The sequence below is a fragment of the Rhodococcus sp. 14-2470-1a genome, from assembly GCF_002259425.1.
Taxonomy (GTDB): Bacteria; Actinomycetota; Actinomycetes; order Mycobacteriales; family Mycobacteriaceae; genus Rhodococcoides; species Rhodococcoides fascians_E.
This window is the reverse complement of sequence record NZ_NPFZ01000024.1, coordinates 230,687-434,758: the sequence shown is the minus strand read 5'-3', so window position 1 is coordinate 434,758 and position 204,072 is coordinate 230,687. Positions and strand designations below refer to the sequence as shown.

Sequence of the window (204,072 nt, the reverse complement as noted above, 5' to 3'; positions counted from 1 at the left end):
CCTGATCGACACGACGAACACGGGGTGGGGACTTTTATCTGGCCACCAGTGGGGACCTCAACCTGGCCACCAGTGGGTACTTTGTCATGGCCACGGACACCCGCTTGCGGCGCCTATCGAATGATTTCATCTTCCTTGCTGAAAACACCTTGCCGTCGCCCATGCTGCGCATCCACCTGCGTCCAGTGGTGTCGTAGAAGCCAACGGAGAAGTCGTAACTGCTCAACCCAAGCTCAAGCATGAGGCCACCCTCAACATCCTCACCACCTTTGACCAGCTTGGTTCGCTCCTGCCCAAACAAAGCATCACCTTGAAACGACGTAATGCTGTGCACGGCGACGGCGCGTCGGTAAGACCCTGTCCGTTCTTCCTCGTCGAGCCGTAGGTAGAACCACCACATCAACCAAGCGGGCTTTGGCAGCGCGGCAATCTGCGGCATGATGATTGGTACGTCTGCGTGGTTGTGGAGGTGCGCCTTGAGGTACATGAAGTCGCCATCAAGCCAGCAGGCGATCTTCGACGGAAGTGCCCTTTCTTCTCTACGTTGATCGCGGCGAAGGATGTAGAGCGCCAACAGGATCGAGACGAAGCTTAGAAGGCCGCTCACCCAACCTGAGAGCGGTCCGAGCTGGATCTGGCTCATGTCGATGCACACGACGGGAGTATGACACCTCAGTTCAGCATGTACTCGTATTGAGGGCAGTACGCGTTGACCGCTGCCCAGATGACATAGCTGCCTTGGTCGCGAGTCAACCCTGACCGAACCGCAACCTTCAACACCTCGACCAGGTCATAACCGCGATCAACGCCTTCCCACACCTGCCGCCCAACACCAATAGCGTCCTCTGATGTCTCCATATTCTGTTGCGAGGCAACCGCATCCACGCTGTGCTGACCGCCGACCAGTCGCCGACTCCTGCCCACGGCCCGGACTTGCTGTGTGCGTAGCCCTGCGCTGAGGCGTCCACGGCCGTGTCTGTGAGTGGCGGATGGGCAGTGAGCAGCCCCGCGAGTGACAGGTGTACAGCGTCGCAGTGCGTTGCTATGGCCGCCCAGTCCGGATACAGGGTGTCGGAATGTCCGCGTGGGTGATGTTGGAGCAGATCGGCCCAGTCCGAGGCGCTGTCGATCCTGACGACATGCACGGCGTCGGGGTCGAAGTTCAACTCGTAAGTGTCGGTTGGAGCGTCGCTTTCGCGACTCTCGGTCCAGGTATCGAGGTCGTCGGCCAGCGGTGTAGCGGTCCACAGTGCACCTGCTGGCAGCGTCTCGGACGCGCTTTTCCGGTTGGTGACGTGCGGTTGTCTCAGTACCTCGACGTGGCCTGAGTGGCGCTGAGGGCTGGTAAAGGTGTCTCGGTCGACCGTCGCGAGTTCGGCAGCAATCGCGTCAGCCATGGCGACCATGTCCGGTCGGCAAGGGTCGATCGCCATGACCTCGGCCAGACCTGAGCTGTAGAGGTAACTTCTGATATCGAGCTGCGCGGCGAAGACGAACTCGACCATGGACTGGGAGCGGAGATACCCGGCGATTCCGACTTCAGAACGCAGGCGCGCGTAGTCCTGGGCGAAGCCCGCAACGAATGATCGACCGGGCGCGGTCGTAAGGAAGTCCGCCCCGTCCGGTCTTCGACCGGTCACACCGTGTCGCGTCGTCGTACGAAGTGGCCTGAGGCGCGGACCGAGAACAACAGCCCGATCACAACGGCTCCCACGGCGTTGCTGGTGCGGTAGTCCATCCTGTTGCTGCAGACGCGTACGAACTCGCTCTGCGGGATCGGTCGCTCCCGCATCACCAATTCTCCTGTCACGCCGTCAGTCTCACGCAGGTCGTCGCCGGCAATCGGGCTCACGACCGAACCACATTCGACCCTGTCGTCTCCCACACTCTCGGTGGCTACCGCAAAAGGAGTAAGCACCGCCCAAACCGCGGCGATCAGTGCGGCGACGCCGCTCAGACCGCAGGAGAGCCCCCACAGAGTTCCCCACTTCTGCGGCCGACGTACCCGCCACCAGCAGTAGGCGGCACCGCCGCCGAGCACAGCGAGCACGAGCCACCACTCCCAGTCCGTTCTGAAGACGAACCGGTGGATCGACGCGAGAAGGATGACCCAGAATGCCGCGGTGAACCAGCGAGGTCGCACCCTGGCAATCCGCTCGTGCATCTGCGAGGACATGGGGTACATCATGACCGATGGTCACAATGAACGGCGTTCTCCCTGTCGCTCAACGAAAAGCACGTTCGGCTGCGCTTCGCGCGCAATCGCGTCACAAGACCCGGATCGGCAGTCCAGGGTTCGGTGGGGTGAGGTCGAATCCACCACGCCCACTCTCGGCCGAAATGGTAAATTTCCTCCGCCAGCAGACCCCTGGAAACAGGTGGTCAGGGAATCCGGTGGAAATCCGGAACTGACGCGCAGCGGTGAGAAGGACCGGCGGGGCGACACGCCACTGAGCACGAACGCTCGGGAAGGCGCCTCGTTGGGATGAATTCGAGTCCGAAGACCGGCCGGCAACGCTTCGCCGAAGGCGGAGTGTTCACACCGAGACGGACTCCGCGACCCGAGTCCCCGACGAAGCGAGCGTTCCTGCATGCGCATGGTCAAACCCAGTTTCACCACCACCGTTCTCGCCGTCCTGATCGCCGGTTCGGCAGTTGCCTGTTCCTCTGACAGCGGCGACGCACCCGCGGAGAACGTCGCCGCCGCGTCTGTGACCAACTGCGATCGAACGGTCACCATCGACGAACCCATCGAGCGAGCGGTCGCCGTCAATCAACCCGCCGCCGAGTTACTGCTCGCGCTCGGCCTGCAGGACCGGATGGTCGGCTACGCAATCAGCGACGACGGAGTGCTTCCCGAGCTCGAAGACGCGCTTTCGCAAGTCGAACCCCTCGATGCCGAGTTCCCGTCGTTCGAAACCGTCCTCGATCGAGACCCGGACTTCGTCTACGCCACCTTCGACTACACCTTCACCTCCGAGGGCATCGCGAGCCGCGACCGGTTCGACGAGATGGGGGTCGCAACCTACCAATCTCCCAGCGAATGCAGCGGGCAGGACGCAGAACAGACGCGACCGCTGACGCTCGACGACCTCTACGCGGAAATCGGTGAGGTCTCGGCTCTGTTCGGGGTCGAGGAACGCGGCGAAGAACTGGTCACGAGTCTGCGTGATCGGGCTGCCGAGGCGACCACGGATCTCGGTGCCGAGGACGTCAGCCTCGCCTGGTGGTACGCCGCCACCCGCACTCCATACCTCGCGGGCTGCTGCGGTGCACCTGGACTCATGACATCGGCGGTGGGCGCCACCAACGCCTTCGCCGACAGCAATCAGTACTGGCCCGAGATCAACTGGGAGGCCGTCTACGACCGCGACCCCGACGCCCTCGTCCTTGCCGACCTCGACCGTGGCGGCGACGGAGACAGCGCGGCCGCCAAGATCGCGTTCCTCGAATCCGATCCCGTGGCAAGCCAGCTCACCGCCGTGAAGAACAAGCGCTACATCATTCTCGACGGCACCACCATGGATCCGTCCATCCGCAACGTCGGCGGCACCGAGCAACTTGCGGAGGGGCTCCGCCGGTTCGGGTTGGCCGGATGAACTCACAGGAGATCCTGGCGAGCTGGGACGCGCAGCAAGCTGGCTGCACTCGTCGAAGCATGACTGCACCAGGACCAGAAGATCGGGAGGAAGCGGTTGTTCAGGTCAAGAGGACGTAGCAAGAAACTTGCCACATCTCGGGTACATGTAAAAATTTCGGCCAAATCTTTGCATGTCGTAACCCGACCGGGCTCGACGTGCAGTTGCGTCGCCTCACGCTGACCGGGCCTGGCATTGATTCGCTCTACCACCTGGTGAATGCGCGCGGCCGCCTCACGGAACTTGCGCTCGGCTTCTGCCGGTTGCGAGTCCACTACGATGCGAGACATGTCCGATCACAGTGACGCCGCCACCAAAGTCGAGGCCCTGTCCGCTGAGCTACGGCAGTTGGACGAGCGGCGTATCACGATCGGTGCCGAGTTGGTGGACCTGCAGTTCGGGCTCGACGCCGAAGCGAAGATCGCCGCAACCTCGGTGCTGAACGACGAGTACTTCGGTCGGCTGTTCGCGCTCGCCGACGAGTTGAAGAAGGACCACTAGCACCGACTCACACACAAGACGAGAGGATCCACCCGTGGCGACGATCAGGCCCGGAACCGCAGCCGACGCAGGCGAAATCGGTGAGATCTTCAGCGAAGCATTCGAGGACGATCCGGTGTGGGCGACGCATCTTCCCGATTCATCGTCCCGCCGCCGCGCACTCGCCGAGTTCTACGCAAGCGAAGTCGAGAGCGAACCCGAGCACGTCGATGTCGCAGTCGACGAGGACGGACAGCTGCTCGGCGCACTGATCTGGGAACCTCCCGGCTCCCGCGAAGAAACCGGCAGCTTCAGCCCCACCGAAGCCGGACAGGCACATGATCGAGCGATCGACGATCAGCGACCTGACGAACCACACTGGTACATCCACGATATCGCTACCTCAGCACGAGCCCGAGGCACCGGAGTCGGCACCAAATTGATTCAGCACCGCTTGGACCTGATCGGCTCCGCACCAACTTTTCTCGAATCCACGACTCCCGCGAGCCGAAGACTGTACGAACGGTTCGGATTCGAAGCCCGCGTCGCCGACGACATGATCCCCGGCTCGTCGGCGATGACCCGCCGCACATGACACCGAAGGGCGCCTGATTGCCGCACCGTTTCCCGGCCGGAAACCGGAACATGGACGGTAAATCGCATGTTTACCCTCTGGGTGAGTGCCGTCGCGCCCGATTCACCGCTCGTAACAATCCGCCGGTTCATGTGCGAAACAAAAGCTTTCGGACTTTTATGCTCGCACCGGTCGCGGGTGCGTGCTGGCTCTGATACCAATGGAGCCGGTACCGGGGGATCACCGATCTCGTTACCTACACAGACCCCAACTCTCGAGGAGCTCAACAGTGTTTTCGTCCAGTGAAATCACCCCTTCCCTTCTGCTTCTGCTCGCTCAGCTGTTCTCGGGAAGCTCCGACACCGCGCCTACCGGCGAGATCTGAGCGACCGAACACCTGGCACCGGCGGTCATCGGCAACGGTGACCGCCGGTGTTCTCGTTTCGCCCGAGCCACCGAACGCCTCGAGACCCGGATCGCCGGTCCGGGGATAAGCAGGGTGTGGTTCGGTAGCCCGAACGGGCGCACAGTCGAAGCATGAACTCAGACGGAAACAACACAATCTTCATCCCCGGAGCAACCTCGGGCATCGGCCTGGGTCTGGCCCTTCGACTCCAGGCCGCGGGCAACACCGTCATCGTCGGTGGACGTCGAACAGCGCTGTTGCGCGAGATCGCAGCCGCCCATCCGGGAATCGACACCATCGAAATCGACACGTCGAGCACGGAGTCCATCTCCGCCGCTGCAGCCGCCCTCACCGAGCGGCACCCGGCATTGAACACCCTGGTCACGATGGCAGGAATCATGGAGCCCGAGAACCTCCTCGACCCTGCATCGATCGACGTCGCCGAACGTACTGTCACCGTCAACCTCCTCGGCACCATCCGTCTCGTCCACGCGTTCCTGCCGCACCTGCAGGGCCAGCCGAGTGCCACGATCATGACGGTCAGTTCCGGGCTCGCGTTCGTTCCCCTCCCCGTGACGCCCACCTACAGCGCGACCAAAGCAGCCGTTCACTCGTTCACCGAATCGCTACGCGTGCAGCTCACCGACACCGCTGTGCGTGTGGTCGAGTTGGCACCTCCGGCCGTCCAGACAACGCTCATGGGCCAGGAAGACAGCCCGTCGGCCATGCCGTTCGACGAGTACCTCGACGAGGTCATGTCCCTGCTCGCCGCGCAGCCCGACGCCAAGGAGATACTGGTCGAGCGCGTAAAGTGGCTACGCAACGCCACCGCCGAAGGCCGATACGACGAGGTACTCCACGCCCTCAGCGGCCGCAGCCACTGACACAGATTGCCAGGCCATGCCCCAATTTCAGCAGCAGCAACTCGGAGAGTTCCTCCGCAACCGGCGTGACCGCCTGCGGCCCGCCGAAGTCGGCCTGACCGCCGGTCCGCGTCGTCGAACACCGGGATTGCGCCGCGACGAGGTGGCGATGCTGGCGACCATGTCCACCGACTACTACGAACGCATCGAGCAAGGCCGGGGACCGCAACCATCCCCGGCCATGCTCGGCGCCATCGCACGCGCACTGCGCCTGACCCTCGCCGAACGCGACCACCTCTACGTCCTCGCCGGACACCACGCACCCGAACCTGCCGTCGCCCTGGGGTTCGCCGACCCCGGGCTGATGACCGTCCTCGACGCCCTCGCTCCCCGCGTACCGGCGTTGATCACCGACGACATGCACAACATCGTCGGACAGAACCCACTCAACATCGCCCTGCTCGGCAAACTCGTCGGCGAAAGCGGTTTTCACGCCAACTTCATCTGGCACTGGTTTCTGGACCCGGACTACCGCGCGCTGTACGCGCCCAACGACCGAGACCACCTGAGCCGCAACTACGTCGCCGACCTCCGCGTCGCAGTGACACGGCGGCCCGACGACTTCCGCGCAACCAGCCTGATCGACGAGTTACACCGCAAGAGCGAGGAATTCACGCGGATCTGGGAGCTCGGCGACGTCGACACAGTAGCGAAAACCCGAAAGCGGTTGCAGCACCCACGCGTCGGACTGCTCGACTGCGAATGCGACGTCGTCATCAGCCCGCCGTCCGGGCAACGCCTCGTCCTCTTCCGCGGAGCGCCCGGCACCGATACCCACGAAAAGCTCGAACTGCTCGGAGCAATCGGTATGCAGGAGATCGGCTCCGAACACTAGAGCCGATACGCTGACTCGATGGCGCGAAGGACATCGCTCGACAGTTGGGTCTATCGGCGGCTGACGGCCGAGCCGACCCTGGCCAAGCCGCCTGGTCCGATACTCCTGACCTTCGTGACGGTTGCCGCCGCGGTGTGGGTCTGTGTCAAACGAAACTTCTGGCCGTCGCCGTTCGGCGCGCACACCTGGCTCGACCCGCTACTCGCCCACCTGGTCGTCCTCGCAGTCCTGGCCGTCACCGGGCTGATCTGGGCCATCCGAACCCTGTATGTGTTGGGCCGCGACCGCCGGTGGTCCTGGTGGGTAGTGCCTGCGCCGATCGTCGTCCTCAGCGCTTTCGCGTTCGTGGTGTGGGGACCTTCCACCACATTCCTCGACAAGCGCGCCGAGTTCGAAGCCATCGCCGTCGACCTTCGGGAAAACCCCGGCACGTACCGCGACGAGTTCGAGATCGGGCCCTTCGACATCGATCGCGCGAACAGCTACACGCCGGGCGAGGTCTACTTCGTCGACAATTCGACCATCTTCTTCAGCTTCACGAGTGGCTGGGTGTACTCACCGGACCATCCACCGACCGGATCTGCCAGCGAGGACAGCTCCTTCACTCACCTCGACGGCCCGTGGTACGAATACGAATCGGTGTACCGATTCTGAAACGCACACGGTCATTCTGCAGCAGCAGGCCCATTCGCACGGCCCGGGGACGAACTCCTCACAGTCCACACCCTCGCTGCCGCGAGCGTGGCCGAAAGAACAAGCATCACAACAAGAGTTGACGCCACGATGGTGTACGGCCGGGTACTGAAATCGAACAACGCTGCTGTTCCCACTCCGCAGGCCGTTGCAATGATTCCACCAGCCGGCAACGCGAACGCGACGTACATCGTCGTGCGTCGCCTCAACCCGTCACCCGCGGCGCGCAACGCCAACCAGATCAGAAGCAGCGCAGCACCATAGGCCAAGACAGCGCTGATCCCGTACAGCGTCAACAGGGAAACCGTCTCGACTGCCACGCTGTACCCGACCTGCATCTCACTCAACGCGTCGGCGAGCAACACCCACACAGGCACGAGGCCGAGGGCGACGCCCACCAGACCCGCTCCGACAACGCGTCCGACGCGGTGTCCGGCCGTCGTGGTCATTCGCACCCCCGCGAGGTGCGCGGCACCGCCGATCAGAGCACCCAGAACCGCTCCGACGACGGCGATTCTTAACAGCTGCCCCCAACCCGGACCGTAGTACCGGACTGCGAAGCTGGTCCCGCCGTCGAAAATGTCGGGAGGATTGGGCCCGAACGCGATATCCCCGACACCGCTCCCGAGGACAGCGATCAGACATCCGAGCACAGCAAACCAGAGGGGCAGCTTCCACATTCGGACATCATCTCGCACCGGCAAGCGTTCCGGTGTCGACGCTCCGGGCGGGCGCGAGTCCACCGACGAAGACATCCGCAATGACCTGTGTAACACGCACCGGACTCCAACCGACCAAGTGGAATGAAAATGATCCGGCTTGCCCGCTATGCCTCCGTCCTCGCTGCCTGCGCAGGCGCGGCGGTGTTCGCTGCCCCGAACGCGTCCGCAGAGGTCGTCTCACTCGACATCCTCCCCGGGCTGAGCTTCGGACCGACAACCCAGTACGGCGTCGGATGCACCTATGTCGCGGTCGCTCGAACCGAGAGCTTCTCGGAGCCTCGAACGGACATCGGGCCGATGGATTACAGCATGGTGATGCCCATCGAGGAATTCATGTGGCAGTTCGACGGATACTGGTACTCACCAACGATTCTCGGGCACAAGTTCACACTGGTGACACCCACTGCACCGGGCGAACACTCACTGATGGCCTACCAGACCTCGGCGGGCGGACCGATCGCGACCATCGACGTCAACCCTGCAGTTCCCTTGGGTCCCATATGCCTGGTCGCGCCCTGAGATGGGCAGATGCTGCACAACGATCCCGTCACAATGAACCACCAGGCCGAGCCGACACGTCACACTGAGGAGTGCTCACCCCGGTTCGGGTGCGAGTGCGGCGAGGATCGGAGACTGATGATTCGACTCGGCAAGGTCGCGGCGATGGTCGCGGCCGCAGTCATGGCCATCTTCGTCGGGTTCGGCGCCGGCGCCGTTGCGCACGCCAATCCGGCCGTCGATCCGGTATCCGCCCTGCGCTCCGCTGGCGTACCAGCCGAGATCGCTGCGCTGGCCACCGCGCCCACCCCTGTCGCAGGCACCGTCGATACCGTCAATCTCGCCCACCCGACGGGCGGATTTCCCGGATCGCGGGTCGACGCCGTCATCGATCACTCGGCCCGCTCCATCACCGTCGTGCAGCGCTGGCTGGAGTACGAGCCGTCGGAACTCCACGCAGGATGGGTCAACCTGAGGACCGGGCAGTCGGGAATCACCGAATTCCTCGGCACCGCACCAGGAACTATCGACGGCCTCTACCCGACCATCGACAGGACCGCCGTATTGCCCACCGGCAGCGGCCCGGTCGTCGTCATGGTCTACGGCCGCATACCAGGATGGTCCGGATTGATCCCCTTGGCGCCCGAATACTTCGGCATCCTCACCCCAGCGGTCGCCCTCATCCAGGTCTAGACGAGCAACCGAAACCGTCGTCACCCCCGAAGTCCCCTCCTCCGCCGAAATACGCAACACAGAGCGTGGCTCCTTCGTATCCGAAATCGTCGTCGGGCCCGGTTGTGACCACCGTGCATGCCGCTGCCGAGAACGTCACCACGGCAACGACCGTCGCGAGAATGGCTGCGCGTGTACTCATGCGAACACCGACCCCGCTGTCTGCACGATGGACTCGCATCGGTCCACACACGCTGCTTCCCCACTCGAACTCTGTTCTCGCTCCGCGCAGCCTTTTCGTCCGGTGGATAGTATTCGTTACGCACCATCCGGTCGGTCGAATCGAGTCGGCCGTCAGCCGCCCGGCGCACGACCATGGGACATCGCAGCGACGAGCTGGTCGATCACAGCCCGCGTCGCGGCGGGCGACGGCGCGTGCGTCAAAAGACCTTCGACGACAAATGTCCCGATGCGGATCATTGCATCTGCCTCCGGCCCGGAGAAGCCCGACGCGGCTACGTCGACAGCGAAGATCGATTCGGCATACGTGTGAAAGCCGTTGTGCCAGATGTTGATGACGTCGGACTTGGTCGCACGTTCATGCACGGTGGACACCAAAGGCCCCACTCGCTGTAACCGCTCGACAAGCCATTCGAGACGTTCGGCGAGAGGACGATCGGCGATGTCGGCGTAGTCCGCTGCGTCCTCGGCCACGATCGCCGTCAGAACGGCGACCAGGATGTCGTCCTTGTCCTCGAAATACCAGTACAGAGTGTTCGCCGTGATGCCGACAGCTTTGGCCAACCGACTGACGGATGTGCGCTCGAAACCGTCGGACACGAACAGCTCGCGAGCGACGCCGATGATCTCGGCCCGCTTCGCCTCCCTGTCATGTAGTCCGCGGTTTTTCGGCATGCCGGGCATCCTATCTTGAATGCCCATCAAGACACTGCTACCGTTCTTGATGACCATTCAAGAGACGGGGGCCTGCAATGACCACGACCGGACGAACAGCGCTAATCACAGGAGCATCGGCTGGCATCGGCGCGCAATTCGCGCGCCACTTGGCAGCGGAAGGACACAACCTCGTTCTCGTTGCACGTCGCGAGGAACGGCTCGTCGCACTTGCGGAGGAACTGACGAAGCGGCACAACGTGCGCTGCGACGTCGTCGTCGCTGACCTGACCGACAACAGCGCCCCGCGCGCGATCGTCGAACGCACGAACTCCCTCGGCATCGACGTCGACATCTTGATCAACAACGCAGGCATGTCGGGTAATTCGTCGTTCGCGGACGCCCCGTTCGAGGCGCTCGCCGCCGAGATCCAGGTGATGATCACCGCCGTCACCGAACTCGCACATCTGACGGTCCCCGGAATGAAGGAGCGCGGATACGGACGGATCGTGAATCTGTCGTCGTTGGCTGCCTTCATGCCGCCGGCAGCCAGCCTGCTCTACACCGGCATCAAGTCCTACGTCCTCGATGTCTCGCAAGCTCTCGACATGGAGCTTCGTCCGTACGGCGTCCACGTCACTGCTCTCTGCCCGGGCTTCACCCACAGCGAGTTCCACGACGTCATGGGGACCCGTGATGCAGCCACCTCGAAACTACCGTCGATTCTGTGGCAAGACCCCGAAGCCGTTGTGCAGGAGGGCTGGCGGGCGGTCGAGGCGGGCAAACCGGTGTGCATACCGGGCGTCGTGAACAAGGTGACCGCAGCCGCAGCTAAGCCGATTCCCACCCGGCTCGGGTACTTCCTGGGCAAGACCTTGAACCCGTTCAAACACTGACTCGCTCATTGCGAATCGCAAGGAGATGCTCGATGACCACCAACGAACGTTCCAAATTCACCCGCACCGAAGCATCGTTCACCTCCGACGGTATCCGCTGCGCAGCAACCATATTTCGACCCCAGGAAGCAAGCGCAACACCGCTTCCGGCGATCGTCATGGCCCACGGCTTCGGTACGCCCCGGGCAATGCGGTTGTACGCGTTCGCGGAACGTTTCGCCGCGGCGGGCTACATCGTGTGTGTATTCGACTACCGACACTTCGGTGACAGCGACGGCGAACCACGACAACTGCTCGATATACCGAGACAACTCGCCGACTGGCGTGCTGCTGTCGACTACGCGCGGACGCTCGACGGAGTCGATCCGAGCAGGATCGTCGGATGGGGTACATCCTTCGCCGGAGGCCACGTACTCACCCTCGCGGGCACCGGCGTCGAATTTGCCGCTGTCATCGCGCAGGTACCTCACATCGACGGGATCGCTGCCGTCCGTGCCGTCGGATTCCGGCACACACTGCGTGTCCTGCCCTCGGCCGTCAAAGACGTCGTGCGCGCACTTCGCAAGAAGCCACCGCACTACATCGACAGCGTCGGCCTGCCTGGAACGCGCGCTGTGATGGTCTCGCCGGATGCGAGCTCCGGTCGCGATCGCATGATGCAGGAATCCGGCCTCACCCACGGTGACTATCCCGAGACCGTGGCAGCTCGGATTCTGCTGAAGATCGGGCTGTACTCGCCTGGCCGAACGGCGTCGGCGATCGGCTGCCCCACGTTGGTGCAGATCATGTCCGAGGACACGGTGACCCCGGCTTCGGTCGCCCTCCGTGCTGCACAGAAGATCCGCACAGCCACGGTCCGCACCTATACCGGCGGTCACTTCGATCCCTATGTCGATTTACTCTTTTCGGCAGTGATTCGGGACCAATTGGCGTTCCTCGCCGAGAACGTGCCGCTCGCTGGGTGCTCCGCCCCCACCGCATAGCTGACCGGTTCACCGTTTTCCTTCGTTTCCAGCCGATAACGTGTCGGTCATGTCCATCGATCGGGTACCTGTATCGGGCGGAAGCATCGCCGTCGAGACTCTCTCCGGCACCACCGAACCCATTCTCGTGGTGCACGGGGTCTCCAGCCAGCGCACACTGTGGGGTTGGCTGCACGCGGAGGCTCCGCATCTGACGCTCGTCGCACCGGATCTGCGCGGGAGGGGTGACAGTGTGGACGTCACCGGCCCGTCGTCACTGGCTCAGCACGCCGGGGACCTGGACGCGGTTGTCGATGCACTGGGCCAGGAGTCGGTGCACGTGTGCGGAATGTCGATGGGTGCATTCGTGGCCGTCGAGTTCGCGGCCCGCTATCCGAACCGGGTGAAGAGCCTCGTCCTCGTCGACGGCGGCGTGCCGGTCGGACCGCCCGAGGGGTTGACGCAAGAAAACGTTGCAGCAGTGTTCGGGGACAGGATCGCCCGAACGCAGCAGCACTGGAACAGCGTCGACGACTACATCCAATTCTTGGTCTCGACGTCGTTGCCCCTACTCGACCCAGCCGACCCGCTGCTCCGGCAATACGCCGAACACGATCTGGTCGACGGCGCCGTCCGGCTGTCGGCGGATGCAGTCGTCTCAGACGCCACAGACGTGTTCTTCGGCCGCTCGAGGTTCGAGGAACTGACGGTGCCCATTCGATTCCTGCACGCGCAGTGGAGCGTCGGAGCCGATTCTCCGCCGATGTACTCACCGCAGGACATCGAGGCCGTCGACCTGACCTCCGTCCGCCCGTTGGCCGGACTCGATCACGCCGGAACGATCATGACGTCGGTCGGTGCCGCCGCTGTGGGCGCGATGATCGACGAGGCACTGCTTGCAGGGTGATTGCCTGCGATGAGTGAACTGTTCGCGATGACCCGCCGGCACGTTCACGTCTTCGGGTTTGCGGCAACCTGCAGCCGGGCATGTACCTCCACAGTAAAGTAACTTCGTCACAGCGATACCTGATCGGTTCGCGGGAGGAACACCATGTCGAGATCGGATCACCGGCCCACTCGGGTCCTCGTCACCGGCGCGAGCATCGCCGGGCCCACGCTGGCATGGGGTCTGTCCAAAGCCGGATGCGACGTCACCCTCCTCGAGCGATCTCCAGCTCCGCGCGAGACCGGGCAGAACATCGACATACGCGGACTCGGGCGCGACGTGATACGTCGAATGGGGGTCGAGAACACCATCCTGGAAAATCTGACCGGCGAGCAGGGCACGCGGTTCGTCGACCGGCACGGGACGCCCCACGCGGTGTTTCCTCGCGAGGAGGGCCAGGACGGACCGACCGCAGAGATCGAAATCCTCCGCGGACGGCTCGCCCAGATTCTCGTCGACATCGTTCCCCGCGACGTGGATCAGCGGTTCGGCGACTACGTCGTCGGTGTGGAGCAAGACTCGTCCGGTGTCGACGTCACCTTCGACGGTGGCGGCACCGAACGCTTCGATCTTGTACTCGTCGCCGAAGGTCGTAGCTCTCGGACCCGACGCATCGTGTTCGACGACGAGACCACGCTGCGGGATTTCGGGGTCAGCATCACCTACGGCACCATCGATCGCCTTCCCACCGACGTCGATACCTGGGATTGGTGCACAGCCGGCGGAGGCCGCGTTGCAACGCTGCGGCCCGACAACGAGGGCACGATACGAGCGTCACTGTCCTTCGAATCCGAGCCCTCAGGATTCGAATCCCTACCGGTGGACGCCCAATTGCACATCCTGACAGAACGATTCCGCGGGGCGGGCTGGCAAACCGAACGCATCCTCGACGGTTTTCACCAGCGGCCGGATGACTTCTACACCCAGCGAATGGAGCAGGTGCTCGTCTCCACGTGGAGCAAGGGCCGCGTCGTGCTCGTCGGCGACTCTGCATGGGGATCCGGCCCGACCGGCATGGGCACCACACTGTCCCTCGTCGGGGCACATATTCTCACCGGCGAACTCGCAGCGCACCCCGACAACCATCGAGAAGCGTTCAGCCGCTACGAGAAGCAGATGCGCGCGTACGCAGACAGCGCACAAGGAATGCGACGCGGAAGCGCTCGGCTACTCCACCCGTCGTCGAAATTCGGTGTGAAAGCCCTGCATTCGGCGTACAAGGTCGCGGCTTCGGCACCGGTACGCAGGTTCTTTCAAGCCAACCTGCTGACGCACGAGAAGCAGGTTCCGACGCTTGCGGACTATCCACTTCTGCGCGCCTGACCACCGCCTAGCCGAAAGGATGGATCGATGTCGACAGTGAGAACCGAAACGCTCGAAGCGCTTCGTCACTATGCGGTGAGCTACCAGGAGTCCGCGTACCAGCTTGCTCGCTGGATGAACCTGCCGACCACCGACGGCAACGCGCTCGGCGAGATCATCTGGGCCGAAAACGAAGGCACACCACTGTCTCCCGCTGTGCTGTCGGCCCGGATCGGATTGACCTCCGGGGCGACGACCGCACTGATCGATCGCCTCGAAGGACAGGATCTCGTGCGCCGCAGCCGGGAGAGCACCGACCGGCGAAGCGTGGCATTGCGCTCGACGCCCCTCGCGCGCGAACGAATCGACCCGTTCGTTCGTCGGGCATCCACCGATCTCGAAACCGCTCTCGCCGATTACGACGACACCACACTCGTCGTCATCCGCGACTTTCTTCTCCGCTTCGCCGCCGTCCTTCCCCGGGAGCGACGGACCTGAACTACGCACTGCCGTTCCGTCGCCGCTGCAGCACCACCACGCCGACGGCCGATGCAGCGACAGCGACCAACGACGTTGCCCACAGCCACGAATAGGGGGCAGTCAATGCGCTGGTCAGAGGGGTGTACGCGGTCCACCCGAACTGCACGGTGATCGGTATCGCCGCTGCAAGCGGAATCGCGGTGACGGCAATTGCCGTCGCCGGACGACTCGACGGACGCACCGACGCGTACAACATCCCCAACGCCAACGGCACGAACACCATCCCCATGAGGAAAACGCCCAACGCCTCAGCGACGACACCGACAGCCAACAAAGCCAGCGCAACCACAGGTCGCGACCACCTCCACCCCACCCCAAGACCTGCGAGCAGAGCGGCCACCAAGATGACACCGGACTCGGACCCGTACACCGGAGACGCCACCGACGCCAGAGTCACCAGCGCCGCGAGCACCACCATGCCCGTCGACCCAGGCAACACGAACGCCGCACCGACGAACACGACGATCATCAGCAGCGCCAGTGGCCACCGCTCGAAGAACTCGAACGACGAAGCAGCCAAAAGGCACGCCGGCAGCCCGAGTCCGGCGACGATGAACCGTCGTCGATCCGCAGCCGTGATCGGGTCACCTGTTCCCGCCGACTGGAAGAGGCCAGCCCAGAACGCCGCAAACAACAACACCGCGAAAACGCCCATCGCAACGTAATGGGTTGTCGGTATGACCGGCTCCGGGAGGTAGTCGGCGTACCGTCGCGGGATCGACTCGAACATCGGCGACAACGCAAAGCCCGCGACGGTGCCGACCACCAACGCGCCCAGCGCTGCTCGGGTCCCGACAAGTCCGGCGGCAAGACCACCGACAACCAAACCCGCAGCAACACCCGTCACCGGTTCCGAGAACGGAACAGCGAGAATCAGAACACCCAACACCGCAGCTGCACAAGCAGTTCTACCACCGAGGACCATTGCCGCCGCAAGAGCCACGACCGCGCACACCACACCCGACCCGACACTGCCCTCCATCGTCATTCGCAGCGCGACAACGAACGCACCACTCACCGACGCCAGAACTGCGAGACCGAGTCGCTCTGGTCGCATCGTCATCCCCGTTCGGCTGCGATGGAGTCGACGAGGTAAGCCGGCGCGGCAAGCGGGGCATATCCGTCGGCAAGAATTCTTTTACAGCCGTCGAGTTCGACGTGCACCTGAGCTGTGGTGCCGTCCAACGACATCATGCCGCTCGACGACGTCGCTATCGAGTTGCTCCTCTCGGAGCAGGGGGCTGCATGTTCGAGCCCGCTCAACAGGGCCTCCCAGTCTGGACTGATGTCCGACGTGCTGAACATGCTCGCATTGGCGAACGCGGGAGACTGCCCGACGTTGTCGAAGTAGCAGAACCCGGACGGCCAGAAGGGGAAATCGATTTTCTCCGTCCCGTCGACAGGCGCCGAATAGACGGGTGAGCAGTGATAGAAGTATTCGATTCCGGCCGCATCGATAGCGACGGTGTGCTGGATCGCGTACTTTTCCGGCAGTTCGAGCACTTCCCCTAACGCAGTGGTGTTCTCGAAGCCACAGTCCCACAGAGGGTACGACGGTTGTACCGCACGCCCGTCGGCATCGACCAACCACATGTCGACCGGAGCGGCGAGACTGTAATCACCGCACGACCCCGGAAGGAATGCGCGCCGGGCCGAGGGTGCATTGAAAGCCTGGATCGCAGACCCGAAATCTCCCGAATAGTGGCGCTCGAAGTAGGTCGCGACTCCGTCCGCGCCGATCCGAGGAGCCAGGTCGATGTCGCACACAACAGCCTCAGCGGGAACGAACGAGTCGGGCACGGTTCCTGGAATCGGACGGGGGTTGGTGGAAGGGGCGTAGGAACCAGGAAACCGCTGGTACGCGCCGACGTCCTGAGGCAAGGCACACGTGAAGTCGTCGACAGATCCGATGGACGCCACGGGCCTGGGCTCAGGTTCGGTGTACTCACCACACGCCACAAAGCCCGCCATGACTACAACGAACAAGACCAGCCCTATCCGACGTCCCACCACCGACACCCTATACGGGTGACCACGTTCAGATCAGCCGCGAAGCTCTCCGACCCATCGTCAGTGCAGCGGCGCCCGATGGAACTCCGGTGCCGCGTCGTAACTGTCGACACGCTCGTTGCTCTCGCGTCGTCACCGGGACTGGATCTGTAGAAAGCTCCCGATCGGCATGCCGGGACAGCATGGTCCAAAAACGATCACCGTCTCATTCTACGAGCTTGACGATCGAGCTGGAGCTCACGAAGTACACCCCGGATTCCGCCTCCACAACCGTCCCCGACGCAGTGAACCCGTCGACATCCACTGGCAGTGACCACGCCCAGAACACATCCCCGGTTTCACGGTCAGCAGCGATGATCGAACTGCCGTCCTGGGAGTAGACAGTCTGTCCGATCGTCTTCTCGACCGCGTACGGATCCTCCAGCTTCCATACCTCGGTGCCGGAGTTCGTGTCGAAGACTGTTGTTTGCGAGCGTAATTCGAGGTTGTCGACGGCCGATCCCGTCACCGTATCGAAGAACTCGGCGTCGCTACCGAGAGTGATGACGCCCCGATCGTCGTGCACGTGTATCAATGTCGACTCGATACCGTCCCAGGTGGCGAACCCGGTGACGGGTAGAGACCAGGCGCCGGCCAGCGCGTCGATGCTGCCACCGTGCAGGACCGATTCACCGTCCTCCGGGTTGCCCTCCAGGATGAACACCGATTCGCCGTCGGACTCGATTCCGTAGGTGAACCATTCTCGCGGCAAGGGAACTCGGCGCATGGCCCCATCCTGCGCATCGATGGCGACGATGGCGGGCACGTCCGCGTACGAATCCAGGCACACCAGTTCTCCGCGAGTGAGTCGACTCGCGCAGGTGTCGAGACCTCCTGGCGACGAGGTCCAGCGCACGGTGCCGTCACCGGCGTCGATTCCCACCAGCTTCGGCGAATCGAACGAGTACGTTCGTGGGTTGGGCAAGCCGACGGCGGTGATCAGAACGTTGCCACCGTCGACGACGCCGTAGGAGCTCGAGTCGAACAACAGCCCTGCCGAAGGCGCACGTAAGGCTGCGAAGTCACGCCCGTACGCGGCCGACGCGTCGGTCGCCCATTCCGGTGTGTGCGCCGGACCGGACGAGGCCTCGGTGGTGGTCGCTGACTCCACTTCGCTGTACTCGGCCCAGTCGGTCACCGACGCATCGTCGGTGGGCGCATCGGCGGTGGTCCGAGTGAGGGCGACGCCCGCTGCCGCTACGGCAGCCACGGCGATCACCACTGCAACTGCGGTCCGCAGCGTGTCCTTGTGCGCTGGGCTCACGGCCACTCTCCGATCGGGGTGTTGGCGACGGCGTCGAGCACTTCGGCCGACAGGGGCTCGGGAAGCGTCAGGGGCGCTCGTCCCCCTGATGCGATCTCGACCGTCGACCGCGCCGACACCTGCACTCCGGACGGGCGAGTGACCGTCACCGATCGCGACAACAGCCCGGTACCGTCCTCGGACGTCATCATCTGAGTAATGTCGGTATCCAGAAACTCGACGACCGATCCGTCGGGCAGCGTTCGGAGAACCGGTAGTTGGCCGTAAAACGATGGATCGTACGGGTCCGGGGCAGTCGGAAGGGGTTGTCCGCCGGCAACCGACACCGCCAAGCGAATGGTGCCGTCCCCGACGCCCACGTCGGTGCAGATTCCCGACCCGAAACCGTCCGGGACCAATGATCCGATGGGGCGGTCCAACGCCGGCGCGCCCGGAATTGCCGCCCAACTCGCAGTGAATGCTGCGTTCGCTGCATCCACGGCCTCGCGGCTCAGATCTTTCACCGCTCCGTCACCCGGCGGATACACCGAGCAATCGACTTGGGGTACTGGGCTTTCCGCCGGAGATGGAGCCGACACCGCCAGTTCCGGTATCGACGCGATGGCCGCGGCTTCTTGTTGCTCCAACGGCATCGCCGGCGACGAACCTGCACTCTGATACACACTGACGCGCGTGCCGTCCTCGCGATAGGCGGTGGCCGAGCGTGAGTAGGTTCGGACGCCGTCGATTTCGTACCATGAGTCGCCACTGTCGATCACGGTTCCGTCGGAGTCGATATCGCGCCGTTCAAGAGCGCCCGCGACACATCGGGGCACACCATCACTCGACGGCCCGACGTTGACCGACACGAACGCCGTGACACCGTCACGCGTCAACTCCGCGTACGCGGTGGTCATGGGGTCGAACTCGCTGTCGCCGAAATCGGTGACAGGAGCGAAGTTCAGCGAATTGGAGGGTGCAGCCAACTCGATCTCCACGTCGGCCGGCAATGCTGCACGCACAGCCGCGGACATCGCCGCGGCCTTGGCAGTGGTGAACCACGGGAAAGCAGGGTTGTCGTAGGTACTTTCCTCACCGACAGTAATCCGAGAGTACAACCCGCCCTCGTCCTCCACCGGCGGTTCCACGGTGTCGCACCCCGGGATGTCCGCGGAAACGTCGACCGGCGCGCTGACGAAATTCCCGGTCGTCGACGAGCCGGTCTCCCCCGACGGGATGAAGCTCGCGACCACGACTCCCACCGCAACGATGGTGACGACCACCGAAACAGTCCTGATTCGATCGAGCAGCCCACTGTCGGTCACCGCATGACTGTACCGAACTGTGCTGTGGCCCTCGGCATCGAGCGAGGTCCGCATGTAAGCGAACTGACGCCGACACAGTTGCCGTCATGAGGCGTCCGACGGCCCGTTGAATGTTGCCGTGTGTTCACTCTCCAGGGCCGACACGTCCGCACATGGCACTGGCGTATTCGTTCCCCGATCATTCGCATCCACGCCGCACTGGCGCCAGCAGAGCTGCGGCCAGCAGAAACGTCGCAAGGAGCACCGTCGTGGTCATGCCCGGAATTTGGACGGCGATTCCCGTGGCGGCAAGCAACTCACAGGCGGCAATCCTGTTCAGCGTGGGAGGTTGCGACTTGTTGGACTGCCGAACCCGATTACGCACGGTCGCGGCTCGACGAGCTGATGGGCCGATAGCAGGCCCTACTGTCCACCACCGACGCTCGGGTGTTGCCCGGTGATCGATCGGGGTGTCAGCCGCCTCTGGTCGGAGCCGTCGGGCTTCATCGATGCCAGTTCGGCTCTGGTCGACAGGCTGATGTCGGTGACAAGTTCACCGGATTGAGTAGTCGCCCTTGAATAGAAGATGCGCGAACCATCTGGTGTGAACTCCGGATGTACCGCATACGTGGTGGTGAGCTGCGTGATCTCGCCGCCGCCCACGGGCATCGAGTAGATCTCCGACCCGTTGTTCCCACCGCGGTTGCTGGCGAAGACGAGAGTGGACCCGTCAGGCGACATGACCGGGTCTGCGTTCCAGAACTGATCTCGCAGAACGACCTTCGGTTCGCCTCCTGCCGTAGGCACTTCGAGGATGTACCCGGAGACGTCGAACAGGATCTTGGAGCCATCCGGTGAGAACGACGTCGCGTATGCCGCCTCGTCCTTGGTCACCTCACGGACATCGGAGCCATCCGAGTTCATCACTCTGACGCTCTCACCGTCCTTGAAGGCGATCGCCGACCCATCAGGGGAGAACTCGGGTTGGCCTCCGCTTCCGTGGAGGGTGCGTCGTTCACCGGACTCGAGGTCTTGGACAACGAGACCGTCGCGGACGCTGTAGACCAGCTGTGTGCCGTCGGGCGACACCACTGCGTCGTTGACGTAGTTCCCGTCGGACATGTCATCGGCCACCGTCGGAGTGACCTGGCGCAACCCGGTGCCGTCGGAGTTCACGACGAACACCTGACCCCAGCCGTCGTCGAAAGACACCACAAGGGGTGACGGAGAGGGAGGCGGATCCTCGGCACACCCGACCAGCAGACCCGACGCAGCAAGCAGGACCGCTATCGACCGGAAGAATCGCATCGGGCCATCATTGCAGACCGGCCAGTACGGGATCGTTCATGTAAGAAAGTTTCCATATCGCTGCGACATGTAAAAAATCATCCACATGTTTACATGTCAGCAGCGTCCCCATCAACCGGGATTCCGCCTGGTAAGTACCAGCAACAACGAAGGATGGGTGGGCAACTCGGACAGTCGGATCGCGAACACGTCCTCGATCGTTTACCCGCCTGCAGCGTACGTTGCCCGAAGGTACTGCTCGGCGCGATCCGAGCCGATGATTCCCGGGCCCATTTTGTTCATCATGTACGAGAACGTCATTCGGATATCCGGGTGCATGACGATGAGCGATCCGCCCCAGCCTCCCCAGAAACAAATGCGTTCGTCCGGGATGTAGGGCACGGTGTCCAGTTGCGGGAGTCCGAAGCCGATACCGAATCGCAGGGGCACGCCCAGAGCGAGGTCGATTCCGTTGCTCTGCTCCAGGAAGATCAAATCGATCACGTCCGGCCCCAGAAGGCGTACACCGTCGACTTCACCGCCCCGCGAGATCACCGACAGGATCCGGGCGACCGAACGAGCATTGCCATGGCCGTTGACCGCGCCCATGTCCGCACGTCTCCAAGCCGGGGTGTTCGCAGATGCAGCCTGGACGAGTGGGCCCAGGAATGTTCGACGCCTGATCTTCAGCGGATCGGTGTACGTGTCCGCGGCCGGCGGCGGCGGCGGTACGACGTCGGCGATACGGTGCCAGTCCTTCTCGTCCGCCCCGATCTGGAAGTCCGCCCCCAGAGGTCCTGCCATCTCGTCGGCGACGAACGAGCGCAACGGCTTTCCGGTGACGCGTCGTACCAGCTCCCCGATCAGATGCCCTTGATCGGCAGCGTGATAGCCGGATGTGGTCCTCGAATCCCACCACGGCGCCTGAGCCGCAAGCCTCGATGTCGCCAAGTCCCAGTCGTACATGTCCTCGGTGGAGAACGGCCGATCCCACCCCGAGACGCCGGAGGTATGCGACATCAGGTGTCGTACCTCGATCTGATCCTTCCCTGCGGCCGCGAACTCCGGCCAGTACTGCGCAACAGGCGAATACGGGTCCAGCAACCCACGGTCGATCAGCATCAACGCCGCCAGGCTGGTGACGGTCTTCGTCGTCGACCAGACGTTGGTGATCGTGTCCTCGGTCCACTCCGTCGTTCGATCCACGTCGCGGTACCCGCCCCAGATATCGACGACGCGCCTGCCGTCGATGTCGACGACGATCGACGCACCGAGCTCGTCACCCGAATCGATGTTGGCGGCCAGAGCATCCCGCACACCGCTGAACTCGGCAAGGCACTCACCGTGAACCGTCATGCGCGGGCACCCAGAAGGCGGTGGACAGCAAGTTCGACATAGTTGTCCGCGACGTCCTCGATGCTCAGTTCACCGTCGTCGTGAAACCAGTTGCTGATTCCGTTCAGCATGTCCGTCACCGCGAACGAGGCGAGCCGCGCGTCGGGCACCGTGAATTCACCCGTGCGCATCCCCGCGGCCACCACGTCGCGCACACGACGTTGATACTGACGGCGATAGTCCTCGACCACAGACCGATGTTCTGTTGTCAGCGATGCCAATTCGTGCAAACCGACGATGTACTCGACGCGTCGAGAATTGAGATGCACCAGGTGTGCGCGAACCAGCGAAGACATTCGCTCGGTCGGTGTGCCCGGCGCGTCGAGCAGCGGAAGTGTCTCCTCCACCGGGACCTGCGTGACCGTCAGGCAGATCGCGAACAGGATGTCTTCCTTGGACGGAAAGTGGTGATACAGGCTGGCGCCCTTGATGCCCACAGCGTCGGCGATATCGCGCATTCCGACGTTCGCGTACCCGTCACGCGCGAAGATCTCGGCGGCTTTCGCCGCGATGTCCTCCTTGCGACGCCTGGTGCGGATCTGGCGAGGGACCGCCACCTCCGCGTCGTCGGGCGCCGTCACACGACCTCCGTCGCGACAGTCATTTTCCGCAGCTCTCTCTTGAGAATCTTGCCCTGCGCGTCGACCGGGAGCTCCTCGATGACGTGCACGGCCTTCGGCGCCTTGTACGAAGCCAGCGACGTCCGGCAGTGCTCGATCAGCGCGGCCGGATCCGGCGTCGACCCCTCTGCCGCGATGACGAACGCCGTGACGGCCTCGGACCAGTACGGATCCGGCATCCCGACGACGGCAGCACGCAGCACGTCCGGGTGCGCGTGCAGAGCGCGTTCGACTTCCTGGGACGACACGTTCATACCTCCGGATTTGATCATGTCCTTCATACGATCGTAGAAGAACAGATTTCCGTCGGCGTCGATACGCACCATGTCACCGGTGTGCACCCAGCCATCCGCGAAGACGTCGGCCGTCTTGGCCTCGTCCTTGAAGTACCCGAGCATCACCGACGGTGTCCGGCAGAGCAGTTCACCGATCTCCGCCTCGTTGCCCTCCGCGTCGACCACTTTGATCTCGAGGTGCGTGACCGGCTTACCGATCCACGACGCATCGCCACCCGGAATGTCGTCGAGAGTGGTGAACCAGCCGACCGAACCCAGCTGAGACAGCTCCGACTGGCCCCAATACGTTCCCCAGATCGCCTCCGGCGCAGCCTGAGCCCACGCGGTGATGGTGTGCGGAGAGACCTGACCGCCGTAGGTGAGACAGCGTCGCACCTGCCCGACGGCGGCAGACCCGAAGCTCGCCTCCCGCGCCAGCGCCAGATAGAACGTCGGAGTCTGCGCGATGACGGAGATGTTCTCGTCGGCGATGATCTGCAGCGACCTCGTGGGATCGGCCGTCGCAGGCAGGACCAGCGTCGCCCCCATCAACGTCAACGTCGTCATCGAACCCAAGCCGGCGATGGTGTGGAACGGCATGACGAACAGCCACGTGTCCTCCGGCCCCGTCCGCAGTCCCCAACTCCACGCCGGTGCCGTCGAGATCAGGAAGTTCCGGTGCGGAATCATCACGCCCTTGGGTGCGGCCTCGGTGCCCGAGGTGTAGATGACCATCGCGACGTCGTTCTCGTCCATGTCGACGTCGGGTTCCGTGGTGGCCGTGTCCGCGGTGAGTTCGTCGTAGTGAGCCCCGAATCCGACGAGCGTCGCGGAATCCGGCTTCACCGATGCGATGACATCGACGAACTCGGGATCGGCGACGATCACCGTCGGCTCGGCATGCTCGAGTTGGTGCTTCACCTCCGGCGCCCGGTAGAGCACGTTGATGCCCGTGAACGCGGCACCGACCTTGAGCGTGCCGTAGTACGCGACAACGACGTCGACGCTGTTGCGCGCCATCGACGCGACGCGATCACCGTGCCCGACACCGAGATCGAGAAGCAGGTTGGCGAATCGATTGGCGCGTGTATCGAGGTCCGCGTAGGTGGTGACCACACGGGCACCTGCTGCGTCGTAACTGATGAACGCCGTCTTGTCGGGCTGGGTGCGCGCGTGGCGACGAAGTTGATCGCCGATGGTCGCGCGGCCGATGGCGGATCGGTGCTGAGGGGCGGGTCCGGGCACGGTGGGCTCCTGAGGTCTTAGAGTGCGGGGACTCTCTACAGTGCGGGGGACAGATCGAACATCGGCTGCGAGAAGGTCTCCAGCGCAACGATTTCCTCGACCGGGCTGCGTGTCAGCTTCTTCGGGAAGTTCTTCTCCGGGTAGCCGACGGTGATGTGCGCGGCAGTGATGTACTCGTCCGGAATCTCCAGCATTGCGCGGACAGCCGGCTCCTCGTGGCACAGCAGCGTGGTGACGGCCGTCGCGACGCCCTGATCGCGGAGCGCCAGGCACAGGTTCTGCACGGTGGGGTAGATCGATGCACCGCCGACGACGGAGAGTCGGCCGAGCTCGTGGTCGGTGGGGTGGAGCCCGTCCATCGCGGCGCAGACCACGACGATCGCGGGGACCTCGGCGAGGTGACGGGCGAAGTAGTCCGCGTCCTGCACGGTCTTCGGCAACGCACCCACCGCGACGGTGCCGCCGGTGATGCCGGCGAAGTAGGCGTCCCACATGGGTAGATACAGATCCGCGAGGGCCTGCTTGCGCGCGGCGTCACGGACGACGATCCATCGCACCGGCTGACGGTTGCCGCCCTGTGGACCGAAGCGGGCGACGTCGAACGCGCTCTTGAACACCTCGTCGGGTACCGGCTCGGTCGAGTAGCGCCGACATGTGCCGGTGGTGCGCATTGCCTCGGTGAGTTCCATGAGGAGTTCCCTTCGCCTGTCCGCTGTTAGGTAGTGGTGACAGCATTGTGTGGCGCAAGCCACATTGTCAAGGGTCGAAATCCAACGTCGTGCGGCTATTGCGTCAGTTTGCCTAACTGTGGTTAGTTTGCGGTAGGCCCGTGCGACTCGTGCCCCGAAGGAGGTTCCGGTGACCGTCACAGCCCCGACTGCACTGAGAAGAGATCGGCTGGTCCGAGCACTCGACGCGGCCAACATGCCCAGTCTCGTCGCCGTGCTTTACCAACTCACCGGCGACCGCACATGGCTCCAAGACCCGTACCGCCCGACGCGCAGCCGCGGCATGGACGACAACGACGGCGGCGGATTCGCACCCGAGGTAGCCGACATCATCCGAGCCGCCGCACTGGACGCGATCACCAGCGGACGCCCCCCAGCACTACCGTCGCCCACAGGAGACGATCTGGTCGAGATGATCTCCGCCGCCGTCGGCGAATCCGTCCCACCCGAGTTCGCGGAGATGGTCGCCGAGGACATGGGGTTCACGCACGCACCTGCGCCGACGCAGACGCCGTGTGACTTCTCGGTCGTCGTGATCGGCGCCGGCGTGTCCGGCATGCTCGCCGCAATCAAGCTGCAGGAAGCCGGTATCGAGCACATCGTCCTCGAAAAGAACTCCGACGTCGGCGGCGGATGGTTCGAGAACACCTACCCCGGGGCGGGCGTGGACACCCCGAGCCACCTGTACTCGTACTCGTTCGCCCCCCGGTCCTGGTCCACGCACTTCGGCAAGCGCGACGAGGTGTGGCAGTACCTCAGTGACGTTGCGGCCGAGCATGATCTGCGGGATCGAATCAGGTTCGACACCGAGGTCGACTCCGCCGTGTATCAGCCGGACACACAATCGTGGACCGTCACCACGATGGACGGCGACACCCTGACGGCCGACATCGTCATCACCGCCACCGGCCAGCTCAATCGTCCCAAGGTGCCGAACATTCCGGGGCTGGACGCGTTCGACGGTCCCATCTTCCACACCGCCGAATGGCCCGACGACCTCGACCTGCAAGGCAAGCGGGTAGCCATCGTCGGCACCGGCGCCAGCGCGATGCAGGTCCTACCCGCCATCGCCGAAACCGTCGGGCATGCGACGGTGTTCCAGCGATCACCGCAATGGGTGGCGTCGAGCGACGTGTACTTCGAACCCATCGACGACGACGTCAGCTACCTCATGGAAGCCGTTCCGCTGTACCGGTTGTGGTACCGAGTGCGGCTTGCCTGGAACTTCAACGACCGTGTTCATCCGTCCCTGCAGGTCGATCCCGACTGGGAGAACCCGAGCCGCTCCATCAACGCCATCAACGACGCGCACCGCCGCGTCTTCACGCGGTACGTCGAGAAGGAACTCGACGGCAGGCCGGACCTCATCGAGAAGTCTCTGCCCGACTACCCGCCCTTCGGCAAGAGGATGCTGCTCGACAACGGGTGGTACGCCGCGCTCAAACGCGACAACGTCACGTTGGTGACCGAAGGAGTCGCATCCATCGGACCGGACTCCGTCGTCGGGTCCGGCGGACACGTCGCCGAGGTCGACGTCGTGATCCTCGCGACCGGATTCGAAACTCACAAGCTGTTGAGCCCCATCGACATCCGAGGACGATCCGGCGTCTCGATCAAGGATTTCTGGGGACCCGAAGACGCCCACGCACACCTCGGCATCACCGTCCCCGACTTCCCCAACCTGTTCCTCACCTGCGGACCGGGAACCGTACTCGGCCACGGCGGAAGCTACATCACCATCGCCGAATGCCAAGTGCGCTACATCGTCGACCTGCTACGCACCATGGCGAACAACAACATCGGCTCCGTCGAATGCAAACCAGAAGTGGAACAGGACTACGTCCGACGCCACGACGACGCCCACTCCCGCATGATCTGGACCCACCAGGGCATGGACAACTGGTACCGCAACGACGCCGGCCGAGTCGTCTCCACACTCCCCTGGCGCATCGTCGACTACTGGAACATGACCCGACACGCAGATCTCGACGACTTCGACGTCGAGAGCGCGAGGAGGTAGCGCGCACCGGTCCTGGTGTAACAGTTGCGCACGCGTGAGCCGGGATCCCGCCTGACGAGTACGCAATTGTTACGGCAGTCCCGGGCCGTTCGCTGGGGGTAGACCGACGGTCCCCGTCTGTGGTACCAATTTCCTATGACTTCATTCGACACGTCGAAAGGCGCATGAGCGCCCGTACGTTCACCACCTTCGGTCCCAGCGAGCCGGGGTGTAGATCATGAAACTCGCGGAAGCCCTCGCGGAACGAGGCGAACTGGTACGCCACACCGAACAATTGAAGGTTCGGATTCTGGCCAACTCCCGGCATCAAGAAGGCGAAACACCTGCAGAAGATGCAGGCAGACTGCTGTCCGAGCTCAGTGCAGCGCTCGATCGGCTGGAAGTGCTGATCCGGGCGATCAATCGCACGAACAGTGCCGCACCCATCGGAGACGGAACCATCACTGATGCGTTGGCCCATCGAGATGTGTTGCGGATCAGACGCAGAGTCCTCACCGCCGCCGCCGACGCTGCGTCCGGTCAGGAACGAGAGCGCTACGGCCCTCGGCAACTGAGATCGGAGTTGACGTATGTTGCGGCACTACCAGTGGCCGAATTACGCAGCACAGCAGACGATCTTGCTACCCGGATTCGACTGATCGACCTCACGATACAGAGCGCCAACTGGGAACACGATCTGCTGACGGACTGAGGAATTGTCAGGTAGTAGGTAGCTTTCGTTCGAAGCGAGCACGTCCCGCGGTCGGCGGACATCCGACCACCCTCTTGCGTGACGAGAAACGCCTTGATAGACACTGCAGCTCAGCATATTTCACGCATCACGGTGTAACGCGCACATATCATCACCGAGTGCTGGTCGAACGAAAGCGAGGGTGGGCATGGGGCCACCTGACAACAACAACTCGATCCAATCACCGGGCCTGCGTCTCCGTCATGACGCATCGACTATGACCCGCATACAGCACAGGACCAGACGACCACGCTCGAACAACGGGACGCTCGACTTGCTCGACCAGTGGCGCCGACGCGTGGAACGCGTCGAGCGGCGCGTAGCTTTCGAGTCATCCCGTCCCACATCGAACTTCGATACTTATCCCGCCATCGTCGCGGGGCCGACCGGCTGTCCCGCATGTGACGGCCCGTTCACGGGCAACGGAACCCGAGACCGCCTCGAACGGATAATGCGGGGCAACAGCCGCAAAGCCCACCGCCTCAGGGCAGCAGTCACTCACCTCGACGAAAGATACCGCGCCGCAACGGTAGAAGTCGACGCACCTGCCGGCTTGCAATGGTGGGACCGCCGCTTGCCATGGGTATGACGGCGCACGACTTCTACGCGGTTGGAATGATCGGAGTCATCGCGCCCTCCCGTATGACTTTGTCACTTGTCGCAATTGCCAACCCGCGACGAGTGGCCTGTGCAACGATCATCCGATCGAACGGATCTCTGTGCGCCCACTCGAGCTGACCCGCCAAGGTGGCGTCTGCTGAATTCATGGTCAATTCCTGCGCAGCCATGGCCGCCAGCGAGTCCGACCAACTCGACAACACCCCACTACCATCGAGACGCCCCAGCCTCGTCTTGATCGAGATTTCCCACGCGGACGCGGCAGAGACGAACAACTCGTTGGATGGATCCTCGAGAACCGCGAGCGCAGGTTGCGCAATCTTCTGCGGGGACGCCAGCAGCCATAGAAGCGCATTGGTGTCGAGCAAGACCGCGGTCACGACGGCGCGTCCCACGCCGTCAACTCGTCCTCGGGGATCGGCTCGTCGAAGTCCTCCGGAATCACCAACCCTGGGAACTGGCCGAATCTTCGCGTCGTGGGCGCGACCGGCGATATGACAGCGACGGGTCGCCCGTGAGAGGTGACAGTCACGGGGCTGCCAGTTCTCTCCACTTCGGACAGGATGGCGTTCAGTTTCGCTTTCGCTTCCGTACTGCTCACCGTCCTCATGACATCAGCGTACCCAAAATTGACTAGTGCAACTAGTCAGATAAGGCCGACCGAGAACCCCGGCTGTCCGCTCGCGTCAGAATCACGTACACCCCCGCCGCGACAAGGACGGAACCGACGCTGATTGCCGTCGACGTCCACTCCCATCCGCTCCGAGAGAAGACAGGCTGCATGCTCGTCAGCGGGGTGTACGCCGTCCACCCGAACTCGGCGACGATCGGGACCGCCACTGCGATCGGGGTGGTCACGGCGATCACCGAGGCCGGTGGGCTCGTCGGAAGCAGCGACGCGAATAGGAGTCCAAGGGCGACGGGCAGGATCACTACGGTGGCTGCCGATTCGATGGGGTCGAGCTGAGAATCGGCGAGAAGTCCGACCGCTGCAACCGGCGCGATCAACAGGAAACCCACCATGGGGAGCGGACGCCGCCACCCCACCACGACGCCCACGACCAACAATGCAACGAACACCACGGCAGAAGTGAATCCCATCGACCCCGTCGTCGGAGCCGCCACGTACGCCAAAGCGGCGAGCACAACGGTGCCGGTCATCCGGGGCAAGGCGATCGCCGCGCCGACGAGCAACGGCACCACAGCGATGCCCAGAAGCCAACGATCCTGCATCGCTCCGTCCGCACCGAGCCGGTCCACCGAGCGCACGAAGAGCCAGTACAGAACCAGGCCGACGACGGGGACCAGCACCCCCACGGTCAGCACTCGCGTCCGGTGCTGCACCCGCTCGACAACCCCCTCGACATTCGAGGAAATCAACAGAACAGCCAACACCGCAAGGGCTACGAGAATGTAGTGCCCGGATGAATCGTTGGAGAGGTACTCGGCATAGCGGACCGGGCTCGATTCGATGTGCGGCACCAACACCATGCCGGAGAGCACACCGACTACCAACGCGCACTGCATGGTTCGGCGATTACCTGCACCGGCGAGCACCGCACAACCACCGAGAATCAACCCACCTGCGATCGCCCGCAGATGCATCTGCACGTCGAACGAACCGAAGGACACAGCCGCAAGCAGCACGACGCCGATACCCGTTGTCGCGTACACAGTTCGACCGCCGGTCACGAACACAGCCACCACAACGGCCACGACGGCTGCCACTGTGGCCGCCGCAGCCGCACTTCCGACGAAGACGTCGAGGCGGTCCCCTCCCGCGACGTAAGCGAAGTTGCGCGCCCGCGTGACCACCACCGCCCACACTGCCGTGAACGCACCGACGAAAACGGTCAGGTGAGCGAGTACGCGTCGTGCAATCACGTCGAGCAGCTTGTCACGTCTTGTCCGGTTCTGCCGCTGAGGGAAAGTCACTCGACCGCGCTGCGGTCGGCACGGCACGATGGAGGTCATGGACTTCACCGTGTCGGTGCTTGCGGACCGACCCGACCTCGCCGAGGCCGCGTGGGGCATGCCCGATTCCTGGCCGACGTTCATGACCCACGACCCCATCGCGTCGCTGTACTACCGACCGGAAGTGGTCGAGCGTTTCGCCGATTTCACTCTCGTGTGCCAGGACGAATCCGGATCGGTCGTCGGAAAAGCTCATTCGATTCCGTTGTACGTTTCTGCTGGTGGCGGCCTGCCCGACGATGGCTGGGACGGCGCCGTCCTCCGAGGGATCCGCGACCGTATGACAGCAGTCGTCCCGAACACCGTGTGTGCGCTGGAAATCGCTGTGACGCCGGAAATGCAAGGCCATCGCCTGTCTTCGGTACTACTGACAGGTTTGCGTGAGAACGCGGGACGCCTCGGATTCGACGAACTCATCGCCCCCGTGCGACCCAATGGCAAGACCGACCCCCGCGAATCGATGAGCTCCTACGCGGCTGGACGTCGACAGGACGGACTGCCCGCGGATCCGTGGTTGAGGGTCCATGTACGAGCCGGGGGAACGATCGCCGGAGTCGCACCTCGGTCCATGGTCATCCCAGGCACTCTCGAGGACTGGCGGACGTGGACGGGTCTGCCGTTCGACCAGTCCGGGCCCGTCGACGTTCCAGGCGCTCTCGCGCCCGTGTTGTGCGACGCGCAGCAAGGCACCGCGGTCTACGTGGAACCGAACGTGTGGGTGAGGCACCGAACCAGGGCCTGAACAACAGAACGGCCGCCGGGAAACCGGCGGCCGAGATACAAGTCGAGTCAGACCGCCACACTTACGCGGCTGCGACGTCGTCCACATCGAGAGGCGGTACAACCGTGAGGGACCGAGCTTCGGGAGCCAGCCCGAGAATGGATTCCCACCACGCCTGCCGCTGGACGTTTTCTTTCCATACCACTACGTCGTGCTCGTCATGCATACGTTTACTTGCCCTCCGCCGTCTTCGATAGCCGTGTCGCGCAAGTGCAGGAGTGCCCCGAAGACGGCGATACCAAACCGGACCTCCGGTCGGATGTGATGTTTCTCCCTGCCATCCAGGGGTATAGCCGGAGTGCTGATGCATTCCCAGCACGCCTTCGAAGGCGGAAAGGCGACAGTCAAGTCCCGGCGTCGCAGACAACCCGATCGTTCACGCTCGATGCACTGCTGTCCTAGGGAGAATCGTGTATCTACACACCGAACAATTGATCAACGACATCGCCGTCGACGAGCCGGATCCGGCCGCTGCCAACGCCCTTCAGGAGGGCCTCGGCGGACAGTTCGGCGAAATGCGCACCATGATGCAATACCTGTTCCAGTCCATGAACTTTCGTGGAGACCCGGCATCGAAACCGTACAAGGACCTCTTGCAGGGCGTCGGTACGGAAGAGATCAGCCACGTCGAACTCATCGGCACCACCATCTCCCGTTTGCTCGACGGATCCCCCGAATACAACGGCAAGAAGACGGACCCCGTCGACAAGCCCGGCGCCAAAGGCGCTACACCCCTGAAGATTGCTCTGGACACCAGCAACATTCACCACTATCTCGTCGGCGCACAGGGCGCCCTCCCGGTCGATGCTGCAGGAAACCCGTGGTCGGGCTCCTACGTCTACAACAGCGGCAACCTCGTGCTGGATCTGCTGTACAACCTGATGTTGGAATCGACCGGCCGCCTTCAGAAATGCCGCATCTACGAGATGACCGACAACAAGACTGCCCGCTCAACCATCTCCTACCTGATCGTCCGCGACCAGGCCCACGAGAACGCGTTCGCCAAAGCACTGGAAAGCCTGGGCGTGAACTGGGGCTCGGTGCTGCCGATCCCCAAGACCAACGCGGAACGGTTCCCCGAGGTCAAGAAGTTGCTGGACAAGGGCTTGCAGAGCATCCAGTACACCTTCAGCGCCGACGACAAGAGCCAAGCGGCCAAGCTCTACCGCGGCGCCTCACCGTCGAACGACGGAACCGAATTGTCCACGGCCATCATGCCGGAAGGCGTCCCCATCAAGATCTCGCCCGAGCGGCGCGAGGAGTTCTCACCGGGCCTCGACAAGGACCTGCTGGCGCTGATCCAGGCCACCGCCGAGGTGGAGATCGCCGCAGCGAACGACCCGAAGATCAAGTAACACAACTGAATCAGGACAGGTGGAGGCGACGCGGTGACACCGCGTCGCCCTCCACGTGTTTCCCCACCACATCACGGAGGTTCGCATGCGACCGAGACGGACCCACGACGAAGCGGTCGACGCGACGCACGATCGGCAGGAGACCACACCTCTCGCCCGTGCGATCAGCGGAAAGATGTTGTTCGTCTTCATCCTCGGCGATGTGCTGGGAGCCGGCATCTACGCTCTCGTCGGCGAAATCGCGGGAGAAGTGGGCGGGGCCGTCTGGGTACCACTCGTCGTCGCACTGGTGATGGCGATGCTCACCGCCGCGTCCTATGCAGAACTGGTCACCAAGTACCCCCGCGCCGGCGGCGCCGCCGTATTTGCTCAGCGTGCCTACAAACTCCCGATCGTGTCGTTCATGGTCGGCTTCTGCATGCTGGCAGCCGGCGTGACCAGCGCAGCCGGGCTGGCACTCGCCTTCTCCGGTGACTACCTCCAGGTCTTCGTGGGCGTTCCCACCGTGCCCGCAGCACTGGCGTTCCTGGTCATCGTCGCCCTCCTCAACGCACGCGGCATCACCGAGTCTCTCCGCGCCAACCTCGTCATGACGGTCGTCGAAGTGTCCGGTCTGGTCCTGATCATCGCGCTCGCCGGGCTGGTACTCGGGCGCGGCGACGGCGACCCATCGCGCGTTCTCGAGTTCGACGGCACCACGACGCCCGCCCTGGCGGTGCTCGGCGCAGCGCTGCTGGCGTTCTACTCGTTCGTCGGATTCGAGACCTCCGCCAACATCGCCGAGGAAGTGAAGGACGTCCGTCGGGTCTATCCGCGGGCACTCTTCGGGGCACTCGCCGCAGCCGGAGCGGTGTACGCACTGGTCGGCCTCGCCGTCACCACCGTCGTACCGCCGGAGACCCTCGCCGAGTCGAGCGGGCCGCTCCTCGAAGTGGTCGACGCCGCGGACGCCGGCATTCCCGCGTGGTTCTTCAGCCTCATCGCACTCGTCGCCGTGGCGAACGGAGCGTTGCTGACCATGATCATGGCCTCACGGCTGACCTTCGGAATGGCTCGCGACGGCCTGCTCCCCTCCGTCCTCGCCAAGGTCCTTCCCCGACGCCGCACGCCATGGACGGCGATCATCGCCACCACCGTCGTCGCGATGGGACTCTGCCTCACGGGATCGGTGGCAGCCCTGGCGGAAACCGTCGTGCTGCTATTGCTGTTCGTGTTCGTCAGCACCAACGTCGCCGTCCTCGTCCTGCGTCGCGACGACACCGGCGAGGACCACTTCCGCGCGCCGACGATCCTGCCGATCCTCGCGCTCGTGACCTGCGTGGTGCTGGCTACCCAGCAATCCGCCGAAACCTGGCTTCGTGCAGCACTACTCCTGGCCGTGGGCGTCCTGCTGTACGTCGTTCGCCGGTTCACCACCGACTCGACGACGAAGAACGCTCCCGCCGAGCGCGGCTAGGTCAGAACCGCCGACAGCTTGGGCACCAGCAGGTCGGCGAGCTCTTCGTGCGCGAGAGGGCCGACGGACCACGCTCGACCGAAGTGACCCGTGAAGTCCTGACGCTCACCGTTGTAGGTGACAGTGTTGTCGGCCGCCAGGTTCAGGACGACGGTCCGGTCCTCCTGCACGCTGGGGAGCCGCTGAAGCAGCGGGCTCGCGTACCAGGCGTCGAACTCCGCCTGGTCGGCAGCCTGGTTGGAGATGACCAGAACATCGCCGGTCAACGAGTCCAGCAGCTCGTCGCCCAGTTCTCCGTCCTGCGGCAGCACTGCGGCGTTGGTGTTCTCCGCGAATCCGAAGGAGGACAGCAGCGCCTCGGGCTCACTGTCGACGGTGTTCATGAAGCCGGTGCCACTTCCGCCTCCCCAGTACACGAGGTAGTCGACGGTCTTGCCCTCGAACTCGGGGTGCTCGGCGGGATGTTCTCGAAGGTGGTGCTGTACTCGCCGATGAACTGCTCAGCGCGGTCGGACAGGTTCAGAGCTTCGCCCAGAAGACGAAGCCTGTCTTCCCACAGCGGTGCCTCGATGCCGGCCGGTGCGCCGACGACAGGCGCGATGTCGGCCAACTGCTCGGTGTCCACAGGGTCCGCCGCCAGGGTGTCGACGACGAGGTCCGGCGTGGTGTTGGCTACCTGTTCCGCCGGATACGCAGTGTCGCCGATGGGCCAGACCGTCTCGATCTCGCCGGGGATCTTCTCCACCGCCCACGGATAGAAGTCGACCTGCTCATCGGTGCCCACCGGCGTAACACCCAGTGCAGCAAAGAGGTCCGCGTCCCAGGAACTCGCCATCACCACACGCTCGGGACGCTCTTCGATCACCGCTGGACCGGTTGCCGTGTCCAGCGTGAGCGGATATTCGGTCTTGCCCTCGGCGGCCGGCAGCAAGGAGTCCGCAGCCGCGGCGGATTCCGTCGTCGAGCCGCTGTTCCCGGAGCACCCCGCAAGAGCGATCACGGTAACCCACGCGACCGCAACGCCACGAAGGGCAGCAGACGTCCTGGTGGAAATGTTCATCGTGGGGGATCCTCTGGACTCGACGAGCGCCACAGCGGCACCCGAGAGGGAGGTTAGACTAACCTTCCCTTCGTGTCCAGATTGTCGGAGTCAGACCTCGGGTGGCTCGTACTGGCCGTACAGCCCACGCCGCTCACCACGAAGGAACGCCTGATGCTCGGCGTCGGCGCGTGACCGAAGATCTGCGCGGTGCCGCTCCTCGAGCTCACGTCGAGCCTGGCGCTGAACCGCACTGTCCTGAATCAACCACAGCGCAACAGCCAGAATTGCAACCGCACCGAACAACACCCAGAATCGCAGTACGAGACCCAAGGCCATGACCGCCACCAGCAGCGCAGTGACCACCAGCCTGACGTCGCCCGCGCTCCATCGCCACCCGCCCGCGCCGTAGCGCGAACCGCCGTCGAAGGTTCCGCTGGCCATATCACCCACGGTACCGGCGCAGACCGGCGAGCACCGCCCGATCTCCGCATCGGCTATCGATCGAGCAAATTCTCCGAGAGGTCCCACAGGCGTCGGGCGTCGTCCACCTTCGTCATCGTCTTCCACATCGACAGAAGGGCAGCAGGGCCGCCGACGACACGGGATGGGCCGTAGAACTCGTCACCCTGTGCGGCGACACCCGCCGCGGCGACCACCGCAGGCATCGCTGCACTGTCCACGCTGCCGGCAATACCCACCCGCGCCAACGCGTCGACCACCTTCCGTGCGAGCGTGTCCCTGTCCCGACCCATTCCTGGCTGAGCGGCAAGCAAATTCGTCGGAGACACACCCGGGTGCGCGATGTTGCTGGTGATACCCCACCCGCCCTGCTTGCTGCGAGCATCGAGTTCGCGAGCGAACAGCGCGACCGCGATCTTCGACTGGCTGTATGCCTTGCCGACGTCGTAACTGCGTTCCCAGTTCGCGTCGTCCCAGTTGATTCCGCCGCTGCGAGCAGCAATGGACGTCTGGTTGGTGACCCGGGCACCGCCGTCGCGCAAGAGCGGGAGAAGCCCGCGGGTAAGCGCGAAGTGACCGAGATGATTGGTGCCCATCTGCAGTTCCAGACCGTCATGCGTGACCTGCCTGCTCGGTGGCTGCATCACACCGGCGTTGTTGACGAGGATGTGAATCGGCCTCGCCTCGACCGTCAACTCATCGACAAGCGCTGCAACGGATTTCAGAGACGACAGATCGAGCGTCCGGATCGAGACGTTCGCCCCCGGCACGGTTGCCCGAATCCGCTCTGCAACTCGCTCGCCCTTCGCCGAATTACGCACGGGTAAGAGCACTTCGGCTCCCGCGGCAGCGAGACGCGTCGCGATGACACTGCCGATACCGTCGCTGGCGCCGGTGACGACAGCCAGCTTGCCTGTCGAGTCGAGAAGTTCGGTGCTGATCTTGCGTGCCATGATGGGGCTCCCGTCGAAGTGGATGTGTGAACACCAGTTTCGGCGCATGGAACCGGCCGAACCAGGACCTATCGATCCACCTCTATACGTTCACAGACCGGGCTCGGCGCCGACGACCGCGAGGAGTTGCAGCTTCTCGTAGCTTTCACTGCCGGGGACAGCGGTGTAGACGAGCAGGCGATGCGACTGATCCGGGTCCAGCAGCGTCTGACACTGCAGCTCCAGCCTGCCGACGGAGGGGTGATCGAAACGCTTGACGTCCGGCGGACGCAGCCCCACCTCGTGGGCCGCCCACAGCCGCGCGAACTCCTCGCTCTCCGACTCCAACATCTCCACCATCGTCGCGGCAGCCGACCCAGGACCGCGCACCGCCACCACCTCACGCAACCCCGAAACGTAGAGCCGCGACAGGAATTCGCGCTCCTCGGGTGGATACAGCTCACGAGCAGCAGGATCAGCGAACCACCGGTAACCGAGGCTTCGCGACGGCCCACTGCGTAGCGAAGCATCGCCGGTCAGCGCCACACCGAGAGGAGTTTGCCGCAACGTCTCGCCCAGCTCGGTGATGACCTCGGCAGGAGTGTCCTGAAGCCGATCCATGATCCGCAGCAACCCGGGGCTGACGTGTTCGCTCGCCGACCCCCGCGCCGGGGGACTGTGTCCCGCCAGACGGAAGATGTGATCACGCTCCGCCAGCGTCAGATGCAGCCCCTGAGCGATGGACGCGATCATCTCGGCGGACGGCCGAGGACCGGTCCCTCGCTCCAACCGCGCGTAATAGTCCGTGGACATGTGAGCCAGCTCCGCCACCTCCTCACGCCGCAGCCCAGCAGTCCTCCTCCGCTGACCACGCCGCAGCCCCACGTCCTCCGGCTGCAACAACGCCCGACGGCCGACCAAGAACGCCGCCAACCCTTCGCGATCGATCATGCCCTGTTCTTACCGTCAGCAGCCGGGCATTGCCAGGACTCGCGAATCCACCCATGCAGGATGGAGACATCGACACACCCGAGGAGAACAACACCATGGCCAAGCTGAGCGCTGGAATCATTCTGTACAGAACGGTGAACGGTGAGGTCGAAGTCCTCCTCGGACACCCGGGAGGCCCGTTCTGGGCGAAGAAGGACGCAGGCGCGTGGTCGATCATCAAGGGTGAGTACGAGGACGACGAAGATCCCTGGGCCGCAGCTCAGCGCGAATTCCTCGAGGAAACCGGCTCACCGGTGCCGGCAGGCACGGACCCGATACAGCTCACACCCGTCAAGCAGCCCAGCGGAAAAATCGTGACAGCCTTCGGCGTCGAAGGTGACCTCGACGCCGCCGGCGCGCAAAGCAACACCTTCGAGATGGAATGGCCGAAGGGATCGGGAAACTTCAAGAGTTTCCCTGAAATCGACAAGCACGAATGGTTCACCTCCGACGACGCCGAAGCCAAACTGCTCAAAGGTCACCGCCCGATTCTTACCGAGCTGCTGGGCCATTTGCCCAGCTGACACGGTATGTGCGGATTGCCTAGGAACCGATTCGCTGGAGCAGGGTGGTGGCGGCGTCGAGGACCACGTCTCGGGCGTGAGTGAGTCGGTAGTCGTACATGGTGGTACCGCCCGGTCCTACGCCGATGCGCAGGGCGACGAGCGCGACGGTCAGCACGGGCGACACGACGACGATCGAATGTTCCTCGGCCAGTGGCTCGTTGGGTCCGACGGCTACTTCACGATAGCGATGGTGTGCATCGCTCGTGTCTGGACGAACCGATTCAGGATCGCGTGTGCCGAAGACGACCGTCAAAGCGCTGTGTGCGGCAACGTCGTTCACGGCGGCAGCGTGAACGCGGCTGAGGGACAGCGATGATCCTGTCGTCACGAGAACGATCGTCGACGGCCCCGCCGTCATCGCACTGAGCAGCAGGCCCGATCCGAGTGCGCCGATCAGAGCTTCGTCCGCACGCCGCGGCCGCGTCGCCGCACTGACGACTCCGTACGGCGTCACGGCCGCCGGGGCGCGAACGGTGACGGCGACGTCGTGCGCCTCCGGGACCACCCGAGGTGCCCCACTGCCGAACGCCGGAAGCGGCGCGGGCGGACCGAACAGATAGCCCTGCCCCCAGCCTGCACCCATGTCCAGCGCCGTCCGCAGGTGCTCTTCCGTCTCGATGCCTTCCGCGACGATCCGCGCGCCGGTCCGATCTGCTTCCGCGGCCACCGCCGACACCACCGCCGCGGTGTGCGCGGTGGGCCTGCTCTGCACGAGCCCCATGTCGAGCTTGATCACGTCCGGTCGCAGGAACGGCAGCAACGCCAAGCTCGACGAGTCCGCGCCCACGTCGTCGACGGCGACGCGCCAGCCCAGGTGCCGCGCATGTTCGACGGCCCGGAGCAGACGAGCAGGATCACGGAGCAGGTTCCGCTCGGTGATCTCGATGACGATCGACAACCCGCGGGCCTGCGCGAGAACCGTCGACGACCGACGAGGCGGCGGAGTCTCGAGCGCGACTGGCTCGGCGTTCACGAACAACATCACGCCGTCGGGCAGGCCTGCATCGAGTGCACCGCGCAGGGCCGTCAACCGGCATCGCCAATCGAAGTCGACGATCACGTCGTGCGATTCCGCTGCCATCAGCAAGTCGGGTGTCGTCGACCACGGGCTACTGGGGCCAACGCGGGTGAGCGCCTCGAACCCGACGATGCCGTTGCCGTCGAGCTCGACGATCGGCTGATACACCGAACCGATGTCCACCGTGAGGGGTGACGCCGCAGCCGTGTCGTGGTGGTGGTTCAACTGCGCGCCTCCTCGTCCGAACACGACAACTCCACCCCACCCGGCCATCATCATGCCCTGCGCGGCCACCGGGCACCGCGTGCGGGCAGGACACACGGCGATATGGTTCGACGTAATCGCACACTCGGATCGGACGGACACATCGATGATTGGATCGGATCGGCACCGTCCACCGGACGAACAGTTCCTGTTCGCCGGCCGGTACCGACTCGGCGAGGTCCTCGGCCGCGGCGGTATGGCCGAGGTCGTCACGGCCGTCGACGACGTGTTGGGCCGGTCGGTGGCGGTGAAGATCTTCGCCCACGCCGGGCCGCACGACACGTCGGGACGTATCGACGCCGAGAAGCGCACGCTGGCCTCGCTCACCCACCCCAACCTCGTCGCGCTGTACGACGCGGGCGAAGCCGCAGACCCCGGCGGAGTCGTCGTGCCGTACCTGGTGATGGAACTCGTCGACGGCCCCACCCTGTCCGCATTCCGCGTCGGCCGCGCACTGCAGCCGCAGGTCGTGGCGCGCATCGGTGCGGAGATGGCCTCCGCGCTGACCTACATCCACAGCCGCGGCGTCGTACACCGCGACATCAAGCCCGCCAACATCCTCATCGCCCGGCCCGACGGCCCGGACGACAACCAGTTCACCAAACTCACCGACTTCGGAATCGCGCGCATCGTCGACGGCATCCGCCTGACCGACCACGGCACCACCGTCGGAACCGGGCATTACATGAGCCCCGAACAGGCAACCGGCACCGCCGCCGGACCGGCAACCGACATCTACAGCCTGGGCCTGGTCCTCATCGAATGCCTCACCGGACGCATGGCGTTCGAAGGCAGCGCCGTCGCCGCCGCGATCGCACGCTTGCACCGCGACCCAGTGGTTCCCGACGACGTCGGACCGGAGTGGGCGGCGCTGCTCACCGCCATGACGGCACGCGATCCCCAGAACCGTCCCGACGCCGCCCAAATCAGATCGCGACTGCAGGACCTCATCCGCACCGGGCCCGCAGCTGGCGCCACCGCCGCACTGGACCCGCAGTTCCTGACGGCCTCGGTGACCACCGACCAGATGGCGGTCCAGCCGGTGACCACCCGACGACGCAAGCTCTGGATTCCGATCGCTGCCGCCGTGACCGCTCTTGCCGTCGCCGTTGCCGTCGGATGGGCGAGCTTCGGCAGCGACGACACCCCCGTGCCCGACGCTGTGCAGCCATCGACGCCGACTCTCACCGCACCATCCCCAGCGACATCCACCGAGCCGACGCCGCCCCCGACCACCGTTCCTCCGGAACTGCCGACCACCGCGCCACCGGCTCCCGCGGTACCCGCACCCGCTCCCCAACCTCAGGCACCCGTCGTTCCTCCCGCGCAGAACGGCAACGGTAACGGCAACAACGGAAATGGAAACGGGAACGGCAACTCCGGAAACGGAAACTCGGGCAACGGCAACAACGGGAATTCCGGCAACGGCAACAGTAACGGCAACGGCAACGCTGGAAACGGCAGGAACTGACCGATTCCTCGTCGCCTGACGAGGGTCGACCGACCCGAATACTTCGGATACCCCCCAGGGTACTTGCATACCCCCCAAGGTATGTGTCACAGTGAGCATCGGCAGAGCATGTCGCCCCAACCCTCGCGACTCACCCCCGAGAGACAAGTGGGCCCGTGTGTATACCCCCACCCGTATCAGGAGAAGTTATGGCCGAGTTCGACACCGCGCCGGCGCCCAGCCGCGTCGCCCCTGATCGAGCCCGCACCCTCGGTGCGCTCGGTCGCCTCGGAAGCGTCATGGTTGCACGCCGCCGATGGGTGTTCGGGATCTGGCTCATCGCGCTCGTCGCACTGGGTTCTGCAGCGCCGTCCGTCTTTTCGTCGCTCGCAGGTGCCGGTTGGCAGGCCAACGGGTCCGAGTCGGTTCAGGTCCGCGAACTCGCCCAGCACCATTTCGGCGGAAACTCCTCCGCCGCGGTCCAGGTCGTCGTTCACTCCGACACCGCAGCCATCGATGACCCCGCGGTGCAGCAGACACTCACCGACGTTGCGGCTGTGTTCGACGGCGACACCCACTTCGGCGACGTCATCGCCCCACAGCCGGGGATGACCATCAGCCCCGACGGGCACACCGCGATACTCATCGCCGGCGCCAACGCAAGCACCGACGACATGGTGAAAGCCGTCGACGACGTCAAAATGCAGCTCACTGCACTGTCCGGGGACGGTATCGAGGTCTACCCCACCGGATCCTCGGCGCTCTGGTCGGACTTCAACAAAGCCAACCACGATGCGATGATTCAAGCCGAATTGTTCTCGTGGCCGGTCACATTGGCGATCATGGTGCTCGCCTTCGGCTCGCTCGTCGCCGCAGGTTTGCCACTGCTGCTCACCGTCGCCGGTCTCGTCGCCTCCGCAGGCGGATTGGTGCTCCTCAACGAGGTGACGCCCATTTCGGTGTGGGCGATGAACTTCGCGATGATGTTCGCCCTCGCACTCGGTATCGACTACGCCCTGTTCATCGTCGCCCGTTTCCGCGACGCTCTACGTGCGGGCGACCCACGCGCCGCGGTCGCCGAGACCATGGACACCGCAGGCAAAGCAGTGGTCCTCTCCGGACTGACCGTGCTGGTCAGCCTCTCGGCAGTGTTGCTCGTTCCCACTCCGGCCGTCCGCACCATGGCCGTGGGAATCATGCTCGCCGTCGGCTTCGTCCTGGTCGCGACCATGACACTGCTGCCCGCCACACTCGGCGCGCTCGGCACCAAGGTCAACTCCGCCTCGTTGCCGTTTGCCAAGCGTCAACACCATCGCTCCCCCAAATTCGCTGCATGGGGCGAACTGCTCCACAAGCACCCCTGGCCCTTCGCACTCGTCTCCGTCGGCATCCTTGTTGCCCTCGCACTGCCGGTGCTGGGACTGAAGGTCGCGATGCCGTCGATCGCTGTCGTCCCCAAAGACGCACCTGTCAGGCAAGGGTACGAACTGGTGCAAGCGCAGTTCGGCAACGGCGCACCTGGTGCACTGCAGATCGTCGTCCCGACCGCCGACGCAGCCACGACGGCGACCACAGCGAGCGAGGTAGACGGGATCTCGATGGTCACTCCACCTCAGCTCGCAGCGGACGACTCCGATTACGCACTACTCCAAGCTCTTCCCGACGTGGACCCCTCCGACGCTGCCATGGGCACGATCCTCGGCGACCTCCGCGCGCAGCTGCCGGACTCCGCGCTCGTCGGCGGCGCACCGGCGGAGAACCTGGACCTACAACATGCCCTGAACACGTACCTCCCGCTCGTCATCGGGATCATCCTCGTGCTCGGCTTCCTCTTGCTGCTCCTTGCTTTGCAGGCACCACTGATCGCGATCCTCGGCACCGGAGTCAGCCTTCTCTCGACCGCTGCGGCATTCGGCGTTGCGAAGTCGATATTCCAGGACGGGCACGGCGCGTCGCTACTCGGCTTCACGCCGCAGGGCTTTCTCGACGGCTGGGGACCGGTGTTCTTCTTCGCGATGATTTTCGCCATCGCCATGGACTACACCGTGTTCCTGCTCGCTACCGCCAAGGAGCACTACGAACGTTCCGGCGATCCGAAGAAGGCCCAGGTCGACGGGCTCGCTCACTCCGGACGTGTCATATTCGCCGCCGCCGCGGTCATGGTCGCAGTATTCTTCACCTTCGCGCTCTCCGATCCACTCCCACCGAAGGAGATGGGCATCATCCTCGGGGTCGCGGTTCTGCTGGACGCGTTCTTGATCAGGCTGATCCTGCTCCCGGTCCTGTTGCGGCTGAGCGGCCACGCCGCCTGGTGGTCACCCTCGTGGCTCCGCAGGGTCCTGCCGTCGATCCACTTCTCGCACTGACACGTACTCGAAAGGAATCTCAGCCATGAGCATCGCACTGTCCACCACGTTGGCCGACACCGACTTCGGCACCGTCGTCCAATCAGTCAAGGCAGCATTGTCCGACCAAGGATTCGGCGTACTGACCGAAATCGACATGCAAGCCACCTTGAAAGCCAAGCTCGGCGAAGACATGGAGCAGTACCTGATCCTCGGTGCGTGCAATCCGACACTCGCGCACCGCGCCGTCGGAGTCATGCCACAGATCGGTTTGCTCCTGCCGTGCAACGTGGTCGTCCGCGCCGACACCGCAACGCCAGGATCGGTCATCGTCGAGGCAATGAACCCGGACATCATGGTTCAGGCCACCGGCGAACCCGGGCTCGCCGACGTCGCCGCCGAAGCCACCACCAAGTTGCAAGCAGCCATCGATGCACTGGGGGCATGCCCCCGGGGGTAACCTGGGACCCACTTCGCTACACCGCACCACGAGGAGCCTCACCATGATCGGCGACGAAGACAGCATCGCACTGGTACTGAACCGCCTGCGCCGCGCCCACGGACAACTCGCCGGCGTGATCGGCATGATCGAGAACGGGCGCGACTGCAAAGATGTCGTCACCCAACTTGCCGCCGTATCCCGCGCGCTCGACAAGGCAGGCTTCAAGATCGTCGCAACGGGTCTTCGCGAATGCATGACCGGTGAGACCGCCGACAACAGAGAGCCGATGACCGAAGCCGAACTGGAAAAACTCTTCCTCGCATTGGCCTAGATTCACGCGGGCCTTGACGCCTGATTCGGCAAGAGTCAATATAGACGGATGTCGAATCAGACCTTGCCGATCGAAGACGTCTCCGCAGGAGAATGCTGCTCGCCACTGGTTCGCGAGCCGCTGACGGTCGATCGGTCGGTCGACTTGGCTCGGATGTTCAAAGCCTTGGGTGACCCGGTGCGGTTGCGCTTGCTCAGCCTGGTGGCCAGCCACGACGGCGGCGAGGCATGCGTCTGCGACATCTCGCCGCACTTCGACCTGTCGCAACCTACGATTTCCCACCACTTGAAAGTGTTGCGGGAGTGCGGACTCCTCGACTGCGAGCGGCGCGGAACCTGGGTGTACTACTGGGTCGTTCCGACTGCACTGGAAGAACTGTCGACCGTCCTCGGCACAACGACGCCGGTGACCTCGTGAGCACCACGACCGTCGTAGGGAAGCTCTCGACGCTGGACCGGTTCCTCCCGGTCTGGATCGGCGTGGCCATGGTCGTCGGCCTGCTGTTGGGACGGTCGATTCCCGGATTGAACGACGCTCTGGCGGCCGTGTCGATCGACGGCGTCTCGCTGCCCATCGCGGTCGGCTTGCTGATCATGATGTATCCGGTGCTGGCGAAGGTGCGCTACGACCGGCTCGACACCGTCACCGGCGACCGGAAGCTTCTCGTCGGTTCGCTTGTGCTGAACTGGATTCTGGGTCCGGCGTTGATGTTCGCTCTGGCGTGGATATTCCTGCCCGATCTGCCGGAGTACCGAACCGGTCTCATCATCGTCGGCCTCGCCCGCTGCATCGCCATGGTCATCATCTGGAACGACCTCGCGTGCGGAGACCGTGAAGCCGCCGCCGTGTTGGTGGCGATCAACTCGGTGTTCCAGGTGATCATGTTCGCCGTTCTCGGGTGGTTCTACCTGTCGGTCCTGCCCGGATGGCTCGGGCTCGAGCAGACCACCATCGAGGCGTCACCGTGGCAGATCGCGAAGTCGGTGCTGATCTTCCTCGGCATCCCGTTGGTCGCGGGCTTCGCATCGCGCTACTTCGGCGAACGCACCAAGGGCAGGGAGTGGTACGAGTCGACGTTCATTCCCAGGATCGGACCGTGGGCGCTGTACGGTTTGCTGTTCACGATCGTCGTTCTCTTTGCGCTGCAGGGTGATCGGATCACGTCACAGCCTCTCGACGTCGTACGCATCGCACTTCCGCTGTTGGTCTACTTCGCGGTGATGTGGGGCGGCGGCTACGCCCTCGGCGCCGCGATGGGCCTGGGGTACCAACGCACCACCACACTCGCATTCACCGCTGCGGGCAACAACTTCGAGCTCGCCATCGCCGTCGCGATCGCCACCTACGGCGCCACCTCCGGGCAAGCACTCGCCGGCGTGGTCGGACCACTCATCGAAGTACCGGTCCTCGTCGGACTGGTGTACGTGTCCCTGGCTCTACGCAAGCGGTTCACACCCGAAAGGACGTACCCATGACGAGCGTGCTGTTCGTATGCGTGAAGAACGGCGGCAAGTCGCAGATGGCTGCCGGACTGATGCGCAAAGCCGTCGGCGATTCCGTCGAGATCCACTCCGGCGGAACCGCGCCCGGAAGTGCCGTCAATCCGCTGTCCGCGCAATCGTTGCTGGAAGTAGGGGTCGACCTCACCGGCGAACGCCCCAAGCCCATCGACCCCGAACTCCTCGCCCGAATGGACTACGTCGTCACTCTCGGCAGCGAGGCGAAAGTCGATGCCGTAGAAGGCCCGACGTTCGAGAACTGGGACACCGACGAGCCGTCGGAACGCGGAATCGACGGCATCGAACGCATGAGACTCGTGCGCGACGACATCGCCACCCGCGTCGACGATCTCGCCCGACGCATACTCCGTTAGGCCTCGACGAAAGGACGTCACCGTCATGTCCGCTCACCCTGTAGTCGCCATCGGAGCAGGACCCATCGGTCTTGCCGCCGCAGCTCATCTCACCGATGCCGGCACTTCCGTCCTGGTTCTCGAACGTGGCCGCTCGGCCGGTTCTGCTGTTGCACAATGGAATCACGTGCGGCTGTTCTCGCCGTGGTCGGAAATCGTCGACCCGGCCGCCGCACGCCTCCTCGAACCCACCGGATGGTCTGCCCCGGACGGCAACGGCTACCCAACCGGAAGCGAGTGGGTCGAGAAGTACCTCGCACCGCTGGCCGCAGCTCTCGGCGATTCGGTGCGTTTCGACTCCGAGGTCGTGGGCGTCGCCCGCCGCGGGCGGGACCGTGTCGTCGACTCCGGTCGTGACACCGAACCTCTGGCTGTTCACGTCAGACGAACCGACGGCACCGAGGAACGCATCCTCGCCAGGGCAGTCATCGACGCATCGGGAACATGGGGAAGCCCGAATCCGCTCGGGTCCGAGGGACTCCCCGCAATCGGGGAACATGCTGTCGGCGATCGTATTTCGTATCGAGTCCCCGACCTCTCGGACGAGTCGGTACGCGGCCGCTTCGCCGGCACACACGTGGTCATCGCCGGAAGTGGTCATTCTGCACTGACCGCGATCATCGCATTCGCCGACCTGGCCGCGGCCAACCCCGGCACGACACTGACGTGGGCCGTGCGGCGCGCAGTCACCGAATCGGTGTTCGGCGGAGGCGAATCCGACGAGCTCGCCGCACGCGGCGCGCTCGGCCTCCGCGCGAAGAAAGCCGTCGACGACGGCCTCCTGCAGGTCGTCTCCGGTTTCCGGACAGAGAGGATCCTGCAGGGCGACGGCACACTGACACTCCTCGGCGACAACGGACGCCGGATCGACGGCGTCGACCACGTCGTCGCGCTGACGGGGTTCCGACCCGACCTGAGCTGGCTGTCCGAAGTTCGTCTGGACCTCGACCCGACACTGCAGGCACCACGGTCGTTGGCGCCGTTGATCGATCCCAACGTCCACTCCTGCGGCACCGTCTACCCGCACGGCGTGGACGAGCTCACCCAACCCGAGCCAGGGTTGTACCTGGTCGGCATGAAGAGCTACGGCCGGGCGCCGACGTTCCTGGCGATGACCGGGTACGAACAGGTTCGCAGCATCGCTGCCGAACTGTCCGGCGACCCCGAGAGCGCTCGCACCGTCGAACTACGTTTGCCGGATACCGGCGTCTGCGGCGGTGCAGGGTTGTTCGACGATCCCGAAGCCGACGCCTCGGTGGTAGCCGGATGCTGCGGCACGCCGCGACCCGTCAGCGTCGGACTGGGATCAGGATCCGGTCGCTGAGTCCGCGTCGGAGTCGATGTCCGGCACGGACATACCGAGATGCTCGATGTGATAGACCGCCTCGTCGAGCAGCATGGCGACGTGATTGTCGTACAGACGGTAGATGACGCTGCGGCCCGATCGCGCGCCGGTCACCAACCCCATCGCGCGGAGCAATCGGAGCTGATGGGAGACGGCGGACTGTTCCATCTCGACGGCGTCGGCGAGGTCGTTGACGCCGCTGGGCCCCTGGCGGAGCTGGGTGAGAATGCGTAGCCGACTCGGCGTCGCCAACGCCTGAAGCGTCGCTGCCACCGTCGCGGCGGATTCCGCATCCAACTGCGCCGGAGGAGTGGTGCGTCCCTCGACTCCATGTCCCATTCGACGATCATAGTTGATGTTCACATGTATAGGTCTTCATGTGATGAGGTAGCGTGACGTCATGACTTCCATCGGGACCGCCCCGTCTCCGTCGATCGACAGCCCTCGGACCGGGACCGCCACCCGCACCCGGTTGCTCGCCGTCGCCGAAGTCCGGTGGGCACTCGCCGCCACCGCACTGTTCGCGGCAGGGCTGCTCGCGCAGATCACCGGTGGGCCGACGTGGCTCTACTGGGCGCTGTACCTGGCGTGCTACGCCGTCGGCGGCTGGGAATCTGCACTCGAAGGCTTACGCGCGCTCCGCAACAAGACACTCGACGTCGACCTGCTGATGATCGTCGCCGCCATCGGAGCTGCGTCGATAGGGCAGGTGTTCGACGGGGCACTGCTCATCGTCATCTTCGCGACGTCCGGCGCGCTGGAGGCGGTCCTCACCGAGAGAACCGCGGACTCCGTCCGAAGCCTGTTGTGCCTGACACCCGACACCGCGGTCCGGCTCGACCCCGGCGGCGACGAACACCGAATCGACGCAACGGACCTGACCGTCGGAGACATCGTCGTCGTCCGTCCCGGCGAGCGCCTCCCCGGTGACGGAACCGTCGTCGACGGCGGGTCCGACATCGACCAGTCCTCGATCACCGGTGAGTCCGTCCCGGCCTTCAAGACCGTCGGCGACGACGTGTTCGCCGGAACCATCAACGGCACCGGTGTGCTGCGGATACGAGTCGACGTCGACCCGTCGGACACCGTCATCGCCCGGATCGTCACGATGGTCGAGCGTGCATCCGAGACCAAAGCGAAGAAGCAACTGTTCATCGAGAAGGTGGAGCAGTACTACTCGACCGGCGTCGTGGCCGCCACGGCAGCGGTGTTCACCATCCCCCTGCTGTTCGGCAGCGACCTGCAGTCGGCGTTGCTGCGCGCGATGACGTTCATGATCGTGGCGTCGCCGTGCGCGGTCGTCCTCGCGACCATGCCGCCCCTGCTCGCCGCGATGGCAACCGCCGGCCGCAACGGAGTCCTCGTCAAGTCGGCCGTCGTGATGGAACAGCTGCGCCTGACCGACGTCGTCGCCTTCGACAAGACCGGAACCCTCACCGAGGGAACACCTCGCGTCGAACGGGTCGACGCCGTGGACGGCTTCGATCACACCGACGTCCTGCGATGGGCCGCGGCCGCCGAAGTGGGAAGCGAGCACCCGGTAGGAGTCGCAATAGTCGACCACGCCCGTAACCGTGGGCTTCCAGTACCTCCCGCATCGAATTTCGAATCGACACCGGGCGTCGGCGTACGCGCACGGGTCGACGGACGACAGATCGTAGTGTCCAAACCCGATCCGGCCCAGACATCTTCCGGCACCTCCGACATCCGAACGCACGGAACGACCACCGTCGTCGTCACCGTCGACGACGTTCCCGCCGGAATCATCGCTCTGGTCGACACCATCCGTCCCGGGGTCGACAGCGCCGTGTCCGAGCTGGAGCGTCTGACGGGCGCCCCATCGGTGCTGATCACCGGCGACAACCTCGGGTCCGCACAGCACGTCGCCCGCCGCGCCGGAATCTCCGACGTGCGAGCCGGATTGCTGCCGGAGGACAAGGTCGACGCCGTGCGCGGACTGCAAGCACGCGAGCAGCGGGGCCTCGTCGTCGGCGACGGGGTCAACGACGCACCCGCCCTCGCCGCGGCCGACACCGGAGTTGCCATGGGCCGCAAAGGGTCCGACCTGGCACTCGACACCGCTGACGCCGTCCTGGTGCGCGACGACGTCGCCGCGCTCGCCAAGGTGATCGAACTGTCGCGCCGGGCCCACCGCATCGTCGTCGCCAACCTCGTCATCGCCGGCACGTTCATCGTCGTGCTCGTGGCCTGGGACCTGATCGGGACCCTGCCCCTGCCCATCGGTGTCGCCGGGCACGAGAGCTCCACCGTGCTGGTCGCTCTCAACGGCATGAGACTTCTGTCCTCACGTGCGTGGCGAGGGACGAAACGCCCTGGTTGACGGCCGAATCCGGAACTTGTCGGTGGGTCGCGGTACCTTTCCCCGCATGCAGAAGTTGGGGGACTCGAGCACCGCAGCGGAACTCTCGGACCGAGACGTCATCGCTGCCATCACCGAGCTCACCCACGCCCAGAATCAGACTGCCGCACGTAAATACGTTCTGCTCGACGAGTTCGCCCGCCGTGGCCTGAACCTGAAGACAGGGCATTCGACGCCACAGCATTACATCGCCTCAGGCACCCGTGTCACCCTCGCCAACTCGACCCGGCAGTTCGTCACTGCCAACTGGCTCAGCCGATGGCCTTCGGTGACCGAGGCTCTCGCCACCAGCGACATCTTCGTCGACCACGTCAAGGAAATCCACGACGGCTACACCAACATCAGCGGCGCGGACTCCACGCTCTCCGAGGAAAGCCTGGCCGCAGCGGTCGCAGACCTGCTCGCGACCGCCATGGACGGCACAGCCCACCAGGTCAAGCAGCGCGCTCAGGTGTTGATGCACGCAGTCATCGACGACGCCCGCGCCCGATACGACAGCGCACTCGGACGACAAGAAGCACGCAAACAGAAAGAGCGCGAAGCCGAAGAGCAAGGACAGCCCCTGCCCGACGACGATCCTGACGACGATCCCGATCCTGATGCCGATGTGTTGAAGAACCCTCCGCCACAACCGGTATCGGAGAACACTGCGCTCAACAAGCTCGAGCTGTTCCTCCTGGCCAACGGACGCCTTGGCTTCAAGGGGGATGTGGACAAAGTTCTCGGCGAGAAGCTCCGGTCGGCGCTGTCCCCGCTCTCGCGGCCACAACCGGCACCCGACGGCACCCGCGATCCCCGCAGTACATCGAGGCGTCAGGCCGACGGGTTGTCGCGGCTCCTCGACCTCGTCGGCGGCGGCACGCGCTCCGCCGGGCCGGGAACACCACCGGCGACGGTCAACGTCACCGTGAACCTCAGTGACCTTCTCGCCGACAGAGCCCGTTCGGCATCGCCGGACACCACAAGTGGGACAGCCACTTCTGGTGCCACACACAGGTCGCCGAAGATGGGCGACCCGGATTGGCCGTTCCAGCTCGAATGGACGGGCCCCTTGAGTCGCAGCCTCGCACGCCTGCTCGCCTGCGACGCGAACCTCAAGCCAATCATCATGGACAACAACGACGTTCCCCTCTCGATGGGGAAGGAAGTCCGGCTCGCCACTCCTGAGCAACGCGCAGCCGTGGCCGTCCGCGACAGATGCTGCGTCCGATGCGGCCTCCCCGCGCAGTGGTGCCAAGTGCACCACATCATCTTCTGGGAAGACGGCGGGCCGACCGACCTCACCAATCTGGTCCTGATCTGCGGCGACTGCCACCGCCTCGTTCACAATCACGGCTGGGACATCGACTTCGGCGCCGACGGCCACCCCCGCGTCATCCCACCCGCCGCCATCGACCCCGAACGAAAACCGATACCCAGCTTCCACCGACAACGACGCCCCGCTGCCTGACCGGTCAAGTTGGCCACGGCACCCAGCCGCCCGGGACCACCCGGGCGGGGCTGGGTGCCAGAGGTGTTGGGCAAGCACCGCGGCGTCCGCGCAGAAATCGCTAGGCTGGCCAGGTGTTCGTCCTCTTCGGTTACGGCAGCAAGCAAAAACACCTCGGCGCAGGCCAGACCCGAACGTGCCCTCGGTGCAACAACACCACGCAGTGGTCGCGGATCCGGACGTACACACAGTTCACGGTGTTCTTCATCCCTGTCGCGCGGTGGAGCCGCCGGCAACTCGAACAGTGCAGCATCTGCGGCACCGCCGTCGAGGCCTGACCACCCACAACTCGGATGTAACTGCGCCTTCCAGGTCAACCGTCCTCGGGCACAGGGTCACCATGCGGACCCCACTGACTCCCGGGGAGCACTTGCTCATGCTTCATCCGTGCCTGCGGCGGTACTCCGCCTCGGCTCCCGGGTGAAGCGGGATCGCACCGGTCATGACGAGCGACCGGGCGTCGAGGAACTGACTGCCGATCGCCTGGCGAGGAACCAACGCCGACGACCTGTCCAGCAGCACGCTCACCAACGATGCGACCATCTCGTCCGGCACATCCGGGCGGACCAGCAGCAGATTCGGGATGCCCACCGTCGTGACCTCGGGGTGCTCGCCGTACACACCCGCCGGCACCGGCACCGCCTCGTACGCCGTCCCGAATTCACTCCTCAGACCCGCGACCACTCCGCCCAGATCGAGTAACCGCACCGGCACCGGCGGATCGGCGAACGCAGGCGTCGGCAACCCACCCGCCCACATCACCGCGTCGACGTCGCCGGCGTACAACGCATCGGCCGCCGCGTTCATCGACATCTGCACCTCGCGAACAGCGTCGGGCAGCCCCGCTGCGTCGAGCACCCGGCGGGACACCAGCGTCGCGCCGGAGCCGGGAGCGCCGATGCTGACCGACCGTCCGCGCAGGTCGGCGACGGACTCGATCCCGGAATCGGCACGCACGGCGATCTGGAAGTAGTTCTCGTACACGCAGCCCACCGCCGTCAGATCCTGGCCCGGATGGTCGTACGCCGCGTCCGCGAGTGTCATCGCCAACTCGGCCCGCCCGGACTGCAGCGCATCGAGATTGTCGACGGAACCCTCCGTCGTCAGCGGGACGATGTCGGCTGCTCCGGCGCCCGCGGCCGCGTCGGCGAGCAGTCCGCCGAACTCCCAGAAGAAGCCGCCGATCTCACCGGCCGCGAGACGCACCCGAGGGGACGGCTCCGACGAGCACGACACCGAGGCCCCTGTCGCCGCACCGACGGCGAGAACGCCGGCAGCCCGCAGAACTGCTCTTCGCGAGAGCAGCACTGCGGGCTGGACCATGGTTCTCACCTTAAGGCGAGGTCGCTCACTGGAAGGCGCGACCCTGTTCGCGGTCCAGAACCGTCTCGGTCTTGTTCCGCAGAACGAAGATGTAGACCACCAGCGACACCGCGATCACCACCGTCACGTAGAGGATGAACCACGAGACGTGGCCACCGTTCTTCGCGGCCTGGTAGATCAGCGGCGCCGTGCCACCGAACGCCGAGTTCGCCAACGCATACCCGAGGCCGACGCCCAAGGCACGCACGTGCGACGGGAACAGCTCCGCCTTCACGATCGCGTTGATCGAGGTGTAGCCGGTCAGGATGACGTAACCCACGCACACCAGCGCGAGCGACTCCACCACCGACGTCGCGGACGGCAGGTACGTGATGAGCACGTAGGTGTACAGGACACCGCCGATACCGAAGAACACGAGCAGCGGCTTGCGACCGACCCTGTCGCTGATCATTCCGCCGATAGGCTGCAGCAACATCAGGAAGATCAGGCCGAAGAGGTTGATCCACGTCCCGGTCATGCCGCGGTCCTCGTACGCCGTCTTGATCATCGACGGAGCGTTGACGCTGTACGTGTAGAACGCGATGGTGCCGCCGATCGTGACCATGAAGCACACCAGCAACGGCCGCCAATGATTCAGCACCAGCTCCTTCATCGATCCCGACGCCCGATCGGCACCACTGCGCACGGCCGCCAGCTGATCCTTCGTCAACGATTCGTCCATGCTGCGACGCAGCCAGAACACCACCACCGCAGCGACACCGCCGATGAAGAAGGCGATTCGCCAACCGAACTCCTCGATCTGCGCCCGGTCCAGGAACGCCTGCATGATCAGCAGCGTCACCTGTGCGAGCACGTGTCCACCGACGAGGGTGACGTACTGGAACGACGAGAAGAATCCCCGACGCTCCCGCGTGGCGGCCTCGGACATGTACGTCGCCGACGCGCCGTACTCGCCGCCGGTCGCGAAGCCCTGCACCAGACGGCACAGGATCAGGATGACCGCGGCCCACACACCGATGCTCTCGCGTCCCGGAGTCAGCGCGATGACCAGCGAGCACGCGGCCATCATCGAGACGCTGAAGGTCAGCGCAGCACGTCGGCCGTTGCGGTCGGCGTAGCGGCCGAAGAACCACGACCCCACCGGACGCATCAGGAACGTGACGGCGAAGATCGCGTACACGTAGACGGTCGAGTTCTTGTCCGCCGAATCGAAGAACTGATTCTCGAAGTACGTCGCGAAGACGGTGTAGACGTACACGTCGTACCACTCGACGAGGTTGCCCGACGACCCGCGGAGCGTGTTGAACACCGCACGCCGAGTCGCCGCGGGAGACGAAACGGGGGCGGACCGCGGTGAGTCAGCGGTCGAGGTGGCCTCGTTGGCCATGGGCAGTCCTTCCACAGGGGGCTCGTGCTGGTCGCCGCGAGCTGTGCGGCAACCGTCGTGCCCCTACTGTGACCCCAGGCACAGCCTCCGACAAAACCGTTTCCGATTTCCTAACACTCTCTTAGGAAAGGACCGCCGGTACTGCCAGCTCGACGCGCAGACCCGATGGCACACCCGCGCTGACCTGCAAGGACCCTCCTGCTCGCTCGGTCAAGGCGTGGACGATCGACAAGCCGAGCCCGGTGCCCTCACCGCCGACCCCCGGCGCCCGATAGAACCGGTCGACCACCTTCGGCAGCTCGCTCGTGGGCACTCCCCGACCCGTGTCCGCCACCCACACGAGCACCTGACCGTCGCCGCCCCGGCACCCGATCTCGACAGCCGAACCGGCGCCCGCGTACTTCGTGACGTTGCTCAGCAGCGCATCGAGAATCCTGATCATGTCGTCCTCCGGCAACGCCGCGCGGGGCACGTCGTCCGCGACGGCGAGCGAGTAGGACATCCCCGCGACAGTCAGTGTGGTCGACCAGAATTCGACGCGGCTCAGTATCGCCGCCCGGGCGTCACACCCCGTCGTCCGCGCGCCGGCCGGCGTCTCGGCAGCCGCGAGGACCAGAAGATCCTCGACGACGGTACTCAGCCGATCCACCTCCAGAGTCGTCTTCAGGTGTGCCTCGGACGCCGACTCCGGCACCCTCATACCCAGCACATCCAGTCGAATACGCAGTGCAGCCAACGGATTACGCAACGCATGAGCGGTGTCCGCGACCAGCCGACGCTGAGCCGCAGTGGCCGCCTCCACGTCGTCGGCCATGGCGTCGAACGCACCGGACAGCTCACGCACCTCCGGCGGCCCGACGTACTCGGTCGACTCGGGCCTTTGCGCCTCCTCCGCCGGCAGCTCGGCGTGGAACTTGTCACCGAACGACTGCACCCGCGACGACAACGCCGTCAACGGCCGAACCACCCAGCGCGACAACGCAGCAGCGATCACTGCCACGGACACCAGGATCAGCAGCGCACCGGCGCCGATGACCACCCACGCCACCGCCACGTCTCTACGCGCCGCATCGGTCGACGCATCGATCACCACCGCACCGTCCACCTGGGTTCCACCGCCGACGGGAGCCGCGACCAGCACCTCGGACTGAGCCCACGGCGTCAAACTCGAAGGGACGTCGCCGCGTTGGTTACGTAACGCTCCCGACACGGCCTCCTGCACATCCGGCCGGTCGACGTCGATACCCGCCGACGCACGCACCACACCGCCCCGGTCGACGATGGCGAGGCCCTCGCCGTACAGAGAGTGGTAGCGCTGCACGGACTCTCGCAACCTCGGCACCCCGGACTCGTCCTCCCGCGAGGACAACTCCGCGAAGAACGTCGCTGCCGCGGCGCGGTTCTCGCCGAACCTCTGCACACGTTCCCGCCCCACCAACACCGCCAGAGGCACCGCAAGCGCGAGCACGACGACGATGGAGTAGATCATCAACACGACCAGCACCCGGCGTCGCACGTCAGGTGTCCCAGCGGTAACCGAAGCCGCGGATGGTGACGATCGCCCCGGGGCGCCCGAGCTTGGCCCGCAGCGCAGTCATGTGAACGTCGAGCGTGCGCGAGATCGCCACGTACGCATCACCCCAGATGGCGTCCATCAACTGCTCGCGGCTCACGGCTTCGCCCCGCCTCGTCACGAGGTGAGCCAGCAGTTCGAACTCCTTGGTCGTCAGCCCGATGTCTCTGCCGTCGACCTCGACACCGCGTCCCACGAGATCGACCACGACATCGCCGAGCACCACCCGGTCCGCCGAGGACTCGGCGGCTGCACTGCGACGCCGCGCCGCGACCTCCAGCCGCGCATGCAGCTCACCGAGCCGAGCGGGCTTCACGACGTAATCGTCGGCACCGCCGCGGAGAGCCCGCACCACCGACCGTTCGTCGTCCCGCGCCGTCAGCACCACCACCGGCACGGCACTGAGGGTTCGGAGCTTGCGCAGCACCTCGAGCCCGTCCATGTCCGGCAACCCCAGGTCCAGCAGCACGACGTCCATGTCGTGGTATCCGAGCAGTACATCCGCTCCCCGGCGCATCCGAACGGGCGCGTGGCCGACCTCGGTCAGCGCCTCGACCAGCGCCTCACCGACTCCGTCGTTGTCCTCCACCACCGCGATACGCATCCACCACAAGATATATCCGACGTGGGCGCAGCGGCCCGGGGACACCGAAACCGGTCACAGCGGAGGAAGCGCTTGGGGTGCCTCGGGGCCGTCGTACCGGGCGATGGGCCGGATGATCTTGCTGTCCGCGGACTGCTCGACGATGTTGGCGCACCACCCGACGATCCGGCTGCACGCGAAGGTCGGCGTGAACATCGACCTGGGTATCCCGCACAGCTCCATCAGCACGCCCGCGTAGTACTCGACGTTCGCGTAGAGCTTCCGGTCCGGTTTCAGATCCGCCAGCGCCGCGGCGATCACCTTCTCCACCTGGGCGGCTTTGTCGATCAGTTCACCTCCCAGCTGCTGCGCAGTCTCACGGAGCATCACCGACCGGGGGTCCTCGGTGCGATACACCGGGTGCCCGAACCCCATGATGCGTTCACCCGCAGTGATTTTCGACCGTGCCCAGGAATCCGCGTCCGCCAGGTCGGCAATCTGGTCCAGCCCGTCCAACGCCCGATCCGGTGCGCCTCCGTGCAGCGGTCCGGCGAACGCGCCGATCGCCGCACACACGGCGGAGGCGATGTCCGACCCCGTCGACGCGACCACTCGCGCCGTGAAGGTCGACGCGTTGAACCCGTGATCGATGGTCGCCGTCAGGTACCGGTCGACGGCCCTGGCACGAGGGTCGCTCGGAACGTCGCCGCTGATCATGAACAGCCAGTTCTGCGCCGTCGTCAGATCCTCCCGCGGTTCGATCGGCTCCTGACCCGACCGAAGGCGATGAACCGCAGCCAGAACGGTGGGCGTCACCGCACACAGGCGCAACGCCGTCGCTCGTTTGTCGGCGTCGGTGGATTCGTACAGCGGAACAGCACCGGGCAGGCCGGACAGAACCGTGCGCAGCGCCAGAAGCGGCTGCTCCGGGCCGGTCGCGGCAACCGACGCCACGGCCTCGCGCACCTCCGCCGACAGGACCCGCAGCGGCGCGACCGTACGGCTGAACTCCGCCCGCTCGGACAGGCTCGGCAGTCGGCCCTCCACCATCAGGAACCACGCGTCCTCGAAGGTGCGGCTCTCGGCGATGTCGATCGCCGAATACTGACGGTAGTGATAGAAACCCTCGTCGCCTCGGACGTCACCGATCGACGTGGACGTGACGACGACGTTGTGCAGCCCACGCGGGGCCTCGAGAACGCTCATGACTTCTCTCCTCTGCTGGTCACCCACCACGATCCGCGTTAACATTGATCGTTGTCAATGTTGATCGAGTCAATGTTCAGCACGCTGAACCGAGAGGCGGAGATGCCATCCCCCGACGGCCGAGACCTCCTCACCACCGCACAGGCCGCAGCCCGGTTGGGGGTCAAACCCGAAACCGTCTACGCCTACGTCAGCCGGGGGTTGCTGACCAGCAGTCGTCTCCCCGGCGTCAGGGGCAGCGTCTTCGACGTCGAGGAAGTCGAAGCACTCGCGAGTCGAGACACCGCTCGCCGCACCGACATCGGGACGGTGGAACGGATCAGAACTCGGATCACTCTGCTGGACGACGATCACCTGTACTACCGCGGCCGCAACGCCGTCGACCTGACTACCTACTCGTTCGAGTCGGTAGCACACTTCGTGTGGACAGGACACCTGGACTCGGATCGCAGGTTCCACGTCGATCCCGTTGTGGCACAAAAGTGCCGAGATGCCGCCGCGTCACTGTCGCCGGATTGCCGATTCATCGACCGTATCCGCCTCGCCGTCGACGTCGCCGCGACCCACCGTCCGATGCGTGTCGACATCAGCCCGAAATCGGTTGTATCCGAGGCCGGCCAACTGTCGGCGACCGTCGCTGCCTCTCTCACCGAAGCTGCGCCCGACACCTCCGTCGCGGAGTCGATGTGGGCTGCAGTGCGATCGGAGGCATCCGACCCTCGCGGACTGACCGTTCTACGAGCCGCCCTCGTGCTGATGCTCGACCACAGCCTGGCGGCGTCGACGCTCGCCGTTCGGGTCGCGGCTAGTACACGAGCCCACCTCTACTCGGTCGTCGCCGCGGGCCTGGGGTGCATCGACGGTCCACTGCACGGATCCGCGGCCGAGCCTGCCTACCGGTTCATTACGTCTGCGCGCGTCGACCCGATTTCCGCTCTGGCACAGCATCTTCGATCCGGCGAGCGCGTCCCCGGGTTCGGTCACGTGATCTACACCGACCGGGACCCTCGCGCCCAGGAATTGCTTCGGCTGCTCCGCGACCCGGCAAGCGGCGCGAACGCCGCCGTGATGGCAGCCGCGGACATCGTGATCGACGAGATGCGCGATCGGTTCGACACGTTCCCCAACTCCGATTTCGCGCTCGCCACGTTCACGTGCGCCTTCGATCTCCGGCCCGACACCCCGGAGGCACTGTTCGCGTTCGCCCGTATTGCCGGGTGGACCGCGCACGCCCTCGAAGAGTACGACGAACCGCCCCTTCGCTTTCGAGTGCCCGGTATCTACACAGGCATCCGGCCGCGCACCTGAACAGCTCCCGTCAGTCCTGTGTAGTTTCCGCCGAAACGGGCACACTCTCCTCGACCGCGCTTCGAACCCCAGGAGATCTCATGACGATGCCCAGCGACGCCGACGCCGCAGTGGAATCCCACGGCACCAACGACGGCCCCCGCGACCACCCGGCGGACGAGAACACTGCCGTGGGCGCACACGTCGACGACGAGAACGTGCCACACCCTCCGCGCGACGACGAGTCGACGGGCTAGCTCGACAGCCGAACTACGGAACGTAGAAGGTGGCGAACCCGGGAACCGTCGTGCCGTAAGCGGGAACGGCGACCAGAGCTACCTGCCCCGGCCCGGTCCGCAGTACCGCCTCGCGCGGCGCGCCGCCCAGACCGTCGGACATGCGGGCCGCACCTGACGCCCCGGTGGAGAGGTTCACCCAGCGCACGTCGGCGACCTGATAGCACCCAGGCCTGCCGTCGGCCGGGCTGGTGACCCTGGCGACCCCCGGTTGCTCGCCGAGTACCGCTACGCAGCGGACCTCGGGCGAATCGAAGCTGCCGTTGGTGTTACCGTACGGCGCCGGGTCGATCTGAAACGGCACCGTGACCTCCGCGGACGCGACTGCAACCGGACCGAGAACCGCCCCGATCGCGACCGCCCCACACACCGTCAGTCTCCGTACGAACGTCTTCATGGGTTCGATCCTCCACCCGATGACGGTACGGCGCGCCTTATTGGACCCAAATGCCGTGCAATCCCGCGGGAACACGGATGGGCAGCTCGATCGTCGCCAGCGGCCCGTCCGCCGGGTTGTCGGCGTCCAGGATGTAGAAGCGGGATTTCAGATCCTCGGGATCGGTGCCGATCGCACCCCAGTAATCGTGCGTCTCACCCGGAATGTAGATCGGTTCGCCGATCGCCACTCCCGGAGACCACACCTCGTCGCGCCCGGAGTGCACGTCGTGGAAGAACAGTGATTCGAGGAATCCGTCGTCGACCTCGGATTTTCCGACGGTGGCGATGCGGCCGTGATCGAGCGTCAGCAACCTGTCGTCGACACGAGGGAACTCGATTCCGAACCGGTCACTGATCTGCGTACGGCTCACCGCACCGGTGACGGGATTCAGCAGCGCCCGCGTCAACGCCGGGTTGTTGACGCCCGTCGGCTTCGTCAGGCCACCGGGAAAGAGGTGTTCGACGTAGTCGACAGTGACGGTACCGTCGGGATTGTCGAAGGCGTTGGCGAAGTGCCACACCCAGAACGCCTCCGTGTCGATCCACCGAATCGCGCCACCGTCGCGGGGGATCAGCGCGATGCGGGTTCCTCGGTCCGGCTGCCACGACAGCAGCGCTCCACCGGTCATCGCGGCGGCGAGATCGAACGCCAACGGATTGACGAACAGCACCACGTACTTCTGCGTCAACGCCATGTCGTGAATCATGTAGGGCTTGTCGAGACCGTCGACGGGAGTCGGCGACAGCAACACCCTGCCGTCGGCGCCGACGATCGACCACGTCAGATACGGCGCCTCCAGCGAGTAGTTGAACAGCACCATCTCCCCGGTGTGCGGATCGATCTTGGGGTGCGCCGTGCTGCCGACCCGCATCGCGCCGTCACAATCCTCCTGCGCGAGCGTCGCGAGCTTCTCACGGTCCAGCAGGTACGGCCGGTCGCCTTCGGCCATCGCCAGGAGCTTGCCCGCGTGATCGACGATGTTGATGTCCGGCAGTTGACGCGTGGTGCCGGCGAGGGCATCGCCGACGACCGACGCCGGCGGCGTGTATCCGTCCATCACGCCGGACCAGATCGCCTCTCCCCGTTGCTCTTCGAGCTCGACCATCGGCGTCCGAACGAACCGATTGGTGTACGACGCTCGGCCGTCGGCGATGCCGACCCGGTGGACCATCCCGTCGCCGTCGAGGGGAAAGACGAACGATCCGATCGGGTCGAAACGCGGATTGGGTCCGTTCCGCAGGTAACTGCCCTTCAGGTCGGCCGGGATCTCGCCGACGACGTGCAGGTCGGCGACGTCCACCTCCTCGCGCTGCGGTGCGAACACACCGTTCAGGTGGGTGTGGTGGACGACGTCGACGGGCGCCGGCCGGTGCGGGTCGGTGGTGAGCGTGTCGTTCGTCATGAGGGGACTCCCGTTCGTCGGTGCGATGCTTCGATCCTGGTCTTCGGGACCGTGGAGGAACATCGGTCAGAGCACGTAGATATCCCTGCCAGTCACTCCCGGCGGCCGGCGACGAGGGCGGCGAGTTCCACTCGGGTACGCAGGCCCAGCTTGGCCAGCGCGTGCGAGACGTGCGTCTGCACGGTGCGCTGGGAGATGAACAGACTCTGCGCGATCTCCGGGCCGCTTCGACCGCTCGCCACCATGTCCGCGATGGTCGTCTCGGTCCGGGTGAGGCTGTCCCACCCCGTCCGCGGACGCTCCCGGACGGTCCGCGGATCCAACCGCACTCCCAGCGGACGCAGGCGCATGGCGATTCGCGAGGACAACGCGGTGGCGCCCATGTTCTGGGTGATCAGCAGCGCCGTCCGTGCATGCTCACGCGCAGTCACCTTGTCTCCCGACGCCGCGAGCTCGCACGCTGCTTCCTCCCAGGCTGCGGCCTCGGCGATGACGTTGCCTTCCCGGCGAGCGCTCTCCGCGCTCCGAACGGCCTGCGCGACGACGGACTCCGAATCACCCGCGCACAGGGCCCGAGCGAGAGCGACCGGTCCGACGCTCGCCACGGGCAGTGGATCGGAGATCTCCGCGAGGGTGTCGACGATCTCCGCGGCGAACTCACCGTCGTCGGTCCGCCGAGCCAGACGAGCGCAGTCGACGGCGAACGACGGAAGCCACCCGTAGATCCCCAACTCCCTGGCGCCACCCCAATACCTGCGGGCTGCGGCCACCGCAGGCAACAACTTGCGGCCGGACTCGAGCAACGACACCCGCGTCATACCGCAGATCGGCAGTCCGAACTGATGCGGCTGTCCCGAGTTCTCGAACGCATCCAACCGCGCGAGAGCCGCCTCCACGTCGCCTCGGTACACGTCGATCTGAGCGCGGGTGCCCTCCGCGATCGACGTCCACCCCATGTCCGCCGAGCCCGCACGTTCCAACCCGGCGTCGATGTGCGCGGCCGCGTCGTCGAGACGGCCTCTCTTCATCGCGATGCCTCCGCGGGTGAAGTCCTGGTACGCCGTCATCCACGCGGCACCGCGGTCGGTCCGCAGCTGCTGAGCGCGGTCCATCAGCGCTTCCGCCGCGACCGGCCCGTGCGCGTACAGCTCGATGAACGGCGGCCACACGTCCGCCGACGTACTGAGCTGAAACCCTGCGCCCACCGCGCCTTCCTGCTGGGACGCTTCGAGCGCCAGGTTCAACCCACTGTCGACAGCACCGGAGAGAAACCGTCGCAGAGCCTCGGTGACCAACACGCTGACCGGTCCCTGAACGGCCCCCAGCTCCCCGCCTGGCACCGGAGTGATGCCCTCCAACAGCGAGACGTACCGCTGCGTGTCCAGCAGACCCGCGCGGGTGGCGTCGTCGACGGGCATCTGCAGTGTCGACGAGATCAACCCGAGCGCGTGCTGCGACTTTCCTTGCGCGATCGAGGTGAACAGCAGCGTCCGGTACAGCAACGGCACGACGGCGGGATCGGTCGCGTTCGACAGACCCTGCGTTGCAACCTCGGCCGACCGGGCGAGCTGGCCGCTGCGCGCCAGTGCCGTCGCCAGGTCCAGCTCGAACGACCCGGCGACGGTGGCCGTCGCAGTCCCCAACAGGTCGACGGCAACCGCAGGAACGTACTGCAATTCCTCCTGCGCCCGGCTCACCGCCGCACCGAGCACCGACTCGTCCCCGCCCGCCGCGAGCAGGTGATGCGCCACCATCTGCCGGTTGCCCGCGGCCTCGTGGTGACGCGCGACCTCCGTGTGCAGGATCGCCCGAAGCGGCGGCGCCAGACCGTCGTACGCCACGTCGGCATAGACGTCGTGCGTGAACGTCAACTCCCCGCTCGGCGACGCGTCGATCATGCCCGCGTCGATCACCGTCTGCGCCGCCCCGACCATCACCGCGGCCGACGTGTCCCCCAGGTCGGCCAGCTCGGCCAGCGTGGCAGGCCCGCCCCACACCGCGAGCTTGCGAACGAGATCACGTGAGGATGCGTCGAGCAGCGAAAGCTGTTCCGCAATAGCGGATTCCAAGCTGCTGGACGCCGACGCGTCGAGCATGCTCGGCGCGGTTGCCCGGCCGTCCTTCACGACGACGGTGCCGTGCGCACGCAGCTCCGTCAGCATCGTCAACGCGTGCATCGGGTTACCACCCGACCGCGCCAGAAGCGTCGACAGCGCGGCGTCCGGCCACGCACCGAGTACCTCGTGGGCCAGCACCTCGAGATCCGCGGCGTCCATTGCCGGCAGATTCCACTCGCGGACGGTCGGACGGGCCAGCATCCGAGTCAACAGCTCACGGGTGGGCAGGTGGCGCCGCGCGACGAGCACCACCAACGGCAGATCCTTCGCCGCCGCGGCGAGGTGGGACAACACTTCCAGGCTGCCCGCGTCCGCGTTGTGCGCATCGTCGACGACCAGCAGCTGCGGCCGAACCGCGCACAGCGAGTCGACCGCTGCATAGAGCTCGGTGTCGAACCCGGCCGGAGCCGTCGTCGGCACGGCGACGCCGATGAGAGCCGCGGCCACCGCATAGGGCTGACGCCAGGACAACTCGTCGGCCGTCGCCCACCGCGTTTCGATGCCCCGGCCGGACACGAGTCGACGCAGCGTGTACGACTTGCCACTGCCCGGCCCGGCGGTGACCACCAGCGTCCGCGGACCGATGCCGTTCATCGCCAGGTCCAGCGCGGAGTCGATCTCGTCGACGATCGACCTGCGCGCCCCGGTGGACGGCAACTTCATGCATACGACGGTAACGCCGAGGCGGCGCCGACCTCGGCGGAACGCGTCGATTCATACATATCGGATGAGTGGCAGCGAATCGTGCGTGCCTACACCGATGATCTGCCACGCCGATCGTTGGAAGCTGATCTCATCGAATTCCGCTAGTCCGACGCAGTGCTGTCGAAAGGCTCCCACCATGCACGGCAAAATGATGATCCTCGGCCTGGCGCCTTGGGCGCTCTTCGCCATCCTGACCGAGAGAATGGGTGCGAGCGCTGTCGGGATCGCCGCACTGCTGGCCTGCGTGAGTTCGCTGGCGCTGGCGTTCGTCGGCCGCAGCACGTCCGTGTCCAGGGGCAACGGCGGCATCAAGATCATCGACGCGGCCGGCGTCGTGACCTTCGGGATCATCGCGGTGCTCGGGTTCCTCGGCAACAGCAGCCTGAACGACGCCCTGGCCGATTTCGGTCGCGGCGGCGCGACGTTCGTGCTGGCCGCCGTCATGGCCGTGTCCGTCGTGACGGTGCCGTTCACCGAGCAGTACGCCCGCGACTCGGTGGACCCGCAGTACTGGGGCACCCCGCGATTCCACGAGAAGAACAAGTCCATCAGCGCGATGTGGGCGGGCGTCGTGTTCGCGATGGCCGTCTGCCACGTCATCGCCGGTGCACTGGCGTCGTCCACCGAGATGACCAACAACCACCCGGGCAATCTCCTGCTCAACTGGGTCGTTCCCATCGCGTTGATCGTCTGGGCGGTCAAGCGCACCGGCAGGATCGCCGGCGATCACTCCGCGACGCCGAACAGCGCGACGCCTCAGGCCACCTGAACCGCGCACGACAACGCCGCGCCCACCGCCCGTGTCGATTCGAGGGCAGTGAGCGCGGCAGAGTCGGTAGCTACGTCAGGCTGACGCCGATCAGGTTGTCGCTTCCGCGTCCAGCAGGGACAGGGTGCTGTTCAACTGATCTTCCGTGACCAACGGGAACTTCACCTTCTCGAGAAGCTTCTTGTCCGTAACCTTCGACCAGTCGTACGTGTGACGCACCAGCGTCTCGTTGGGACCCTGAGACTCCAACTCCCACAGCCACTCCCACCCGGGAGGCTCGGTGCCCGCAGGCGCGGTGGTCCATGCGAGCAGCTTGTCCTTGGCGTAGCCGGTGACGTGATTGTCGGTCTGGTACTCGCCGCCCATGTGATCGCCGGCCATGTTCATCGTGAACACCTCACCGACCTTCTGGATGCGATCCGCATGATCCACCCCGCGGATGAAGCCGGAAGCATCGATCTTCTGATGCCGCTCGGGATTGGAGAGCACATCGAACACCGCGTCGACGGGAGCTTCGATGGTGCGTTCTACGGTGACCTTCGTTGTGTCGCTCATACAACTACGGTGCCCGACGATGAGGCCGCCTAAACGTTCCCCGGCCGATCGACGGCGCTGAGTAAGCGAAGGCTAACCTGAAGGTCCGCATTGTTCGACGTACAGGATCCTCATGAAGCTTCACATCACCGCAGTCACCGTCGCTGCGATCGCATCCCTCGCACTGGCCGGGTGCAGCACCTCCGACACCGCGAACGACAACGCCGCGACACCCGCAGCCGAAGGTTCGTTCCCGGTCACCGTCGACCACATGTACGGCGAGACGACAGTCGATGCACTACCGGAACGCGTCGCGACGTGGGGATTCGGCACCACCGACGCCGTCCTCGCCCTCGGCGTCGTACCCGTCGCCATCCCGTCGGCCGAATACGGCGGAGGCGACGACCTGATGTACCCGTGGGTGTCCGACGCCATCGAGGACCTCGGCGGACAGACCCCGGTTCTGCTCGACAACTCCGCGTACGAACTCCCCGTCGAACAACTCCTGGCCACCGATCCGGATGTGCTGATGGCACCGCACTCCGGACTCACCCAAGCCGAATACGACGCAGTGACCGCGGCAGGCGTCCCCGTCGTCGCGCCACCGGAAGAACTGTGGTCGACGCCGTGGCGTGACGTCATCACCACCACCGGGGACGTCCTGGGCCGCGCCGACGAAGCCCGCGACCTTGTCGCCGACCTCGATCGACAGGTCACCGATGCCGGTGATCAGCACCCCGAATTCGACGGTCGATCCATCGCCTACGTGTCCGAGGCGGCAGACGTCTACTACCTGCTCCTGCCGACGGATCCTCGCGTCGAACTGCTCGAGAATCTCGGGTTCACCACGCCCGAATCGGTGACGTCCCTCTCGAACGGTGAATCGCCGTTCTCCACCACCGTCTCGGCGGAGAACATCTCGACGATCGACGCGGACGTCGTGTTCACCCAGGTCGACACCGACCAGGCCTTGCAGGAGTTCCTGAATTCGGACGTGTCGCGACAGATTCCGGCCGTCGCGAAGGGCGCCGTAGCCGGATTCGTCGGCCAGGAGGCCGGTTCCGCGATCGGGCCGACGGCTCTGTCCATCCCCTTCTTCCTCCCGACCCTCGTCGACGGTCTGGCCGACGCAACGGAAGTCGCCGGCAGCTGACGCAGCCGCGGGTGTACGGTTGCTCCCACGGTGACCCGACGCCCGTGACGCTTCGCCGCACGGTTTCCCTAGTGCGTCGGGACTGACATGAGCAAGCCAGGAGTGGAGTCCGCGGAACGACCGAAGGCTCTGCGCGTATTCGTCGCAGGCTGGGTCATCCAAGACGGGTCGTTCCCACGTGCATCGGTGGGCGACGTGGTCGACGTCGCCCTCGAGCATCACTCGGCGGGACCCGTCCGCTCGGTGCTCGACGACAAACGCTGGGCCACAGCCCGTCCCGCCTTCGGAGCCGGTCCCCGAGGGCGGGACGGAGAACTCCGGTGGTTGCACCTCGTCCACGGCGACGGCTGGAGCGGGCAGTGGTGGGCGGATCGCCCCACGAACGGGTCGGTGATGCTCGACGGGATACTCAGCGCGGTCCTCGACGACCGGGCGATCGACCGACCCGCTCGGGTGCACGGTCGAATCGAGCGAATGCACCTCGTGCACAAGCAAGTCGAGAAAATCGACAACGGCTGGCGCGGAGTCGACGGAACCGAGCGCCTCGACGAGACCGACGCCGTCCCCACGGGTGATCCTTGGTGGGATCCCGAGCCCATCGAGAACGGCCACACGCAGACGACAGGCATCCTCGTCGAACTCGATCTCGATATGCTCTCACCACCAACGCCTTTCGCCGCGGGAGCCGTGTCAGCCGACGGCAGCGACGTCTGGGTCATGCATGCGTCGGACCCCGTCCTGTTGCGTGTCGAGGCAGCAGGCGCCGTTCCCGCGATCACCCGGTTTCTGTTGCCGCTCACCATCGAACCCACCGACGACCGCTGGACCCGACGCCTCCACGCCGTGCCCGGCGGGTGTTGGATCACGTCCGAACACGATGTCCACCGATGCACTGTCGTCGACGAGAACTCCGTGACCATCGACCGGTACGCAACCTCGGGCGCCCGGGCCTCGGCCATGGTCGACGGGTCCCTCTATCTGATCGACGCGTCCGGATCGCACATGATGCACAACCGTCGACACGGGGTGATCCGAACCTGGCCGAGCACGAAGATCCGGGTCCTCGACGAGCACCACCGACGCACAGTCGATGTCGCAGAGCAGGATCGGCCCGACATGACGTTCTCCCGAGCAGATCGCGCCTACGGCCCGCACGGAATCGAATGGCAGGTACACGAAACCGACGAGTTGCTGAAGCTCGACTTCGAGGCGGGAACGACGACGCGGATCGACCTGAACCGAGGCGTGGCCGATGGGCAGGTACGAAGCATCACCCCCAGCGCCTGGGACGACCCCGCCAACGCGGCACTCATCGCCTCCATCACGGTGCCCCGGCCGAAACGCGCGTGAACTCGGCGCCGACGTGGCACAGTGTCGTGGATGACCGACAGGCCCAGGGGGGCGCCGTGGTGGGTTGGACTGACGATCGTGGTCGCGGTACTCGCCGCTCTCGTGTGTCTGCTCGTGCTGTGGGCGTACGTACCGCCCGAACGTAACTACCTGTACTTCGCAATCGCGCAGGATGCCGCGCTCGCCGTGGCCGCGATGTGGCTGCTACTGGGCCTGATCGGGTGGGTGAAGTATCGGAGGCTACGGCTGACGGCAATCGCACCGGTGTTCGCACTGGTCACCGCCGTCCTCGTGGCGTTGTCCCTACCGTCGTCGTTCGCCTTCGCCGTATCCGAGGGCGCGCTGACTGCGACCGCTGAGGAGTGCCCCGACGTCGACACCGCCGAACGACGGGTCGGCCTGTACCGCGTCTGGCACACGATGCCGGTCGATTCAGACGCGACAGGGCAGGGCGGCTGCATGCTGTACCTACGCGGCGGTGGCCGAGTCGACGGCGTGGGCCTGGCCTACCTCCCGCTGGGAATCCCGAACTCGTACACGCACTATGCCGGACGGCCGGACATCGAGTACTCCCACTACGACGGTGAGTGGTACCAGTTCACACAGGTGTTCTGAACAGCTCCGCCAGCGCCGCGTCGTCGCCCCGAAAAGCATTGGCGTCGATGAATTGACCGGCCACCGAGGCACTCTCGGAGAACTGCAGGATCTGCACGGGCTTGCCTCCCATGTCCGCCCAGCCACCGAACCTGCCGGCGCCGCGCGCCGGCGCCCAGTTGTCCCCGGGATACAACCGGGAGGCGAAGTCACGCCCGGAGACGTAATCGCTGTTCCAGACCCCTACCGGTAATCGGTCCAGAGGTGCACTGCCCATTCGCGTTTCCCAGAACCAGCGCGGAAGATACACCGGAAGGAACCGCTGGAACCCCACCGCGCGGTAGGCGTCGAACCGCCGGAGAAGATCGTCCACCGACCCGCCGTTCGTCGTGTCCTCGTAATCCACTTGCAACGGAAAATCAACGCCGCCAGCGTGATTGCGCAGCGTCTCCGCTTCGGCCGCCGGGTCGGTGTTCGTTCGACAGAACACGTACCCGCCCCACCGCCCGGGAAAATGCGTCGCCATCTCCGCAGCGGCCCGCGGCCAGAACGGGTCGCGATACCCGGACCCCTCGGTGACTTTGTGCGTCGCGAACACGAACCCTTCCGCCTTGGCCGCGGCGAAATCGAAGTTGCCCTGATGATTGCTGACGTCGATACCGAACAGTGTCACACCGACCACGGTGCCACACACCTACGACACGGACCCTGGAGCTCGCCCTCGCCCGAAGCTGAGTTAGGGTTCCCTGACCAAACAAGCGGAATCACGGATCGGGTGGATGAGTTCGATGAGAATCGGTGCAGCGATAGTCGGCGCGGTACTGCTCGCAGGCGTCCTGACAGGGTGTTCCAGCTCGGAAAGCGAGACGACCTCCACCGTCCCCACCGGCGAGTTCCCTGTGACGATCGAGCACGTCTTCGGGAGCACCGAGGTGCCGTCGACGCCGGAACGCATCGTCACCCTCGGGGTCTCCGACGCCGACGTCGTACTCGCCCTCGGCCAGGTTCCGGTCGGAAACAGTGGTTTCGCGTTCTACGAAACCGGGCTCGGCCCGTGGGCCCAGGAACAAGTCGGCGACGCCGAACTCACCCGCATAGAGTCGGACTCGGAACCCAATCTCGAGCAGATCGCCGAGCTCGCACCCGACCTGATTCTCGGCCTCAACGCCGGGTTCGACGAGGCGACCTACAACAAGCTCAGCGAGATCGCACCCACCGTCGCGCGGCCGGTTGGCACTGCGGCGTACGCGGTCCCTCGCGCCGCTGCGACCGAGACCATCGCCACCGCAATGGGCATGAAGGACGAGGGGGTGCGGCTCAACGAGGAGACCGACGCCCTACTCGCCGACACCGTAGCCGCGCATCCCGAGTTCGCAGGCAAGACCGGAGTCGCCGTCATGTCCTACAGCGGCGTGTACGCAGGCTTCCTCCCCGGTGACGGACGTGGCCAGTTCCTCACCTCACTCGGTTTCGCGACGCCGCAGCCCGTACTCGACGGCGACACCGGTGACACGTTCTACGTCGAATTCTCGGCCGAGAACACGAACATGCTCGACGCCGACGTCATGCTCGTTCTCGGACCCGACGAGAACTTCGACATCGTCGCCGAGAACCGTGCGTTCGCCAACACCACAGCCGGTCGCAACGGTGCCATCGTTCCCGCCACCCTCGATCAGCGTGGCGCGATCACCTACAACTCGGTGCTGTCCATTCCCTACGCCATCGACACCCTGGTCCCCCGCATCGCGGACGCGCTTCGCTGAGTCCGGATTGACCGGTTCCACAACGGGGCAACACCCTGCATGCCGTCGCTACGACACCTGTCCCTCGCACCCCTCGCCGCCGTCGCCTGCGCACTCGCAGCCGCGGCACCGGCGTCGGCGCTCCCCGGTCCCGAGAACTTCGCCGACGTACCCGCTCGGACCTCGATCTCCTTCGAGCATTCGCCCAGCGGTCTGCGCGTGGGAACCGCCAACGAGAACGACGCCCGACCGGGCTTGTCCACGGTCAAGCTGTACCTGGCGGACTACGCACTACGCCACGGAGACGGGTCGGCCGGCGACCGCGATCTCGCGGCACGGATGATCCAATCCAGCGACGACGGCGCCGCGTCCGCACTGGACTCCAAGTACCCGAACGCGATCGACGCCACCGCCGCCGAATTCGGATTGCCGTCGACCTCCCGCGGAGGTTTCTGGGGTAGTTCCTACACCAGCACCGCGGATACCGTCCGCTTCCTGGAATCGAAGAAAGGAACCGACCCGGCGAGCCCGATCCTGGGATGGATGAACTCGTCGAGCCCCGTCGCCACCGACGGCACCCAGCAGGACTGGGGCACAGGCGAGCTCGCCGACGTGACCGGAACCAAATGGGGCTGGGCCGACGACGCATCCAGCGTCGTCGCATCCGCATCCATCGGCGACGGCTTCTCGATCGCCGCCAACACCTACGGCTCGGCCGCAGCCCAGACCGACGACGTCCTCGGCGCCCTCGGCGGCATCGACCTGTCCCCGGGAGTCGTAGCACCTCCCGCGGTACCCACCCTGGAGCAGTTCCTCGAAATGTTCGGGCCCTAGCTCGAACACCTCGACCAACGGTCAACCGCCTGCCAGGGACCCGAGAGAAGGATCGTCGACGGCGGTAGGGCCCTGCAGCACGGTGGCCGTAGCCCACTTCCGGGCGATCCACCCTGCATCGTTGTCGTCGTCTTCCTCGGCGGCGATCTCGTCGAACCTCACCGTCACGAATCCCTCACCACGATCGCCCATCTCGGCCTGCACTGCACCGAATCTGGCGAGCTCGGCGGCTTTGAGGCCCTGCAGTTCTCGCAGCGGGACGTCGGGAATATTGATGTTGAGTACCGAGTCCACCGAGCCGTGCTCGACCAGCCATGCCACCGCGTCGCGCACCACCGCTTCCGCGGTCTCCCAGTGCTGCGGGTCCGCAGACGCCACCGACGCCGCCATCGAGACGACGCCGTGCGACGACGCCGTCAGTGCCGCCCCGACCGTCCCCGAATGAAGGACTGCAGCACCGGTGTTGGGCCCATGATTGATGCCCGACAGCACCAGATCGGGCGGGTCACCGAACGCACCGCGGGTGGCGACGAACGCGATCAGGGCAGGCGAAGCCTCGACCGCATACACGGGGATGTCGAGTCCGTCGATGCTCCTCGTAGTCGTACCGAGCTTGCCTTCGGGCCCGACTCCCGTGAGCGACGCGCTCGCACCACTGCGCTCCTCGTGCGGCGCAGCAACCACCACGTCCAAACCCAGGTCCACCGCGACCTTCGCGAAAGTCGCAATACCTGCGCTGAAGACACCATCGTCGTTGGTGATGAGAGCACGCACGATCTACGTCCTTTCGTACAGTCGGACATCCACGGACTGCGTCAAACGTTCCACCAGATCTCGCTGCCCGCTACCGAGTCCGCGTCGGGTGACGTTCGCGCTGCCCGCACCGCCGCCCAGCCTCAAGGCATCCCTCGGCGACTGTCCGGCGGCCAGACCTGCCGCCATCCCAGCGCTCATCGAATCACCGGCACCGTGATGGTCGACCTGACTGAGGCCGGGAACGACGATCTCCCACACCTCGCCGTCGACGAGCGCCAACGCCGGTTCCGCCGCCCGTGACACCACGACGATCTCGGCACCCTCGTCGTGCATCGCTTTCATCGAGTCGATCAGGTCCTTGGGATCCTCGGACTCGGCCCGCCCGTCCTCGACAAGGTCTTCGTGGCTCACCTTGAGCACCGTCACTCCACCTTCGAGAGCCGCCGCCAACGTGGGACCCGACAGATCGGCCACGACCGGAATGCCGAGCACCCGCAGATCGGCGCACAAGCGGGTGTAGAGATCCGGTGGGACGACTTCGCCGGTGTGGGGGCCACCGATGATGGCGATGTCGCTGTCCGCACCGACGGCGAGGGATACCCCGAACAGGTCGTCGAGCGCATGCCGAGCAAGCGGAGGCGGGTCGATGGTGGCCACCTCGCGACGGTCCCCGTCGCGGCGATCGTGAACGTAGGAACCGCTTTCCTGCCCGATGTCGACGGCGGCGACCGTGATGCCCTCCCGCTCGATGAGATCCTTCAGAACACCACCGGTCTCGCCGCCGAATACGCCGCACAGAGTGACGTCGAGACCGAGAATCGAGGCCATCCTGGCGATCCAGTGGCCCTGCCCACCCGCGTGGACATGAAGCTCGGAGGTGCCGGACGGTGCTTTGTCGACGGTGACCGTCAACAGCGGGGATGGCGCGAAGACCATGGCTGTGGGTTTGTCTTTCGAATTCGGCACCGACTGGTAATAACCAGCCCCAACGGCTTCAAACGGACAATTCGCCGCCAGGTTTGGTAACGGTCGGTTTCGGTTACCTACGGCTGGCTTGCTGCCCCCATGATCGGAGACCGCCATGCCGCTCAATCGTCGCGCCTTTCTCGCCGGGACCGGTGCACTCTCGGTGCCGCTGTGGCTCAGCGCCTGCGGCTTCGTCGGAGGAGTCTCGCAGAACACGTCCAGCGAAGGCACCCTGACGTTCACCACCTGGGGCACCGATGCCGAACTCGCAGGCTTCCGCAACTCCATCGCCGCGTTCGAGGCCGCCAACCCCGACACCACGATCGAACTCAACGCCGTCCCGTACGAGCAGATGTTCACCAACATCGACGCCCAACTACAGGCAGGCAACCCACCCGACATCTTCCGGGTGCCGTACTACACCTTCGGCGCCTACGCGGGCCGCGGCCAACTGCTCGACCTGTCCCCGCACCTCTCGTCGGGCAGGCAGGGTCAGTTCACCGAAACCGCCTGGGCTGCAGTTCAGAACAACGGCACCCCGTTCGGGTTGCCGCACCACACCGACACGTCGGCAATCCTTGTCAACAACGAACTGCTCTCGGCTGCCGGGATCGACGAGGTTCCGACGAGCCTCGACGACGCGTGGACGTGGGACGAGCTGACGGCCATCGGCGACTCACTGCGTGGCTCACTGCCCGCCGACAAGTATCCGTGGGCCTACAACTGGCAGGGCAACGGTGTCACCCGGTGGCTGAGCCTGCTGTTCCAGGCGGGAGGCGCGTTCCTCGACGCGGATCAGAAGACTCCGATCATCGACTCCGACGAAGGCAGGCGCGCAGTCGAATTCGCGAGCTCGTTCTTCGACAAGGGTTTCGTACCGGCCAACAACACCATCGCGTCGTCCAGCTACGCCAGCGAATCGTGGTTCTCCCAGTCGGTCGCCATGGTGTGGTCCGGCGCCTTCCAGATTCCCGACGCCGAATCCACGGCATCGTTCGACTGGACGGCCACGTTCGCGCCGCGCGACCGCCGGGGCGGCGGCGACTTCGGCGGTAATGCTCTCGTTGCCACCGCCCAGACACAGCAGCCGGAACTGGCGACGGCGTTTCTCGAATTCCTCACCGACGCAGAGCAGATGCAGAGCTTCTGCCGAGACGCGTCGCTCCTGCCGACTCGTTCCGATCTGCTGAACTCCGACCTCGAGTTCACCGTGCGTCCCGAGCTCGCCCCGATCTTCGCAGCCCAGGCGACGACGGTTCAGCCCGAGGACGCGGCACAGGTGGCGTCGCCGTCGATGTCGGGGATCATCTCGGTGCTGAAGGAACAACTCGATCTGTCGTTCACCGGGTCGCAGGACAGTGCTGCCACCGTCGCGGCGCTGCAGAGCGGCATCGCGCAGGCAACCGGCTCCTGATGCCGGGCAAACGGAAGGAAGCCGTCGCAGCGGCAGGCTTTCTCGCGCCCAGCTACACATTGCTCGGAGTGTTCGTCCTCATCCCGTTGGTCGCCGCGTTCTGGGTCAGCCTGCAACGCACCGACGGATTCGGCAGCGGCACGTTCACCGGACTGGACAACTACTCTCGGCTGCTGAGTGATCCGCTCTTCTGGCGGTCTTTGGTGAACACGCTCGTGTTCACTGCACTGGTGACGCCGCTGTCGATGTTGTTCGGGCTCGTCGCGGCGGTACTGCTCAATTCTGCCCTGCCCGCTCGGCCGCTGTGGCGCGCGCTGATCATCCTGCCGATGGCGGTGTCCGGCGTCGCGACCGGGTTGATCGGCATCCTGATCTTCGACCAGAACTCGGGCGTACTGAACAACCTGCTGACGTTCTTCGGACTCCCCAGCATCGACTGGCAGTCCTCCCCCGGCCCGGCGTTCGCATCGATCGTGATCGCGACGGTGTGGTGGCGGACCGGACTGAACATGCTGATCTACCTCGCCGGCCTGCAAGGGCTCGGCCCCGACCTGCACGAGGCCGCCCGGCTCGACGGCGCAGGCGTCTTCCAGCGCTTCCGGTACGTCACGGTGCCGCTGCTCGGTCCGACGTCGTTCTTTCTGTTGGTGCTCAACGTCATCTACTCGTTCCAGGTGTTCGATCTCGTCTTCGTCCTCACCGGCGGTGGACCGGGCGGCGCAACGTCGGTGCTCGTCACCTACGCCTACGAAACAGGCTTCGTCACCCGCGATCAGGGATACGCCGCCGCCATCGGCATGGTCCTCTTCCTGTTCGCGCTGACCTTCGCCGCCGCGCAATGGCGAGCGAGCCGGACGAAGGATCTGGTCGAATGAAAGCCGTTCGCACGCTTGCCGTCGCCGTCATCGGCCTGATCACCGTTGCACCGCTGTACTGGATGTTGGCCGTCGCATTCTCGACGCGCAGTGAACTTCTCGGCGGCGGCGAATTGCGCCTGTGGCCGAGGCAACTCACCACCTCGAACTTCGATCGCGTCTTCTCGTCCTTCCCGGTGACGACCTGGCTCGGCAATTCCGTCGCCATCGCAGTCGCCACCACCATCATCTCGGTAGTGACGAGCCTGCTCGCCGGCTACGCGTTCGCGCACTTGAGATTCCGCTTCTCCACGCCGCTGTTCTTCGTCGCTCTCGCCACGATGGTCCTGCCGGTCCAGGTCATCATGGTGGCCTTGTTCCGCATCGTCGTCGGCCTCGAGCTCTACGGCACCTACTGGGCCGTGATTCTGCCGACCGCCGCGTCGGCGTTCGGATTGTTCCTCGCACGGCAGTTCATGCTCGGCATCCCGCGTGAACTGATCGAAGCAGCCCGGCTCGACGGGGCGAGCCAGTGGCAGATCTTCCGTCGCATCGTCCTACCGTTGTCGAGGCCGTTGATCGCCGTACTGACGTTCATGAGCCTGCTGTCGTCGTGGAACGATTTCGCATGGCCGTTGATCGCGCTGCGCGAGAACGAATTGTTCACTCTGCCGATCGGCCTGCTCTACCTGCAAGGTCAGGCCAACAGCGACTACGGCGCGACCATGGCCTTCGCGCTCGTCAACGTCGTCCCCATGGCCGTGGTGTTTCTCCTGTTCCAGCGATACTTCATCGCAGGCTTCGCGCGGAGTGGAATCAAGTAGGGTCGGCGACCATGCCTGCATCCGATCGGACCTGGTGGAACTGGGCGTCCGCCGTCACCACGGTGCTGGTAGCGCTCGGATGCGGCCTCGTTCTGTGGGCCTTCACGCCTCCCAGCGCCAACGGCCTGTTTCTCGGTCTCGCCGTGTGTCTGCTCGTGGTGTTCGCGGTGCTGTGGTCGGTACTCGCCCTCATCGGCTGGTCCAAGTACCGGGCACGGGGGTGGAGTGTCGTCGCACCCGTTCTCGTACTACTCACCGTCGGCGCAGTGGCGTTGTCGCTGCCCCGGACCGTTGCATTCGCAGTATCCGAGGACGCGCTGACGGAGACTGTCTCGCAGTGCCGTTCCGCATCCGGGGGTCAACGAATCGGCGTCTACACCGTGGTGGCCGTCCGTCCACTGGGTACCGGATGCCTCGTCTTCGTCGACAGCGGACTGGGCGATTCCATCGGCTTCGGCTACCTCCCCGACGGTCCCCCGGCGCCGGGCCGGCCGCAGTACGACGAGGCCATCGACTTCTACGACTGGAGCGGCGACTGGTACCGATTCGAGCAGGACTTCTGAACGGTCACTTCGGAGACCACCGCTTCCATCGCCCATCCACGGGCATCGCGACACGTAACTCGGGAATCGGGCCACGACCCGAATTGCGCCAGTTACCGCCCTCCCACGCGTGCTCGACCATCGAATCGACAATGCGCTCGGAAAACTGGCCCGAGACGAGAGCGGAGAGGTACCTGTTCAGGTGGCCGATCAGATTCTCAACGTTCTCTTCACACGCGTCGCACCCACACGCGGGCAACGCGATTCGCTGCGATGCACCCACATCGAGAAACACTCCGGGAAACGACGTGAACGAGACGATCAACGGCGCCTGATCGTCCTGCGCTGGTACGAAGTGAACGGCCTCGACCACCTGCGAACCCGGGTCACCGGCCACACGAGTGACATCGACGTCGAATCGTGTCGCCAAATCGTCCGCAACTTCTTTCGCCGCAGTCACCAGCGGCGCGAACCGCTCCGGATTGGTCACCCGTCCGTACGCCTCGTCCGACACGACTCGTTACGATACGCACCGTGCGTTCACTCGTGCTGCTGCTGAGCCTCACCGGCGCTGTTGTCGGTCTTCTCCCTGTAATTCTCGAGCTCGTTCAGCAGGCATACTTCCTCTCCGAGGTCGAGTACAACGGTGTGTACGAACCGCTGCGGGGAGTGCAGACGAGCCGCGCCTACGAGACCTCGCAAGACATCTCGTTCCAGGTTCGATCGGGGCTGTTCCTGCGACGGGCCGTCTGGTTCGCCCCTCTGATAGGTGCGGCGCTCGGGGCTGTCGCAGGGATCATCGCGTACCGATTCGGATTCCGGCTTACCAGGGGTGCCTGACGCTCCAATTTGTTGCGTCATATGCCTGGATCTGCCTTTCAGCACCGAATAGTGGAGCAGGAGGCCCGGTCCCGAGCCCTCAAGGGAGGCTCCTCAGCACCAAGCGGATACCTACGACGCCGGCGACGGGGAAGACGGCGGCCACGAGCCACGGCGTGCTCGAACCCCACCCCGTCGACGGAGCGGCGTCGACAACTGCCCCGATTGCGACCGAACCGATCAGAACGCCGATGCCTCCGAGTGATGCCATGAAGCCGTAGTAGGCACCCAGCCTGCGCTCACCGGCCAATCGCGGGACGATGTCACGGGCCTGCGGCATGGCGATCATCTGCCCGAGTGCGAGCAGGGCAACGAACCCTGCCGCCGGAAGCAGGCCGACGAACCCGCTGAGCCCGAAGGGAGTCGTCAGTGCCACGACCACGAACGACAGTGCCATGACGGCCAATCCAGCAGGCAACGTGACCCGGGGTGATCGTGCGCCTACCATGCGGGTGATGCCCATCTGCGAGGACACCACGAACACGGCGGAGATCGCGAAGAACCACCCCAGTACTGCCTGAGATCCCCACGCCCGTTCGACCTCCAGGGGCAGCAGCAGATACAGCTGGTTGTACGCGACCAGTTGGCTGCTCATCGCGACCGCGAACAACACGAAAGTCTTGTTTCGCACCACGTCGTTCCACCCCGAGAGCCACGACTCGCCTCGATGCTCGCCCGGCTCGTTCGGCAGCCATCTCAGGTGTGCTCCGATGACGCCGACGAAAATCACGGCAGCGACCGTGCAGGCGACACGGAAGTCGACGACCAGCAACACCGATCCGATCAACGGGCCGGTGAACGATCCGATTTGATTGCACACCGACAGCAGCGCGAACGTCTCGACCCGGCTGGGCCCGTCGTCGCGCTCACTTCTTCCCGCCTCGATGGCGATCGCGGACTCGACGGCGGGGGAGAACAACGCGGCTGCGAAGCCGATGGCCACCGTCGCCGCGACCACACCGGCCAGAGAACCTGCGACCGCCATTCCAAGGAATCCGAGCACCCGGATGCCGCAGCCTACGAGAACGACCGGCTTGATACCCCATCGGTCCGCCAGGGTGCCGCCGATGAAGAACAGTCCCTGCTGCGAGAACGTGCGGACGCCGAGGACCACACCGACCACCGCCGCACCGAGCCCCAGGTCGGACGTCAAGTGCACCGACAGGTACGGCAGCACCATGAAGAACCCGATGTTGAACGTCATCTGGGTCAGCACGAGAAGCCGGATCGTGGGGGTTGCCCGCGCCAACTCGGTGATGAACGACCAGCGCCATCTCGAATGTCGGCCGTCGACGCCCGCCGCCACGATCAATCCCCTCGCTCGTTCAGTAGTCCGACCACGATATGACTTCGGGGATCGGCATAGGTTAGCCTATCCGCGTTCGTCGCCTCGTACGTTCTGCGCGAGTGGATCGCGCAGACATGCCGCGTCCACTCACGCATTGTGCCGTCCCAGAAAGTGTTCATCGTGAGTGCATTGCTCAGGCGCGTCGGCGCCATGGCCGTCGTCGCTGGACTTCTCACCGCGTGCGGTGAATCCGAGGCCGTCACCGATTCCGACGCCGTCGGCGGCAACGGCGACACGGCCTACCCACTCGTCCTCGACAACTGCGGCGAGTCGGTCACCGTCGATGCTCCCCCGCAGCGCGTGGTGTCGTTGGACCAGAATTCGACCGAGATCCTGTTGTCTCTCGGCCTGCAGGACCGCATGGTCGGCACCGCGTCGTGGACCGACCCGGTGCGAGAGAACCTCGAAGCGGCGAACTCCGACGTCCCCCGCCTCGCCGACAACGCACCCACCTACGAGGTGGTGCTCGACGCCGACCCCGACTTCGTCACCGCGTCGTTCGGCCGTCACTTCAAGGAGGGCGGCGTCGCCGAGCGTGCCCGCTTCGCCGAGACCGGCGCCCAGACCTACCTGTCGCCGACCGACTGCGACAACGGCCTCAGCATCAACGGCGGCAACACCAGAACCAACCCGTTGACAGTCGACGCGCTCTACCAGGAGATCACCGAGCTCGCCGAGATCTTCGACGTGCAGGACCGCGGCGCCGCCCTGGTCACCGAACTGCAGGACCGCATGACCGCCGCGACCGCCGAACTGGCCGAGACCGGTGAGACCATGGCGTTCTGGTTCGCCGACACCAAGAGTCCCTACGTCGCCGGCGGACTCGGCTCCGCCAACCTGATCGCGACGACGGTCGGCGCCACCAACGTCTACTCCGACCTGGACGACGACTGGCCGGCCGTCGGTTGGGAGACGATGGTCGACCGCAGCCCGTCCGTGCTCGTGCTCGGCGATCTGCTTCGTGCGCGCTTCCCCGGCGACCTCCTCGCCGACAAGATCGCGTTCCTGGAATCGGACCCGGTCACCAACACCATGCAGGCCGTACAGGACAAGCGCTACATCTCTCTCCACGGAGCCGAGATGAACCCGTCCATCAGGCTCGTCGACGGTGTCGAGAAAGTCGCCGCGGGCCTGCGTGAGATGGGCCCACAGTCCTGAACACCACAGTCCTGAACACCACGGCACCTGCAGTACGTCGCGGGCTGGGTCTGCCCGCCGTTCTGGCGGGCGGCCTCGTCCTGCTCGTGGCATCGGTCGCCGTCGCGATGACGCTGGGGCCTGCGAGTGTGTCGCTGGTCAACGTCCGCGACGTCGTCACCAATCATCTGGGTCTGACCGACATACCGGTGAAGGTGTCCAAGAACGCGATCGTCTGGGAAGAACGACTGCCTCGCAGCCTCGTCGCCGCCGCATGCGGGAGCGGCCTGGGCATCTGCGGTGTCATCATGCAGTCGCTGCTGCGAAACCCGCTGGCGGACCCGTTCGTGCTCGGCATCAGCTCGGGAGCCTCGACAGGAGCTGTCGTCGTCGGCATCCTCGGAATCGGTGGTGCCGCACTGGGCCTGTCCGGTGGCGCGTTCGTCGGTGCCCTCGTCGCGTTCGGGCTCGTCCTTCTGCTCGCCCACCTGTCGGGCGGAAACAACGACCGGGTCATCCTCGCGGGTGTGGCCAGCACACAACTCTTCTCGGCGTTGACGTCGCTCGTGATATTCGCGTTCGCCGATTCCGACGAGACCCGCGGCGTCATGTTCTGGCTACTCGGATCACTCGAAGGCGTTCGCTGGGACGACGTCGCCCTGTGCGTCGCGGTGGTCGCCGTCGGAGTCGCCCTCTGCTTCTATTACGCCTTCGTCCTCGACGCCTTCAGCTTCGGGAACGAGGTGGCGTCCTCCCTCGGAATCAACGTGCGCGCAGCACGTACTGCACTGCTCGTCGTCACCGCGCTGATCACCGCGACGCTCGTCAGTGTCGCAGGCGCCATCGGATTCGTCGGCCTCGTACTGCCGCACGCCGCACGATTTCTCATCGGATCACGACACAACCGGCTGATCCCCGTGACCGCGCTGATGGGCGCGGTGTTCATGGTCTGGGTCGACGCCGTCTCCCGTGTCGCCTTCGCGCCGACGCCTCTGCCCGTCGGCGTCGGCACGGCGCTGGTGGGAGTTCCTGCATTCATCGCCATCCTGGCCAGACGGAAGAAGTCCGCATGACACTCGCAGCGTCCGACGTGCGGTGGCAGCGCGGGGGTGCTCTCGTCGTCGACGGGGTGACTCTGACACCGGCGCCCGGTGACACCGTCGGACTGCTCGGCCCCAACGGATCCGGCAAATCCTCACTGCTGCAACTGATGAACGGCGCCGTCAAGCCGACGTCCGGCGTCGTCACGCTCGACGACGCGGAACTGGCCGGCATGCGTCGACGCGACATCGCGAAAGCCGTTGCCGTGGTGAGTCAGCACGCCGACACGGATTTCGACATCACCGTCGCAGACGTCGTTCGGCTCGGCCGCATCCCGCACCGTGGCGCATTCGGCGGTAATGCGTCGGCGGACCAGAAGGCAGTCGACGCTGCGTTGAAACACACCGGGTTGACCGACAAGGCGCACCGGTTGTGGCACCAACTGTCCGGTGGCGAGCGACAGCGGGCACAGATCGCGCGCGCCCTCGCCCAGGAACCGCGCGAGCTTCTGCTCGACGAACCGACCAATCACCTCGACATCCATCACCAGCTCGAACTACTTTCCCTCGTTTCCCGGCTGCCCATCACCAGCGTCGTTGCGTTGCACGATCTCAACCTCGCAGCGATGTTCTGCACCCACATGGTGGTGCTGTCGCAGGGCAAAGTGGTCGCTGCGGGCACCCCGGCTGCGGTACTGACCGAGGATTTGATCTGGGAGGTCTATCAGGTGCGAGCCCACGTGAGCACCCACGGGCCGAACGACACAGTGTTCATCCGTTTCGACTACCGATAGGCCCCGGAGCCGAACACCGGAACACGACGCGGCCCACTACTGTGACGAATATGCACACCTGGCTCGAGAAGCACCAGATCGCTCTGTATCTGGCTGCTTTGACGGTGGGAGCCGTGGTGGGGTTGGCGTCACCGCAGTCGGCGCCGGTGTTCGAACACGCCATCAACCCGGTCCTGATCGTGCTGTTGTACGCGACGTTCCTCGCAGTCCCGTTCGCCTTGATCGGAAAGGCGCTGAAGGACACTCGGTTTCTCGCCGCCGCGGTGCTCTTGAACTTCGTGGCGGTGCCGATCATGGTGTTCGCTCTGACGCGGCCCGTGTCCGGCAACGAGGCGGTTCTCGTCGGGATTCTGCTGGTGCTGCTGGCGCCCTGCATCGACTACGTCATCGTGTTCAGCGGACTGGCGGGAGCCGCGTCACAGCGTCTGCTTGCCGCGGCTCCGCTGTTGATGCTTCTTCAAATCGCTTTTCTGCCACTGTATCTGTGGATGTTCGTCGGCTCCGACGTCGTGGCTGTCATCGATGTGACGCCGTTCGTCCACGCGTTCTTCCTACTCATCGTCGTTCCCCTCGGATCGGCGGCTGCGACACAGGCCGTGGCACGCCGGCACGCAATCGGCCGGACAATTATGGACACCGCAGCGAAAGCGATGGTTCCGTTGATGATGGCCACGCTGCTGGTGGTGGTCGCGTCGCAGATCGATTCCGTTCGTGACCGCGGAACGGAACTGGCCTCCGCAGTAGCCGTATTCATCGCGTTTCTGGTAGTCATGGCGTTCGTCGGTCTGGCCGCTGGACGGATCGCTCGCCAGGACGTACCTGCGACGCGTGCCCTCGTCTTCTCCGGCGCTACCCGTAACTCGCTCGTCGTGCTGCCGTTGGCGCTCGCTCTGCCGGATTCTCTGTCGGTAGCCGCGGTGGTCGTGGTGACGCAGACGTTGGTGGAGTTGGTCGGCATGGTGGCGTACGTTCGACTCGTCCCGCTCTTGGTTCCCGATCGAGCGCCTCGGTGACGGACACGGTCCAAGCCTCGACGCCTAGCCGCCGGAGGCGGGCGTCAGCACCGCGTCCACCGCGAAATACAGTGTGGCGGTTTCGGTGTGCAGAACCGAATGGTCGATGGGCATCGCCCGATCCAGCGACAGGCCGGTGACGACGGTGTTGAGGAACGTTGCCTGCTGAGCCAGGTCGCCGGCGGCGCGGGCTCCCTCCTTGTCCAGGACGCCCAGCCAGTGTTCGACCCTGCGCCTGCCCTCGTCGGTGATCGCCGCGTACGAGGCGCGAAGCCGGTCGGTGGGTTCGGGTTCCACGAACGATGCCATGAAGGTCAACCACGCCTCCCGTGCCTTGTCGCCGACGAGCGGGCTCAGAATCAGACGCAGGCACTGCACCAGACGGTCCCGCGCCGGCACCGTCTCGTCGTGAATGACCTGGTCGTCCGTCGTCACCACGTCGTAGATGGTCTCGAGAACAGCATCGCGCAGCGCGCGCTGCGTCGGGAAGTGGTGCCGCAGCGACCCCATGCTCACTCCGGCGCGCGCGGCCACCGAGCGCACGCTCAGCGTCGACGCCTGATCCTCGCCGATCATCTCGCACGCCGCGATGATGATCTTCGCTCGCGTATCGAGCACCTCTGCCATCGTGTCCCTCTTTCCACTCGACTAGCACGCCGTGCTAGCACAGTGTGCTAGTGTCGGCTCATCGCTTACGACAGTACAGCGTGCTAGTGCTTCTACCAGGAAAGGAAGAGCAGTGTTCGACGAATGGAAACAGCACAGGGCCACCCGCCGGGTGCGAGTGGGCGACGGACGCGCACTACAGCGATTTCGCTGGTGGCAACTGCCCGGCCGCGCGCTCTTCTACCTGAAGCGCGAGAACACGGAGTACGCGATCGACGTCAGGCACTGGCAGAACCAGAGCTCGGGAGACGTCAAGGCAGACCTCTACCGGGACGGGCGCCACCTCGCAAAATCGAAACTACCTGCGGCGTTCACCGTCGACGGCGGTATCATCGACGTCGCGATGAGCGGCTTCGGCCTCAAACGCTGCCACTTCATCGCCGACGACGGTACCGAGCATCAGCTCGTGCCGGACCCCGCGTCGGCAGAGGGGCGTCGGGCGCGCCTCGACCGCCACCACCCGATCGCCAGCCGCGCCATCGGGGCGGTATCGGCAACGATGCTGATCGTCGGTGTCGTGCTGCTGCTTCTGCAGCTCGCTGACGCGTTGTCGAAGGCGCCGCCCATCGCCGATTCCCTCGGAGTCTTCACCTCACCCGTCAGCTTGCCGGTGTGGCTGAACATCACGCTCACCCTTGCCACCGCCGTCGCCAGCATCGAGCGAGGCCTTCGCCTGCGCTACCACTGGCTGCTCGACGCAGCGGCCAACTGAACCGAAAGGAAACACCATGAAAGTGATTCGCCCAGCATTGATCCTCGCGGTGTCCGGAACGGTGATCGCCGGTTGTTCGGCATCCTCCACCCCGGACACGGACGCGCACCCACCTCCCGCCACGGCCGCATACGACTGGACCGCACACAACCAACCGATCACGTGGACTGCCTGCCCCGAAGACGTCGACAGCACCGGATTGCAGTGCGCCACAGTGCCGGTACCTCTGGACTACGACGACCCGGACGGCGAACGAATCGACCTCACCATCTCCAAGCTCGCGTCGACGAACCCCGACGAGCGGCGCGGCTCGCTCATGCTCAATCCCGGCGGCCCCGGCGGCACCGGACTGGACCAACCCACGTTCCTCGTCGAACGCGGAATACCGCAGGAGACACTGGACGCTTACGACCTCATCGGCATCGACACACGCGGAATCGGACACTCGTCGCCCATCAACTGCGGAATCACCGACGACATCCAGTACCGCGGAGCTGTTCCACCGTATGCCTACGACGACAGCGCATTCGACGAGCAGAACACCGTAGCCAGGCGCGTCGCGGAGAACTGCGCCGAGGGCGACGACGGCCGCATGAAGCACGTGACGACGGCCAACATGGCACGCGACCTCGACAGCATCCGTCAAGCACTCGGAGACGAGAAGGGCAATTTTCTCGGGTACTCGTACGGATCCGCACTCGGAGGTGCGTACGCATCGTTGTTCCCGGACAAGACCGACCGAATAGTGTTGGACAGCAACATCGGTGACACACACCTCGACCGCGACGGTATGCGTAGTTACTCCGAAGGCATGGAGGACACCTTCCCCGATTTCGCGAAGTGGGCGGCGGGGCGCAACGAGCAGTACCGATTGGGCAGTACGCCGGAGGAAGTACGGCAGACGTACTTCACCATCGCCGACAAGCTGGATCGCGAACCGGTCGAGGGACTCGACGGCCGCAGCTTCCGGCTCGGAATGTTCGTGGCGCTGTACAACCCGGCTTCGTACGACGCGACGGCACAGACATGGAGGGCAGCGCTGGACACACTCCCCTCCGAGGGCCCACCCGTCGGACACGGAGCGTCCGCATTCGACAACACCTGGTCGGTCTTCCTGGCGGTCACCTGCAACGACGTCGAATGGCCCCGTGACCCGGAGGTCTACAAGCAGGCGATCGAAGAAGACCGCGAGAAGAACCCGCTGTTCGGCGCCGCAGCCGCGAACATCATGCCGTGCGCGTACTGGCAGCTCGAGCACACCGAACCACCCGTGCCCGTGGAGGCCGACGGCCCGACGAACATCCTCGTCGCACAGCACCGACGCGACCCGGTGACACCGCTCGCCAACGGCGAACGAATCAACGAGATGTTCGGCGACCGCTCGCGACTCCTCACCGCCGACGGAAGCGGTCACGGCGTCTACGCTCTCGGGCAGAACCAGTGCGCCCAGGACGTCATCACCGACTACCTGGTCGACGGAGTCATGCCGAACGACGACGTCAGCTGCTGACTCGGGCTACGAATCCCCACGCGCGCGTCAGAATCGCAGCGTTTGACCTCGAGTGCACTCGAGCTTCTACCGTCGAGTACATGAACACGACACGAGACATGCAACCGCCGGAAAAGCAACCCATAGGATTCTGGACCGTCCGCGCAGGTGAAGCGATCCGCACCCGGACCCAGGGCGCGCTCCGCTACATCGATGTGGCACAACCCGAATGGTGGCTTCTTCACCAACTTTCGCTGCACCCGGGAGGCGTCGATCGTGATGCGACCATCGAGCTGATCGGCCACAACGACACCCCGCAGGCGATCGTCGACGCCATCGACTCCGCAACGCACAAGGGGTGGGTGACGCAAACAGACTCCAGGCTGACGTTCACCGACGCGGGCGCCGACAAGTTCCGCGACGCCGCCGACGTCCAACGCGACCTACACACCGAACGGATGCAGGGGGTCAGCCCGGAGGACTTCGCGACGACCATTCGAGTGCTGCAGCAGACCATCGAGAACGTCGGCGGTGACGCCTGGCATTGGTAGCATCACCGACAGTTCGCGGCACGGAAAGTCGAGAATCCACACCGGGAGCACTCCTATCGTTTCGGTCAGAACGAAGGAAGGCAGGACGGCATGCTCGGTCGGTGGAACGAGGCTCTCGGTTACATCGAGGACAACGTGGCGGGTGAGATCGACGCGACGGAGCTTGCGCGGATCACGCTCACCTCGGAGTATCACTTCCGACGCGTCTTCTCGGCGCTGGCAGGCATGCCGCTGTCGCACTACATCCGAGCCCGCCGAATGACGTTGGCAACGGCGGAGATTCTCGACGGTGTCGGAATTCTCGACGTCGCGTCCAAGTACGGATACTCGTCGTCGGACGCCTTCACTCGGGCGTTCCGCCAGATGAACGGCCTGACGCCATCGGCGGCACGCAGGCCGGGTGCAGTCCTTCGTTCGCAGCAAGCGGTGACATTTCACCTGACCATCGAAGGACGGAGCACCATGCGATACCGAATAGTCGACCTGCCGGAGTTCCACATCGTCGGTAGAAAAACGCGAATCCCCTTGAAGTATCAGGGCGAGAACACCGCGATGACGGAGTTCCACCAGAGCCTGAAACCCGGAACCGGGCAGGCGCTCACAGCGGTCGCCGACGTCCCGGAGTTACCCGAGATCCTCTTCGTCAGTGACGGATTCGAGCCGGAGCGAGAAGACGGGAGCCTGTTCGACTACTACTTCGCGGTGGCGTCGTCGACGCACCATCCGGAGTGGGACTCGCTCCGGGTGGCGCCGTCGAAGTGGGTGGTGTTCGAGGCGCAGGCGTCGGAGAGCTTTCAGTCCGCACTGCAACAACTCTGGGCCGATGCGTTCAGCGAATGGTTCCCTTCCAACCCCTACCAAGTGGTCCCGGGGCCGGAACTGCTGACCGTCACCGAGAAGAGCGCCGACTGGACTTCGGGACGCGGCGAGCTCTGGATTCCCGTCGAGCGAGGCTGAGGATGGGAGTGGCGCGGAGCTAGGTACCGGCCAGCTCCGCATGCCGGAAAGGCTACCGTTGCTCGGTGACCGCCTACTCCGATCGTGTCGCCGAATACGTACACCTGCTGGACTCGATGGGCGCGGTGCACCCGTCGGATCGGCAGTTGGTCACCGAGTGGGCGACGTCGGTGTCGGGACCCATCGTCGACGTCGGCTGCGGCCCTGGCCACTGGACGGACCATCTCGCGTCCCTCGGCCACAATATTCGGGGGATCGATCCGACGCCTGAGTTCGTCGAACATGCGTCTCGCAGGTATCCAGGGCGAAAGTTCGACGTCGGGGTCGCCGAGAAACTGCAGGGACCCGTCGGCGGGATCCTGGCCTGGTACTCCCTCATCCACCACACACCGGACGAGATCGCCGCGCCGCTCGAAGAATTCGCACGGGTGCTGCGACCAGGTGGAAGCCTGCTGATCGGGTTCTTCGAAGGGTCCGAACTGGGCCCGTTCGATCACGCGGTCACGACGGCCTATCGGTGGCCCGTACCTGCGCTGACGGACCGGCTGGGAGCGTTCGACGTCGTCGAAACGCACACCCGAACGGGCGTCGGCTGTCGACCACACGGGGCGATTTTCGCTACGGTGAAGTCGTGAACACACACATGTTGTGGGGTTTCGCGATCGCCGCGGCGCTGGCGTACGTCATTCCAGGGCCCGACTGGTTCGTGGTGCTCAGACACTCGTCGCGATCACGAGCAGACGGTCTGCGCGCCGCGTTGGGCGTCCAGAGCGGGCTGATGGTCCACATGACCGTGGCGGCACTCGGGCTGTCCGCGGTACTGCTCGCGAGCTCTCAGGCGTTCACCGTCGTCAAGCTCCTCGGGGCCGCGTATCTCGTGTTCCTCGGTGTCCAATCTCTGCGCGACGCCGTACGCGGCAGACCCGCGCCGGACACCACCGACCGATCCGGGCGGATCTGGGCTCAGGCATTCCTCGCCAACGTCCTCAATCCGAAAGCCGCACTGTTCTTCGTTGCCGTACTGCCCCAGTTCATCGACCCGGCCGCGGGCGTGACCCTGCAGATCGTCGTGCTCGGAGTGTTGGACATTGCCCTCGGTGCACTGTGGTGGCTGCTGTTCGTCGTCATCACCGTGCACCTGCAGGGCCTTCTCCGACGCAGGCGCGCCCGGATGGCCATCGACGGCACCGCGGGCATTGCGCTCTGCGGCCTGGGCGGGGCGCTCGCCTTCACCTCCCGCCCATGACTGCGCTGTGGGTCCTGTGAGCACCGGGGTTTCATGAACTTCGTCGAGGACCTCGCCCCCCAACGACCCAGGTGTGAGGCGCATCAACTACGCCTTCGTCCCCGACGACGACCGTCGAACACCGTGGCTGCACCGCGGGAGAACCCACAACGCACGTACCCGCTACTTTCTCAGCCCGCTGCCGACGATCTATCTCGAATTCACTGTCTCCTACCCGAAACAGGAATCGACCGGGCAATGACAGTGGCGGTGCGCGACCCGATTCACGTCACGGGAACATGAAACAGCTGTCAGTTGGCGGCTTCGTACGCCTCGACGATTTCCGCTGGAATCCGGCCGCGGTCGTTGATCTCGTAACCGCTGTCCGCGGCCCACTGCCGGATCGCACGAGTCTGTGCCGGATCACGCTTGGTGGTCGGGGCGGACACAGCGGGCGCGCTCTGTGCCGCACCGGCCGGCGCGGCCTTGCGCTTACGCCCACCGACACGAGTGGCGTAGTCGACGTAGAATTCGACCTTCTTGCGAAACTCGTTGGCGTTCTTGTTCTTCAGGTCGATCACGTAGTCGACACCGTCGAGCGAGAATTCGATGGATTCCCCTTGGCCCTCGTCGATCGACGTGCCATCGATGTCATCGATCAATTCGTAGATAACCTGCTTCGCCACGGTGCGAGGCCTTTCGTATCGAGGGATTTGTCTTCAAGGCTATCCAATAGCGAATGGAAAAGCAGAATCGGGTTGAGAATCGTTATTCGAGATGACCGCAGTGGAGACCGTTCGGTACGCCGGCGCGTGAAATGCGAAGGATTGATTCCGATGAAAATGGGGAACAAGTGTCGCGGACAAGAAGGGACCTTCACCGATGACGCTCGACCACACCGCGCACGCCGAAAACAGCACTGAACCCGAGGAGTCGATTCTCCTCGACGCACTCCCGACGAAGATCGTGCTCGACATCGTCGGCGCGACGACGCTGTTCACCGCCATCGCACTCGCTCTCGACGTGTCCGACGGGGTCCTGGTCACCGCCATGGTCGGGGCGCTCGTCGTTGCCTCACGCCTGCTACGACGGCGTGTGCCCGACGAAGTGTGAAACGGATCCCCGGTGGGTAGTACGGCCCTATCTATCCAGCGAAGGAAGTTCCGCATGCCCACCTCACGTGAGACCACAGCCAGCTGCGACGACGTGTGGGAAGTGCTCGCCGACGGGTGGAACTACGCCACGTGGGTTGTCGGAGCCAGCCGCATCCGCGCCGTGGACGAGCAATGGCCCGCCGAGGGATCGAGAATTCACCACTCCGTCGGGGTGTGGCCGGCGGTGTTGAGCGACGAGACCCGGTCTGTCGGAATGCACGAGGGACGCGAATTACAGCTCGAAGCCCGCGCACTCCCCTTCGGAAAAGCCCACATCACGCTGCGTCTTCATCCTCAGGCGTCGGGCTGCAGAATCGAAATGATCGAGCACGCCGCGACGATGCCTGCAAGCATCGTCCCTGATTCGGTTCAGCACCTGTTGGTGCACCCGCGCAATTCCGAAGCATTACGACGCCTTGCCCTGCTTGCGGAGAAAAGAAGCAACTGAGGGAGTCGGCTAGGACGGCCGGCCTCGCGACACGAATCCGCGCCGGACGAACGACCGTGCCGTGTCCGAGATGGTTCTCTTACGCATCGGCGGACTGTCTCCGAACGCTCGGTCCTGCATTCCACGCACCGTATCCCGCAGAACCGCCGGGCCGTCTTTGCTTGCCTGCCATCCTAATTCGTTGCGAGCCCGCGCCGCGTTCAACAGCGGTGTCTCGAAAGCCAGTTCAACCCACCCGTGATGGATCGGCAGCACATGCGCCGTGAAACCCACTCGAACGGCGTTCGACAGCACCCTCTTCGGGGTCGGAACTATTCGAACACCGAACGCATCCGCGACCGTATCGGCCCGAACCGGTGTCGGCGCAGCAAGATTGAACGGTCCCGACGCGCGACGCTGCAGAACCCTGACCACCGCGTCGGCGACGTCGTCGCTGTGCACAGCGGGAACGACGAAGGATCGGTCGATGGGTAGGAACGGAACGACGTCCACGATCGAGGACGGTACGAGATCCGGGAGCGCGTAACGCAACAACGCACTTCCGAACGAATACTGACTGATCAGCCCGGGACGAAGACGAGCAACACGCATTCGAGTGGACAGACCGTCCAGAACATCCTCGGCAGCGGCCTTGTCCATGCTGTACGTCGACGCCTCGACCCCTGTCCTTGGCCAGGACTCGTCGACCTCGACGCCGTAGGCGCCGGGCGCGTAGATACCGCCGGACGACAGATGAACCAAATGTCCGACGCCTGCAGCCTCACAGGCCCGCGCCACGCGCTCGGTGCCGTCGACGTTGACTCGCCGAAGATACCGACGGTCCCGCATGGGCTGGAATGCAATGGCGAGATGAACCACCGCGTCGACCCCACTGAAAGCGTCGAGCAGGATTGTTTCGGAGTCCTCGGATGCAAGATCGACCTGAACCCAGGTGACGCCGTCGAAGGGCGGTTCCTGAGGCGGTCGCCGTCGCGACAAGCCGACGACCTGCGCATCCGGGTACGCAGCGCGGAGAGCCCGCAGAACAGCGGTGCCCACGTTCCCGCTCGCACCGGTCACCGCGATGCGCACAGCGGTCCTCGTATTACCTTCACACAGCGTGGAATCCCCGGACCGGAAGAACCCAAACGCCGTGAGTGGAGACACCTCGACGTATCTCCACTCACGGACGTGGACTAGCGGACGTCGAACCGATCGTTGTCCGCGACCTTGACCCAGGCCGCAACGAAATCGTCGACGAACTTCTTACCGTTGTCCGCCTGGGCGTAGACCTCGGAGATGGCGCGCAGCTGCGAGTGCGATCCGAAGTTCAGATCGATGGCACTGGCCGTCCACCTCTGCTCACCGGTCTTGCGCGTCTTCCCGACGTAGGACCCGTCGTCCGCCTTGCTCCACTCGGTGTCCGAATCCAGCAAATTGACGAAGAAGTCGTTGGTCAGCGCACCCGGACGGTCCGTGAACACGCCGTGCTTGCTGCCACTGTGGTTGGCGCCCAGTGCACGCAGGCCGCCTACCAGAACCGTCGCCTCGGGCGCGGTCAGATTCAGCAGGTACGCGCGATCGAGCCACAGAACTTCCTCCGGCGTCTCCTCGTCGCTCTTGTAGAAGTTGCGGAAACCGTCGGCGCGGGGCTCGAGGTATCCGAACGACTCGACGTCCGTCTGCTCCTGCGAGGCGTCGGTGCGACCCGGAGTGAACGGAACCGTCACCTCGTGCCCGGCGTCCTTGGCAGCCTTCTCGATCGCCGCGGATCCGGCCAGAACGATCAGGTCCGCGAGCGAAACCTGATGTCCGTCAGCACCGTTGAAATCGTGCTGGATCTGCTCGAGCTTCGGCAGCACCTCCGCGAGCACGGCAGGCTCGGATGCCTCCCAGCTCTTCTGCGGTTCGAGCCGAACACGTGCGCCGTTGGCGCCGCCACGGAAGTCCGTGTGGCGGAACGTGCTTGCCGACGACCATGCAACCGACACGAGCTGCTGCACCGTCAGTCCCGAGTCGAGGATCTTCGACTTGAGCGAGGCGATGTCGGCATCGTCGATCGGCTCGGACGTCGCCGCCGGAACCGGATCCTGCCACAGCTGCTCCTCGGGAACCCACGGACCGAGGTAGCGGGAGATGGGGCCGAGGTCGCGGTGCAGAAGCTTGTACCAGGCCTTCGCGAAGGCGTCGGACAGCTCCTCCGGGTGATCCAGCCAGCGACGGGTGATCTCGGCGTAGATCGGATCCTCACGCAGCGAGATGTCGGTGACGAGCATGGTCGGTGCGCGTCCGGGACCACCGAAGGGGTCGGGGATCTCACCGGCGCCCGCGCCGTCCTTGGCCACGAACTGCCATGCGCCCGCAGGGCTCTTCTGCAGTTCCCACTCGTAGCCGTACAGGTTCTCGAGGTAACCGTTGCCCCACTTGGTCGGCGTCTTGGTCCACACGACCTCCAGACCACTGGTGACCTGATCCTCGCCCTTGCCGGTGCCGTGGCCGTTCTTCCAGCCGAGACCCTGCTGCTCGATCGGTGCGCCCTCGGGCTCCGGTCCGATCTTGTCCGCGGGACGAGCGCCGTGCGTCTTACCGAAGCTGTGACCACCGACGATCAGCGCAGCCGTCTCCTCGTCGTTCATGGCCATGCGACCGAACGTCTCGCGGATGTCGTGCGCGGCCTTCACCGGATCCGGCTCGCCCTCGGGCCCTTCGGGATTGACGTAGATCAGACCCATAGTGGTCGCGCCGAGCGGCTTCGCGAGCTCACGCTCACCGGTGTACCGCTTGTCGGTACCCAGCCAGCTGTCCTCGGGACCGTAGAAAACTTCCTCGGGCTCCCAGATATCCTCACGGCCGAACGCAAAGCCGAACGTCTTGAATCCCATGGCATCCAGTGCGACGTTGCCGGCGAACACCAGCAGGTCGGCCCACGAGATCTTGTTTCCGTGCTTCTGCTTGACCGGCCACAGCAAGCGGCGAGCCTTGTCCAGGTTGGCATTGTCCGGCCAGCTGTTGAGCGGTGCGAAACGCTGCGCGCCCTGACCGCCACCACCGCGGCCGTCGAACACGCGGTACGTACCGGCCGCGTGCCAGCTCAAGCGAATGAACAGACCACCGTAGTTGCCGTAATCCGCAGGCCACCAATCCTTCGAATCGGTGAGCACAGCCGTGACGTCGGCCTTCAACTCGTCGACGTTCAGCTTCGCGAATTCTGCCTTGTAATCGAACTTTTCACCCAACGGCGTCGACTTGGACGTATGCGCATGCAGGATCGACAGGTCGATCTGGTTGGGCCACCAGTCCTTGTTGGTCAGCGGAGCCCCGCTCTTGGGCTTCGGCGACTCGATAACCGGGTTTTCGCTCTCACTGGTGCTGTCGGTCTTCGTGTCGGAGTGGGGTGGGCGGGCGTCGGAGGTCACGCGTGGTCCTTTCCGGTGGGCTACATTTTTCGGGCTGTGATCAACGCCTGGCGATGATCAAGATCTGGTCGCGCAATCGGGACAGAAGCCCCAGAACGTGACCTCGGCCTCGTCGACGACGAAACCATGACTGTGGGACGGCGTCAGGCACGGAGCCTCACCGAGCGCACAATCCGCGTCGGCGATGAGACCACAACTGCGACACACGACATGGTGATGATTGTCGCCGACGCGCATCTCGTACCGGGCCACATGACCCGCCGGTTGAATGCGACGCATGAGGCCGACAGCCGTCACCGCATCGAGAACGTCGTAGATGGCCTGACGGGACACCGCAGGCAAAACTGTACGAGCCAGCGTGAACACGGTATCCGTGTCGACATGCGGATGACTGTGCACAACGTCCATGACGACAGTGCGGGGCTGCGTGACCCGTAGACCGGCTGCACGTAGCCGATCCGCATTGCTCAGGTCCGTCGTCATGACACCGACGATAACCAGATCCAACCCAAAAATCTCGCGTTTTCTGGAATTAGTCAAAATTTCATCGCGCGGTTTCCGTACCGAACGTGGCGTTCGGTCACTTGAAGTGACCGAACGTCACGTTCGGTCCCACGCGTTCGGTCCCACGCGTTCGGTCCCACGCGTTCGGTCCCACGCGTTCGGTCCCACGCGTTCGGTCCCACGCGTTCGGTCCTGCGAGGGGGTGACGCTGTCAGCCCAGGCGGCAACCGCTGGCAAGGGGTACGTCGTTGAGCCGGTCGGTGATGTAGTTCAGTGCCAGTCCGGTGCCGTAGCCGTCGATGAGGTCCGGGCCGAAGTGGTTCGGCAGGACGGCGCCGGGGAGGATCGGCGGCAGGTCGTTGCTGACGAAGTCGACGGTGGCACCGTTGTCGCACCAGTCGACGGCGAGCTGTCTGGCCTGCTCGTAGGGGACGGTGTCGTCGTTGCGTCCGCTGGTGACCAGCACGGGGGTGGTCGGCGTCAGGGTGCCGATGCGCTGTTCGTCGAAAATCGTCGCTGCTTCTGGAATCGTGCGCAGGTTGGCCAGCAGGGGCTGGTGGTCGGCGGTGAACGTCTCGGTCCGCAGGAAGGGGTGGCGGAGGATGACGTCGCCGATGCAGGCGTTGCTCAGCTCGGCCATGACGGCTTTGCCTTCGGGGGTGAGTCGCGCATTGAAGGGTTCCAGCAGTTCGGGCCTGCGTGCGACGAATCCGTTGACCGCGAATCCGATGACACCGCCGATGAGTGTTCCGTCGACCTGCCCGAGAGTGGCCAACAGGTCCGCCGGCGGTGCACCCGCCCAGGTGCCCTTGATGTTCAGTTCCGGTGCATACGACGGCTGCATCTCCGCGGCCGCGGCGACGGCGCCACCGCCTTGCGAATATCCCCACAGCGCAAGCGGAGTCGACGGGCCGGTACCACTCAGGACGTTCGCGACGCGGGCTGCGTCGAGCACCGCATGTGCTTCTTCGATGCGGTTGACGTACGTGTGCACACCGGGCGTGCCGAGACCGACGTAGTCGGTGACGAATACCCGCGCACCGCGGGCGATCCAGACGGACGCGGCGAGCTGTTCCTGGTTGGCCGAGAACGAGACCGGATCGAGTGTGGCGTTCAGTCCCGTCTGGAACGCCTTCGACGGTGCACACTGATCCCCCTGCCCGACGGTTCCGGGCGCCACGACGATCGTGGGGCGCTCGCCGGTGCCGCGCCAGGGCTGACTCGCCTCGATGTACGTTCCGGTGACGGCGACCGGCGAATCGTCTTGCAGCCGTGAGGAATACATGATGCGTTGGGCCTTGCCGGGCCACGTGCCGTCCGCGCCGGGGAACGACGCGAGGAGGGGGAGCGGCTCGGTCCGGACGAGCGAGCCCGGCGTCGAATCGAATTCTGCGGGTGGAGAATAGAAGTCCGATCCCGGATCGGCCGACGCGGTCGCCACCGGAATCAGCACCGCGGCTGCTAGAGACAGTACGACCGTGACGACGCGCAGATTCACCGTATCCCCCAAGGATGACCCAGTCGCGGGTGGCTTGGATCACACGCGAGGTGGGCTAAACCTAGACAGAAGCGGCGACGAGTGTCAAGTTCCGCAGAACGTCTGGAACCCACTCGCGAAGACCGCAGGCGCCGGTCCCGCGAACTCCGCCCACTCGGGACGAACCTCGAACGGGTGAGTGACAACATCGAGAAGCGTCGAGAACTGGCTCATGTCCCCGCCCGTCGCAGCCACGAGGGCCGCGTCGACCAAATGGTTTCGCGGGATGTACACCGGGTTCACACGATCCATCGCATCGGCCACGGCCGCGGGATCGCCGACCAGCGCCGAACGCCACCGCGACTCCCACCCCGCCCGCCACGAGGGAACGAAAAATCCTGCCCCCACGGTCGTTCCTGCCGGCTCCACTCCTGCCCTCAACGAGTCCGCCAGTGTTCGGAACGTCCCTGTCCAGTCCGCACCCTCGGCCTGCAGGACCGCCAGGAAGTCGTCGATCAGACTTCTGTCCGGCGAGGCCAGGCCGAGCTTCGACGCCATTCCAGCCGTGAAGTAACCGTCGTACCGCGTGTCGAAGCTTTCCAGCACTGCGGTGACCTGGGCGATGGCGTCGTCGGGAACGTCACTGATCAGCCGCAGCAGGGTTTCGCCGAATCGCGCGAGATTCCATTTCAGGACCGCGGGCTGGTTGCCGAACGCGTACCGCCCGCCCTGATCGATGGAGCTGAAGACGGCGGCCGGGTCGTACCCGTCGATGAACGCGCACGGCCCGTAGTCGATGGTCTGGCCGGAGATGGTGGTGTTGTCGGTGTTCATGACGCCGTGCACGAACCCAGCGAGCATCCACTTCGCCACCAACGATGCCTGCGCGTCGACCACAGCCTCGAAGAACGCCAGGTAATCGCCCGTCGCGGCCGGGTAGTGACGCTCGATCGCGTAGTCCGCCAACGGTTGAACGAGGCCGTCGCGACGAACGGCGAACTCGAACGTTCCCACCCGAATGTGGCTGGCCGCGATGCGCGTCAGCACCGCACCCGGCTCCGGCCCGTTTCGGTACACATCCCGCCCGGTGGCCGTCACGGCCAGCGAACGCGTCGTGGGAATCGCCAACGCGTGCATGGCCTCGCTGATCAGGTACTCACGCAGCATCGGGCCGACGACGGCGAATCCGTCGCCTCCGCGGGAGAACGGCGTCGGGCCGGATCCTTTGAGATGAACGTCCACCCGCCCGTCGCCGACGGGCACTTCTCCGAGCAGCAGTGCGCGACCGTCGCCGAGAAGCGGTGCGTACCCCCCGAATTGGTGACCCGCGTAGGCCATGGCCACCGGGTTGGACCCGGCCGGAGCAGTGGCGCCGGACAGAACGTCGACGCCGACGTCGGGAATTCTCAACTCGCCGGCGAGGGCGTCGTTGAACACCAGTAACTGCGGACTCGGCGCCTCGGCTCCCTGCCACGGCAGCACGAGCGCATCCAATCGATCGGCGTAGGTGCTCTCGAACGTCATACTTCGACAGTAACCTCGAGCACTGTCGACTTCCGACTACTGCGACACCGATTCGGCGGCCACGAGTTCTGCGGCGACATCGTGGAGTCGCTGGTTACGTTCTTGGGACAGCTTGACCAGCAGGTCGAAGGCGTGGAGTGCATCGATCGAGTACCGCTCCATCAGCATGCCCTTGGCCTGGCCGATCATGTCCCGTCGCGCGAGCGCCGACTTCAGTTGGTCCCGCTCGCGCGCGGCCAGGAGGGCCAGTGCTGCGTGCGTCGCGACGGCTTCCCCGACGACCAGATCGTCCTCGTCGAACGCGTCGGTGCACTTGCTGTAGAACACCAGAGCGCCGAGGTCGCCGTCACCGGAGTACAGCCGGAACGCAGCCAGGGACCGCACCCCTTCGGCCACCGCGATCTTCGCGAACTGCGGCCACCGCTGCTCGCCGTCGAGCTCCCCGGACACCACAGTGTCGAGATGCTGGAGTTCGTTGTCGATGGGACCTTCGTCCAACTCGTACTGCAGGCGGCACATCTCCTCGGCGACGGAATCCGTCGACGCGACCACGGTGCGTTTTCCCTTTTCCAGGGTCGTCACGCACCCGTGATGCGCATTGCCGATCAGTTCGATCGACAGCGCCAGGATCTGCTGAACGGTTTCCTCGGCCGTCCGGTTGCCCTTACGCAGGTCACGCGCGAAGTCCGCGAGTCCCAGCAACGTCGGCGAATTGTCCGACGCTCGCGCGGTGGGTTCTGCCATCGTTCACCTCAGTTCGAGCTGCATGCAATCAACGTTGATGCAGGTAGCAGCAGCGCGGAACCCTGGCGTGCACCTGCTCCGGGTGACAACGCCGCTGCTCGACGGATGCTCCGGGTCGACCGCGAACTGCAATCGACGACGCATAGTGTATCCGGCGCTCTAGAGATCCTCGTCCTCGTCGTCCCAGTTGCCGATCGATCCCAGCCCGCGGCTGATGCGCAGAGCGAAGATGAGCGCTATCACGATCCACAGCGCCACGATGCCCAGAATCCACCACCACATTTCGTCAGTGTGCCGGGAAACGGCAGGTTTGTCGTCGGAAGGGATGAAGTGATTCGACTCCGCTGTCACGGGGTATCCGAGCGCTCCTGTGTTCGACAACAGTTTCAGTACTTTATGGTTGTGCCAGGCCAAGAACATGTGGGTCGACTGTTAGTTGGCCCGAAAGGACGGCAATGTCGGATCCGACCGATGACCTGGCCGTACTGCAGGCAATACTCGACTTGTCACCCGATTTGATCGCATTGTCCGAATTCTCCGGTGAAGTGTTGTACGTGAATCCCGCGGGACGATCGCTCGTCGGCCTCGACCACCTGCCGGATACGGACATTCTCACAACGGACATGTTCTTCACCGTTCGTGGCCTGTTGGTCGCCGACGAGGTCGAGGCGAGCCTGAAAACGCAAGGCCACTGGCGGGGTCTGAGCGAACTCCGCCACCACCGAACGGACGTCGCTATTCCAGTCGCCGTGTCCGCTTTCGTCATCGAAAGCCACGACGGGATACCGGGCAAGATCGCAACGATCATCCGGGACCGGAGCGCCGGAAAACGCCGCGACAAGGAACTTCAGGCCGTGGCCGCGACTGCCCGCCAGCATGCCGCCGAGCAGCAGGCGCTTGCCGAACTCAGCCGCCTTGCCGTGCACGCGGACCTCGCACAGTTGATGTCGGCCGCAGCGCTGGCCGCCGCGACGCTTCTCGGCGTCGAATCCGCAGCAGTCGTCCACCAGGCGCACGCCGGCGACGCCACGCTGAACGTTCTCGCTGCCAGCCGAACCCTCTCCACCCGCGCGTCCATTCCAGCGGGCAACCACTCCATGGCCGGTTACGCACTGCAGCACAACATCCCGGTGATCTGCCCGGACATCACCACCGAGGATCGCTTCGACACCGCGACCATGGAGAGTCTCGAGATGCGTAGCGGGGCAGCGGTGCCGGTGCCCTTCGCCTCGTCCGAACACTGGGGAGCACTGGCCGTGTACGGGTACGAGCCGCGCATGTACAGCGCCGACGAGATGAGCTTCCTCGCCGCCGTCGCCAGCGTCGTGACATCGGCGCTCAAACGAGTGGAGCTGGATCGACAGCTGTGGCTCAAGAGCATGCACGACGCATTGACGTCGCTCCCCAACCGGACACTGGCGTACGAGTTCATCGACGACGCGCTCATGCGCAACCATACGGAACGCAGTCACGTTGCGCTCCTGCTGCTCGACATCGACGATTTCAAGATCATCAACGACAGCCTCGGACACGAGAGCGGCGACCGTGCACTCGTCCGGTTCAGCGAGCGCCTCACCGACGCCGTCGGAGAACGCGGCACCGTGGCCCGGCTCGGCGGCGACGAGTTCCTCATCATGTACCAGAACATCGACGGACCCGACCAGGCAGAAGACTATGCTCGTCACATCATTTCTAAGCTGAGCGCACCGCTGCGTCCGGGCGACGGTCCGATCCCGATGAGCGTCAGCATCGGCATCGCCCTGTCGGAACCGTCGATGTCCCGGCGCGATCTCATTCATCGAGCCGACCTGGCGATGTACCGCGCCAAGGACAGCGGCGACGGCGGGTACGCGCTCTTCGACCGAGACGACCTGTACGACGCGGACCGCGTCCGCTCGTTGTCCATCGACCTTCGAAATGCACTGGCCGCAGGGGATCTCAGGCTGCATTATCAACCGCTGATACAGATCTCGACCGGCAAGATCGTCGCCGTCGAGGCACTGGCACGCTGGAACCATCCGGAGCGAGGGCCGATCGAACCGACCGAGTTCGTCGCCGTAGCGGAAAGAACCGGCCTGGCCACAGCCCTCGGCTCGTGGGCGCTCCGCACTGCCTGCGCGCAGGCAGTGCAGTGGAGAACGTTCTCCGACATCACCATCCGCGTCAACGTCAGCGCTCTTCAACTGCGCAACAGCGCTTTTCCCGACGACGTCGCCGCCGTCCTACGCGAGACCGGGCTACCGCCGGAGGCCCTCGGCCTCGAAATCACCGAAACCGTATGGGTCTCCGACACCGCCCGCGTCTCCGCGACCCTCGCAGCCCTCGGCGCGATGGGCGTCGCACTGCTGCTCGACGACCTCGGCAAAGGCTACGGTTCCATCGCCTACCTCGACCGCTACCCGACGTTCGAGTGCCTCAAGATCGACAGGTCCTACATTGCCGAACTGCCCGGGGAACGTGCCGAAGCAGTCGTCTCCGCGATCGTCATGCTCGCCATCGCATTCGACGTCACCGTCGTCGGCGAAGGAGTCGAGAACCAGGCGCAGTACGACGCACTCGCAGCCGCCGGATGCCATCTGGCACAAGGATTCCACCTGGGCCGTCCCGTCGATGCGGAACGCACGACCGCGCTACTGCGACAAGCGTGAGAACGCCGCGTGCCCGAAGGTGACTCCGTCTACCGCCTCGCCCGACGCCTGAGAGCGGCGCTGGACGGGCAGACACTGCGCCTCGGCAGGTTGAACGTCCCGGCGCACGCGACCGTCGATCTCGCCAGGCGGGTGATCACCGGGCACCGCACCCATGGCAAACATCTGTTCACCGACTTCGACGACGGGGCCACGCTGCACACCCATCTGAAGATGACCGGTTCCTGGACCGTCACGCGTCCCGGCCGCCGACTGCCCACGCGGTTGAACCCCGATGTCCGAGTTCAGCTGTCCTGCACGGACGGACCCACCGCCTACGGTCTGACGCTCCCCGTCGTCGACTACGGCTCCCGCCCCGACATGAACCGACTTCTCGCGCACCTCGGGCCCGATCCACTGCACGACGATTTCGATGCCGCGCTGGCCGCATCGAACGTCAGGGCGCAAGGCAGCGTGCCCATCATCTCGGCATTGCTCGATCAACGCGTCGTCGCCGGGCCCGGAAACCTGTGGGCCAACGAACTCTGCTTCCTGCGTGGCCTGCACCCGCAGCGACCGGCCGATTCGGTGGATGCACCCGCGCTCGTCGCGTTGCTGCACCGGGCGATGACGCATTCCGCCACAGTCGACGGAGCTCACCAGGTCACCACGGGTGACCGCCGAAAAGGACGGCAGCACTGGGTCGCCGGCCGTGCAGGCAAGCCCTGCCTTCGATGCGGGACCACCATCGCCGTCACCGCCGAAGTCCCCGGCGATCCCGCGCGACGCCGAACCTGGTGGTGCCCAGCGTGCCAGCCGGCGCCGACGGGTTAGCGCATCAGGACAGACGCGCGATCGCGTCCTTCTCCACGAACAGCGGCACGAAATCTCGAATCGACCCGCCGTCGAACTTCCGATGCGCCTCCGCCACGGCCGCGTCGACATCGGCCTCGGGGAATTGGACAGCAAGCCTCGAACGGATCTCGTCGAGGGCGCGCTGTTCTTCTGTGGTGATGGTCTGCTGCATGCCACAGATGATGCCCGTGCGATGCTCGGTTTTCAACGGCCAGGCGGACACTAACTTTACATTCGTTCAGCTCAGCGGCGCTGTGCGCTGTAGCGATGCGTCGAACGTCACGTTCGACGCGTACATCCTGCCTGTCCCACACTGAGCAAGACTTGAGGGTAGCGTAGCCTAACCTGTTGTCCGAATTGTCTACTTAGAAGGGGATCTGTCCATGCACTCCACCACTGCGAGGCGACGCTGGTCGCGCCTGATACCCGTTGTCGCCGCCACGGCCGCGCTGGCGCTCGTCGGATGCTCGTCGTCCGAGAACCCGGAGGGAAGCGGTACCGACTCCCCGGCGTCCGGACTCCTGCCCGATGCCGAAGGCACCACGCAGTACCCCCTCACAGTGGACACTTGGGCGGGCGATTTCGTCATCGCCGAGCGTCCCGAACGCGTCGCAGTGATCGGCTTCAACACCGGCCTCGACGCCCTCCAAGCACTCGACGTCACGCCGGTGTACGCGCTGACCGAGGATCCGGTCTGGGAATGGCGAGACACCGACTACTTCTCGCAGATCGAATTCGTCGACGGAGCGACCCGCAGCGACCCGGTGAACTTCGAGAACATCGCCAACACGAACCCCGACGTCATCATTTCGCTGAACTACGGTCTCGAACAGACGGACGTGGATCGACTCACCGACATCGCACCCTACGTCGACCTGTCCACCCTCCCGGGTGACAAGGCGGACTGGCGCGAGGGCCAGCGCATCGTCGGCGAGGTCCTCGATCTTCGAGCTGCATCGGAGGCCGTCATCGACGAGGCCGACCGCAGAATCGCCGACGTCGCCGCCGCACATCCCGAGTACGAGGGCAAAACCGTCACGATCGCAACGGATTACGGCGCCGACAGCGGCATCGACTACTACTCCGTCGCAGGCGGCACCGCCGAATCCTTCATGACGGATCTGGGATTCATCCCCAACCCCATCGCCGCCGAATTCACCGACGATCCCGCCGTCGGGGACGAAGCACTCGAGAAACTGGACGGCGACATCCTGATCGTCTCGTACTTCGACGACGCCACCCAGCAGGCCCGGGAGTCCTCCGGGCTCTTCCAGCGCCTCCCGCCCGTCGTCGACGGCCGCTATCACGCCGTCAACGACGCCCAGCCGAACTCGGGATCGCAGGCCACCTGGGTCCTCCGCCGCGGCGCCAGCGCCCTCAGTCTCCCCTGGGCCGCAGAAACCATCTCCGACATCTGGCTCGCCGATGTCGTGAAGTAACACACGGGTGCAGGGGGTGCACTGGCTACGGACAGCGCTGGCGTGGGAGGTCGCCACGTGCTGGGGTACCGAGCCCGACTACGCTCGTCGACTTGCCACCAGGCTTCGGACGCGGGAGTGATGTAACAATTGCGTCGATTACACACGGTTTCCCGCCTGAGATCGACGCAACTGTCACACCACGCCCGACCACAGCAGTTCAGGGTCCAGCGCCAGGTACCGCAACTCGTCGAGAGACAACGGAATACCGTCACTGCCCGACGACGACGCCACGACGTTCGTTCCGTCCGGTGCGTAGACACGCACGATGTTGCTGTAGGACCGCACCCCGTCCCACTGCATCCACGTGTTCTGGGTATCGACAACGGTTCCACCGATCAGGGTCTCGCGAGCATCGAGCCACCCCGCTCGGCACGGTTCCGGTCCGTCGAACGAGCGGGTGATGTTCACGTGCACCTCACCCTCGACATCGCCGCGGAGCACCGTCGCGTCCGCCGATGTACCCGCGTCGTACTCGTCCGTCACCCCCGGCACGGGCTGGAACACGAACGGTTTGCCGTAGAACGGCCCGCGCGAACCGGACACGATCACGACGTCGTCGGGTACCGCCTCCTGAGCAGCACGTGACATGGCATTGGCCTTCTCCGACGTCAACCACGGGTAGTCCGGGTGGTCGTAACCCAACGGTCCCGAGAAGCCGATGCCATACGACACCCCTTCTTCATGCGGTTCGACCGAGTCGCACCCCGGAATGTCGACGGGATACTCCACCGGCTCGGCAACGTAACCGGATGCGGAGTCCACTGGATCGTTCGTCACCCAGCCCGCCACAATCCCCACCACCACTATGGCCACGATCACGGCAGCATCGGAAAACCCGAATTTGTTCTTCATCGACTTCATCGTCGGTCCCCGCTGGCCTCTCGTTACTGGCCGGGAATCATCGCTCGAAAGTTACCTTTTCTCCGACCAAACAGCTTCGATGGTCCATTCGAGCGACGCCGGTTTCAGATGGAACTGAATGCCGCCCACATGCGTGAGCCCAGGTCACGCTGCCCCGTGGCGTTGTAGTGGATTTTCTCGGTTTCGCTGTTGTAGAGGCCCTCCGGACCGGGGACGAAGACGACGCGGGGCCGACGATCGGGGGTGTCTCGGTGCACGGCGTCGATGACGGGATAGTCCTGGTGTCCCGACGCTATTTCGTCGGGAACCATCTGGCCGATGACGAAGGGTATGTCGCCGAATTCTTCGCGGATGGTGTCGATCACGCTGTCCAGTTTCTGTGCGTACACGGGCCCTGGTGTCAGCGGTACGTCGGATTCGCCTTGGTGCCACAGCACTGCGGCCAGTTCGTTGCCGGGGTGCAGGGCGAGGGCGGATCGGATGCGCTCCATCCCGTTCCAGAACAGGTTGAGTCGGGCGGCGCGGTCGGCGGGGTCCCAGGTCACTCCGTTGACGCGCGCGAATGCCGAGTCGCCCCGTGCGTACGGGACCAACAGCACGGGCCGGCCCGTCGAGTCCGCGAGCTCCCTGGCGAAGACAGGTGCGAATCCGACTGCTTTGGAGGGCACTTCGTGGAACAGGGGGTCACATCCTGCGACGATGGTGTTCTTCGACTTCCCCGACGCAGCCCACTGGTGGACTCTCGGATGCGGCGCGTCGAGTCCGCTCATGTCCAATCCCATCCCGGCGCCGTGCGCGTTGGACTGCCCCAGGACCGCGACGAGCAGGTACGGCTCGTCGAACACCGTGACGGGCAGACCCGTTCCCAGGCGCCGCTTGATCACGTCCTTGGCACGCACTTCGAGGTTCTTCAGACGTCCCATGGCCCCACCTTCAGTTGCAATCGTCGACGGCGGGAGTGCCGGCGAACCGTTCACCTATCCAGTCGTTCACTGCACCGCCGTCGACGTCCCCGTGCCCTTTGCCTGGTTGACGGTCGATGGTGATCACATCCCCCATGGAACATGCCTCGGCGATCGCCGCATCCGTCCATTCGGCGTCGATGTAGGTGTCCGCGTCTCCGTACACCACCAGCATGGGCGCCGACGCCTTCAGCTGCGGTACCGCCATCTGCTCGAGGTAGTAGCGCAACAGGAATTCCGCGTCAGGCGTCTTCGGCGCGAAGTCACGAGCACCGATCCGTTCCGCCGCGTCCGCACGTGCCGACGCCTGCGCCGGGGTGCAGCCGCTCAGCGCGGCCCAGTCCTCGGCCGCCGATCCGCTACGGTACTGATCACGATCGAAGCCGGGGAACCTCCTGGCCAGAGATTCGATCACCCACTGCATCAACGGCGCTTGGTCGTCGGTCAGAGTGCCCTGTATCGCCTTGTCCACCAGGCCCACCATGTTCGCAGCCGGCGCCAGGCTGACCGATCCCAACAGTTCGAGTTCCGGCGCATATCCGGATTGTTCGTTCGCTGCCCACGCTGCACCGCCGCCCTGGGATCCACCGAACGCGATCCACCGGTTGGACACGTCCGGGAACGTATGCCGAAGTGCCCGAACGGCATCGATCATGTTGTAACCGGCAGTCGGGTTGTCCAGATAGTGGTGGACGCCCTCATGACCGAGACCCTGGTAGTCGGTGATGGCCACGGCAAATCCGGCCGAGGTGAATCCAGCTGCCAACGCGGCACTTCCGAGCAGGTCCCGTGAGAGTGACGGCCCGCACGCGTTCTCGATTCCCGTGGTGCCGTGACCGAACGAGATGACAGGCCAACCACCCTCGGGTGCATCTCCGTCGGGCACGAATACGCTCGCCGAGACCTCGGTGGCGCCGCCGTCACCGGATTGGATGGACCGATACACCACGCGGGCTGCCTCGGAACCACGCTGCACCGCCGACGGCAGATTGGGCATGGTCTCCGCACTGATCACCGACCCGGCTCCGGTACCGGGGTCGGCAACAGCGATCGGCTCTGCGGGCCGAAGCTTCTGCGATTCCGCGAAGATCGCGGGCATGCTCGTCACCAGCGGTACCGCCGACGAACAACCCGTCAGCAGGACGATCCCGAGTACCCCCGCTGTCCACGCCGCGTGAAAACGCGCGACCCTCATCGCGACTCCACCGTCGCACCGGATTCGGGAGACCAACGGATGGTGCCGAATTCGAAATCCGACACGAGCAATCCGCCGTCCTGGTACTCATCGCTCACCGGGAAACCGAACTCGGGAGTCCACGCTTCCAGAATCGCTCCGCGTACGACGAACGTTCCGGTTCGGTCGCTGTGGAACACTCGTGCCCCACCGTCGACGTCCAGTTGCTGCATCCCTTGCACGTACGGGCCCGCAGGAAGATACCCGGATGCGAGTACCGCAGTGGACACGGCCGACGGCGATGCCACGTAGCCCTGTTCGGTGCCGAAGAGGACGCCACCGACGAACTGCTGTGCGAGGTACTTTCGTCCGATGCCGTCGTGTGCCGGATACACCGGCGTCAGTGCTTCACCGAGGTAGTCGAACTCCTTCGACACTTCAAGCATCGCCAGATGTTCCGGGTCCGAGCTGAACCCCACCTCGATGGCTGCCACCAACGCCTCGTACGCAGGCTTCGCAGTGAAATCTCGGTGCAGCACACCGAAATTGTCCTCGGGATTTGTCGATCCCGCCAGCCGATCACGAATCTCGTGCACGTACATCGGGCCGGCGAACGGCAACTGACTCCACTCGTGCACGAACGCCGTCATTAACTCACCCTGGCGAGCTTCGTCGATTCCGGCACCCTCGTCGGTCGGCGAGCCGAATTCCGTTGCCCACAGTTCCTTGTCGTCGTCGCCCCGCGCGATCATCTCCCGCCGCATGTCCGCGATCATGTGCAGAGCGCCGTCCGGAAACTGCTCGGTCCCGACGAGTGTCCCCGGGTACGAGTACGGATGCACCGACAACGCGTCGAAATACCCATGAGCCCCTGCGTCGTACATGCGCTTCAGAAACGTGAGCCCGTTCATGGTGTTGTGGTTGTCGCCCACGGCACCGATCGCACCCCCGATCACCAACGCATCGGGATCGGCGGCACGAATTGCGCCGAACGCCTCACGAAGCATCTCCGCGTACAGCTCCGGATCGGCCCATGGAGCGAAGAACACCGATCCGTTCGGCTCGTTCCAGATCTCGTACGCCGTGACCCGGCCAGCGAAGTGCGCCGCGACACTGCCTGCGTATCGGCCGTATTCCTCCGCCGAGGCCGGCTTGCTCGTCAACCCGAGGGCCGGGTCCGCTGCGGCCCAGTCCGGTGAGTAATCGAGAATGGCCAGGACGTCGATACCCCGGTCGAGCGCAGCGTTCACCACCCGATCCGTCGGCTCCCAGACTTCTAGTCCCCGTTCGGGTTCCAGGAGTGGCCACGCCACATCGAGCCGTAGGCGCGTCGAACCGGAGGCAGCGACGGCGTCGAGGCTACGCGCGAGGTCGTCGTCGGTCGCCCACAGCAGTGGCGCGCCGCCGGTGAAACCGATGGGACGCAGCGGAAGTGGATCGAGCGACGCAGGATCCGGGCCCTGCACGAAACCGCCGACGAGCGAGATGTCCACCGGCCGCGGCGCTGCCACGTCCGGTGCACCGCAGGCGGTGAGCAGTAGCGCCGCAACGGACAGCGCCGCCCACGATCTGGGCACTACTTACCGGACTTGTACTTACGCGCCAACATCAACGCAGGCTTCTCGACGAGCCGGTAGGTGATGGTGCCGAACAGGACGCTCACCGCCGTCACGACGACGAAGTTCCACAGCATCCCCACCGGACTGTCCCCGGCCATCCAGCCGAAGCGTCCCACCATGATCAGGACCGGAAAGTGCCACAGATAGACACTCAGCGAAATGGTGCCGACGTATTCGAGCGGCTTCCAGTCCGCACGTTCGGCGAGCTTCGACCTCTCGCCTCGCGCAAGGGGAGCGATGATGAACAGGATCAACAGTGCGGATCCGAGCGAGACGAACGTGGTCTGCCAGCGCGAGTTGTCGTCGATGAGCTTCAGCGAGATGGCCGCAACGGGCAGCATCGCCAGGCCCGTCCACCACCGCATGTTCTTCGCGATCCAGCCTGTCAACACCCCGGTGTCGACGGCGACGAAAATGACAGCAGCTGCCATGCCGAAGGTGAAGTTGTCCGCAAGGGAGAAGAAGCTACGGCTGAGGACTGCAACCTCGTTCGGTCCCCAGTCCAACAGCAGCGGATCGGTGATTCCCGACGGCTCCACCCGGCTCGCGGTGTAGAGCTTGCCCGCGACTCCGATCGCGAACATCACCACGACGGGGATCAGCACGAGTACCGAGGCACTGATGCTGGTCCGGCGTGCGAGATAGAACGCGATGCCGGTCAACAGCGGCAATGCGATGTAGAACATCAACTCCAGCGTCAACGACCACGATGGATTGATACCCGTCTGCAGCATCGACGGCACATAGGAGTGAACCAAGGTGAGGTTGCCGAGCAACGTCACCGGATCGGTGATCATGCCGAGCCCGGCGTCGGTGAAGTGTTCCTCGGCCACCGCCGCGTTCTCGGTGAACACCGCCCGCATCACGAAGTTCGCGAACAGGAAGATCACGATGTACGCGGGGAACACTCGCAGAATCCGGTGTACCGCGTAGCTCTTGTTGTCCGGCATGGGTTTACCGGCGAACAGGCGCCTGACCATCGGCAGGAAGATGAGGAAGCCGGACAGGGCGAAGAAGAAGATCAGCCCTTGGCCGAGCAGTCCCAGCTTGTAGTCGGCCACCGTCACGGGGCTGTTGTGCCCTCCCACGTGCACGGCAAGGACGCACAGGCACGCGAAGCCCCGCGGGCCGTCCAGACCGAGGATCCTCGCCGGTCTCTTCGATCCGGCCGTCGAACTCGGCGCCGTCGCTGCGGCAGCGGTGCTGTCCGGGGTTGCTGTCATGGTGAGCCTTCACATCAGGGTGCGGCGGGCGGAGGGCAGTAGCTGACGGCGGGTTCGCCCGCGAATCTGTCGTTCAGCCAAGGAAACGCAGCAGCACCGTCGATGTCTGCGTGGCCGGCCTCCGGCTGGAGTACCGACTGGATGGAGTCACCGCTCGCGCAGCCGGCTGCGACAGCGCCGTCCGTCCACGCCTGCGATACGAGTGTGTCCTTGCCACCGTAGAGCACCAGCATCGGTGCGGCAGCGCGTGTCTGCGGAAGACTCATCTCGCGCAGGTAGCCTTCCAGTGCGCGTTCGGCTTCCGGAGTCGACGGCTTCAGATCCTCGTCGTCGATCTGCGCGGCCAGCTCCGTGCGGTCGGCCGCCAGGGGTCCGCCACAGGCGGACAGTTCGTCCCATCGTTCCTCGACGATGCCGCGCCGGTAGTCGGCCAGGTCGATCTCCGGGTGGGACTGCGCGAGCCCGACGAGCACCCACTGCAGCAGCGGCTTCTGATCGGCGGTCAGCGTGCCCGCCGCAGCTGCCCGGGCGAGACCCGAGATATCGGCGGCAGGAACGAGACTCACCGATCCGACCATGTCGAGCCCCGAACCGTACGTGTTCGCGAGTTCGTTGGCGGCCCAGGCCGCCTGTCCACCCTGCGAACCCCCGAACGACGCCCATCGATCCGACGTGTCCGGAACCAACTTCTGTGCAGCGCGCACCGAGTCGATCAGGTTGTTGCCTGCCGTCCGCGCATCGAGGTACGGGTGGTAGTTCCCGTCGATCCCCAGACCCTGGTAGTCCGATACCGCAACCACGTACCCGGACCTCACCAGCGCCGTGACGATGGGAGAACTGCCCAGCAGTTCGGGATCGGTCGACGGCCCGCAGTCCGGCAACACTCCCGTGGTTCCGTGGCCGTAGGCGATGATCGGCCATCCGCCCTCCGGCGCGGGGCCCTGCGGCGCGAAGACGGTCCCGGACACCTCCGTCGGGGATCCGTCGACACCGGACGTCGAGGTGTAGACGACCCTGGCTGCCAGCGAGGAGATCGCGCTGACTCGCCTGTCGATGGTGAGCAGTTCCTCTGCACTCTTCAGACTGCCAGGACCTGCCTCGGTGAAGTCCGCCTCGATCGTTCCCCCGAAGGCCACCGAATTCGCTTCCGGCGACGTGTCCTGACCCCCGCACCCGGAGGCCAAGAGAATCGACACCACTGCAACAGTCCCCACTGTCTTCCTCATCGACTAGCTCCCCCTGTGTAATCGAGCTTTTCGGCCACACGTTCCTCGGCTAGAAGGTCGGTGACCTGTCGCCGCGAGACGATCGAATCGCGTCGCACCCCCGCCCCGACGACCAGCACTGCGGCAACAGTAGCGCCCATCGCCCCACCGAGCACCAGAGCAGACGACACCGTGGACGGCGGCGCCGGCACGGCCGCAGCGTCGATGAGCGTCACCTCGGACACGGGCCCGTTCGCACCGAGGTCGATCTCCTCGGCGAGCTGGATCAAGTTCAGAGCAACGGAATTGGCCACGTCACGCGCACGCGTCGGATCGTCCTGCGTTGCACTGATGTCGATCAATGCGGACCCGGGGGTCGACACGACGAGCAGATCGGCTTTCAAGTCGTCGGGAGAGACCGGCAGACCCACGTCGACGATGGTGCGCCGAAGGACTTGCTCGGACGTGGCCAGCCCCACGTAGCTCTCCACCCGTACCAGCGAACTGCGGTTTCCCTCCATCGCCGCACGAGGTGACGACGGGCCGGGCGAAGTCAGGAACACGCGCGACGTCGCCGTGTACTTCTCTGCGACAACGGAATCAGCGATCCACGCGGCAGCGACCGAGAGTACGGTGGCCGCGAGAATCAAGGCCCACCCGCGGACCAGCATCCTGCCGTAGTCGCGCAGCGTGGGAACACCGACAGGAGTGATCATTCGACCTGCTCACACGTGTTCACCGCGCGCTGTCCGGCGAACCGAGACTTCACCCACGGCACCGATCGGCTGCTGTCGAGGTCGCCGTGCCCCTCGCCGCTGTGCAGCTCGTACTCCACCACATCTCCCGCGTCGCATGCTCGGGAGAGCGCCTTCTCCGTCCACGACTCGAGAATCAGGTCGTCCTCCGACCCGTACATGACGAGAAGCGGTGACGTGGACTTCTGCGCCGGAAGAGCCATGTCCGCCAACCACCCTCGCAGCCGATCGGTGGCCTGCTGATCGACCGGACGCAGATCCGACGCCTGCAGCCGAGCCACGAGCTCGGGAACCTGATCCGACCCAGGCGGAACGCACTGCATGAAATCGTCCCAGCGTTCCCGCGCCAGACCGGAACGGTAGTCGTCCAGGTTCATCTCCGGGTGCGTGATCGCCAGTCCGTGCAGCGCGTACATCAGCAACGGATACTGGGCGCGCGTCAGGGTTCCCGACGCCGCCGCGTCGGCCAGCCCGGCCATGTCCGACACCGGCACGATGGCCGCCGTCCCCACCAATTCGAGGCCACCGCCGTACTCGGCGTTGCGATCGCTGGCTGCCCACGCGGCCATCCCGCCGAGCGAGACGCCGTACGCAGCCCACCGGGTACTCAGCGTGGGGAGGAAATTACGGGCAGCACGTACAGCATCGATCATGTTGTAGCCGAACGTCTTCGAATCCAGATACGGGTGGTAGTTGCCGTCCAGGCCGAGACCCTGATAGTCCGTCATCGTCACGGCGTAACCGTTCAACACCAAAGCCGCGACGATCGGGGCACTCCCGAGCAGGTTGACGTACTCCGACGGACCGCAGTTGTTCAGAACCCCCGTCGTACCGTGACCGAAGGACACGACCGGCCATCCCCCCTCCGGGGCGACACCGCCCGGAATCACGACGGTGCCCGACACATCCGTCGGCTCACCCGTGACACCCGACGTCGACCGATACACCACACGTGTTGCGGCAGCTCCCAGTTCGGTGATGTCCACCGCGATGTCCTCGATCGGCTCGGCCGATATCAACGAGCCGGGCGCCGTCCCACCGAGTATCGGAGCCGGGCTCGGCTCCGGAGGTATCGCCGACGCCGTCACAGGCGTCGTCGGCGCATCAGGAGCGAGCACCAGTTCCTGATCCTGGGCGCAGCCCACGAGCATCACTGCAGCCGCGCACACTGCACCCACCCGCACCGACCACGTCCGAAGCCCCGAACCAGGTCGCCCCGCAGGCTCCACTCCTGCCCCACCGGGTCGTTCCGCAGGCTCCACTCCTGCCCCACCGGGTCGTTCCGCAGGCTCCACTCCCATCCTTAGCCTCTACCGACTGTGGCCGCCGAGGACTCTCGCCCCTCGACCTCGATCTTCGGCTTCGCCACCGGCCCAGTAGAACCCGGCTTGGTCCGTCGGCGACGATGGGGTTCGAACGTCGTGACGACACCCAGAACCTTCCCGCCGACTCCGCCCAGAGTCTTGATCGCCTTGCGCAGTTGATCCCGCGTGGTGCTGCCGACACGGGCGAGCACGAGACTGCCGTCGGCGAGAGCGGTGAGGATTGCTCCGTCGGAGACCGACAGGAGTGGCGGCGTGTCGACGACGACGTAGCGGTAGTCGCCGCGCACTGCTTCCAGCAGGATCTGAGCGCGATCGGAACCGAGGAGCTCACTCGGGTTCGGCGGCACGGGACCGGCGGGGAGAACGTCGACCCCGTCGATGACGTCGGGCTGAACCGCGTCGCCCAGTCGGTGTTCACCGGACAGAACCGTGCTGAGTCCGTGTTCCTGCGTGATGTCCAAACGCTCGGCCAAGGCGGCCGTTCTGATGTCACCGTCGACGAGCAGAACCTTGTGACCGGCCTCGGCGAGGACGGCTGCCAGGTCGATGGCCGTGGAGGTGCGGCCTTCACCCGGCTCGGCGCTGGTGACGGTGAGCACTCGCGGCGGTGATCCGCCGCCGAGGAAGCGAATGTTGGTCCGCAAGGTGCGGAGCGGCTCACCCATCTTGGAAAACGACGCCACCGGAGTCTTCGGCCGCTCGGCGTCGATCGGGAGCCCGCCCAGGACTGCGTTGCCGGAGATCTCCTCTGCCTTGGGGCGGTCACGAATCGAACGGTCGACGAGCCCGCGAGCGAGAGCGATCACGACACCGAGAGCAAGACCTGCCACCGCGCCCAGCCCGAGAAGAGTCACCAGGCCCGCGCCGAGCGGAGACGTCGGCACGTCGGCCTGATCCACGATGGTTGCTCCGGCAGCCGGGCTACCGCCCCGCTGCGACGTCTCGAGTTCCTGAACCAACTGCGTCAGCTGTCCGGCGACCGCATTGGTCAGCGCTCGTGCGACGTCGGGATCGGAATCGGTGCCGCACAGGTCGAGCAGAACCGTGCTCTCGATCGGTGTTGCGGTGATCTTGGCACGCAAGTCGTTCGCGGACAACGGCAATTGAAGCTGATCGACAGCCCGCTGTGCCACCTGAGTACTGGTGGCCAGCCCCGCGTAGGACGTGACGCGTTCCTGCGAGAACAGGTTGTTCTGATAGGCCTCACCCACGGAACTGCCACCTTCGGTGGTCACGAACAACCGAGCGCATGCCTGATACTGAGGCGTCGAGAAGAACGAGTAGGCCCACCCCCCGACGATGCCGAGCACCGCCACCACCGCGACGATCCACCAACCCGCACGGAGAATCCGTCCGTACTCTCGAATCTCCACGAATGCTCCAATCGAAAAATCCTGGTTCGCCGATGAGAATAAAGTGCCGTCATCGATTCGGCATCACTTAGCAGTTGCAGAGGTGTGAAAGCGTGACAACATCAGTGCCCATGAGCATCTCGAAACGAGTCGACGCGGCGGTCATCGTCGTCGTCCCGATAATCGTTACATTGTTGATGATTCTCGGCGGAACACCCGGAAAACTGGGCGCGTTCGCACTCGTCGGACTGACCGTTGGAGCCTACATCGGCCTGCGCCACCCACTCTATTTGACTCGTGCTCTTGCATTTTCGTTGGGCGCATTGCCATTCGGTTACGTTCCGGGGGTGCACGCTCCCCTGGTGTTCACCTTGGGCGCAGCAGTCATCCTCGCGTCGGTGATTCACCGCACAGCCGTGACTCGCGTCACAGTCGGTGAAATGGCCGTCATCGCCTTGATCGTCACTTCGGCGATTTCCGTCTTCGCTACGGCCGGCACGACAGTGGATTATGCAGAATTCGGTAAATGGCTCGTTTCGACACTAGTTGCGGTGTCACTTCTCCGACTCCCACGCGAAGAATTGGAACTGTTCGGGCGGATCTACGTCTATTCCGCGTCGGCAGCGGCCGCGTTCGCACTCGTCATCCTCGTCGCCGACCCGTCGGGCAGATTGATTCGGTATCTGTCGCCGTTCGGATACGGCACCGAGGAGGAAAGCACCCGCTTCGTCTACACCGACGGCGCCGCCACGGTCCGACTCGCCGGTACCTACATCGACCCGAACGCCGCAGGTATCGGCCTGTTCGTGGCCCTCATGCTGTGCGTTCTGCTCATCCGCGGGCGTCTACGGATCGCCCTGTCACTGCTGCTCTTCGGGTCGATCGTGCTGACGCTGTCCCGTGCGGCGCTCTTCTCCGTGGTCTTCGGCGTGCTTCTGATGCTGCTGTTCCAGAACCTGCGCACCCGGGAACGCGTGGCCATCATCGGCGGTTTCGCCCTGGCGTTCGTCGGCGCCCTTGCCGTTCCCACCGTCCGGAACCGCGTGTTCTCGTCCTTCGGCAGCGGCGACGCCGGGTCCTCGGCTCGCGGTGACGCGCTCGTCGATTTCCCAGGTCACATGGCAGGACACTGGCTCTTCGGGCTCGGCTGGGGGCGCGAGGAATTCAAGGATCCCGGCACCGCGTTCGACGTCAACTACGTCGCGAACGCTCCCCTGCTGTCGGTCTACCGCGGCGGAATCTTCACCGGACTCGCATTCCTGGCCATCATCGTCGTCGGGGCGTACTTGGGTTACCGCTGCCTGCGATCGCGCAACTGGGAACATGGATTCATCGGCGGCGGATTCATCGGATTCTCCGTCGTCGCGCTGCAGTTGGATTTCCCCGTCGTCACCATTCCGGCCACGACGATGGCATTTTCCGTACTGATCGTTTTTCTCGTCCTGGCGCGCGAAAAGGCAACGGATAACCTGCCCGACGACGGGGAATCACCCGCATTCTCATCTCCGAGACTGGATACAGCAAAGACAGCTTGACCAGCAGTTTCGTCCCGTCAAGCATGATTGTTTTCGTTTGTACAAAACTCCCTGTCGGGTGTAATGATTTCCCACAATCGGCTCGCGACTCCCCTCCGACGAGCCCCTTGCGGAGAGATTCACCATCATGAAAAGGACTCGAATCGGCTCGCTGATTTCTGCCGCGACCGTCGTTCTGGTCACTGCCGCTCTGACGTGGAGTGGACCGTCGCTGATCGCGTCGTCCGATGGATCCGTCGGGCCTGGTCTCGCGCACGCGCAGACAACGCAGCCTCCACTCGGGGTCTCCGACAGCGGCGCGCTTCTCTGGTCGTCCGATGCCGAACTGAACACCACCTTGTCCATGCTCTCCGCAGCCGGAATCAGCTCGATTCGACTGTCCATCCCCTGGTTCAACGTCGAGTACACCCGAAATCAGCTGGACTGGTCCTCCGTCGATCGCGTCGTGAACGCCGTCCACGCACGCGGTATCTCGATCCTCGGAATCATCGCCTACACACCGCCGTGGGCAACCTCACCCGCTGGTCAGCCGCTCAACACCCGACCGGCGTCACCTGCGACGTTCGGGCAGTTCGCCGGTAAGGTCGCCGCGCGATACGCCGGAAAGATCAGTGCCTACGAGATCTGGAACGAGCCCAACGGGGCCATGTTCTACGGACCGTCACCCGACGCCGCCGGCTACACCCAACTCCTCAAAGCCGCCTACCCGGCGATCAAGGCGGCCGACGCGTCGGCGACAGTCATCGGCGGTGTGCTGGGAGCGGTCGAGGACGGGCCGGGGATGGTCAACCCCGTCGGATTCGTGAACCAGATGTACACGGCGGGCGCGGCCGGCTACTTCGACGCCTTCTCCTACCACCCGTACCAGTACTCGTTGAAGTTCGGCGACGGCGTGTACGTCGACCACTCACCTGCCCGTCAGGCCATGGACATCCACGCGGCCATGGTCGCGAACGGCGACGGCAACAAGAAGATCTGGGCCACCGAGTACGGCGTCCCGACGGCGTACGCGTCGGAGACCGCCCAGAGCGACATGATCACGAACTTCATCACGAAGTGGCGAGAGCTGCCCTACGCCGGGCCGATTCACCTGTACCAGCTCCGCGACCAGCAGACCGGCAGCAGTGACCCGGAAATGACGTTCGGCCTCCTGCGTACCGACTGGAGCGGCAAGCCGGCACTGTGGGCCGTCATGTCGCAGATCATGAACGGCTTCCCGACGTCGGCCGAGCACACCCGCTTCCAGAGCCTTCCCGCCTCGTCGGGCGCCGCCCTCTCACCGGTGTTCCTCGTCCGCGACACCTGGGCACAGATTCGCCAGAACGCCGTGGTCTTCGAGATGCCCGGCGGATTCGTCACCTCCCCGAGAGCCGTCGCCGACGCCGTGCGCTACAGCGGATTCCTCCCCACCACCAGCTTCAACGGCACCTACCAGGACTTCGACAGCCCCTTCGGGCTTCGCGTCTTCTCGACGCAGCTCGGTGGAACCCGGCTCATCGGCGGCGGCATCGTCGCTGCCTGGGACCCCACCCTCGGCCCCGCCACCTCCGACGAAACACCACTCCCCGGCGGCGGCGTTCGCGTGAACTTCCAGTACGGCAACATCACCTGGATTCCCGGCTCGGGAACAACAGTCACCCGCTGATTTCCATCGCTCGAAGAAAACATTCTCAGTGAATGTTTCTCCGTCTGAATACTCGACCGAAAGACTGATACTCGCTACGCTTTTCATCGGGCTGCCCACCCATTCGTCTTCGGAGATGAAATTCCATCGATGCCGGTCGGTTTCCATTCTCATCGCCCGTGTAAAGCACTGTGAACCGGCCCGCTCGGAGCAAATATTTCGCCGATGTTAAATCTGGACGAATGACGAGTATCCATACATGCGTTGTCCCGAATTCGCACTGTGAACCACCTCACTTAGCGCTACCAATTACGGCACTTAACGGATACTTATAGAGCGAACGAATGACACGGAATTTCTTCCGTCGACTACTGTTCCATCCCAGTCGGGGGATGCACGAAGGATCGCCGCACCAATGTTGGTGTGGCGTTTCTGGATTAACCAGCACTGCAAAGTTCAAGCACCGCTGACTGATTCACGTTCTCCTGGGGGCTCGACCACTGTTTTGTGCACGGCTCGACACGACGGGTTGAAGATGCAATTAGCAACAATCGCTCCACGGCATTGCTCCGCCCATTTCGCGGATACCGGGAAGGAACGCGAATGACCGAGGCAGAGCCCACGATTCGCGTCGCGATCGCCCATGACTACCTGACGCAGCGAGGCGGTGCCGAGAAAGTCGTGCTGGCCATGGCCCGCGCGTTTCCGGACAGCCCCATCTACACCACACTGTTCGAGCCGTCGACGACGTTCCCCGAGTTCGCCGACCTGGATGTGCGGCCGTCACGGCTCAACAACATCGGATTCCTGCGCAAGAACCACCGCGCTGCCCTTCCGCTCCTCCCGTTCGCGTCGGAGTCCATCACCATCGACGCCGACGTCGTGCTCACCAGCACCAGCGGGTGGGCACACGGCTTCAGGACGCCCGGTCGCAAACTCGTCTACTGCTATTCACCTGCACGTTGGCTCTACGAAGCCGAGATGTACCTGGGCGAGTCGAGCAGCCTCGCGAAACGAATCATGTTGAAAGTTCTCACATCTCCGCTGCGACGCTGGGACAGACGGGCAGCGAAGTCCGCGGACCGATATCTGGCCATCTCCACCGTCGTGCAGAAGCGGATCACCGATGCGTACGGGTTCTCCTCCACCGTCCTTCCTGCGCCGTTCACCGTCGACAGTGCACCCGAGGAACCGATCGCCGACGCGCAAGCCTGGCTCGGCGGGGATTCTTTCTACCTGTGCATCTCGCGTCTGCTTCCGTACAAGAACGTGGACAAGGTGATCGGTGCATTCGCCGACGGATCTCGTAAGCTCGTCGTCGTCGGACGAGGGCCGGAGGCCGAACGACTGCGAAAGATCAAGTCCGACAACGTCCTCATGCTCAGCGACCTGTCCGCCGGCCAGATGACCTGGTTGTACCGTCGCTGTAACGCCGTCGTCGCCGCGAGCTATGAAGATTACGGACTCACTCCCATCGAAGCCGGCTATCACGGCAAACCGTCGGTCGTTCTTCGCTGGGGCGGATTCCTCGACACTGTCGAGGAAGGCGTCACCGGAGTCTATTTCGACCAGCCCGATCCCGAATCGATTCGAGCCGCAGTACACGCACTCGAGGCAACAACCTGGGTGCCACCCAAGATTCAGGCTCACGTGGAGCAGTTCAGCGAGGAACGCTTCGCGGCAGAACTGATTTCGGCAGTCACCGACATACACGAACACACAATCGAGAGGACTTTGTCGCGATGACGAAGCGGGCATTGATCACAGGAATCACCGGACAAGACGGCCTCTACCTTGCCGAACTGCTACTGAGCAAGGGATACAAAGTTTTCGGACTGCTTCGTGGACAGAACAATCCGAAGGCAGCAATGCTGGACCGAGTCCTCCCCCAGGTAGAGGTCCTCACCGGTGACCTGCTCGACCTCTCCAGCCTGATGCGTGCCTTCGCAGTCGCCGACCCGGACGAGGTCTACAACCTCGGCGCAGTCTCCTTCGTCGCATACTCGTGGGAGAACGCACGCCTGACCACCGATGTCACCGGCGGCGGCGTGCTGAACATGCTCGAGTCCACCCGCCTCTACCAGGATGTCGCAGGCAAGCAGGTCCGCTTCTACCAGGCCTCGAGCTCGGAGATGTTCGGCAAGGTCCAGGAGGTCCCGCAGCGCGAGGAGACCCTGCTGTGGCCCCGGTCGCCGTACGGCGTCGCCAAGGTCTACGGCCACTACATGACCATCAACTACCGCGAGTCCTACGGTATGCACGCCAGCTCCGGCATCCTGTTCAACCACGAATCCCCGCGTCGCGGAATCGAATTCGTCACCCGCAAGGTCACCCAGTCCGTCGCCAGGATCGCCCTGGGCTTGCAGAGCGAGATCGCACTCGGCAACCTCGACGCCAAGCGAGACTGGGGATTCGCCGGTGACTACGTCGAAGCGATGTACGCGATGCTTCAGCAGGACGAAGCCGACGACTACGTCATCTCCACCGGCGAAACCCACTCGATTCGCGAACTGCTCGATCACGCGTTCGCGGCCGTCGACATCAAGGACTGGTCGCAGTACGTCCGCATCGACCCGCGGTTCTTCCGCCCCGCCGAGGTCGACCTACTCGTCGGCGATTCCACCAAAGCGCACGCACAGCTCGGTTGGAAGCCCAAGGTCACGTTCGAAGAGCTCGTGAAGATGATGGTGCAGAACGACCTGGCGGAGCAATCGCCTCACGCCATCAAGATCGCGTGACCGAGGGGCAGGAGAGAAGCCTGCAGGAACGACCGGACAGGCAGGAGAGAAGCCTGCAGGAACGACCGGACAGGCAGGAGAGAAGCCTGCAGGAACGATTCCGAACAGGGGCACCGACGGCTCTGGTCACGGGGATCGCGGGACAGGACGGTAGTTACCTGTCGGAGGCTCTCGTCGAGATGGGCTGGGCCGTACACGGTGTGGCCAAGCCGGGGTCGACGGAGGTCGTCGACGATGTCACGATGCACGCGACCGACCTCGGTGAGCCGGGAGCGGCCTCGACGCTCGTACGTGCGGTGGACCCGGACTACGTCTTCCACCTGGCGGGCATCTCCTCGGTATGGAGGTCGTGGAACGACCCTGTGCTCACCACCCGGGTCAACGGTGTCTCGGCGGCGTCGCTCCTGGATGCCTGCTTCTCGCATCAGGAGGCGTCGGGCAAGCGTGTGATGGTGATCAACGCGTCCAGCGCGGAGATCTTCGCGGGCTCGGGTATCGCGATGCAGAACGAGGAAACACCGATCGCTCCCACCTCGCCGTACGGCGCATCGAAAGCTCTGAGTCACAACATGGTCCAGGTCTATCGAGCGCGCGGGCTGGAAGCGACCAACGCAATTCTGTACAACCACGAGTCGCCGCGTCGACCAGAAACGTTCGTCACCCGCAAGATCACCAAAGCAGCCGCAGCGATCGCTCGAGGAACGCAGAGTGTCATCGAACTCGGCAGCACGTCCGCACAGCGCGACTGGGGTTGGGCGCCGGATTACGTGGCAGCCCTGGTCAAGATGGCGGAATACGGCAAGGGCGACGACTTCGTCGTGGCGACGGGTCGAGCTCACTCCGTCGCGGACTTCGTCGCCGCCGCGCTGTCGACCGTCGGAATAACGGACTGGCAGAGCTACGTACGCGGAGATCCCGACATGCTGAGACCGGCCGATTCGGCGAGAATGGTCGGCGACGCGTCCAAGGCGCGCGAGATTCTGGGGTGGGGGCCGACCATGAACTTCGAGCAGATCGTCGAAGCCATGGTCCAATTCGACATGAGCGAGGAGTTGGCAGCATGACAGCGGTAGAGAAGCCCGAGGTCCACGGTGAGGTGCAGGGTGAGGTTCACCATGTCTCGGACTACAAGATGCAGGACATCTCGCTGACGCGCAAGATCCGAAATCGGATCGGCACGTTGGGTTTCAACATGATCGTGACCTACATTCCGTCGCACTTCGTTCGCCAGAACTTCCTTCGGGCCTTCGGCGCGACGATCGGCAAGGACACCTCGATCTTCCGTGGAACGACCATCCTCGACATCGAGAACCTCGTCATCGGTGAGGCGTGCTCCATCGGCTTCCGGTGCATGTTCGACGCTCGCGGCGGAATCACCATCGGCGACAACGTCGTCATCGCCAGCGACACCCACATCATCGGCGGCTACCACGATCACAACGATCCCACGTTCAAGCCGATTCTCGAACCGTGTGTGATCGGCGATTACGTGTGGATCGCCAGCCGCAGCACGGTGCTCAGCGGTGTGACCATCGGCCGAGGCGCTGTCGTCGGCGGCTGCTCGATGGTGCGCAAGGACGTCGGGGAGCTCGAGGTCGTCGCCGGGGTTCCCGCGCAGGTCCGCGGCACCCGCGATCCCGATGCTCTGCAGTACCGCCCGAAGTATCGTCCACTCTTCTACTGACCCGTCCCTTGTGAGTGGAAATGTAGGCCAGGAACCACATTTCCACTCACGAGGCGCCGAAGGAGCACCCACCGTTGATGCTGAGCGACTACCGCCTCGTCTACGTCGCCCCCCGGTCCGGGGTGGGCGGTGTGGGCGACTACGCCGACGACTTCGTCGACGCCGTTCGTCCTCACTTCCGGGATGTCGTGGAGCATCGCCACGACGGTCCAGGACACGACTCGGTACGCGATATCCTCCGTCACCGCAGAGCAATCGACGAACTCGTCGACGACCCGGAACGCACCATCGTGCACTGCGAACTGAGCGGGGGATCCGTGGTGCCCTTCTGGGCGACGTGGAAGCTCGACGGTGATCCGGTCGCGACGGCGACGGTGCACGATCCTCCCGGTTTGGTCTGGTGGCCTGCGCGCACCAAGTTCCTCGCCGGACAGAAGGTGCTCAACCACGGGTTGCACTACCCGCTGCGTGCGTTGTGGCGAAGGCTCGAGACAGCGGTGGCGGGCGAGCGCACGTTCTTCGCTCTCACCGCGGCAGGCGCGGACTCGCTGGCACGCGAATACCCCAGGGCCACCGCCGCAGCGAGCACGCTGTTCGTCCCCGAACGCGCCGACCTCACCCCCGCCGAGGAGCGCCCCCTCGCCGTGGGATTGTTCGGTCTCGTCTACCGCGGCAAGGGCTTCGATCAGATCCAACAGCTGCGCGATCGACTTCCTCGCGAGATCGCCATCCGCGTCGCCGGTCGCGGCACCGAGCAGCTTCCCCCGGTCGACGGTGTCGAGATCGTCGGCGAGGTGAACGGTCCCGACGAGGATGCCTTCTTCGCCTCCATCCGCGCGCTCGTGGTTCCGTACGGCCGACGGACCATCTACGGCGACGCCTTCCCCGCCTCGTCCGTCGTGACCAGGGCAATCGCCTACCAGACACCGATCGTGTGCATGAAGTACGGAGCACTGGCCGAATCCGACGGCGGCGCAGTGGTCGTCGACGGTGACATCACCGACGTCGCCGACGCCGCCGCGGGACTCGTCGCCGACGAGATGGCCCTCGCCGCACTGCGACGCGAAGTCGAGGCACTGCGCCGGGCCAACACACCGGAGTTCGTCGTCCAGGACTTCCTGGCGGAGTGGAACAAGGCCGTCGGCGCCGCCGCGACCAGGTCGGGTGCGCAGTGAACAGCAATCTGGTCAAAGCAGGCGTCGCGGCACTGTGGACGTACGGCGGGCGTGGGATCGGTCTGTTGTGGACGGTAGCGCTGATCGCCCAGCTCGGAATCGCGGACTACGGCCACTACGCAATGGCCTTCGCGCTCGCCGCGATCGTCGCCGCACCCCTCGATCACCCGTTCGGTGTCCGCTCCATCCGCGTAGCCGAGGACGACTATCTGGGTGAGCGCACCACTCGCTCCTTGATCGGCGTCGGACTCGTCGTTGTCGGTCTGTGCCTGATCGAGGTCGACTACATCGCCTGGTTCGCGCTCGTCGTCGCCGGCGGCGAGATGACGTTCAACGCGTACAAGAGCCGGGCGCTGCGGGACGGGCATCCGAACATCACCCAGCGGATGGACACCGCGCGTCAAGCTGCGAGTATTGCACTCGCGACCGCGTACCTGTTCCTCGTCGCCGAGCCGACCCTGTTCGTCGCCAGCCTGCTCTACGTCAGCCCATACCTTCTCATCGCCGTTCTTGCACTCGCACAGTCCAGAACCTCTCGGCCACGAGTTCCCGGGTCGCGCCGTGAGATGTCGCTGCTGTTCTCGGAGAACCTGGCCAACGCCGTCTACATCCAAGGCGATGTCCTGCTGCTCGGGTACCTCACCGACAGCACCATCGCCGGGTACTACTCGGTCGCGTCGGTGACGGCGTGGGCCGTGGCCTTCGTCGGCCAGTCGTTCGGCCACACCTTCCACGAAAGACTTCGTGAAGCAGGTGGACTCGTCTCCGCGGGACCGGCGCTGAAGCATACGGTCCTGCTTGCCTCCGCGGCCGGTTCCTTGCTCCTCGTCGCAGGTGTCGTGCTGTTCTTCACCCCCGCTCCGCCCGAAGTCGCCGGCGCCCTGGCCGTCATGAGCGTCTTCGTCGTCATGCGCGTCGTGAACTACGTGTTCACGACGGTTCTCTATCTGCAACACCGCGATCGGACCCGCGTCCTCGCCGCCGCCACGCTGGCACCGTTGAAGATGGTGCTGATCCTGTGCCTGTTCCCGCTCGGCGCCATCGGCGCGGCGGTCGCGTCGGTGATCACCGACGCAGTGCTGCTTCTGTGGTTCACCCGAGCGCTCTACCGCGTACCCGTCGAAGAAGAGGTGCTGTCGTGAGACGAGCGACATTCCTGCTGTCCAAGGACCCTGTCACCGAACACGGTGGCGACATCGCGTTGTCGCGCTTGATGATGCAGCTCGCTCGTGAAGCGTTCGAGGTCAGGTCGCTGTGCCTGTCCCAGGAGTCCGAACCGTCGCCGGACCCCGACGTCACGCGGGTAGCCAAGCCGGCCGTCGATGCGCGACTTCTGCTGAAATCGCTGCGCCCCAATCGAAGTGTGGTGCACGGACGCTACGACGTCGACGCATTCGTCGACGCCATCGACGCGTCCGAGTCCGATGTCTATGTGGCAGAACACAGTTACATGGCCGAACCGTTCATTCGGTCGGCGAAGTTCGGATCGCCGTTCGTCATCAACACCGTCAACACCGAGTCGCAGGTGTGGAAGGTGACGCGCGGGCTCACCGGACGGATCGAAGCGCCACGCATCCTGCGCGACGAGATCAGGGTGGCCAGGAAAGCCGACGCCGTCGGCACCTACGACGCCGAGGAAGCCGAGATGTACCGCGCCAACGGAGTCGGTGACGCTCGCTGGATCGATCTGACCCTCGAGCCCGCACCGAGGCTCGATCTGAGCGACACCGCAAAGCGACTGGTGTTCATGGGAACCCGCGGCTGGCCGCCCAACCAGGAGGCCTTCAAGCTCGCCCTGCAGTACTGGCCGCAGATCTCCGACGGTATCGAGGGCGCCGAACTGTGCATCATCGGCGCCAAAGCCGACGGCGCCACCGACCCCGACTATCCCGACGGTGTCCGCGATCTGGGCTTCGTCGACGACCTCCAGGAATTTCTGGGCACCTGCCGCGCACTCATCGCGCCGGTCGCCACCGGCGGTGGCGTGCGCGTGAAAATCCTCGACGCCGCCAGCAAGGGACTGCCCGTCGTCGGAACATCGGCCGCCGTCGGATCTCTCGGCTCGATCTTCGAACTGCCCACGTTCGACGACCCGGAACAGTTCGTCGCAGAATGCAGGCGGTACCTGCTGGACCGCAACACGGCCGTCAAAGCCGGAGAGCGACTGTACGACCTCAACGCCGAACGGTGGGAACAACGCGCACCGCACACCTCGGTCGCATCACTGGTGGGCGCGTCCCTCCCCGGCACCTTAGGATCATCGTCATGACGCTCAGAACCCGCCTGATCACCGTCGCCGCCGCTGTGGCGCTCGCACTGGGCGTGACGGCACCGGCCGCGCAGGCCGCCCCGCCGTCGGGACTCGGTTTCTCCAGCGGTGCACCGTTCCTGCTCCTCGACGACGCGACTCTGAGCAACGAGCTCGTGGCCGGACGGGAAGTCGGGGCATCCTGGGTGCGCGTCGTGGTCAACTGGGCTCAGATCGAGACGGCGCCAGGCGTGTTCGACTGGGGCAACACCGATCGTGTCGTCGATGCCGCACGCGCGCAGGGTTACTCGGTGCTCGCGGTTCTGGCCGGAACTCCCGCATGGGCACAGGGACCCATTCCCAGCCTGCTTCCCGGAGCAGTTCCGGTCGACCCCAACACCTACGGCGCCTTCGCGGGCGCTGCGGCGGCGCATCTGGGCAACCGGGTCGACTCCTACGAGGTCTGGAACGAACCCAACATCCCGTCGTTCTTCGCACCCGTCGACGCGGCACGCTACGTCGGGCTGTTGCGTGCCGCCTACCCCGCCATTCACAACGCGGACCCCGGCGCGACGGTGCTGAGCGCGGGCCTCGCGACGACGATCGACACCGGTGCGTGGACCGTCGCGCCCGTGACGTTCCTGCAGCAGATGTACGCTGCCGGAGCCGGCGGGTTCATGGATGCCGTTGCGCTGCACCCCTACACGTTCCCCTTCACCGTGGAGAACGACCCCAACGGACAGTGGGCACAGGTCGATCAGGCGTACGGAACGATGGTAGCCAACGGTGACGGTGGCAAGAAGATCTGGATCACCGAATTGGGTGCCCCCACCGGCAACGGCCCGATGGCCGTCACCGAGGAAGCCCAAGCCGCGATCATCGGCAGCAGCCTGGCGCAGGCGTCACGGCTGCCCTACGTCGGACCGGTGTTCGTACATGCGTTGCGCGACGCCGGAGCCGACGCCTTCGACTCCGAGCAGAACTACGGACTGCTGCGAGCCGACTTCAGCCGGAAACCGTCGTTCGCCGTCGTGCAGGGGTCCTGACGACCGCGGTGTACACCCCGACCACCAACGCAGCGGCGACAGCCGTCCACCCCACCGTCGCGTTGTCCAGGTCGCCCGCCAGCCTGCCCTGCGCGATCCACATCAGGCCCCACACGATGCCGAGCGCCGGGGCAATCGCGCCCCGGGAGTAGGTCGCCAGCCCGACGCCCACCACGGCGGCAACGACGAGAACGACCACGGCCCACACCGTCGCCCAGCCCTCGATGCCGAGGTCGACGAGGAAAGCAGTCACATTCGCGATCGTCGCGACGCACACCCACCCGAGATACAAGCCCATCGTGCCGTCGGTGACGACTGCGTCGAGCCTGCTCTCCGGCCTGATCGCCTGCGTCGAGACGAACACACGAACGAGCACCACGAGCAGTAGCACGATGATCGGCACACTCAGCCACAGCTGATCGAGTTGGATCGACAGAATCCACACCGCGTTCAGAATCATCGACAGGGCGATCGGCCCGCGAAGGGTCTCCTGCCTCGGTCCCGCGAAGAATTGCCAGATCGCATACGCCACGAACCCCACATAAATGACCGACCAGATCGAAAACGCTGGTCCCGACGGCGCCACCAGCGTCGACGTCGCACTGAGCGCACCGCCCGCAGCCTCCGCGATGGGCGTGCCCACCCACGCCCCCGAACCGATGAACGAGCCCACCACGGCCACGATCGCACTGACGAGTATCCCGACTTTCATGGGCCGGAGAATGCCCCGTTCAGGACGTCGACAAACGGGTGGGGTGTGGTTCTCCCGACCCTCGAACGAGCAATCATCCGGAAATCTCGTTTCTCGCACGCCTCGTCATGGGCAGGAGCACCAGAATTCCCGCGGCGGCAAAGGCCAGCGTCAGGTAGTAGACGGAGTGCACCGAACCGGAGGCATCGATGATCACGCCACCCAGTGATGCGCCGAGAAAGATGCCGAAGCAGATGATCGATGTATGCACGGTGTTGACCACGAACGACATCCCGCCGACGCGCATCACCCGCACTGCGAAGGCAGGGTTGAGGCTCACCCCGGCGAGTCCCAGGGCGGCTCCGCCGACCAACACCACGATCTTGTTGCTGTCCGCCAGCAGAAACAACAGTCCCGACGTGAAGATCACCACTGCGCCGACGATCGAGACGACCAGTGGGAAATTGTCGGACAACCGGCTCACCACGGTGATTCCGACGACGCAGGCGACACCGTACGCAGCGAGAATGACAGGCACCAAGCTCTGATCGAAGCCCGCACGGTCGGTCAGAATCGGTGAGAAGTAGCTGAAGATCGCGAACACCGCGCCGATGAGCAGCCCGCTGGTCGCGTAGGCCAGCCACAATCCCCCGTTCCTCAACTCGGACAACTGCGCCCGGATCTTCGGTGGCGCACCCGCATCCACGGTAGGCACGAACGTCACACTCGCAACGAGGGAAACGCCGGCGAGCACCGCCACGAAGGCGAACGCGAGCCGCCACCCGAAGGCGTTGCCGAGGAAACTCGCGAGAGGAAGACCGAACACGGTTCCGATCGTGTTGCCGCCCATGACGATGCCTATCGCACGGCCACGGATCTTCTCCGGAACGGACTGGGCGGCAATCGACAATGTGACGCCGTAGGCCGTACCCGCCGCCGCACCGGTGATGATTCGGCCGACGACGATGACGGCGTAATTCGGTGCTGCAGCTGCGATCAACTCGCCGACGATGAACGCGATCGAGATTGCGACGAGCGCCTTCTTCGGTGGGATCCGAGCCAGCAGACTCGATGCGGGCGGCGCAACGATCACCATCGACAACGCGTAGATGGCAATGAGGTACCCGACGCTCGGGATGCTCGCCGGAAGGTCGCGAGCTAGATCGTTCATCAACCCGGACACCATGAATTCGCTCGTCGTGAACGCGAGAATGGTGAACGCCAGAACGTAGACCGGGAAAGGGACACTGGTCACCTGACCGGATTCTTCGGTCTCGTCGATCGATTCGGCGTAGCTCACGTATGTCCTTCGTTCCGCGTGACGGGCATCGGACTGGTCTGATTCTGTACAGATCAGTTCACAATTTGGCCGTTCGGCGACGACGTAGACTGCAAGTCAGATTTCTACGGCGTCAATACCATCAGAGCGCCATCTGCAATGGCGCGCATGGACTTTCGACCCGATCCCACTCGGGCGGCAACACGAATTCCAACAACGGCCCCGTTGATCACCTCTGCCTGGGCGGCCGGGGCCATGGTACAGGCGATGTCGCCGACGGCCTGGCCGGCGCGAAGGTAGTCACTCATCACGGACAGGCGGCGACGCAAGTTGGTCGACATCTGCTGATGCGGCACTGCGAGTTCCGGCTCGTCCGCAGCTTCCAACGCGGTGTTGACGGAGAAACAGCCAGAAGGACCACCGCGACGACGTCGGGCGATCTCGTCGTCGATCAGATCCTCGAACAAGATCGACACACGCGCGAGAACGGACAACGACTCTCGATGAAGAACGGCGTCCACGGACTCGTCCGCCTTGCTCAGATACGAGGCCATGCACTCCTCGTACAGACCGACCTTACTGGTGAAGGCGTGATACAAGCTGCTGCGGCCCAGGCCGGTTGCACTGCACAGCGTTTCCGTACTGGTGCCGTTGTACCCATGAGTCCAGAACTCACCCAGCGCAGCCTCGACGACTGCACCTCGGTCGAACTTGGCGTTCCTACCCACGACGGACACGCTAGCAATAGTGTACCGATCTATCCATAGAAAGCGACTCCCCCCTGTGTGAGTGGAAATGTAGGGCCATCGGGTCGCTCCGGGGCCTACATTTCCACTCACGTGTCAGGCGAGCCGGACCGTCGCCGTAGCGCGGTGGCCGAAGATTCGCTTGCCCTCGAAGGTGGCGTTGAGTGCCACGACCGCGGTACGAGTCTCCGGGTCGAGGGACTTGATCTTTCCACCGAACTGAATCTCGGCGGCGCGGTGACTGTCCACGGGAATCGGCGCGGTGAAACGAACGGTGTAGTCCTTCACCGCACCCGGGTCACCGATCCACTCGGTGAGGTAGCCACCGCCGAGGCCCATGGTGAGCATGCCGTGGGCCAGCACGTTCTCGAGGTCGATGAGCTTGGCGAAACCCTCGCTCCAGTGAATCGGGTTGGCGTCGCCCGCAACTCCGGCATAGTTGACCAGATCGCCCCGAGTGAGACGAAACGACTTGCCGGGCAACTCGTCTCCGACAGAGACGTCGTCGAAGTTCACCGACGCCGACGACGGCACGTCGACGACGGTCAGCGGCGGGTGCTCCACCTGATCCTCGTCCTCGTCGTGATCAGCTGCACCCGCGCGCGCCGCGAGAGTCGTCGCGCCCTGCATGACGAGGTTCTCCGCAGCCTCGACGATCCCCTTGTCCACGTCACCGTCGCGCCCGATGAGCAGCGTCGTGTACGTGGTCTGCACCAGCTCACCCCGCTGATTGGAGACGATGTTCTTGGTGACCATCATGTCCTTGCCCATTACCTCCTTGTAGGAGTCGAGCGAGACGTCGCAGTACAGGTGATCGCCGGCAACGATCGGCTGATGGAACTGGAGGACCTGATCGGTCTGAAGCATCTGACTCAAGTCGAACCCGACGGCGATCTTCTGCAGCAGACGCTTCTGGGCCAGCGTGCCGACCAGCGACATGAACGTCAACGGCGCGACGACACTCGAATAACCGAGAGCCTCGGCCGCGTCACCCTCCCAGTGGACCGGGTTGAAGTCCTGGACTGCACGTGAGTATTCGCGAACCTTCTCGCGTCCGACGTCGTAGTAGTCGGCAGTGCGGTAATGCCGCCCTACCATCGCTCGCACATGTTCGGCAGGGTCGAAGGTCTCGGCAGGGTCGAAGGTCTCGGCGACTGTCGCATTCTCACTCATTCGACGCAACATACCTGCAACCGCGCCGCCAGACCACGCGCGGCGCGCAGCTTGTGGCACGTCATAGGCCCATCGCACCTACCGCCGTTCACCACACGAACATCCTCACGCCGACCGATGCCTCGGCATCACCGGATACGCCGTGGAACCGAATGCCTCCTGTGCCGTGATGGTCGTGAACTCCTGTGCCGTGATGGTCGTGAACTCCTGTGCCCTGATGGTCGTGACCGCCGCCAGCGGACGCCTGGTGCGCTGCCGAACCTCGTCGGCAGCGAGAAGAGCGGCACCATGAGCGGTCAACGATCCCGGCGCCGACGGCACGAACACCGGTAGACGTAGATCCCGTCTGAAGACCCGACGGAGCAACGGTAGGTGCGCACACCCTCCGACCATGACGAGTGCGTTCACCGCCCGCGGGGACTCGACGATCACACTGGCGGTCCAGTCCTCGATGGAATACACGGCCCGCTCGACTATCTCGTCGAAAGAGCTGCGCCACAGCCGGATCGGGCCTGCAACGAACGGACCTGGCACCTCCGCCACGCGGAGGCTGGACAGCTGCTCACGCGCATAAGCAATGGCCACCATCAGACTGTCGATCCCGGAACTGGTGATCAGTTCGTCCGCACCGTACGTGGCGAGCAGGTAATCCCGCACGGCCTCGTCGCACACGGTTCCACCGAACGCACTGGTTCGCTCGGCGCAGTACACGCGGCCACTCGCCGGATCGACGACGGACACCGTCGTGCCGGATGCACCGACGTCGCACACCGCGACGGTGCGCAGCCCGTCCAGCTGACCGGAGCCGCGAAGATAGCGCAGCTGCGCGCCGAGTTCCGACACGATGTTGTACCTGTCCGACCGGTGCACCGAGTACGCGGAATTGCGGGTGCGCGACGCCGGGTCGTCCGGAACAGCGAGAACGGCGTCCTCGCGATCGACCTGCTGCACCGTCGCCATGGACTCGAGCAGCTCCAGCGCTGCGGCGACGTGGCCCTTCGCCTCGAACGACCGAACGACGTTGGCAGACCGCACCGAGTCGTCGGCCGAGTCCAGCGCCGTCGCGCGAGCCGTGGCAGAGCCCACCGACACTCCGAGCACCGTTCTCATGGTTCCCTCGACTTCTGCCCCGTCACGTCCGACTCCTGCACAGATGGTAGCCAGGAAATCCTTCGTTGGGTAGGCCCAGGGAGCCTTTTTCAATCTTTCAGTTTGTTTTCACTGTGATGTAGTGACCGCACACAGTGCCACAGGGGCTCACGCGACCCGTCGACGCTGCGCCAGCAGATCGCCCCACTCCTGCGTGGCGGCACCGACAGGCGCTGCGTCCGTAGCTGTCTCACGCGCAGCCGCAACGAGCGAACGAGCGGATTGCAACAAGCTGACATCGAACGTGAAACTGTGCGTCACCAATTCTTCGAATGCCTGTTCCGGGGAATATCCCCGCAAGGCAATGAGAACTCCGACAGCCCAATCGATACTGGTCCGAGAATCGTCCATCGAGCCAACCTACAATCCGTGAGATGTGAATATGCGTCGGTAACAACAACTTCGAGAATGCGCCAGACAACGATGCACGAGTTACGGACAGCGCATACAACACACACGCGGCCGCGAGCCGGCTTGTAGCCGAAGCGAACGGCCGCTGGAAATCATGGACCGATGGTAGCCCGGAATTCCCGCCGACTGCCACCGATGTTCGATGACAATTCACTACTCCGCGGATAATTCACACGCGGTTCACACGACCGAATCGTCATGTACTCATGAGGCTTCGGGAGCAGTACCGAACGCAGGCATGCCGGATCTAGGGGACGTCGTTCTCCGCGATCGGCGCGTCGGTAGTGCTGCTGATAGACGGCGAAGACGTGGTCTCAGTTGTAGTCGGCGTCGTAACGGGTGTCTCGGGGATTGTCGAGGTCGTCGTCACCCCACCGTTGCTCGGTTTGGTCGAACCCGGCCGCGTCGGGCCTGGTTCGGTCGCGACCGGACGGACCGGCGGTGCTGCTGCGCCCGGGTCGGCGGACTCGGGTTGCCCGGCTTCCGGCTGCGGCGCAGCTTCTCCGACGGGTGCGAGGGGCACGACGACGACAGCGCCGGGATCGACCGGAAGCGCGTCGGCGCCTGGCACGCCGTCGATCGGCGGCTCCGGAGCAGCGGTCGTCGACGCACCGACCGGGATGGATGCAGGGCGCGTCGGCGACGCATCCGAGGCCGGGACATCCGACGGATAGACCATCTCCGACGGGACCGAACCGCCGGCCTGCGACGGATCTGCCGTCATCGCCCATGCTGTGACGCCGCCCAGGGCGGCGAGAACGCAGGCGCCGACGGCGGCAATCGGCCAGACCCCGCGGTGCGGCTCTCGCGCTGAACTGGGTGCTGCGATTGCCGGCGCGAGCGAGCCCACGAGAAGGGCCGCAGCGATGTCCGGGGTGTAGGCGTCGGACAGGCGATCGTCGAAGATGTCGACGACGGGAGTCGGCTCGGATTCGGTGGCAGCCAGGGCGTCGGCGACGATTTCCCGTTGAAGAGCGTTCTCGCACACCACCGCTGCACCGGCGACGTTCAGGTCGTGTTGCATGGCCTGGACGCGCATGAAGCCGAGCGCGGTCGACACGGCTCCGCCTATTCCGCCGGGAGTTGCCGCGACGGTGACCGTGCGGGTCGCGACAGGGCCGAGCTCCGGGAGCGTGATGTCCACCAGCGACGCCGTGACCTCGTACGTGCTGACGTGCACGCCAAGCGCGATGTGCATGCCGCTCGTACCCCCCGTGTAGTGCCGTGAACCGAGTACCCGACGCCAATCCGGGCGATCGGTTGGTTTGATCGGCAATCAGACTACCCGGGTACCGGACAATCGTCGCATTCAGATTCCGGACTCGGTTATCTCCGCTCGGGACGCGGCAGCGGCGGCGAGTTCCTGCGCGTACAGCAACCCGAACGTGAACCCGTTCTCTCCTGGCGTGACACCCGCTTTGCGGCCCAACTCGAGCAGGGTCGCCGCGGCCACGACGGCATCCTGGTGCTCTCCGAGGATCTCCTGGACGTTCTTGTACCGGGCGATCCTGGCTTTCGACTCCTTCTTCCCGACGATCGGCTCGACCAACTCTGCGGCGTAGCGTGCCCGTTTGCCTGCCTTCCGGGCTCGGTGCAGTGCCTCGTCGTCGCCGGCGACTGTCGCCGCAGCCACCCGCTTGGATGCTTTCTTGCCTGCCTTGCGTGCGAGAACGTCGAGATCGTCGTCGTCGAGCTTGTGCGCGCTTTTCGCCAGCGGTAAGCCGCGGGTCCACTGCGCCAGTTCGGTCAGCAGGGCGAGATACCGCTCGCCGTCCAGTTCGGCGGTCACCACGGCACGGAAACGAAGCTGCTCGGCGAGCAGATCGTTCTCGATTCGCGCGGCGACGGGACCGAGCACCAGGTGATCCGGTAGCTCGCCCAGGGATTCTGCAAAGCGAGCACGCTGCACCTGACGGTCGCGAACCTCACCGAGAAGTCCGGCATACCAAGATAATTCCGTTTCCAGGAACAGCGCCCTGTCGTCGTCGAACAGTTCGGCGAACACGCGAAGCGTGCTGCGGTAACGGCGAATCGCGACTCTCGTCGAATGAATCGGATCCATACCGCGGCGCAGGTACACGTCGCCCGCGAAGATCGCCTGGGCCTGCTGATTCAGGTAGTCCGCGACGACGCCGACGGTTCCCGTGTGGACCGGCTCGGCCGACGAGCGAACCGCACGATGGAATTTCGACGGATGCGCGCCGACGCGTGCCCCTGCCGCCTTCAGCTTCTTGCCCACCTGCTTCAGATCCGACTCCGCCCCCTCGGGACCGAGCTCGACCTCCACCTCCCGCCAACCGTGCCCGTCGGCGCCGGACAGATCGACCGTGACGGTGTCGTCGGCGAGTTCGGCAACCACGCGACCTTTCCGATCGGACAGAACGTGAAGCCTGCGCAGCGACGTCAACGTAGCCACAGGGGACAACGGCTTGCCGAGCGTGGCACCGATCAGAAGCTCCGCGAGTTCACCCGGGACTGTCGCGTCCTCACCGCTACCGAGCGGCAACCTGATCTCGGTCCGCGCCTTGTCGGCCGGAACCTTTGCGTGCCATCCGGTGTCGGCGTCACCGCGTCGGCGACGCACCGTGATTCCGCGCTGCAGCAGGTCGAGATCCGCGGTGTCGAAGTACGTGCTGACGAGCGAGACCTCCGACTCCGTCGCGGAACCGCCCGCAGGAATCAGCTCGTCCGCATCGGGAAGGACGAAGTCCGGGTCGACGTCGAACTTGTCCTCACGTTCGGTGTGTATCGAAGCCATGGAACGAGTCTGCCGTACACAGGTGAACAAACGGAGGCAAACATCGCCGGGCAGGGTCTCTACCGGCGGAGTTCTACCGGCGCGATGACGTTCGCGGAGGAGCCGACGACCGCACGGGCGATTGGGTCGGTGGCCGCGTCGTCGCGGTCGGACGAGTGGTCTGCGGTGGGTCGTTCCGCGGTTGGTCGTCCCGCTGCCGAGTCGTCGCCGTGGGGGTCGGGGTGGGTGCGCTGCTAGTGGTGGTCTCCCGGCGTCGAGTCGTGGTGACCTTCTCGTCGTCGGTCGACTCCACTTCGTCGGTCGTGTCCGCGTCACCGGTAGACGCCTCCGGGGTGGTGGTCACGGCCGCGGAGGTCGTGTCCGGAACCACGGACGCATCCGGTGGGCCAGGCGGCAGGCTGGGAGCCACGGTGGTGGCAACGGAGGAAGAGGACGTGATCACCGGCGTGTAGTCCAGGGCCGGGGGCTCGACTCCGCGATCGCTCGACGCCGCCGCAATCGACACGACCACACCGCCTGCGATCAACGCAACGGCTCCGCCTCCCAGGTACCGCGAAGCGCGTAGGCGCGTCAGACGCCGCGACGACGTGTCGCTGTGACGGGGACGTGCCCTACTCCCGGTGACGACGGACGCGGGGCCGTCCCCTCCCGCGGTCCCCCCGGCGTCGTCGGTCGCATGCTGGGCGACGACGAGTCGCCGAGCCATCCCCATCGCACCTCGCGCAGCCAGAGCTTCCGGCTCGCGCGGGACGAAGACGGGCACCGACAAACCGTCGACCAAGCTCTGTCGCACTATCTGCATGTTCGCGCCTCCGCCGACCGCGAACAGGGCGTCGACATGGGGCGCATCGGTGATCATCGACGACGCCAGAGCGACCGCGTCGTACACGCTGTCCCGAACCAGATCCTCCATGACGGATCGATGAAGGGTGGCGACGCCGGCCGGGCTCACCACCTCCACGGCCGTGACGGACGACAGTCTCTCCTTGGCCTCGCACACAGTCTCGACGAACACGTCGCGAGATTCCGGGTCCAGGACCTGCAACCCGAGAAGATGCTGGGACAACCTGGCGTCGCACCCGTCTCCGGACAACACGGTGCTGCGGCGCGAACCGAGGACGCGGCCGGAGTCGCATTCCACGATCGACACGGTGACCCCGCCCGCACCGACGTCGAACAACGCGACAGTCTGATCTGGCGTGAGATCCCCGGACTCCTGGAGCGCGCCGATCTGCGCACCGATGTCCGATACGAGCGCAAGGCCGTCGGCATGCTCCACCCCGTAGACCTCGCTGGGGTTCTTGTCACGAAGAGCCAGGACGGGGACCGTGCCCGTGGCGCCGTTCTCGCGCGCGAACTTGTGGACGGCCCAGGTCACCGAGCCCCACGGATCCTGCGAACCCTCGGGTACGGCAATGACGGTCTCGGTGCTGAGCTGGGGATCTGCGCGCACGTCGCTGCATGCTGCGCGTATTCCGCTCACACCGAGCGATGCGCCGAGTACGGCTGTCATCGAAAACCTCGCTCCGGTAAGCCCCAACCCACTTCGGCAAGGGTCGAGACTACCCGAAAAACCGTGTGTTCGTATTGAAAATACGCTGTAAACAGACCAAAAGTTCAGTCGACCGGCGATTGAACGAAGTTCAGGTACGCTTTCGACGGTGTCGGGCCCCGTTGACCCTGATACTTCGATCCGACCGCCGCGCTACCGTAAGGATTCTCCGACGGGCTCGACAACCGGAACAGGCACAGTTGCCCGATCTTCATCCCCGGCCACAACGTGATCGGGAGATTCGCCACGTTGGACAGTTCCAACGTGATGTGCCCGCTGAACCCGGGATCGATGAACCCCGCGGTCGAATGCGTCAGCAAACCCAACCTGCCCAGCGAGCTCTTTCCCTCGAGCCGACCCGCCAGGTAATCCGGCAGCGTCGTCAGTTCGAGCGTCGACCCGAGGACGAACTCGCCTGGATGCAGTACGAACGGCTCGCCGTCCGCAGGCTCGACGAGCGTCGTCAACTCGTCCTGCTGCTTCGACGGATCGATGTGCGTGTAGCGAGTGTTGTTGAACACCCGAAACAGCTTGTCCAACCGAACGTCGACGCTCGACGGCTGCACCATCGCAGAATCGAAAGGCTCGATACCGAGGTTGCCGGTGGACACTTCAGCGCGGATGTCGCGATCGGAAAGCAGCACAGTGCAGGCTATCGCTCCGGCAGCACACCGTTCCCGCTGACCACCCACATGACACCCGACTGCTAGAGTTTCTCGGCGCGGACAGCCTCGACCGTCCGCCGCGCCGGTGTAGTTCATTGGTAGAACGCGACCTTCCCAAGGTTGAGAGGCGGGTTCGATTCCCGTCACCGGCTCCCTTTCTCCTTTCGGCGGTAACAAACCAAAACACGGTCCTCGAGTGTCGAATTCGAGAACTCGACCGTTAATTCGGCGGAATCGACCCTCGCATCGAGAACAAATATTCACATTTCGCTTTCCAGTGCAGTAGGCAGGCTGCATTGTGTTAGACATCCCTCGTGCTTTTGTTACCCCTCGACAATTGATACGAAGGACCCGAAATGAAGTGGTTCGCTCTCGTAATGGCCCCGATCCTGATTGCGGCGCCTTATACATATCCGTTTCCCACCTACCCGCGACCGACGGTGTTTCCCAAACCTCCGACCACCACGGCGCCACCGCCCACGACGACAGCCCCTCCTCCCGTCACCACGGCCACTCCACCGCCGAGCGGCGGGCAGACGACCGTGCTCTGGGAGGACCAGTTCAACGGGTCGGGCGCCGTCGATCCTGGAAAGTGGGGTTTCCAAACCGGCAGGTGGGGCGCAACTTCGGGGGAGCAGCAGTACTACACCAACTCGACCAACAACGCGTCGGTCGCGGGTGGCTCGCTGAACATCACGGCCAGGAGGGAAACGACTCCGGACCGCAAGCCCGCGCCGAACAACTTCACCAGCGCTCGTGTCGTGAGCTTCGGAAAACAATCCGTAACCCCGCCAGTGCGACTGGAAGCATCCATAAAGATGCCTCGTGCGGCCGGATTACTACCCGCTTTCTGGTTACTCGGCCTCGAACCGGGCAATGAATACAATTGGCCGCGTCAGGGTGAAATCGACGTCGTGGAAATTCCCGGCACAAATGGTCCCTCTTTCAATCTGCACGGTCCGGCGCGTAACAACTCCAGCACCGACGTCAAGACCGGCAGCGGAATGAGCCCGATTTCCGACGGCTTTCACACCTATCGGGTCGACTGGTTCCCTGACCGAATCACCTGGTTCGTGGACGGTGTCCAGAAGTTCACCGTGACGAAGAGCGACTACGAAGCCAAAGGGGGCAACTGGAAGCCGTTCTCCGGCGCATGGCCTCACTACGTCCTGTTCAACGTGGCAGTCGGCAACGACTGGGTCGGCAAAGCCCCTGCATCGACTCCGTTTCCGCAAACCATGAGCATCGACTGGGTCAAGGCAAGTCGTATCAATTGATTCGACTGTGATACGTCAGTAAAACAAACTCGTTTCATTGGTACATCGCACAGCGCATCGGCATAGGGTCGAGAGGAACCCACAAATCGAGGTGCTGTGTGAGCTACCGATTCTCGACGACGTCGACCGCCACCGTTCTGCTCCTGTTCGCCGCGTTCGGCGGCATCGCTCATGCTGCGCCGCCGAACGCTCCGGACGTACCGGGGCCCGCCCAGAGCACTCATGCCGATGCGATCGCGTACGCGGCGAACCACCCCGATTCGGTGCCTCCCGGCATGAACCCGACGAACTGCGTCCCGTCGGCAGAGCATCCGAATCCGGTCATCCTGGTCCACGGCACCGACGCGTCGGTCTACGCGGACTGGGCCGCACTGTCGCCCGCGCTGGCATCGGCCGGCTACTGCGTCTACGGACTGAACTACGGCGCCTCGCCGGACGGAACCAGCTTCGGCTACACCGACATTCGCGGTAGTGCCGCGCAGCTGCAGGACTTCGCCGACGGTGTTCTGTCCGCTACCGGCGCCGAGCAGGTCGATCTGGTCGGATACTCGCAGGGCGCGGCCGTCACCCGATACTTCACCAACCGCCTCGGCGGAGCGGACGTCGTCGACAAGTGGATCGGCATCGCGTCCCCCGCCTACGGTGGAACCGCCTACGGAGTGTCACCGGCTATCCAGGCCGTGCCGAGCGCCACGCGACTGGTGTCCAGCGAGTTCGGCCCCGCCCTGGTCCAACTGATCGAGGGCTCGACATTCCTCCAGGACCTCAACGCAGGCGGTGACACCGTCCCCGGCGTCGAATACACCAGTATCGCCACCGACGTCGACGAGGTCATCCAGCCGTACACCAATGCGCTGCTTCGTGATCCGGACGCCCGCAACATCGTGGTGCAGGACGTGTGCCCTCAGAACAACGTCGCGCACTTCACGTTCACCTACGACCCGACGACCATCGCTCTCGTTCTCGGCGCCCTCGACCCCGGCGCTGGAATCGTCCCACCGTGCACACCGGTTCCGATCGGTGCCGGCGTTCTGGACGTGGTGATCGCCAGCAACGCGCCGCCGCCCGCCGGATGATGGGCGGCGACGCCGATCGCGCACTCACCGCGCCGCGTGACGTTCCAACCAGTCGATCCCGAACGCCGTGATGGGTCCGGCGTCGACGACCACGCTCTCCGCGAGCCCCACCAGCCCACGAGCTCCGGCTCCGGTCGCGAGAAACTCCCGGACCACCGTCGCGAAGTAATCGTCGTCCAGGCCGGCCACCACGGGATCGGACGTGTCGAACTCCTCGGACCAACGCCAGACGGTCTCGCCGTCCGGACCTCGAAACGGGTACTCACGCCTCACCCGGCGCTTGGCCGGAACATCGGCCAACGCCTCCGCGTGATGCAGCACCGTCATCGTGTCCAGCGGCGCACCGACCATCAACACTCTGCCGCCGGCCCGGACCAGACGGGCGAACGGCGAATCCGGGCCGTAACCGTTGTCCAACGGGTGATCACGCGTGAACTCGTCGGCCCTCGCACCCAGCGCAGCGACCGAGGCGCCCGGGTTTGCGCTCCGGAGGACCCCCGGCCTGGTACCGATCGTCGACGCGAGTATCCCGTGGTCTCGCGCCGCCCGCGCGGTCGAAGGATCGAACGGCGGAACATGGGGCCGAATGTCGGCCGCAACGGTGCCGTCGGGACCCCAGATGTCGAGGCCCAACTCCCAGTCCTGATACGAGAGAACGGTTCCCGACGGCCCGACGACGTCCAGAATCGCATCGACCAGTGCGTCGGGGCCACCGAGGATCGTCCCGACGCTTCCGCACGCGGCATGCACCATCACGGCGTCGCCGCCTCGAATACCCAGGGCGCGGACGTCCGCGCCGAGGCTCGCTCGCGTAGCGATCATGGACGACGACCCTAGGGTGTGTCGACCTCACTGTCGAGCTTGAGCACCCGCTGCCCGTCGGACTGTTCGATCAGGTAGGCGGGCGTCTTCTCGGTCCCGTTCCTGGTGATCTCGCTACCCGAGATCTTTCTGGTCACCTTGTCGGTGTGGACCTCGACGATCTTGCCCTCGGCAGTGCCCTGTCCCCAGTTCCACTGCACGGTCGTGCCTTTTCGGTGCGTCATGCCGCCGGACTACCCCATCCGGGGAATTCGATGCATCACCCACCCGGCCGCCCTCTACCCGACCGAAAAACGGTCGCAGCGGGCGTCACGACTGCTACCTTTCCCTCGAGCGCTGCGAAGAGGGGAAACGAATGTCACTGGTTGCAGATTACGTCGTGGTCGGCGCAGGTTCCTCGGGCGCGGTGCTCGCGAACCGGCTCAGCGCAGACCCGCGGAACACTGTCGTCCTGCTCGAAGCAGGGCCGGAGGACAAGAACAAGTTCGCGCACATCCCCGCAGCCTTCTCCAAGCTGTTCCGCAGCGAGGTCGACTGGGACTACGACTCCGAGCCGCAACCGGAGCTCAAGGGCCGCAGTATCTTCTGGCCACGAGGCAAGATGCTCGGTGGATCCTCGTCGATGAACGCCATGATGTGGGTTCGCGGTTTCGCGGCCGACTACGACGAGTGGGCATCGCTGTCGGACTCGTCGTGGTCCTTCGAGAAAATCGTCCCGTACTTCCGCAAGATCGAGTCCATCGAAGGAACGACGGCACTCGACGCCGGCACGACCGGGCCGTTGATCGTCTCGCACCAGCGAAGCCCGCGCGCACTCACCGCCAAGTTCCTCGAGGCCGTCGAACAGGCAGGTTATCCGGTGGAACCGCCGAACCTGCCCGAGCCCAAGGGTTTCTCGCAGACCATGGTCAACCAGAAGCGCGGAGCCCGCTGGAGCACAGCGGACGCCTACCTGGCGCCCATTCGCAAACGGAAGAATCTGACCGTCCTGACCGAGGCGCAGGCCACCAGGATCGTGTTCGACGGTTCGGCCGCGGTCGGCGTCGAGTACGTGTCCGGTGGCCACACCCAGACGGTGCGAGCGGCCCGCGAGGTGGTGCTCGCCGGTGGCGCGATCAACAGCCCGCACCTGCTGATGCTCTCTGGAATCGGCGACCGTACGGTTCTGCAGAACCTCGGCATCACCGTCCAGCATCACGCGCCCGAGGTGGGCCGTAACCTCACCGACCACCTCGCAGCGCTCATCGGCTGGAGCGTCGACAGCGATTCCTTGTTCTTCGCCGAGAAGATCCCCGAACTTCTGAACTACCTGATTCGCAGGCGCGGAATGCTGACGTCGAACGTCGCCGAGGCCTACGGTTTCATCAAGAGCAGAGACGACCTCGCTCTGCCCGACGTCGAACTGATCTATGCCCCCGCCCCGTTCTTCGACGAGGGGCTGATCGCACCCGACGCCCACGCCGCCGTCATCGGCTCCGTCCTGCTCCGTCCGCGCAGCCGTGGGGAGATCACGCTGCGCACTGCCGATCCGTTAGCGAAGCCGATCATCGATCCGCGATACCTCAGCGACGGTGACGGCGCCGACCGCGCAGCCATGCTGGAGGGACTGCGCGTGTGCAACGAGATCGCGTCCCAGCCTGCGCTGACAGGTCTGCTCGGCGACATAGTCCGCCCTCGCGACGCCGGCGATCTTCTGTCCGAGGCGCTCGAGCAGAATGCGCACACCCTCTACCACCCCACCAGCACCTGCCGGATGGGCAACGACACCTCCAGCGTCGTCACGCCCGACCTCAGAGTGCGCGGCGTCGCCAACCTCCGGGTGGCGGACGCGTCGATCATGCCGACCATCATCCGTGGCCACACACACGCACCCAGCGTCGTGATCGGCGAAAAAGCGTCGGACATGATCCTGCGGGGCTGACCTGCTCGCTCGAGCGTGCCGTAAAGAAACCGGACAGTAGGATAGGGCCCATTTCGGAGGCCGTACATAACGGATCGGTAACGCCACGGTGTCGAACAGGACACGGCACCACTACGAGTGGTCGAATCGGACATTCTGGGCACACGAGTCGTCTCGGACGTGAGAGTCTTTGTGTACCAAAGCCATATGAACGGTTCGGCAGCGGCGGACAGAGCAAAAGCGTGTGGGTTCGGTCGATCTTTTGCGCCCAAATCGCCTCTGTTTCACAAATGGTCGAAGACCTCACCCATCCGGTACCGACCCGGTGGCGAATTACAGACAACGCTCAAGACATGAGCACGAAAGGTAGACATACAATGACCTCCATCCGTAAAGTCATGGCCGCCACCGCAATTGGCGCACTCACTCTCGTACCTCTCGCCGCATGCTCGTCCGACGATTCCTCGTCCACCACGGAATCCACGTCGTCGGCCGCTGCCGAGACCACCGAGTCGACACCCGAGCCCGTGGCAGAGGTCGACGACCTCTCGAACGGCGTCAGCACCGCAGTCCTACTGGACCCCGGCTTCACCGGCGCTCTCACCACCCTCGGACTCACCCCGGGCGTCATCGGAACCGCCACTCTCGCAGACGGTTCCATCAGCTTCCCGATCACCGGCGGAGACGTGAAGTACTGGGAGCCCGGCACGGTCGATCCCTACGTTCAGGGTGAAATCATGCACGACGGAAGCGGTCTGTCGCTCACCGCAGGGGACACCGTCGTCGAGCTGACCGACTTCGACATCGACCCGGGCACCTCGCTGCTGACCGGCAACGTGTCCGTCAACGGTGAAGTCGCTGCAGAAGACGCAGTCATCTTCGACCTCGACGGCCGCACCCTGAACCCGTTGGCGACCGGCCCCGACAACACCGCGATCCTGCAGGGCACGCAGGTCAAGATCTCGGAGACCGCTGCCGGCCTGCTCAACGACACCTTCCAGACCGATGCTGTCACCCCCGGCCTGCTCGTGGGCGTTGCCACCATCACCATCGCCACGGCGTAATGACCGAACCCGAACGCGCGGGATCACCGCTCCAGGTGGCCTCGCGCGTTCGGCGTCGTCGCCCCACCCCTCCCACGTTCCGTAGCCCCCTGCGGGGGCCGTGGCTGACGTCCGTCTTCGGCGCCGTACTGCTGCTCGGCCTGCCCATCGTCATGATCACGGGACTGCTGTCCTACATGGCGTACGGCCCGCAGTTCGGTCAAGCGATGCCGGCCGACGTCGGCTTTCTTCGTCTCCCCCACTTCGATTGGCCCACCGACCCGGCCTGGCTGTACCGACTCACGCAGGGACTGCACGTCGGCCTCGGTCTGATTCTCGTACCCGTCGTCCTCGCCAAACTGTGGTCTGTCATCCCGAAACTGTTCACCGTACCTCCGGTTCGCTCGGTAGCCTCTGCGTTGGAACGACTTTCGCTGATCGCACTCGTCGGCGGCATCATCTTCGAGACGGCCACGGGCGTCCTCAACATCCAGTACGACTACATCTTCGGCTTCAGCTTCTATACTGCGCATTACTGGGGCGCATGGGTGTTCATCGCCGGATTCGTCAGCCACGCCGTCATCAAGATCCCGACGATGGTGACGGCGCTGCGCTCCCGATCCCTGATGCAGGTGCTCCAAGACAAACAGACACAACAGGAGACCGGCGAGTCCGAACTGATCGCCGAGGACCCCGACGAACCGACGATCAGCCGCCGCGGGGCACTTGCACTCGTCGGCGGAGGCGCACTGTTCATCGCCGTGCTCACGGTAGGTCAAACCACCGGCGGCGTCCTCCGCACTGCCGCAATTCTCCTACCGCGCGGCCGATCCTACGGTGATGGACCGAACGACTTCCAAATCAATCGCACGGCCGTCGCTGCAGGAATCGGCGCCGAGAACACCGGCTCCGACTGGCGCCTCGCCATCTCCGGTGGCAGCACGCCGCTGACGTTGAGCCGAGAGCAACTCCTGAACATGGAGCAACACACCGCCGAACTACCGATCGCCTGCGTGGAAGGGTGGTCGACAGTGCAGACCTGGACCGGGGTCCGCCTCCGCGACCTCGCCGCCGCTGCGGGCGCGAAGAACATCGCCTCGACTCTGGTCACCTCGGTCGAGACCAACGGGCCGTTCCGTCAGGCCACCTTGCAATCCAACCAGTCGCTCCACCCCGACTCGCTCCTGGCGCTGCAGGTGAACGGTGCCGACCTCTCCCTGGATCACGGTTATCCGGCACGCATCATCGTCCCCGCCACGCCGGGCGTGCACAACACCAAATGGGTGGCGAGCATCGAATTCAGGTCCGCATCATGAGACGTCTCTACGGCGCGGGTCCGCTGCACCTGCTGCTCATGGGTTTCGTGTTCGCCCTCATCGGTTATGTCGTCCACGTGGCCGGCATCGCAACCTTCTGGAACCGCGATGTGTGGTGGCAATCCATCGCGGTGTGGTTCGCGGGCGCCGTCGTGCTCCACGACCTCGTGCTGGTGCCCCTGTACTCGATCGTCGACCGGGCACTGCGCGCTTTGTCGCGTCTACTACGCCCGAGTGTCCCTGTGCTGAACCACATCCGGATACCCGCGCTCGGCGCGGCCCTCACCTTCGCGCTGTTCTTCCCCGGAATCATCGAGCAAGGCTCCGACACCTACCGAACCGCGACGGGCCTCACCCAGGAGCCGTACCTCGTCCGTTGGTTGTTGCTGACCGCCGCCCTGTTCGGCGCCAGCGCGGTCCTCTACACCGTTCGAATCGCAACATCGCATCGTGCACGAAACAGGAGAGAATCATGACACTCACCGCGGACGAGATGTTCGGCCGCGCCGCATCGGGTCTCCCCTGTTGGATGGGGTACTCCGACGGTTCACGTGCGGCGCTGCCGACCGCACGATGGATGGGCGGCGCTTCGGCGAGCCAGGAAGACCTCGCCGCCGATCACGAGATGCTGCGGCACTGCGTCGGACCGACGCTCGATCTCGGCTGCGGCCCAGGCCGCCTCACCGAAAGCCTCGTACGTCGCGGCGTCTCGTCCCTCGGGGTCGACACATCACGGAAAGCCGTCGACCTCACCGTGGGACGTGGTGGGCGCGCCGTTCTACGTGACCTGTTCGACGCACTCCCCGACGCGGGCCGATGGGCGTCCGTACTCCTCGCCGACGGAAACATCGGCATCGGCGGAGACCCGGTGCGCCTGCTGCGCCGCGCCGCCGAACTGATCCGACCCGACGGCACGGTCATCGCCGAGGTCGACGCGCCCGGATCGAATCACGTGATCGAGCAATCCGTTCGATGGGAAACCGACACGACATTCGGCGAGTGGTTCGCATGGGCCCGAGTCAGCGTCGACGCGACGGCCGACCTCGCACACGCCGCGGGCCTCACCGTCGTCGACGTCGCACCCGTTCACGGACGGTACTTCGCGCGCATGAGCCTGGCGGATCACCAATTCGTGAACAGCAGATGATTGATCGCGAGTGCGGCGACCACCTGCAGTGCCAACCAGAACTTGTGCGAACGCTGCGGCAGAACAGCAGGAGCAAGCAACATCCACATCGCGAACGGAAGCCAGATACGTTCGGTCTCGGCCTTGCTCAGCTGACTCAGGTCAGCCATCACCACCGCCGCGAGGCCGGCGAGGACCAGCAGATTGATCGGCTGCAGCCGCGTGAAGATCCTGGGCAGCGCAGCCGGAACAGCCAGGCCCAGTGCACAGAACAACGCAGCGAAGTTCGCCCAACCCCAGTATGCGAACGGACGATCCGTCGCGATGCCCTGGTAGTAACGCTCTTGGACCAACTCGTAACCGTCGAACCACCAGAATCCGTAGGCCGTGAACACCGCCGTGACGACGAGCGCACCCGCCACAGCTCCGACGAGCGGCCACGCTGTGCGCGCCGCGATCAGAACAGCCACCGCGGGCAGGCCCATCAAGACCAAACCGTAGTTGAGGTAGATCCCGAAGCCGAGCAGCACACCAGCAGCCACGGACGCGGGCCAGAGAAGTCTCGAGTTCTTCCGTGTCGATACGGCCAGCAACGCGATACCCCAGGCAACGACGCCCATGTAGAAGGCGTCCGCGGACACCGCGACCCAGATCGCAGCGGGCGCGAGCACCACGAAGGGCGCTGCCCGACGGGCCATGGTCTCGTCGCCCAGGGCACGGACGGTCACCAGAACCGCTGCGGCAGCACTGGTTCCGACGAGGACACACAGCGACGCCGCCCACGCTCCACCGCTCAGCCCGAGCCGATCGAGCCACACGAACGTCAGCAGAGCGCCCGGCGGGTGACCGGACACGTGGGTGGTCCAGGAATCGACCTGGTAGTCCAGAATGCGATCGGAGAAGCCTCTCAGCGTCTCCGGGATGTCGGTGATGCCGGGTACCTCGTGCAGATACTCGTCGGTGGACGCGAGTCGATCGACGAATCCTCTACGCCATCCGTCGATCATCGCCAGCGACATCGTCCACGCCGCCGACGATCCCCACACCACGAACAGCAGCCGACGCCACGGCAGGCGTCGCGCCAACTCCGGTCCCCACAGAACACCGGCGATCGCAACGACAATCGCGAACGGGGTGCCCCACCCGTAATGAGGCTCGCGGAAGCCGAAAAGCGGTGCAGCGTCCGCAAAATCACGAACCTGCTGCGGTGTCCGGTTGATGATCGGGGTGATCAGTTCGTTTCCCAGGTACGGTACGACGAATGCCACCGCGACCAGCACGGCGGCGAGTCCGCCTGCCAGAGCTTCTCTCCAGTATCGGATAACGTCCACCCATTTCTCGTGCGATACAGCGTCGCCCTGAAGCATAGAAGAGAATGACACCATGAGTTCACGACAACGAGCGGACATCGCCGTCATCGGCGGCAGCGGCTTCTACTCGTTCTTCGGGCCCGACGCCGAAAGTATCGAGATGGACACCCCGTACGGAGCGCCGAGCGGCCCCATCACCGTCGGCGACGTCGACGGCCGACCGGTCGCGTTTCTGCCTCGTCACGGAGCGAACCACGAGTACTCACCCCACACACTGCCGTACCGCGCGAACATGTGGGCACTGCGAATGCTCGGCGTCGGTCGAGTCTTCGCGCCGTGCGCCGTCGGCAGCCTCGTTCCCGAGTACGGGCCGGGAACCGTGGTGGTGCCGGACCAGCTGGTGGACCGAACCAGTGGGCGCGTGCAGACCTACTTCGACCGCGGCGGAGTACACGTGGAGTTCGCCGATCCCTACTGCGGCGACCTACGCGCCGCAGCACTGCAGGACGGGGTGGTCGACGGCGGCACCATGGTGGTCGTCGAAGGGCCTCGCTTCTCCACTCGCGCCGAAAGCCAGTGGTTCGCTCGACAGGGATGGACCCTGGTCAACATGACCGGCCATCCCGAAGCCGTGCTCGCCCGAGAATTGGAGCTCTGCTACACCCCGATCGCCCTCGTCACGGACCTCGACGCAGGAATCGAAACCGGGCAGGGCGTCCGAGCCGTCGATGTCTTCGCGGAATTCCAGAAGAACATCGAACCGTTGAAAGCACTGGTGCGCAGCGCTGTCAACGCCGCGCTGATGGGTCCGTGCGAGTCCTGCCGGGTCCACGACGGCGTGACGCTGCCGATCGAGCTGCCATGACCCGCGTCCTTCTCACCGGCGCAGCCGGTTTCATCGGCGGACACATACGATCGGCGCTCGAACCGAATCACGACGTCGTCGCCATCGACGCGATGCTCGCGTCGGCTCACGGCCACAGCCTAGATTCCAGCAGCGTCGATTCGAGCAGCGACATCACCCGAGTCGACGTGCGCGATCACGCTGCGTTGGTCGAGCTTCTGGCGAGCGTCGACGTCGTGTGCCACCAAGCTGCCGTCGTCGGCGCAGGCGTGGACTCCGCCGATGCGCCTGCCTACGCCAGCCACAACGATTTCGGGACCGCCGTTCTGCTCGCAGCGATGGCAGAAACCGGCTGCACCAGACTGGTGTTGGCATCGTCGATGGTCGTGTACGGCGAAGGAAAATACCGCAACGCCGCCGGCGACCTCGTAGTGCCGGGGCCCCGTACGAGGTTGGCGGACGGCATCTTCCAGAACACCGACCCCGCCACCGGCGAGGTCCTGGACTGGGCACTCGTGGAGGAAGACTCGGAGCTGCGGCCACGCAGCACCTATGCAGCGAGCAAGGTAGCCCAGGAGAACTACGCCCTCGCCTGGTCGCTCGCCACCGGCGGTTCGGTGACCGCACTGCGGTACCACAACGTGTACGGGCCTCACATGCCGAGAAACACCCCGTACTCCGGAGTCGCCGCAATGTTCAGGTCCTCGCTCGAAGCCGGCAAGGCTCCCCAGGTCTACGAGGACGGGCACCAGGCGCGAGACTTCGTACACGTCAGCGACATCGCCGCCGCAAACACCGCAGCCATCGACGCCGCATTACCGGGATTCACTGCCCTGAACGTCTCGTCCGGGCACCCGATCACCATCGGGGAAGTAGCCTCCACGCTGTCCGACGCCTGCCGCGGCCCGGCCCCACAGATCACCGGCCAGTATCGACCGGGCGATGTGCGACACATCGTCGCCAGTCCTGAAAAAGCCGAAAGGACACTCGGATTCGTCGCCGCAGTGTCCCCGGAACAGGGCCTCCGCGAGTTCGCGACAGCACCACTGCGCGACGCGGAAGGCACCGGTGCACCTCGTGTCTGACGTGACGGTCGTCCTGCCGTGCATGAACGAAGCAGGATCACTTCCCGGCGTGCTGGCACGAATTCCCACCGGGTACGTCGCGCTCGTCGTCGACAACAACTCCACCGACGGCACCGCGGACGTCGCGAAAGCACACGGCGCCACCGTGGTACACGAATCCGTTCCCGGATACGGATCGGCAGTGCACGCAGGGGTGCTCGCAGCAACAACCGACATCGTCTGCGTGATGGACGGAGACGGGTCGATGGATCCGCAGGATCTCCCTGCCCTGGTGAGCGCGCTGGAGACCGCCGACCTGGTCGTCGGCCGTAGACAGTCCGGCCACTCCCCACTGCACGCACGGCTCGGGAATGCCGTTCTCTCCCTCCGACTGCGAACCAAGTACTCGCTACCGGTCCACGACCTCGGCGCGGTGCGGGCGACACACCGACGAACACTGCTGGACCTGAACGTGACCGACCGACGATCGGGATACCCCCTGCAACTTCTGGTGCTCGCATCCAAGGCCGGGCTGACCGTCCGCGAACTGGACGTCACCTACAATCCGCGAACCGCCGGTAAATCGAAGGTATCCGGCTCGATCAAGGGGACGATCGTTGCCACACTGGACTTCTGGAAGGTGTTGTCATGAAGGTCACCGCCCTGGTCGTCGCTAAATCCCCCGTTCCCGGATTGGCCAAGACAAGGCTCGCCGCAACCCTCGGCACCGACGCCGCCGCCGACATCGCCGCCGCCGCACTGCTCGACACCCTCGACGCAGTGTCCGCCGCAAACTTCGATCACCGCGTCGTCGCCATCACCGGCGACCTCGACAAAGCAAGCCGCCGAGAAGAATTGGAAGCGGCACTGGCGTCGTACACCGTGGTGAGGCAGCGCGGCGACGGGTTCGCCGAGCGCCTGATCCATGCACACGAGGACGCGTCGGGTACCCCTGTCTTCCAGATCGGAATGGACACCCCACAGATCACCGCGGACCTGCTCGACGCGTCGGCGATGCACCTGACGGAACCGGAGCAGTCGGTGCTCGGTCTCGCCGAGGACGGTGGATGGTGGGCACTGGGACTGCCGAATGCCGCTCTTGCCCAGGCGTTACGAGACGTTCCCATGTCCACGCCCACCACCGGAGCCTCGACGCGCACCGCACTGGAGAACTTGGGCGCTCGCGTGCGGACCCTGGCCGTCCTGCGCGACGTCGATCACGAGAGCGACCTGCAGTACGTGGCCGCGGAGTGCGCGTCGGGCAGTCGTTTTCGGGCCGCGGCCGAGCGTTACGTACCGCGTCTGCAATGATCGATGGATGCTCTCGGAGAACACCAGTGTCTGACAAGAAACCTGCTCGGATCCGGTTTCCCCGTCGGCTGAGACAGGTCGATCCCGCGCGCCGCGGAATCGTCCTCGCGTGGCTGGCCTTCACCGTCACGTTCGGCGGGGCCAGGTTGGTCACGTGGCTGATCCAGATCGACACCCGCGGCGTCGGCGATCTCAGTGCCGGCGGGGTTCACCTGCACCACTATCTGTGGGGAATTCTCCTGCTGGCGGCGGTCGCGATCTTCGGGTTGGTCGACCGCAGCCCGAGAACTCGCTCGTGGATGGGCATCGTACTCGGCATTGCGTTGGGACTGATCGTCGACGAAGCAGCTCTTCTCATCACACTCGAGGACGTGTACTGGCAGAACGAAGGTTGGTCGTCGATTGCCATTGCGGTGACCCTGATCGGCGTCGTCGGAAGTGCTCTGGTGCTCACGCGTAGCGGGGCGACCACCGAAGACTGACCTGAAATTCCCTCATAGGGTATTTTGGGGAATTGTGGCGAACGACTTCTATACCGCCGAGCAAGTCGCCGAACTACTCGGCCTTCACGTCCGGACGGTGCGCAACTACATCCAGGACGGACGTCTGCCCGCCGTCAGAATCGGCAAGCAATACCGCATCACCCCCGCCGGCCTGGCGGCACTCACCAGTGGCGACTCCCCTGCGTCGGAGATCGGCGTCGACGTGACGAGCATCGTCGACGCCACCGCCATCGACGAGCACACTGCCTCGCGTCTCGCACTGTTTCTCTCCACCGCCGCCACCGGCCGTGGTCCGAGCGCTCGGCGGCTTCGGATCGACACCGCATACGACACATCGACGTCGACGCTGAAGATCGTCGTCTTCGGCGGTGCAGGCGACGTCGCCGAGGTTCTGCGCTTGATCGACACCTTCATCGAGGGAAGCCGATGAACGTTCTCCACGTCTCCGCCGACGGACACCCGATCGGTACGGAACAGGACGCACTGGACATCGTCGGCGAGGCATTCGGCATCGAGGCGCGCGTCGCCGTGGTCCCGGTGCAGCGGCTGATGCCGGAATTCTTCGATCTCAGCACCCGCCTCGCCGGTGAATTCGTACAGAAACTAGTGAACTACCGGATTCTCCTCGTCATCGAAGGCGATATCCAGCCATATACCGAGGTCAGCGAGCCGCTACGCGCATTCGTGGCCGAATCCAATCGGGGCCGACACATATGGTTCGTTCCCAATCGGTTATCGCTCCAGGACCGGATTGCAACAATCCGATAGCCGCTTTCGCAGTCATTTCTCAGGACCAAGTGCTACAAACAATGTGTGACCGGGGTACTCATAGGCGTGGCGATCTGGATGGCGATGGCTCTCGTCGTCGCCGTCGTGCTGGGTCGGGTCTCTCAGCGCGCGGACAGCGAAGAACTCGGATCGACCCTGAGCTGGGACACCGACGAGATCGACGAGGCCGTACAGCACGACCGGTAGACGCCGCTTCCGAGCGCCTACTCGTTCTTCTCCACGATTTCCGTCAGGATCTGTGCCGCCTCTGCGAGCGTGGCGCGCTCGTCGTCGCTGAGCTCACCCAGTCTCTCGGCAAGTACCCGCTCACGCTCGGCGACGTCAGTGTCCGCCACAGCCCGTCCCGAGTCCGTCAGGGTCAGAACCACCTGTCTCCGATCGGTCGCGTGCGGCACACGCTCGAGTAAACCCATCTCCACCAGGGCGTGCGACGATCTCGACACCGACGGCGGTTTGATCCGCTCACGCACGGCCAGCTCGCCCGTGGTCATCGGACCTTCCCGAAAGAGGGTCGTCAGGATCGACAGCTGAGCGACGGGAATTCGGTCGCTGGCGTGCCGCAGACGAAGCCGACGATTCAGACGCATTGCCGACACCGACAGGTCCCTGGCCAGGTGCGTGTCCGATTCCGAGCTCATCCCGACAGGTTAGCGTGCCGAACGAACGGGGCGCGCACGGCCGACCCTCCGAGCGCGCAGATCCTGCGGCATCATCGGGGGATGGATGCCGAAGACTGGGACCGCAAGTACGAACGCCGTGACGCCGTCCCCGGCGAACCGCCCAACCAGACACTCGTCGAGATCGCGACGTCGCTTCCCCGTGGACGCGCCCTGGACCTGGCGTGCGGCGCCGGACGCAACTCCATCTGGCTGGCCACGCGGGGGTGGGAGGTGACCGGCGTCGACTTCTCGTCGGTGGCACTCACCCGAGCACACCGCGTCGCGTCGGCGTCGCCTGCATCCGTCCGAAACAGGCTCACCTGGGTCCACGCGGATGTGACGACCGTCCTACCGGAACCGGAATACGACCTGGTTCTCGCGCTCTATCTACATCTACCCCACGAGCAACGCCGCAAAGCAATCTCGACGGCACTCGATGCGCTGAAACCTGATGGAATCCTCATGATTCTCGGTCACCATTCGAACAACATCACCGATGGAGTGGGCGGACCCCAGGAAGTCGAACTACTCTATACGCCAGAGGAATTGGCAATCGACGTCGGCGATCGAGCCGTCGTGAACCTCTGCGAAACAAGGTTCAGAACGACAGACAGCGGTACCGCAATCGATTCGTTACTACTCGCCAGTAGGTCCCGCCTTGGCAGCGCGAATGAACGGGGGTAATATGCCTCTATGTTACCGACGAGTAGCTATACCGAGTAGCTAGATGCTTGGGCGGTACTCACGAGACCGCACCACCGACTGGAGAGCGACGCAATGGGCCATTACAAGAGCAACCTTCGGGATCTCGAGTTCAACCTCTTCGAGCTGTTCGGGCTCGACGAGTCCCTCGCAGGTGACAACTTCGGAGACCTCGACGGCGAAGCCGCACGCGACATGCTGCGCGAGGTAGTACGCCTGTCCGAGGGTCCCCTCGCCGAATCCTTCGCCGACGCGGACCGCAACCCGCCGGTGTTCGACCCGGAAACCCACACCCTGAAGCTGCCGGACTCGTTCAAGAAGTCCTTCAAGGCCCTCTACGACGGTGAATGGTGGCGCGTCGGCCTCGACGACGAGGTCGGCGGCATCGCCGCTCCCCGCAACCTCGGCTGGGCACTCAACGAAATGCTGCTCGGCTCCCAGCCGGCCGCGTTCATGTACTCCGCCGGACCCTCCTTCGCCAACGTCCTGTTCCACAACGGAACCGACGAGCAGAAGGAATGGGCCAAGGTCATCGTCGAACGCCAGTGGGGCGCCACCATGGTCCTCACCGAGCCCGACGCCGGATCCGACGTCGGCGCCGGACGCACCAAGGCCATCAAGCAGGAAGACGGCTCCTGGCACATCGAGGGGGTCAAGCGCTTCATCACCTCGGCAGTGTCCGACGACCTGTTCGAGAACATCTTCCACCTCGTTCTCGCCCGCCCCGAAGGCGCAGGACCCGGCACCAAGGGCCTCAGCCTGTTCTTCGTCCCGAACACCCACTTCGACTTCGAGAAGGGTGAACTCGGCGAGCGCAACGGCGTCTTCGTCACCGGCGTCGAACACAAGATGGGACTCAAGGCGTCGGCGACGTGCGAGCTCACCTTCGGCGGACACGGAATCCCCGCGCAGGGCTGGCTCGTCGGCGAGGTACACAAGGGCATCGCGCAGATGTTCGACGTCATCGAACACGCACGAATGATGGTCGGCACCAAGGCAATCGCCACCCTCTCCACCGGCTACCTCAACGCTCTCGACTACGCGAAGCAGCGCGTCCAGGGCGCCGACCTGACGCAGATGACCGACAAGGCAGCACCGCGCGTCACCATCACGCATCACCCCGACGTCCGTCGCAGCCTCATCACGCAGAAGGCATACGCCGAAGGCCTGCGTGCTGTGTACCTGTACACCGCCGCTCACCAGAACCCGATCACGGCCAAGCAGGTCTCCGACGCCGACGAGGACATCGCCTACCGCGTCAACGACCTGCTGCTCCCGATCGTCAAGGGCGTCGGCTCCGAGATCGCCTACCGTCAGCTGGCCGAGAGCCTGCAGACCCTCGGCGGCTCCGGCTTCCTGCAGGACTACCCGATCGAGCAGTACATCCGCGACTCGAAGATCGACTCGCTGTACGAAGGAACCACTGCCATCCAGGCGCAGGACTTCTTCTTCCGCAAGATCGCTCGCGACCGCGGCGTTGCACTCGCTCACGTTGCCGGACAGATCAAGTCGTTCATCGACAGCGAAGCAGGCAACGGCCGGCTCAAGGCAGAGCGCGCGCTTCTCGCCACCGCACTCGAGGACGTGCAGGCCATCGTCACAACGATGACCCAGCAGCTCATGGGTGCACAGGAACAGCCCACCGAGCTCTACAAGGTCGGCCTCGCATCGGTGCGCTTCCTCATGGCATTCGGCGATCTGCTCATCGGATGGCTCCTGCTCCGTCAGTCCGAGATCGCCATCACGGCACTCGACAACGGCGCCGAAGGTAAGGAAAAGGCGTTCTACGAAGGCAAGATCGGCGTCGCGTCGTTCTTCGCCAAGAATATCCTGCCCGAGCTCACCGCAACGCGGAACATCCTCGCCAACATCGACCTCGACGTCATGGAACTCGACGAAGCAGCATTCTGATCCCTGCTGTCACCACGGCCGCACCCTCGCCCGAGGGTGCGGCCGTTGTCGTCGGTGCAGACGCTCACCTGTGGGCCGGACGCTCACCCAGGTGCTGGCACTCGGCCGTGCGTCCGGCACGTAGGTGAGCGTTCACATGCTCTGCTCCAAGTGCCCCGGGAGCAGATGGCCCATTCGGTCACGTTTGGTTTCGAGGTAACGCACGTTCGCGGGTGCGGCTCCGACGAGCAGTGGAATGACGGCGGTCACGGCGATACCGTTCTCCCGCAACCCATCCACCTTCAGCGGGTTGTTGGTGAGCAACCGGACGTCGGCCACCTCGAGGTCGTCGAGAATGGCTGCGGCACCGCCGTATTCTCGACCGTCGGCCAGTTCGTCGAGTTCGAGGTTGGCCTGCATCGTGTCGAAGCCCTGATCCTGCAGTCGGTAGGCAGCGAGCTTCTTGAGCAGACCGATGCCGCGACCCTCGTGTCCGCGGAGGTAGACCACAACGCCACCTTCGCGGGAGACTCGCGCCAATGCAGCGTCGAGCTGTGGTCCGCATTCACATCGTTGGGACGAAAAAGATTCGCCGGTCAGGCATTCGGAGTGAACACGGACTATCGGTGACCCGGCGAGCTCACCCTTGACCAGTGCGATGTGTTCGGCCCCGGTCTCCTTGTCCGCATATCCGATTGCTCGGAATTCACCGTGCGCGGTCGTCAAGACCGTCTCTGCCACTCGTTCGACGCGTCGCGGAGCGGGAACTGCCGTCACTCCGTGTGCCAGCCGGTAGTTGATCAGCTGTTCGATGGTCAGTACCGGAAGCTGCATCCGACGACCCAGAAGCTCGATGTCCGGGAAGGTCATCATCGTCCCGTCATCGGCGACGAGCTCGGCGATGACGCCGACCGCGGGCACTCCCGCCAAGCTGCACAGATCGACGGCGGCCTCGGTGTGTCCCGGACGTTCGAGCACTCCACCGGGGCGCGCACGCAGTGGGATGACATGCCCGGGCCTGATCAAATCGGTTGCGCTGGAGGACGGATCGGCCAGCACCTGTAGAGTGCGGGCGCGATCGGCTGCGGAAATACCCGTCGTCACGCCCTCGGCAGCGTCCACCGTCACGGTGTAGGCCGTTTTCTTCGGATCCTGGTTGTCCGCCACCATCGGCGGCAGCTCCAATGCGTCGGCGCGTGCTCCGGACATCGGCGCGCACAGCAATCCCGAGGTGTTGCGGATGGTCCACGCCGTCCATTCGGGCGTCACCCGATCCGCAGCGAGGATGACATCGCCTTCGTTCTCACGCCGTGCGTCGTCGGTCACCAGTACGGGTTTGCCTGCACGGAGTGCGTCGAGCGCTTCCTTCATCACTGCTCGACCTCCACGGCCAGGCGACGGAACTTGCTGCCGTGAAACACGATCGGCGCAACGTCCTTGATCTCGAGTTCGTTGATCCGCATCAACACGATCGCGTGATCACCTGCGGGGACCTCCTCGGTGACGGTTGCGTCCAACCACATGCTCGCACCGCCGATGAACACGGCACCGTCCTCGGTGGTGGTCACGTCCAGACCTTCGAATCGGTTGCCGGTCTTCGCGGCCAGCGTCCGAGCAGCGACATCGTGTGCCTCACCGAGGACGCTGATACCGATGCGATCCGCGGCCGCGAACTTGGGCCAGGTCGTCGACGTGTTCTGAACGCAGAAAGCAACCAGAGGCGGGTCGATCGAGACCGACACGAAGCTACTGGCCGCCATACCCACTGGAACACCATCGATTTCGGCACACAGCGCTACGACGCCACTGGGAAATTGGCCGAAAGCCGAACGGAGAACGGCCGAGTCGAGGGAAGTGGTAGCGAGAGTCATGAGATGTCCGTTCGTGTCGTGACCGCGTCGGTCAACACGCGGCCCCAGCGTGCGACGTAATCGGCAATTGCGGTGTCCGTTGTGTACGTGGTGTCGATCAGATAGAGACCGGGAGCGGGAGTGACAGCGCCCAGTTCGACGAGTGTGTGCTTGAGAAACAGATCAGGCGCCATGGCGTGCGCTGGGCCTGCGCCGAGCATCACCGGCACGACGACTACGTTCTCCAGCCCTGTCCCGGTTGCGAACTGATCGAGAAAAAGTTTCAGCACACCGGTGTAGGTCGCCTTGAAGGTCGGGCTCGCCACCACCACGAGGTCCGAGCCGCGGACCGACTCGACTGCGGACGCCACACCGGCGTCGCCCCACCCGAGTAGGCCTGGACCGAGGGTGATGACGTCGATGATCTCGTCGACCTCACGGCCGGCCACGGCCTCGGCGACGAGGCGCGCAGCGTCCAACGTCCGAGAGCCGGGTTTCGGGTTGCCTGCAACCACTGTCAGTTTCACTTCGGGCCTCCAGCCACATCGATTCCTGATGTGACTGCTACTCAACACCGAGGTCGTGTCGAATATGCAACCCGAATGTGGCGGACGTATTGCGCCGCGCCGGTGCCTCCACGCCGTGCAACCGACCAGGGCATGAGCCCGCAGCCGGCCGCACAACGCCGCCGCGGCAACGCCGCACAACGCTGCCGCGGCTACGCCTGAAGCTTGCGGAACTTGCTGCCGTGGAAAATGATGGGGTCGATGTCGCTCTGGACCTTCAATGAATGGATGCGCAACAGAACGATCAGGTGATCTCCAGCCGGAACCTGCTGGTCGATCGTCGTGTCGAGCCACGCTGTCGCGCCCTCGATGAACACGGCGCCCTGCTCGGTGGTCGTCAGGTCGAGCCCGGCGAAGCGGTCACCCGTCTTGGCTGCAAGCGTCCGCGCAGCATCGTTGTGAGCCTCGCCCAGAACACTGACTCCGATGTTGGGGACGCCTTCGAGCTTGGGCCATGTGGTCGACGTGTTCTGAATGCAGACTGCCACCAGCGGCGGCTCGATCGACACCGCGACGAAGCTGCTCGCGGCGAGCCCGACCGGAACCCCGTCGATCTCCGCCGCGACGGCGACGACCCCACTGGGGAACTGCGCGTACGCCTGGCGCAACGTCGCCTGGTCGAGGTCGGTGTGTGTGAGCGTCATGCCGAAGCTCCCTTTCGTGCGTCTGCGGCGGCCGTGATGACGGGTCCCCATCGCCGCGCATAGTCCACGATACGAGTGTCCTCGGTGAAAGTGGTATCGATGAGGTACAGACCGGGAGCCGGCGTGATGGCGCCGAGCTCCACGAGCACCGGCTTGAGCAGCAGATCCGGAGCCAACGCGTGAGCAGGTCCCGCTCCGAGCATCAGTGGGACGGCCACCACATCACGCAAACCCTCGTCGGTGGCGAACTGGTCGAGGAACAACTTCAGCACACCGGTGTACGTGGCTTTGAACGTCGGGCTCGCGAACACGACGATGTCGGACGTCGCCACCCGGTCGACAGCCGCCTTCACCGCGTCGTCACCCCAGCCGAGCAGCCCGGATCCGAGCGTGATGACGTCCACCTGACCGTCGGCCTGCCCTCCGGTGATCTCCGACGCCAACAGATGCGCTGCCGCCAGAGTCCTGGATTCGGGTTTGGCATTGCCTGCCACCACGGTGACCGTCATGAGCCTTCTTTCGATCCGAGAACACATTCCCCATCAGCCAACACCTCACCGCGGACGGGTGTCCAGGTTCTGAATCACGCAGATCGAAACCCTGGGAATGATCGCCGACGTTCCTACGTCGTACTCTGAGGTAGTTAGCAGAACTCACAAAGGACGGTCCAGTGCCGACAATCGACACCTACATCGCTCTCGGCGACTCCTTCACCGAAGGCGTCGGTGACCCCGACCCGTCGAGCCCCAACGGAGTCAAGGGCTGGGCGGACCGAGTGGCCGACCAACTCGGCGCCCACAACCCGAACTTTCGATACGCCAACCTCGCAGTGCGAGGAAAACTCCTCGATCAGGTCATCCAAGACCAGGTCGGCACCGCGATCGACGTCGCCCCCGACCTGATCACCATCTACGCGGGCGGAAACGACATGATGCGGCCGAAGGTCGACATCGACGGAATCGTCGAGCGCTACGACGCCGCCCTCGCGGATCTGACATCGACCGGCGCACGCGTAGTGGCATTCACGGCCTACGACGCTGGATGGTCACCGATCTTCCGGACCTTCCGCGGTCGCACCGCGATCTACAACGAACTGCTCCGCGAAGTCGCCGACGACCGAGGCGTCGAACTGATCGACTACTGGCGTTTCGACGGCTACGACGACCCGCGCATGTGGGACTGGGATCGACTCCACATGTCCACCCGCGGACACACGAGAATGGCTGCGGAAGTGCTGGACTTCATCGGCGTCGAACACTCCATCTCGCTGCCGGCCCTCGATCCGCTGCCTCCTGTCGAGAAGGCACACCAACGACGCGAGAACGCCGAATGGGTCAAATCGTTCGCGGCGCCGTGGGTGTCCCGACGCCTCCGCGGTGCGTCGTCGGGAGACGACATCAGTCCGAAGCACACTGCCCCGCAACCGATCACGGTCTGACTATTCGCCGCCCTCCGCGGGCGGCGCGGCCGGAGGAGCTGCTCCGGCCGGTCGGTCGGCCGGCTCGTCCTCGGGCTCCGGTTCGGGCTCGGGCGATTCGCACCGGACGATCGGGATCGGGTCGTACTTGACCGTCCTCGTGTCACGGGAGATTTCGTTGCCGGTGGCGATGTCCGTGATCACCCGAGTATCGCTGGCGGTGAAACCGGGCCCACCACCGGACGGCACACACGCATTGCCGGCCGGCAAAGTGATGGTGTTCGGGCTCGTCGGATTGGACCGGGGCCCGGTGACGGATTGGACATCCACCGTCTTGGTGCCCCAGAGACGCACTGTCACATCCGAACTCGACCCGAACGACTCGATCACCACACCCGTCTTGCCGGTGTTGGTGAACTTCAGATCGATCGCACCCTCGAACACGGTCGCCTCGCGGGCCTCCGGGTATCGACTGATGTAGTAGCTGTGTTCGGTGTGCCCGGCATCTTCCATGCCGCCGAAGTACGCCGCGTTGTACAGCGTCGTCGCGAACTGACTGATTCCGCCTCCGACAGCCCTGTCCGGTCGCCCGTTGTCGATGATGCCCGATTCCACGAAACCCTGAGCCGTGCCACGAGGGCCCGTGTACTCGTTGAGCGAGAAGGTTTCACCCGGCTTCACCAACGCGCCGTTGACGATGTCGGCGGTCAGCCGAATGTTGACACCGGACGCGTATTCGAAACCGCCCGTGGTGTATTCCGCCACCACCTCCTGGATCCCGAGCGCCTGCGCACCCTCCGTCGTCAAGGCGGGTTGAGCCTGCTCGTAGATCGCGTCGCTGGAACGGGAATCAGAGGAGCCGAGCAGAGCAGGCAACTGCTCCAACGTCTTCGGCCACTGAACCAGTTCACCGACGACGGCGGGAACGACTGTCGGGGCACCGCCACCGAGCGCGAACGTCGCATCCTTCGGCGGGGTTTCCGTCGACGCCAACTGCGGGGCGAGAAGCGCCGTCGCGGCGGGGGTGTCGTACCTGGTTGCGAGAACACCGTCGCCGTCCGGCTCGAAGCTCAGCACCGCGGCCACGTTCTCCGGAGACAGCACCGCGCGCGCACCGTCGCGGCCGGTGAACACCACCGGCGCCGACACCGCAGGCGTGGCGACCTCGGCCAGAACACGATCGACCTCGTCCTGATGAACGGTCACGTCGACGGTCTCCACCGGTACCTCGACCGCACCGAACGCCCAGTTCGCCTCGATCTCGTCCCGCGCAGCCTGCACGTCCATCGTCTGCCCCGGCGCCGGGGTGACACCGACCGGAGTAGTGCCCTCGAACACCACATCGCCCTCCGACGGCGCTCGATCCGTCTGTGCCCGAATCGATTCCACACTGGCATCGAGCAGCGCGGCATCGACGGTCGACTCGACGCCGATCTCACGATCGGTGAAGAACGACATCACACGTGTGAACGGACTGACCGGCTGCGAACCGGCACGGTCGAGCGTCGTCGCCCAATCCACTCCGAGACCGGCCTCCGACGGCACCACCTGCAACTGCTGATCACCGGCGTCGACCACGACCGCCTCGTTCACACGGGGGCCGAGCTCGGACACGAGCTTCGCCTCGGCGTCCTCGTGGCTCAGACCGCCGACCTCGATACCGGCGACGGTGACGCCCCGGGGAACCGAACCACTCGTCGAGAGCATGTCCGCCGCGTAGAACACTCCCAGAATCGCCACCGCGGCGCCTGCAAGAACGGCAATCTTCATGCGAGAGAACTTCTCTTCTTCCTTGCCGGCGGGCTGTCCCTCCGTGTCGCCGTCAGCGGGCTCGGCAGGTACGAACTGCGCGGTGGGGGCAGGCTGCGCGGTGGGGGCAGGCTGATGTTCGGACGACGCTGCGACGACGGGAATCGCGACGGTGGCGCTGTCCTCACCCGCGGGCTCCGGGGCCATCGGCCCCCGATCACCGGGCGGTGTCACTGCGGAATACGCCTGCGTCGGAGCCGACTCGACTGGACCGGGCCCGACCGAGCTGACGTGCCCTGCTGCCGGAAGCCCGGAAGGGGGTGTGGGTTGGTCCTGCGTGTCGGGCTCGGGAGCCATCGCTTCGTCGGCATCAGGCTCTTCGGAGGTGAGCGGAGTCGGCGATCCCTCACCGGGGAGGCCCGCGACTGGTCCGTCCTCGAGTCGATCACTCTCAGCGACATCGTTCTCAGCGGCATCGTTCTCAGCGACATCGTTCTCAGCGGCAACGTCGTGAGATGCAACGTCGTGAGATGCAACGGCCCCAGCGTCCGTGACCGAAGAATTCTCTGCCGGAATGTCGGCGCCGTGTTCGTCCTCGGCTGTTATCTCATCTGCTGTCAGCTCGTCGGCTGAGACCTCATGGGCTGAGATCTCGTCGGACCGGTCTTCCGCCACCGGTCCCTGCTCGGCCGACTCCTGCTCGACGCGCTCCTGTACAGGTGGTTGAGGGACAGGGGGAACAGTTGATTCGGATGACTGAGCCGGGGACTGCCCGGGAGGGGGCTCGTCGGGATCGATGGCACGCATCACCTCGGTGATGGCCTCGTACGGCAGAACGTGCTCGGGCTCGGTGTCGACCGTTTCGACGTCGTCCCGTGGGTCGCCGTGCGCGCCGGCATCACCCGCATCGCCACGAAGCGCCTCGTCACGGGCTTCCTCGTCGGACCGGGAGCCGCGCTCGTGCTTGCCCTTGCCGTCTCCACCGACGCTCACGTTCTCGACCCTCCCGAAACCCCGGACGAACACCGACACTGTCGCGCACGAGCTTACGCATCGACACGTGAGGGGATCGACTCGAGCATCGGGAAACCCCGGCCGCCGCAGGCCCACGAAAGGGGCTCCACACCGCTGCCGGGTCGGGGGTCGGGCAGCAGTGTGGAGCCACTACGAGTATCGCGCATGCTTGTGAAGCGTTACAACCGATAGCGCGGTGTCTCGCCAATTCATTCAGGTGAATGATCGGCGGGGTGTCGTGCTGTCGCCCTGCCCGACAGCACGCACCCAATGACCGGTCCTGACCAGTGCGAGCGTGAGCAGAAGCCGATCCCTCGGATCGGTGAGGTCCTTGCCGGTCAACTCCTCGATACGACGGACTCGGTAGATCACGGTGTTGCGGTGGCAATACAGCACCTTCGCGGCATTCGTCGGCGATCCATCACTGGCAAGCACGTGGGCGAGCGTCTCGAGCAACGTCCCACGCTGAGGCTCGGGATGCGTCCACATGTTCCCCAACGCGTGGTGAACCAGTAGGTCCGAGGACTCCTCGTCGGCCGCCATGATTACGCGCGGCAGCCGATCGGTCGCCAATGCCACCCCGGCCTCCTCCGAAATCGTGTCCGCGGTGAGCGTCGCCAGCCGATACGCCGCCGCGAACGAGGACACACCGTCGGGCGAATGTGCCACACCCACCGGGCCCACCGCCCTGGCTGCGAGCGCGTCGACGACGGAATTCAACGATCCCTTCGTCAATGCAACGAGCGCGAACTGATGCCCGTCGCGGATGTTCCAATGAGACACCGCACCGATCTGATCCAGCGCATCCTCCGGCGCAGTGAGAGGCGGAGAACCCTGGTCGTCGACGGGCCCGACGACACACGCGATCTGCTGCGACGCCGAAAGTCCCAGTGTCGCACGCGCTTCGAGTACGAACGACGGATCACCTCCACGCCCGGACCGCAGGCCGTCCAGTACCACCAGAACGTTGGCAAGATCGCGTTGCTGCATCCGAGCGCTCTCGCGGCGGTACGCGTCGACCAGAGTCTCGTACTGCCCGTCGAGTGCACGCCACAACTGCTGACCCGCCACGAGAAGAAGATGTTCGTCGATGTCGGACCGCCGCCGATCACGCGCGTGAACCAACTCTTCCCACAGCGTCCGACTGCCGAGCGTGTACGCCTTGAGCACCAATTCCATCGGGATGCCCTGACGCGCACGCTCCCGCCCGGTGCGGCGCCACACCTCACGGGTGTTGTCGTCCGCGGCCGACACACCGGACAGCGTCCGTAGCCCCTGGCGTATGTGTTCGCGGGTACTTCGCCTGATCTCGCCGGCAATGTCGGGCGTCGCGCTGGCCAGGTACGCAGGTTCCTGCTCGATCAGCGCCAGCGTGATGGAGTCCGCAATCGAATCCGCCCGATCGATCAACGCCGACCACGCCCGTTGAATCTTCTCCTGATCCGACGCAGGCACCCGCACACGAGCAGCACCCACCGAAGGACGGTCGGTGGGGCGGTCGAAGGCAACCATCGACACAGTTTTGCGCATCCCGCCCAGTCGGCAGGGCGATTTGACCGGTACTGGTGCCGCGGGACCCAAACATTCTGTGCGCTGCGCCCATACCGCCCGTTGTGCGCGGCAACCATAGTGAACGCACACAGATTGTGAGGTGGATCACTTGAGTTCGACGGTTACCCCCAGTCCGATCTTCACCATGACCGACGTCGACGTCACGTTCGGCGGCGTCGTCGCACTGTCGAACGTCAGTCTCGACGTTCGACCCGGTGAAGTCCTCGGCGTCATCGGCCCCAACGGCGCAGGCAAGACAACACTGTTCAACGTTGCATGCGGACTCGTCCGCCCGCACACCGGAACGCTCACTCGAAACGGAGAGCCCCTGTCCCGGCTGCGACCCCACGACCTCCCCAAGCTGGGCATGAGCCGAACACTCCAAGGACTCGGCCTGTTCGACCGGATGAGCGTCGTGGACAACGTCATGATCGGCGCCGACAGACGGGCACGCACCGGAATCCTCGCCGGACTGCTCGGGCTGCCATCGAGTGCATCCGACGACGCCGCAGTGCGATCGGCCGCAATGGCCACGCTCGAACGACTCCGAATCGACCGGTACGCCGACCGCTTGCCGCCGAGCCTGCCCTACGCCGTGCGGAAACGCGTCGCCCTCGCTCGCGCACTCGTCAGCGAACCGTCACTGATCCTGCTCGACGAACCCGCATCCGGACTGTCCTCCGACGAGATGGCAGAACTGGGCAACGAAATCCGAGCCCTCGCCCACCCCGAAACAAATCCCTCCGCAGGCTCCACTCCCGCCGCCCCGGGTCATTCCGCAGGCTCCACTCCCGCCTCCCCGGGTCATTCCGCAGGCTCCACTCCCACCCCCTGGGGTCATTCCGCAGGCTCCACTCCCGCCCCCTCCGCGCCGGCGTCGGTGATGCTCGTCGAACACCACATGGACCTCGTGATGAGCGTGTGCGATCGAATCTTCGTCCTCGACTTCGGCAAGGTGATCGCCCACGGCTCACCCGACGAGATCCGTCAGGACCCGGCCGTTCTGGCCGCGTATCTCGGGAACGAGGTGACCCACGGTGACTGACTCGGCCCAGATTCACATCACGGACCTGACCGTTCGCTACGGACCTGTCACAGCGTTGGATTCGGTGTCCATGACGGTCGCAGCCGGTGCGATCACCGCGGTGCTCGGCGCCAACGGTGCCGGCAAGACCACCCTGCTCCGGACCGTGTCGGGGCTGCTGAAGCCCGAGTCGGGCAGCATTCGTCTGGCGGGCACGGAGCTGGTGGGAGTGCCGCCGGACCGCATGTCCCGCAAAGGACTTGCTCACGTTCCCGAAGGACGGGGCGTCATCGTCGAGCTCACCGTCGAGGAGAACCTCCGCCTCGGAGCTCTGGGACGCAACCGAAGTCACGACGCCGTCACGCTCGACCGGGTCTACGGCATGTTCCCGCCACTCGACGGTCGTCGCACGTCGTCCGCCCATACCCTGTCCGGCGGTGAGCGGCAGATGCTCGTCATCGGACGCGCGCTGATGGCAACGCCGTCCGTGCTCCTCCTCGACGAACCGTCGCTCGGTCTCGCGCCGAAAGTCGTCACGCAGATCTTCGACACGCTCCGCACACTCGTCGAAACCGAGTCCATGACAGTTCTTCTCGTCGAACAGAACGCACGAAGCGCCCTGTCGATCGCCGAACACGCCGTTGTCCTCGATCTGGGCAAGGTCGCCGTCGAAGGCCCAGCAGCCACACTCGCCGACGACGACGCCCTCCGACACGCCTACCTCGGGTTCTGACGCGAGCTGAAAGGACGCCACCTCAAGTGCAGCAACTGCTCACCATCCTCATCAACGGAGTGACGACCGGCATGATCTACGCCGCGTTCGCCCTCGCCCTCGTTCTGATCTGGCGGTCGACACGCATCGTCAACTTCGCTCAAGCTCCGATGGCCATGATCACCACCTACGTCGCGCTGGTGGTCATCGACGCCGGATACTCGTACTGGATCGGCTTCGGCGTCGCTCTCGTTTGCGGTCTGATCCTGGGAGCAGCCGTCGAACGTCTCGTGGTTCGGTTCGTCGACAGTTCGTCGCACATCAACCCCGTCATCCTGACGCTAGGATTGTTCATCATCATCCACGCGGTGGCAGCCATCGTGTTCGGCAACCAGTTCCGTTCCTTCCCTGCGCCGTTCGGCTTGACCGGCCAGAAGGTCGGCGATCTGAACATCGCGCTCACCGGGTACGACGTCTTCAAGATCGTGGCAGTGCTGATCGTCCTCGGACTGCTCGTGCTGCTGTTCCGGTTCACCGACCTGGGTTTGAAGATGCGTGCGAGCGCCTTCGAGCAGGAGGTGGCGAAACTGCTCGGTGTCCGCGTCGGCCGCATGCTGACCCTCGGATGGGCACTGGCCGCCGTGGTCGGATCCCTGGCGGGTCTGCTGATCGCGGGAGGCTCGTTGGTCCACCCCGGATACATGGATTCGATCGTCGTATTCGGTTTCGTTGCAGCCGTTCTCGGCGGTCTCGACAGTCCGGGTGGTGCCGTCGTCGGCGGCTTGCTGATGGGTGTGGGACTGAGCTTCGTCAGCGGCTACCTGGGCCAGGATCTGGTCTCCTCCGCGGCACTGGTGATCCTCATCGTCGTACTGCTGCTCAGACCGAGCGGGCTGTTCGCCGGCACCGCGGCGCGGAGGGTGTGACATGAACGCTGTCCTCACCCGCATGACATCCACGCCGGTCCGCCGCCACTTCCTCTGCGCGGCAATCGGTCTGGTCGTCGTCGTTCTCGCTCTCGAATCGCTGAGCACGTTCCGGCAGAGCCAGCTGACGTCGGTGGCCTACCTCGCGATCGCGGCCGGTGGCCTCACCGTCCTCACCGGACTGAGCGGTCAGCTCTCGCTCGGTCACGGAGCGTTCATGGCCGTCGGCGCCTACACCGCGGCCCTGATGCTACGAGCCCAGGATTCCGGGTGGTCCGTACCGTTGGTCCTGCTCGCCGCCACCGTCGTGACCGGCATCGTCGGAATCGTCGTCGGCGTCGCCGCGGCCCGTCTCCACGGACCGTATCTGGCGGGCGCGACGCTGGCCCTGGCCGTCGCCGTTCCTGGCCTCGCGTTGTACTTCAAGGACTACCTCGGCGGTGAGCAGGGCCTCGTGGTTCCCGCTCCGAAAGTACCGGGACCGATCGACGACGTCATGTACTTCATCACCGGAAACGAGCTCAGCGGAACCAAATTCGTCGCCTACGTCAGTTGGATCCTTCTCGTCGTCGTCTTCTTCCTCCTCGCCAACGTGTCCGCCAGCCGCATCGGACGACGCTGGCGAGCAGTGCGCGACGACGAGGTGGCCGCGGAACTCGCCGGGATCGACCTGGGCCGGGCACGAATACTGGCGTTCGTCGTCAGCTCGGCCTGCGCCGGAGCCGCAGGCGCTGTCCTCGCGATGTCCGCCCGCATCGCCGCACCGAGCGGATTCACGCTGACACTGTCGCTGACGTTGCTGTCGGCGGTGGTGATCGGCGGGCTCGGAACACTGTCGGGCGCCCTGATCGGAGCCGCACTGCTGACCTACATTCCGCCGGTGGTGACGAACCTCGGACTCGACGCCGGACTGAGCAGCCTCCAATCCGCCGAGCTCGCACCACTCGTCACGGGAATCTTCACGGTTCTCGTGATCCTGTTCGCTCCACTCGGTTTGACCGGAACCTACCGAAAGTGGCGTCTCACACGGAGCATCACGAGAAAAGGGGAACGATGAACAGAACCAGATCGCTGGCAGCGCGGGCGACCGCCTTGGTCGCGGTGGTGTCACTTGCCGCCGCGTGCGGCGCGGGAGGTAGAGACGAGGCCTCCGAAACGTCGGAGGGCTCGACCGTTGGCATCACCGACACGTCGGTGAAGATCGGTGCGCACTTCCCGCTGACCGGTGTCGCCGCCCCCGGATACAGCGAAATCCCCACCGGCGCACAGGCTTACTTCGACTACGTCAACGCCGCGGGCGGCATCAACGGCAGGCAGATCGAGTACGTCGTACGTGACGACTCCTACGACCCGACGACCACGACGCAGGTCGTCAACGAACTGGTTCTGCAGGACGAGGTCTTCGCCGTCGTCGGCGGACTCGGCACCGCGACACACAGCGCGGTGGTGGACTTCCTCAACGAAGAAGGCGTACCGGACCTGTTCGTCTCCTCCGGCGCGATCATGTGGGGCAACGACCCGGCGAAGTACCCCAACACGTTCGGCTGGCAACCCGACTACCAGGTCGAGGGCAAGATCATCGGCGACTGGGTCAAGAAGAATCGCCCGGATGCCAAGGTGGGCCTGTACTTACAGGACGACGACCTCGGACGCGACAGTGAAGCTGCGGTCCGACAATATCTCGACGACCAGATCGTCGAGGTGGTCCGCTACACCTCCGGCAACACCGACGTCGCGCCGCAGATCGCCGCACTCCAAGGCGCAGGCGCAGACCTGGTACTCGGTTTCAACGTCCCGTCCTACACCGCCCTCAGCCAGTTGACGGCGATGCGCCTCAACTACGACCCGGAATGGTTCTACTCCTCGATCGGATCCGACGTCGATCTCGTCGGGTCACTCCTCGGACGGTTCTCCCAGGGCGCCGTCACCGACGGAAACCAATCGCTCGAAGGCATGATCTCGCTCGAATACATCCCCGGAATCGACTCACCCGAGAACCCCTGGACCCAACTGTGGCAGAAGGTGTGGGCGGAGAACGGCGATGGCCAACCTCTCACCAACTACCGCATCTACGGCCTCAGCCAGGCATACGCATTCGTTCAAGCGTTGGAAGCAGCAGGCGAGAACCCCACTCGCGAAGGGATTGTCTCCGCCATCCAAGAGGGCGGCATGGACTTCCAGGGACCACAACTGGCGCCCTTCCGGTACTCGGACGACAGCCACCTCGGCATCTCCGGCGCAAGTGTGTACCAAATCGTGAACGGCGTACCCGAGTACCTGACACCGGTCCTACAGACCGACATCGGAGACTCGGAAGTAGTCGAGTACACCGGTGAAGAGTCCACCCCGCCCGAAAGCGGAATTCCCGGCTAGAACGACTTCTCGCAGGTCACGGTCGACAGATCCGTAAACCCCTCGCTTGCGGATCTGTCGACCGGGTCGTTCCGCAGGCTCCACTCCTGCCGACCGTCTGCCCCCTGGTTCGAGCGCCGGTTACCTAGCGCTCGATGATTGCGGTGACGCCCTGACCACCGGCCGCACAGATGGAGATCAGGCCACGGCCCGAGCCCTTCTCTGCGAGCATCTTGGCCAGCGACGCGACGATACGGCCACCGGTAGCTGCGAACGGGTGACCGGCAGCCAGCGACGATCCGTTGACGTTGAGCTTGCTCCGGTCGATCGACCCGAGCGCACCGTCCAGCCCGAGCCGCTCCTTGCAGTACTCGTCGCTCTCGAATGCCTGCAGCGTCGCGAGCACGACGGATGCGAACGCCTCGTGGATCTCGTAGTAGTCGAAGTCCTGCAGCGTAAGCCCGTTGCGAGCCAGAAGACGCGGAATGGCGTAAGTCGGGGCCATCAGCAGTCCGTCCTTGAACGAGCTGTTGCCGTGGATGTAGTCGACCGCAGCCGTCTCGGAGTCCACCAGATGCGCCAGAACCGGAAGGTTGCGCTCCGAGGCCCACTCGTCCGTCGACAACAGCGCCGCCGACGCGCCGTCGGTGAGAGGCGTCGAGTTGCCTGCCGTCATGGTGGCGTCGCCCAGCTTGTTGCCGAACACGGGCTTGAGCGTCGACAGCTTCTCGACGGTCGATCCCGGACGCAGGTTGTCGTCGCGGGTGAGACCGAGAAACGGCGTCACCAGGTCGTCGAAGAAACCGCGGTCGTACGCGGCTGCCATGTTCTTGTGGCTCGCGGCGGCCAGCTCGTCCTGGTCCTCGCGGCGAACACCGAACTCCTTGGCCGTGATCGCGGCGTGCTCGCCCATCGACAGGCCGGTCCGCGGCTCGCCGTTGCGCGGGATCTCGATGCCGAGCATGGACGGACGAACGTTGCCGAGCAGCTTGATGCGATCGGTGGTGGTCTTCGCGCGATTGAGAGACAGAAGGAATTCGCGGAGCTCGTCGTTGACGCCGATCGGCGCATCCGACGTGGTGTCCACGCCGCCACCGATGCCTGCATCGATACGTCCCGACGCGATGGCGTCGCCGACCGCGATGATCGACTGCAGCCCGGTGCCGCATGCCTGCTGGATGTCGAACGCCGGGGTGTACGGGCTCAGCGCGCTACCGAGTACGACCTCGCGGGTCAGGTTGAAGTCACGCGAGTGCTTGAGGACAGCACCGGCAGCAACGAGACCGAGACGCTCGCCCTGCAGCCCGAACCGGCTGACCAGCCCGTCGATGGTGGCGGTGAGCATATCCTGGTTGGAAGCCAGAGCGTACTTCTTGTCGGAGCGCGCGAACGGGATGCGGTTGCCACCGACGATTGCGACCGGTCGTAGCTGCTTGCTTGTCACTTTTCGTCTCCAAACATCGTGGAAAAAGACCCTGGTGGAGAATCATCTTACTGACGAGTAAGTTGGTTGTCGACACCCGGTCGTGCGCTCCCTGCTTCACAGAAGGGAGGCGCCAAATCGAAAGGTAGGACAGTGGCAGCCACCAAGGGAGCCCCAGACCTCTACTCCACGTTCCTGGCGTCCGCGCCCGGAGCCTTCATCGCCAAGCAGGCAGGTCTGCCGCAGCCCGAGAAGCTGCGTCGCTACAAGGCAGGCGAGCCGCCTCTCGCCGGCCCCGTGCTCATCGGCGGACAGGGCCGACTCGTCGAGCCGCTGCGCGAACTGCTGTCGGACTACCCGCAGGCCCAGGCACACGACGACAAGTACGGCGCCCTGGTCTTCGACGCCACCGGCATCGGCAACGTCTCCGAACTCGAGCAGCTGTTCCAGTTCTTCCAGCCCGTCATCCGCAACCTCGCACCCTCGGCGCGCGTCGTCGTCATCGGCACGACGCCGGAAGAGACCGCGAGCGTCGACGAGCACGTCGCCCAGCGCGCACTCGAAGGATTCACCCGCAGCGTCGGCAAAGAGGTCAAGCGCGGCGCGACGGCTCAGCTCGTCTACATCTCGCCCAAGGCATCGACCGGACTCTCCGGCCTCGAATCCACACTCCGCTTCCTTCTGTCCGCGAAGTCCGCATTCGTCGACGGCCAGGTCATCGCCGTCGGCGACGCAGACTCCGAGGCACCCGCATCCTGGGACAAGCCTCTCGCCGGCAAGGTAGCCGTCGTCACCGGCGCTGCCCGCGGCATCGGCGCCACCATCGCCGAGGTCCTCGCACGCGACGGCGCAACCGTCATCGCAGCCGACATCCCCGCTGCCGGTGAAGCACTGTCCGAGACCGCGAACAAGGTCGGCGGCACTTCCCTCGCCCTCGACGTGACGGCACCCGACGCCGGCGAGGTCCTCTCCAAGCATCTGCTCGAACGCCACGGCGGCGCGGACATCATCGTCCACAACGCAGGCATCACCCGCGACAAGACGCTCGCCAACATGGACGACAGCCGCTGGAACTCGGTCATCGGCGTCAACCTGGCTGCACCGCAGCGCATCACCGACCAGCTCGTGGCATCGGGAGCACTCAAGGAAGGCGGACGCGTCGTCGACGTCTCCTCCATCGCCGGTATCGCCGGCAACCGCGGCCAGACCAACTACGGCACGTCCAAGGCAGGCGTCATCGGCCTCGTTCACGCATCGGCACCGGTTCTCGCGAAGAAGAACATCACCATCAACGCCGTCGCCCCCGGATTCATCGAGACCGCGATGACGGCAGCGATTCCGTTCGCGACACGCGAGGCAGGCCGACGCATGAGCTCGCTGCTGCAGGGCGGCCAGACCGTCGACGTCGCAGAGCTGGTGTCCTACTTCGCCTCCCCCGCGTCCAACGCCGTCACCGGACAGATCGTCCGAGTCTGCGGCCAGAGCCTCCTCGGCGCATGAGCGTCGTCCAGCTCACGGAGCAGCCGAAGACGTCGGAGATCTACACTTCCGCTGCGCTCGGAGCCCTGCCGTTCCTTGGATCGAAGTCCACCACGGCGCCGTCGACGGTGTACGAGCTCCGCGGGCTTCGCGTCGACCCCGACAACCTGGCCGCGTACAGCCGGGCCACCGGCCTGCGGTTCGGTGACACCCTGCCGGTGACGTATCCGTTCACGCTCGTCTTCCCGACGGTCATGAAACTGATGGTGTCCAAGGCATTTCCGTTCGCCGCCATCGGATCGGTCCACGCCGAGAACGTCATCGAGCAGTACCGGGCAATCTCCTCCTCGGAGCCCCTGGATGTACGTGTGCACGCGGAGAACCTGCGTGAACACCGCAAGGGCTTGTTGATCGACGTGATAAGCGAAGTCAGCGTCGGACGCGAGCTCGTCTGGAAGCAGACCTCGAGCTTCCTGAGCCTGCAGAAGACCTCATTGTCCGGTGGACCTCGCGAAGCACCGCCCGCCGACGAGGTCCCGCCGCCCCCGACACGCACACTGCGAGTGGATCAGAAGACGATCAGCAGGTACGCATCGGTCTCCGGGGACCGCAACCCGATCCACGTGTCGTCGTTGGGCGCCAAGGCCTTCGGCTTCCCGCGGACCATTGCACACGGAATGTGGAGTGCAGCAGCAGTACTGCAGGTCATCGAAGGTCGCATCCCCGACAAAGTGACCTACAACGTCCGCTTCGGCAAGCCCATAGTCCTGCCCGCAACGGTCAACCTCTACGCCGAATCCGTCGGCGCCGGCTGGGACCTGTCACTCAAGAACCCGAAAAAGGGTTACCCCCACCTCACCGCAACCCTGCGATAGGTGCAGTTTCACCCCCTTCCGGGACCGAACGTGCCGTTCGGTCACTTCAAGTGACCGAACGGCACGTTCGCTCCGAAAGCAGGGCCAGCCCGCTCCCACAACGAGGGGTACGCCGGCTACTGCGTCGGAGCGGTTTTCTTGCCCGCCAGACCGCGCCAGGCGAGGTTTTCCAGCAGGTCCGCGGCGGCGTCGACTTCGATTTCTCCGCCGGCGACGCGGTCGGCGACGGCTTCGCCTGCACCGACGAGGGCCACTGCCATGAGGGGGAAGTTCTGGTCCGGATCCGGTTCCTTGGTGCTCATCTCGAGGAGACGGGCGGTCAGTTCGATCAGTCGGTCCCTGCTGCTCTGGACCTGTGAGGCGAAGGCTGTCTGGCCTATTGCCTGCCGGTACAGCACCATCCAGGACTTACGGTTCTCGCCGACGAAGCCGAGGAAGCCGAGAAGTGCGCGTCGGAGCTGTTCACGTGGGGTGAGGGTGGGGTCTGCCGCGGGCGTCAGTGCCTCGACGAATTTGACGCCTTCACGGTTGATGCACGCCGCGAAGAGCTCGTCCTTGGAGCCGTAGTACAGATAGAGCATGGGTTTGGAGATCGCCGCTTTCTTGGCGATCGCGTCCATGGAGGTCTCGTGAAAACCGTTGTCGGAGAACACGTCGACTGCCGCGTCGAGCATCTGCTGCTCACGTACGGCGCGCGGCAATCGCTTGGTGCCACCAGCCATGAGTCCTCCAAACCGATATCGAACTCATGACCTTACTCCACGGTAAGGAGGCCTGCGTCACTACTGCGCCTGCCGGATGCATGCCGCGGCGCCGAAGAAATCCGCGCGCACCCGGAAAGTTCTAGCAGACACCCTTGAAGCGAGCGACCGTCGCCGCGGACTCGTCGACCTGCGCTGCATCGAGGCGTCCTGTCGCCACGGCGTCCTCCAGGTTGTCGAGTACCTGCGGAACGTCGTCGGTGGTGAGCCACAGAGCGACGTCCGCGCCTGCAACGAGAGCTGCCTCGACAGCCGCGACGATGCCCAGCCGATCGGTGATGGCCGCCATCCCGCTGAGGTCGTCGGTGAAGATCGGTCCGGTGAAGGGCGCCGCACCGTACCCGACTCCGTCGCGCAGCAGCGACATCGCCGCCGGGCTGATGCTGGCAGGCTCACCCGGCTCGGTCAGGCCCGGTACATCGAGGTGTCCCACCATCACGCCGACACCGCCGGCGGACAGTTGCGCGAACGGGATCAGATCCGACTGGATCAGGTCCTCCAACGGCGGCGTCGTCACCGCACCGGTGTGCGAATCGCCGGATGCAGAACCATGTCCGGGGAAGTGCTTGATGACGGGCTGAACACCGGCGTCGCGCAAGCCCTGCGCGTAGGCACCGGCGTAGGCGACGACCTGAATGGGGTCGGCGGAGTACGAACGGTCGCCGATCACCGAATCGTTCGGTTGACTGCTGACGTCGACGACGGGCGCGTAGTCGACGGTGATCCCGAGGTCCCGCAGGCCGCGGCCGCGTTCGAGCGCCATCCGATACGTGGCGTCCACGGACATCGTCAAAGCCGTCCGACGCGCCGACGGGTCCTCGCCCAGCAGATCCGCGACGCGGGACACACGCCCGCCTTCCTCGTCGATGGTGACCATCGGAGGGACCGCTGCCGCGGCGTCGATCTGCGGAACCTCGCGGTTCGCGAGCGTCGACGAGTCCGTCCAGCTTCCGATGAAGATTCCGCCGACCTGTTCACGAGCCATGATGTCGACGGCATCGGCAGTCCCGGTCACGCCGACGGTCAGCAACTGCGCCAATCGCTGCCGCTCGCTGAGTGTCTCGACGAAAGCCTCGCAGGAGTTCACCGGAGCGTCGGGGGTGGGGGGAAGCGTCGTCGTGGTGGTCGTGGACGGCGGCAACGCAGACTCCGTGGCCACCTGAACCGAGTCACCGGACGAACACGAGGCCGTGAACCCGACCCCGATCACCACTGCAGCGACCGCGACGGGCGATCGGAATTTCCTCATGCCCCCGACCGTAGCGGAGTGGTCCCACACCGCTGTACGCGCGCAGTAACCTAAGGACAAAAGCGACACGAGGAGGGACTACGAGATGTCCGCAGACCTGATTCTCATTGCCTACGACGGCTCCGACAACGCCAAACGCGCCATCGAGTACGCCGGCCGATTCCTGACGACGACACGCGCGATCGTCGTCACCGCGTGGGAGCCGATGGTGCGCCAGGCAGCACGGATGTCCGGGCTGTCCGGCGTCATGCAGCCCGAATGGGTTCCCGACGACGAGGCCGAGGATGTGGCGCTCACCGACGCGAAGGTGACCAACGACGAGGGCGTTCGCCTCGCCCAGCAGGCCGGCCTTCAGGTCGAGGGCCACTGCGCGGAGTGCACGACGGCCATCTGGAGTGCCATCGTGGAGAAGGCCGACGATCTCGACGTGGACATCATCGTCACCGGCACTCGCGGCACGACGGGGTTGCGTTCACTTCTCCAGAGCTCGGTCGCGGACCATGTGCTTCGCCACAGTCACCGGCCTGTTCTGATCGTGCCGCCTGGAAAGTAGCCGCGCGTGCGCTCCGGCTACCGGGCCTGCGGGTGATAGCGTGAGCCGCGCACGCGTGCCAGTCGACGAAAGTGGAGAACCGAGATGAAGTTCGCTGTCCCGGGAGTTGTTGCTGCGGTAGTCGGCGCTGTGCTCGGTGCCGGGGTGGTATTCGGAGTCACTGCTGCGGCGGCCGACAACACGCGTCCCGAGATCGATCGCTCCGGCAATGCTGATTCGTCCCTGCTGAACCAGGTTGAGTACGGCAGCCGCTGACGCACCTGCTTCGATCTCTTCCGAACCACTCGGTCGTAGGTGGTTGCTCGGCGTCTCCACTCTGGCGTTTCTCCTCGCTTTCCTGCAGGTTCCCGGCTACACCGTTGCCGACACCAAGTACGACCTGACGCAGAATCCCCTCGGCTTCCTCGCGCGCGCCTCCCATCAGTGGACGTCGCAAGCTCCCCTCGGCCAGGTGCAGAACCAGGCGTACGGCTACTTCTTTCCGCACGGCGCGTTCTTCGCGCTCGGTGACATCGCGTCGATTCCCCCGTGGATCACCCAGCGCATCTGGTGGGCGCTACTGCTGACAGCCGGGTTCTGGGGCATCGTTCGCCTCGCCGAAGCTCTGGGAATCGGCAGCCGCAGCTCGCGGATCATCGCCGCCGTCGCGTTCGCGCTGTCTCCCCGAGTCATCACGACGCTCGCATCGATCTCGTCGGAATCCATGCCGATGATGCTGGCGCCCTGGGTACTGATTCCCATCGTCCGGGCGTTCCGCAGCAGCACCTCCACCCGCACTCTCGCCGCGCAATCGGCGGTGGCCGTGGCGTTGATGGGCGCCGTCAACGCTGTCGCGACGGCAGCCGCGTGCCTCGTCGGCGTCGTCTGGATTCTCTGCCACAGACCCAACCGACTGTGGATCGTCTTCGGTGCGTGGTGGGCCGGCTTCCTGGCCCTCGCGACCCTGTGGTGGATCGTTCCGCTTCTTCTGCTCGGCGCGGTCAGCCCACCGTTCCTGGACTACATCGAATCCTCGGGGACGACGACCCAGTGGGCCTCGTTGATCGAGATCCTCCGCGGGACGAGCAGCTGGACACCGTTCGTCTCGCCCGAGCGCGTCGCCGGAGCAGTGCTGGTCACGCAGCCGGCCGCCGTCGTCGCGACGGGAGTCGTCGCCGCAGCAGGTGTCGTCGGTCTCGCGATGCGATCGATGCCCGCCCGTGGCCGCCTGACCGTCATGCTGTTCGTCGGAATCCTCGGTCTCACAGCCGGATACGTCGGCGGACTCGGCTCGCCGATCGCCGACACCGTCCGCGTGTTCCTCGATTCGGGCGGCGCGCCGCTCCGCAACGTCCACAAACTCGAGCCGCTCGTCCGAATCCCTCTGGTACTCGGACTCGCTCACCTTCTCGCCCGAGTCCCGCTTCCCGGTGCCGCACCGACGCGCACCTGGCGAGCAGCCATCGCACACCCGGAGAAGGACAAGATGGTCGCCGTCGCCGGGCTCGTGCTCGTCGCGCTGACGTTCTCCACCTCCCTCGCATGGACCGGCAAACTCGCACCCCGAGGGGCATACCAGTCCATCCCGCAGTACTGGCACGACGCCGCGGACTGGCTCACCGCTCACGCGTCGGGCAGCTCACCCGACGGCTCCGATGCCGAGCGCGCGCTCGTTGTCCCCGGCGCGCCCTTCGCGATTCAGACGTGGGGACTGACTCGCGACGAACCACTCCAAGCCCTCGCGACGACGCCGTGGGCCGTCCGCGACTCGGTACCACTGACCCCGCCCGGTGCGATCCGGGCCCTCGACTCCGTCCAACGACTGATCGCCGACGGCCGATCCTCGGTCGGCTTGGCCGACACCCTCGTCGGGCAGGGCATTCACTACGTGGTCGTCCGCAACGATCTCGATCCCGAGACGTCGCGTTCCGCACGCCCCGTCCAGGTCCACGCCGCACTCGACGGCTCCCCCGGCCTCGAGAAAGTCGCGGAGTTCGGCGAGGACATCGCACCGGGAACAGTCGACGGCATCACGGTCGACGGTGACATGCGGCCGCCGTATCCGGCTGTCGAGATCTATTCGGTGAAGCTGCAGGAGCCAAGCTCGAAGGAATCTGAAGTTTCGGGGCCCTACACCGTCGATCTGAACCGTGTCCCGTTCGTTCAAGGTGGCCCGGAATCCGTTCAGCGACTGAACGAACAGCGGCGATCCGGTGTCCCCGACCCGGTGCCCGCAGGCCCCGTCATCCTCGCGTCCGACGCCACCACCGCGGGCCTGGACGTCGATTCGGTCACTGTCACCGATACTCCGATGAACAGGGAGACGGATTTCGGGCAGGTCGACAACCACAATTCGGCGCTGAGAACCGCCGACGATCCTCGTCGCTCGTTGAACGAAGTCGCGGACTATCCCGTCGTGGGCGCGGACACCGTCGACGGCGAATGGGAGGGCGCGAGCATCACCGCCTCGAGTTCCGCATCGGATTCCACTCAGATCGGTGGCACCAAACCGGGAAGCGGGGTCGCGGCGGTCGTCGACGGCGATCTTGCGACGAGCTGGGTCAGCAACGGCATCGAAAGCGCTGTGGGACAGTGGCTTCAACTCGATTTCGACGAGCCGATCTCCGGCGGGCTCCTGCATCTGCGTACCAGCCCGGGGACCATCGGTGACCCGGTGAAGTGGCTCGAGATCACCACTCCGGGTGGCAGTACCGCGGCGCGGGTCGACACTGCGGGTGAGCCCATGACCGTCTCGCTCCCCGGCGGATCGACACCGTGGGTGCGCATCACGGCGAAATCGACCGTGGACGGCACTCGGGGAAGTCAATTCGGAATCAGCGAACTGTCGGTGGAGGACTACTCGGACCGCGACAACCCGCAGCCCGTGTCGATCGTGCACCGTGCGGTGCTGCCGGGCGTCACGCCCGGAGCGGACGTCACGTCGTGGGACCTCGGCCAGGAGTTCCCCGGACGACCGGCCTGCCTGGACACCGAGGACCGAATCCGATGCAGCAGTGGACTGTCCGCGGCACCCGAGGAGCTCGGCAGGTTCTCGCGCACCCTGTCGGTGCCGACCGGAACCGCAGTGCTGCCGGAACTGACCCTGCGCACCCGACAGAGCCCCGAGCTGGAAGCGCTGCTGGCACAACCGGGACGACCCGTGGCAACGGGCGCATCCGACGTCGGCGACCTCCAAGGATCCGCCTTCGCGGCCACCGACGGCGACGACCGAACATCCTGGACCGCGCCCGAGAAGAGCATCGAGCAGCGAGCCGGAACGCAGCCGACACTGACGATCGACCTGCCCGCGCCGACGCTGGTGGACGGCCTCACCGTGACCCCGAGCCTCGGCGACCTGCCCGCTCACCCGACGACCGTCGCCGTGAATCTCGGTGGCGGACCGCAGGTTCGCGAGGTGGATCCCGACGGGCCGACGACCATCGATCTCGCGCCACAGGTGACGGATCGGATCGTGCTCTCCATCGTCGACTGGGACGATCGGCTGGACAAGAACTCCCTCGGCTTCGTCCTCCCGCAACCGCCCGGTCTCGCCGACGTCGCCGTGCTGTCGGGGGGCCGCGACATCGGCGCCGCTCCCGACGCAGCCGATGACCGCACGATCACCGTCGCCTGCGACGTCGGGCCGATCATGTCCATTGCGGGCCAGACCATCCGGGCGTCGGTGACGGCGACGGCGCGGCAATTCCTGTCGGGCGAACCACTGCAGGCGACCATCTGCGAGGGTCCCTTCCCCGTTCCGAACGAGACGCTCAACCCGATACCCCTGCCGGAAGGCAGACAGGACGTCGTCGTCGACCCAGGTGCAGCCTTCGTCGTCGACGGAGTGCGACTCCGCACGATGCCCGTCCCCGCCGTCAGCGCAACCAGCTCGTCTCCCCGAACCGCGGAGACGACAGCGTGGGACGCCGACCACCGAGAAGTGACCATTCGTGAATCGGACGTCGATCAACTGTTGGTGGTACCGGAAAGCAGCAATACCGGCTGGCACGCCACCGCAGCATCCTCAGGCTCCAGTCCCACCCAACCCGGTCATTCCGCAGGCTCCACTCCCGCTTCAGAACTGCAGGCTGTCACCGTCAACGGCTGGCAGCAAGGCTGGATCGTGCCGGCCGGGACGTCGGGAACGGTGACGCTCGAGTACCCGTCGGACAAGTGGTACCGACTCGGAATCTTCGGCGGATTGTTCCTGCTGATCCCGTTGGCGTTCTTCGCTCTTCGTCGAAGTCGCGTCACCCAGGACCCGGCACCACGGCCCTGGCGCAGCGCGGTGCTCGGGTGGTTCGGACTGACCGCGGCCGTCGCCGTGATCTCCGGGCCGGCCGGAGTTGCCGTCGTCGCCGCAGTCGCGGCCGTGGCAGTGGCCGTGGCCGTGGGCCGACGCTTCGGTCGATCGGCGGAAGCCAGGGCGGCGGTGTGGGTCGCCGGGGTCGGAACGCTGCTCGCGACGGCGTTGCTGTCGAAGGGTCCGTGGCGATCTCCCGATGGCTACATCGGCCACTCGTCGCTGATCCAGCTTGCCGCGTTGGTGGCACTCGTCGCCGTGGCAGTGAGTGCTCTGCGGGCTCGCCGATAACCGGCGGTCACGTCACCGGCGGCGAAACCACACCCGCATCGGTTCTTCGATCAGCGCGTAGCTCGCGGCGGCGACGGGAATCGACAATGCGACGGTCACGACCAGAACCAGCAGGAAGTGTCCGCTGAAGGGGATGATCCCGAACACGGGGAAGACCATCGCCAGGATCACCAGATGCCAGATGAAGATGCCGTAGGACCAGCGTCCCAGAGCAAGGGTGACCGGGTGCTCGAGGATGCGTCGGGGTCCGTCGGCCAGAACGAGAGGCGCCAACAACGAGAACGCGAGGACTGCACCGAGCACGATCTTGACCTCGAACTGCCACGGCTCGGGACGCACCAGCCCTTCCGGCCCGGCGAGCGGGGTCGCCGACAGGCCGAACGCCACCAGTGCGATCGCGGCCATCAGTACTCGGTGGCTCGCCAGACGGTGCAACCACGTCGGGGGGCGGGTCGTGTACTCGGCCAGGAGCATTCCGGCCGCGAACCACGGGAAGTATCCAGGCAACCAATTGTCGTGGTGGATCGCCTCGGGTGTGGACACTGGTACGAACGCCCAGCACAGACTGATCGCGGCCACAGCTGCGACGACGGGAATGCGGAACCGTGCTCGATCGCCTCGTAGGGCAGCCAACGCCAGGCCGAGGAACGGCAAGACCAGATAGAAGGCGACCTCGACCGACAGAGACCACATCTGAGTCATGCCCTCGGTGAGAGTCAGAGGCACGAACACCTGCGTCAAGGACAGGTTGGCGGCCCACACCCGCCAGCTGCTTCCCGTGTTGGGCAGGAACAGCAGAACCAGCGTCACCACGACCCAGTACGCCGGAAGGATGCGCACGGCGCGCGACCACAGATAGCGGCCGATCGGCTGAGCACGACCCAACCCGCGCGCCTGCGCCGCGTGCGGACGCCACAGCAGAAACCCGGACAACGCGAAGAACAGCGCGACAGCCAGGTCGAACCTGCCCCAGATTCGGCCCATGACGGGAGAATTCGCGGCGCCTGTCTGAAAGGCCACGTGGGTGACGATGATGCCGATCGACGCGAACGCGCGCATTCCCTCGAGCGACGGGATGAATCCGCGCAGCGGTGCGACGGATTTCGGCAGCGATTCGGTGGACGTAGTCATGACGCGACCAGTCAAGCACCCCGCGTCGTCCGCTTGTGAAAGTCCACGGTCGTCGGGCGTGCCCGCGACCGTACGACGTGATGACTGTTACTGTCACCAGCGACGTGGCGATACCAATCGGACACTCCAGGAACGGGCGTTTCCTACCCTGACCTGTCGGGGGTGGAAGCAGCGGCGCGCCAAGGAAATAAGACTAAGGAGATTCTCACATGGCGGAGCGCTCAGGGCCGAGCCGGATTCTTGCCCTCGTACTCGTCGGATTGGGCGCATTCCTGCTGGTAGCAGCGATTCTGATCCCGACGTACACCGTGCCCCGCCTGGAGAAGACACCGCTGGATCTCGAGGTCACGACGGTATCGACCGGCACCGGAAGCGTTCTCAACGCTGCATCGCTGGCCGCGGGCCGCGCTCAGGTGGACGAGAACGTGAACCTCGTGTCGCAGCGCTTCGTCACCACCGAGGAGCCGTCGAACGCCGACGACATCACCGTGCAGGCCGGGCAGACGCTGCGCCGCACCGACAAGCAGGGCGACACCGGGCTGCTCACCGCCAGCGTCGACCGTGTGACGCTCGATCGTGTGACGTCCGAGCCCGTCGAGAACCCCGTCGGCACCATCCAGGTCCAGGGCGACAAGCCGGCCGAGGAAGTTCCGCACACCGGCCTGCAGTACAAGTTCCCGTTCAACGCGGAGCAGAAGACGTACCCGTTCTTCGACATCAACGCCCGCGCGTCGCAGGACATCGACTTCGTCGAAGAGACCGAGATCAACGGCACGCCCGTCTACAAGTACGAGCAGACCGTCGGCCCCGTCGATCTGTCCGGCGTCGTCAACCTCCCGACCAACAAGGTCACCCTCCCCGCCGAGACGTGGGGCGTCGAGGGCGGCGAAGCCCCCGTCACCATGACCCGCTGGTACGAGAACACGCGGACGGTGTGGGTGGAGCCCAAGACCGGTGTCATCGTCGACGGTGAAGAGCAGATCCACCAGTACTACTCGCGGACTGCGGGCCAGCCCGAGGTGGACGTGCTCAACGCGCCGATCAAGTTCGACGAGAACACCGTCGAATACCAGATCCAGCGCGCCAAGGACGGCCAGGACCAGCTGTCGACGTTCGGACGTACCGTGCCGATCATCGCCGGAATCCTCGGCGTCATCGCGTTGATCGCAGGTATCGTGCTCGGACTCCGCGGCGGCAACGGCCCGCGTCGTCCCGTGCGCACCGGCGGACCGCAGCAGAGCGGAGGCGGCGGCGCAGCACCGGCAGCTCCGCAGAACCGCGACTGGACGACCGATCAGACCGAGGTCATTCCGAGGACCAACCTCTCCAAGGAGTAGCAACTCCACGAACAACAACGGCGCGGCCCATTCGGGTCGCGCCGTTGGTCGTTCTCAGGCCGTGAGTTCACCAGAGTATGGGTGGCCGGTCCCAGGTGCACACAGACCGATGCGGCAGGGCCGGATGTGCCGTCCGAGGCGGATTCGAGTGCACTCAGGAACGCAGGGCGGCCACGCACACCGCGAGTGCGGTTGCCGCGGCCACGGACACTGCGACCACGACGAACTGCAGCACCGTGGACGCGCACAGCGTCAACAGGACGACTTCGGCGGCCAGTCCGAGCCACGCCAGGATCGCAAGCGTCGTGCGTTCCCCTGCAATAGCCCACAGCAACGCGCTCTGGAGCACCGCGAGACAGGCGCCCTGCAACGCGAAGATCCACAGGTATCCCTGCACGGCTGCGTAGTCCTCGCCCACGATCAGCGGGATCAGCCCCGCGGCGACGGCCGCCCCGAGGATCAGAACCGCACCGATTCCCGCGACGACGGACAAAGCCGATCGCAGCGCCGACGCCGAGTGCGCAGGGTTGGCCATACGCGGATACAGCACTACCCCCACTGCCTGCGGCAGCCAGAACGCTGCCTTCGTGGCGACGGCGCCGAGGGCGTAGATGCCTGCGTCGGCTTCGGCCAGCAGTGCGCGCGCGAGGAGCAGATCCACCGACGACAGCAGAATCAGCACCAATTGAACCTGCGACGCCCCCAGCACGGTGGCGACGCCGATGCGCACGTCACCGGTGTGCGGACCACCGGGCCCGGGTGGCTCTCGGTTGGCCAGCCGTGCGCCGAGGGCGACCAGTCCTGTGCCGGCGGCACTGACTGCGAGCACTGTGCCGGGACCCGCGCCGAGGAACAGCGCGACGACCGCGGGAACGACCTTGCCGAAGCCCGCGGATGCCAGCACGATGCTCAATCGGCCGAACCGCGCGGTGCCCTGCAGTAGCCCTTGTTCGGTCGCGAGCAGCACGAGTAGTGGGGCGACGACCAGCGCCGACGTCGTCGCCAGAACACTCGTGTCCATCGCCACCGCCACTATCGGTGCCGCCAGCACCGACAGAACGGCGACGACGCCGGCGCAGCGGTATCCGAGGCTTCGGAGCTTGCCGGTGCTTCGTCCGCGCACCACTTCCCTGGCCACGACCGACTGCAACGCGAGCGCCGGAACTGCGAGCACCAACTGAGCGGCGAGCAGACTCGCGAACTCGCCGTACTTCGCTACACCCAGCAGGCGGCTCGCCGGAAGATGCAGGAGATACGAGGCGATGTTGGCCGTCATCGATCCGATGGTCACCATCGTCATTCCGGCGACCATCGCTCTGCCTGCGGACCCGGAGGCGGAGACAGGGCGAGTCGGCATGCGCCCACGGTATAGGGTGCCGGACATGGCGTCGGGTGGTCGGTGGGCTGCGCGCCGGTCCCGGTGGGCGCCTCCGCTCTACAGCGTCGCCCTCGCGTCCGTGGTGCTCGGCCCACTGTTCGGCAACGGCTATCTACTTCTGCGCGACGCCGTCAGCACGCCCAGGTCCTACTTCACCGACTCGGCTCTCGGGGTCGGCGACGCCGCCGCCCGGGCGGTCCCGCAGGACGCGGTGGTGGCCGCCCTGTCCACGGTGGTCGACGGCGGACTCGTCGTGAAAGCTGCTCTGCTGCTAGCGCTGTGGCTCGCCGGCTGGGGTGCCGCGCAGATGTCGCGGACCGTGCTGCCGTCGGCACCGCTGCCTGCACTGCTGGTGGCGTCGACGGTCGCGATCTGGAATCCCTACGTCGCCGAGCGTCTGCTGCAGGGGCATTGGAGTCTTCTGATCGGGTACGCGGCGTTGCCGTGGACGGTCGTCGCTGCGCTCGATCTCAGGCGGACGGGCCGGTGGGGGTGGCTCGCGGTCTGTCTGGCCGTCGCGGGCCTGACGCCGACGGGTGCGCTGCTCGCCGCGTCATGTGCGTGGTTATGCGCGTCCAGGCAAACATTTCCGCTCACAGCGGGATTGACCTTGCTGGCGTCGGCGCCCTGGCTCGTGGCGACGGCGGTGTCGGGCTCGGGGGCCACCGGTACCGACCCCGCCGGCGTCGCCGCGTTCGCAGCCCGCGCCGAGCCCGGACTCGGGACGGTCGGTTCCCTCGCGGGACTCGGCGGCATCTGGAACGCCGATGCCGTTCCCGTCACGCGAACATCGGCGTTCGCGGTCCTGGGCACCGCCTTGCTGCTCGCGATCGTCGCGCTCGGCATCGGACCCCTGTGGCGACGCCGACGCAACCCCGTCGTGACCGCTCTGGCCGTGCTGGCCGTCCTCGCGATCGCTGGGCCTGCCCTCGCCGCGACGGCTCCCGGGATTCGCGTCGGCGAATGGGCTGCCGCCGAGGTGCCCGGCGCCGGTCTGCTGCGCGACGCCCAGAAGTGGGTTGCGCTCGCCGTGCCCTTCTACGTTCTCGCCGCGGCGGCAGGTGTCACGTGGGCTGCCGCGAAACTCGGGAACCGCTGGCTTCCCGGAGTCGCAGCGGCGTTGGCCGTGGTGATCGCGTTGCCGGACCTCGCCTGGGGAGTCGGAGGCCAGGTGAAACCCGCCGAATATCCGGCGTCGTGGTCGGTGGTCGCCGACGAGTTGGCCGGGGAGGACGGAGACGTCGCCGTGCTGCCCGCAGGTATGTTCCGCCGGTTCCCGTACAGCGGCGACGCCGCTGTTCTCGACCCTGCGCCTCGCATGCTGCCGCTGGACGTACTGCAGACCGGGGAGCTCCTCGTCGCAGGCGGGTCGGTCCGCGGAGAAGGCAGCAGGGCGGAGGCCGTCGAACAGGTTCTTCTGGACGGCGGTACTCCCGAGGACGTGGCCGGGCTCGGAGTCGGGTGGGTGCTCGTCGAACGGACGACGCCCGGGCAGCTGGGCAACTCGGCCGCGGCGCTGCGGCAGCTGACGGTGGAGTACGAGGACGACGAGCTCGCGCTGTACCGGGTGCCGGGCGAGATCCGCATCGAACCGACGGACGACCGGGCGGTCGTCGCCGCCCACCTCGTGTGGCTGGTGCTACTGGTGGGCGGCTTCGGCTGGGCGGTCCGCACCCGGAAGGCCGGCGGACACGAGACCTGACACGTGCGAGCCGCGCATCGAGGCCGCGAGAACGCTCTGCACACCGCGAGCGGTCTGCCTCCACGAGAATTCGAGCGCGCGGACCCTGGCCTTCTCACCCAGATCGGCACGCATGTCGTCGTCGAGCAGTAGCTCGGCGAGAGCGTCCGTCAGCGCGGTGACATCACGATCGGCGCCGTCCGAGCCGACCAGCACACCGGTGACACCGTCGATGATGGAGTCGGTGAGGCCCTTGGAGCTGCGGTATCCGACGGTCGGCACTGCGTGCTGGGCCGCCTCGACCACTGCGAGTCCCCAGCCTTCCTTCCTCGACGGCATGACGTGCACCCACGACTGTCCGAGGAGTTGGTGTTTGCGAACCTCGTCGACGTGGCCGTGGAACGTCACCGCGCTCGCGATGCCGAGTTGCTCGACCCGCTCACGCAGGTTCTCCTCCCACCAACCGCCTCCGATGATGTCCAAGTGCAGTCCGGGGACTCGGAACCTCAGAGCGGCCACCGCAGCCAGTGCGTCCTCGATCTGCTTGTGCGGAACGAGCCGCGACAGCACCGACAGCGACGGGTACGGAGTTCTGGTGTCCACCGGCGTTCCTGCGGGAATCTCGTCCGCGCCGTTGCGCACGACGGCAACTCGCTCGCGATCGACACCGAGGGCAACCAGCTCGTCGGCCGACGGCAAGGACACCGTCAGGTACTGGTTACGACGGTGAATCCGCGGAGAGACCGTGCTTTCGAGCCACCATCCGAGCTTGGCCATGAGGGGTCCGGCGACGGGCCACTGCTCACGGTGACAGTGGTGCACCAGCAACGTCACCGGTGCTCCGGACACGATCCGGGAGAAGAAGGGAATGCCGTTCTGGGTGTCGACGACGGCGTCGGGAGCTATTCCGCGAAGCGAACCGAACCCGAGGCGCCCCGCGACGATCGACGCGAGTGCCCGCGGATACACACTCAACCGTCCACCGGCGCGACTGATGCGGATTCCGTCGACGATCTCCTCGGCGGGCGCGCCCGGATACGACGCCGTCCGCAGCGTCACCTTCACTCCCTGGGCAGCCAGCCCGGCCCCGACCTGCTCGAGATACCGCTCGCTGCCGCCGCCCTGGGGGTGCCCGGTGTCGCGCCAGCAGAGCAGCAGCACCTCGCGCACGCCCGTACCCCCTTCGCGGCCGACACCATCACCGAAGCTTTCGGACAGCTGAAACTTCTGGACAGCTGAAACTTCTGGACACCCTAGCCGTTCGTGTGGCCCAGCGGTCGCTCGACATGGGCTCTCGCCTAGTGTTCTTCCTCGTGCGTAGGGACCGGGTCACTCGACTGTTCGCGAAACGCGCCACCCTCAGCAGGTCGGTCGGGCTGCTCCGGGACTTCGGGCACGAGCAGACCGCGCCCGACATCTTCTACGGCGCGCTCGCCCGCGACTCCGTCGAATTGATCGGCGACCTCTACCGGGGCATGACCGGCGACTCTCTCGAGAACCGCGTCGTACTCGACGTCGGCGGGGGGCCCGGTTACTTCGCGGAGGGCTTCGAACGCAGCGGAGCTCGGTACTTCCCCGTCGAACCCGACGCATCCGAACTGCACGCTGCAGGCCTGACCGTCCACGGCAGCGTCCGGGGCTCGGGAATGGCACTGCCGTTTCTCACCGACAGCGTCGACATCTGCTTTTCCTCGAACGTCGCCGAGCACGTCCGCGAGCCCTGGGTCATGGCCGAGGAAATGCTCCGCGTCACCCGACCCGGCGGATTGACGGTCCTGTCCTACACACTGTGGCTCAGCCCGTTCGGCGGGCACGAAACACGGCCGTGGCACTACGTCGGCGGCGAATACGCGGCCCGGCGATACCTGCGCACACACGGACACGAGCCGAAGAACAGATTCGGCGAATCCCTGTTCGACATCGGAGCAGGCGACGGATTACGTTGGGCCGGAAACACTTCCAGCGGAACCCTCCTCGCGGCATTCCCCCGATACCACCCCCGATGGGCATGGTGGATCATGCGGGTTCCCGGCCTCCGCGAACTCCTCGCCAGCAACCTCGTCCTCGTCTTCCGCGCCGACTGACACGAGTGCGCCGCTCACCCGGCTCATTCCGCAGGCTCCACTCGCGCCGCCCACCCGGCTCATTCCGCAGGCTCCACTCGCGCCGCCCACCCGGCTCATTCCGCAGGCTCCACTCGCGCCGGTACGTTGGAACGATGACAGCGCTGGCACTGGATATCGGGGGAACCAAGATCACCGCGGCCGTCGTCGGCGAAGACGGAAGGCCTGGGGAACCGCTGACCGTGCCGACCCCGCAGTCGGACGTATGGCAAGCCTGCGAGGAACTGCTGGACGCGGTGTCCGTCGGCTCGGACGTCGACGCGATCGGGATAGCGTGCGCCGGCCCGGTCGACACCGTCGCAGGCACGGTCGCGCCGATCAACATCCCGGAATGGAAGGACGGCTTCGCCCTCACCGACGCCGTACGGACGCGGTTCGACAGCGCATCGGTCACGCTGGCGATGGACGGTGGGTGCGCTGCGCTCGGCGAACACCGCTTCGGGGCTGCTGTCGGCGTCGACGACGTACTGAGCCTCGTCGTGTCGACCGGGATCGGCGGCGGATTGGTGCTGGGAGGCCGCATCGTGCACGGGCGTAGCGGAAACGCAGGCCACATCGGACACATCGTCGTACCCGGATCGGCGACGCCCTGTACGTGCGGCGGCCTCGGCTGCGTGGAGACGGTGTCCAGCGGGCCGTCGGCGGTCCGGTGGGCCCAGGAACAGGGATGGACCGGCAGCACCGGCGCCGACCTCGCACAGTCCGCGAGCGACGGGGACATCGTCGCCATCACCACTCTTCAGCGTGCCGGTGTCGCGCTGGGTCAGGCGATCGCGTCGGCGGCAGCCTTGGTCGACGTGAACCTTGTTGTGGTCGGCGGCGGTTTCGCTCAAGCGGGCCCACCGCTGTGGGATCCCATCCAGGAGTCCGCCGCCCTGCACGCCAAGCTCGAGTTTCTCGACGGCCTCGAGATCGTGCCGGCGAAGCTCGGAGCCGTCGGGACCCTGACGGGCGCAGCGGTGTTGGCGTCCGGTGGCTGAATCGGCTCAGCGGCCGGGAACCTGACACCCTGTTTACGAGGCCGGCACCCCTGTTCGCATCGGAACAGGGGTGCCAGGTCTACGAAAAGGGTGCTAGCTACGACACTCAGGCACCCAAGCGCTGCTTGAGCGCGTCGAACTCGTCCTTGATGCCGGTGGGGAGCTTCTCGCCGACGAAGTCGAACCACTCCTCGATCAACGGGATCTCGGCCTTCCACTCGTCGACGTTCACCGCGAGTGCCTCGGCGACGTCCTGGGTGGTGGTGTCGAGCCCGGAGATGTCGAGGGCCTCGGCCGTGGGAACGACACCGATAGGAGTCTCGACGCCGGCGGCCTTGTGCTCGATGCGCTCCACGATCCACTTCAGGACGCGGGAGTTCTCACCGAATCCGGGCCACAGGAAGCGCTTGTCGTCGCCACGACGGAACCAGTTGACGTAGAACACCTTCGGCAGCTTGGAGTCGTCCGCGTTCTTGCCGAGGTCGATCCAGTGCTGGAAGTAATCGCCCACGTTGTAGCCGAGGAACGGAAGCATGGCCATCGGGTCGCGACGGATGGTGCCGACAGTGCCTTCGGCGGCGGCCGTCTGCTCCGAGCCGACGGTGGCGCCCATGAAGACACCATGCTGCCAGTCGCGAGCCTCGGTGACCAGCGGAACCGTCGTCTTGCGGCGCCCACCGAAGAGGATCGCGGAGATCGGGACACCCTTCGGGTCGTCCCACTCGTCGGCCATCGACGGGCACTGAGCCATGGGTACGCAGTAACGCGAGTTCGGGTGCGCGGCAAGCGAATCCGAATCCGGCGTCCAGTCGTTGCCCTTCCAGTCGATCAGGTGATCCGGCCGGTTCTCCAGGCCTTCCCACCACACGTCACCGTCGTCGGTGAGGCCGACGTTGGTGAAGACGGAGTTGCCCTGGTCGATGGTCTTCATCGCGTTGGGGTTGGAGTCCCAGTTGGTTCCCGGTGCAACACCGAAGAAACCGAACTCCGGGTTGACGGCGTAGAGGCGGCCGTCCTCACCGAAGCGCATCCACGCGATGTCGTCGCCGATGGTTTCGGCGCGCCACCCCGGAATGGTGGGCTGAATCATCGCGAGGTTGGTCTTGCCACAGGCCGACGGGAATGCAGCGGCGATGTAGTAGGCCTTGTCCTCCGGTGAGATGAGCTTGAGGATCAGCATGTGCTCGGCTAGCCAGCCCTCGTCGTGCGCCATCGCCGATGCGATACGCAGCGAGTAGCACTTCTTGCCGAGAAGGGCGTTGCCGCCGTAACCCGAACCGAAGCTCCAGATCTCACGATCCTCGGGGAAGTGAGTGATGTACTTGGTGTCGTTGCACGGCCACGGGACGTCGTCCTGGCCGTCGGCGAGCGGAGCGCCGAGCGAGTGCAGAGCCTTGACGAAGAAGCCGTCGGTGCCGAGCTTGTCGAGAACTGCCGCGCCCATGCGGGTCATGACACGCATGGAGACGACGACGTACTCCGAGTCGGTGATCTCGACGCCCAGCTTGGGGTCGTCGGCGCCGAGCGGTCCCATGCAGAACGGAACGACGTACATGGTGCGGCCGCGCATGGAGCCGCGGTACAGGTCGGTCATCAGAGAACGCATCTCCGACGGGTCCATCCAGTTGTTCGTCGGGCCTGCGTCGATCTCGCGCTCGGAACAGATGTAGGTGCGTGACTCGACGCGGGCAACGTCCGACGGGTCCGAGTTGCCGAGGAACGAGTTGGGCTTCTTCTCGTCGTTGAGACGCGTGAAGGTACCGGCGTTCACCAGCTGGGTGGTCAGACGCTCCCACTCCTCGTCGGATCCGTCAGCAAAGACCACACGATCCGGCTCGGTGAGTTCCGCTACCTGCTGCACCCACGCAAGGAGTTCCTTGTGCTGGGTGGGAGGCGCGGCGTCAGTGCCGTTCAAACCGGGAATGGTCGCTGAGGTCATCTAACTCTCCTGGGGTGAGCCGGAACCAGATTCTGGTGTCTGCTCGCGCACAGGGCAGTTCGGCGAGGCAGACGCAGATCCGATCTTCCCCTCTCGGTGGGGAGCTGCCCGATCGCACGATCTGCGTATACCGCATCATAGCGGCAACGTCAAACCGAGGACACGGGCGCCGGGTGTCCTGGTTTCAGGTTAACGCCGTGAGTTGCCAATCCGGAATCAGGCTGTTGTCCGATTGGTCACAAGACCGATTCAGCTACTCCTACGTGCGCATTCGAGGCCCCCCAGCAGCCGAATCTTCTTGTAAGGACATTAAAAACAATGCGAGTTTCCTACTCGAAGGCGTCCCCCGAGGACGTCTGTTCCCACCTCGCCGTGCCGTCGTCGGCACGAGAAATCTCCCAGGATTGGTAACGGCCGCCACTCTGGATGGAAGTGAACGTGTCCATCACACCGTCCCCGTCACGATCCCTGGCGACGGTCATTCCCGCCTCGGTGTGGCTGACCCTGGTCTCCTCGTACCCGTCGTCGTCGAGATCGAACAACTCGATCGAGCCGACACCGGACGGACCGGAGACCGGATCGTGCGCCGGGTCGACGGCATCGCCGTCACCGCTGCCGTCGAACAACTCGTTCCACTCCACGTGTGTATCTCCGATCTCCGCGGACACAGCCTCTACTGGTTCAGACGCATCGGCGGCGTCTCCGGTTCCTCGCGTCCACCGGCGGCGAACCTCAGGGCGCCGCGGTCCAGCGCCGCGAGGTCTCGGTCGCACGCAGCGAGCACGGATGCGCGGTTCTCCGACACCACCCGCAGCTCCGCTTCGACTCTCTCGAGCTCTGTGTCCGCAGCCCGCGCAGCTGCGCGGGAGGTCTCGCGGGCGGCGGCCGAGTACGCGGATTCGGCGGTCAGGATTCGGGCCAGGACGCGCTGCTCCAGCGTCGACCTCGCCGCGGCCGACGCGTCGGCGACCCAAGTTCTCAGGTGAGCCCGGTCCGCGACGAGCTTCCTCGAGCCGACGAGCCACCACGCACAGAACGCGCCCAACAGCAGTGACAACGGAATCACCGCGATCTCCAGCGCCGGGACGACGGACAGCGGCGACACCACGAGCCGCGACAGCCCCACTCCCGCCGACGCACCGAGGACGATCATCATCTTGTCCTCGACCCCTCCGCGCCGAATCGACGGTTCGGGGTGCGCGAGTGGCGAACCGGTGACCGCAGGGAGCTCGACGGACAATTCCAGATCGATGTCGATCGCGCGGAGCCTGTCGGACAACCGCGCGTCGACCGTGGACGCGACCGCGTCGAGCCGTGCTGTCATCTCCGGCTGGAGGTGACTAAGCTCGGACCGGCCGGCAGTATCGATCGATTGTCTTGCGGACGAAGCGAATTCACGAACGGCCTCGGACACGTCGTGCACCGATTCCGCGCGAGCGAGTTGCAGTCCGGTACGCAGCGCGGCGGTCCGCTCTACCCTGGTCCGATCGCGAACATCGGTCAACCGGGCCCGTTCGGCACGCAGCGCGGCGGTGTTCGACGCGCTCGTGACCGCTCTGGCCTTGTCCACGATCCGCTGCCGCGCCCCGGCCGCGGCATGCCGAACGGCCGCGTCGTACTTGCGTCGTCGGAAAACCTCGGTGTGCTGCGTTGCGGCGCTCTCCACGAAATCGAGGACGTCCCTGATTCCCGATTCCTCGACCATCGTCGTACGAGTCAGTGGATCCTGCACTGCCCGAGCCTTTTCGGCGAGCAGAGCGGACGTGGGCAGCACCGCGACGTCCACTGCTCGCGGAACGAACTCGGCGATGGACTCGGTGACCGAACGGACCACGTCCCTCCAGCCGCGATGCGCGTCGACCTTGTTGACGAGAACGCCGGTTGCCGTCGATTCGAGCACCGGCGCAAGAGCGGCGAGTGTTGTCCGGCCGATGGGCGCCGATGCGTCGACGACGAACAGGACCACCGCTGCCGACTCGACGTCCGGCGCCCGGTCGACCCCGTCCACGGACCACAGGTCCAGTTGCGCGTCGACGGCGGACACTCCGGCTCCGCTCGAACCGTGCACGAACACCCCTACGGGATCCGCGGCTCGGCCCGAGGCGATCTCGTCGACTCCTGCGGGGTACCACCGCTTGATCACGCCGTCCATGTCGCTCGGGAGGTCGATCACCGCGACAGCATCCTCAGGTACCCGCGGCCGACAGCGGTCGCTGCTCGCGCAACCGCTGGTTCGAGTGCGGTGTCGCGGCGTTCGCGCCAGGAGCGGACGGTGGCGAGGGTCGGGTTGGGGTGTTCGCTTTCGCCCAGGGTGTGCAGAGCCGCCCGCATGCCTGCGAACACGGCTTCGTCGGACGCCAGATACCGCTCGACCTCCATCGACTCCTGGTGCCGGGCCGCGAGTTGGTTCAGCCGAAGCAACAACCGACCCTGTCGTGCGGCGCGAACGTCGTCCACTGCTCGCCGGACGGCTTTCACGACGGCGTCGACTCCACTCTTCTCCGCAAGCAGCAACCGAACGGTGACGTCGTCCATCCCGGGAGACTCCGTCAGAGCCCGTGCAGCAATGCCGACTCCCGCCACCTCGACACTGCGGACGAGTTCGGCCCGCGAATGCTTCGACATGGGAATGCCGGCTCGAAGGAACCGCTCGGGAGTCAGCAGCATCTCCGGCGTCACCGACGCGGCCGACTCTCGCAGCGGGTCGAACGTCGACGGCCGGCCGTTCATGACACTGATCGCGATGGTTCCCATCAGCGGGTGGACAGTGCAACCCAGCTTGGTCGACACACCGTCGACGACGTCCTGAAGGCGGTCCACTGCGTCTGCCTTCGCGAGAACGGGGACCACGACGCCGCGTGTGGCTCGTGCCGCGTCGACGTCGACGACCTGGGCGTCCCCTGCCACCACGTACACGACGACATCGCCGTCGAGCTCGGGATCCGGTACCCGCGGGACATCGATCGACGCCGTCTCCTCGATCGACGCCGCGATCGTGCGCAGCTCGTGATGGGCCGCCAGCACCGACCGAACCGTCGTCTTCCCGACGCCTGCGCGTCCGGTCACCTGGATGCGGATGTCCCGAAAGCACACATCCGCCTCGGCATCGACCTCCCGCCGCAGCACGGTTCCGCTCGGAGCGAGCGCTCGCACCCGACCCTCCGAGATTTCGCGATCCCCACCCGCACTGTCCCGACCCGCACTGTCCCGACCCGCACTGTCCCGACCCGCACTGTCCCCACCCATGTGATCCCCCTTCACATCGTCACGCGTGCGCGGTCCCCACCCCGTCGCGCCGGGCAATTCTGGCACACATTCGGCGACACGGGCGTGAGGTCGCGGGCTCTGGCCTGCGCCTTCACGACAAGTCTCAACTTCAACTCGAGACCCACCTGTCACACAGTCCGTCGATGCGCGACAATGGTGCGGTGAACGACGCACGGAGCACAGCCAAACATCTCGATTCGGAGACCCCGGACTCGCCGGACGTGGCCGGTGGAGAGTCGAATCGAGGCTCTCGGCTGTACCCGCGCGTCACCAGTTTCCGGTCCAGGCGCGGCGCGTTGACCGATGCCCAGCAGGCCACGTGGGATTCGCTGTGGCCGCGCATCGGCCGTGACGTCGCCGACGAGAAGATCGACGTCGACGCCTGGTTCGGTCGTTCCGCTCCGGCGATCCTCGAGATCGGATCGGGAACCGGAACTGCCACGACGTCCATGGCCAAGGCCGAGCCGCACGTCAACCTGATGGCGGTCGAGGTCTACCGGCCCGGGTTGGCTCAGACCCTTCAGCAGATCGAGCGCGACGACATCGAGAACATCAGGCTGCTCCGCGGCGATGCGATGGACGTTCTGGAGAACATGTTGACGCCCGAGTCGCTGACCGGGGTCCGCGTGTTCTTCCCCGACCCCTGGCCGAAGGCGCGTCACCACAAGCGCCGCCTGTTGCAGGCCCCCACGTTCGCGATGATCGTCGACCGTCTGAAACCTGGCGGAGTACTGCACGTCGCGACCGATCACGCAGACTATGCGGAGTGGATTGCCGAAGCCGGGAACGCAGAGCCCGGTTTGACCGTTCTCGACTGGGAATCTCCGATGACACACGAGCGGCCCGTCACCAAGTTCGAGGGCAAAGCCCAACTGGTGGGTAGCTCGGTGACGGAGCTGATATGGGGGAAGAGTCCACGATGACGTACAACGAGCAGAGCGTCGACACGTCGCTGGCCCCGATCCCGAACATCGACACGGGTGATACTCGACACACTAGACGAGTGCTCCTCGTGTGGGATGCGCCGAATCTCGACATGGGCCTCGGCGCGATTCTCGGCGGTCGGCCGACGGCTGCCTACCGCCCGCGATTCGATGCGCTGGGCCGATGGCTGCTTCAACGGACGGCGGAACTGTCCGCCACCGGCACGTCGACGCTCGAACCCGAGGCGACGGTGTTCACCAACATCGCCCCTGGCAGCGCCGATGTGGTTAGACCGTGGGTCGAAGCATTGCGTAACGTGGGTTTCGCGGTGTTCGCCAAGCCGAAGGTCGACGAGGACAGTGATGTCGACGCCGACATGCTGGACCACATCGAGCTGCGTAATCGCGGCGGCGGGCTGGCCGGCGTCATGGTCGCGTCTGCGGACGGACAAGCGTTTCGCGAGCCGTTGGAGGACATCGCTGCAACTGGCGTACCCGTTCAGGTGCTCGGATTCCGTGAGCACGCAAGCTGGGCGGTGACGTCGGAGACGCTGGAGTTCCTCGACCTCGAGGACATCCCCGGCGTCTTCCGTGAGCCTCTGCCACGGGTGAGCCTGGACTCGCTCCCGGACGAGGGCGCATGGTTGCAGCCGTTCCGCCCACTGTCCGCCCTGCTCGTCGGGCGCCAAGGAGTTTCTTAAGTGTTCGCCAGATGGGGAGATCTCGTCTACCGCTTGCGGTTCACGGTCATCGGAGTCATGGTGGCCGCGCTTCTGGGCTTCGCCGCATACGGCCTCGACCTGAACGACCACCTGAGCCAGAGCGGTTGGGACGACCCGGGCTCCGAGTCGGTGCAGGCCGCGCGCCTCGCCGATCAGACGTTCGGCCGCGACAAACAGGGCGACGTGATCGTGCTGTACACGGCGCCCGAGGGCAAGACCGTCGACGATCCGGAGTTCAACGCCAAGGTCACCGACAGTCTCAACTCGCTCGTCGCGAACAACCCCGAGCAGATCGAGAAGATCAACGGCACCTACTTCCGGGTCGACGGTGTGGTCAGCGTCAATGCCCTGGCGACCGAAGACCGCACCCACGCGATCGCCAGCATCGCGATGCTCGGCGACAACGACACCGAACTCACCAACAATTTCCAAGCCGTCAAGGACGTCTTCTACATAGACGGCGTCGACGTGCAGGTGACGGGACTGCAAGCCGTCGCGGGTGCCCTGCAATCGACCATGGCGGGCGACATCCACCGCATGGAACTGCTGGCCATCCCGGCTGTCGCAGTGCTGCTGTTCTTCATCTTCGGTGGCGTCGTCGCCGCGGCCCTTCCGCTGATCGTGGGCGGCCTGACCGTCGTCGGCGCCAACGGCATCGTCAAGGTCTTCACCAATTTCACCGAGGTAAACAGCTTCGTCGCGCCTGTGGTCTCGCTCGTCGGACTCGGTCTCGCGATCGACTACGGACTGTTCATCGTGTCGAGATTCCGCGAGGAACTCGGTGACGGCTATTCGACGAAGCAGGCTGTTCGACGGTCGGTCATGACCGCGGGTCGGACGGTCGTCTTCTCGGCGACGATGATCGTCGCCAGCCTCGGCGGCCTGCTGCTGTTCCCGCAGGGTTTCCTCAAATCGGTGGCCTACGGATCGATCGCGACGGTGGCCCTCGCGGCTCTCACCGCGGTCACGATCCTGCCTGCCATCCTGGCAATCCTCGGTCCACGGGTCGACGCGCTGGGCTTCAAGTTCATGCGCAAGACCAAGTCGTCCGAGGAAATCGAGAACGGCATGTGGGGAAAGCTGACCCGGTGGGTCATGCGCAACCCGCTGAAGGTCACGATTCCCATCGTCCTCGGCCTGGTACTGCTGACGCTGCCCGTCGGCAACATCAAGTTCGGCGGCATCAACGAGACCTACCTGCCGCCGGACAACGTCACCCGCCAGGCCCAGAACGAGTTCGACGAACTGTTCCCCGGCCAGCGCACCGAGCCGATCAAGGCCGTCATCGAGAACGCGCAGGGTCCGAACCTCGCTGCGATCACCAGCCAACTCAACGAGGCTCCCGGCCTGATCGAGAAGTTCTCCCCGACCGGCGCCAGCAAAGACGGCATCATCGTCTTCAAGGCAGGCCTCGTCGATCGGAACGACTCGAAGCCCGCCATCGACTACCTGCGCAGCATCGATGTCCCCGAGGGCTCGTCGGTGCAGATCACCGGCACTCCGGTGATCGAACAGGACTCCATCGCGGCCCTCATCGACAACTTGCCGCTGATGGCGATACTCGTCGTGTTCGTCGTGACGCTGCTGATGTTCCTGACGTTCGGATCGTTGGTGTTGCCGATCAAGGCTGTGCTCATGACGACGCTGGGACTCGGCGCGACGATGGGCATCCTGACGTGGATCTTCATCGACGGCAACGGCGCCAGCTTCATGAACTTCACACCCGGGCCCATCATGGCCCCGGTGCTGGTGTTGATCATCTCGATCGTGTTCGGATTGTCGACCGACTACGAAGTCTTCCTGCTCTCACGCATGGTCGAGGCCCGGGAGAGAGGTGCGTCCACGAGCGAAGCCATCCGCGTCGGAACCTCGCATACCGGACGCATCATCACCGCGGCGGCGTTGATCCTCATCGTCGTGACCGGCGCATTCGCGTTCTCCGACCTGGTGATGATGAAGTACATCGCCTACGGAATGATCGCCGCGCTCATCATCGACGCCACCCTCATCCGCATGTTCCTCGTCCCAGCGACCATGAAACTCCTGGGCGACGACTGCTGGTGGGCACCGAAATGGATGAAGCGAATCCAGGAGAAGCTCGGCCTCGGCGAGACCATCCTCGAGGACGAACTGATGCCTACCGACGTCCCCGAACTCGCCACCGCAGGCGCACCGGCTCCCGTCGCACCCCCGGTGCGCACCGCCCCACGCCGAAGCGAACCGCTGACCGAACCGATCCCCGTCGTCGTACCGACAGGATCCGGGCCGATCCGCGCAACGCACGCCGCCCGGGAGGACGAACGCCGATCCGCCACCGGCAGGCCGTCCGCAGCCCCCGAAACTCAGGATCACTCCGCAGGCTCCGCTCCCAGCCTCTCGGGTCACTCCGCAGGCTCCGCTCCCAGCCCCCTGGGTCACTCCGCCGGCTCCGCTCCCAGCCTCTCGGGTCACTCCGCAGGCTCCGCTCCCAGCCCCCTGGGTCACTCCGCCGGCTCCGCTCCCAGCCCCCTGCCGCCGGCTACCCAGAAGCAACCCGCCGTCGAGAGGCCGACACCTCCACCGGTGCCGCGGCCCGAACCTCCGAAGCGCGAACCGGTCCGCGCACAGAGCAACCGAAGCTCCTCCCCCGACCCACGGTCCATCGAGAGTTGGTTGGCCGACCTTCGTGCGCCCTCGGAGCCACAGAAACCCGAAACGCCGAAACCCGAGACGCCGAAGCCCGAGACGCAGGCTCCCGTCGGCTCGACAACGGACAACACCCGCGCCGACGCCGACCGGACGTCCGTCAACGCAACCAGTCGGTCGGACGAACCACGCCGCAACGGTTCAGCTGCGTACGGCGCAACACCGAACGGCTCGGGAACCAACGGCTCCGGCGCGAACGGATCCGGCACACATGGCTCCGGCACGAACGGCTCGGGCACGAACGGCTCGGGCACGAACGGCTCCGGACGAAACAGCTACTACGGCTCCGGCGTCAACGGCAGCGGTTCGAACGGCAGCGGCTCGAACGGCAACGGCTCGAACGGCAACGGTTCGAACGGCCGCAGTTCCTCCGCGTCGGGCAGCAACGGCTCGGGATACGGCTCCAGCAACGGTTCCACTGAAGGCTCCAACGGTTCCGGCCATGGCTCCAACGGCTCGGGTTACGGTTCCGCCGGCTCCAACGGCTCGGCGTATGGCGCGCGCGGCACCGGCAGGCCGCCGGAAGCAGGGCCGACCGCGCCGAGGACCGGCGGGATTCGCGGGTACTCGCAGGATCAGAGCCGTGACGCCGAGCCTCCTTCTGCAGCGTCACGCCCGGAGACCCCGCAACCGGAACAGCCGACGCCGCCGCGCACGCAGGCCGCTCCCCGGGCTCGCTACGACATTTCGACGCGCAATGCTCCACGCACCCCAGCGCCGGAGGATCAGTCGATCAGGTCGTGGCCGGCACCGACACCGACACCGACACCGACACCGACACCGGACGAGCGTCCGGCAGGTTCGTCACGTCGTTCGGACGAACAGACTGCCCCGGCCGACGGTAATTCCAGTACCGAGGACCCGGACAGCGGTCGACACCGCGGAGGCGACAGCCGTCAGACACTGAGCGTCAGCGAGCTGTTGGCGCGCGAGCGTCGCAAGTAACGAATCTTCACCTTGTCGAAGGCCACCCGAGGCGGCTCAGGTGGCCTTCGTCGTGTTCGGGCACAGATTCGTCGGGCAGCATTGTTCGGTGTCACAACGCTCGATCGGAACGTCGGCGCATTCTCGGCCGTTGTCCCCTAGGACCCCGCCACGCTGCACGTTCGTCGGCGTCGGTGGCCGATTTTCGACGACAACGAGGAGCAGACTGAGTGTTCGCCACCTGGGGAGATCTCGTCCATCGCTGGCGGTACACGGTGTTGGGTGTGATGGTCGCGGGCCTCCTCGCGATGGCTGCGTACGGAGTGGGTTTCGAGAACCATCTGAGCCAGGGCGGGTTCGACGATCCAGGTTCGGAATCGGTGGCTGCGGCTACGCTCGCCGACTCCACGTTCGGACGCGACACCGAGGGCGACGTCATCGTTCTGTACACCGCGCCCGAGGGCAAGACCGTCGACGATCCGGCCTTCACCGCGGCCGTGACGAAGAGCCTCGGTTCGCTCGTCGCCGACCACCCGGATCGAATCGCCAAGATCAACGGCACCTACTTCCAGGTCGACGGCGTCGTCAGCGCTGCGGCGCTCGCGACCGAGGACAAGCGTCACGCGATCGCCAGCATCGCCATCGTCGGAGACGACGACACCGAGCTGACCAACAACTTTCAGGACGTGAAGGACGCGTTCTACATTCCTGATGTCGACAGCCAGGGCGGTGATGTCCAGGTGACCGGTCTGCAGGCGGTGGCGGGGGCACTGCAGTCGACGATGTCCGAAGACATTCACCGGATGGAAATCCTCGCCATCCCTGCTGTCGCGGTTCTGCTGTTCTTCGTCTTCGGCGGTGTGGTCGCTGCGGCGCTGCCGTTGATCGTGGGTGGCCTGACGGTTGTCGGCGCCAACGGAATCGTGCGCCTGTTCACCGATTTCACCGAGGTGAACACTTTTGTCGCCCCGGTCGTCTCGATGGTCGGTCTCGGTCTCGCCATCGATTACGGCCTGTTCATCGTCTCGCGTTTCCGTGAAGAACTCGGAGACGGTCGCACCACCGCGGACGCCGTGAAGAGGTCGGTCATGACGGCCGGGCGAACGGTGGTCTTCTCGGCGACGATGATCGTGGCCAGCCTGGGCGGTCTCCTGCTCTTTCCGCACGGGTTCCTCAAATCGGTTGCCTACGGGTCGATTGCGACTGTTGCGCTTGCCGCCCTGACCGCGGTGACGGTGCTTCCCGCGCTCCTCGCAATTCTCGGGCCACGCGTGGACGCGTTGGGTCTGAAGTTCATGCGAAAGACCCGCTCGTCCGAGGAAATCGAGAACGGGATGTGGGGCAAGCTCACTTCCTCGGTCATGCGGCGTCCGATCAAGGTGGCCGTGGTCATCGTTCTCGGCCTGCTGGTACTGACTCTTCCCGTCGGGAAGATCGAGTTCGGCGGAATCAACGAGACCTACCTGCCGCCGGACAACCCCACACGCGTCGCCCAGGCTCAGTTCGACGAGTTGTTTCCCGGGCAACGTACCGAGCCCCTGAAGTTGGTCATCGAGGGCGCGCAGGGATCTTCGCTCGGGCAGATCACCAAGCAGGCGAACGAGGCACCCGGTCTCGTCGAGAAATTCTCACCGACGGGCACCAGCAAGGACGGCATCATCGTCTTCAAAGCTGGTCTCGAAGACAGGAACGAATCGTCCGAGGCAATCGAACACCTACGCGGAATCGAGGGTCCCGACGGCGCGACGGTATCCGTAACCGGAACTCCTGCAATCGAATACGACTCAATCGAGGCGTTGGAGGAAAGACTTCCACTGACGGCGGTCCTCGTCGTCCTCGTTGTGACGCTGCTGATGTTCTTGACATTCGGATCGCTGATCCTGCCCATCAAAGCCGTCCTCATGACCGCTCTGGGGCTCGGTGCGACGATGGGGATCCTCACCTGGATCTTCATCGACGGCCACGGTGCGAGCCTGATGAACTTCACACCCGGTCCGATCATGGCGATGATTCTGTTGCTGATCGGCGCTATCGTGTTCGGATTGTCCACTGATTACGAAGTGTTCCTGCTCTCACGGATGGTCGAAGCGCGGGAGAAGGGTGCCAGCACCACGGACGCGGTGCGCATCGGGACAGCCCATTCGGGGCGAATCATCACCGCTGCGGCGCTGATTCTGATCGTCGTCACCGGGTCGTTCGCATTCTCGGACTTGGTGATGATGAAGTACATCGCGTACGGAATGATCGCGGCACTCATCATCGACGCCACGGTCATTCGGATGTTCCTCGTGCCGTCGGTCATGAAGCTGCTCGGCGACAGCGCCTGGTGGGCACCGAAGTCCATGAAGAAAGTTCAACAGAAGCTGGGTCTCGGCGAGAAGTACCTGTAGACCAGCGCTACCCGTCGCAGCTCCTGAGCAGCAGGAACCGCGACGGGTAGCGTCGTGCTGATTCAGCTCGCGGCGCGGTCGGCGAACACCTTTGCGTAGCGTGTGCCTGCGAAGAGCAGCAGCAGTCCGACAACGATGAAAGCTCCGACTCGGAACAGTCCGTCCAAGGCCACGAGGTCGAAGAGGAACAGTTTCGCGACGGACACCGCGGTCAGAGACAGTCCGGCCAACAGTGCAGTGTGCGCGTACTTTTCGCTCTTGAGGCCGAAAGCCAGCAGTGCCATCGCGATCGCCATGGCTTCGATGGTTGCGGCGCAGTGTCCGGCGACGAATCCGGTGGTTCCGCCGATCGCCGCCACTCCGAGGGCAACCGTTGCCGACGCCAATGCGTAGAGAGACGCCAGTCCGGCAACCACCGAGCACGCTTGCGCGTTCTTCTCCACGATCTTCAGCTGGATACCGACCATTACCAGTCCGGCCAATACGATCGCGAGAAGCACGCCAGCGAGCACGACACCGAATTCGTCTGTTGCATAACGCGCATCCATCATCGCTGCGGGCGGGGAGACCACCAGATATCCCAGTGCACCGAACAGGCCGAACGCCAGGGCCGAGTAGTACGCCGGCTTCGAGGTTCCGCGGTGCGCCGTAGCGAGCAGTACAGCGGAGACGACCAGCAAAGCGAGCGGCCGCAGTTCGGTTGCCGTCGGTACGAGCACTGCCTGCAGCAGCGCAAGCGAGCCGACGATCGTCAGGATCGTACGGGCGAGGGCAGGCAACCAGGAGACCATCGCGATCACGACGACGCAGGCTATCGCGACCACACCCTCGACCAAGGTCACTGCCCACGGCTCGAACAGCGTTCCCACCGCGAGGACTGGAACGGCGGATACTCCGGCCATCACCGACGCCATGACGTCGGCTGCATTGCGACGCAACAACTCCACTGAACTACCGACACCGAACGCGGCCACGATCCCCGAAACGATCAGGAGCGGTAATGCGTCGCTCCCCACCACATCCAAGCTGACCGCCTGAGCGATCCCGACGAGGGTGGCCACCACAACGGGGAGCGTCCGCACGGCAGCGAGGTACGGCCAGTCACGGCCGAGCTGCGCAGCGAAGCTCGCGATGAACGTGGCAGTGAAGAACGCGATGAGCGACAACGTGATTCCGCCGGTGACCACCGGCCCACACACCGCAACGCCGGCGAGGATGAGGACTGCCATCGGTTGCGAGCGCCACGAGACGGCCAGCGCGACGCCTGCCGCCGCGATCCCGAATGCCGCTACGAGTCCGATCGCGGGCTCCAGCCACTCGTAGATGACGGTCACCGCCACGACGTCCAAATAGAGCCCGGCGATACCTGTTGCTGCGGTTGCGATTCCACCGACCCGTCCACCGGATTTGCGGTAGATCCGCGACCCTGCGTACACCAGTGCGACAGAGAAAGCTCCCCCGGCTACGACCCTGAGCTCGGGGCCGAACCATCCGGCCTGTGCCGCGAGCACGAGAAGCATGACCACGCCGACCAGAGTGACTCCTGCACCCGCGACTGCGAGTACGCGGCTGATCACACCGTCGCGTTGCCACCAGGGCTCCGCCTTCGGCGCAGGCTGCCTCGGAGCAACCGGAGACCTCACCGGCGTCCGAGGCTGCGCCGGCACCTGGGGGCGCACCGGCGTTTGCGGATGTACGGGCGTTTGCGGATGTACGGGCATTTGTGGATGCATGGATGCAGGCTGGTGCGTGGGCGCATGCGGATGGATTTGCTGAGACGAACCCGGGTACGCATACGGAACTCCCTGCGACGGGTAGTGGACCGCAGGCTGCGAAGCCGGGCTGGGCTGTTCCGTCCGAGGCACAGTCAGCTGGCTCTGCAGGACGCCGAGGTCGCCGGACACCCGGCGCATCTGCTCGCTCAAGGAGGCGAACTGGCTCGCGAGGCCGGAAACCAATCGCGGATCGATCCCTGGTGTTGTCATGCGGTTCAGTGTTGTCGTCGCCCAACCCCGAGTCCTGAGTAGAACTACCCGGGCGACGTGGGTAATTCCTCGGCACCGAGCGGCGACTTAGGCTCGGGCTTTGGGCTAGGGCTCAGGCCACCGCGTTGTCCCGCTGCCCGCTGCCCGCTGCCCTCTGCCCGCTGCCCGCTGCCCGCTGCGATGATCGACCTTGTGGCGCACTGATATTGCTACTACGCATTACTTTGCTTCTGCGGGCATGACTGTGCGCGGCACACGTGGAGCGTGGGTGCCGCTGGCAGTGGCGGTGACAGTCTGATTCGGGACCAGTGTGACGGTCTGATTCGGGACCCACCCGGGCTTCGGCGTGGCGTCGTGACGGCTTGATCTGGACCCACTTCCGTGGCGTCAGGAGGACCCGCATCCAGCGGTCCTCGCGGCACCGGAAGTGGGTTTCGGGATGAGGGTGCGTGTGGAACTGTTCGCTGCGATCCGTCGGGACGCCCGGGTCGAGGGCATGTCGATCCGAGCGCTCGCACGCAAGCACCAAGTCGGACGCGGCACCGTTCGCCGGGCCCTCACGTCCGCGGAACCACCGCCGCGGAAGACCCCGGTGCGTTCCTCGCCCCGGTTGGATCCGTTCAAGTCGGCCATCGACGACATGCTCCGCGCCGACCTTGAGGCGCCGCGGAAGCAACGGCACACCGCCCGCCGGATCCACGTCCGCCTCATCGAGGAACACGACGCCATTGAGGTGTCGTACTCGACGGTTCGCGACTACGTCCGCATCCGCCGCACGCAGATCGGCCTCGAAGCTGGCCGCCGGGTCGAAGTCATGATCCCCCAGGAGCACGCGCCAGGCGCAGAAGCAGAAGTCGACTTCGGCGAGCTCTACGTCATCCTGGCCGGGGTGAAGACGAAGGTCTTCCTCTTCACATTCAGGTTGAGTTACTCCGGGAAGGCGGTGCACCGGATCTACGCCACCCAAGGCCAAGAGGCGTTCCTCGAGGGCCACATCGCCGCGTTCAACGAGATCGGCGGCATCCCCGCCCGGCACGTCCGGTACGACAACCTCACCGCCGCAGTCACCCGGGTCGTCAACGCGCGCGGTCGTGAGCGGGTAGAGAACGACCGCTGGGTGCTGTTCCGCTCTCACTTCGGGTTCGACGCGTTCTACTGCCAGCCGGGCATCGCCGGGGCACATGAGAAGGGCGGTGTGGAAGGCGACGTCGGCCGGTTCCGCCGCCAGCACCTCGTGCCCATGCCCGTCGTCGACTCGCTCGACGAGCTGAACGAGAAGGTCCGTGCCTTGGACGCCGCCGACGACCGCCGACGGATCTCGTCGCGGATCCGGACCGTCGGCGAGGACTTCGCGACCGAACGCGAGAACCTCGCGCCGCTCCCGGTCGAGGGGTTCGACCCCGGGCTGATGCTGAACCCGATGGTCGACCGCTCCGCGATGATCACCGTCCGCATGGCCCGGTACTCCGTCCCGGCGCGGTTCATCCACCGCCGCGTCCGCGTCTCCTTGCGCGCATCCGAGGTCGTCGTGTTCGACGGCCGACTCCAGATCGCCCGGCACGCCCGCGTCATCACAAGGGGTGGCCAGTCGGTGAACCTCGACCACTACCTCGAGGTGCTCAAGGGTAAGCCGGGCGCATTGCCAGGCTCCACCGCGTTGGCGCAGGCCCGCGAATCGGGGGCGTTCACGCCTGCGCATGAGGCGTTCTGGGCGAACGCCCGCAGGCGGCTCGGGGATGCGGTCGGCACCCGGGAACTGATCGACGTGCTCCTACTGCACCGCGCCATGGCCGCCGACGAAGTCGAAGCCGGGCTGCTCGCCGCAGTGAGCGTCGGTGCAGTCTCAGCTGATGTGGTCGCGGTCGAAGCACGCCTGCACACCACCCTCGCAGCGCCCACCGGGGCCAGTTCAGACCGTCATCCCGTTGCGCAGCCCAGCGATGGCGAACGACGAGATGGCGACGCCAAGCGCAGCCGGAAGGTCGTGTCCCTCACCGAACGCCTGCTGCTCGACCCGGCCGCGGTCATCGCCGGCCTCCCGCCCGACACCCGGCCGCTGCCGTCGATGGAGAAATACCAGCAACTGCTCGGCCGCCGCACCGGCACCGACCACCACCCCGACCCGATGAGTCCCGATGAGAGCGGAGCACCCCGATGAGCACAGTCACCAGCGTGACCACCACCTTGCGCCGCCGCCGCGGCCTGACCGAGGAAGCCGCCGTAGCGGCGGTCGACCAGGCCTGCCGGAGGCTCCGGCTCCCGACCATGCGGGCCCTGCTTGGCGACGCGGTCGCGGCGGCGAACAAGGACCAGTTGACCTACACCGGATTCCTCGCCGAGCTGCTCCTGGCCGAGTGCGACGACCGCGACCGTCGGTCCACCATCCGGCGCGTGAACGGCGCCGGGTTCCCGCGGAGCAAGTTCCTCGCGGACTTCGACTTCGACGCCAACTCGAACATCAACCCCGCCACCATCCACCAGTTGGCGACCGGCGAGTGGGTGCGGAAGGGCCAGCCGCTGTGCCTGATCGGGGATTCCGGCACCGGCAAGTCTCACCTGCTCATCGGCATGGGGACCGCAGCCGCGGAAAAGGGATTCCGGGTAAAGTACACCCTCGCCACGAGGCTGGTGAACGAGCTTGTAGAAGCAGCCGATGAGAAGCAGTTGGCCCGCACGATCGCTCGTTACGGCCGCGTCGACCTGCTCTGCATTGACGAGCTCGGCTACATGGAACTGGACCGCCGCGGCGCCGAACTCCTCTTCCAGGTCCTCACCGAGCGAGAGGAGAAGAACAGCGTGGCAATCGCGTCCAACGAGGGCTTCGCCGGCTGGACCAAGACCTTCACGGACCCGCGCCTGTGCGCGGCCATCGTCGACCGCCTCACCTTCGGCGGCAACATCATCGAAACTGGTACCGACTCCTACCGGCTGGCGTCGACCCGGTCAGGGAACGCGTCGCGGTGACGCAATCAACCGAGCCTGTTTCGTGCGCACGCCGCACCCGGTGGGCTGTCACTGCGTGCTGTCCCGCGTGGTCATCGGGCGCCCCCGAAGGATCCGGCGGCGTCGCTGGAGAACCCCAAGCGCCAGCACTACCAGCGCAGACGCGGCAGCGAGCGCGCCGATGAGTGTCGCCCGTGTCTGGATCCAGCTGGAGACCACCGCGGAGACGTCAGTGAGTCCGCCACCACGGCCCGCGGCGACCGGGGCGTCGCTGGTGGCCGCCGGGTACCAGTACCAGGCCAGATAGGCGCCGGTGAGCAGCAGGACGACAGCGGTGACCCGTGGGCCATGGCGGGCCAATCGCGCGACGTGGCGGGTGAGTCCGCTGCCTGCCGCGGCGGTGGCCAGGGCGAGCAGCAGCAGGACGGTCGCCGAGCCAGCAGCGTAGACACCGAAGACGAGCAGGAGCCCGGCATAGCTGTAGGTGGCCTGCGCCTGCGCGATGACCGCGAGGATCACCCCGAACGTGCACGACAGCGAAGCCAGCGCGTAGCCGACCCCAAACGCAGCCATCCGGGCAGTGGGTGGGAGTCCCGCGGCTGCCCGGCCGGGGATCCGAGGCACCCGCACCGAGACCGAGCGTCCGGCTAGCATCCACAGGCCGAGAA

At 65.1% G+C, this 204,072-nt stretch carries 199 protein-coding genes, 1 tRNA gene and 1 riboswitch (1 of these 201 running past the window's edge); of the genes, 108 read left to right on the top strand and 92 right to left on the bottom strand.

The features are described from left to right. Window positions 1-34: 34 nt before the first annotated feature. The 4 genes from CH292_RS13425 to CH292_RS13410 form a co-directional block, all read right to left on the bottom strand. A complete protein-coding gene (locus CH292_RS13425; RefSeq protein ID WP_143545757.1) occupies window positions 35-655 on the bottom strand; it encodes a hypothetical protein in 621 nt (206 codons plus the stop codon). A gap of 17 nt (window positions 656-672) precedes the next feature. Further along, entirely contained in the window at window positions 673-858 is a 186-nt protein-coding gene (locus CH292_RS29645; RefSeq protein ID WP_373454680.1) for a DUF732 domain-containing protein, read from the bottom strand. Next, window positions 774-1,505: a hypothetical protein gene (locus CH292_RS29355; RefSeq protein ID WP_256978114.1), complete on the bottom strand. Its 732-nt coding sequence runs from the start codon at window positions 1,503-1,505 to the stop codon at window positions 774-776. The genes CH292_RS29645 and CH292_RS29355 overlap by 85 nt, the downstream gene beginning before the upstream one ends. A gap of 131 nt (window positions 1,506-1,636) precedes the next feature. Continuing rightward, the gene (locus tag CH292_RS13410) at window positions 1,637-2,176 is read right to left on the bottom strand and encodes a hypothetical protein (protein WP_143545756.1); all 540 of its coding nucleotides are present in this window, start codon (window positions 2,174-2,176) and stop codon (window positions 1,637-1,639) included. Between the two features lie 165 nt (window positions 2,177-2,341). Continuing rightward, window positions 2,342-2,528: riboswitch (cobalamin riboswitch) on the top strand. A gap of 63 nt (window positions 2,529-2,591) precedes the next feature. Here CH292_RS13410 and CH292_RS13405 point away from each other — a divergent pair. From CH292_RS13405 to CH292_RS13375, 6 genes are all read left to right on the top strand, one after another. After that, window positions 2,592-3,599 (top strand): ABC transporter substrate-binding protein, encoded by a 1,008-nt coding sequence (locus tag CH292_RS13405; protein ID WP_094654966.1) that lies wholly within the window; start codon window positions 2,592-2,594, stop codon window positions 3,597-3,599. 327 nt (window positions 3,600-3,926) lie between these two features. Next, window positions 3,927-4,139 (top strand): hypothetical protein, encoded by a 213-nt coding sequence (locus tag CH292_RS13395; RefSeq protein WP_020110622.1) that lies wholly within the window; start codon window positions 3,927-3,929, stop codon window positions 4,137-4,139. A 34-nt stretch (window positions 4,140-4,173) separates the two neighbouring features. Beyond that, window positions 4,174-4,713, top strand: a complete 540-nt coding sequence (locus CH292_RS13390) for a GNAT family N-acetyltransferase (protein ID WP_094654964.1) — start codon at window positions 4,174-4,176, stop codon at window positions 4,711-4,713. A gap of 516 nt (window positions 4,714-5,229) precedes the next feature. Further along, entirely contained in the window at window positions 5,230-5,982 is a 753-nt protein-coding gene (locus CH292_RS13385; RefSeq protein ID WP_094654963.1) for an SDR family oxidoreductase, read from the top strand. A gap of 16 nt (window positions 5,983-5,998) precedes the next feature. After that, window positions 5,999-6,856: a helix-turn-helix transcriptional regulator gene (locus CH292_RS13380; RefSeq protein WP_094654962.1), complete on the top strand. Its 858-nt coding sequence runs from the start codon at window positions 5,999-6,001 to the stop codon at window positions 6,854-6,856. An 18-nt stretch (window positions 6,857-6,874) separates the two neighbouring features. Then, window positions 6,875-7,510 carry a DUF1109 domain-containing protein gene (locus CH292_RS13375; RefSeq protein ID WP_094654961.1) on the top strand — a complete coding sequence of 212 codons (636 nt, stop codon included), beginning with the start codon at window positions 6,875-6,877 and terminating at the stop codon, window positions 7,508-7,510. Window positions 7,511-7,521: 11 nt separating this feature from the next. On the opposite strand, the gene CH292_RS13370 is transcribed toward CH292_RS13375, so the two are convergent. After that, window positions 7,522-8,229, bottom strand: coding sequence for a hypothetical protein (locus CH292_RS13370; RefSeq protein WP_094654960.1), 708 nt, complete (start codon window positions 8,227-8,229; stop codon window positions 7,522-7,524). A 129-nt stretch (window positions 8,230-8,358) separates the two neighbouring features. Here CH292_RS13370 and CH292_RS13365 point away from each other — a divergent pair, with 129 nt between their 5' ends. Both CH292_RS13365 and CH292_RS13360 read left to right on the top strand, forming a co-directional pair. Continuing rightward, on the top strand, window positions 8,359-8,790 hold the full coding sequence (locus CH292_RS13365; protein ID WP_080738081.1) for a hypothetical protein: 432 nt from the start codon (window positions 8,359-8,361) through the stop codon (window positions 8,788-8,790). 117 nt (window positions 8,791-8,907) lie between these two features. After that, window positions 8,908-9,462, top strand: coding sequence for a hypothetical protein (locus tag CH292_RS13360; RefSeq protein ID WP_094654959.1), 555 nt, complete (start codon window positions 8,908-8,910; stop codon window positions 9,460-9,462). On the opposite strand, the gene CH292_RS13355 is transcribed toward CH292_RS13360, so the two are convergent. Both CH292_RS13355 and CH292_RS13350 read right to left on the bottom strand, forming a co-directional pair. Further along, window positions 9,449-9,643, bottom strand: coding sequence for a hypothetical protein (locus CH292_RS13355; RefSeq protein ID WP_143545755.1), 195 nt, complete (start codon window positions 9,641-9,643; stop codon window positions 9,449-9,451). The two genes, CH292_RS13360 and CH292_RS13355, sit on opposite strands and share 14 nt — an antisense overlap. 152 nt (window positions 9,644-9,795) lie before the next feature. Further along, entirely contained in the window at window positions 9,796-10,356 is a 561-nt protein-coding gene (locus tag CH292_RS13350; RefSeq protein WP_256978112.1) for a TetR/AcrR family transcriptional regulator, read from the bottom strand. 77 nt (window positions 10,357-10,433) lie between these two features. On the opposite strand from CH292_RS13350, the gene CH292_RS13345 reads away from it, so the two are divergent. The 5 genes from CH292_RS13345 (at window position 10,434) to CH292_RS13325 (ending at window position 14,939) form a co-directional block, all read left to right on the top strand. Further along, window positions 10,434-11,231 carry an SDR family oxidoreductase gene (locus tag CH292_RS13345; protein ID WP_037139613.1) on the top strand — a complete coding sequence of 266 codons (798 nt, stop codon included), beginning with the start codon at window positions 10,434-10,436 and terminating at the stop codon, window positions 11,229-11,231. Window positions 11,232-11,263: 32 nt separating this feature from the next. After that, on the top strand, window positions 11,264-12,214 hold the full coding sequence (locus CH292_RS13340; RefSeq protein WP_094654956.1) for an alpha/beta hydrolase: 951 nt from the start codon (window positions 11,264-11,266) through the stop codon (window positions 12,212-12,214). A gap of 49 nt (window positions 12,215-12,263) precedes the next feature. Further along, a complete protein-coding gene (locus tag CH292_RS13335) occupies window positions 12,264-13,100 on the top strand; it encodes an alpha/beta fold hydrolase (RefSeq protein ID WP_256978111.1) in 837 nt (278 codons plus the stop codon). 144 nt (window positions 13,101-13,244) lie between these two features. Then, window positions 13,245-14,462: an FAD-dependent monooxygenase gene (locus CH292_RS13330; RefSeq protein WP_094654954.1), complete on the top strand. Its 1,218-nt coding sequence runs from the start codon at window positions 13,245-13,247 to the stop codon at window positions 14,460-14,462. 27 nt (window positions 14,463-14,489) lie between these two features. Beyond that, a complete protein-coding gene (locus CH292_RS13325; protein ID WP_256977050.1) occupies window positions 14,490-14,939 on the top strand; it encodes a MarR family winged helix-turn-helix transcriptional regulator in 450 nt (149 codons plus the stop codon). A gap of 1 nt (window position 14,940) precedes the next feature. Here the strand turns inward: CH292_RS13325 and CH292_RS13320 are convergent, their stop codons facing one another. From CH292_RS13320 to CH292_RS13280, 9 genes are all read right to left on the bottom strand, one after another. Beyond that, window positions 14,941-16,038, bottom strand: coding sequence for a hypothetical protein (locus tag CH292_RS13320; protein WP_094654952.1), 1,098 nt, complete (start codon window positions 16,036-16,038; stop codon window positions 14,941-14,943). Window positions 16,039-16,040: 2 nt separating this feature from the next. Continuing rightward, the gene (locus tag CH292_RS13315; RefSeq protein WP_143545754.1) at window positions 16,041-16,952 is read right to left on the bottom strand and encodes a hypothetical protein; all 912 of its coding nucleotides are present in this window, start codon (window positions 16,950-16,952) and stop codon (window positions 16,041-16,043) included. Window positions 16,953-17,196: 244 nt separating this feature from the next. Further along, window positions 17,197-18,294, bottom strand: coding sequence for a PQQ-binding-like beta-propeller repeat protein (locus CH292_RS13310; protein ID WP_256978109.1), 1,098 nt, complete (start codon window positions 18,292-18,294; stop codon window positions 17,197-17,199). After that, entirely contained in the window at window positions 18,291-19,598 is a 1,308-nt protein-coding gene (locus CH292_RS13305; protein WP_256978108.1) for a hypothetical protein, read from the bottom strand. Before CH292_RS13305 ends, CH292_RS13310 begins: the two co-directional genes overlap by 4 nt. A gap of 402 nt (window positions 19,599-20,000) precedes the next feature. Beyond that, entirely contained in the window at window positions 20,001-20,885 is an 885-nt protein-coding gene (locus tag CH292_RS13300; protein WP_094654949.1) for a PD40 domain-containing protein, read from the bottom strand. Window positions 20,886-21,086: 201 nt separating this feature from the next. Then, window positions 21,087-22,220: a serine hydrolase gene (locus CH292_RS13295; RefSeq protein WP_094654948.1), complete on the bottom strand. Its 1,134-nt coding sequence runs from the start codon at window positions 22,218-22,220 to the stop codon at window positions 21,087-21,089. Then, complete coding sequence (locus CH292_RS13290; RefSeq protein ID WP_094628643.1) at window positions 22,217-22,840, bottom strand: TetR/AcrR family transcriptional regulator; 624 nt, start codon at window positions 22,838-22,840, stop codon at window positions 22,217-22,219. The genes CH292_RS13295 and CH292_RS13290 overlap by 4 nt, the downstream gene beginning before the upstream one ends. Then, window positions 22,837-24,399, bottom strand: a complete 1,563-nt coding sequence (locus tag CH292_RS13285; protein ID WP_094654947.1) for a class I adenylate-forming enzyme family protein — start codon at window positions 24,397-24,399, stop codon at window positions 22,837-22,839. Before CH292_RS13285 ends, CH292_RS13290 begins: the two co-directional genes overlap by 4 nt. Window positions 24,400-24,434: 35 nt before the next feature. Continuing rightward, entirely contained in the window at window positions 24,435-25,088 is a 654-nt protein-coding gene (locus CH292_RS13280; protein ID WP_020110594.1) for a nitroreductase family protein, read from the bottom strand. 169 nt (window positions 25,089-25,257) lie between these two features. Between CH292_RS13280 and CH292_RS13275 the strand changes: the two genes are divergently transcribed. Together CH292_RS13275 and CH292_RS13270 are read left to right on the top strand one after the other, a co-directional pair. Then, the gene (locus CH292_RS13275) at window positions 25,258-27,147 is read left to right on the top strand and encodes an NAD(P)/FAD-dependent oxidoreductase (protein ID WP_094654946.1); all 1,890 of its coding nucleotides are present in this window, start codon (window positions 25,258-25,260) and stop codon (window positions 27,145-27,147) included. A gap of 217 nt (window positions 27,148-27,364) precedes the next feature. Further along, entirely contained in the window at window positions 27,365-27,838 is a 474-nt protein-coding gene (locus CH292_RS13270) for a DIP1984 family protein (RefSeq protein ID WP_019665737.1), read from the top strand. Window positions 27,839-28,479: 641 nt separating this feature from the next. On the opposite strand, the gene CH292_RS13265 is transcribed toward CH292_RS13270, so the two are convergent. From CH292_RS13265 to CH292_RS13255, 3 genes are read right to left on the bottom strand one after another with little or no spacing between them, the layout of a single operon-like run. Next, a complete protein-coding gene (locus tag CH292_RS13265; RefSeq protein WP_094654987.1) occupies window positions 28,480-28,875 on the bottom strand; it encodes a type II toxin-antitoxin system VapC family toxin in 396 nt (131 codons plus the stop codon). Then, window positions 28,872-29,105 (bottom strand): type II toxin-antitoxin system Phd/YefM family antitoxin, encoded by a 234-nt coding sequence (locus CH292_RS13260; RefSeq protein WP_033188963.1) that lies wholly within the window; start codon window positions 29,103-29,105, stop codon window positions 28,872-28,874. The genes CH292_RS13265 and CH292_RS13260 overlap by 4 nt, the downstream gene beginning before the upstream one ends. A gap of 32 nt (window positions 29,106-29,137) precedes the next feature. Then, complete coding sequence (locus tag CH292_RS13255) at window positions 29,138-30,379, bottom strand: hypothetical protein (protein ID WP_256978106.1); 1,242 nt, start codon at window positions 30,377-30,379, stop codon at window positions 29,138-29,140. A gap of 88 nt (window positions 30,380-30,467) precedes the next feature. On the opposite strand from CH292_RS13255, the gene CH292_RS13250 reads away from it, so the two are divergent. The 3 genes from CH292_RS13250 to CH292_RS13240 all read left to right on the top strand — a co-directional run bounded on the left by CH292_RS13250 (window position 30,468) and on the right by CH292_RS13240 (window position 34,061). Next, entirely contained in the window at window positions 30,468-31,211 is a 744-nt protein-coding gene (locus tag CH292_RS13250) for an N-acetyltransferase (RefSeq protein ID WP_094654945.1), read from the top strand. 449 nt (window positions 31,212-31,660) lie between these two features. Next, window positions 31,661-32,605 carry a manganese catalase family protein gene (locus tag CH292_RS13245; protein ID WP_019665728.1) on the top strand — a complete coding sequence of 315 codons (945 nt, stop codon included), beginning with the start codon at window positions 31,661-31,663 and terminating at the stop codon, window positions 32,603-32,605. A gap of 85 nt (window positions 32,606-32,690) precedes the next feature. Continuing rightward, complete coding sequence (locus tag CH292_RS13240) at window positions 32,691-34,061, top strand: APC family permease (RefSeq protein WP_256978105.1); 1,371 nt, start codon at window positions 32,691-32,693, stop codon at window positions 34,059-34,061. On the opposite strand, the gene CH292_RS29350 is transcribed toward CH292_RS13240, so the two are convergent. From CH292_RS29350 to CH292_RS13220, 5 genes are all read right to left on the bottom strand, one after another. Then, window positions 34,058-34,444, bottom strand: a complete 387-nt coding sequence (locus tag CH292_RS29350; protein ID WP_256978104.1) for a hypothetical protein — start codon at window positions 34,442-34,444, stop codon at window positions 34,058-34,060. The two genes, CH292_RS13240 and CH292_RS29350, sit on opposite strands and share 4 nt — an antisense overlap. Next, window positions 34,441-35,121, bottom strand: a complete 681-nt coding sequence (locus tag CH292_RS29345) for an ABC transporter substrate-binding protein (protein WP_256978103.1) — start codon at window positions 35,119-35,121, stop codon at window positions 34,441-34,443. The genes CH292_RS29350 and CH292_RS29345 overlap by 4 nt, the downstream gene beginning before the upstream one ends. Before the next feature lie 90 nt (window positions 35,122-35,211). Beyond that, window positions 35,212-35,544 carry a hypothetical protein gene (locus CH292_RS13230; protein WP_037158677.1) on the bottom strand — a complete coding sequence of 111 codons (333 nt, stop codon included), beginning with the start codon at window positions 35,542-35,544 and terminating at the stop codon, window positions 35,212-35,214. A gap of 53 nt (window positions 35,545-35,597) precedes the next feature. Then, window positions 35,598-36,515 (bottom strand): SDR family oxidoreductase, encoded by a 918-nt coding sequence (locus CH292_RS13225; protein ID WP_094654944.1) that lies wholly within the window; start codon window positions 36,513-36,515, stop codon window positions 35,598-35,600. Window positions 36,516-36,605: 90 nt separating this feature from the next. Further along, entirely contained in the window at window positions 36,606-37,445 is an 840-nt protein-coding gene (locus CH292_RS13220) for a helix-turn-helix transcriptional regulator (RefSeq protein ID WP_094654943.1), read from the bottom strand. Window positions 37,446-37,540: 95 nt separating this feature from the next. Between CH292_RS13220 and CH292_RS13215 the strand changes: the two genes are divergently transcribed. Beyond that, entirely contained in the window at window positions 37,541-38,008 is a 468-nt protein-coding gene (locus CH292_RS13215) for an NUDIX domain-containing protein (RefSeq protein ID WP_094628848.1), read from the top strand. Window positions 38,009-38,027: 19 nt separating this feature from the next. On the opposite strand, the gene CH292_RS13210 is transcribed toward CH292_RS13215, so the two are convergent. Continuing rightward, the gene (locus CH292_RS13210) at window positions 38,028-39,389 is read right to left on the bottom strand and encodes an EAL domain-containing protein (protein WP_256978102.1); all 1,362 of its coding nucleotides are present in this window, start codon (window positions 39,387-39,389) and stop codon (window positions 38,028-38,030) included. 49 nt (window positions 39,390-39,438) lie between these two features. Between CH292_RS13210 and CH292_RS13205 the strand changes: the two genes are divergently transcribed. The 8 genes from CH292_RS13205 (at window position 39,439) to CH292_RS13170 (ending at window position 47,136) form a co-directional block, all read left to right on the top strand. Then, a complete protein-coding gene (locus tag CH292_RS13205) occupies window positions 39,439-40,803 on the top strand; it encodes a serine/threonine-protein kinase (RefSeq protein ID WP_094654941.1) in 1,365 nt (454 codons plus the stop codon). A gap of 188 nt (window positions 40,804-40,991) precedes the next feature. Next, the gene (locus tag CH292_RS13200) at window positions 40,992-43,148 is read left to right on the top strand and encodes an MMPL family transporter (RefSeq protein WP_094654940.1); all 2,157 of its coding nucleotides are present in this window, start codon (window positions 40,992-40,994) and stop codon (window positions 43,146-43,148) included. 25 nt (window positions 43,149-43,173) lie between these two features. Further along, complete coding sequence (locus tag CH292_RS13195; protein WP_020110588.1) at window positions 43,174-43,587, top strand: DUF302 domain-containing protein; 414 nt, start codon at window positions 43,174-43,176, stop codon at window positions 43,585-43,587. 43 nt (window positions 43,588-43,630) lie between these two features. Beyond that, window positions 43,631-43,900, top strand: coding sequence for a metal-sensitive transcriptional regulator (locus CH292_RS13190; RefSeq protein ID WP_019665717.1), 270 nt, complete (start codon window positions 43,631-43,633; stop codon window positions 43,898-43,900). A 48-nt stretch (window positions 43,901-43,948) separates the two neighbouring features. After that, window positions 43,949-44,317: a helix-turn-helix transcriptional regulator gene (locus CH292_RS13185; RefSeq protein WP_094654939.1), complete on the top strand. Its 369-nt coding sequence runs from the start codon at window positions 43,949-43,951 to the stop codon at window positions 44,315-44,317. Beyond that, window positions 44,314-45,375, top strand: a complete 1,062-nt coding sequence (gene arsB / locus CH292_RS13180) for an ACR3 family arsenite efflux transporter (protein ID WP_094628669.1) — start codon at window positions 44,314-44,316, stop codon at window positions 45,373-45,375. Before CH292_RS13185 ends, arsB begins: the two co-directional genes overlap by 4 nt. Further along, window positions 45,372-45,773 (top strand): low molecular weight phosphatase family protein, encoded by a 402-nt coding sequence (locus CH292_RS13175; protein ID WP_019665714.1) that lies wholly within the window; start codon window positions 45,372-45,374, stop codon window positions 45,771-45,773. The genes arsB and CH292_RS13175 overlap by 4 nt, the downstream gene beginning before the upstream one ends. Window positions 45,774-45,798: 25 nt before the next feature. Further along, window positions 45,799-47,136, top strand: coding sequence for an NAD(P)-binding domain-containing protein (locus tag CH292_RS13170; RefSeq protein WP_094654938.1), 1,338 nt, complete (start codon window positions 45,799-45,801; stop codon window positions 47,134-47,136). Here CH292_RS13170 and CH292_RS13165 read toward each other — a convergent pair. Beyond that, window positions 47,119-47,496 carry a metalloregulator ArsR/SmtB family transcription factor gene (locus tag CH292_RS13165; RefSeq protein ID WP_094654937.1) on the bottom strand — a complete coding sequence of 126 codons (378 nt, stop codon included), beginning with the start codon at window positions 47,494-47,496 and terminating at the stop codon, window positions 47,119-47,121. The genes CH292_RS13170 and CH292_RS13165 overlap by 18 nt on opposite strands. 61 nt (window positions 47,497-47,557) lie before the next feature. Between CH292_RS13165 and CH292_RS13160 the strand changes: the two genes are divergently transcribed. The 3 genes from CH292_RS13160 (at window position 47,558) to CH292_RS13150 (ending at window position 51,304) form a co-directional block, all read left to right on the top strand. Next, window positions 47,558-49,498, top strand: a complete 1,941-nt coding sequence (locus tag CH292_RS13160) for a heavy metal translocating P-type ATPase (protein ID WP_256978100.1) — start codon at window positions 47,558-47,560, stop codon at window positions 49,496-49,498. Window positions 49,499-49,544: 46 nt separating this feature from the next. Next, complete coding sequence (locus tag CH292_RS13155; protein WP_094654935.1) at window positions 49,545-50,987, top strand: HNH endonuclease signature motif containing protein; 1,443 nt, start codon at window positions 49,545-49,547, stop codon at window positions 50,985-50,987. A 113-nt stretch (window positions 50,988-51,100) separates the two neighbouring features. After that, complete coding sequence (locus CH292_RS13150) at window positions 51,101-51,304, top strand: zinc-ribbon domain-containing protein (protein ID WP_094654934.1); 204 nt, start codon at window positions 51,101-51,103, stop codon at window positions 51,302-51,304. A gap of 103 nt (window positions 51,305-51,407) precedes the next feature. Here the strand turns inward: CH292_RS13150 and CH292_RS13145 are convergent, their stop codons facing one another. The 5 genes from CH292_RS13145 to CH292_RS13125 form a co-directional block, all read right to left on the bottom strand. Beyond that, window positions 51,408-52,349: a TAXI family TRAP transporter solute-binding subunit gene (locus tag CH292_RS13145; RefSeq protein WP_094654933.1), complete on the bottom strand. Its 942-nt coding sequence runs from the start codon at window positions 52,347-52,349 to the stop codon at window positions 51,408-51,410. Between the two features lie 25 nt (window positions 52,350-52,374). Further along, window positions 52,375-53,736, bottom strand: a complete 1,362-nt coding sequence (locus CH292_RS13140) for an MFS transporter (RefSeq protein WP_094654932.1) — start codon at window positions 53,734-53,736, stop codon at window positions 52,375-52,377. A 121-nt stretch (window positions 53,737-53,857) separates the two neighbouring features. Continuing rightward, window positions 53,858-55,240: a HAMP domain-containing sensor histidine kinase gene (locus CH292_RS13135; protein WP_094654985.1), complete on the bottom strand. Its 1,383-nt coding sequence runs from the start codon at window positions 55,238-55,240 to the stop codon at window positions 53,858-53,860. Window positions 55,241-55,253: 13 nt separating this feature from the next. Further along, the gene (locus CH292_RS13130) at window positions 55,254-55,913 is read right to left on the bottom strand and encodes a response regulator transcription factor (protein WP_019665705.1); all 660 of its coding nucleotides are present in this window, start codon (window positions 55,911-55,913) and stop codon (window positions 55,254-55,256) included. Window positions 55,914-55,967: 54 nt separating this feature from the next. Next, window positions 55,968-57,098: a citrate/2-methylcitrate synthase gene (locus CH292_RS13125; RefSeq protein ID WP_037139681.1), complete on the bottom strand. Its 1,131-nt coding sequence runs from the start codon at window positions 57,096-57,098 to the stop codon at window positions 55,968-55,970. A 57-nt stretch (window positions 57,099-57,155) separates the two neighbouring features. Between CH292_RS13125 and CH292_RS13120 the strand changes: the two genes are divergently transcribed. Continuing rightward, window positions 57,156-58,406, top strand: coding sequence for a citrate synthase (locus tag CH292_RS13120; protein ID WP_094654931.1), 1,251 nt, complete (start codon window positions 57,156-57,158; stop codon window positions 58,404-58,406). An 80-nt stretch (window positions 58,407-58,486) separates the two neighbouring features. Then, on the top strand, window positions 58,487-58,642 hold the full coding sequence (locus CH292_RS28905) for a hypothetical protein (protein ID WP_167336912.1): 156 nt from the start codon (window positions 58,487-58,489) through the stop codon (window positions 58,640-58,642). A 13-nt stretch (window positions 58,643-58,655) separates the two neighbouring features. On the opposite strand, the gene CH292_RS13115 is transcribed toward CH292_RS28905, so the two are convergent. From CH292_RS13115 to CH292_RS13105, 3 genes are all read right to left on the bottom strand, one after another. Next, window positions 58,656-59,078: a hypothetical protein gene (locus tag CH292_RS13115; protein ID WP_094654930.1), complete on the bottom strand. Its 423-nt coding sequence runs from the start codon at window positions 59,076-59,078 to the stop codon at window positions 58,656-58,658. Window positions 59,079-59,115: 37 nt separating this feature from the next. Beyond that, window positions 59,116-60,522: a carotenoid oxygenase family protein gene (locus tag CH292_RS13110; RefSeq protein ID WP_019665700.1), complete on the bottom strand. Its 1,407-nt coding sequence runs from the start codon at window positions 60,520-60,522 to the stop codon at window positions 59,116-59,118. A gap of 92 nt (window positions 60,523-60,614) precedes the next feature. Further along, entirely contained in the window at window positions 60,615-63,302 is a 2,688-nt protein-coding gene (locus CH292_RS13105; RefSeq protein ID WP_094654929.1) for a LuxR family transcriptional regulator, read from the bottom strand. Window positions 63,303-63,480: 178 nt separating this feature from the next. Here CH292_RS13105 and CH292_RS13100 point away from each other — a divergent pair, with 178 nt between their 5' ends. Then, window positions 63,481-64,113 carry a hypothetical protein gene (locus CH292_RS13100; protein WP_094654928.1) on the top strand — a complete coding sequence of 211 codons (633 nt, stop codon included), beginning with the start codon at window positions 63,481-63,483 and terminating at the stop codon, window positions 64,111-64,113. 90 nt (window positions 64,114-64,203) lie between these two features. On the opposite strand, the gene CH292_RS13095 is transcribed toward CH292_RS13100, so the two are convergent. After that, a complete protein-coding gene (locus CH292_RS13095) occupies window positions 64,204-64,668 on the bottom strand; it encodes an SRPBCC domain-containing protein (RefSeq protein ID WP_020110572.1) in 465 nt (154 codons plus the stop codon). Window positions 64,669-64,780: 112 nt separating this feature from the next. Here CH292_RS13095 and CH292_RS13090 point away from each other — a divergent pair, with 112 nt between their 5' ends. From CH292_RS13090 to CH292_RS13080, 3 genes are all read left to right on the top strand, one after another. Continuing rightward, window positions 64,781-65,800 (top strand): ABC transporter substrate-binding protein, encoded by a 1,020-nt coding sequence (locus CH292_RS13090; RefSeq protein ID WP_094654927.1) that lies wholly within the window; start codon window positions 64,781-64,783, stop codon window positions 65,798-65,800. An 87-nt stretch (window positions 65,801-65,887) separates the two neighbouring features. Then, window positions 65,888-67,150, top strand: a complete 1,263-nt coding sequence (locus CH292_RS13085; RefSeq protein WP_256978098.1) for a hypothetical protein — start codon at window positions 65,888-65,890, stop codon at window positions 67,148-67,150. A gap of 30 nt (window positions 67,151-67,180) precedes the next feature. Further along, window positions 67,181-67,765, top strand: coding sequence for a hypothetical protein (locus CH292_RS13080; protein WP_230620934.1), 585 nt, complete (start codon window positions 67,181-67,183; stop codon window positions 67,763-67,765). Here CH292_RS13080 and CH292_RS13075 read toward each other — a convergent pair. Further along, window positions 67,749-68,417 (bottom strand): glycoside hydrolase family 25 protein, encoded by a 669-nt coding sequence (locus tag CH292_RS13075; protein ID WP_256978097.1) that lies wholly within the window; start codon window positions 68,415-68,417, stop codon window positions 67,749-67,751. The two genes, CH292_RS13080 and CH292_RS13075, sit on opposite strands and share 17 nt — an antisense overlap. A gap of 106 nt (window positions 68,418-68,523) precedes the next feature. On the opposite strand from CH292_RS13075, the gene CH292_RS13070 reads away from it, so the two are divergent. Together CH292_RS13070 and CH292_RS13065 are read left to right on the top strand one after the other, a co-directional pair. Beyond that, on the top strand, window positions 68,524-69,507 hold the full coding sequence (locus CH292_RS13070; protein WP_094654924.1) for an ABC transporter substrate-binding protein: 984 nt from the start codon (window positions 68,524-68,526) through the stop codon (window positions 69,505-69,507). A gap of 39 nt (window positions 69,508-69,546) precedes the next feature. Further along, window positions 69,547-70,320: a hypothetical protein gene (locus CH292_RS13065; protein WP_094654923.1), complete on the top strand. Its 774-nt coding sequence runs from the start codon at window positions 69,547-69,549 to the stop codon at window positions 70,318-70,320. Between the two features lie 21 nt (window positions 70,321-70,341). On the opposite strand, the gene surE is transcribed toward CH292_RS13065, so the two are convergent. Continuing rightward, window positions 70,342-71,094, bottom strand: a complete 753-nt coding sequence (surE, locus tag CH292_RS13060; protein ID WP_094654922.1) for a 5'/3'-nucleotidase SurE — start codon at window positions 71,092-71,094, stop codon at window positions 70,342-70,344. A 3-nt stretch (window positions 71,095-71,097) separates the two neighbouring features. Next, complete coding sequence (locus tag CH292_RS13055) at window positions 71,098-72,042, bottom strand: 1-phosphofructokinase family hexose kinase (RefSeq protein ID WP_256978096.1); 945 nt, start codon at window positions 72,040-72,042, stop codon at window positions 71,098-71,100. 115 nt (window positions 72,043-72,157) lie between these two features. On the opposite strand from CH292_RS13055, the gene CH292_RS13050 reads away from it, so the two are divergent. Genes CH292_RS13050 through CH292_RS13035 form a run of 4 tightly spaced genes read left to right on the top strand, consistent with a single transcriptional unit; the run spans window position 72,158 to window position 75,697 of the window. Beyond that, the gene (locus tag CH292_RS13050; protein WP_094654920.1) at window positions 72,158-73,456 is read left to right on the top strand and encodes an ABC transporter substrate-binding protein; all 1,299 of its coding nucleotides are present in this window, start codon (window positions 72,158-72,160) and stop codon (window positions 73,454-73,456) included. Then, complete coding sequence (locus CH292_RS13045; RefSeq protein WP_094654919.1) at window positions 73,456-74,331, top strand: carbohydrate ABC transporter permease; 876 nt, start codon at window positions 73,456-73,458, stop codon at window positions 74,329-74,331. Before CH292_RS13050 ends, CH292_RS13045 begins: the two co-directional genes overlap by 1 nt. Beyond that, complete coding sequence (locus CH292_RS13040; RefSeq protein ID WP_019665687.1) at window positions 74,328-75,134, top strand: carbohydrate ABC transporter permease; 807 nt, start codon at window positions 74,328-74,330, stop codon at window positions 75,132-75,134. Before CH292_RS13045 ends, CH292_RS13040 begins: the two co-directional genes overlap by 4 nt. Before the next feature lie 11 nt (window positions 75,135-75,145). After that, complete coding sequence (locus CH292_RS13035) at window positions 75,146-75,697, top strand: hypothetical protein (protein WP_094654918.1); 552 nt, start codon at window positions 75,146-75,148, stop codon at window positions 75,695-75,697. 4 nt (window positions 75,698-75,701) lie between these two features. On the opposite strand, the gene CH292_RS13030 is transcribed toward CH292_RS13035, so the two are convergent. Next, on the bottom strand, window positions 75,702-76,190 hold the full coding sequence (locus tag CH292_RS13030) for a DUF6226 family protein (RefSeq protein WP_094654917.1): 489 nt from the start codon (window positions 76,188-76,190) through the stop codon (window positions 75,702-75,704). Between the two features lie 20 nt (window positions 76,191-76,210). Here CH292_RS13030 and CH292_RS13025 point away from each other — a divergent pair, with 20 nt between their 5' ends. Continuing rightward, window positions 76,211-76,516, top strand: coding sequence for a hypothetical protein (locus tag CH292_RS13025; protein ID WP_094654916.1), 306 nt, complete (start codon window positions 76,211-76,213; stop codon window positions 76,514-76,516). Window positions 76,517-76,595: 79 nt separating this feature from the next. Here the strand turns inward: CH292_RS13025 and CH292_RS13020 are convergent, their stop codons facing one another. Further along, the gene (locus CH292_RS13020) at window positions 76,596-77,861 is read right to left on the bottom strand and encodes an MFS transporter (protein WP_256978095.1); all 1,266 of its coding nucleotides are present in this window, start codon (window positions 77,859-77,861) and stop codon (window positions 76,596-76,598) included. Window positions 77,862-77,999: 138 nt separating this feature from the next. Here CH292_RS13020 and CH292_RS13015 point away from each other — a divergent pair, with 138 nt between their 5' ends. The 4 genes from CH292_RS13015 (at window position 78,000) to CH292_RS13000 (ending at window position 81,887) form a co-directional block, all read left to right on the top strand. Beyond that, a complete protein-coding gene (locus CH292_RS13015; RefSeq protein WP_033188931.1) occupies window positions 78,000-79,061 on the top strand; it encodes an ABC transporter substrate-binding protein in 1,062 nt (353 codons plus the stop codon). Window positions 79,062-79,147: 86 nt separating this feature from the next. Then, window positions 79,148-80,113, top strand: coding sequence for an iron ABC transporter permease (locus CH292_RS13010; RefSeq protein WP_094628708.1), 966 nt, complete (start codon window positions 79,148-79,150; stop codon window positions 80,111-80,113). Further along, complete coding sequence (locus CH292_RS13005) at window positions 80,110-80,874, top strand: ABC transporter ATP-binding protein (RefSeq protein ID WP_037111858.1); 765 nt, start codon at window positions 80,110-80,112, stop codon at window positions 80,872-80,874. Before CH292_RS13010 ends, CH292_RS13005 begins: the two co-directional genes overlap by 4 nt. Window positions 80,875-80,924: 50 nt before the next feature. Beyond that, entirely contained in the window at window positions 80,925-81,887 is a 963-nt protein-coding gene (locus CH292_RS13000; RefSeq protein ID WP_094654914.1) for an arsenic resistance protein, read from the top strand. Window positions 81,888-81,911: 24 nt separating this feature from the next. On the opposite strand, the gene CH292_RS12995 is transcribed toward CH292_RS13000, so the two are convergent. Next, window positions 81,912-82,514, bottom strand: coding sequence for a TetR/AcrR family transcriptional regulator (locus CH292_RS12995; protein WP_094654913.1), 603 nt, complete (start codon window positions 82,512-82,514; stop codon window positions 81,912-81,914). Between the two features lie 112 nt (window positions 82,515-82,626). On the opposite strand from CH292_RS12995, the gene CH292_RS12990 reads away from it, so the two are divergent. The 7 genes from CH292_RS12990 to CH292_RS28900 all read left to right on the top strand — a co-directional run bounded on the left by CH292_RS12990 (window position 82,627) and on the right by CH292_RS28900 (window position 87,749). Continuing rightward, on the top strand, window positions 82,627-83,265 hold the full coding sequence (locus CH292_RS12990; RefSeq protein ID WP_179277962.1) for a hypothetical protein: 639 nt from the start codon (window positions 82,627-82,629) through the stop codon (window positions 83,263-83,265). Window positions 83,266-83,281: 16 nt separating this feature from the next. Beyond that, a complete protein-coding gene (locus CH292_RS12985) occupies window positions 83,282-84,775 on the top strand; it encodes an alpha/beta hydrolase (protein WP_094654911.1) in 1,494 nt (497 codons plus the stop codon). A gap of 80 nt (window positions 84,776-84,855) precedes the next feature. Further along, window positions 84,856-85,305 (top strand): MarR family winged helix-turn-helix transcriptional regulator, encoded by a 450-nt coding sequence (locus tag CH292_RS12980; protein WP_094654910.1) that lies wholly within the window; start codon window positions 84,856-84,858, stop codon window positions 85,303-85,305. 90 nt (window positions 85,306-85,395) lie between these two features. Further along, the gene (locus CH292_RS12975) at window positions 85,396-86,262 is read left to right on the top strand and encodes a helix-turn-helix domain-containing protein (RefSeq protein WP_094654909.1); all 867 of its coding nucleotides are present in this window, start codon (window positions 85,396-85,398) and stop codon (window positions 86,260-86,262) included. A 65-nt stretch (window positions 86,263-86,327) separates the two neighbouring features. Next, window positions 86,328-86,897 carry a class I SAM-dependent methyltransferase gene (locus tag CH292_RS12970; RefSeq protein WP_094654908.1) on the top strand — a complete coding sequence of 190 codons (570 nt, stop codon included), beginning with the start codon at window positions 86,328-86,330 and terminating at the stop codon, window positions 86,895-86,897. Further along, window positions 86,894-87,508, top strand: a complete 615-nt coding sequence (locus tag CH292_RS12965) for a LysE family translocator (protein WP_094654907.1) — start codon at window positions 86,894-86,896, stop codon at window positions 87,506-87,508. Before CH292_RS12970 ends, CH292_RS12965 begins: the two co-directional genes overlap by 4 nt. A 73-nt stretch (window positions 87,509-87,581) precedes the next feature. Further along, window positions 87,582-87,749, top strand: a complete 168-nt coding sequence (locus CH292_RS28900) for a hypothetical protein (protein ID WP_019665671.1) — start codon at window positions 87,582-87,584, stop codon at window positions 87,747-87,749. A gap of 49 nt (window positions 87,750-87,798) precedes the next feature. On the opposite strand, the gene CH292_RS12960 is transcribed toward CH292_RS28900, so the two are convergent. Next, window positions 87,799-88,173: an Lsr2 family protein gene (locus tag CH292_RS12960; protein ID WP_020110549.1), complete on the bottom strand. Its 375-nt coding sequence runs from the start codon at window positions 88,171-88,173 to the stop codon at window positions 87,799-87,801. Window positions 88,174-88,369: 196 nt separating this feature from the next. Here CH292_RS12960 and CH292_RS12955 point away from each other — a divergent pair, with 196 nt between their 5' ends. After that, a complete protein-coding gene (locus tag CH292_RS12955; protein WP_019665669.1) occupies window positions 88,370-88,600 on the top strand; it encodes a hypothetical protein in 231 nt (76 codons plus the stop codon). Between the two features lie 54 nt (window positions 88,601-88,654). Next, on the top strand, window positions 88,655-89,089 hold the full coding sequence (locus tag CH292_RS12950) for an SRPBCC family protein (protein WP_094654906.1): 435 nt from the start codon (window positions 88,655-88,657) through the stop codon (window positions 89,087-89,089). Between the two features lie 9 nt (window positions 89,090-89,098). Here CH292_RS12950 and CH292_RS12945 read toward each other — a convergent pair whose 3' ends face one another. The 7 genes from CH292_RS12945 to CH292_RS29340 all read right to left on the bottom strand — a co-directional run bounded on the left by CH292_RS12945 (window position 89,099) and on the right by CH292_RS29340 (window position 97,015). Next, window positions 89,099-90,160 (bottom strand): NAD-dependent epimerase/dehydratase family protein, encoded by a 1,062-nt coding sequence (locus CH292_RS12945; protein WP_094654905.1) that lies wholly within the window; start codon window positions 90,158-90,160, stop codon window positions 89,099-89,101. A 104-nt stretch (window positions 90,161-90,264) separates the two neighbouring features. After that, a complete protein-coding gene (gene katG / locus CH292_RS12940) occupies window positions 90,265-92,484 on the bottom strand; it encodes a catalase/peroxidase HPI (protein ID WP_094654904.1) in 2,220 nt (739 codons plus the stop codon). 57 nt (window positions 92,485-92,541) lie between these two features. Then, window positions 92,542-92,967: a Fur family transcriptional regulator gene (locus CH292_RS12935; protein ID WP_026347871.1), complete on the bottom strand. Its 426-nt coding sequence runs from the start codon at window positions 92,965-92,967 to the stop codon at window positions 92,542-92,544. 232 nt (window positions 92,968-93,199) lie between these two features. Beyond that, a complete protein-coding gene (locus tag CH292_RS12930) occupies window positions 93,200-94,486 on the bottom strand; it encodes a lipase family protein (protein WP_094654903.1) in 1,287 nt (428 codons plus the stop codon). 84 nt (window positions 94,487-94,570) lie between these two features. Next, on the bottom strand, window positions 94,571-95,989 hold the full coding sequence (locus CH292_RS12925) for a YdiU family protein (protein WP_094654902.1): 1,419 nt from the start codon (window positions 95,987-95,989) through the stop codon (window positions 94,571-94,573). Window positions 95,990-96,025: 36 nt separating this feature from the next. Continuing rightward, window positions 96,026-96,733, bottom strand: coding sequence for a GAF and ANTAR domain-containing protein (locus tag CH292_RS12920; RefSeq protein WP_094654901.1), 708 nt, complete (start codon window positions 96,731-96,733; stop codon window positions 96,026-96,028). A gap of 159 nt (window positions 96,734-96,892) precedes the next feature. Beyond that, the gene (locus CH292_RS29340; protein ID WP_255032813.1) at window positions 96,893-97,015 is read right to left on the bottom strand and encodes a hypothetical protein; all 123 of its coding nucleotides are present in this window, start codon (window positions 97,013-97,015) and stop codon (window positions 96,893-96,895) included. Between the two features lie 173 nt (window positions 97,016-97,188). Between CH292_RS29340 and CH292_RS12910 the strand changes: the two genes are divergently transcribed. Further along, entirely contained in the window at window positions 97,189-99,381 is a 2,193-nt protein-coding gene (locus tag CH292_RS12910; RefSeq protein WP_094654899.1) for a bifunctional diguanylate cyclase/phosphodiesterase, read from the top strand. A 9-nt stretch (window positions 99,382-99,390) separates the two neighbouring features. Then, window positions 99,391-100,194 (top strand): DNA-formamidopyrimidine glycosylase family protein, encoded by an 804-nt coding sequence (locus CH292_RS12905; RefSeq protein ID WP_094628728.1) that lies wholly within the window; start codon window positions 99,391-99,393, stop codon window positions 100,192-100,194. 4 nt (window positions 100,195-100,198) lie between these two features. On the opposite strand, the gene CH292_RS12900 is transcribed toward CH292_RS12905, so the two are convergent. Next, window positions 100,199-100,387, bottom strand: coding sequence for a three-helix bundle dimerization domain-containing protein (locus CH292_RS12900; protein WP_033188998.1), 189 nt, complete (start codon window positions 100,385-100,387; stop codon window positions 100,199-100,201). A 211-nt stretch (window positions 100,388-100,598) separates the two neighbouring features. Between CH292_RS12900 and CH292_RS12895 the strand changes: the two genes are divergently transcribed. Beyond that, the gene (locus tag CH292_RS12895; protein WP_094654898.1) at window positions 100,599-101,654 is read left to right on the top strand and encodes an ABC transporter substrate-binding protein; all 1,056 of its coding nucleotides are present in this window, start codon (window positions 100,599-100,601) and stop codon (window positions 101,652-101,654) included. Window positions 101,655-101,828: 174 nt separating this feature from the next. Here CH292_RS12895 and CH292_RS12890 read toward each other — a convergent pair whose 3' ends face one another. The 9 genes from CH292_RS12890 to CH292_RS12845 all read right to left on the bottom strand — a co-directional run bounded on the left by CH292_RS12890 (window position 101,829) and on the right by CH292_RS12845 (window position 112,193). After that, window positions 101,829-102,548, bottom strand: coding sequence for a hypothetical protein (locus tag CH292_RS12890; protein ID WP_143545753.1), 720 nt, complete (start codon window positions 102,546-102,548; stop codon window positions 101,829-101,831). Between the two features lie 113 nt (window positions 102,549-102,661). Further along, entirely contained in the window at window positions 102,662-103,480 is an 819-nt protein-coding gene (locus CH292_RS12885) for a sialate O-acetylesterase (RefSeq protein WP_094654896.1), read from the bottom strand. Window positions 103,481-103,490: 10 nt separating this feature from the next. Continuing rightward, the gene (locus CH292_RS12880; RefSeq protein WP_256978094.1) at window positions 103,491-104,714 is read right to left on the bottom strand and encodes a lipase family protein; all 1,224 of its coding nucleotides are present in this window, start codon (window positions 104,712-104,714) and stop codon (window positions 103,491-103,493) included. Then, the gene (locus tag CH292_RS12875; protein ID WP_094654894.1) at window positions 104,711-106,270 is read right to left on the bottom strand and encodes a cellulase family glycosylhydrolase; all 1,560 of its coding nucleotides are present in this window, start codon (window positions 106,268-106,270) and stop codon (window positions 104,711-104,713) included. Before CH292_RS12875 ends, CH292_RS12880 begins: the two co-directional genes overlap by 4 nt. Then, window positions 106,270-107,535, bottom strand: a complete 1,266-nt coding sequence (locus tag CH292_RS12870) for an acyltransferase (RefSeq protein WP_094654893.1) — start codon at window positions 107,533-107,535, stop codon at window positions 106,270-106,272. The genes CH292_RS12875 and CH292_RS12870 overlap by 1 nt, the downstream gene beginning before the upstream one ends. 14 nt (window positions 107,536-107,549) lie before the next feature. Next, window positions 107,550-108,761: a lipase family protein gene (locus CH292_RS12865; protein ID WP_256978093.1), complete on the bottom strand. Its 1,212-nt coding sequence runs from the start codon at window positions 108,759-108,761 to the stop codon at window positions 107,550-107,552. Further along, complete coding sequence (locus tag CH292_RS12860; RefSeq protein ID WP_094654892.1) at window positions 108,758-109,456, bottom strand: YveK family protein; 699 nt, start codon at window positions 109,454-109,456, stop codon at window positions 108,758-108,760. Before CH292_RS12860 ends, CH292_RS12865 begins: the two co-directional genes overlap by 4 nt. Further along, the gene (locus CH292_RS12855; RefSeq protein ID WP_231383745.1) at window positions 109,453-110,796 is read right to left on the bottom strand and encodes a lipase family protein; all 1,344 of its coding nucleotides are present in this window, start codon (window positions 110,794-110,796) and stop codon (window positions 109,453-109,455) included. The genes CH292_RS12860 and CH292_RS12855 overlap by 4 nt, the downstream gene beginning before the upstream one ends. Before the next feature lie 2 nt (window positions 110,797-110,798). Beyond that, a complete protein-coding gene (locus CH292_RS12845; RefSeq protein WP_094654891.1) occupies window positions 110,799-112,193 on the bottom strand; it encodes a polysaccharide biosynthesis tyrosine autokinase in 1,395 nt (464 codons plus the stop codon). 110 nt (window positions 112,194-112,303) lie between these two features. Between CH292_RS12845 and CH292_RS12840 the strand changes: the two genes are divergently transcribed. The 10 genes from CH292_RS12840 to CH292_RS12795 all read left to right on the top strand — a co-directional run bounded on the left by CH292_RS12840 (window position 112,304) and on the right by CH292_RS12795 (window position 124,222). After that, window positions 112,304-113,707 (top strand): O-antigen ligase, encoded by a 1,404-nt coding sequence (locus CH292_RS12840; protein ID WP_020110528.1) that lies wholly within the window; start codon window positions 112,304-112,306, stop codon window positions 113,705-113,707. Between the two features lie 127 nt (window positions 113,708-113,834). Continuing rightward, window positions 113,835-115,352 carry a cellulase family glycosylhydrolase gene (locus CH292_RS12835; protein ID WP_094628748.1) on the top strand — a complete coding sequence of 506 codons (1,518 nt, stop codon included), beginning with the start codon at window positions 113,835-113,837 and terminating at the stop codon, window positions 115,350-115,352. Between the two features lie 582 nt (window positions 115,353-115,934). After that, window positions 115,935-117,077: a glycosyltransferase gene (locus CH292_RS12830; RefSeq protein ID WP_094654890.1), complete on the top strand. Its 1,143-nt coding sequence runs from the start codon at window positions 115,935-115,937 to the stop codon at window positions 117,075-117,077. After that, the gene (locus CH292_RS12825; protein ID WP_019665629.1) at window positions 117,074-118,069 is read left to right on the top strand and encodes a GDP-mannose 4,6-dehydratase; all 996 of its coding nucleotides are present in this window, start codon (window positions 117,074-117,076) and stop codon (window positions 118,067-118,069) included. Before CH292_RS12830 ends, CH292_RS12825 begins: the two co-directional genes overlap by 4 nt. Continuing rightward, window positions 118,066-119,133 (top strand): GDP-mannose 4,6-dehydratase, encoded by a 1,068-nt coding sequence (locus CH292_RS12820; protein WP_256978092.1) that lies wholly within the window; start codon window positions 118,066-118,068, stop codon window positions 119,131-119,133. The genes CH292_RS12825 and CH292_RS12820 overlap by 4 nt, the downstream gene beginning before the upstream one ends. After that, window positions 119,130-119,753 carry an acyltransferase gene (locus CH292_RS12815; protein WP_094654889.1) on the top strand — a complete coding sequence of 208 codons (624 nt, stop codon included), beginning with the start codon at window positions 119,130-119,132 and terminating at the stop codon, window positions 119,751-119,753. The genes CH292_RS12820 and CH292_RS12815 overlap by 4 nt, the downstream gene beginning before the upstream one ends. A 77-nt stretch (window positions 119,754-119,830) precedes the next feature. After that, window positions 119,831-120,928: a glycosyltransferase gene (locus tag CH292_RS12810; RefSeq protein ID WP_094654888.1), complete on the top strand. Its 1,098-nt coding sequence runs from the start codon at window positions 119,831-119,833 to the stop codon at window positions 120,926-120,928. Continuing rightward, window positions 120,925-122,070 carry a hypothetical protein gene (locus CH292_RS12805; RefSeq protein WP_094654982.1) on the top strand — a complete coding sequence of 382 codons (1,146 nt, stop codon included), beginning with the start codon at window positions 120,925-120,927 and terminating at the stop codon, window positions 122,068-122,070. The genes CH292_RS12810 and CH292_RS12805 overlap by 4 nt, the downstream gene beginning before the upstream one ends. Next, a complete protein-coding gene (locus CH292_RS12800) occupies window positions 122,067-123,197 on the top strand; it encodes a glycosyltransferase (protein ID WP_020110521.1) in 1,131 nt (376 codons plus the stop codon). Before CH292_RS12805 ends, CH292_RS12800 begins: the two co-directional genes overlap by 4 nt. Continuing rightward, window positions 123,194-124,222, top strand: coding sequence for a beta-galactosidase (locus CH292_RS12795; protein WP_094654887.1), 1,029 nt, complete (start codon window positions 123,194-123,196; stop codon window positions 124,220-124,222). The genes CH292_RS12800 and CH292_RS12795 overlap by 4 nt, the downstream gene beginning before the upstream one ends. On the opposite strand, the gene CH292_RS12790 is transcribed toward CH292_RS12795, so the two are convergent. From CH292_RS12790 to dcd, 10 genes are all read right to left on the bottom strand, one after another. Next, window positions 124,182-124,934 (bottom strand): tryptophan-rich sensory protein, encoded by a 753-nt coding sequence (locus tag CH292_RS12790; RefSeq protein WP_037184203.1) that lies wholly within the window; start codon window positions 124,932-124,934, stop codon window positions 124,182-124,184. The two genes, CH292_RS12795 and CH292_RS12790, sit on opposite strands and share 41 nt — an antisense overlap. Before the next feature lie 73 nt (window positions 124,935-125,007). After that, window positions 125,008-126,213: an MFS transporter gene (locus CH292_RS12785; protein ID WP_094654886.1), complete on the bottom strand. Its 1,206-nt coding sequence runs from the start codon at window positions 126,211-126,213 to the stop codon at window positions 125,008-125,010. Window positions 126,214-126,317: 104 nt separating this feature from the next. After that, on the bottom strand, window positions 126,318-126,920 hold the full coding sequence (locus CH292_RS12780; RefSeq protein WP_256978091.1) for a TetR/AcrR family transcriptional regulator: 603 nt from the start codon (window positions 126,918-126,920) through the stop codon (window positions 126,318-126,320). Between the two features lie 114 nt (window positions 126,921-127,034). Continuing rightward, on the bottom strand, window positions 127,035-128,111 hold the full coding sequence (locus CH292_RS12775) for a fused (3R)-hydroxyacyl-ACP dehydratase subunits HadA/HadB (protein ID WP_052067893.1): 1,077 nt from the start codon (window positions 128,109-128,111) through the stop codon (window positions 127,035-127,037). Between the two features lie 105 nt (window positions 128,112-128,216). After that, entirely contained in the window at window positions 128,217-129,221 is a 1,005-nt protein-coding gene (locus CH292_RS12770; protein WP_094654884.1) for an Hsp70 family protein, read from the bottom strand. Window positions 129,222-129,368: 147 nt separating this feature from the next. Further along, window positions 129,369-129,611: an ANTAR domain-containing protein gene (locus tag CH292_RS12765; protein WP_020110514.1), complete on the bottom strand. Its 243-nt coding sequence runs from the start codon at window positions 129,609-129,611 to the stop codon at window positions 129,369-129,371. Between the two features lie 307 nt (window positions 129,612-129,918). After that, the gene (locus tag CH292_RS12760) at window positions 129,919-130,869 is read right to left on the bottom strand and encodes a hypothetical protein (protein ID WP_094628766.1); all 951 of its coding nucleotides are present in this window, start codon (window positions 130,867-130,869) and stop codon (window positions 129,919-129,921) included. 111 nt (window positions 130,870-130,980) lie between these two features. After that, complete coding sequence (locus CH292_RS12755) at window positions 130,981-132,429, bottom strand: CYTH and CHAD domain-containing protein (RefSeq protein ID WP_094654883.1); 1,449 nt, start codon at window positions 132,427-132,429, stop codon at window positions 130,981-130,983. A gap of 73 nt (window positions 132,430-132,502) precedes the next feature. After that, the gene (locus tag CH292_RS12750; RefSeq protein WP_094654882.1) at window positions 132,503-133,942 is read right to left on the bottom strand and encodes an FGGY-family carbohydrate kinase; all 1,440 of its coding nucleotides are present in this window, start codon (window positions 133,940-133,942) and stop codon (window positions 132,503-132,505) included. 104 nt (window positions 133,943-134,046) lie between these two features. Beyond that, entirely contained in the window at window positions 134,047-134,625 is a 579-nt protein-coding gene (gene dcd / locus CH292_RS12745) for a dCTP deaminase (protein ID WP_019665613.1), read from the bottom strand. A gap of 102 nt (window positions 134,626-134,727) precedes the next feature. On the opposite strand from dcd, the gene CH292_RS12740 reads away from it, so the two are divergent. The 3 genes from CH292_RS12740 to CH292_RS12730 all read left to right on the top strand — a co-directional run bounded on the left by CH292_RS12740 (window position 134,728) and on the right by CH292_RS12730 (window position 136,999). After that, a tRNA-Gly gene (locus CH292_RS12740) sits at window positions 134,728-134,798 on the top strand. A gap of 225 nt (window positions 134,799-135,023) precedes the next feature. Continuing rightward, window positions 135,024-135,923 (top strand): glycoside hydrolase family 16 protein, encoded by a 900-nt coding sequence (locus CH292_RS12735; RefSeq protein WP_080738117.1) that lies wholly within the window; start codon window positions 135,024-135,026, stop codon window positions 135,921-135,923. Between the two features lie 98 nt (window positions 135,924-136,021). Next, window positions 136,022-136,999, top strand: coding sequence for a triacylglycerol lipase (locus CH292_RS12730; RefSeq protein ID WP_094654881.1), 978 nt, complete (start codon window positions 136,022-136,024; stop codon window positions 136,997-136,999). Window positions 137,000-137,023: 24 nt separating this feature from the next. Here the strand turns inward: CH292_RS12730 and aac(3) are convergent, their stop codons facing one another. Both aac(3) and CH292_RS12720 read right to left on the bottom strand, forming a co-directional pair. Continuing rightward, window positions 137,024-137,821 (bottom strand): aminoglycoside 3-N-acetyltransferase, encoded by a 798-nt coding sequence (gene aac(3), locus CH292_RS12725; protein WP_033188893.1) that lies wholly within the window; start codon window positions 137,819-137,821, stop codon window positions 137,024-137,026. 11 nt (window positions 137,822-137,832) lie between these two features. Further along, a complete protein-coding gene (locus tag CH292_RS12720; protein ID WP_019665609.1) occupies window positions 137,833-138,045 on the bottom strand; it encodes a DUF2945 domain-containing protein in 213 nt (70 codons plus the stop codon). Between the two features lie 131 nt (window positions 138,046-138,176). Here CH292_RS12720 and CH292_RS12715 point away from each other — a divergent pair, with 131 nt between their 5' ends. The 5 genes from CH292_RS12715 (at window position 138,177) to CH292_RS12695 (ending at window position 143,227) form a co-directional block, all read left to right on the top strand. Then, on the top strand, window positions 138,177-139,742 hold the full coding sequence (locus tag CH292_RS12715) for a GMC family oxidoreductase (RefSeq protein ID WP_033188892.1): 1,566 nt from the start codon (window positions 138,177-138,179) through the stop codon (window positions 139,740-139,742). 356 nt (window positions 139,743-140,098) lie between these two features. Beyond that, a complete protein-coding gene (locus tag CH292_RS12710) occupies window positions 140,099-140,785 on the top strand; it encodes a hypothetical protein (protein ID WP_033188891.1) in 687 nt (228 codons plus the stop codon). Next, window positions 140,785-142,080, top strand: a complete 1,296-nt coding sequence (locus tag CH292_RS12705; RefSeq protein ID WP_256978090.1) for a molybdopterin-dependent oxidoreductase — start codon at window positions 140,785-140,787, stop codon at window positions 142,078-142,080. The genes CH292_RS12710 and CH292_RS12705 overlap by 1 nt, the downstream gene beginning before the upstream one ends. Beyond that, the gene (locus CH292_RS12700) at window positions 142,077-142,556 is read left to right on the top strand and encodes a hypothetical protein (protein WP_037184183.1); all 480 of its coding nucleotides are present in this window, start codon (window positions 142,077-142,079) and stop codon (window positions 142,554-142,556) included. Before CH292_RS12705 ends, CH292_RS12700 begins: the two co-directional genes overlap by 4 nt. Continuing rightward, window positions 142,553-143,227 (top strand): methyltransferase domain-containing protein, encoded by a 675-nt coding sequence (locus CH292_RS12695; protein WP_033188889.1) that lies wholly within the window; start codon window positions 142,553-142,555, stop codon window positions 143,225-143,227. The genes CH292_RS12700 and CH292_RS12695 overlap by 4 nt, the downstream gene beginning before the upstream one ends. Here CH292_RS12695 and CH292_RS12690 read toward each other — a convergent pair. Beyond that, window positions 143,203-144,573, bottom strand: coding sequence for a hypothetical protein (locus CH292_RS12690; RefSeq protein WP_037158842.1), 1,371 nt, complete (start codon window positions 144,571-144,573; stop codon window positions 143,203-143,205). The genes CH292_RS12695 and CH292_RS12690 overlap by 25 nt on opposite strands. 16 nt (window positions 144,574-144,589) lie before the next feature. On the opposite strand from CH292_RS12690, the gene CH292_RS12685 reads away from it, so the two are divergent. Genes CH292_RS12685 through CH292_RS28895 form a run of 8 tightly spaced genes read left to right on the top strand, consistent with a single transcriptional unit; the run spans window position 144,590 to window position 149,213 of the window. Next, window positions 144,590-145,381 (top strand): S-methyl-5'-thioadenosine phosphorylase, encoded by a 792-nt coding sequence (locus CH292_RS12685; RefSeq protein ID WP_020110502.1) that lies wholly within the window; start codon window positions 144,590-144,592, stop codon window positions 145,379-145,381. After that, the gene (locus tag CH292_RS12680; RefSeq protein ID WP_094654880.1) at window positions 145,378-146,445 is read left to right on the top strand and encodes an NAD(P)-dependent oxidoreductase; all 1,068 of its coding nucleotides are present in this window, start codon (window positions 145,378-145,380) and stop codon (window positions 146,443-146,445) included. Before CH292_RS12685 ends, CH292_RS12680 begins: the two co-directional genes overlap by 4 nt. Beyond that, window positions 146,429-147,076 (top strand): glycosyltransferase family 2 protein, encoded by a 648-nt coding sequence (locus CH292_RS12675; RefSeq protein ID WP_094654879.1) that lies wholly within the window; start codon window positions 146,429-146,431, stop codon window positions 147,074-147,076. Before CH292_RS12680 ends, CH292_RS12675 begins: the two co-directional genes overlap by 17 nt. Continuing rightward, window positions 147,073-147,735 (top strand): DUF2064 domain-containing protein, encoded by a 663-nt coding sequence (locus tag CH292_RS12670; protein ID WP_094654878.1) that lies wholly within the window; start codon window positions 147,073-147,075, stop codon window positions 147,733-147,735. The genes CH292_RS12675 and CH292_RS12670 overlap by 4 nt, the downstream gene beginning before the upstream one ends. Before the next feature lie 26 nt (window positions 147,736-147,761). Beyond that, a complete protein-coding gene (locus CH292_RS12665) occupies window positions 147,762-148,217 on the top strand; it encodes a hypothetical protein (RefSeq protein ID WP_094628780.1) in 456 nt (151 codons plus the stop codon). 34 nt (window positions 148,218-148,251) lie between these two features. Next, on the top strand, window positions 148,252-148,668 hold the full coding sequence (locus CH292_RS12660) for a helix-turn-helix domain-containing protein (protein ID WP_094628782.1): 417 nt from the start codon (window positions 148,252-148,254) through the stop codon (window positions 148,666-148,668). After that, on the top strand, window positions 148,665-149,006 hold the full coding sequence (locus tag CH292_RS12655) for a DUF4180 domain-containing protein (protein WP_020110498.1): 342 nt from the start codon (window positions 148,665-148,667) through the stop codon (window positions 149,004-149,006). The genes CH292_RS12660 and CH292_RS12655 overlap by 4 nt, the downstream gene beginning before the upstream one ends. A gap of 45 nt (window positions 149,007-149,051) precedes the next feature. After that, on the top strand, window positions 149,052-149,213 hold the full coding sequence (locus tag CH292_RS28895; RefSeq protein WP_019665594.1) for a hypothetical protein: 162 nt from the start codon (window positions 149,052-149,054) through the stop codon (window positions 149,211-149,213). Between the two features lie 17 nt (window positions 149,214-149,230). On the opposite strand, the gene CH292_RS12650 is transcribed toward CH292_RS28895, so the two are convergent. Further along, on the bottom strand, window positions 149,231-149,665 hold the full coding sequence (locus tag CH292_RS12650; protein ID WP_019665593.1) for a MarR family transcriptional regulator: 435 nt from the start codon (window positions 149,663-149,665) through the stop codon (window positions 149,231-149,233). A gap of 81 nt (window positions 149,666-149,746) precedes the next feature. On the opposite strand from CH292_RS12650, the gene CH292_RS12645 reads away from it, so the two are divergent. After that, complete coding sequence (locus CH292_RS12645; protein WP_094654877.1) at window positions 149,747-150,370, top strand: bifunctional 2-polyprenyl-6-hydroxyphenol methylase/3-demethylubiquinol 3-O-methyltransferase UbiG; 624 nt, start codon at window positions 149,747-149,749, stop codon at window positions 150,368-150,370. A gap of 93 nt (window positions 150,371-150,463) precedes the next feature. Continuing rightward, on the top strand, window positions 150,464-152,299 hold the full coding sequence (locus tag CH292_RS12640) for an acyl-CoA dehydrogenase (protein WP_020110495.1): 1,836 nt from the start codon (window positions 150,464-150,466) through the stop codon (window positions 152,297-152,299). A gap of 132 nt (window positions 152,300-152,431) precedes the next feature. Here CH292_RS12640 and CH292_RS12635 read toward each other — a convergent pair whose 3' ends face one another. From CH292_RS12635 to CH292_RS12615, 5 genes are all read right to left on the bottom strand, one after another. Further along, on the bottom strand, window positions 152,432-153,649 hold the full coding sequence (locus tag CH292_RS12635; RefSeq protein ID WP_033188883.1) for a bifunctional 3,4-dihydroxy-2-butanone-4-phosphate synthase/GTP cyclohydrolase II: 1,218 nt from the start codon (window positions 153,647-153,649) through the stop codon (window positions 152,432-152,434). Continuing rightward, entirely contained in the window at window positions 153,649-154,149 is a 501-nt protein-coding gene (locus CH292_RS12630; RefSeq protein ID WP_020110493.1) for a flavin reductase family protein, read from the bottom strand. Before CH292_RS12630 ends, CH292_RS12635 begins: the two co-directional genes overlap by 1 nt. Further along, entirely contained in the window at window positions 154,146-154,655 is a 510-nt protein-coding gene (locus tag CH292_RS12625; RefSeq protein ID WP_019665586.1) for an NADPH-dependent FMN reductase, read from the bottom strand. The genes CH292_RS12630 and CH292_RS12625 overlap by 4 nt, the downstream gene beginning before the upstream one ends. A gap of 191 nt (window positions 154,656-154,846) precedes the next feature. After that, the gene (locus CH292_RS12620; protein ID WP_019665585.1) at window positions 154,847-155,338 is read right to left on the bottom strand and encodes a flavin reductase family protein; all 492 of its coding nucleotides are present in this window, start codon (window positions 155,336-155,338) and stop codon (window positions 154,847-154,849) included. Beyond that, the gene (locus CH292_RS12615) at window positions 155,335-155,847 is read right to left on the bottom strand and encodes an NADPH-dependent FMN reductase (RefSeq protein ID WP_094654876.1); all 513 of its coding nucleotides are present in this window, start codon (window positions 155,845-155,847) and stop codon (window positions 155,335-155,337) included. The genes CH292_RS12620 and CH292_RS12615 overlap by 4 nt, the downstream gene beginning before the upstream one ends. A 161-nt stretch (window positions 155,848-156,008) precedes the next feature. On the opposite strand from CH292_RS12615, the gene CH292_RS12610 reads away from it, so the two are divergent. Beyond that, window positions 156,009-156,776, top strand: a complete 768-nt coding sequence (locus CH292_RS12610) for an SGNH/GDSL hydrolase family protein (RefSeq protein WP_020110491.1) — start codon at window positions 156,009-156,011, stop codon at window positions 156,774-156,776. Here CH292_RS12610 and CH292_RS12605 read toward each other — a convergent pair whose 3' ends face one another. Together CH292_RS12605 and CH292_RS12600 are read right to left on the bottom strand one after the other, a co-directional pair. Next, the gene (locus tag CH292_RS12605) at window positions 156,777-159,536 is read right to left on the bottom strand and encodes a VanW family protein (protein ID WP_094654875.1); all 2,760 of its coding nucleotides are present in this window, start codon (window positions 159,534-159,536) and stop codon (window positions 156,777-156,779) included. It lies immediately after the preceding gene. A 195-nt stretch (window positions 159,537-159,731) separates the two neighbouring features. Next, window positions 159,732-161,030, bottom strand: coding sequence for a CdaR family transcriptional regulator (locus CH292_RS12600; RefSeq protein ID WP_269210580.1), 1,299 nt, complete (start codon window positions 161,028-161,030; stop codon window positions 159,732-159,734). A 148-nt stretch (window positions 161,031-161,178) separates the two neighbouring features. Here CH292_RS12600 and CH292_RS12595 point away from each other — a divergent pair, with 148 nt between their 5' ends. Genes CH292_RS12595 through CH292_RS12575 form a run of 5 tightly spaced genes read left to right on the top strand, consistent with a single transcriptional unit; the run spans window position 161,179 to window position 166,104 of the window. Next, the gene (locus CH292_RS12595) at window positions 161,179-162,114 is read left to right on the top strand and encodes an ABC transporter ATP-binding protein (protein WP_373454679.1); all 936 of its coding nucleotides are present in this window, start codon (window positions 161,179-161,181) and stop codon (window positions 162,112-162,114) included. Further along, window positions 162,107-162,826 (top strand): ABC transporter ATP-binding protein, encoded by a 720-nt coding sequence (locus CH292_RS12590; RefSeq protein ID WP_094654873.1) that lies wholly within the window; start codon window positions 162,107-162,109, stop codon window positions 162,824-162,826. Before CH292_RS12595 ends, CH292_RS12590 begins: the two co-directional genes overlap by 8 nt. Before the next feature lie 26 nt (window positions 162,827-162,852). Further along, window positions 162,853-163,731 carry a branched-chain amino acid ABC transporter permease gene (locus CH292_RS12585; RefSeq protein WP_019665578.1) on the top strand — a complete coding sequence of 293 codons (879 nt, stop codon included), beginning with the start codon at window positions 162,853-162,855 and terminating at the stop codon, window positions 163,729-163,731. 1 nt (window position 163,732) lies between these two features. Beyond that, complete coding sequence (locus CH292_RS12580; protein ID WP_020110487.1) at window positions 163,733-164,788, top strand: branched-chain amino acid ABC transporter permease; 1,056 nt, start codon at window positions 163,733-163,735, stop codon at window positions 164,786-164,788. Beyond that, window positions 164,785-166,104: an ABC transporter substrate-binding protein gene (locus CH292_RS12575; protein ID WP_019665576.1), complete on the top strand. Its 1,320-nt coding sequence runs from the start codon at window positions 164,785-164,787 to the stop codon at window positions 166,102-166,104. The genes CH292_RS12580 and CH292_RS12575 overlap by 4 nt, the downstream gene beginning before the upstream one ends. A gap of 124 nt (window positions 166,105-166,228) precedes the next feature. On the opposite strand, the gene CH292_RS12570 is transcribed toward CH292_RS12575, so the two are convergent. Next, window positions 166,229-167,527 carry an acetyl-CoA C-acetyltransferase gene (locus tag CH292_RS12570; protein ID WP_020110485.1) on the bottom strand — a complete coding sequence of 433 codons (1,299 nt, stop codon included), beginning with the start codon at window positions 167,525-167,527 and terminating at the stop codon, window positions 166,229-166,231. 132 nt (window positions 167,528-167,659) lie between these two features. Here CH292_RS12570 and CH292_RS12565 point away from each other — a divergent pair, with 132 nt between their 5' ends. Beyond that, window positions 167,660-169,006, top strand: coding sequence for a 3-oxoacyl-ACP reductase (locus tag CH292_RS12565; protein WP_019665574.1), 1,347 nt, complete (start codon window positions 167,660-167,662; stop codon window positions 169,004-169,006). Beyond that, a complete protein-coding gene (locus tag CH292_RS12560; RefSeq protein WP_037139830.1) occupies window positions 169,003-169,860 on the top strand; it encodes a MaoC/PaaZ C-terminal domain-containing protein in 858 nt (285 codons plus the stop codon). Before CH292_RS12565 ends, CH292_RS12560 begins: the two co-directional genes overlap by 4 nt. A gap of 116 nt (window positions 169,861-169,976) precedes the next feature. Here CH292_RS12560 and CH292_RS12555 read toward each other — a convergent pair whose 3' ends face one another. Both CH292_RS12555 and CH292_RS12550 read right to left on the bottom strand, forming a co-directional pair. Further along, window positions 169,977-170,582, bottom strand: coding sequence for a TetR/AcrR family transcriptional regulator (locus CH292_RS12555; protein WP_019665572.1), 606 nt, complete (start codon window positions 170,580-170,582; stop codon window positions 169,977-169,979). A 121-nt stretch (window positions 170,583-170,703) separates the two neighbouring features. Further along, window positions 170,704-171,870 (bottom strand): glycoside hydrolase family 3 N-terminal domain-containing protein, encoded by a 1,167-nt coding sequence (locus CH292_RS12550; RefSeq protein WP_094654872.1) that lies wholly within the window; start codon window positions 171,868-171,870, stop codon window positions 170,704-170,706. A gap of 85 nt (window positions 171,871-171,955) precedes the next feature. Between CH292_RS12550 and CH292_RS12545 the strand changes: the two genes are divergently transcribed. From CH292_RS12545 to CH292_RS12535, 3 genes are all read left to right on the top strand, one after another. Beyond that, the gene (locus tag CH292_RS12545) at window positions 171,956-172,423 is read left to right on the top strand and encodes a universal stress protein (protein ID WP_019665570.1); all 468 of its coding nucleotides are present in this window, start codon (window positions 171,956-171,958) and stop codon (window positions 172,421-172,423) included. Between the two features lie 84 nt (window positions 172,424-172,507). Next, window positions 172,508-172,678 (top strand): DUF2613 domain-containing protein, encoded by a 171-nt coding sequence (locus tag CH292_RS12540; protein WP_019665569.1) that lies wholly within the window; start codon window positions 172,508-172,510, stop codon window positions 172,676-172,678. Further along, window positions 172,659-176,996, top strand: a complete 4,338-nt coding sequence (locus CH292_RS12535) for an alpha-(1->3)-arabinofuranosyltransferase (RefSeq protein ID WP_179277961.1) — start codon at window positions 172,659-172,661, stop codon at window positions 176,994-176,996. The genes CH292_RS12540 and CH292_RS12535 overlap by 20 nt, the downstream gene beginning before the upstream one ends. Window positions 176,997-177,008: 12 nt before the next feature. Here the strand turns inward: CH292_RS12535 and CH292_RS12530 are convergent, their stop codons facing one another. After that, window positions 177,009-178,127, bottom strand: coding sequence for an acyltransferase (locus CH292_RS12530; RefSeq protein WP_094654870.1), 1,119 nt, complete (start codon window positions 178,125-178,127; stop codon window positions 177,009-177,011). A 209-nt stretch (window positions 178,128-178,336) separates the two neighbouring features. On the opposite strand from CH292_RS12530, the gene CH292_RS12525 reads away from it, so the two are divergent. Next, window positions 178,337-179,464, top strand: a complete 1,128-nt coding sequence (locus CH292_RS12525) for a DUF3068 domain-containing protein (protein ID WP_094654869.1) — start codon at window positions 178,337-178,339, stop codon at window positions 179,462-179,464. 154 nt (window positions 179,465-179,618) lie between these two features. Here CH292_RS12525 and CH292_RS12520 read toward each other — a convergent pair whose 3' ends face one another. Beyond that, window positions 179,619-180,821 carry a polysaccharide biosynthesis protein gene (locus tag CH292_RS12520; RefSeq protein WP_256978088.1) on the bottom strand — a complete coding sequence of 401 codons (1,203 nt, stop codon included), beginning with the start codon at window positions 180,819-180,821 and terminating at the stop codon, window positions 179,619-179,621. A gap of 25 nt (window positions 180,822-180,846) precedes the next feature. Between CH292_RS12520 and CH292_RS12515 the strand changes: the two genes are divergently transcribed. Next, entirely contained in the window at window positions 180,847-182,544 is a 1,698-nt protein-coding gene (locus tag CH292_RS12515; RefSeq protein WP_256978087.1) for a hypothetical protein, read from the top strand. Here CH292_RS12515 and CH292_RS12510 read toward each other — a convergent pair. Then, entirely contained in the window at window positions 182,482-183,693 is a 1,212-nt protein-coding gene (locus tag CH292_RS12510; protein ID WP_020110478.1) for a glycosyltransferase family 4 protein, read from the bottom strand. The two genes, CH292_RS12515 and CH292_RS12510, sit on opposite strands and share 63 nt — an antisense overlap. 116 nt (window positions 183,694-183,809) lie before the next feature. On the opposite strand from CH292_RS12510, the gene CH292_RS12505 reads away from it, so the two are divergent. Next, the gene (locus CH292_RS12505; RefSeq protein WP_179277960.1) at window positions 183,810-184,607 is read left to right on the top strand and encodes a class I SAM-dependent methyltransferase; all 798 of its coding nucleotides are present in this window, start codon (window positions 183,810-183,812) and stop codon (window positions 184,605-184,607) included. A gap of 134 nt (window positions 184,608-184,741) precedes the next feature. Continuing rightward, window positions 184,742-185,626 (top strand): ROK family protein, encoded by an 885-nt coding sequence (locus CH292_RS12500; RefSeq protein ID WP_094628808.1) that lies wholly within the window; start codon window positions 184,742-184,744, stop codon window positions 185,624-185,626. Between the two features lie 106 nt (window positions 185,627-185,732). Here CH292_RS12500 and CH292_RS12495 read toward each other — a convergent pair whose 3' ends face one another. From CH292_RS12495 to CH292_RS12480, 4 genes are all read right to left on the bottom strand, one after another. After that, window positions 185,733-187,565: a phosphoenolpyruvate carboxykinase (GTP) gene (locus CH292_RS12495; RefSeq protein WP_019665560.1), complete on the bottom strand. Its 1,833-nt coding sequence runs from the start codon at window positions 187,563-187,565 to the stop codon at window positions 185,733-185,735. A 329-nt stretch (window positions 187,566-187,894) separates the two neighbouring features. Further along, window positions 187,895-188,206 (bottom strand): DUF6802 family protein, encoded by a 312-nt coding sequence (locus CH292_RS12490; RefSeq protein ID WP_255182875.1) that lies wholly within the window; start codon window positions 188,204-188,206, stop codon window positions 187,895-187,897. 32 nt (window positions 188,207-188,238) lie between these two features. Further along, window positions 188,239-189,738: a hypothetical protein gene (locus CH292_RS12485; RefSeq protein ID WP_094654866.1), complete on the bottom strand. Its 1,500-nt coding sequence runs from the start codon at window positions 189,736-189,738 to the stop codon at window positions 188,239-188,241. Next, window positions 189,735-190,811: a hypothetical protein gene (locus CH292_RS12480; protein WP_094654865.1), complete on the bottom strand. Its 1,077-nt coding sequence runs from the start codon at window positions 190,809-190,811 to the stop codon at window positions 189,735-189,737. Before CH292_RS12480 ends, CH292_RS12485 begins: the two co-directional genes overlap by 4 nt. 164 nt (window positions 190,812-190,975) lie before the next feature. Here CH292_RS12480 and trmB point away from each other — a divergent pair, with 164 nt between their 5' ends. The 4 genes from trmB (at window position 190,976) to CH292_RS12460 (ending at window position 198,476) form a co-directional block, all read left to right on the top strand. Further along, window positions 190,976-191,755, top strand: a complete 780-nt coding sequence (trmB, locus tag CH292_RS12475) for a tRNA (guanosine(46)-N7)-methyltransferase TrmB (RefSeq protein WP_033188871.1) — start codon at window positions 190,976-190,978, stop codon at window positions 191,753-191,755. Next, a complete protein-coding gene (locus CH292_RS12470; RefSeq protein WP_094628814.1) occupies window positions 191,752-192,456 on the top strand; it encodes an NYN domain-containing protein in 705 nt (234 codons plus the stop codon). The genes trmB and CH292_RS12470 overlap by 4 nt, the downstream gene beginning before the upstream one ends. Next, window positions 192,457-196,107, top strand: a complete 3,651-nt coding sequence (locus CH292_RS12465; RefSeq protein ID WP_094654864.1) for an MMPL family transporter — start codon at window positions 192,457-192,459, stop codon at window positions 196,105-196,107. A gap of 209 nt (window positions 196,108-196,316) precedes the next feature. Then, complete coding sequence (locus tag CH292_RS12460; protein ID WP_094654863.1) at window positions 196,317-198,476, top strand: MMPL family transporter; 2,160 nt, start codon at window positions 196,317-196,319, stop codon at window positions 198,474-198,476. Window positions 198,477-198,538: 62 nt separating this feature from the next. On the opposite strand, the gene CH292_RS12455 is transcribed toward CH292_RS12460, so the two are convergent. After that, window positions 198,539-200,053, bottom strand: coding sequence for a DUF2339 domain-containing protein (locus CH292_RS12455; protein WP_094654862.1), 1,515 nt, complete (start codon window positions 200,051-200,053; stop codon window positions 198,539-198,541). Window positions 200,054-200,900: 847 nt separating this feature from the next. Here CH292_RS12455 and istA point away from each other — a divergent pair. Both istA and istB read left to right on the top strand, forming a co-directional pair. Further along, window positions 200,901-202,619, top strand: a complete 1,719-nt coding sequence (gene istA / locus CH292_RS12450) for an IS21 family transposase (protein WP_008720624.1) — start codon at window positions 200,901-200,903, stop codon at window positions 202,617-202,619. Next, window positions 202,616-203,425, top strand: a complete 810-nt coding sequence (gene istB, locus CH292_RS12445; protein ID WP_006246577.1) for an IS21-like element helper ATPase IstB — start codon at window positions 202,616-202,618, stop codon at window positions 203,423-203,425. The genes istA and istB overlap by 4 nt, the downstream gene beginning before the upstream one ends. A 48-nt stretch (window positions 203,426-203,473) precedes the next feature. Here the strand turns inward: istB and CH292_RS12440 are convergent, their stop codons facing one another. Then, window positions 203,474-204,072, bottom strand: partial view of a cytochrome c biogenesis CcdA family protein gene (locus tag CH292_RS12440; RefSeq protein WP_048472691.1) — the 3' portion only. It continues 280 nt past the right edge of the window; only the last 599 of its 879 coding nucleotides appear in the window; its start codon lies off the right edge, out of view — the gene reads right to left on this strand; its stop codon occupies window positions 203,474-203,476.

Bases quoted from the DNA above. Each gene is read 5' to 3' on its own strand.
- CH292_RS13280 (WP_020110594.1), bottom strand. From the start codon at position 25,088: ATGGAACTCACCGAGGCAATGCGCACCACCGGCACATGTCGGCGCTAC.
- CH292_RS12695 (WP_033188889.1), top strand. From the start codon at position 142,553: ATGACACTCACCGCGGACGAGATGTTCGGCCGCGCCGCATCGGGTCTC.
- CH292_RS12600 (WP_269210580.1), bottom strand. From the start codon at position 161,030: ATGGTTGCCTTCGACCGCCCCACCGACCGTCCTTCGGTGGGTGCTGCT.
- CH292_RS12580 (WP_020110487.1), top strand. From the start codon at position 163,733: ATGAACGCTGTCCTCACCCGCATGACATCCACGCCGGTCCGCCGCCAC.
- CH292_RS13100 (WP_094654928.1), top strand. From the start codon at position 63,481: ATGCACGGCAAAATGATGATCCTCGGCCTGGCGCCTTGGGCGCTCTTC.
- CH292_RS12615 (WP_094654876.1), bottom strand. From the start codon at position 155,847: ATGACGGTCACCGTGGTGGCAGGCAATGCCAAACCCGAATCCAGGACT.
- CH292_RS13125 (WP_037139681.1), bottom strand. From the start codon at position 57,098: ATGAGCGTTCTCGAGGCCCCGCGTGGGCTGCACAACGTCGTCGTCACG.
- CH292_RS12515 (WP_256978087.1), top strand. From the start codon at position 180,847: ATGGCGTCGGGTGGTCGGTGGGCTGCGCGCCGGTCCCGGTGGGCGCCT.
- CH292_RS13070 (WP_094654924.1), top strand. From the start codon at position 68,524: ATGAGTTCGATGAGAATCGGTGCAGCGATAGTCGGCGCGGTACTGCTC.
- CH292_RS12775 (WP_052067893.1), bottom strand. From the start codon at position 128,111: ATGAGTGAGAATGCGACAGTCGCCGAGACCTTCGACCCTGCCGAGACC.
- CH292_RS13380 (WP_094654962.1), top strand. From the start codon at position 5,999: ATGCCCCAATTTCAGCAGCAGCAACTCGGAGAGTTCCTCCGCAACCGG.
- CH292_RS12885 (WP_094654896.1), bottom strand. From the start codon at position 103,480: ATGGGACGTCTGAAGAACCTCGAAGTGCGTGCCAAGGACGTGATCAAG.
- CH292_RS12715 (WP_033188892.1), top strand. From the start codon at position 138,177: ATGTCACTGGTTGCAGATTACGTCGTGGTCGGCGCAGGTTCCTCGGGC.
- CH292_RS12815 (WP_094654889.1), top strand. From the start codon at position 119,130: ATGACAGCGGTAGAGAAGCCCGAGGTCCACGGTGAGGTGCAGGGTGAG.
- CH292_RS12545 (WP_019665570.1), top strand. From the start codon at position 171,956: ATGTCCGCAGACCTGATTCTCATTGCCTACGACGGCTCCGACAACGCC.
- CH292_RS13080 (WP_230620934.1), top strand. From the start codon at position 67,181: ATGACCGACAGGCCCAGGGGGGCGCCGTGGTGGGTTGGACTGACGATC.
- CH292_RS12555 (WP_019665572.1), bottom strand. From the start codon at position 170,582: ATGGCTGGTGGCACCAAGCGATTGCCGCGCGCCGTACGTGAGCAGCAG.
- CH292_RS13410 (WP_143545756.1), bottom strand. From the start codon at position 2,176: ATGTCCTCGCAGATGCACGAGCGGATTGCCAGGGTGCGACCTCGCTGG.
- CH292_RS12980 (WP_094654910.1), top strand. From the start codon at position 84,856: ATGAACACGACACGAGACATGCAACCGCCGGAAAAGCAACCCATAGGA.
- CH292_RS13300 (WP_094654949.1), bottom strand. From the start codon at position 20,885: ATGCGATTCTTCCGGTCGATAGCGGTCCTGCTTGCTGCGTCGGGTCTG.
- CH292_RS12900 (WP_033188998.1), bottom strand. From the start codon at position 100,387: ATGCAGCAGACCATCACCACAGAAGAACAGCGCGCCCTCGACGAGATC.
- CH292_RS12870 (WP_094654893.1), bottom strand. From the start codon at position 107,535: ATGACAGCAACCCCGGACAGCACCGCTGCCGCAGCGACGGCGCCGAGT.
- CH292_RS13365 (WP_080738081.1), top strand. From the start codon at position 8,359: ATGATCCGGCTTGCCCGCTATGCCTCCGTCCTCGCTGCCTGCGCAGGC.
- CH292_RS13170 (WP_094654938.1), top strand. From the start codon at position 45,799: ATGTCCGCTCACCCTGTAGTCGCCATCGGAGCAGGACCCATCGGTCTT.
- CH292_RS12910 (WP_094654899.1), top strand. From the start codon at position 97,189: ATGTCGGATCCGACCGATGACCTGGCCGTACTGCAGGCAATACTCGAC.
- CH292_RS13250 (WP_094654945.1), top strand. From the start codon at position 30,468: ATGGACTTCACCGTGTCGGTGCTTGCGGACCGACCCGACCTCGCCGAG.
- CH292_RS12880 (WP_256978094.1), bottom strand. From the start codon at position 104,714: ATGAGGGTCGCGCGTTTTCACGCGGCGTGGACAGCGGGGGTACTCGGG.
- CH292_RS29340 (WP_255032813.1), bottom strand. From the start codon at position 97,015: ATGTGGTGGTGGATTCTGGGCATCGTGGCGCTGTGGATCGTGATAGCG.
- CH292_RS12705 (WP_256978090.1), top strand. From the start codon at position 140,785: ATGACCGAACCCGAACGCGCGGGATCACCGCTCCAGGTGGCCTCGCGC.
- CH292_RS13395 (WP_020110622.1), top strand. From the start codon at position 3,927: ATGTCCGATCACAGTGACGCCGCCACCAAAGTCGAGGCCCTGTCCGCT.
- CH292_RS12935 (WP_026347871.1), bottom strand. From the start codon at position 92,967: ATGACGACGGACCTGAGCAATGCGGATCGGCTACGTGCAGCCGGTCTA.
- CH292_RS12995 (WP_094654913.1), bottom strand. From the start codon at position 82,514: ATGGCAGAGGTGCTCGATACGCGAGCGAAGATCATCATCGCGGCGTGC.
- CH292_RS12620 (WP_019665585.1), bottom strand. From the start codon at position 155,338: ATGACGCTCACACACACCGACCTCGACCAGGCGACGTTGCGCCAGGCG.
- CH292_RS29345 (WP_256978103.1), bottom strand. From the start codon at position 35,121: ATGAACATTTCCACCAGGACGTCTGCTGCCCTTCGTGGCGTTGCGGTC.
- CH292_RS12860 (WP_094654892.1), bottom strand. From the start codon at position 109,456: ATGATCACTCCTGTCGGTGTTCCCACGCTGCGCGACTACGGCAGGATG.
- CH292_RS13375 (WP_094654961.1), top strand. From the start codon at position 6,875: ATGGCGCGAAGGACATCGCTCGACAGTTGGGTCTATCGGCGGCTGACG.
- CH292_RS12840 (WP_020110528.1), top strand. From the start codon at position 112,304: ATGAGCATCTCGAAACGAGTCGACGCGGCGGTCATCGTCGTCGTCCCG.
- CH292_RS13115 (WP_094654930.1), bottom strand. From the start codon at position 59,078: ATGAAGACGTTCGTACGGAGACTGACGGTGTGTGGGGCGGTCGCGATC.
- CH292_RS13405 (WP_094654966.1), top strand. From the start codon at position 2,592: ATGCGCATGGTCAAACCCAGTTTCACCACCACCGTTCTCGCCGTCCTG.
- CH292_RS12530 (WP_094654870.1), bottom strand. From the start codon at position 178,127: ATGACTACGTCCACCGAATCGCTGCCGAAATCCGTCGCACCGCTGCGC.
- CH292_RS13105 (WP_094654929.1), bottom strand. From the start codon at position 63,302: ATGAAGTTGCCGTCCACCGGGGCGCGCAGGTCGATCGTCGACGAGATC.
- CH292_RS12690 (WP_037158842.1), bottom strand. From the start codon at position 144,573: ATGCTTCAGGGCGACGCTGTATCGCACGAGAAATGGGTGGACGTTATC.
- CH292_RS13330 (WP_094654954.1), top strand. From the start codon at position 13,245: ATGTCGAGATCGGATCACCGGCCCACTCGGGTCCTCGTCACCGGCGCG.
- CH292_RS12955 (WP_019665669.1), top strand. From the start codon at position 88,370: ATGACGCTCGACCACACCGCGCACGCCGAAAACAGCACTGAACCCGAG.
- CH292_RS12770 (WP_094654884.1), bottom strand. From the start codon at position 129,221: ATGAGAACGGTGCTCGGAGTGTCGGTGGGCTCTGCCACGGCTCGCGCG.
- istA (WP_008720624.1), top strand. From the start codon at position 200,901: ATGAGGGTGCGTGTGGAACTGTTCGCTGCGATCCGTCGGGACGCCCGG.
- CH292_RS13270 (WP_019665737.1), top strand. From the start codon at position 27,365: ATGAAACTCGCGGAAGCCCTCGCGGAACGAGGCGAACTGGTACGCCAC.
- CH292_RS13205 (WP_094654941.1), top strand. From the start codon at position 39,439: ATGATTGGATCGGATCGGCACCGTCCACCGGACGAACAGTTCCTGTTC.
- CH292_RS13160 (WP_256978100.1), top strand. From the start codon at position 47,558: ATGACTTCCATCGGGACCGCCCCGTCTCCGTCGATCGACAGCCCTCGG.
- CH292_RS12865 (WP_256978093.1), bottom strand. From the start codon at position 108,761: ATGAGGAAGACAGTGGGGACTGTTGCAGTGGTGTCGATTCTCTTGGCC.
- CH292_RS12550 (WP_094654872.1), bottom strand. From the start codon at position 171,870: ATGAGGAAATTCCGATCGCCCGTCGCGGTCGCTGCAGTGGTGATCGGG.
- CH292_RS13295 (WP_094654948.1), bottom strand. From the start codon at position 22,220: ATGACGGTTCACGGTGAGTGCCTTGCCGAGTTCAGCGGTGTGCGGGAT.
- CH292_RS12700 (WP_037184183.1), top strand. From the start codon at position 142,077: ATGAGACGTCTCTACGGCGCGGGTCCGCTGCACCTGCTGCTCATGGGT.
- CH292_RS12480 (WP_094654865.1), bottom strand. From the start codon at position 190,811: ATGGGTGGGGACAGTGCGGGTCGGGACAGTGCGGGTCGGGACAGTGCG.
- CH292_RS29350 (WP_256978104.1), bottom strand. From the start codon at position 34,444: ATGAACACCGTCGACAGTGAGCCCGAGGCGCTGCTGTCCTCCTTCGGA.
- CH292_RS13185 (WP_094654939.1), top strand. From the start codon at position 43,949: ATGTCGAATCAGACCTTGCCGATCGAAGACGTCTCCGCAGGAGAATGC.
- CH292_RS13110 (WP_019665700.1), bottom strand. From the start codon at position 60,522: ATGACGAACGACACGCTCACCACCGACCCGCACCGGCCGGCGCCCGTC.
- CH292_RS12835 (WP_094628748.1), top strand. From the start codon at position 113,835: ATGAAAAGGACTCGAATCGGCTCGCTGATTTCTGCCGCGACCGTCGTT.
- CH292_RS13065 (WP_094654923.1), top strand. From the start codon at position 69,547: ATGCCGTCGCTACGACACCTGTCCCTCGCACCCCTCGCCGCCGTCGCC.
- CH292_RS13095 (WP_020110572.1), bottom strand. From the start codon at position 64,668: ATGAGCGACACAACGAAGGTCACCGTAGAACGCACCATCGAAGCTCCC.
- trmB (WP_033188871.1), top strand. From the start codon at position 190,976: ATGCGCGACAATGGTGCGGTGAACGACGCACGGAGCACAGCCAAACAT.
- CH292_RS12640 (WP_020110495.1), top strand. From the start codon at position 150,464: ATGGGCCATTACAAGAGCAACCTTCGGGATCTCGAGTTCAACCTCTTC.
- CH292_RS12790 (WP_037184203.1), bottom strand. From the start codon at position 124,934: ATGAAAGTCGGGATACTCGTCAGTGCGATCGTGGCCGTGGTGGGCTCG.
- CH292_RS13335 (WP_256978111.1), top strand. From the start codon at position 12,264: ATGTCCATCGATCGGGTACCTGTATCGGGCGGAAGCATCGCCGTCGAG.
- CH292_RS12635 (WP_033188883.1), bottom strand. From the start codon at position 153,649: ATGAAGGAAGCGCTCGACGCACTCCGTGCAGGCAAACCCGTACTGGTG.
- CH292_RS13220 (WP_094654943.1), bottom strand. From the start codon at position 37,445: ATGATCGATCGCGAAGGGTTGGCGGCGTTCTTGGTCGGCCGTCGGGCG.
- CH292_RS13345 (WP_037139613.1), top strand. From the start codon at position 10,434: ATGACCACGACCGGACGAACAGCGCTAATCACAGGAGCATCGGCTGGC.
- CH292_RS12920 (WP_094654901.1), bottom strand. From the start codon at position 96,733: ATGGCAGAACCCACCGCGCGAGCGTCGGACAATTCGCCGACGTTGCTG.
- CH292_RS13340 (WP_094654956.1), top strand. From the start codon at position 11,264: ATGACCACCAACGAACGTTCCAAATTCACCCGCACCGAAGCATCGTTC.
- CH292_RS12720 (WP_019665609.1), bottom strand. From the start codon at position 138,045: ATGACGCACCGAAAAGGCACGACCGTGCAGTGGAACTGGGGACAGGGC.
- CH292_RS12650 (WP_019665593.1), bottom strand. From the start codon at position 149,665: ATGAGCTCGGAATCGGACACGCACCTGGCCAGGGACCTGTCGGTGTCG.
- CH292_RS12630 (WP_020110493.1), bottom strand. From the start codon at position 154,149: ATGACTCTCGCTACCACTTCCCTCGACTCGGCCGTTCTCCGTTCGGCT.
- CH292_RS13215 (WP_094628848.1), top strand. From the start codon at position 37,541: ATGGCCAAGCTGAGCGCTGGAATCATTCTGTACAGAACGGTGAACGGT.
- CH292_RS13045 (WP_094654919.1), top strand. From the start codon at position 73,456: ATGCCGGGCAAACGGAAGGAAGCCGTCGCAGCGGCAGGCTTTCTCGCG.
- CH292_RS12755 (WP_094654883.1), bottom strand. From the start codon at position 132,429: ATGGCTTCGATACACACCGAACGTGAGGACAAGTTCGACGTCGACCCG.
- CH292_RS28905 (WP_167336912.1), top strand. From the start codon at position 58,487: ATGACGATGCCCAGCGACGCCGACGCCGCAGTGGAATCCCACGGCACC.
- CH292_RS12670 (WP_094654878.1), top strand. From the start codon at position 147,073: ATGAAGGTCACCGCCCTGGTCGTCGCTAAATCCCCCGTTCCCGGATTG.
- CH292_RS13050 (WP_094654920.1), top strand. From the start codon at position 72,158: ATGCCGCTCAATCGTCGCGCCTTTCTCGCCGGGACCGGTGCACTCTCG.
- CH292_RS13120 (WP_094654931.1), top strand. From the start codon at position 57,156: ATGTTGATCGAGTCAATGTTCAGCACGCTGAACCGAGAGGCGGAGATG.
- CH292_RS13090 (WP_094654927.1), top strand. From the start codon at position 64,781: ATGAAGCTTCACATCACCGCAGTCACCGTCGCTGCGATCGCATCCCTC.
- CH292_RS13085 (WP_256978098.1), top strand. From the start codon at position 65,888: ATGAGCAAGCCAGGAGTGGAGTCCGCGGAACGACCGAAGGCTCTGCGC.
- CH292_RS29645 (WP_373454680.1), bottom strand. From the start codon at position 858: ATGGAGACATCAGAGGACGCTATTGGTGTTGGGCGGCAGGTGTGGGAA.
- CH292_RS12505 (WP_179277960.1), top strand. From the start codon at position 183,810: ATGGGCTCTCGCCTAGTGTTCTTCCTCGTGCGTAGGGACCGGGTCACT.
- CH292_RS12680 (WP_094654880.1), top strand. From the start codon at position 145,378: ATGACCCGCGTCCTTCTCACCGGCGCAGCCGGTTTCATCGGCGGACAC.
- CH292_RS12950 (WP_094654906.1), top strand. From the start codon at position 88,655: ATGCCCACCTCACGTGAGACCACAGCCAGCTGCGACGACGTGTGGGAA.
- CH292_RS13165 (WP_094654937.1), bottom strand. From the start codon at position 47,496: ATGGGACATGGAGTCGAGGGACGCACCACTCCTCCGGCGCAGTTGGAT.
- CH292_RS13385 (WP_094654963.1), top strand. From the start codon at position 5,230: ATGAACTCAGACGGAAACAACACAATCTTCATCCCCGGAGCAACCTCG.
- CH292_RS13155 (WP_094654935.1), top strand. From the start codon at position 49,545: ATGCAGAAGTTGGGGGACTCGAGCACCGCAGCGGAACTCTCGGACCGA.
- CH292_RS12830 (WP_094654890.1), top strand. From the start codon at position 115,935: ATGACCGAGGCAGAGCCCACGATTCGCGTCGCGATCGCCCATGACTAC.
- CH292_RS12500 (WP_094628808.1), top strand. From the start codon at position 184,742: ATGACAGCGCTGGCACTGGATATCGGGGGAACCAAGATCACCGCGGCC.
- CH292_RS12645 (WP_094654877.1), top strand. From the start codon at position 149,747: ATGGATGCCGAAGACTGGGACCGCAAGTACGAACGCCGTGACGCCGTC.
- CH292_RS13325 (WP_256977050.1), top strand. From the start codon at position 14,490: ATGTCGACAGTGAGAACCGAAACGCTCGAAGCGCTTCGTCACTATGCG.
- CH292_RS13320 (WP_094654952.1), bottom strand. From the start codon at position 16,038: ATGCGACCAGAGCGACTCGGTCTCGCAGTTCTGGCGTCGGTGAGTGGT.
- CH292_RS12575 (WP_019665576.1), top strand. From the start codon at position 164,785: ATGAACAGAACCAGATCGCTGGCAGCGCGGGCGACCGCCTTGGTCGCG.
- CH292_RS12710 (WP_033188891.1), top strand. From the start codon at position 140,099: ATGACCTCCATCCGTAAAGTCATGGCCGCCACCGCAATTGGCGCACTC.
- CH292_RS12560 (WP_037139830.1), top strand. From the start codon at position 169,003: ATGAGCGTCGTCCAGCTCACGGAGCAGCCGAAGACGTCGGAGATCTAC.
- CH292_RS12975 (WP_094654909.1), top strand. From the start codon at position 85,396: ATGCTCGGTCGGTGGAACGAGGCTCTCGGTTACATCGAGGACAACGTG.
- CH292_RS13370 (WP_094654960.1), bottom strand. From the start codon at position 8,229: ATGTGGAAGCTGCCCCTCTGGTTTGCTGTGCTCGGATGTCTGATCGCT.
- CH292_RS12760 (WP_094628766.1), bottom strand. From the start codon at position 130,869: ATGCACATCGCGCTTGGCGTGCACGTCAGCACGTACGAGGTCACGGCG.
- CH292_RS13035 (WP_094654918.1), top strand. From the start codon at position 75,146: ATGCCTGCATCCGATCGGACCTGGTGGAACTGGGCGTCCGCCGTCACC.
- CH292_RS13240 (WP_256978105.1), top strand. From the start codon at position 32,691: ATGCGACCGAGACGGACCCACGACGAAGCGGTCGACGCGACGCACGAT.
- CH292_RS12890 (WP_143545753.1), bottom strand. From the start codon at position 102,548: ATGAAGAACAAATTCGGGTTTTCCGATGCTGCCGTGATCGTGGCCATA.
- CH292_RS13230 (WP_037158677.1), bottom strand. From the start codon at position 35,544: ATGGCCAGCGGAACCTTCGACGGCGGTTCGCGCTACGGCGCGGGCGGG.
- CH292_RS13175 (WP_019665714.1), top strand. From the start codon at position 45,372: ATGACGAGCGTGCTGTTCGTATGCGTGAAGAACGGCGGCAAGTCGCAG.
- CH292_RS12810 (WP_094654888.1), top strand. From the start codon at position 119,831: ATGCTGAGCGACTACCGCCTCGTCTACGTCGCCCCCCGGTCCGGGGTG.
- CH292_RS12765 (WP_020110514.1), bottom strand. From the start codon at position 129,611: ATGGACGATTCTCGGACCAGTATCGATTGGGCTGTCGGAGTTCTCATT.
- CH292_RS13040 (WP_019665687.1), top strand. From the start codon at position 74,328: ATGAAAGCCGTTCGCACGCTTGCCGTCGCCGTCATCGGCCTGATCACC.
- CH292_RS13000 (WP_094654914.1), top strand. From the start codon at position 80,925: ATGCACACCTGGCTCGAGAAGCACCAGATCGCTCTGTATCTGGCTGCT.
- CH292_RS12520 (WP_256978088.1), bottom strand. From the start codon at position 180,821: ATGCCGACTCGCCCTGTCTCCGCCTCCGGGTCCGCAGGCAGAGCGATG.
- CH292_RS12655 (WP_020110498.1), top strand. From the start codon at position 148,665: ATGAACGTTCTCCACGTCTCCGCCGACGGACACCCGATCGGTACGGAA.
- CH292_RS13195 (WP_020110588.1), top strand. From the start codon at position 43,174: ATGAGCATCGCACTGTCCACCACGTTGGCCGACACCGACTTCGGCACC.
- CH292_RS13130 (WP_019665705.1), bottom strand. From the start codon at position 55,913: ATGCGTATCGCGGTGGTGGAGGACAACGACGGAGTCGGTGAGGCGCTG.
- CH292_RS13355 (WP_143545755.1), bottom strand. From the start codon at position 9,643: ATGAGTACACGCGCAGCCATTCTCGCGACGGTCGTTGCCGTGGTGACG.
- CH292_RS12470 (WP_094628814.1), top strand. From the start codon at position 191,752: ATGACGTACAACGAGCAGAGCGTCGACACGTCGCTGGCCCCGATCCCG.
- CH292_RS12685 (WP_020110502.1), top strand. From the start codon at position 144,590: ATGAGTTCACGACAACGAGCGGACATCGCCGTCATCGGCGGCAGCGGC.
- CH292_RS12855 (WP_231383745.1), bottom strand. From the start codon at position 110,796: ATGGGAGTGGAGCCTGCGGAACGACCCGGTGGGGCAGGAGTGGAGCCT.
- CH292_RS13190 (WP_019665717.1), top strand. From the start codon at position 43,631: ATGATCGGCGACGAAGACAGCATCGCACTGGTACTGAACCGCCTGCGC.
- CH292_RS12540 (WP_019665569.1), top strand. From the start codon at position 172,508: ATGAAGTTCGCTGTCCCGGGAGTTGTTGCTGCGGTAGTCGGCGCTGTG.
- CH292_RS13200 (WP_094654940.1), top strand. From the start codon at position 40,992: ATGGCCGAGTTCGACACCGCGCCGGCGCCCAGCCGCGTCGCCCCTGAT.
- CH292_RS12795 (WP_094654887.1), top strand. From the start codon at position 123,194: ATGACGCTCAGAACCCGCCTGATCACCGTCGCCGCCGCTGTGGCGCTC.
- CH292_RS13350 (WP_256978112.1), bottom strand. From the start codon at position 10,356: ATGCCGAAAAACCGCGGACTACATGACAGGGAGGCGAAGCGGGCCGAG.
- CH292_RS12495 (WP_019665560.1), bottom strand. From the start codon at position 187,565: ATGACCTCAGCGACCATTCCCGGTTTGAACGGCACTGACGCCGCGCCT.
- CH292_RS13005 (WP_037111858.1), top strand. From the start codon at position 80,110: ATGACACTCGCAGCGTCCGACGTGCGGTGGCAGCGCGGGGGTGCTCTC.
- CH292_RS12525 (WP_094654869.1), top strand. From the start codon at position 178,337: ATGGCGGAGCGCTCAGGGCCGAGCCGGATTCTTGCCCTCGTACTCGTC.
- CH292_RS12735 (WP_080738117.1), top strand. From the start codon at position 135,024: ATGGCCCCGATCCTGATTGCGGCGCCTTATACATATCCGTTTCCCACC.
- CH292_RS29355 (WP_256978114.1), bottom strand. From the start codon at position 1,505: ATGGTCGAGTTCGTCTTCGCCGCGCAGCTCGATATCAGAAGTTACCTC.
- CH292_RS13360 (WP_094654959.1), top strand. From the start codon at position 8,908: ATGATTCGACTCGGCAAGGTCGCGGCGATGGTCGCGGCCGCAGTCATG.
- CH292_RS12985 (WP_094654911.1), top strand. From the start codon at position 83,282: ATGAAAGTGATTCGCCCAGCATTGATCCTCGCGGTGTCCGGAACGGTG.
- CH292_RS12750 (WP_094654882.1), bottom strand. From the start codon at position 133,942: ATGACAGCCGTACTCGGCGCATCGCTCGGTGTGAGCGGAATACGCGCA.
- CH292_RS12825 (WP_019665629.1), top strand. From the start codon at position 117,074: ATGACGAAGCGGGCATTGATCACAGGAATCACCGGACAAGACGGCCTC.
- CH292_RS13225 (WP_094654944.1), bottom strand. From the start codon at position 36,515: ATGGCACGCAAGATCAGCACCGAACTTCTCGACTCGACAGGCAAGCTG.
- CH292_RS12895 (WP_094654898.1), top strand. From the start codon at position 100,599: ATGCACTCCACCACTGCGAGGCGACGCTGGTCGCGCCTGATACCCGTT.
- CH292_RS13140 (WP_094654932.1), bottom strand. From the start codon at position 53,736: ATGGCCAACGAGGCCACCTCGACCGCTGACTCACCGCGGTCCGCCCCC.
- CH292_RS13315 (WP_143545754.1), bottom strand. From the start codon at position 16,952: ATGGCGGGCTTTGTGGCGTGTGGTGAGTACACCGAACCTGAGCCCAGG.
- CH292_RS12925 (WP_094654902.1), bottom strand. From the start codon at position 95,989: ATGACGTTCGAGAGCACCTACGCCGATCGATTGGATGCGCTCGTGCTG.
- CH292_RS13145 (WP_094654933.1), bottom strand. From the start codon at position 52,349: ATGGTCCAGCCCGCAGTGCTGCTCTCGCGAAGAGCAGTTCTGCGGGCT.
- CH292_RS13260 (WP_033188963.1), bottom strand. From the start codon at position 29,105: ATGAGGACGGTGAGCAGTACGGAAGCGAAAGCGAAACTGAACGCCATC.
- istB (WP_006246577.1), top strand. From the start codon at position 202,616: ATGAGCACAGTCACCAGCGTGACCACCACCTTGCGCCGCCGCCGCGGC.